The organism is Nocardioides thalensis (genome assembly GCF_013410655.1).
GTDB lineage: Bacteria > Actinomycetota > Actinomycetes > Propionibacteriales > Nocardioidaceae > Nocardioides > Nocardioides thalensis.
The window spans coordinates 2146670-2374752 of record NZ_JACCFP010000001.1 but is presented as its reverse complement, the minus strand read 5'-3'; the positions used below and the strand labels follow the sequence as shown (position 1 = coordinate 2374752).

General features: G+C 71.7%; 220 protein-coding genes, 5 tRNA genes, 3 rRNA genes and 2 riboswitches (2 of these 230 running past the window's edge). Of the genes, 169 read left to right on the top strand and 59 right to left on the bottom strand.

Annotated elements, in window-relative coordinates; genetic code table 11:
• A protein-coding gene (locus HNR19_RS11695; protein WP_179668078.1) for an MFS transporter crosses the window boundary here: on the bottom strand, positions 1–990 show its 5' portion. 447 nt of this gene lie to the left of the window's left edge; the window shows 990 of its 1437 coding nt (coding positions 1–990); its start codon is at positions 988–990; its stop codon lies off the left edge, out of view.
• 155 nt (positions 991–1145) lie between these two features.
• Between HNR19_RS11695 and HNR19_RS11690 the strand changes: the two genes are divergently transcribed.
• The gene (locus HNR19_RS11690) at positions 1146–1469 is read left to right on the top strand and encodes a metal-sensitive transcriptional regulator (RefSeq protein WP_179668077.1); all 324 of its coding nucleotides are present in this window, start codon (positions 1146–1148) and stop codon (positions 1467–1469) included.
• 66 nt (positions 1470–1535) lie between these two features.
• On the opposite strand, the gene HNR19_RS11685 is transcribed toward HNR19_RS11690, so the two are convergent.
• The 3 genes from HNR19_RS11685 to HNR19_RS11675 all read right to left on the bottom strand — a co-directional run bounded on the left by HNR19_RS11685 (position 1536) and on the right by HNR19_RS11675 (position 1822).
• Positions 1536–1610: transfer RNA gene (locus tag HNR19_RS11685), tRNA-Val, on the bottom strand.
• A 19-nt stretch (positions 1611–1629) separates the two neighbouring features.
• Positions 1630–1700: transfer RNA gene (locus HNR19_RS11680), tRNA-Cys, on the bottom strand.
• Positions 1701–1749: 49 nt separating this feature from the next.
• Positions 1750–1822 (bottom strand) — tRNA-Gly (locus HNR19_RS11675).
• Between the two features lie 110 nt (positions 1823–1932).
• Here HNR19_RS11675 and HNR19_RS11670 point away from each other — a divergent pair.
• From HNR19_RS11670 to HNR19_RS11630, 9 genes are all read left to right on the top strand, one after another.
• Positions 1933–2754 (top strand): aminotransferase class IV, encoded by an 822-nt coding sequence (locus HNR19_RS11670; RefSeq protein WP_179668076.1) that lies wholly within the window; start codon positions 1933–1935, stop codon positions 2752–2754.
• Between the two features lie 59 nt (positions 2755–2813).
• Positions 2814–2885, top strand: a tRNA-Val gene (locus HNR19_RS11665).
• Between the two features lie 130 nt (positions 2886–3015).
• The gene (thrS, locus tag HNR19_RS11660; protein ID WP_179668075.1) at positions 3016–5001 is read left to right on the top strand and encodes a threonine--tRNA ligase; all 1986 of its coding nucleotides are present in this window, start codon (positions 3016–3018) and stop codon (positions 4999–5001) included.
• Positions 5002–5036: 35 nt separating this feature from the next.
• Entirely contained in the window at positions 5037–5984 is a 948-nt protein-coding gene (locus tag HNR19_RS11655; RefSeq protein ID WP_179668074.1) for a hypothetical protein, read from the top strand.
• 35 nt (positions 5985–6019) lie between these two features.
• Positions 6020–6778 (top strand): TetR/AcrR family transcriptional regulator, encoded by a 759-nt coding sequence (locus tag HNR19_RS11650; RefSeq protein ID WP_179668073.1) that lies wholly within the window; start codon positions 6020–6022, stop codon positions 6776–6778.
• On the top strand, positions 6775–7314 hold the full coding sequence (locus tag HNR19_RS11645; RefSeq protein WP_425490669.1) for an HIT family protein: 540 nt from the start codon (positions 6775–6777) through the stop codon (positions 7312–7314). The genes HNR19_RS11650 and HNR19_RS11645 overlap by 4 nt, the downstream gene beginning before the upstream one ends.
• Positions 7315–7325: 11 nt before the next feature.
• Positions 7326–7994: a phosphatidylinositol phosphate synthase gene (pgsA, locus tag HNR19_RS11640; RefSeq protein ID WP_179668072.1), complete on the top strand. Its 669-nt coding sequence runs from the start codon at positions 7326–7328 to the stop codon at positions 7992–7994.
• 10 nt (positions 7995–8004) lie between these two features.
• The gene (pdxS, locus tag HNR19_RS11635) at positions 8005–8898 is read left to right on the top strand and encodes a pyridoxal 5'-phosphate synthase lyase subunit PdxS (RefSeq protein WP_179668071.1); all 894 of its coding nucleotides are present in this window, start codon (positions 8005–8007) and stop codon (positions 8896–8898) included.
• 104 nt (positions 8899–9002) lie between these two features.
• On the top strand, positions 9003–9623 hold the full coding sequence (locus HNR19_RS11630) for a hypothetical protein (RefSeq protein WP_179668070.1): 621 nt from the start codon (positions 9003–9005) through the stop codon (positions 9621–9623).
• A 7-nt stretch (positions 9624–9630) separates the two neighbouring features.
• Here the strand turns inward: HNR19_RS11630 and HNR19_RS11625 are convergent, their stop codons facing one another.
• On the bottom strand, positions 9631–10437 hold the full coding sequence (locus tag HNR19_RS11625; RefSeq protein ID WP_179668069.1) for a hypothetical protein: 807 nt from the start codon (positions 10435–10437) through the stop codon (positions 9631–9633).
• Positions 10438–10563: 126 nt separating this feature from the next.
• On the opposite strand from HNR19_RS11625, the gene HNR19_RS11620 reads away from it, so the two are divergent.
• The 15 genes from HNR19_RS11620 (at position 10564) to HNR19_RS11550 (ending at position 24064) form a co-directional block, all read left to right on the top strand.
• Positions 10564–11094: an alternate-type signal peptide domain-containing protein gene (locus HNR19_RS11620; protein WP_179668068.1), complete on the top strand. Its 531-nt coding sequence runs from the start codon at positions 10564–10566 to the stop codon at positions 11092–11094.
• 8 nt (positions 11095–11102) lie between these two features.
• Positions 11103–11645, top strand: coding sequence for a signal peptidase I (locus tag HNR19_RS11615; RefSeq protein WP_179668067.1), 543 nt, complete (start codon positions 11103–11105; stop codon positions 11643–11645).
• 26 nt (positions 11646–11671) lie between these two features.
• A complete protein-coding gene (locus HNR19_RS11610; protein WP_179668066.1) occupies positions 11672–12274 on the top strand; it encodes an LPXTG cell wall anchor domain-containing protein in 603 nt (200 codons plus the stop codon).
• Positions 12267–12917 carry a SipW-dependent-type signal peptide-containing protein gene (locus tag HNR19_RS11605; RefSeq protein WP_179668065.1) on the top strand — a complete coding sequence of 217 codons (651 nt, stop codon included), beginning with the start codon at positions 12267–12269 and terminating at the stop codon, positions 12915–12917. Before HNR19_RS11610 ends, HNR19_RS11605 begins: the two co-directional genes overlap by 8 nt.
• A complete protein-coding gene (locus HNR19_RS11600; RefSeq protein ID WP_179668064.1) occupies positions 12914–13873 on the top strand; it encodes a signal peptidase I in 960 nt (319 codons plus the stop codon). The genes HNR19_RS11605 and HNR19_RS11600 overlap by 4 nt, the downstream gene beginning before the upstream one ends.
• A gap of 37 nt (positions 13874–13910) precedes the next feature.
• On the top strand, positions 13911–14486 hold the full coding sequence (gene pdxT, locus HNR19_RS11595) for a pyridoxal 5'-phosphate synthase glutaminase subunit PdxT (RefSeq protein ID WP_179668063.1): 576 nt from the start codon (positions 13911–13913) through the stop codon (positions 14484–14486).
• Between the two features lie 77 nt (positions 14487–14563).
• Positions 14564–15331: a YebC/PmpR family DNA-binding transcriptional regulator gene (locus HNR19_RS11590; RefSeq protein ID WP_179668062.1), complete on the top strand. Its 768-nt coding sequence runs from the start codon at positions 14564–14566 to the stop codon at positions 15329–15331.
• A 90-nt stretch (positions 15332–15421) separates the two neighbouring features.
• On the top strand, positions 15422–15943 hold the full coding sequence (gene ruvC, locus HNR19_RS11585; protein WP_218910641.1) for a crossover junction endodeoxyribonuclease RuvC: 522 nt from the start codon (positions 15422–15424) through the stop codon (positions 15941–15943).
• Positions 15940–16536 carry a Holliday junction branch migration protein RuvA gene (ruvA, locus tag HNR19_RS11580; RefSeq protein ID WP_179668060.1) on the top strand — a complete coding sequence of 199 codons (597 nt, stop codon included), beginning with the start codon at positions 15940–15942 and terminating at the stop codon, positions 16534–16536. The genes ruvC and ruvA overlap by 4 nt, the downstream gene beginning before the upstream one ends.
• Positions 16537–16550: 14 nt before the next feature.
• Entirely contained in the window at positions 16551–17639 is a 1089-nt protein-coding gene (gene ruvB / locus HNR19_RS11575; protein ID WP_179668059.1) for a Holliday junction branch migration DNA helicase RuvB, read from the top strand.
• A 142-nt stretch (positions 17640–17781) separates the two neighbouring features.
• Positions 17782–18117 (top strand): preprotein translocase subunit YajC, encoded by a 336-nt coding sequence (gene yajC, locus HNR19_RS11570; RefSeq protein WP_179668058.1) that lies wholly within the window; start codon positions 17782–17784, stop codon positions 18115–18117.
• Positions 18118–18119: 2 nt separating this feature from the next.
• Complete coding sequence (secD, locus tag HNR19_RS11565; protein WP_179668057.1) at positions 18120–19901, top strand: protein translocase subunit SecD; 1782 nt, start codon at positions 18120–18122, stop codon at positions 19899–19901.
• Positions 19901–21160, top strand: a complete 1260-nt coding sequence (gene secF, locus HNR19_RS11560) for a protein translocase subunit SecF (protein WP_179668056.1) — start codon at positions 19901–19903, stop codon at positions 21158–21160. Before secD ends, secF begins: the two co-directional genes overlap by 1 nt.
• A complete protein-coding gene (locus HNR19_RS11555) occupies positions 21157–21699 on the top strand; it encodes an adenine phosphoribosyltransferase (protein WP_179668055.1) in 543 nt (180 codons plus the stop codon). Before secF ends, HNR19_RS11555 begins: the two co-directional genes overlap by 4 nt.
• A gap of 19 nt (positions 21700–21718) precedes the next feature.
• A complete protein-coding gene (locus HNR19_RS11550; protein ID WP_218910221.1) occupies positions 21719–24064 on the top strand; it encodes a RelA/SpoT family protein in 2346 nt (781 codons plus the stop codon).
• Here the strand turns inward: HNR19_RS11550 and HNR19_RS11545 are convergent, their stop codons facing one another.
• Positions 24065–25291: a DUF349 domain-containing protein gene (locus HNR19_RS11545; RefSeq protein WP_179668054.1), complete on the bottom strand. Its 1227-nt coding sequence runs from the start codon at positions 25289–25291 to the stop codon at positions 24065–24067.
• A 46-nt stretch (positions 25292–25337) separates the two neighbouring features.
• Between HNR19_RS11545 and HNR19_RS11540 the strand changes: the two genes are divergently transcribed.
• From HNR19_RS11540 to HNR19_RS11330, 43 genes are all read left to right on the top strand, one after another.
• Complete coding sequence (locus HNR19_RS11540; RefSeq protein WP_179668053.1) at positions 25338–26048, top strand: MBL fold metallo-hydrolase; 711 nt, start codon at positions 25338–25340, stop codon at positions 26046–26048.
• Between the two features lie 3 nt (positions 26049–26051).
• On the top strand, positions 26052–27437 hold the full coding sequence (gene hisS / locus HNR19_RS11535; protein ID WP_179668052.1) for a histidine--tRNA ligase: 1386 nt from the start codon (positions 26052–26054) through the stop codon (positions 27435–27437).
• Positions 27434–29200 (top strand): aspartate--tRNA ligase, encoded by a 1767-nt coding sequence (gene aspS / locus HNR19_RS11530; RefSeq protein ID WP_179668051.1) that lies wholly within the window; start codon positions 27434–27436, stop codon positions 29198–29200. Before hisS ends, aspS begins: the two co-directional genes overlap by 4 nt.
• A gap of 119 nt (positions 29201–29319) precedes the next feature.
• A complete protein-coding gene (locus tag HNR19_RS11525) occupies positions 29320–30330 on the top strand; it encodes an ABC transporter permease (RefSeq protein ID WP_218910218.1) in 1011 nt (336 codons plus the stop codon).
• Positions 30331–30385: 55 nt separating this feature from the next.
• Positions 30386–32194 (top strand): ABC transporter substrate-binding protein, encoded by a 1809-nt coding sequence (locus HNR19_RS11520; protein WP_179668050.1) that lies wholly within the window; start codon positions 30386–30388, stop codon positions 32192–32194.
• A gap of 98 nt (positions 32195–32292) precedes the next feature.
• Positions 32293–33300: an ABC transporter permease gene (locus tag HNR19_RS11515; protein ID WP_179668049.1), complete on the top strand. Its 1008-nt coding sequence runs from the start codon at positions 32293–32295 to the stop codon at positions 33298–33300.
• Positions 33297–34364, top strand: a complete 1068-nt coding sequence (locus HNR19_RS11510; protein ID WP_179668048.1) for an ABC transporter ATP-binding protein — start codon at positions 33297–33299, stop codon at positions 34362–34364. The genes HNR19_RS11515 and HNR19_RS11510 overlap by 4 nt, the downstream gene beginning before the upstream one ends.
• Positions 34364–35641: an ABC transporter ATP-binding protein gene (locus HNR19_RS11505; protein ID WP_281366474.1), complete on the top strand. Its 1278-nt coding sequence runs from the start codon at positions 34364–34366 to the stop codon at positions 35639–35641. The genes HNR19_RS11510 and HNR19_RS11505 overlap by 1 nt, the downstream gene beginning before the upstream one ends.
• A gap of 13 nt (positions 35642–35654) precedes the next feature.
• Positions 35655–37055 (top strand): replication-associated recombination protein A, encoded by a 1401-nt coding sequence (locus HNR19_RS11500; protein WP_179668047.1) that lies wholly within the window; start codon positions 35655–35657, stop codon positions 37053–37055.
• Positions 37056–37085: 30 nt separating this feature from the next.
• Positions 37086–37655: a hypothetical protein gene (locus HNR19_RS11495; protein WP_179668046.1), complete on the top strand. Its 570-nt coding sequence runs from the start codon at positions 37086–37088 to the stop codon at positions 37653–37655.
• Positions 37652–37927, top strand: a complete 276-nt coding sequence (locus tag HNR19_RS11490; RefSeq protein WP_179668045.1) for a DUF6167 family protein — start codon at positions 37652–37654, stop codon at positions 37925–37927. Before HNR19_RS11495 ends, HNR19_RS11490 begins: the two co-directional genes overlap by 4 nt.
• The gene (gene alaS / locus HNR19_RS11485; protein WP_179668044.1) at positions 37927–40644 is read left to right on the top strand and encodes an alanine--tRNA ligase; all 2718 of its coding nucleotides are present in this window, start codon (positions 37927–37929) and stop codon (positions 40642–40644) included. The genes HNR19_RS11490 and alaS overlap by 1 nt, the downstream gene beginning before the upstream one ends.
• Entirely contained in the window at positions 40644–41141 is a 498-nt protein-coding gene (gene ruvX, locus HNR19_RS11480; protein WP_179668043.1) for a Holliday junction resolvase RuvX, read from the top strand. The genes alaS and ruvX overlap by 1 nt, the downstream gene beginning before the upstream one ends.
• Positions 41134–42288, top strand: coding sequence for an endolytic transglycosylase MltG (mltG, locus tag HNR19_RS11475; protein ID WP_179668042.1), 1155 nt, complete (start codon positions 41134–41136; stop codon positions 42286–42288). The genes ruvX and mltG overlap by 8 nt, the downstream gene beginning before the upstream one ends.
• Entirely contained in the window at positions 42288–43103 is an 816-nt protein-coding gene (locus HNR19_RS11470; protein WP_179668041.1) for a shikimate dehydrogenase, read from the top strand. The genes mltG and HNR19_RS11470 overlap by 1 nt, the downstream gene beginning before the upstream one ends.
• Positions 43100–43855: a prepilin peptidase gene (locus HNR19_RS23535; protein ID WP_179668040.1), complete on the top strand. Its 756-nt coding sequence runs from the start codon at positions 43100–43102 to the stop codon at positions 43853–43855. Before HNR19_RS11470 ends, HNR19_RS23535 begins: the two co-directional genes overlap by 4 nt.
• Before the next feature lie 138 nt (positions 43856–43993).
• Positions 43994–45172: a chorismate synthase gene (aroC, locus tag HNR19_RS11460; protein ID WP_179668039.1), complete on the top strand. Its 1179-nt coding sequence runs from the start codon at positions 43994–43996 to the stop codon at positions 45170–45172.
• Entirely contained in the window at positions 45169–45678 is a 510-nt protein-coding gene (locus HNR19_RS11455) for a shikimate kinase (protein WP_218910217.1), read from the top strand. Before aroC ends, HNR19_RS11455 begins: the two co-directional genes overlap by 4 nt.
• Positions 45675–46775 (top strand): 3-dehydroquinate synthase, encoded by a 1101-nt coding sequence (gene aroB, locus HNR19_RS11450; protein ID WP_179668038.1) that lies wholly within the window; start codon positions 45675–45677, stop codon positions 46773–46775. The genes HNR19_RS11455 and aroB overlap by 4 nt, the downstream gene beginning before the upstream one ends.
• Complete coding sequence (locus HNR19_RS11445; protein ID WP_179668037.1) at positions 46772–47212, top strand: type II 3-dehydroquinate dehydratase; 441 nt, start codon at positions 46772–46774, stop codon at positions 47210–47212. The genes aroB and HNR19_RS11445 overlap by 4 nt, the downstream gene beginning before the upstream one ends.
• Positions 47213–47294: 82 nt before the next feature.
• Positions 47295–47861 carry an elongation factor P gene (gene efp / locus HNR19_RS11440; protein ID WP_179668036.1) on the top strand — a complete coding sequence of 189 codons (567 nt, stop codon included), beginning with the start codon at positions 47295–47297 and terminating at the stop codon, positions 47859–47861.
• The gene (gene nusB / locus HNR19_RS11435) at positions 47861–48277 is read left to right on the top strand and encodes a transcription antitermination factor NusB (protein ID WP_179668035.1); all 417 of its coding nucleotides are present in this window, start codon (positions 47861–47863) and stop codon (positions 48275–48277) included. The genes efp and nusB overlap by 1 nt, the downstream gene beginning before the upstream one ends.
• Positions 48278–48304: 27 nt before the next feature.
• Entirely contained in the window at positions 48305–49678 is a 1374-nt protein-coding gene (locus tag HNR19_RS23530; RefSeq protein WP_179668034.1) for an FAD-dependent oxidoreductase, read from the top strand.
• 91 nt (positions 49679–49769) lie between these two features.
• Complete coding sequence (locus tag HNR19_RS11425) at positions 49770–51236, top strand: MinD/ParA family ATP-binding protein (RefSeq protein WP_343047159.1); 1467 nt, start codon at positions 49770–49772, stop codon at positions 51234–51236.
• 44 nt (positions 51237–51280) lie between these two features.
• Positions 51281–52267 (top strand): TIGR03557 family F420-dependent LLM class oxidoreductase, encoded by a 987-nt coding sequence (locus tag HNR19_RS11420; protein ID WP_179668033.1) that lies wholly within the window; start codon positions 51281–51283, stop codon positions 52265–52267.
• 99 nt (positions 52268–52366) lie between these two features.
• Positions 52367–52537: a CsbD family protein gene (locus HNR19_RS11415; protein ID WP_179668032.1), complete on the top strand. Its 171-nt coding sequence runs from the start codon at positions 52367–52369 to the stop codon at positions 52535–52537.
• 157 nt (positions 52538–52694) lie between these two features.
• Positions 52695–53267 carry a bifunctional pyr operon transcriptional regulator/uracil phosphoribosyltransferase PyrR gene (gene pyrR / locus HNR19_RS11410; RefSeq protein WP_179668031.1) on the top strand — a complete coding sequence of 191 codons (573 nt, stop codon included), beginning with the start codon at positions 52695–52697 and terminating at the stop codon, positions 53265–53267.
• The gene (locus HNR19_RS11405) at positions 53264–54202 is read left to right on the top strand and encodes an aspartate carbamoyltransferase catalytic subunit (protein ID WP_179668030.1); all 939 of its coding nucleotides are present in this window, start codon (positions 53264–53266) and stop codon (positions 54200–54202) included. The genes pyrR and HNR19_RS11405 overlap by 4 nt, the downstream gene beginning before the upstream one ends.
• Positions 54199–55506: a dihydroorotase gene (locus tag HNR19_RS11400; RefSeq protein WP_179668029.1), complete on the top strand. Its 1308-nt coding sequence runs from the start codon at positions 54199–54201 to the stop codon at positions 55504–55506. The genes HNR19_RS11405 and HNR19_RS11400 overlap by 4 nt, the downstream gene beginning before the upstream one ends.
• Positions 55503–56648, top strand: a complete 1146-nt coding sequence (gene carA, locus HNR19_RS11395; protein WP_179668028.1) for a glutamine-hydrolyzing carbamoyl-phosphate synthase small subunit — start codon at positions 55503–55505, stop codon at positions 56646–56648. Before HNR19_RS11400 ends, carA begins: the two co-directional genes overlap by 4 nt.
• Entirely contained in the window at positions 56648–59983 is a 3336-nt protein-coding gene (carB, locus tag HNR19_RS11390) for a carbamoyl-phosphate synthase large subunit (protein WP_179668027.1), read from the top strand. Before carA ends, carB begins: the two co-directional genes overlap by 1 nt.
• Before the next feature lie 40 nt (positions 59984–60023).
• Complete coding sequence (locus HNR19_RS11385) at positions 60024–61064, top strand: quinone-dependent dihydroorotate dehydrogenase (RefSeq protein WP_343047158.1); 1041 nt, start codon at positions 60024–60026, stop codon at positions 61062–61064.
• Between the two features lies 1 nt (position 61065).
• Entirely contained in the window at positions 61066–61896 is an 831-nt protein-coding gene (gene pyrF, locus HNR19_RS11380; protein ID WP_179668025.1) for an orotidine-5'-phosphate decarboxylase, read from the top strand.
• Positions 61893–62363: a hypothetical protein gene (locus HNR19_RS11375; RefSeq protein WP_179668024.1), complete on the top strand. Its 471-nt coding sequence runs from the start codon at positions 61893–61895 to the stop codon at positions 62361–62363. Before pyrF ends, HNR19_RS11375 begins: the two co-directional genes overlap by 4 nt.
• 145 nt (positions 62364–62508) lie before the next feature.
• On the top strand, positions 62509–62829 hold the full coding sequence (gene mihF / locus HNR19_RS11370; RefSeq protein ID WP_179668023.1) for an integration host factor, actinobacterial type: 321 nt from the start codon (positions 62509–62511) through the stop codon (positions 62827–62829).
• Positions 62822–63415, top strand: coding sequence for a guanylate kinase (gene gmk, locus HNR19_RS11365; RefSeq protein WP_343047157.1), 594 nt, complete (start codon positions 62822–62824; stop codon positions 63413–63415). The genes mihF and gmk overlap by 8 nt, the downstream gene beginning before the upstream one ends.
• Before the next feature lie 11 nt (positions 63416–63426).
• Positions 63427–63759, top strand: coding sequence for a DNA-directed RNA polymerase subunit omega (gene rpoZ, locus HNR19_RS11360; RefSeq protein WP_179668022.1), 333 nt, complete (start codon positions 63427–63429; stop codon positions 63757–63759).
• Positions 63760–63766: 7 nt separating this feature from the next.
• Positions 63767–64987, top strand: a complete 1221-nt coding sequence (gene coaBC / locus HNR19_RS11355) for a bifunctional phosphopantothenoylcysteine decarboxylase/phosphopantothenate--cysteine ligase CoaBC (protein WP_218910216.1) — start codon at positions 63767–63769, stop codon at positions 64985–64987.
• A 133-nt stretch (positions 64988–65120) separates the two neighbouring features.
• Positions 65121–66320, top strand: coding sequence for a methionine adenosyltransferase (metK, locus tag HNR19_RS11350; RefSeq protein WP_179668021.1), 1200 nt, complete (start codon positions 65121–65123; stop codon positions 66318–66320).
• 117 nt (positions 66321–66437) lie between these two features.
• Positions 66438–68483 carry a primosomal protein N' gene (locus tag HNR19_RS11345; protein WP_179668020.1) on the top strand — a complete coding sequence of 682 codons (2046 nt, stop codon included), beginning with the start codon at positions 66438–66440 and terminating at the stop codon, positions 68481–68483.
• A gap of 20 nt (positions 68484–68503) precedes the next feature.
• Positions 68504–69049 (top strand): peptide deformylase, encoded by a 546-nt coding sequence (gene def, locus HNR19_RS11340; RefSeq protein WP_179668019.1) that lies wholly within the window; start codon positions 68504–68506, stop codon positions 69047–69049.
• Entirely contained in the window at positions 69046–69969 is a 924-nt protein-coding gene (gene fmt, locus HNR19_RS11335; RefSeq protein WP_179668018.1) for a methionyl-tRNA formyltransferase, read from the top strand. The genes def and fmt overlap by 4 nt, the downstream gene beginning before the upstream one ends.
• Positions 69966–71357, top strand: coding sequence for an RsmB/NOP family class I SAM-dependent RNA methyltransferase (locus HNR19_RS11330; protein ID WP_179668017.1), 1392 nt, complete (start codon positions 69966–69968; stop codon positions 71355–71357). The genes fmt and HNR19_RS11330 overlap by 4 nt, the downstream gene beginning before the upstream one ends.
• A gap of 3 nt (positions 71358–71360) precedes the next feature.
• Here the strand turns inward: HNR19_RS11330 and HNR19_RS11325 are convergent, their stop codons facing one another.
• Together HNR19_RS11325 and HNR19_RS11320 are read right to left on the bottom strand one after the other, a co-directional pair.
• On the bottom strand, positions 71361–72152 hold the full coding sequence (locus HNR19_RS11325; RefSeq protein ID WP_179668016.1) for a hypothetical protein: 792 nt from the start codon (positions 72150–72152) through the stop codon (positions 71361–71363).
• Positions 72152–72658 carry a sigma-70 family RNA polymerase sigma factor gene (locus HNR19_RS11320; protein WP_179668015.1) on the bottom strand — a complete coding sequence of 169 codons (507 nt, stop codon included), beginning with the start codon at positions 72656–72658 and terminating at the stop codon, positions 72152–72154. The genes HNR19_RS11325 and HNR19_RS11320 overlap by 1 nt, the downstream gene beginning before the upstream one ends.
• A 58-nt stretch (positions 72659–72716) precedes the next feature.
• Here HNR19_RS11320 and ligD point away from each other — a divergent pair, with 58 nt between their 5' ends.
• Positions 72717–73676, top strand: a complete 960-nt coding sequence (ligD, locus tag HNR19_RS11315) for a non-homologous end-joining DNA ligase (RefSeq protein ID WP_179668014.1) — start codon at positions 72717–72719, stop codon at positions 73674–73676.
• Here ligD and HNR19_RS11310 read toward each other — a convergent pair whose 3' ends face one another.
• The 3 genes from HNR19_RS11310 to HNR19_RS11300 are packed head-to-tail and all read right to left on the bottom strand — an operon-like array spanning position 73677 to position 75718.
• A complete protein-coding gene (locus HNR19_RS11310) occupies positions 73677–73910 on the bottom strand; it encodes a helix-turn-helix transcriptional regulator (RefSeq protein ID WP_343047155.1) in 234 nt (77 codons plus the stop codon).
• Between the two features lie 3 nt (positions 73911–73913).
• A complete protein-coding gene (locus HNR19_RS11305; protein WP_179668013.1) occupies positions 73914–74774 on the bottom strand; it encodes an ABC transporter permease in 861 nt (286 codons plus the stop codon).
• Positions 74771–75718, bottom strand: a complete 948-nt coding sequence (locus HNR19_RS11300) for an ABC transporter ATP-binding protein (RefSeq protein ID WP_179668012.1) — start codon at positions 75716–75718, stop codon at positions 74771–74773. The genes HNR19_RS11305 and HNR19_RS11300 overlap by 4 nt, the downstream gene beginning before the upstream one ends.
• A gap of 64 nt (positions 75719–75782) precedes the next feature.
• Between HNR19_RS11300 and rpe the strand changes: the two genes are divergently transcribed.
• From rpe to HNR19_RS11250, 10 genes are all read left to right on the top strand, one after another.
• Positions 75783–76451 (top strand): ribulose-phosphate 3-epimerase, encoded by a 669-nt coding sequence (gene rpe, locus HNR19_RS11295; protein WP_179668011.1) that lies wholly within the window; start codon positions 75783–75785, stop codon positions 76449–76451.
• A 79-nt stretch (positions 76452–76530) separates the two neighbouring features.
• Entirely contained in the window at positions 76531–78051 is a 1521-nt protein-coding gene (locus HNR19_RS11290) for a hypothetical protein (protein WP_179668010.1), read from the top strand.
• A gap of 78 nt (positions 78052–78129) precedes the next feature.
• Positions 78130–78274: riboswitch (FMN riboswitch) on the top strand.
• Between the two features lie 126 nt (positions 78275–78400).
• Entirely contained in the window at positions 78401–79435 is a 1035-nt protein-coding gene (ribD, locus tag HNR19_RS11285) for a bifunctional diaminohydroxyphosphoribosylaminopyrimidine deaminase/5-amino-6-(5-phosphoribosylamino)uracil reductase RibD (RefSeq protein ID WP_179670214.1), read from the top strand.
• Between the two features lies 1 nt (position 79436).
• The gene (locus HNR19_RS11280) at positions 79437–80084 is read left to right on the top strand and encodes a riboflavin synthase (RefSeq protein ID WP_179668009.1); all 648 of its coding nucleotides are present in this window, start codon (positions 79437–79439) and stop codon (positions 80082–80084) included.
• Between the two features lies 1 nt (position 80085).
• On the top strand, positions 80086–81384 hold the full coding sequence (locus HNR19_RS11275) for a bifunctional 3,4-dihydroxy-2-butanone-4-phosphate synthase/GTP cyclohydrolase II (RefSeq protein WP_179668008.1): 1299 nt from the start codon (positions 80086–80088) through the stop codon (positions 81382–81384).
• Position 81385: 1 nt separating this feature from the next.
• A complete protein-coding gene (ribH, locus tag HNR19_RS11270; protein ID WP_179668007.1) occupies positions 81386–81874 on the top strand; it encodes a 6,7-dimethyl-8-ribityllumazine synthase in 489 nt (162 codons plus the stop codon).
• Positions 81875–81880: 6 nt separating this feature from the next.
• Complete coding sequence (locus HNR19_RS11265; protein WP_179668006.1) at positions 81881–82144, top strand: phosphoribosyl-ATP diphosphatase; 264 nt, start codon at positions 81881–81883, stop codon at positions 82142–82144.
• Positions 82145–82152: 8 nt separating this feature from the next.
• Positions 82153–83001, top strand: coding sequence for an ATP phosphoribosyltransferase (hisG, locus tag HNR19_RS11260; protein ID WP_179668005.1), 849 nt, complete (start codon positions 82153–82155; stop codon positions 82999–83001).
• Entirely contained in the window at positions 82985–83446 is a 462-nt protein-coding gene (locus HNR19_RS11255; RefSeq protein ID WP_179668004.1) for a PH domain-containing protein, read from the top strand. The genes hisG and HNR19_RS11255 overlap by 17 nt, the downstream gene beginning before the upstream one ends.
• 79 nt (positions 83447–83525) lie before the next feature.
• On the top strand, positions 83526–84779 hold the full coding sequence (locus HNR19_RS11250) for a TolB-like translocation protein (protein WP_179668003.1): 1254 nt from the start codon (positions 83526–83528) through the stop codon (positions 84777–84779).
• Between the two features lie 9 nt (positions 84780–84788).
• On the opposite strand, the gene HNR19_RS11245 is transcribed toward HNR19_RS11250, so the two are convergent.
• Together HNR19_RS11245 and HNR19_RS11240 are read right to left on the bottom strand one after the other, a co-directional pair.
• On the bottom strand, positions 84789–85343 hold the full coding sequence (locus HNR19_RS11245; RefSeq protein WP_179668002.1) for a uridine kinase family protein: 555 nt from the start codon (positions 85341–85343) through the stop codon (positions 84789–84791).
• The gene (locus HNR19_RS11240; protein ID WP_179668001.1) at positions 85333–86556 is read right to left on the bottom strand and encodes an amino acid deaminase/aldolase; all 1224 of its coding nucleotides are present in this window, start codon (positions 86554–86556) and stop codon (positions 85333–85335) included. Before HNR19_RS11240 ends, HNR19_RS11245 begins: the two co-directional genes overlap by 11 nt.
• 60 nt (positions 86557–86616) lie before the next feature.
• Here HNR19_RS11240 and HNR19_RS11235 point away from each other — a divergent pair, with 60 nt between their 5' ends.
• The 8 genes from HNR19_RS11235 (at position 86617) to pheT (ending at position 94366) form a co-directional block, all read left to right on the top strand.
• The gene (locus HNR19_RS11235; protein WP_343047154.1) at positions 86617–87135 is read left to right on the top strand and encodes an SseB family protein; all 519 of its coding nucleotides are present in this window, start codon (positions 86617–86619) and stop codon (positions 87133–87135) included.
• A 251-nt stretch (positions 87136–87386) separates the two neighbouring features.
• Entirely contained in the window at positions 87387–88094 is a 708-nt protein-coding gene (gene infC, locus HNR19_RS11230; RefSeq protein ID WP_179667999.1) for a translation initiation factor IF-3, read from the top strand.
• Positions 88095–88159: 65 nt separating this feature from the next.
• Positions 88160–88354 carry a 50S ribosomal protein L35 gene (gene rpmI, locus HNR19_RS11225; RefSeq protein WP_179667998.1) on the top strand — a complete coding sequence of 65 codons (195 nt, stop codon included), beginning with the start codon at positions 88160–88162 and terminating at the stop codon, positions 88352–88354.
• 40 nt (positions 88355–88394) lie between these two features.
• Positions 88395–88778, top strand: a complete 384-nt coding sequence (rplT, locus tag HNR19_RS11220) for a 50S ribosomal protein L20 (protein WP_179667997.1) — start codon at positions 88395–88397, stop codon at positions 88776–88778.
• A gap of 23 nt (positions 88779–88801) precedes the next feature.
• A complete protein-coding gene (locus tag HNR19_RS11215; RefSeq protein ID WP_343047153.1) occupies positions 88802–89620 on the top strand; it encodes a TrmH family RNA methyltransferase in 819 nt (272 codons plus the stop codon).
• Between the two features lie 10 nt (positions 89621–89630).
• A complete protein-coding gene (locus tag HNR19_RS11210) occupies positions 89631–90665 on the top strand; it encodes a sensor histidine kinase (protein ID WP_179667996.1) in 1035 nt (344 codons plus the stop codon).
• Between the two features lie 115 nt (positions 90666–90780).
• The gene (pheS, locus tag HNR19_RS11205) at positions 90781–91878 is read left to right on the top strand and encodes a phenylalanine--tRNA ligase subunit alpha (protein ID WP_179667995.1); all 1098 of its coding nucleotides are present in this window, start codon (positions 90781–90783) and stop codon (positions 91876–91878) included.
• Positions 91879–91882: 4 nt separating this feature from the next.
• Positions 91883–94366 (top strand): phenylalanine--tRNA ligase subunit beta, encoded by a 2484-nt coding sequence (pheT, locus tag HNR19_RS11200; protein ID WP_179667994.1) that lies wholly within the window; start codon positions 91883–91885, stop codon positions 94364–94366.
• A gap of 27 nt (positions 94367–94393) precedes the next feature.
• On the opposite strand, the gene HNR19_RS11195 is transcribed toward pheT, so the two are convergent.
• On the bottom strand, positions 94394–95272 hold the full coding sequence (locus tag HNR19_RS11195) for an amidohydrolase family protein (RefSeq protein WP_343047151.1): 879 nt from the start codon (positions 95270–95272) through the stop codon (positions 94394–94396).
• Positions 95273–95379: 107 nt separating this feature from the next.
• Between HNR19_RS11195 and HNR19_RS11190 the strand changes: the two genes are divergently transcribed.
• The gene (locus HNR19_RS11190) at positions 95380–96942 is read left to right on the top strand and encodes a TolB family protein (RefSeq protein ID WP_179667993.1); all 1563 of its coding nucleotides are present in this window, start codon (positions 95380–95382) and stop codon (positions 96940–96942) included.
• A 9-nt stretch (positions 96943–96951) separates the two neighbouring features.
• Here the strand turns inward: HNR19_RS11190 and HNR19_RS11185 are convergent, their stop codons facing one another.
• The gene (locus HNR19_RS11185) at positions 96952–97743 is read right to left on the bottom strand and encodes a maleylpyruvate isomerase family mycothiol-dependent enzyme (protein ID WP_179667992.1); all 792 of its coding nucleotides are present in this window, start codon (positions 97741–97743) and stop codon (positions 96952–96954) included.
• Positions 97744–97840: 97 nt separating this feature from the next.
• On the opposite strand from HNR19_RS11185, the gene argC reads away from it, so the two are divergent.
• The 14 genes from argC to HNR19_RS11115 all read left to right on the top strand — a co-directional run bounded on the left by argC (position 97841) and on the right by HNR19_RS11115 (position 113744).
• Positions 97841–98887 carry an N-acetyl-gamma-glutamyl-phosphate reductase gene (gene argC, locus HNR19_RS11180; protein ID WP_218910214.1) on the top strand — a complete coding sequence of 349 codons (1047 nt, stop codon included), beginning with the start codon at positions 97841–97843 and terminating at the stop codon, positions 98885–98887.
• Positions 98884–99279 carry an ACT domain-containing protein gene (locus HNR19_RS11175; protein ID WP_179667990.1) on the top strand — a complete coding sequence of 132 codons (396 nt, stop codon included), beginning with the start codon at positions 98884–98886 and terminating at the stop codon, positions 99277–99279. The genes argC and HNR19_RS11175 overlap by 4 nt, the downstream gene beginning before the upstream one ends.
• A 29-nt stretch (positions 99280–99308) precedes the next feature.
• The gene (argJ, locus tag HNR19_RS11170) at positions 99309–100460 is read left to right on the top strand and encodes a bifunctional glutamate N-acetyltransferase/amino-acid acetyltransferase ArgJ (protein WP_179667989.1); all 1152 of its coding nucleotides are present in this window, start codon (positions 99309–99311) and stop codon (positions 100458–100460) included.
• On the top strand, positions 100457–101422 hold the full coding sequence (gene argB / locus HNR19_RS11165; RefSeq protein ID WP_179667988.1) for an acetylglutamate kinase: 966 nt from the start codon (positions 100457–100459) through the stop codon (positions 101420–101422). The genes argJ and argB overlap by 4 nt, the downstream gene beginning before the upstream one ends.
• Positions 101419–102618 carry an acetylornithine transaminase gene (locus HNR19_RS11160; protein ID WP_179667987.1) on the top strand — a complete coding sequence of 400 codons (1200 nt, stop codon included), beginning with the start codon at positions 101419–101421 and terminating at the stop codon, positions 102616–102618. Before argB ends, HNR19_RS11160 begins: the two co-directional genes overlap by 4 nt.
• Entirely contained in the window at positions 102615–103541 is a 927-nt protein-coding gene (gene argF / locus HNR19_RS11155; protein ID WP_179667986.1) for an ornithine carbamoyltransferase, read from the top strand. The genes HNR19_RS11160 and argF overlap by 4 nt, the downstream gene beginning before the upstream one ends.
• A gap of 5 nt (positions 103542–103546) precedes the next feature.
• Positions 103547–104092, top strand: a complete 546-nt coding sequence (locus HNR19_RS11150) for an arginine repressor (RefSeq protein ID WP_179667985.1) — start codon at positions 103547–103549, stop codon at positions 104090–104092.
• Between the two features lie 27 nt (positions 104093–104119).
• Positions 104120–105550 carry an argininosuccinate synthase gene (gene argG / locus HNR19_RS11145; protein WP_179667984.1) on the top strand — a complete coding sequence of 477 codons (1431 nt, stop codon included), beginning with the start codon at positions 104120–104122 and terminating at the stop codon, positions 105548–105550.
• Positions 105550–106023, top strand: a complete 474-nt coding sequence (locus HNR19_RS11140) for an NUDIX hydrolase (RefSeq protein WP_179667983.1) — start codon at positions 105550–105552, stop codon at positions 106021–106023. Before argG ends, HNR19_RS11140 begins: the two co-directional genes overlap by 1 nt.
• A complete protein-coding gene (argH, locus tag HNR19_RS11135) occupies positions 106020–107444 on the top strand; it encodes an argininosuccinate lyase (protein WP_179667982.1) in 1425 nt (474 codons plus the stop codon). Before HNR19_RS11140 ends, argH begins: the two co-directional genes overlap by 4 nt.
• A gap of 396 nt (positions 107445–107840) precedes the next feature.
• Positions 107841–109358 (top strand): 16S ribosomal RNA (locus tag HNR19_RS11130).
• Between the two features lie 407 nt (positions 109359–109765).
• Positions 109766–112886: ribosomal RNA gene (locus tag HNR19_RS11125) — 23S ribosomal RNA — on the top strand.
• A gap of 137 nt (positions 112887–113023) precedes the next feature.
• Positions 113024–113140, top strand: a 5S ribosomal RNA gene (gene rrf, locus HNR19_RS11120).
• Together the 16S, 23S and 5S rRNA genes form the textbook arrangement of a ribosomal RNA operon.
• A 172-nt stretch (positions 113141–113312) precedes the next feature.
• Complete coding sequence (locus tag HNR19_RS11115) at positions 113313–113744, top strand: single-stranded DNA-binding protein (RefSeq protein ID WP_179667981.1); 432 nt, start codon at positions 113313–113315, stop codon at positions 113742–113744.
• Here HNR19_RS11115 and HNR19_RS11110 read toward each other — a convergent pair.
• Complete coding sequence (locus HNR19_RS11110) at positions 113704–114840, bottom strand: DUF1015 family protein (protein ID WP_179667980.1); 1137 nt, start codon at positions 114838–114840, stop codon at positions 113704–113706. The two genes, HNR19_RS11115 and HNR19_RS11110, sit on opposite strands and share 41 nt — an antisense overlap.
• A gap of 77 nt (positions 114841–114917) precedes the next feature.
• On the opposite strand from HNR19_RS11110, the gene HNR19_RS11105 reads away from it, so the two are divergent.
• The 26 genes from HNR19_RS11105 (at position 114918) to HNR19_RS10980 (ending at position 140422) form a co-directional block, all read left to right on the top strand.
• The gene (locus tag HNR19_RS11105) at positions 114918–115904 is read left to right on the top strand and encodes an HAD-IIA family hydrolase (protein WP_343047150.1); all 987 of its coding nucleotides are present in this window, start codon (positions 114918–114920) and stop codon (positions 115902–115904) included.
• Positions 115905–115914: 10 nt separating this feature from the next.
• On the top strand, positions 115915–116106 hold the full coding sequence (locus HNR19_RS11100; protein WP_179667979.1) for a hypothetical protein: 192 nt from the start codon (positions 115915–115917) through the stop codon (positions 116104–116106).
• 14 nt (positions 116107–116120) lie between these two features.
• On the top strand, positions 116121–116957 hold the full coding sequence (locus tag HNR19_RS11095) for a TlyA family RNA methyltransferase (protein WP_179667978.1): 837 nt from the start codon (positions 116121–116123) through the stop codon (positions 116955–116957).
• A gap of 13 nt (positions 116958–116970) precedes the next feature.
• The gene (locus tag HNR19_RS11090; protein ID WP_179667977.1) at positions 116971–117930 is read left to right on the top strand and encodes an NAD kinase; all 960 of its coding nucleotides are present in this window, start codon (positions 116971–116973) and stop codon (positions 117928–117930) included.
• Positions 117927–119678, top strand: a complete 1752-nt coding sequence (gene recN, locus HNR19_RS11085) for a DNA repair protein RecN (protein WP_179667976.1) — start codon at positions 117927–117929, stop codon at positions 119676–119678. Before HNR19_RS11090 ends, recN begins: the two co-directional genes overlap by 4 nt.
• Before the next feature lie 72 nt (positions 119679–119750).
• Positions 119751–121466 carry a CTP synthase gene (gene pyrG / locus HNR19_RS11080; protein WP_179670210.1) on the top strand — a complete coding sequence of 572 codons (1716 nt, stop codon included), beginning with the start codon at positions 119751–119753 and terminating at the stop codon, positions 121464–121466.
• Positions 121467–121503: 37 nt separating this feature from the next.
• Positions 121504–122619 carry an alanine dehydrogenase gene (gene ald / locus HNR19_RS11075; protein ID WP_179667975.1) on the top strand — a complete coding sequence of 372 codons (1116 nt, stop codon included), beginning with the start codon at positions 121504–121506 and terminating at the stop codon, positions 122617–122619.
• Complete coding sequence (gene xerD / locus HNR19_RS11070) at positions 122619–123545, top strand: site-specific tyrosine recombinase XerD (RefSeq protein WP_425490732.1); 927 nt, start codon at positions 122619–122621, stop codon at positions 123543–123545. The genes ald and xerD overlap by 1 nt, the downstream gene beginning before the upstream one ends.
• Complete coding sequence (locus HNR19_RS11065) at positions 123538–126081, top strand: DEAD/DEAH box helicase (RefSeq protein WP_179667974.1); 2544 nt, start codon at positions 123538–123540, stop codon at positions 126079–126081. Before xerD ends, HNR19_RS11065 begins: the two co-directional genes overlap by 8 nt.
• Before the next feature lie 86 nt (positions 126082–126167).
• Positions 126168–126707 carry a hypothetical protein gene (locus tag HNR19_RS11060; protein WP_179667973.1) on the top strand — a complete coding sequence of 180 codons (540 nt, stop codon included), beginning with the start codon at positions 126168–126170 and terminating at the stop codon, positions 126705–126707.
• Positions 126708–126902: 195 nt separating this feature from the next.
• A complete protein-coding gene (locus tag HNR19_RS11055; protein WP_179667972.1) occupies positions 126903–127889 on the top strand; it encodes a ParA family protein in 987 nt (328 codons plus the stop codon).
• Positions 127874–128245, top strand: coding sequence for a hypothetical protein (locus HNR19_RS11050; RefSeq protein WP_179667971.1), 372 nt, complete (start codon positions 127874–127876; stop codon positions 128243–128245). The genes HNR19_RS11055 and HNR19_RS11050 overlap by 16 nt, the downstream gene beginning before the upstream one ends.
• Before the next feature lie 4 nt (positions 128246–128249).
• Entirely contained in the window at positions 128250–129116 is an 867-nt protein-coding gene (locus tag HNR19_RS11045; protein ID WP_425490664.1) for a segregation and condensation protein A, read from the top strand.
• The gene (gene scpB, locus HNR19_RS11040; RefSeq protein ID WP_179667970.1) at positions 129109–129771 is read left to right on the top strand and encodes an SMC-Scp complex subunit ScpB; all 663 of its coding nucleotides are present in this window, start codon (positions 129109–129111) and stop codon (positions 129769–129771) included. The genes HNR19_RS11045 and scpB overlap by 8 nt, the downstream gene beginning before the upstream one ends.
• On the top strand, positions 129768–130520 hold the full coding sequence (locus HNR19_RS11035; protein ID WP_179667969.1) for a pseudouridine synthase: 753 nt from the start codon (positions 129768–129770) through the stop codon (positions 130518–130520). The genes scpB and HNR19_RS11035 overlap by 4 nt, the downstream gene beginning before the upstream one ends.
• A gap of 40 nt (positions 130521–130560) precedes the next feature.
• A complete protein-coding gene (locus tag HNR19_RS11030; protein ID WP_179667968.1) occupies positions 130561–131370 on the top strand; it encodes a helix-turn-helix domain-containing protein in 810 nt (269 codons plus the stop codon).
• Positions 131367–131768, top strand: coding sequence for a VOC family protein (locus HNR19_RS11025; protein WP_179667967.1), 402 nt, complete (start codon positions 131367–131369; stop codon positions 131766–131768). The genes HNR19_RS11030 and HNR19_RS11025 overlap by 4 nt, the downstream gene beginning before the upstream one ends.
• 26 nt (positions 131769–131794) lie before the next feature.
• Positions 131795–132865: a prephenate dehydrogenase gene (locus HNR19_RS11020; protein ID WP_179667966.1), complete on the top strand. Its 1071-nt coding sequence runs from the start codon at positions 131795–131797 to the stop codon at positions 132863–132865.
• An 11-nt stretch (positions 132866–132876) separates the two neighbouring features.
• Entirely contained in the window at positions 132877–133557 is a 681-nt protein-coding gene (gene cmk / locus HNR19_RS11015; protein WP_425490663.1) for a (d)CMP kinase, read from the top strand.
• Positions 133554–134288 carry a 1-acyl-sn-glycerol-3-phosphate acyltransferase gene (locus tag HNR19_RS11010; protein WP_179667965.1) on the top strand — a complete coding sequence of 245 codons (735 nt, stop codon included), beginning with the start codon at positions 133554–133556 and terminating at the stop codon, positions 134286–134288. The genes cmk and HNR19_RS11010 overlap by 4 nt, the downstream gene beginning before the upstream one ends.
• On the top strand, positions 134288–135637 hold the full coding sequence (gene der, locus HNR19_RS11005) for a ribosome biogenesis GTPase Der (RefSeq protein WP_179667964.1): 1350 nt from the start codon (positions 134288–134290) through the stop codon (positions 135635–135637). The genes HNR19_RS11010 and der overlap by 1 nt, the downstream gene beginning before the upstream one ends.
• 70 nt (positions 135638–135707) lie before the next feature.
• Positions 135708–136316 carry a hypothetical protein gene (locus HNR19_RS11000; RefSeq protein WP_179667963.1) on the top strand — a complete coding sequence of 203 codons (609 nt, stop codon included), beginning with the start codon at positions 135708–135710 and terminating at the stop codon, positions 136314–136316.
• 2 nt (positions 136317–136318) lie between these two features.
• Entirely contained in the window at positions 136319–137938 is a 1620-nt protein-coding gene (locus tag HNR19_RS10995; RefSeq protein ID WP_179667962.1) for a DNA polymerase Y family protein, read from the top strand.
• A gap of 16 nt (positions 137939–137954) precedes the next feature.
• Complete coding sequence (locus HNR19_RS10990; RefSeq protein WP_179667961.1) at positions 137955–138542, top strand: hypothetical protein; 588 nt, start codon at positions 137955–137957, stop codon at positions 138540–138542.
• A gap of 111 nt (positions 138543–138653) precedes the next feature.
• Positions 138654–139550 carry a phenylalanine 4-monooxygenase gene (locus HNR19_RS10985; RefSeq protein WP_179667960.1) on the top strand — a complete coding sequence of 299 codons (897 nt, stop codon included), beginning with the start codon at positions 138654–138656 and terminating at the stop codon, positions 139548–139550.
• 8 nt (positions 139551–139558) lie between these two features.
• Positions 139559–140422 carry an LLM class flavin-dependent oxidoreductase gene (locus tag HNR19_RS10980; RefSeq protein ID WP_343047149.1) on the top strand — a complete coding sequence of 288 codons (864 nt, stop codon included), beginning with the start codon at positions 139559–139561 and terminating at the stop codon, positions 140420–140422.
• Between the two features lie 7 nt (positions 140423–140429).
• On the opposite strand, the gene HNR19_RS23525 is transcribed toward HNR19_RS10980, so the two are convergent.
• The gene (locus HNR19_RS23525) at positions 140430–141893 is read right to left on the bottom strand and encodes a phospholipase D-like domain-containing protein (RefSeq protein WP_179667959.1); all 1464 of its coding nucleotides are present in this window, start codon (positions 141891–141893) and stop codon (positions 140430–140432) included.
• Between the two features lie 110 nt (positions 141894–142003).
• On the opposite strand from HNR19_RS23525, the gene HNR19_RS10970 reads away from it, so the two are divergent.
• Positions 142004–142414: a hypothetical protein gene (locus tag HNR19_RS10970; protein WP_179667958.1), complete on the top strand. Its 411-nt coding sequence runs from the start codon at positions 142004–142006 to the stop codon at positions 142412–142414.
• Between the two features lie 25 nt (positions 142415–142439).
• Here HNR19_RS10970 and HNR19_RS10965 read toward each other — a convergent pair whose 3' ends face one another.
• Entirely contained in the window at positions 142440–142997 is a 558-nt protein-coding gene (locus HNR19_RS10965; protein ID WP_179667957.1) for a dihydrofolate reductase family protein, read from the bottom strand.
• 56 nt (positions 142998–143053) lie between these two features.
• Here HNR19_RS10965 and HNR19_RS10960 point away from each other — a divergent pair, with 56 nt between their 5' ends.
• Positions 143054–144022 carry an MsnO8 family LLM class oxidoreductase gene (locus tag HNR19_RS10960; protein WP_179667956.1) on the top strand — a complete coding sequence of 323 codons (969 nt, stop codon included), beginning with the start codon at positions 143054–143056 and terminating at the stop codon, positions 144020–144022.
• On the opposite strand, the gene HNR19_RS10955 is transcribed toward HNR19_RS10960, so the two are convergent.
• Both HNR19_RS10955 and HNR19_RS10950 read right to left on the bottom strand, forming a co-directional pair.
• Positions 144019–144396, bottom strand: a complete 378-nt coding sequence (locus HNR19_RS10955) for a VOC family protein (protein ID WP_179667955.1) — start codon at positions 144394–144396, stop codon at positions 144019–144021. The two genes, HNR19_RS10960 and HNR19_RS10955, sit on opposite strands and share 4 nt — an antisense overlap.
• A 92-nt stretch (positions 144397–144488) precedes the next feature.
• A complete protein-coding gene (locus HNR19_RS10950) occupies positions 144489–145400 on the bottom strand; it encodes an alpha/beta hydrolase (protein ID WP_179667954.1) in 912 nt (303 codons plus the stop codon).
• 126 nt (positions 145401–145526) lie between these two features.
• Here HNR19_RS10950 and HNR19_RS10945 point away from each other — a divergent pair, with 126 nt between their 5' ends.
• The 5 genes from HNR19_RS10945 (at position 145527) to HNR19_RS10925 (ending at position 151358) form a co-directional block, all read left to right on the top strand.
• On the top strand, positions 145527–146090 hold the full coding sequence (locus HNR19_RS10945; RefSeq protein WP_218910212.1) for a TetR family transcriptional regulator: 564 nt from the start codon (positions 145527–145529) through the stop codon (positions 146088–146090).
• Positions 146091–146163: 73 nt separating this feature from the next.
• Positions 146164–146346: a hypothetical protein gene (locus HNR19_RS10940; protein ID WP_179667952.1), complete on the top strand. Its 183-nt coding sequence runs from the start codon at positions 146164–146166 to the stop codon at positions 146344–146346.
• A gap of 137 nt (positions 146347–146483) precedes the next feature.
• Entirely contained in the window at positions 146484–146762 is a 279-nt protein-coding gene (locus tag HNR19_RS10935) for a hypothetical protein (RefSeq protein WP_179667951.1), read from the top strand.
• A 9-nt stretch (positions 146763–146771) separates the two neighbouring features.
• Positions 146772–148118: an HNH endonuclease gene (locus HNR19_RS10930; RefSeq protein ID WP_179667950.1), complete on the top strand. Its 1347-nt coding sequence runs from the start codon at positions 146772–146774 to the stop codon at positions 148116–148118.
• 9 nt (positions 148119–148127) lie between these two features.
• Complete coding sequence (locus HNR19_RS10925; RefSeq protein ID WP_179667949.1) at positions 148128–151358, top strand: error-prone DNA polymerase; 3231 nt, start codon at positions 148128–148130, stop codon at positions 151356–151358.
• An 8-nt stretch (positions 151359–151366) separates the two neighbouring features.
• Here HNR19_RS10925 and HNR19_RS10920 read toward each other — a convergent pair whose 3' ends face one another.
• Positions 151367–153670: a right-handed parallel beta-helix repeat-containing protein gene (locus HNR19_RS10920; RefSeq protein WP_179667948.1), complete on the bottom strand. Its 2304-nt coding sequence runs from the start codon at positions 153668–153670 to the stop codon at positions 151367–151369.
• 147 nt (positions 153671–153817) lie between these two features.
• Between HNR19_RS10920 and HNR19_RS10915 the strand changes: the two genes are divergently transcribed.
• On the top strand, positions 153818–155674 hold the full coding sequence (locus HNR19_RS10915; protein ID WP_179667947.1) for a VldE C-terminal domain-containing protein: 1857 nt from the start codon (positions 153818–153820) through the stop codon (positions 155672–155674).
• Positions 155674–156201, top strand: a complete 528-nt coding sequence (locus tag HNR19_RS10910) for a hypothetical protein (protein ID WP_179667946.1) — start codon at positions 155674–155676, stop codon at positions 156199–156201. Before HNR19_RS10915 ends, HNR19_RS10910 begins: the two co-directional genes overlap by 1 nt.
• Before the next feature lie 12 nt (positions 156202–156213).
• Here the strand turns inward: HNR19_RS10910 and HNR19_RS10905 are convergent, their stop codons facing one another.
• Positions 156214–156687: a hypothetical protein gene (locus HNR19_RS10905; RefSeq protein WP_179667945.1), complete on the bottom strand. Its 474-nt coding sequence runs from the start codon at positions 156685–156687 to the stop codon at positions 156214–156216.
• Between the two features lie 79 nt (positions 156688–156766).
• Positions 156767–156840, bottom strand: a tRNA-Pro gene (locus HNR19_RS10900).
• 206 nt (positions 156841–157046) lie between these two features.
• On the opposite strand from HNR19_RS10900, the gene HNR19_RS10895 reads away from it, so the two are divergent.
• From HNR19_RS10895 to HNR19_RS10820, 16 genes are all read left to right on the top strand, one after another.
• Positions 157047–158222, top strand: a complete 1176-nt coding sequence (locus HNR19_RS10895; protein ID WP_179667944.1) for a hypothetical protein — start codon at positions 157047–157049, stop codon at positions 158220–158222.
• Positions 158156–158815, top strand: coding sequence for an acyltransferase (locus HNR19_RS23520; RefSeq protein ID WP_343047148.1), 660 nt, complete (start codon positions 158156–158158; stop codon positions 158813–158815). The genes HNR19_RS10895 and HNR19_RS23520 overlap by 67 nt, the downstream gene beginning before the upstream one ends.
• Positions 158812–160752, top strand: coding sequence for an acetoacetate--CoA ligase (locus tag HNR19_RS10885; RefSeq protein ID WP_179667943.1), 1941 nt, complete (start codon positions 158812–158814; stop codon positions 160750–160752). Before HNR19_RS23520 ends, HNR19_RS10885 begins: the two co-directional genes overlap by 4 nt.
• Positions 160752–162110, top strand: coding sequence for a hemolysin family protein (locus HNR19_RS10880; protein ID WP_179667942.1), 1359 nt, complete (start codon positions 160752–160754; stop codon positions 162108–162110). The genes HNR19_RS10885 and HNR19_RS10880 overlap by 1 nt, the downstream gene beginning before the upstream one ends.
• Positions 162103–163164 (top strand): CNNM domain-containing protein, encoded by a 1062-nt coding sequence (locus tag HNR19_RS10875; RefSeq protein ID WP_179667941.1) that lies wholly within the window; start codon positions 162103–162105, stop codon positions 163162–163164. Before HNR19_RS10880 ends, HNR19_RS10875 begins: the two co-directional genes overlap by 8 nt.
• A gap of 8 nt (positions 163165–163172) precedes the next feature.
• Entirely contained in the window at positions 163173–163790 is a 618-nt protein-coding gene (gene clsA, locus HNR19_RS10870; protein ID WP_179670204.1) for a cardiolipin synthase ClsA, read from the top strand.
• A complete protein-coding gene (locus HNR19_RS10865) occupies positions 163787–164686 on the top strand; it encodes a DUF881 domain-containing protein (protein ID WP_179667940.1) in 900 nt (299 codons plus the stop codon). Before clsA ends, HNR19_RS10865 begins: the two co-directional genes overlap by 4 nt.
• On the top strand, positions 164683–165015 hold the full coding sequence (locus tag HNR19_RS10860; protein WP_179667939.1) for a DUF1290 domain-containing protein: 333 nt from the start codon (positions 164683–164685) through the stop codon (positions 165013–165015). The genes HNR19_RS10865 and HNR19_RS10860 overlap by 4 nt, the downstream gene beginning before the upstream one ends.
• Positions 165008–165712 (top strand): DUF881 domain-containing protein, encoded by a 705-nt coding sequence (locus HNR19_RS10855; RefSeq protein WP_179667938.1) that lies wholly within the window; start codon positions 165008–165010, stop codon positions 165710–165712. Before HNR19_RS10860 ends, HNR19_RS10855 begins: the two co-directional genes overlap by 8 nt.
• A 56-nt stretch (positions 165713–165768) precedes the next feature.
• Positions 165769–166155, top strand: a complete 387-nt coding sequence (gene gcvH, locus HNR19_RS10850) for a glycine cleavage system protein GcvH (protein ID WP_179667937.1) — start codon at positions 165769–165771, stop codon at positions 166153–166155.
• Between the two features lie 54 nt (positions 166156–166209).
• Positions 166210–166740, top strand: a complete 531-nt coding sequence (locus HNR19_RS10845; protein ID WP_179667936.1) for a zinc-ribbon and FHA domain-containing protein — start codon at positions 166210–166212, stop codon at positions 166738–166740.
• 14 nt (positions 166741–166754) lie between these two features.
• Positions 166755–167501, top strand: coding sequence for a transcriptional regulator FtsR (ftsR, locus tag HNR19_RS10840; protein WP_179667935.1), 747 nt, complete (start codon positions 166755–166757; stop codon positions 167499–167501).
• 32 nt (positions 167502–167533) lie between these two features.
• On the top strand, positions 167534–168004 hold the full coding sequence (locus HNR19_RS10835) for a bifunctional nuclease family protein (protein ID WP_179667934.1): 471 nt from the start codon (positions 167534–167536) through the stop codon (positions 168002–168004).
• A 113-nt stretch (positions 168005–168117) separates the two neighbouring features.
• Complete coding sequence (locus tag HNR19_RS10830; protein ID WP_179670203.1) at positions 168118–168708, top strand: MerR family transcriptional regulator; 591 nt, start codon at positions 168118–168120, stop codon at positions 168706–168708.
• A 22-nt stretch (positions 168709–168730) separates the two neighbouring features.
• Positions 168731–168817, top strand: a riboswitch (glycine riboswitch).
• Positions 168818–168891: 74 nt separating this feature from the next.
• Positions 168892–171708, top strand: coding sequence for an aminomethyl-transferring glycine dehydrogenase (gene gcvP / locus HNR19_RS10825; RefSeq protein ID WP_179667933.1), 2817 nt, complete (start codon positions 168892–168894; stop codon positions 171706–171708).
• Entirely contained in the window at positions 171678–172544 is an 867-nt protein-coding gene (locus HNR19_RS10820; RefSeq protein WP_343047146.1) for a thioesterase family protein, read from the top strand. The genes gcvP and HNR19_RS10820 overlap by 31 nt, the downstream gene beginning before the upstream one ends.
• A 4-nt stretch (positions 172545–172548) precedes the next feature.
• Here the strand turns inward: HNR19_RS10820 and HNR19_RS10815 are convergent, their stop codons facing one another.
• Positions 172549–173940, bottom strand: a complete 1392-nt coding sequence (locus HNR19_RS10815; RefSeq protein WP_179667932.1) for a DNA recombination protein RmuC — start codon at positions 173938–173940, stop codon at positions 172549–172551.
• A gap of 157 nt (positions 173941–174097) precedes the next feature.
• On the opposite strand from HNR19_RS10815, the gene HNR19_RS10810 reads away from it, so the two are divergent.
• A complete protein-coding gene (locus HNR19_RS10810) occupies positions 174098–175861 on the top strand; it encodes a SpoIVB peptidase S55 domain-containing protein (RefSeq protein ID WP_179667931.1) in 1764 nt (587 codons plus the stop codon).
• A gap of 38 nt (positions 175862–175899) precedes the next feature.
• Entirely contained in the window at positions 175900–176793 is an 894-nt protein-coding gene (locus HNR19_RS10805; RefSeq protein WP_179667930.1) for an oxidoreductase, read from the top strand.
• A gap of 13 nt (positions 176794–176806) precedes the next feature.
• On the opposite strand, the gene HNR19_RS23175 is transcribed toward HNR19_RS10805, so the two are convergent.
• Positions 176807–177547, bottom strand: a complete 741-nt coding sequence (locus HNR19_RS23175; protein ID WP_179667929.1) for a peptidylprolyl isomerase — start codon at positions 177545–177547, stop codon at positions 176807–176809.
• A 136-nt stretch (positions 177548–177683) separates the two neighbouring features.
• Positions 177684–177959, bottom strand: coding sequence for an iron-sulfur cluster biosynthesis family protein (locus HNR19_RS10795; RefSeq protein ID WP_179667928.1), 276 nt, complete (start codon positions 177957–177959; stop codon positions 177684–177686).
• Positions 177960–178034: 75 nt separating this feature from the next.
• Between HNR19_RS10795 and HNR19_RS10790 the strand changes: the two genes are divergently transcribed.
• Positions 178035–178598, top strand: coding sequence for an LOG family protein (locus tag HNR19_RS10790; RefSeq protein ID WP_179667927.1), 564 nt, complete (start codon positions 178035–178037; stop codon positions 178596–178598).
• Between the two features lie 78 nt (positions 178599–178676).
• The gene (locus HNR19_RS10785; protein WP_179667926.1) at positions 178677–180188 is read left to right on the top strand and encodes a M20/M25/M40 family metallo-hydrolase; all 1512 of its coding nucleotides are present in this window, start codon (positions 178677–178679) and stop codon (positions 180186–180188) included.
• Between the two features lie 10 nt (positions 180189–180198).
• Here HNR19_RS10785 and HNR19_RS10780 read toward each other — a convergent pair whose 3' ends face one another.
• The 25 genes from HNR19_RS10780 to HNR19_RS10665 form a co-directional block, all read right to left on the bottom strand.
• Positions 180199–180798 (bottom strand): methyltransferase domain-containing protein, encoded by a 600-nt coding sequence (locus HNR19_RS10780; RefSeq protein WP_179667925.1) that lies wholly within the window; start codon positions 180796–180798, stop codon positions 180199–180201.
• Positions 180774–182225 (bottom strand): glycoside hydrolase domain-containing protein, encoded by a 1452-nt coding sequence (locus tag HNR19_RS10775; protein ID WP_179667924.1) that lies wholly within the window; start codon positions 182223–182225, stop codon positions 180774–180776. Before HNR19_RS10775 ends, HNR19_RS10780 begins: the two co-directional genes overlap by 25 nt.
• Before the next feature lie 44 nt (positions 182226–182269).
• The gene (locus HNR19_RS10770) at positions 182270–182467 is read right to left on the bottom strand and encodes a hypothetical protein (protein WP_179667923.1); all 198 of its coding nucleotides are present in this window, start codon (positions 182465–182467) and stop codon (positions 182270–182272) included.
• Positions 182468–182477: 10 nt separating this feature from the next.
• Complete coding sequence (locus tag HNR19_RS10765; protein WP_179667922.1) at positions 182478–183938, bottom strand: oligosaccharide flippase family protein; 1461 nt, start codon at positions 183936–183938, stop codon at positions 182478–182480.
• Positions 183935–185014, bottom strand: a complete 1080-nt coding sequence (locus HNR19_RS23515; RefSeq protein WP_179667921.1) for a GNAT family N-acetyltransferase — start codon at positions 185012–185014, stop codon at positions 183935–183937. The genes HNR19_RS10765 and HNR19_RS23515 overlap by 4 nt, the downstream gene beginning before the upstream one ends.
• Entirely contained in the window at positions 185011–185787 is a 777-nt protein-coding gene (locus HNR19_RS10755) for an aminoglycoside phosphotransferase family protein (protein ID WP_179667920.1), read from the bottom strand. The genes HNR19_RS23515 and HNR19_RS10755 overlap by 4 nt, the downstream gene beginning before the upstream one ends.
• Positions 185784–186635 carry a hypothetical protein gene (locus HNR19_RS10750; RefSeq protein ID WP_179667919.1) on the bottom strand — a complete coding sequence of 284 codons (852 nt, stop codon included), beginning with the start codon at positions 186633–186635 and terminating at the stop codon, positions 185784–185786. The genes HNR19_RS10755 and HNR19_RS10750 overlap by 4 nt, the downstream gene beginning before the upstream one ends.
• Complete coding sequence (locus tag HNR19_RS10745; RefSeq protein WP_179667918.1) at positions 186632–187792, bottom strand: glycosyltransferase; 1161 nt, start codon at positions 187790–187792, stop codon at positions 186632–186634. The genes HNR19_RS10750 and HNR19_RS10745 overlap by 4 nt, the downstream gene beginning before the upstream one ends.
• A 2-nt stretch (positions 187793–187794) precedes the next feature.
• The gene (locus tag HNR19_RS10740) at positions 187795–189159 is read right to left on the bottom strand and encodes an O-antigen ligase family protein (RefSeq protein ID WP_179667917.1); all 1365 of its coding nucleotides are present in this window, start codon (positions 189157–189159) and stop codon (positions 187795–187797) included.
• The gene (locus HNR19_RS10735) at positions 189156–190124 is read right to left on the bottom strand and encodes a class I SAM-dependent methyltransferase (protein WP_179667916.1); all 969 of its coding nucleotides are present in this window, start codon (positions 190122–190124) and stop codon (positions 189156–189158) included. The genes HNR19_RS10740 and HNR19_RS10735 overlap by 4 nt, the downstream gene beginning before the upstream one ends.
• 1 nt (position 190125) lies before the next feature.
• Positions 190126–191301 carry a cellulase family glycosylhydrolase gene (locus tag HNR19_RS10730; RefSeq protein ID WP_179667915.1) on the bottom strand — a complete coding sequence of 392 codons (1176 nt, stop codon included), beginning with the start codon at positions 191299–191301 and terminating at the stop codon, positions 190126–190128.
• A complete protein-coding gene (locus HNR19_RS10725) occupies positions 191298–192104 on the bottom strand; it encodes a polysaccharide deacetylase family protein (protein WP_179667914.1) in 807 nt (268 codons plus the stop codon). The genes HNR19_RS10730 and HNR19_RS10725 overlap by 4 nt, the downstream gene beginning before the upstream one ends.
• Entirely contained in the window at positions 192101–192655 is a 555-nt protein-coding gene (locus tag HNR19_RS10720) for a YveK family protein (protein ID WP_179667913.1), read from the bottom strand. The genes HNR19_RS10725 and HNR19_RS10720 overlap by 4 nt, the downstream gene beginning before the upstream one ends.
• A gap of 2 nt (positions 192656–192657) precedes the next feature.
• Entirely contained in the window at positions 192658–193992 is a 1335-nt protein-coding gene (locus HNR19_RS22725; protein WP_179667912.1) for an O-antigen ligase family protein, read from the bottom strand.
• Positions 193989–196091: a glycosyltransferase gene (locus HNR19_RS10710; protein ID WP_179667911.1), complete on the bottom strand. Its 2103-nt coding sequence runs from the start codon at positions 196089–196091 to the stop codon at positions 193989–193991. Before HNR19_RS10710 ends, HNR19_RS22725 begins: the two co-directional genes overlap by 4 nt.
• A gap of 1 nt (position 196092) precedes the next feature.
• Positions 196093–197439 (bottom strand): tyrosine-protein kinase domain-containing protein, encoded by a 1347-nt coding sequence (locus HNR19_RS10705; protein WP_179667910.1) that lies wholly within the window; start codon positions 197437–197439, stop codon positions 196093–196095.
• Between the two features lie 8 nt (positions 197440–197447).
• Positions 197448–198500: a glycosyltransferase gene (locus HNR19_RS10700; RefSeq protein ID WP_179667909.1), complete on the bottom strand. Its 1053-nt coding sequence runs from the start codon at positions 198498–198500 to the stop codon at positions 197448–197450.
• A 14-nt stretch (positions 198501–198514) separates the two neighbouring features.
• Entirely contained in the window at positions 198515–199171 is a 657-nt protein-coding gene (locus tag HNR19_RS22365; RefSeq protein WP_218910211.1) for a sugar transferase, read from the bottom strand.
• 92 nt (positions 199172–199263) lie between these two features.
• The gene (locus HNR19_RS22360) at positions 199264–200823 is read right to left on the bottom strand and encodes a GTPase (RefSeq protein WP_218910210.1); all 1560 of its coding nucleotides are present in this window, start codon (positions 200821–200823) and stop codon (positions 199264–199266) included.
• Position 200824: 1 nt separating this feature from the next.
• Positions 200825–202507 (bottom strand): GTPase, encoded by a 1683-nt coding sequence (locus tag HNR19_RS10690; protein WP_179667907.1) that lies wholly within the window; start codon positions 202505–202507, stop codon positions 200825–200827.
• A 40-nt stretch (positions 202508–202547) separates the two neighbouring features.
• Positions 202548–203513 carry a hypothetical protein gene (locus HNR19_RS10685; RefSeq protein ID WP_179667906.1) on the bottom strand — a complete coding sequence of 322 codons (966 nt, stop codon included), beginning with the start codon at positions 203511–203513 and terminating at the stop codon, positions 202548–202550.
• Positions 203514–203587: 74 nt separating this feature from the next.
• Complete coding sequence (locus HNR19_RS10680) at positions 203588–204019, bottom strand: hypothetical protein (RefSeq protein ID WP_179667905.1); 432 nt, start codon at positions 204017–204019, stop codon at positions 203588–203590.
• A 75-nt stretch (positions 204020–204094) separates the two neighbouring features.
• Positions 204095–206674, bottom strand: a complete 2580-nt coding sequence (locus HNR19_RS10675) for a CHAT domain-containing protein (protein WP_179667904.1) — start codon at positions 206672–206674, stop codon at positions 204095–204097.
• Positions 206675–206703: 29 nt separating this feature from the next.
• Positions 206704–207306, bottom strand: coding sequence for a hypothetical protein (locus tag HNR19_RS10670; protein WP_179667903.1), 603 nt, complete (start codon positions 207304–207306; stop codon positions 206704–206706).
• Positions 207303–207923 (bottom strand): RNA polymerase sigma factor, encoded by a 621-nt coding sequence (locus HNR19_RS10665; RefSeq protein WP_179667902.1) that lies wholly within the window; start codon positions 207921–207923, stop codon positions 207303–207305. Before HNR19_RS10665 ends, HNR19_RS10670 begins: the two co-directional genes overlap by 4 nt.
• A 530-nt stretch (positions 207924–208453) precedes the next feature.
• Here HNR19_RS10665 and HNR19_RS23170 point away from each other — a divergent pair.
• A complete protein-coding gene (locus HNR19_RS23170; RefSeq protein WP_281366472.1) occupies positions 208454–208585 on the top strand; it encodes a hypothetical protein in 132 nt (43 codons plus the stop codon).
• A 5-nt stretch (positions 208586–208590) separates the two neighbouring features.
• Here the strand turns inward: HNR19_RS23170 and HNR19_RS10660 are convergent, their stop codons facing one another.
• Positions 208591–210021, bottom strand: a complete 1431-nt coding sequence (locus tag HNR19_RS10660; RefSeq protein WP_179667901.1) for a helix-turn-helix domain-containing protein — start codon at positions 210019–210021, stop codon at positions 208591–208593.
• 273 nt (positions 210022–210294) lie between these two features.
• On the opposite strand from HNR19_RS10660, the gene HNR19_RS10655 reads away from it, so the two are divergent.
• From HNR19_RS10655 to HNR19_RS10645, 3 genes are all read left to right on the top strand, one after another.
• The gene (locus tag HNR19_RS10655) at positions 210295–211836 is read left to right on the top strand and encodes an FAD-dependent oxidoreductase (RefSeq protein ID WP_179667900.1); all 1542 of its coding nucleotides are present in this window, start codon (positions 210295–210297) and stop codon (positions 211834–211836) included.
• Between the two features lie 4 nt (positions 211837–211840).
• Positions 211841–213211, top strand: coding sequence for an FAD-binding oxidoreductase (locus tag HNR19_RS10650; protein ID WP_343047144.1), 1371 nt, complete (start codon positions 211841–211843; stop codon positions 213209–213211).
• A gap of 129 nt (positions 213212–213340) precedes the next feature.
• Entirely contained in the window at positions 213341–213487 is a 147-nt protein-coding gene (locus tag HNR19_RS10645; protein ID WP_179667899.1) for a hypothetical protein, read from the top strand.
• Between the two features lie 4 nt (positions 213488–213491).
• Here the strand turns inward: HNR19_RS10645 and HNR19_RS10640 are convergent, their stop codons facing one another.
• Positions 213492–214721 (bottom strand): kynureninase, encoded by a 1230-nt coding sequence (locus HNR19_RS10640; RefSeq protein ID WP_179667898.1) that lies wholly within the window; start codon positions 214719–214721, stop codon positions 213492–213494.
• 25 nt (positions 214722–214746) lie between these two features.
• Positions 214747–215601: a tryptophan 2,3-dioxygenase gene (locus HNR19_RS10635; RefSeq protein WP_343047143.1), complete on the bottom strand. Its 855-nt coding sequence runs from the start codon at positions 215599–215601 to the stop codon at positions 214747–214749.
• Positions 215602–215689: 88 nt separating this feature from the next.
• On the opposite strand from HNR19_RS10635, the gene HNR19_RS10630 reads away from it, so the two are divergent.
• The gene (locus HNR19_RS10630; protein ID WP_179667896.1) at positions 215690–216238 is read left to right on the top strand and encodes an META domain-containing protein; all 549 of its coding nucleotides are present in this window, start codon (positions 215690–215692) and stop codon (positions 216236–216238) included.
• Here HNR19_RS10630 and HNR19_RS10625 read toward each other — a convergent pair.
• Positions 216222–217244 (bottom strand): zinc-dependent alcohol dehydrogenase family protein, encoded by a 1023-nt coding sequence (locus HNR19_RS10625; RefSeq protein ID WP_179667895.1) that lies wholly within the window; start codon positions 217242–217244, stop codon positions 216222–216224. The genes HNR19_RS10630 and HNR19_RS10625 overlap by 17 nt on opposite strands.
• A gap of 44 nt (positions 217245–217288) precedes the next feature.
• Here HNR19_RS10625 and HNR19_RS10620 point away from each other — a divergent pair, with 44 nt between their 5' ends.
• The 4 genes from HNR19_RS10620 to HNR19_RS10605 all read left to right on the top strand — a co-directional run bounded on the left by HNR19_RS10620 (position 217289) and on the right by HNR19_RS10605 (position 221512).
• On the top strand, positions 217289–218845 hold the full coding sequence (locus tag HNR19_RS10620; RefSeq protein WP_179667894.1) for a helix-turn-helix domain-containing protein: 1557 nt from the start codon (positions 217289–217291) through the stop codon (positions 218843–218845).
• Positions 218846–218852: 7 nt separating this feature from the next.
• Complete coding sequence (locus HNR19_RS10615) at positions 218853–219629, top strand: glycerophosphodiester phosphodiesterase family protein (protein ID WP_343047142.1); 777 nt, start codon at positions 218853–218855, stop codon at positions 219627–219629.
• A 21-nt stretch (positions 219630–219650) separates the two neighbouring features.
• Complete coding sequence (locus tag HNR19_RS10610; RefSeq protein ID WP_179667893.1) at positions 219651–221027, top strand: MFS transporter; 1377 nt, start codon at positions 219651–219653, stop codon at positions 221025–221027.
• 98 nt (positions 221028–221125) lie between these two features.
• Positions 221126–221512, top strand: coding sequence for an RNA polymerase-binding protein RbpA (locus HNR19_RS10605; protein WP_179667892.1), 387 nt, complete (start codon positions 221126–221128; stop codon positions 221510–221512).
• A gap of 20 nt (positions 221513–221532) precedes the next feature.
• Here the strand turns inward: HNR19_RS10605 and HNR19_RS10600 are convergent, their stop codons facing one another.
• From HNR19_RS10600 to lnt, 3 genes are read right to left on the bottom strand one after another with little or no spacing between them, the layout of a single operon-like run.
• A complete protein-coding gene (locus HNR19_RS10600) occupies positions 221533–221994 on the bottom strand; it encodes an FxsA family protein (protein WP_179667891.1) in 462 nt (153 codons plus the stop codon).
• Positions 221991–222737 carry a polyprenol monophosphomannose synthase gene (locus tag HNR19_RS10595; protein WP_246304572.1) on the bottom strand — a complete coding sequence of 249 codons (747 nt, stop codon included), beginning with the start codon at positions 222735–222737 and terminating at the stop codon, positions 221991–221993. Before HNR19_RS10595 ends, HNR19_RS10600 begins: the two co-directional genes overlap by 4 nt.
• Positions 222738–222786: 49 nt before the next feature.
• On the bottom strand, positions 222787–224334 hold the full coding sequence (gene lnt / locus HNR19_RS10590; protein ID WP_179667889.1) for an apolipoprotein N-acyltransferase: 1548 nt from the start codon (positions 224332–224334) through the stop codon (positions 222787–222789).
• 469 nt (positions 224335–224803) lie between these two features.
• Between lnt and HNR19_RS10585 the strand changes: the two genes are divergently transcribed.
• Positions 224804–226147 (top strand): DUF6421 family protein, encoded by a 1344-nt coding sequence (locus tag HNR19_RS10585; RefSeq protein ID WP_179667888.1) that lies wholly within the window; start codon positions 224804–224806, stop codon positions 226145–226147.
• On the top strand, positions 226144–227211 hold the full coding sequence (locus tag HNR19_RS10580) for a threonine aldolase family protein (protein WP_179667887.1): 1068 nt from the start codon (positions 226144–226146) through the stop codon (positions 227209–227211). The genes HNR19_RS10585 and HNR19_RS10580 overlap by 4 nt, the downstream gene beginning before the upstream one ends.
• On the opposite strand, the gene HNR19_RS10575 is transcribed toward HNR19_RS10580, so the two are convergent.
• The gene (locus HNR19_RS10575; protein WP_179667886.1) at positions 227201–227665 is read right to left on the bottom strand and encodes an AsnC family transcriptional regulator; all 465 of its coding nucleotides are present in this window, start codon (positions 227663–227665) and stop codon (positions 227201–227203) included. The two genes, HNR19_RS10580 and HNR19_RS10575, sit on opposite strands and share 11 nt — an antisense overlap.
• A 73-nt stretch (positions 227666–227738) precedes the next feature.
• On the opposite strand from HNR19_RS10575, the gene HNR19_RS10570 reads away from it, so the two are divergent.
• Positions 227739–228083, top strand: the beginning of a protein-coding gene (locus HNR19_RS10570; protein ID WP_179670199.1) for a 5'-3' exonuclease. Its footprint extends 561 nt past the window's final position; the window shows 345 of its 906 coding nt (coding positions 1–345); its start codon is at positions 227739–227741; its stop codon lies off the right edge, out of view.

The window sequence follows — 228083 nt, the reverse complement described above, 5'->3', positions numbered from 1 at the left end:
GGCGGCGAGGAGCCGCGGCGCGAGCAGGATCATCCCGATCATGATCAGCAGCGTCATCGGCAGCAGTGCCGCGCCGCTCGGGAAGGCGCTGTAGCCGAGCACCTGCTGGAGGTAGAGGTTCAGGAAGAACCACATCGGGATCCATGCCGCACCGAGCAGCAGCTGCGCGATGTTGGCTGCGGCCAGGTTGGGGGAGCGGAAGATGCCGAGCCGCACCAGCGGCTCCCGGCCCTTCGCCTGGAGTGCGACGAAGCCGGCGATCAACGCCACGCCGCCACCGAGGACCCACCACGTCTGCGCCGCGTCCCAGCCGACCTCCGGCGCCTGCACGACCGCGTAGACCGCGGCGCCGAGGCCGGTGGTGACCGTGAGCGCGCCGAGCAGGTCGACGCGGCGGGACGACCCGGCGCCGCCGGCCGGCATGACACCCGGCACGAGCGCGAGGATCACCACGGCGATCGGGACGTTGATGTAGAACACCCAGGGCCACGTCAGGTACTCCGTGATGACGCCGCCCAGGAACACACCGGCCGTGCCACCAGCGGGGGCCGCGGCGCCGTACAGGGCGAGCGCCTTCGGCAGCTCCTTCGGGCTGGCGCCGAACAGCATGAACAACAGGGTCAGGGCCGACGGTGCGATGAGCGCGGATCCGGCGCCCTGGACCGCGCGGCCCACGAGCTCGGTCCCGACGTTGCCCGCCAGCCCGGCGACGAGCGAGCCGACCAGGAGCACCGCCCAGCCGGCCGAGAAGACACGGCGCGCCCCGAGGACGTCGGAGAGCTTGCCGCCCAGAAGCAGCAAGCCACCGAGCGCGACGACGTACGCGTTGAAGACCCAGGAGAGGTTCTCCTGGGTGAACCCGAGCTCGGCCTGCATGCGCGGGAGCGCGACGCCGATGATCGAGGTGTCCATGATGACCATGAACTGGGCTGCGGCGATCACGCCGAGCCCGAGCCAGCGACGGTTCGCCGGCGAGGTTGTGCCTGACATCTGAGCCTCCTTCAAACGGGGCACCGCTGCAGGTGCCGTCGAACGGTGATCAATACCCTGGGGGGGTAAGGTAATCCGCGAAGACGGACCGTAGCACCAAATACCGGTGGGGGGTACCCTGGAGACACATCGACCACGAACGAGAGAGACAGCGCATGGCAAAGACCACGGGTGACGCGCACGCCGGCCACCAGCACAGCTACATCGCCAACAACACGAAGGGCGACTACCTCAAGCGGCTTCGCCGCATCGAGGGCCAGGCCCGCGGGCTGCAGCGCATGGTCGAGGAGGAGCAGTACTGCATCGACATCCTCACCCAGATCTCGGCGATGACGAAGGCGCTCGAGGTGGTGGCCCTCGGCCTGCTCGACGAGCACATGGCGCACTGCGTGGTCGATGCGGTCGCCGCGGGCGGCGAGGAGGGGCAGATCAAGCTGAAGGAGGCGTCCGACGCGATCGCCCGGCTCGTCCGCTCCTAGTGAGCGACGGGCGAAGTCAGAAATGCAGATCGGCCGCTGATCCTCGGGATCAACGGCCGATCTGGGTGGTGGGCGATACTGGGTTTGAACCAGTGACCTCTTCCGTGTCAAGGAAGCGCGCTACCGCTGCGCCAATCGCCCGGGTTCTTGAGTTGTGTCGAGGTGGGTACGGGATTTGAACCCGTGTACACGGATTTGCAGTCCGTTGCCTCGCCTCTCGGCCAACCCACCGCGGAGGCCCTCACACTGACCTGGTCAGCCAGTGGGTCTGACCTCTCCGAGCGGACGACGAGGCTCGAACTCGCGACCTCAACCTTGGCAAGGTTGCGCTCTACCAACTGAGCTACGTCCGCCTGCGCTTCAGCACTGGGCTGCGGCGCGGTGAGAACATTAACCGATCGCCACACGGGCACCAAAACCGGGGGCTACTTCCGTGTGTCCGGGGCGTGTCTAGGGTTGCCGCATGCGCGCCTGGATCGACGGAGAGCTGCTCGCCGACCCCACCTCGCCGGCCATCCCGGTGACCGATCACGGCCTGACCGTGGGGGATGCGGTCTTCGAGGCGGTCAAGGTCGTCGACGGCGAGCCGTTCGCGCTGCAGCGCCACCTCGACCGGCTGGAGCGGTCGGCCGCCGGCCTCGGCCTCACGGGCGTCGACACCGGGGCGGTCCGTGCCGGCATCGACGCAGTGCTCGACGGCGAGGCGATGCCGCTGGGCCGGCTTCGGATCACGGTGACCGCCGGGCCGGCGCCGCTGGGATCGGGCCGGGGGAGTGACGGACCGACGACGATCGTGGTCGCGGCGCCCATGAACGCGATGCCGACCACCACGTCGATCATCACGGTTCCCTGGCCGCGCAACGAGCGCAGCCCGCTCGCCGGCCTGAAGACCACGTCGTACGCCGAGAACGTGCTGGCGCTCGCCCGTGCCGGTGAGGCCGGGGCGAGCGAGGCGGTCTTCCCGAACCTCGCCGGCAACCTCTGCGAGGGCACCGGCTCCAACGTCTTCTACGTCGTGGACGGCGAGCTCCGCACACCGACGCTGGCCAGCGGGTGCCTCGCCGGCGTGACCCGCGACCTCCTGATCGAGTGGTACGGCGCCCGCGAGGTCGACGAGCCGATCGAGGTCGCCCAGGGGGCCGACGAGGTCTTCCTCGTCTCCACCACCCGCGACGTGCAGGCCGTGGGTCGGTGGGACGACCGCGAGCTGCCTGCGCCGGGGCCGGTCACCCAGGAGGCGATGGCCGCCTGGCGCGAGCACGAACCGGAGCTGCTCGGTCGATGACGCCACCGGTCCCGATGTGGGATCGCCGTGGTGGTTGGGCTACAGTCATCCACCGCAGAGGGCGATTGGCGCAGTGGTAGCGCGCTTCGTTCACACCGAAGAGGTCACTGGTTCGAACCCAGTATCGCCCACCGCACCAGGAGGTCCCGGCCGTCACGGCCGGGACCTCCAGTCGTTATCCGGTCGGACGGCCGGTGGGTGCCTCGATAGGATCGGGGGACGGTCGAGCGGCCGTTCCACCCAACCTCCAAGGGAGTCTCAGTGTCCGACATCAAGGTCGTCCGCATCCATGCCGGTGAACGGCTGGAGCAGACCACCACGACGGGCACCAAGGCCTGGGAGCTCTTCCGCGACGACTCCGACGTGATCGCCGCCCGGGTGGGTGACCAGCTCAAGGACCTCTCCTACGAGCTCGCCGACGGCGACGAGGTCGAGAGCGTCGCGATCGACAGCCCCGACGGCCTCGACATCCTGCGGCACTCGACCGCGCACGTGATGGCCCAGGCGGTGCAGGACCTGTTCCCGGACGCCAAGCTCGGCATCGGGCCGCCGATCAAGGACGGGTTCTACTACGACTTCGACGTCGCGGTCCCGTTCACCCCCGACGACCTCGCCAAGATCGAGACCCGGATGCGCAAGATCGTCAAGGAGAACCAGCGGTTCTCCCGGCGGGTGACCAACGACGACGACGCGCGCGAGGAGCTGAAGGACGAGCCCTACAAGCTCGAGCTGATCGGCATCAAGGGGTCCAGCGCGGCCGACGACGCGGAGGGTGCCAGCGTCGAGGTGGGCGGCGGCGAGCTCACCATCTACGACAACCTCGACCGCAACGGCGAGGTCGCGTGGAAGGACCTGTGCCGCGGTCCGCACCTGCCCACCACCAAGCGGATCCCGGCGTTCAAGCTGATGCGGTCCGCTGCGGCGTACTGGCGCGGCGACCAGGCCAACCAGCAGCTCCAGCGCGTCTACGGCACCGCGTGGCCGTCCAAGGAGGCGCTCGACGACTACCTCCACCGGCTCGAGGAGGCCGAGAAGCGCGACCACCGCAAGCTCGGCCGCGACCTCGACCTGTTCAGCTTCCCCGACGAGATCGGCTCCGGCCTGGCGGTGTTCCACCCCAAGGGCGGCGTGATCAAGCGGGTGATGGAGGACTACGTCCGGCAGCGCCACATCGAGGAGGGGTTCCAGTACGTCGGCACCCCCCACATCACCAAGGAGGGGCTGTTCCACACCTCCGGGCACCTGCCGTACTACGCCGACACGATGTTCCCGCCCATGGAGTTCGAGGGCGAGAACTACTACCTCAAGGCGATGAACTGCCCGATGCACAACCTGATCTACAGGTCGCGCGGGCGGTCCTACCGCGAGCTGCCGCTGCGGCTGTTCGAGTTCGGCTCGGTCTACCGCTACGAGAAGTCCGGCGTGGTGCACGGGCTCACCCGCGTCCGCGGCCTCACCCAGGACGACAGCCACTCCTACGTCACCCCGGAGCAGGCGCCCGACGAGATCAAGCACCTGCTCGACTTCGTGCTCGGCCTGCTGAAGGACTTCGGTCTCGACGACTTCTACCTCGAGCTCTCGACTCGCGACGACAAGAAGAAGGACAAGTTCGTCGGCACCGACGAGGACTGGGCCGTCGCCACCAAGGTGCTCGAGGACGTCGCTGCCGAGACCGGGCTCGAACTCGTGCCCGACCCGGGTGGCGCCGCCTTCTACGGTCCGAAGATCTCGGTCCAGGCGCGCGACGCCATCGGCCGCACCTGGCAGATGTCGACCATCCAGTACGACTTCAACCAGCCCAAGGGCTTCGGGCTGGAGTTCCAGGCCGCCGACGGCACCCGCCAGCAGCCCGTGATGATCCACTCCGCCAAGTTCGGCTCGCTCGAGCGGTTCTTCGGCGTGCTCGTCGAGCACTACGCCGGTGCCTTCCCTCCGTGGCTGGCGCCGGTGCAGGTGCAGGGGATCCCGGTGGCCGACGCCTTCGCCGACTACCTGTACGACGTCGCGCGGCAGATGCAGGCGCGCGGGATCCGGGTCGAGGTCGACGACTCCGACGACCGCATGCAGAAGAAGATCCGCAACGCCCAACTCCAGAAGGTGCCCTTCATGCTCATCGCCGGCGCCGACGACGTCGAGAAGGGCGCGGTCAGCTTCCGCTACCGCGACGGCCGCCAGGACAACGGCGTGCCGATCGCGGAGGCGATCCAGCGCGTGGTCGACGCGGTCGAGAACCGCACCCAGGTCTGACGCGGGCCGGTCGAAGGCAGAGAGACACACAGCTCATGCGCCGGGGGGTCGCCGCGGTCGCCGTACTCCTCCTCCTCGGAGGGTGCGGCGGTACGACGACGCCGCCCGGCGAGCCGGACGCGTCGAGCGGCAAGCAGTCCCGCGGCGCCGGCAAGGACGGCAAGGACGGCAAGGTTCCCGGCGACCAGGTGGAGGATCTCGCCGAGGAGGCCGAGCGCCTCTCCAACGAGGGCGGCTCGGGCACGATCGAGCGGCGCGACGAGCCGGTCCTCGGCGCTGACATCAGCTGGCCGCAGTGCCCCAAGGGGATGGGCATCCCCGAGAAGCGCAGCCAGGGCATGCCGATGCCGATCCCGCAGGCCGAGTACGTCGTCGTCGGGCTCACCAACGGGCCCGGATTCACCCCCAACCCGTGCCTCGCCGACCAGGTCGCCTGGGTCGAGGAGCGGGGCCTGATGATCTCGGCCTACGCCGTCGCGAGCTATCCCGACGAGCCGACGCTCGACGAGTACGGCGGCGACGGCCCCTTCGACGCGGGCAGCGACCTCGGCCGGTTGCGCAACGTCGGCTACCAGCAGGCCCGCTACAACATCGGGTCGATGGCCGACGCCGGCCTCCAGACGCCCATCGTCTGGATCGACGTCGAGCCGGTCCCGGACTTCGAGTGGAGCGCCGACGTGCGGGCCAACGCGGCGGTCGTCGTGGGCGCTGCGCGCGCCTACACCGACGCGGGCTATGAGATCGGCGTCTACTCCACGCCGTACCTCTGGGACGAGGTGGTCGGCGACCTCTCGCTCGGTGTGCCGGAGTGGCGCGCGGCGGGGGAGACGTCGTCGGAGGAGGCGCTGAACCGGTGCGGCGACGACTGGTCGATCCAGGGCGGCAAGGGCATCCTCGGCCAGTGGGTCCAGGACTCCCGGGACCAGAACATCACCTGCCCCGGCGTGGCCGCCGACCTCGGCCGTTGGTTCCACCAATATTGAGGAGAACCAGTTCCACTGCCGGGTACTCTGCGGGCATGGCTCCCGACGACGCAGCGGAAGAAGTTGCTGTGCCCGACGGACGCAGCCTGCGCTGGCGCAAGCACAACCAGGCGCGACGTCAGAAGATCATCGACGCGGCGATCACCGTCCTCGGCCGGCAGAGTCCCGGCGAGGAGGTACAGATCCAGGCGATCTCCGAGGAGTCCGGCGTCGCGCGCACCGTGATGTACCGCCACTTCGCCGACAAGGCCGACCTCGACCGCGCGGTCCAGCGCGAGATCTGCAACCGCCTCGGCGAGGTGCTCATCCCGGCGCTGGCCCACGACGGCACGCCCGAGGAGATCATCCACCGGGTGATCGAGGGCTTCGTGCTGTGGTCGGTCGACAACCCGAGCCTCTTCTGGTTCGCCGAGCGCGACCTCTCCGGCTGGGGCCCCACCCCGCTGCAGGAGGCGTTCGAGAAGATCGCGGAGGCGATAGAGGCGATCATGGACACCGTCGTCGCCTACGTCGGCGTCGAGCTCAGCCAGGACGACCGCGACGGCATCGACCCGTGGGTGTTCGCCCTGATCGGCGCCGCGTTCACCGGCATCCGGCGCTGGGCCAGCCGCGACCCGCGTGTGCCCGACATCCAACAGTTCATCGACATCATGTCCGAGTCGATCTGGCTGCAGATCAACGGCATGGCGCTCTCCCGCGGCATCACGCTGCCGGACGGTCGCATCGTCGACCTCCTCCACTCGATGGGCACCGAGCCGGGAGCAGTCGAGCCGAGCCAGGCCACCGGGGCGTGACCGATCCCGACGGTCTGGAGCGCCTCTGGACCCCTCACCGGATGGCGTACGTCAAGACGCCGCAGAACCTCGACCGCGACGGCGCCGAGCGTCCCAGCGACCTGCCGGAGTGCCCGTTCTGCCGGATCACGCGCGACCCGGAGACGTCGTACGACGACGACCTCGTGGTCGCCCGCGGCGTCACGTCGTACGCCGTGCTGAACCTGTATCCCTACAACCCCGGTCACCTGATGGTGCTGCCCTACCGGCACGTCGCCGACCTGACCGAGCTCGACCACGACGAGACCGCCGAGGTCCTCGAGCTGACCAAGCGCGCGATCTCCGCTGTACGGCGGGTCGCGCGGCCGCACGCGTTCAACGTCGGCCTCAACCTTGGGGGCGTCGCTGGCGGCTCGCTGTCGGGGCACCTGCACCAGCACGTGGTGCCGCGGTGGTCGGGCGACGCCAACTTCATGACGGTGATCGCCGGCACCAAGACGCTGCCGCAGCTGCTCGGCGACACCCGCGACCTCCTGGCCGACGCCTGGGACGGGTAATCTCCCGCCTCGTGCTCGAACGCTTCCGCGCCTTCTGGGTGAAGATCTGGTCGCCCGTCGCCCACCTGCTGATCAAGATGGGGGTCACCCCCAACATGGTCACGTTCTTCGGGACGGTCGGCGTGTCCGCCGGGGCGCTGGTGTTCTTCCCGCGCGGCTACCTGCTGACGGGTGTCCTGGTCATCACGGCGTTCGTCTTCAGCGACCTGATGGACGGCTACATGGCCCGGCTCACGGGCAAGACGTCGACGTTCGGGTCGTTCTGGGACTCCACCCTCGACCGGATCGGTGACGCGGCGATCTTCGGCGGGCTGGCGCTGTACTTCGCGGGCCCCGGCGACAGCTACCTCTACCTGTGCGTGACGGTGTGGTGCCTGGTCATGGGCAACGTGACGTCTTACGCCCGCGCCAAGGCCGAGTCGCTGGGCCTCGACGCCAAGGGCGGGATCGCGGAGCGTGCCGACCGGCTCGTCTCGATCCTGGTGATGACCGGGCTCGGAGCACTGTTCGACCTGCCGATCCTGATGTACGTCACCCTCTGGGCGCTGGCGGCGGCGAGCACCTACACGGTGGGCTTCCGGGTGCTGAAGGTCTACCGGCAGGCGGTCGCGCTGGACGCGGGATCAGGCCCGGCGTCCAGCGCCGGTCCCGATGCGGGCGACGAGCCCGCTGCGACCTAGAATCACCGGTATGAGCGAGCAGCACGAGATCGGCACTACCCGGGTCAAGCGCGGCATGGCCGAGATGCTCAAGGGCGGCGTGATCATGGACGTGGTCACCCCCGAGCAGGCCAAGATCGCCGAGGACGCCGGCGCGGTCGCCGTGATGGCGCTCGAGCGGGTCCCCGCCGACATCCGCGCCCAGGGCGGCGTCTCCCGGATGAGCGACCCCGACATGATCGACGGCATCATCGAGGCCGTCTCGATCCCGGTGATGGCCAAGGCCCGGATCGGTCACTTCGCCGAGGCACAGGTGCTGCAGTCCCTCGGGGTGGACTACATCGACGAGTCCGAGGTACTGACCCCGGCCGACTACGCCAACCACATCGACAAGTGGGCGTTCACGGTGCCGTTCGTGTGCGGTGCGACCAACCTGGGCGAGGCGCTGCGCCGCATCACCGAGGGCGCGGCGATGATCCGCTCCAAGGGCGAGGCCGGCACGGGCGACGTGTCCAACGCCGTCACCCACATGCGCACGATCCGCGGCGAGATCCGCCGACTGGGCTCGCTCGCCGACGACGAACTGTACGTCGCAGCGAAGGAGCTCCAGGCGCCGTACGACCTGGTCGTCGAGGTCGCGCGCACCGGCAAGCTCCCGGTCGTGCTGTTCACCGCCGGCGGCATCGCGACCCCGGCCGACGCGGCGATGATGATGCAGCTCGGCGCCGAGGGCGTGTTCGTCGGCTCCGGCATCTTCAAGTCCGGCAACCCCGCCCAGCGCGCCGAGGCGATCGTGAAGGCCACCACGTTCTACGACGACCCCGACGTGGTCGCCAAGGTCTCCCGCGGCCTGGGCGAGGCGATGGTCGGCATCAACGTCGAGGAGATCCCGCAGCCGCACCGGCTCGCCGAGCGCGGCTGGTAGTAAAGCCTGCCGCGACCCGTTGCGCTACTGACGGGTCACGAGGAACGTGGGTCCTGACCGGCGGCGTCGCTGGGGCGCTGCCCCGACGGACGGGAAACCCTGTGATGTTCGCGCGCTCCTCCACCTTCTCCGGTGACCCCACCGCCCTCGATGGCGGCATCTCGTACGTCGACGGCGAGGTCATGCCCATGCTGAACGAGCTGTCGGGCTGCGTCGGGCTGTCGATGATGGTCGACCGCGAGTCCGGCGACTGCATCGCCACGACCGCGTGGCAGAGCGCCGACGCGATGCACGACAGCAACGAGCGGCTGACGAGCGCCCGCGACCGGCTGGGCAGCATCCTCGACTCTGTCCCGCGCGTGGAGGAGTGGGAGATCGCGGCGATGCACCGCGGTCACGCCACGCCCCAGGGCGCGTGCTGCCGGGTCACCTGGTTCCGCACCGATCACGCCAACGTGGACCGGGGGATCGAGCTCTACCGCTCCGCGATCATGCCGCGGCTCGAGCAGGTCGACGGATTCTGCAGCGCGAGCCTGATGGTCAACCGGGAGACGAAGCGCGCGTGCTCGACGGTCTCCTACGACACCTGGCGGGCGCTGGAGGAGAGCCGCGACGAGGCCTGGGCGATCCGTGACTCCGGTGCCCGCGAGGCCGGTGTCGACGTCGTCGACGCGGGGGAGTACGACCTCGTGATCGCGCACCTGCGGGTGCCGGAGATGGCTTGAGCGACGCTCAGCTCCGCAGCTCGGGACAGGGGAGCAGCGCCCGGTCGTTCTCGGACAACGCGTCGTAGTCGCCGACCAGCTCGAGCACCGAGCCGTCCGTGCTGCTGGGGTCGAGGTAGGCACGGAAGTCGTACTGGTCCTGCGCCCACCAGAGCTGCGGCTCGCCGCCGTCACTGACGGTGTACTCGCCCGACGGCGCGCCCATGGCATCGACCAGCTCCTCGCGGGTCATCGACGGGTCGAGGTCGCACCACGCCTCGACCCAGCGAGCTGCGTCGCCGGGTACGGACTCGTCCTCGCCCGTCCGCTCCTCGGTGGAAAAGACCCGCCACTTGGCGCGGTGGTAGACCATCCGCACGGTCTGCTGGGTGAGGTCCTCGCCCTGGCCCAGGTGCACCGCGAGGAGCGCGTCCTCCTCGGTCAGCTGGGTGACGCTGACGTCGACGATCTCGGACTCGAATGCCGGGTCCTCCCACAGCAGTGCTACGAAGCCGACGCACGGGTCACCGAGCTCGGCCCGGTCCACGAGGATCGCCTCCATCCGCAGCTCGATGGTGAGCTCCGGTGCCTGCAACGCACACGCGGTGGCGGCGTCGTGCCGGGCCAGTGCGGTGAGCCACGCCGCGTAGGCGGTGGTGGGCTCGCCCGCGGGCCCCTCTGTTGCGGCAGCCGACGTGCGCGCCGGCGACGGCGCAGTACTGGAGAGGACGGTGCGCGGCGTCGGGTCAACCCGGTCGTCGCCACCGCACGCCGACAGACCAGCAGCCAACGTGACGCTGAGGGCGACGACGATCGTCGCTCCGCGCCTAGTCATTGTTAGCCAGCTCTCCTGTCCGGTCGGCCAGTGTTCGGTCGAAGCCCTATGACCGGGCGAACACCGTACCTACCGTCGATGGATCGGGACCCGGTCCCGGGCCCCGCGATCGCTGGGGAGGATGCTATGAGAAGAACGACCAAGGGCGCACTGGCCGCGAGCGGCGCCGCGGTGCTGCTCCTCGGTGGCGCCGGCACCGTCGCGTTCTGGAGCGACGATGGGACCGTCGACGGTGGCACGATCGCGGCCGGCACGCTGACGCTGTCCGACCTCGATTGCGCCGACACCTGGACCGAGGGCGCGGACACCGACGTCCAGCTGCTCGTCCCAGGTGACACGGTCACCAAGGCGTGCACCGGGACGATCACCATGACCGGTGACCACATCGCGGCGACGGTGGCGCTCGACGACTCGTCGGTGGCCACGGCCGAGGCGGCCTTCAACGATGCGGCCCCTGATGCCGTCAACGTCGACGCCGTCGACATCACCGCGGACCTCACCGGAGGCGGTACCGTCACGACGTCGGGAGCGGTCTCCCTCACGATCACGGTCGACTGGCCGTACGGAGCGTCCGCGGACAACGAGTCCCAGGGCGTCTCGACGAGTGCGCTCAACGGCCTCGTCGTCACCGCTGTCCAGGCCGACCCGCACCCCTAGGCCATCCGATGGCGGGCGGGCGACCCGCCCTGCGGTGGGTCGGCCAGGTCGTGGCCTGGTCGCTGATCCTCGGGGTGGTCGCTGCGGTGACGGTCGCAGTGCTGGTCCCACGAGTTGCGGGCGGGACTCCCTACAGCGTGCTCACCGGCTCGATGCGACCCGACTATCCGCCCGGCACCCTCGTGGTGGTGAGGCCGGTCGCTCCCGAGGACGTCCGGAGCGGCGACGTGATCACCTACCAGCGGGAGTCGGGCAGCTCGACGGTCGTCACGCACCGCGTGGTGACGGTGTCGACCAGCCTCACCGGAGAGGTCACCTTCACGACGCAAGGTGACGCCAACGACGCGGTCGATCCGGATCCGGTGCGAGCGGTGCAGGTCAGAGGCAGGCTCTGGTACGCCGTTCCCCACGTGGGGCGTGTCAACCAGCTGCTCACCGGTCGACAGCGCCGAACGACCGTCTACCTGGCTGCCGGTGGTCTCCTCGGCTACGCCGCCTACATGTTCACCGGCGCGCTCCGCGGGCGCCGCCTCCGGGGGGAGCCGGCCTGATGACATCCCCGTGGACGCAGGCTCGGATGCTCCCCCTCGCACTGTCGGCGGCGCTTGCCCTCGCGGCCGCGGACGTGCCGTCGGCGCACGCGGACGATCTCGCGCTGAGCTCCGACGGCCGACACTGGCGCAACGACCTCCGGCAACCGTTGTTCGACCGGGGCTTTCGCTGGGTGCCGGGCGACAGTGAGGTCGAGAAGTTCTACGTTCGCGACGACGGACCGACCGACGCGACGATGACGGTCGCCGTCACGACGCGCGACCCGGCGGACCTGCTCCCCGACGACGACATCGAGATCGCGGCGCGGGTGTCACGGGGGGAATGGATCCCGCTGCGCAACGGCGCCGACCTCAGCCCGTTGGTTCGGCGCGACGTCGAGCGAGGGGAGGTGGCCCGGGTCGACGTGCGGGTCGACTTCCTGTGGGAGTCGACGAATCAGTCGATGACCGATCTGCTGCCGCTCGACCTCGTCGTCACCCTTGCCCAGCGCGGCACCGACCCCGGCGGACACCTGCCGGATGCCGGCAGCGGCGTCAGCCGGTGGCTCGTCCTCCTCGGCGCGGCGCTGCTGGGCAGCGGCGTCGCGCTCGTGGCTGGCCGGAGACGACAGGAGCGGGCCGATGGCTAGGCACGCCGCGCCGCGGCGGCGCGTGTGGTTCGGCAGCGGTCGGACCCGGGCCGTCTTGTCCCTCGGGGTCGTGCTGGCGCTGGGCGTCGCGGGCACGACGGCGTACTGGACCGACACCGCGGCGGTCAGCACCGGCCCCGTCACGTCCGGCGCCATGGACCTCCAGGTCGCGCAGACCACGGCCGGTCCGTGGGGCGCCGTGGGCACGGGTACGGCGTTCTCCGCCTCCCACGTCACGGTGCCCAACCTGACGCCGTCGGAGGCCTACGCCTTCCCGCTCGCGGTCAGGAACGTCGGCCAGGCCGACTTCACCTACACCGCCACCGTCACGCAGGGCGGATCGCCCGCCTGGACGTTCGTCGGCACCCCCATCCAGGTGCAGCTGTATGCCGGCAGCCCGGTGACCGTCGACACGACCTATCCCGTCCAGCAGACCTGTGGAGGCACGGCCCTGACGGCGTCGCCGGTGACCGTCACCGCCGGGAGCACCATCGTGACCAGCGCCGCGCGACGCGTCGACGCCGGCGCGACGGACGCCCAGCTCTGCGTCCTGGTGTCGATGGTCTCGACCGCCGACAACGCCAACCAGGGCAGGCAGGGCCAGCTCCGCTTCGACCTCTCGGCGACCCAGGTGACGTCGTGACCCGGGTGCGGAGCGGGCTGCTGACGATCGGCGCGATCGTCGGCTCGCTCTGCCTCCTGCTCGCCCTCGCGGGGCTGGTCGCCGGGGTGAAGCCGCTGGTCTTCCGGTCCGGCTCGATGGGCCCCGAGATCCCGGCCGGCGCCCTGGGCCTCTCCCGCCCGGTCGCCGCTGACGACCTCGCCGTGGGCGATGTCGTCAGCGTGGTCACGAGCGACGGCACGCGAGTGACGCACCGCATCGTCGGCATCGCCGGCGAGGGGGAGGTCCGGGTCCTCACCCTGCAGGGCGACGCGAACGCCGCGCCCGACGTCGAGACCTACCCGGTCGGCGAGACGGACCGGGTCTTCTGGTCGGTGCCGGTGGCGGGATACGTCGTCTCCTGGATCGGCACGCCGCTGGGGATGTGCCTGATGGGCGGCTTCGTCCTCGCGATGCTCGTCGTGATCTTCCGCCGGCGGCCCGCGGGCGGGAAGCGGAGGGCGACGGGCCTGGCTGCTGCCGGCGCGGCGGCCGCCGTGACGGTTGCGGCGACGACCGGCACCGCCGCCGCGTTCACCGACACCTCGGCGGCGACCGGTGGCGCCCTAGCTGCGCACACCGTCGCCTCCCAAGCCCAGCCCCAGTGTCAGAACGTCGACGGTGTGCTCATCCTCGGAAACATCGCACGACTCACTTGGACCCAGGTCGATAGTCGATACGAATACGTCTGGGAGGTGCAGACGACCGGGGGAGCGGCAGTCGCCAGCGGCGTAGTGGGCAACGGCACCGCGACAGGAGCGACCGTGACCCTGGACATCGGCACCGGTCTGGTCGGCATCAACGCCAACTACACCGTCATCATCAGGGCCCGATTGACGGCCACGACGTCGTGGGTCGCAGCGACCACGACATCGACTCCCATTCGCCGCGCCAGCATCCTCATCATCGGCGCCGCGATGCGATGCGGGTGGGCCTGACGCCGACCCGGATCCCGTCGCCGATTAGCCTGCGTTCGTGCCAGCCATCGGAGTCTTCGCCTTGCAGGGCGACGTCCGCGAGCACGTCGCGACGCTCAGCGCGCTCGGTGCCGACGCGTTCACCGTCCGCCGACCGAGCGAGCTCGAGCGCTGCGACGGGCTGGTGCTGCCGGGCGGCGAGTCCACGACCATGGCCAAGCTGGCGCGCACCTTCGACCTGCTCGACCCGCTGCGGCAGCGGGTCAAGGACGGGATGCCGACGTTCGGCACGTGCGCCGGGATGATCCTGCTCGCCGACCGGATCCGCGACGGGATCGAGGGCCAGGAGACCATCGGCGGGCTCGACGTCACCGTGCGGCGCAACGCGTTCGGGCGCCAGGTCGACTCGTTCGAGGCGGACCTCCCGTTCACCGGCCTCGACGACCCGGTGCATGCCGTCTTCATCCGGGCGCCGTGGGTCGAGGAGGTCGGGCCCGGCGTCGAGGTGCTCGCCTCGGCCGAAGGGCACCCGGTCGCCGTACGGCAGGGACACCTGCTGGCCACGTCGTTCCATCCCGAGGTCGACGGGGACGGACGGGTGCACCGTCTCTTCCTCGAACTGGTCGGTCGATAGAATCCCTTGACCCGGTGGTTGAGGTGCGAGGCGCCCCAGCGCCGAGCCTCGAAACCATAGAGCGGAAGTAGGGACGCATGTCTGGCCACTCCAAGTGGGCGACCACCAAGCACAAGAAGGCCGCGATCGACGCCAAGCGCGGCAAGCTCTTCGCCAAGCTGATCAAGAACATCGAGATCGCGGCGAAGATGGGTGGTCCCGACCCCGCCGGCAACCCCACGCTCTACGACGCCATCCAGAAGGCGAAGAAGCAGTCGGTCCCCAACAAGAACATCGACTCCGCGGTCAAGCGCGGCGGCGGCCTCGAGGGCGGCGGCGTCGACTACGAGACGATCATGTACGAGGTCTACGGGCCGCAGGGCGTCGCGCTGCTCGTGGAGTGCCTCACCGACAACCGCAACCGGGCCGCCATGGAGGTCCGCACCGCGGTCACCCGCAACGGCGGCAGCATGGCCGACCCCGGCTCGGTGTCGCGGCTGTTCAACCGCAAGGGCGTCGTCGTCGTACCGAAGGCCCAGGAGGGCAAGGAGGTCACGGAGGACGACGTCCTCGAGGCCACCCTCGACGCCGGGGCCGAGGAGGTCAGTGACCTGGGCGACAGCTTCGAGGTGCAGTCCGAGGCGACCGACGTCGTCGCGGTCCGTACGGCGCTCCAGGCCGCCGGCATCGACTACGACTCCGCCGAGGTGCAGTTCGTCGCCTCGATGGACATCCCGGTCGCCGACCCCGACGCCGCCGGCAAGGTCTTCCGCCTCATCGACGCCGTCGACGACCTCGACGACGTCCAGAACGTCTTCTCCAACGCCGACGTCCCCGACGACGTCATGGAGTCGGTCGAGGTCTGACGCGCCCGCGTGTCCTGACGATCTCATCCGGCCGGGCGGGATAGCCTGCGAACATCTGTTCGACAGGATGAGGAGCGTGCGATGCGGGTGCTGGGGATCGATCCCGGCCTGACCCGGTGCGGGACGGGAGTCGTCGAGGGGACGGTCGGGCGACCGCTGAGCCTCGTCGACGTCAGCGTCATCCGCACCTCCTCCGACCTCGCGGTGCCCGACCGCCTGGTCACGATCGAGGCGGGCATCGAGGCGCGCCTCGACGACTACCGCCCCGACGCGGTCGCGATCGAGCGGATCTTCGCCCGCTCCGACGTCAGCACGATCATGGGTACGGCGCAGGCGGCAGGGGTCGCGATGGTCTGTGCCGCGCGCCGCGGGCTGCCGATCGCGCTCCACACGCCGAGCGAAGTGAAGGCCGCCGTCTCCGGCAACGGCCGCGCCGACAAGACCCAGGTGGGGGCGATGGTCACGCGCATCCTGCGTCTCGAGGCGACCCCCAAGCCCGCCGACGCCGCCGACGCGCTGGCACTGGCCATCACGCACATCTGGCGCGGCGGCGCGCAGGCCCGCATCGACGCCGCGCTGGCCGCCGCCGCAGGAAGAAGAGGTCACCGATGATCGCGTTCGTCCGAGGCCGGGTCTCGGCCGTCACGCTCTCGAGCGCCGTGCTCGAGGTCGGCGGAGTCGGGCTCGAGCTCATGTGCACCCCCGCCACCCTCGCCGGGCTGCGGCCGGGGCACGAGGCGACGCTGCCGACGAGCATGGTCGTCCGCGAGGACTCGCTGACCCTGTTCGGCTTCACCGACGACGACGAGAAGTCCACGTTCGAGCTGGTGCAGACCGCCTCCGGCGTGGGGCCGAAGCTGGCGCAGGCGATGCTGGCGGTGCTCTCGCCCGACGGCATCCGCGTCGCCATCGCGGCCGACGACGTCAAGACGTTGACGAAGGTGCCTGGCATCGGCCAGAAGGGCGCCCAACGCATCATCCTCGAGCTCAAGGACCGCATCGGCGCGCCGACCGGGACCGCGGGCGCCGCGGCAGTCGCGCCGCAGGCCCCGTGGCGCGACCAGGTCGCCCAGGGCCTCGTGGGTCTCGGCTACAACGCCAAGGACGCCGACAAGGCGGTGGATGCCGTGGCCGACCAGGCCGGTGCGGCTCCTGACGTCGGTGCGCTGCTGCGCGCGGCCCTGCAGACCCTGTCGAAGGCCTGAGGAACACTGACCACATGCCCTTCCACGAAGAGGAGCTCGAGGCGGCCGAGGGGACCCACCTGCGGTCCCTGACCGCCGCCGAGGCGGAGGGCGACGAGCGCGCCGTCGAGGCGGCGCTCCGCCCGCGCAGCCTCGACGAGGTCGTCGGACAGTCGCGGGTGCGCGACCAGCTCGGCCTGGTGCTCGAGGCGGCCCGGCAGCGGGGGAGGGCCCCCGACCACGTGCTGCTCTCCGGCCCGCCCGGGCTGGGCAAGACGACCCTGGCGATGATCATCGCCCACGAGATGCAGTCGCCGCTGCGCCTCACGAGCGGACCGGCGATCACCCACGCCGGCGACCTGGCCGCCATCCTCTCCGGCCTCAACGAGGGCGAGGTCCTCTTCGTCGACGAGATCCACCGGATGTCGCGGCCCGCCGAGGAGATGCTCTACATGGCGATGGAGGACTTCCGGGTCGACGTCGTCATCGGCAAGGGGCCTGGCGCGACCGCGATCCCGCTCGAGATTCCGCCGTTCACGCTGGTCGGCGCGACCACTCGGGCCGGGCTGCTCCCGGGCCCGCTCCGCGACCGGTTCGGCTTCACCGCCCACCTCGAGTTCTACGAGCCCGCCGACCTCGACCGGATCCTGCACCGCTCGGCGGGGCTGCTCGGCGTCGACCTCACCGACGAGGGGTCTGCCGAGATCGCCTCGCGCTCTCGCGGCACGCCCCGCATCGCCAACCGGCTGCTGCGCCGGGTGCGCGACTACGCCCAGGTGCGTGCCGACGGCGTGGTCACCGTCGAGGTCGCCCGGTCCGCGCTCGACCTCTACGAGGTCGACGAGCTCGGCCTCGACCGTCTCGACCGCGCGGTCCTCGACGTCCTGTGCAGCCGCTTCGGCGGCGGCCCCGTCGGGGTCTCGACCCTCGCGGTCGCCGTCGGGGAGGAGCGCGAGACGGTCGAGGAGGTGGCGGAGCCGTTCCTCGTGCGCAACGGGTTCCTCGCGCGGACCCCACGCGGCCGGATCGCGACACCCGCGGCCTGGCGGCACCTCGGCCTGACCGCTCCGCCGACGACCGAGGCCGGCGACGCCACGCTCTTCGAGGACGTCCCCGAGCAGTAGCAGCGGGCGAGTTCGGGGGAATGCCGCCGAGCATCCAGCCCGGGGCTACACTTCGCAGTCGGCCCGCGGCCGCTGCTTCGTCCTGCTCGGACGCTGCGGCGTGCCCACGCCGTACTGCACACCTGTGAGAGGCAACGTTCCCTTGGATACCCTCGTCGGCCTGCTGCCGATCATCGCGATCGCGCTCGTCTTCTGGCTGCTCATCATCCGCCCCCAGATGCGACGTCAGCGCGAGCTCGTCCAGATGCAGTCCGCGATCTCCGCGGGTGACGAGGTGCTCCTGAGCTCGGGAGTCTTCGGCACCATCGCGGCGATCGAGGACACGCACCTGATGGTGACGATCGCCCCGGGCGTCGAGATCAAGGTCGCGCGCGGCGCGGTCGCGCAGATCCTGCGTGACGAGCCGGCCCCGGAGCTCGGCGAGCAGCGCGACGCTGAGGCCACCGACGCTCCCGACACCGACACCGAGGAGCGCTGAGCATGGCGGCCCGACGTCTCCGGCCCGGCCGGACCCTCGTCATCTTCTTCCTGGGCGTCGCGGTGCTGTTCGGCCTCGTCGCACTCGCCGGCAGCTGGAAGCCGCAGCTGGGCCTCGACCTCCAGGGCGGCACCCGGATCTCCCTGGCGGCCGAGGAAGGCGAGGACCCCTCCGAGGAGAACCTCGAGGAGGCGCGCCGGATCATCGAGCAGCGCGTCAACGGCGGCGGTGTCACCGAGGCCGAGGTCACCACCCAGGGCGGCAACCGGATCGTCGTCGAGGTCCCCGGCGACACCGAGAACCGCCGCGAGCTCGAGGAGACCGTCAAGCGGACTGCCCAGCTGCGGTTCCGCCTGGTCGCGTGCTCCGAGGCTGATGGCACCGGACCGTGTGCCTCCGGCGGCGTCCCTGCCCTGCGCCCGGCGCCGTTCGCCGCCGACAACACCGACCCGTCGGAGAGCCCGTCCGAGAAGCCCTCGAAGAAGCCGGGCAACGGCGAGACCAGCGACGAGCCGAGCGGCACGCCGACCGACGAGCCGACCGACGGAGCCGAGGAAGAGTCGGGCGACGGCAAGTGGATGACCACCGAGGAGACGATCCAGTGGATCAACACCGCCTCGCCCGAGTCGATCGCCGCCTACAACGCGGTCACCTGCGACCAGCAGGGTGATCTCGTCACCAAGAAGGGCGAGCCCGCGGTCGAGACCAAGGACCCGAAGCTCCAGCCCTACGTCACCGACGTCCCGTCCGAGCCGCTCGTGGCGTGCTGGGAGCGCGACGGCCAGGTCGCCAAGTTCCTGCTGTCGCCGTCGGTCATCGAGGGCACCGAGCTCACCGACGCCTCCGCCGGCATCCCGCAGAACGACGTCCAGTGGGTCGTCAACATCGAGATGGGCAACGACCCCGACAAGGCGATGCCCCCGGGGTCGACGGGCGCCGAGGACGACTTCGAGACCGTGTCCGCCGCGTTCGCCGGCGACGACTCCAAGCAGTTCGCGATCGTCCTCGACGGCAAGATCCTGTCCCCGCCGACGATGAACGACGTGATCTACGACGGCCGGTCCCAGATCACCGGCGACTTCACCGAGACCGAGGCGACCAACCTCGCCAACAGCCTGAAGTTCGGCGCCCTGCCGATCGACTTCGAGGACGACCCGCTGGTCGAGGAGATCGGCCCGTCGCTCGCCGGCAACCAGCTCAGCGCCGGCCTGCTCGCGGGCGGCATCGGCCTGGGGCTGGTCATGCTCTACTGCCTCCTCTACTACCGGATGCTCGGCACGGTCGTCGTCGCGTCGCTGTTCGTGGCGGCGGGCATCACCTACGGCATGGTGCTGCTGCTCGGGGAGACCGCGGGCTTCACGCTGACGCTGCCCGGCATCGCGGGCCTGATCATCGCGGTCGGCATCACCGCCGACTCCTTCGTCATCTACTTCGAGCGGATCCGTGACGAGATGCGCGAGGGCAAGTCGATGCGGGTCGCTGTCGAGACGGGTTGGGCACGCGCCCGCGTCACGCGGATCGCGGCCAACACGGTCTCGATCCTGTCGGCGCTGGTGCTCTACATCTTCGCGACCGGCGCGGTGAAGGGCTTCGGCTTCGCGCTCGGCCTGTCGACCCTGATCGACCTCGCCGTGCTGTTCTGGTTCACCAAGCCCGCGCTGTCGTGGCTCGGCCAGTTCCGGATCTTCAACTCCGGCCACCGCTTCTCCGGCCTCAGCCCGGAGACGCTCGGCATCGACGCACCGGTCGCGCGGAAGGCCGCGACCGCGGGAGGGAACGCCTGATGGGCAAGATGTCGCGGCTCGGCAACGAGCTCTACCAGGGACGCAAGTCGATCGACTTCATCGGCAAGCGCTGGCTGTTCTACGCCATCTCCGCCGTGCTGATCGGCCTCGCGGTCGCCGTGGTCGCGATCAAGGGCCTCAACTTCGGCGTCGAGTTCACCGGCGGCACGGAGTACAACATCACCGTCGGCGCCGGCGAGGCCACCCAGGAGGCCGCCGACGGGCTGCGCGAGGCGGTGGGCGACGCGGCCATCGAGAACGCCGAGAACCCGACCGTGACGACCGCGGGCGACCAGGCACTCACGATGCAGACCGAGAACCTGTCGCCGGAGCAGAGCGACGCGGTCCGCGAGCTGATCTTCGAAGAGTTCCCGGACATCACCGACGACGACGTCTCGCAGTCCGACATCGGCCCGAGCTGGGGCGAGGAGGTCGCCGAGCGAGCGATCATCGGCGTGATCATCTTCCTGATCCTGGTCGTGCTCTTCATCTGGGCCTACTTCCGCGAGTGGAAGATGTCGGTCGCCGCGCTCGTCGCCCTGCTCCACGACGTCGCGCTGACGGTCGGCGTCTACGCCCTGTCCGGCTTCCAGGTGACGCCGGCAGCGGTCACCGGCCTGCTCGCGATCCTCGGGTTCTCGCTCTACGACACGGTCGTCGTGTTCGACAAGATCCGCGAGAACACCACCACGCTGCGCAAGAGCACCGAGTCGTACGCCGACGCCGCCAACCTCGCGGTCAACCAGACCCTGGTGCGGTCGATCAACACCAGCATCGTGGCCCTGATCCCGATCGGCGCGATCCTCTACGTCAGCGCCGTCCAGCTCGGTGCGAGCTCGCTGCAGGACCTGGCACTGGCTCAGTTCGTCGGCATGGCCGCCGGCGTCTACTCCTCGGTCATGCTGGCTCCCCGGGTGCTCGTCCACCTGAAGTCCGGCGAGTCCGAGGTCCAGGAGCAGGCCCGTCGCGCTGCCGCGAAGCAGAAGCGCATCGCCGCCGACCGCTACGCAGCGGTCCCGGCGTTCGCCGACGACATGCCGGTGCGCGACCAGGGCGCCGAGGCCGTGGAGATCGAGGACGACGACTCGTTCCGCGCGGACGTCGAGGACGACGAGGACACCGAGGCGGCGACGAGCCGGACCGCGGCCGCGGGGCGTGGGCGCACGGTGCCCGAGCAGCACCGGCCCGTCGGCAAGAGCGACGCCGCAGGGCGCCAGCAGCCGGTCCGCCAGCCGCGGTCCAAGCGCGGCAAGAAGTGACCCAGCCGGCGGCGGAGGCGATCGAGCGGCTGGTCCGCGACATCCCGGACTTCCCGCAGCCCGGGATCGTCTTCAAGGACATCACCCCGCTGCTGGCCGACCCCGACGGCTTCGGCGCCGTCGTCGACGGGCTCGCTGCCGCCGGCCGTGGCCCGGCCGGCGAGGTCGTCGTCGACAAGGTCGTCGGCATGGAGGCGCGCGGGTTCATCCTCGCCGCCCCCGTGGCGCTCGCGCTCGGTGTCGGCTTCGTGCCGGTCCGGAAGGCGGGCAAGCTGCCGGGCGAGATCCACTCCGTCTCCTACGAGCTCGAGTACGGCGAGGCCGTGCTCGAGCTGCACCGCGACGGAGTCGCTCCCGGTGACCGGGTGCTCGTCGTCGACGACGTGCTCGCGACGGGCGGCACCGCGCGCGCCACCCGGGAGCTGGTCGAGCGCTGCGGCGCGACGGTCGCTGCGATGACGGTCCTCATCGAGCTGACGTTCCTCCCCGGGCGGTCCGCGATCGGGGACCTTCCGTTCACCGCGCTCGCCCAGGTCTGACGGCCCCTAGACTGGTGGAATGACAGAGGAACGGGCCTCCGTGGCGGGGGAAGAGGCGCCCGCCCGCCCCGTTCCCGCGCGCCCGTCGCCGGCCCCGGCTGTCTCCAGCGACGCGACCAGTGGCGGCCGTGGCATGCGCGCCCGGCTCGCCCGGATGGGCACCCGCGGCCAGACGACCAACCCGGTGCTGGAGCCGCTCTTCCGCGCGGTCCGCACCAACCACCCGAAGGCCGACCTCGCTCTCCTGGAGCGCGCCTACGTCACGGCCGAGCGCCTGCACGGCGACCAGATGCGCAAGAGCGGCGACCCCTACATCACGCACCCGCTCGCCGTGACCACGATCCTGGCCGGCATCGGCATGACCGAGCCGACGCTGGTGGCGGCGCTCCTGCACGACACGGTCGAGGACACGCCGTACACCCTCGAGCAGTGCCGCAAGGACTTCGGCGACGAGGTCGCGCAGCTCGTCGACGGCGTCACCAAGCTCGACAAGGTCGTCTACGGCGACAACGCGAAGGCCGAGACGATCCGCAAGATGATCGTCGCGATGTCGCGCGACATCCGGGTGCTCGTCATCAAGCTCGCCGACCGTCTCCACAACATGCGGACGCTGCGCTACGTTCCTCCGAAGTCGCAGGAGCGCACCGCCCGCGAGACGCTGGACATCTATGCGCCGCTGGCCCACCGGCTGGGCATGAACACCATCAAGTGGGAGCTCGAGGACCTCGCGTTCGCGACGCTGCACCCGAAGATCTACGACGAGATCGTGCGGATGGTCGCCGAGCGTGCGCCGTCGCGCGACTCGTTCCTCGCCGAGGTGATCAGCCAGGTCGAGAAGGATCTGCGCGAGGCGAAGATCAAGGCGACGGTCACCGGGCGGCCGAAGCACTACTACTCGATCTACCAGAAGATGATCGTCGGCGGCCGCGACTTCTCCGACATCTACGACCTGGTCGGCATCCGCATCCTCGTCGAGGAGGACCGCGACTGCTACGGCGTGCTGGGTGTCCTCCACTCGCGATGGAACCCGGTCCTCGGCCGGTTCAAGGACTACGTCGCGATGCCGAAGTTCAACATGTACCAGTCGCTGCACACGACGGTGATCGGCCCGCAGGGCAAGCCCGTCGAGATGCAGATCCGCACGTTCGCCCAGCACCGTCGGGCCGAGTACGGCGTCGCCGCGCACTGGAAGTACAAGGAGGACGGGCGCACCGGCCAGGACACCGAGAAGCGCGGCGACATGGACGACATGTCCTGGGTCCGCCAGCTGCTCGACTGGCAGAGCGAGGTCGAGGACCCGGGGGAGTTCCTCGAGTCCCTGCGGTTCGAGATCAACCAGACCGAGACCTACGTCTTCACGCCGCGCGGCGACGTGATCGCCCTGCCGTCGGGCTCGACGCCGGTCGACTTCGCCTATGCGGTGCACACCGAGGTGGGCCACCACACGATCGGCGCCCGGGTCAACGGCCGCCTGGTTCCGCTCGAGTCGACGCTCGAGAACGGCGACGTCGTCGAGGTGTTCACCTCCAAGGCCGCGACCGCGGGTCCCTCGCGCGACTGGCTCAACTTCGTGAAGTCCCAACGGGCGCGCTCGAAGATCCGCCAGTGGTTCACCAAGGAGCGTCGCGAGGAGGCGATCGAGCACGGCAAGGACGAGATCGCCAAGCTGATGCGCAAGGAGGGCCTGCCCCTCCAGCGGCTGCTCAGCCACGACTCGCTCACCCGGGCGGCGGAGCAGTTCCGCCTCGCCGACGTGTCGGCGCTCTACGCCGCCGTGGGCGAGGGCAACCTCGGCGCTCCGACCGTGGTCCGCAAGGTCATCGAGCTCCACGGCGGCGACGAGGGCGCACAGGAGGACCTGGCGGAGGCCGTCACCATCACCGGCCGCTCCCGCCGCCCGCGGATCAGCTCCGGCAGCGACTCCGGCGTGATCGTCAAGGGCGCTCCCGACGTCTGGGTGAAGCTCGCCAAGTGCTGCACCCCGGTGCCGCCCGACGACATCCTCGGCTTCGTCACCAAGGGCGGTGGCGTGTCGGTCCACCGCAAGGACTGCACCAACGCCGCGAGCCTGATGAGCCAGCCCGAGAAGGTGCTCGAGGTCGAGTGGGCGCCGTCGGGCCAGTCGACGTTCCTGGTCAACATCCAGGTCGAGGCGCTCGACCGCTCCCGCCTGCTGTCGGACATCACGATGGTGCTGTCCGACGCCCACCTCAACCTGCTGTCGGCGAACCTGACCACCACCCGCGACCGGGTCGCCAAGATCCGCTTCACGTTCGAGATGGGCGACGCCAAGCACCTCGACACGGTGCTGAAATCCGTGCGGACCGTCCCGGGTGTCTTCGACGTCTACCGGGTGACCCAGTAGTCAGCTGAAGTCGGCTGAAGCGCGCTTGGCCATCTCCAGGAAGCTCCGCCGGCCCTCGAGGTTCTCCTCGAGCTCCTTGATCTTGCGCTGGTCGCCGGCGGCGCGGGCCTTCTCGAGCTTGGCCTCGGCGTCGGCGATCGCGGTCTCCAGCTTGGAGACCATGTCGTCGGCGCGGGCGGACTTCTCCGGGTCGGACTTCTTCCACTGCTCGTCCTCGAGCTTGCGGATGGCCTGCTCGACGGTGCGCATCCGGCCCTCGAGCTCCTTGATGCGGTCGCGTGGCACCTTGCCCGCCTCGTCCCAGCGGTCGGCGAGCTCGCGGAAGGCGGCCTTCGCGGCGGCCAGGTCGGTGACGGGGAGCAGCGCCTCGGCCTCGACCAGGATCGCCTCCTTCACCTCGGCGTTGGCGGCGAACTCGGCGTCGAGCGCCGCGTTGGCGGCGTCGCGGGCACCGAAGAACTTGTCCTGGGCGCCGCGGAACCGCTGCCACAGCTCGTCGTCGACCGCCTTGGGCGCCGGGCCAGCCGCCTTCCAGTCACGCATCAGGTCGCGGTAGCGGCTGGCGGTCGGGCCCCAGTCGGTGGAGTCGGCGAGGACCTCGGCCTCAGTGGCGAGCCGCTCCTTGATGATCCGGGCGGCCTCGCGCTTCTCGTCCTGCTCGGCGAAGTGGGCCTTGCGCGCCTTCGTGTACGCCGACCGCGCCGAGGAGAAGCGCTTCCAGAGCGCGTCGTCGGCGGCCTTGTCGATGCGGGGGAGCTGCTTCCACTGCTCGAGCAGCTCGCGGAGCCGATTGGCGCCGTTCTTCCAGTCGCGGCCGCCGGCGATCTTCTCCGCCTCCGCGGCGAGCTGCTCCTTCTGGGCGCGGGCCTCGTCCTGCCGCTTCGCCTTCTCCGCGCGTCGGTTCTCCCGCTGCGCCGCGATCACGGGCAGCAGCTCGTCGAGCTTCGCGCAGAGCGCGGGCAGGTCGCCGACCGCGTTGGCCTCGGGCAGCGAACCGCGCACGGTCTTGATCGTGGAGAGCGCCTCGTCGGGGGAGAGGACGCCGGAGGTGACCCGTCGGTGGAGCAGGTCGACCTCGACCGCGAGCGCGTCGTACCGCTTCGTGTAGAAGCTCAACGCCTCCTCCGGAGAGACGTCGGGCACCTGCCCGACAGCCCTCTCGCCGTCAGCGGTCTTCACATAGACGGTGCCGTCGTCGCCGACGCGTCCCCACTCACTCGCAGTCACAATGGGCCATGCTAGGCGAAGGAAGCCCGGCCGATAGGGTGGGTTGGTGCTGATTGCCGCCTTCCCCGCCGGACCGTGGGGCACCAATTGCTACGTCGCGGCCACCGCGGCGGGCAACGAGTGCGTGGTCATCGACCCCGGCATGGACGCCGCGGACGGCATCGCCGAGGTCGTGCGCGAGCACCGGCTCAAGCCCGTGGCAGTCCTGCTGACCCACGGCCACGTCGACCACATGTTCTCGGTGACCCCGGTCTCCGGCACCTACGACGCGACCGCCTGGATCCACCCGGGCGACCGGCACCTGCTCGCCGACCCGATGGCCGGCATCTCGGCCGAGTCCGCCGGGATGCTCCTGGGCGGGAAGTACGAGTTCACCGAGCCCGACGACGTGAAGGAGCTGGGCGACGGCGCCGAGCTGGAGCTGGCCGGCCTTCGCTTCCTCGTCGACCACACCCCCGGCCACACCGAGGGGTCGGTGACGTTCCGAACCCCGTACGACGCCGCCGACATCAGCGAGGTCATGTTCTCCGGCGACCTGCTCTTCCAGGGCTCGATCGGCCGCACCGACCTGCCCGGCGGCGACCACCCCACGATGCTGCGCAGCCTCACCGAGAAGGTGCTGCCGCTCGCCGACGACATCGTGGTGCTGCCCGGTCATGGCGACCAGACGTCCATCGGCCGCGAGCGCGCCACGAACCCGTTCCTGCTCGACCTGCTCCAGCAGGGGAGCGCCGACCGCGTCACCCGAGGTCTGTAGAAGATGGCGAAGCCCACCCCGCTCAGCGGGTTCCCCGAGCTGCTCCCTGCCCAGCGCCAGGTCGAGCAGCAGGTCCTGGCGACCCTGGCGTCGACGTTCGAGCTGCACGGCTTCGGCAGCATCGAGACCCGTGCCGTGGAGCCGCTCGACCAGCTGCTGCGCAAGGGCGACACGTCCAAGGAGGTCTACCTCCTGCGCCGGCTGCACGAGGAGTCGGCCGAGGGTCACGCCGGGATGGGCCTGCACTTCGACCTGACGGTGCCGTTCGCGCGCTACGTGCTCGAGAACGCCGGCAGGCTCGAGTTCCCGTTCCGGCGCTACCAGATCCAGAAGGTTTGGCGGGGCGAGCGGCCCCAGGAGGGCCGGTTCCGCGAGTTCACGCAGGCCGACATCGACGTGGTCGGCCGCGACACCCTGCCGTTCCACCACGACGTCGAGGTCGCGCGCGTGATGCTCGACGCCCTCGCGCGGCTCGACTTCCTCCCCGGCTTCCGCCTCCAGGTCAACAACCGCAAGCTGATCCAGGGCTTCTACGCCGGGCTCGGCGTGAGCGACGAGGGCATCGACGAGGTCATGCGGCTGGTCGACAAGCTCGACAAGCTGCCCAGCGACAAGGTCCGCGAGCTGCTCGTGAGTGACGCGGGCATCACCGACGAGCAGGCGGAGCGCTGTCTCGCTCTGGCAGCGATCCGGTCCGTCGACGACTCGTTCGTCGCCCGCGTCCGCGAGCTCGGTGTGGACCACCCGCTGCTCGACGAGGGGCTCGACGAGCTGTCGACGCTGGTCCGCGCGTGTGCCCCGCTGGCCACAGAGGCGGTCCGCATCGAGGCCGACCTGTCGATCGCCCGCGGCCTCGACTACTACACCGGCACCGTCTTCGAGACCCGCCTCGACGGCTACGAGTCGCTCGGGTCGATCTGCTCCGGCGGGCGCTACGACGCGCTCGCGAGCGACGGTCGTACGACGTACCCGGGCGTCGGCATCTCGCTCGGCGTCAGCCGGGTGCTGGTGCCCCTGCTCCAGCGCGGGCTGGTCACCGCCGACCGCTCGGTGCCGAGCGTGGTGCTCGTCGCCGTGACCGACGAGGAGTCGCGCGGCGACGCCGACGCGATCGCCACGGCGCTCCGCGCCAACGGCGTGCCCTGCGAGGTGGCGCCGACCGCCGCGAAGTTCGGCAAGCAGATCCGCCACGCCGAGCGGCGCGGCATCCCCTTCGTCTGGTTCACCTCGCCGGAGGGCACCGGCGAGGTCAAGGACATCCGCACCGGAAACCAGGTCGCCGCCGACCCGGCGACGTGGCAGCCTCCGACCCACGACCTGCGACCCACGGTTTCGAGGCTCGCTTCGCTCGCACCTCAACCACCGATGAACAAGGAGACCAACCCGTGATCCGCACCCATGACGCCGGCACCCTGCGCGCCGAGCACGTCGGCCAGACCGTCACCCTCGCCGGGTGGGTGGCCAACCGGCGCGATCACGGTGGTGTCGCCTTCATCGACCTGCGCGAGGCCAGCGGTGTCGTCCAGGTCGTCATCCGCGACGAGTCGGTCGCCCACGCTCTCCGCGCGGAGTACTGCCTCAAGGTGACCGGCGAGGTCGTCGCCCGCAAGGAGGGCATGGAGAACCCCAACCTCGCGACCGGCGCGGTCGAGGTCGTCGCCAGCGACGTCGAGGTGCTGTCGGCCGCCGCGCCCCTGCCGTTCCCGATCTCCGACCACGTCGACGTGGGGGAGGAGACCCGGCTCAAGCACCGCTACCTCGACCTGCGGCGTACGGCGCCGGGCAACGCCCTGCGGCTGCGCAGCAAGGTCAACAAGGCGGCCCGCGACGTGCTCGACACGCACGGCTTCGTCGAGGTCGAGACCCCCACGCTGACGCGGAGCACGCCCGAGGGCGCCCGTGACTTCCTGGTGCCGGCCCGCCTGCAGCCCGGCAGCTGGTACGCCCTGCCGCAGAGCCCGCAGCTCTTCAAGCAGCTGCTGATGGTCGCCGGCATGGAGCGCTACTTCCAGATCGCGCGCTGCTACCGCGACGAGGACTTCCGCGCCGACCGCCAGCCGGAGTTCACCCAGCTCGACGTCGAGATGAGCTTCGTCGACCAGGACGACGTGATCGCGCTGTCCGAGGAGATCCTCAGCGCGCTGTGGAAGCTCGTGGGCTACGAGATCCCGCTGCCGATCCCGCGGATGACCTTCGCCGACGCGATGGCCCGGTTCGGGTCCGACAAGCCCGACCTGCGGATGGGCCAGGAGCTCGTCGAGTGCACCGACTACTTCAAGGACACCCCGTTCCGCGTCTTCCAGGCGGAGTACGTCGGCGCGGTCGTCATGCCCGGCGGAGCGAGCCAGCCCCGCAAGCAGCTCGACGCCTGGCAGGAGTGGGCCAAGCAGCGCGGTGCCCGGGGCCTCGCCTACGTGCTCGTCCAGGAGGACGGCGAGCTCGGCGGCCCGGTCGCCAAGAACCTCTCCGAGGAGGAGAAGGCCGGGATCGCCGCCCACGTCGGTGCCCAGCCCGGCGACTGCATCTTCTTCGCGGCCGGCGCCACCAAGTCCAGCCGCGCGCTCCTCGGCGCCGCCCGCCTGGAGATCGGCCGCCGGTGTGGCCTGATCGACGAGGACGCCTGGGCGTTCGTCTGGATCGTCGACGCCCCGCTGCTCGAGCCGGCCTCCGACGCGGTCGCCTCCGGTGACGTCGCGGTGGGCTCAGGTGCCTGGACCGCGGTCCACCACGCGTTCACCAGCCCGCAGGACCCCGACGGCTTCGACCAGGACCCCGGCAACGCCGTGGCCTGGGCCTACGACATCGTCTGCAACGGCAACGAGATCGGCGGTGGCTCGATCCGTATCCACCGCGAGGACGTCCAGAAGCGCGTCTTCGCGCTCATGGGCATCGGCGAGGCCGAGGCCGAGGAGAAGTTCGGTTTCCTCCTGGAGGCGTTCAAGTACGGCGCGCCGCCGCACGGCGGCATCGCGTTCGGCTGGGACCGCATCACCGCGCTCCTGGCAGGCACGGACTCGATCCGCGAGGTCATCGCCTTCCCGAAGTCCGGCGGTGGCTTCGACCCGCTGACCGCGGCACCCGCGCCGATCACCCCGGAGCAGCGCAAGGAAGCCGGTGTCGACGCGTCGCCACAGAAGGATCTCCCGGTTTAACCGGCCACCGAGACCAGATCGTTACCGGTCGGTGATCTGTTACGTGGCTCACCTCCCTTAGAGTCTCGCTCGGCGCGAGTGCGCTGAGTCGCCCATTTCGGGAACTTGAAAGGGATCGCATGACGCTGCCTGCGACCGACCTCGCAGTGCACGAGGAGGCCACCGAGCCGGTGGCCGATGAGGCCTCGCGCAAGGAGATCGCCGGACGCTCGCCGACCCGGATCGCCATCGACCGGCTCCGCAAGGACCCGATCGCGGTCATCTGCTTCCTGGTCGTGCTGTTCTTCGTGATGGTCGCGGTGCTCGCCGACGTGTGGCTGAACCTGTTCAACGTCTCGACCGACACGGTGCGCGCGAGCGACTACGTCGACCTCACGACCGGTCTGCCGACCGTCGGCCCGCCCAACCACGGGTTCACGATGGAGCACCCGTTCGGCGTCAAGCCCGGTGACGGGACCGACCTGCTCGCGATCTGGATCGAGGGTTGCCGGACGTCGCTCATGCTCGCGTCGCTCGCGGCGGTCCTGTCGACCATCATCGGCGTGACCCTGGGCCTGATCGCGGGCTTCAAGGGCGGCGTCTTCGACACCCTGATCTCGTTCACGACGAACCTTTTCCTCACCTTCCCGTTCCTGCTCGGCGCGCTGATGGTGGCGCCGATCGTCAACGAGCGGTGGGGCGACCAGCCCGAGAAGATGAAGACCTACAGCTTCGTGGCGCTGATGCTGATCCTCGTGTTCTTCAGCTGGATGAGCGTGGCGCGGCTGGTGCGCGGCGAGGTGCTGTCGCTGCGGGAGCGCGAGTTCGTCAAGGCGGCGCGCGTCATCGGCGTGCCGACCTGGCGGATCATGGTGCGCGAGATGCTGCCCAACCTGATCGCTCCGATCGTCGTGTCGTTCTCCCTCGGCCTGCCGGCGTTCGTGGCGGCCGAGGCCGGCCTCTCCTACCTCGGCATCGGCATCATCGGCCGCGAGTCGTGGGGCCGCACCATCGTGGCTGCCACGGACTGGTGGGACCTCTACCCGCAGTACCTCCTCGCGCCGGTCATCGGTGTCGCGGTCCTGTGCGTCGCGCTCAACTTGCTCGGCGACGCCATCCGCGACGCGTTCGACCCGAAGACCCGACGCTGACCCACCCCAATCGTCGGCCGAGCGCCTCGGTCAACGCACAAGAAAGGCTGGATACATGAATCGGAAGAAGGCATTCGCCGCCGCGCTCAGCGCGTCGGTGATGACCCTCGCCCTCGCCGCCTGCGGCGGCGGGGACAGTGACGGCGACGGTCCCGGCTCCGCCGGCGACGAGGACCTCGCCAAGGGCTCGACCAGCTCGGGCGGGAAGAACGCCGAGGCCGAGGGCCCGGCGCCGGAGCTCGAGGGTGCCCAGGAGGGTGGCGACCTGACCGTTCTCGCCCCCGACCCCGACGACGGTGCGGACTCGCTCGACCCGGCCGGCCTCTGGTCCGTGACCGACAACGGCATCGCGCAGAGCCTCCTGTTCCGCTCGCTCACCACGTTCCGCCAGTCCGAGGACGGCAGCTACGAGCTCGTCCCGGACCTCGCGACCGACCTCGGTACGCCCAACGAGGACTTCACGGAGTGGACGTTCACGCTGAAGGAGGGCATCAAGTGGGAGACGGGTGACCCCGTCACCGCGGAGGAGGTCGCGTTCGGCATCAAGCGCAGCTTCGACGCCGACACGTTCGCCACCGGCCCCGGCACGGCGTACTCCAAGCCGTACTTCGAGGGTGGCGACAAGTACAACGGTCCCTACAAGGACGGTGACGAGTTCCCGGGCATCGAGGTCCAGGGCAACGACATCATCATGCACTTCAGCACCCCGTTCCCGGAGATGGACTACTACTCGGTCTTCCCGGCGATCGGCCCGGTGCCGCTCGACGCCTCCGAGCAGGACTACGGCCTCAAGCCGCTGGCCACCGGCCCCTACAAGGTCCAGGAGTTCGTCCCGAACCAGAAGCTGGTCCTCGTCCAGAACGACCAGTGGGACCCCGAGACCGACCCGGCTCGTCGTCAGCTCGTCGACTCCTACACCTTCGAGTTCGACGTGAACCCGAAGGTCGCGGCCGAGACCGTGTTCAGCGACGAGGCCGGCGCGACGACCATCGTCACCGCGCTGCAGGGCACCGACTACACCAAGGCGACCCAGGACGGCCTCGAGGACAAGATGCTCGTCGGCCCCCAGCCGTGCACCAGCTTCGTGATGCCGAAGTACAGCGAGATCCCGGAGCTCGAGGTCCGGCAGGCCCTGGCCTACGCCTACGACTACGAGAACATCTGGGCCGCCGGCGGCGAGGTCCCGGGTATCACCCGGGCCAACGGCGTCACCGACGAGTCTCTGGGCTTCGGCCTGCTGCCCCCGGGCATGGCCGGTCGCCAGGTCTGGGAGGGCCCGGACGGGGAGGGCATCACGTTCGACCCGGAGAAGTCGAAGGAGCTGCTGAAGGCGGCTGGCTTCGAGCCCGGTGAGTACGAGGTGCAGTTCGTCTACGACGCGTCGACCCCCGAGGGCGAGGCGAGCGCCGAGCAGCGCAAGCGCGGTTACGAGGAGTCCGGCTTCAAGGTCGAGATGTTCCCCTACACCGGCGGCTCGCTGTACGACGTGTGGACCGACCCGAACAACAAGCTGTACAAGAAGATCAACCTGCTCGGCACCGCGTGGTGCCAGGACTGGCCGTCGGCCTCGACGTTCCTGCCCGTGATCGTGGGCGCGGACCCGGAGCCCGGTCCCTACAACACCGGCGCGTTCAGCGAGGACTCGGTCAACGCCGAGATCGAGCGGATCCAGGGTCTGCCGGTCGAGGAGCAGGCGGAGGCCTGGGGCGAGCTGGAGCAGACCGTGATGACGGACTTCCAGCCCGTGATCAACACCGGTTACTACCAGGTGATCTTCGGCATCGGCAGCAACGTCGAGGGTCTCGCCAACGACACCTCCGTCGGTGGCGCGCCTGACTACCGCACGATCTACATCGCTGAGTGAGCGACCTGATCGCTAGGTAGCACCGATTGCGAGGTCGGGTGGGGTCTCACGGCCCCACCCGACCTCCCACCTGTCCCGCGTCGTCGTAGAGGAAGCAGATGTTCTCGTTCCTGGTCAAGCGGATCCTCTCCGGATCGCTGATCATCGTGCTGGTCTCGATGATCGTGTACACGCTCTTCTTCTTCGGCCCTGAGAGCCCCGCCCTCGAGCTGTGCCGCCGCGACACCAACAACCGGTGTGGCCCGGACTCGGCGAAGCTGGTCGAGTACGAGGACCGGCTCGGCTACAACAACCCTGTCCACGAGGAGTACGGCAAGTGGGCGAAGGGTCTCGTCGCCGGCCGTGACATCCACGTGGGGCAGACCGTCTACGAGTGCCCGGCTCCCTGCCTGGGCCTCTCCTACCGCGACCGCTCCCTGGTCACCGACCAGATGAAGAAGCGGTTCCCCGTGACCCTCAGCCTGGCGATCGGCGCCTCGTTCCTCTATCTCGCGATCGGCGTCACCGTCGGCGTCCTCGCGGCCCGAAGACGGGGCACGTTCGCCGACAAGGCGCTGGTGTCGTCGACACTCGTGCTCAGCTCGATCCCGTACTACCTGGTCGCGCTCATGAGCTTCCTGTTCCTGACGCTCGACACCTCGGTGTTCCCGGACGTCGGCTACACACCCTTCTTCGACAATCCCGCGAAATGGGCGACCGGGTTGCTCCTGGTGTGGCTCGTGATGGGCCTCTACGGAGCAACCTCCTACACCCGTTACTCCCGCGGCGCGATGGTCGAGTCTCTCAACGAGGACTACGTGCGCACCGCGAAGGCGAAGGGCCTGAAGGCCCGGTCGGTCGTCGCCAAGCACGCACTGCGCTCCGCACTCGTGCCCGTCGTCACGATCTTCGGCCTCGACGTCGCGTTCCTCATGTCCGGCACCGTGTTCACCGAGCAGATCTTCAGCCTCGAGGGCATCGGCAAGTGGGGCGTCGACGCGGTCAACATCATGGACCTACCGGTGGTGCAGGCAACGTCGCTGGTGCTCGCCATCTTCGTCGTGATCTCGACCATGGTGGTCGACATCCTCTACAGCGTGCTCGACCCGAGAGTGAGGCTTTCATGACCGGCCCGGAGACCTCCGGCCCCTACCTGGAGGTCGAGAACCTGACCGTCAGGTTCCCGACCGCAGACGGTCTCGTCCAGGCGGTCACCGACCTGAGCTACAGCGTGGAGCTCGGCAAGACCCTCGGCATCGTGGGTGAGTCGGGATCGGGCAAGTCGGTCTCGAGCATGGCGGTGCTCGGCCTGCACGACCGGCGCTCGGCCCAGATCGACGGCTCGATCAAGGTCGGCGGCACCGAGGTCGTCGGCCTGAGCGAGGACGGGCTGCGCAAGCTGCGTGGCAACTCGGTCGCGATGATTTTCCAGGACGCCCTCGCGGCGCTGCACCCCTTCTACAAGGTCGGCGCCCAGCTCGCGGAGGCCTACCGGGTGCACCACCCGGAGGTGTCGCGGCGCGACGCCAAGCAGCGCGCCATCGAGATGCTCGACCGGGTCGGTATCCCGCAGCCGGACCGCCGCGTCGACCAGTACCCGCACCAGTTCTCCGGCGGCATGCGGCAGCGCGCGATGATCGCGATGGGCCTCATCAACGACCCGTCGCTGCTGATCGCCGACGAGCCGACGACGGCCCTCGACGTGACCGTCCAGGCGCAGATCCTCGACCTGCTCCAGGACCTCCAGCGCGAGTTCAACTCGGCGATCATCATCATCACCCACGACCTCGGGGTGGTCGCGGAGATGGCCGACGACGTGCTGGTGATGTACGGCGGCCGGGCCGTCGAGTACGGCGCCTGCAAGGAGGTGCTGACCCACCCGGAGATGCCCTACACGTGGGGCCTGCTGTCGAGCGTCCCCGACGTCACGTCCGACACCGACGCCCGGATGATCCCGATCCCCGGCAACCCGCCGAGCCTCCTCAACCCGCCGTCGGGCTGCTCGTTCCACCCGCGGTGCCTGCACCGACACAAGGTCCCCGGGGACCTGTGCAGCACGACGCTGCCCGACCTGCTGCCGGGTGGCCGCGGCGCCGGCCACGTCAAGCGGTGCCACCTGGCCGACCCCGACGCGATCTATGCGGCCGAGGTGCTGCCGGAGATCGCCCCGAGCCTCGTAGAGGAGCGTTGATGAACGAGGTGCCGCGCGAGGCGGAGCCGACCACCGAGCAGGACATGGAGGACCGCCAGGCGGACCTCGCGGAGTACGCCCCGCCGTCCTTCGAGGAGATCGTGGGGGAGACCCACACGGCCGCCGAGCTTGACCCGAACGCCGAGCCGGTGCTGACGGTCGAGAACCTCCGGATGTACTTCCCGATCAAGACGCCGCTGATGCGGCGTACGGTTGCCCACGTCCAAGCCGTCGACGGGGTCTCCTTCCAGCTCCCGAAGGGCGGCTCGCTCGGTCTGGTGGGCGAGTCCGGCTGTGGCAAGTCCACGACCGGTCAGCTCATCACCCGGCTCTACGAACCGACCGGCGGGTCGATGATGTTCGAGGGCAAGGACCTCGCGCAGCTGAAGGAGAAGGAGCTCAAGCCGCTGCGGCGCGAGATCCAGATGATCTTCCAGGACCCCTACAGCTCGCTGAACCCGCGCCACACGGTCGGCGCGATCGTCGGCGAGCCGATGCGGGTGCACAACGTGGTGCCGAAGAACCAGGTCCTCAAGCGGGTCCAGGAGCTGCTCGAGGTCGTCGGCCTCAACCCGGAGCACTACAACCGCTATCCCAACGAGTTCTCCGGTGGCCAGCGGCAGCGCATCGGGATCGCCCGGGCGCTGGCGCTCCAGCCGAAGGTGATGGTCGCCGACGAGCCGGTCTCCGCGCTCGACGTGTCGATCCAGGCACAGGTCGTCAACCTCCTGCAGGACCTGCAGAAGGAATTCGACATCGCGTTCCTGTTCATTGCCCACGACCTCGCGGTGGTCCGGCACTTCTGCCCCGAGGTCGCGGTGATGTACCTCGGCAAGATCATCGAGATCGGCGATCGGGAGAGCATCTATGCCAACGCGCACCACCCCTACACCCAGGCCCTGCTGTCGGCGGTGCCCGATATCAAGCAGGCCGCCACGGGTGGGCGCCGCGAGCGGATCCGGCTCACCGGCGAGGTGCCGAGCCCGATCGACCCGCCGTCCGGCTGCCGGTTCCGCACCCGCTGCCCGCTCGCCCAGGAGATCTGCGCCCGGCACGAGCCGCCGCTGCTCCAGATCGGCAAGCGGCACAAGGTCGCGTGCCACTTCCCGGGCCGGCTGGGCGAGCACCCGCGCGAGCCGCTGACGGCGCGCCTGCTCGGTGTGGACGCTCAGGGTCAGCCCGACCCCGGTGCCAGCCCGGTCAACGACCTCGTCGAGCAGCCCGGGTACGCCGACACCTGGTTCGACCTCGACGCGAAGACCATCGGGCGCGCCTGACTAGGCTCGCTCCATGAGTGAGCCCGGCCTGTTCGACGCGCCCGACGGCGCCGCGACGCCGCGGGCCGGCGGCAGCCTGGCCGACGCGGCGCACGCGGCGGCGCCGCTGGCGGTGCGGATGCGGCCGCGGTCGCTCGACGAGCTCGTCGGGCAGCCGCAGCTGCGCGCGCCCGGATCACCGCTGCACCAGCTGATCGAGGGCGACAAGGCGATGTCGCTGCTGCTGTGGGGGCCGCCCGGCACGGGCAAGACGACGATCGCGTCGATCCTCAGCGGCCAGACCGGACGACGCTTCGTGGAGGTCTCGGCGGTGTCCGCCGGCGTCAAGGACGTGCGGGCCGCGATCGAGGCGGCGCGCTCCACGCTGGTGTCCACGGGCCGCGAGACGGTGCTGTTCGTCGACGAGGTGCACCGGTTCAGCAAGGCCCAGCAGGACGCGCTGCTCCCCGGGGTCGAGAACAGGTGGGTGACGCTGGTCGCCGCGACCACCGAGAACCCGTCGTTCAGCGTCATCTCGCCGCTGCTGTCCCGCAGCCTGCTGCTGCGGCTCCAGTCGCTCACCGACGACGACATCCGCGAGGTGGTGGAGCGCGCGGTCGTCGACGAGCGCGGGCTGGGCGGGGCGTACACGCTCGATGACGACGCCCGCGACCACATCGTGCGGCTGGCCGGAGGAGACGCGCGGCGGGCGCTCACCTATCTGGAGGCGGCGGCGGGGGCAGTGCCGTCGCGGGGTCTCGATACGTCCTCGCCTAGCGGCTCGGACTACTCGACCAGCCTGGTGATCGACCTGGAGACGGCCGAGACCGCGGCCGACCAGGCCGCGGTGCGCTACGACCGCGACGGCGACCAGCACTACGACGTGATCAGCGCGTTCATCAAGTCGGTCCGGGGCTCCGACGCCGACGCCGCGCTGCACTACCTGGCCCGGATGATCGAGGCGGGGGAGGACCCCCGGTTCATCGCACGCCGGCTGATGATCCTCGCCAGCGAGGACATCGGGCTCGCGGACCCGACCGCGCTGCCCACCGCCGTCGCGGCCGCCCAGACGGTGCAGCTCATCGGGATGCCGGAGGCGCAGCTCACGCTCGCGCACGCGACGATCGCGCTTGCCGTCGCACCCAAGTCCAACGCGGTGACCACGGCGATCGGGGCCGCGATCGGCGACGTGCGCGCCGGCAAGATCGGCAGCGTGCCCGCCCACCTGCGCGACGCCCACTACCCGGGGGCGAAGAAGCTCGGACACGGGGCCGGCTACGTCTACAGCCACGACGCCCCGTACGGCGTGGCCGCGCAGCAGTACGCGCCCGACGTCGTCGCCGACGCGGCCTACTACCAGCCGACCGAGCTGGGCGCGGAGGCCGCGGTGAAGCAGCGGTGGGAGCGGATCCGGCGGTTAATCCGGGGTGAGTGACCGAGGGGGCTGCCGATAGGCTCTCCTCCCATGACGAGTGCGCTTGCGGTCCCCTCCCTGGTGGTGGTGCTGACCCTCCTCGTCCTGGCCGCGCTCACGGCGGCCGTGGTGCTGCTCGCGGGTGCCTTGCGGCGTACCCGCGAGGACGCGGAGGCGGTGCTCGCCCGCGCCGCCGCGGACGCCGCGGCCGACGCCGAGGCGCTGCGCGAGCAGCTCGACGAGCTCGACCAGCAGCTGCGCGAGCAGGCCGCCCGGATGGAGGAGGCGGCGCGCGTCCCCGCGGTGACGGTGGTCGACGACCGCGAGTACGTCATCACCCAGCTCGGCGAGCGCAAGCCCGCTCGCGGACCGCTCGGCGTGCTGCCGCTGCCCACCGTCCCCGGCCAGCCGGTGGTCGACGCGATGCTGCGCGAGAGCCTGATCCGCACCGCCTCGCTCGCGGCCGGCGTACGCCGTGCGCTGGCCCCCGAGGTGCGCAACCGGGTGCGGTTCGAGATGAGGCGCGAGGTCAAGCGGTCGCGGAAGCAGCGCCGGCTGCGGCTGCGGGTGGCGCGCCGCGAGCTGCACGCGCGCCAGCGAGCGGAGATCGACCCGGCATGATCGGCAAGGGAGTGGCGTTCGCCGCCGGAGCGGCGGCCGGCGTCTACGCGACGGTCAGGGTGCGGCGCGCGATGGAGGCGTTCACCCCGGACGGGATCCGCGACCGGATCAGCGCGGTCGGCGTCGGCGCCCGGATGATGCGGGCGGAGTTCCTGCACGGCGCCGCAGAGGCGGAGACCGACCTGCGGGAGAGGTACGACCTGGTGGCGGCCCAGCAGGCAACGCAGCACAAGCAGCTCGGACAATCCGAACAGAAGCGAGGCATCGAGTAGTGGACACCGCGGAGATCCGCCGGCGGTTCGTGGCGCACTTCGAGAAGAACACCAGCATCGGCGGGCACACGGCCGTGCCGTCGGCATCGCTGCTCCTCGACGACCCGAACCTGCTGTTCGTCAACGCGGGGATGGTGCCGTTCAAGCCGTTCTTCCTCGGTCAGGAGACCCCGCCCTACCCGCGGGCGGCGAGCGTGCAGAAGTGCATCCGCACGCCGGACATCGAGGACGTCGGCAAGACCACCCGCCACGGCACGTTCTTCGAGATGTGCGGCAACTTCAGCTTCGGTGACTACTTCAAGGAAGGCGCCATCGAGCTGGCGTGGGACCTGGTCACCAAGCCGCTCGCCGACGGCGGCTGGGGCCTCGAGGAGAGCAGGCTCTACCCGAGCGTCTACGCCGACGACGCGGAGGCGCTGGCGCTCTGGAGGAAGGTCACCGGCCTGCCCGAGGAGCGGATCCTGCGCCTCGGCAAGCGCGAGAACTACTGGTCGATGGGCGTGCCGGGCCCCGGCGGCCCGTGCTCGGAGATCCTCTACGACCGCGGTGCGGCGTACGGCCCCGACTTCGACGCCGCGAGCCTCGGCCCGGACATGCCGGTGCCCCTGGAGGACCGGCTGCTGGAGATCTGGAACCTGGTCTTCATGCAGGACGAGCTCAGCGCCGTCCGCAGCAAGGAGGACTTCGACATCGCGGGGTCGCTCCCGGCCAAGAACATCGACACCGGCATGGGCCTGGAGCGCGTGGCGTTCCTGCTCCAGGGCCGCGAGAACATGTACGAGATCGACGTCATGTTCCCGGTGATCGAGCGCGCCGAGCTGCTGACCGGCAAGAAGTACGGCGCCGACCGCGACGACGACGTGCGGTTCCGGGTCGTGGCCGACCACGTCCGCAGCTCACTCATGCTCATCAGCGACGGGGTGAAGCCCGGCAACGAGGGCCGCGGCTACGTGCTCCGCCGGCTGCTCCGGAGGGCGGTGCGCAACCTGCGGCTGCTCGGCTACCAGGACCCAGCGCTGCCCGAGCTGATGCCGATCTCCCGCGACAAGATGGGGGAGACCTACACCGAGCTGGTCACCGACTGGGACCGGATCTCCCAGGTCGCGTTCGCCGAGGAGGACGCGTTCCGCAAGACGCTCGAGGCCGGCACCCAGATCTTCGACCTGGCCGCCGGTGACGTGAAAGCCAAGATCGAGGACGGTGGCTCGCCCGTCCTTCCCGGCGCCCAGGCGTTCAAGCTCCACGACACCTACGGGTTCCCGATCGACCTCACCCTCGAGATGGCGGCCGAGGCCGGCCTGACCGTCGACGAGGGCGGGTTCCGGCAGCTGATGGCCGAGCAGCGCGAGCGCGCCAAGGCCGACGCGAAGGCCAAGAAGGGCCAGCACGCCGACCTGTCGGTCTACCGGGGGATCCTCGACGACAACGGCCCGACGGAGTGGCTCGCCTACGAGACGCTCGAGACCGAGTCCCGCCCGCTGGCGCTCCTGAAGGAGGGCGCGGGGGTCTCCGTCCTGACCGACGGCGAGGTCGGCGAGCTGGTGCTCGACCGCACGCCGTTCTACGCCGAGTCCGGCGGCCAGGCCGCCGACGCGGGCGTCATCGAGTTCGAGGGCGGCAAGCTCGAGGTCCTCGACGTGCAGCGCCCGGTGCGCGGACTTGTTGTCCACCAGGTGCGGGTCGTCGACGGCGAGCTGCCGGCGGACGCCCGCCTGCTGCACGCGAAGGTCGACCCCGAGTGGCGCACCGGCGCCCGACAGGCGCACTCCGGCACGCACGTGGTGCACGCGGCGCTGCGGGAGGTGCTCGGCCCCACCGCGCTCCAGTCGGGCTCCTACAACCGGCCCGGCTACCTGCGGCTCGACTTCGGGTGGCTCACCGCGCTCGCGCCCGAGCAGCTGAAGGACATCGAGCAGGTGGCCAACAACGCGCTGCGGGCCGACCTGCCGGTCGGCTGGCAGTACATGACGCTGTCCGAGGCCAAGGAATGGGGCGCGCTCGCGCTGTTCGGCGAGACCTACGACAACACGAAGGTCCGCGTCGTCGAGATCGGCGGCCCGTGGTCGCGCGAGCTGTGCGGCGGCACCCACGTCGAGCACTCGAGCCAGATCGGCACCATCGTCGTCACCGGTGAGTCCAGCGTGGGCTCCGGCAACCGGCGCATCGAGGCGTTCACGGGCGTGGAGGGCTTCGCCTACCTCGCCCGCGAGCGGGACGTCGTCGCCGAGCTGACCGGCCTCCTCAAGACCCAGCCCGACGACCTGGTCGGTCGCGTCGGCGACCTCGTCGAGCGGCTCAAGCAGACCGAGAAGGAGCTCGACAAGCTCCGGATGGGTCAGCTGCTGGCCGCCGGCGGCGACCTGGCCGCGGGCGCCGCCGACATCGGCGGAGTGAAGGTCGTCGCGCACCGCGTCGACGGCGCCGCCGCGGGCGACGTACGAACGCTGGCACTCGACGTGCGCGGGCGGCTGCCCGGCGACACCCCTGGCGTCGTCGTCGTGATCGGCGCGGCCGAGGGCAAGGTGTCCGTGGTCGCGGCGCTCAACCAGGCCGCCCAGGACCGCGGCCTGTCGGCCAACGACATGGTGCGCGCGGTCGCGCCGTACGTCGACGGCCGCGGTGGCGGCAAGGCCGACGTCGCCCAGGGCGGCGGCACCGACGTCACCCGCATCGACGAGGCGCTGGCCGCCGTGACCGCCGCGGTGGCGAACGCCTAGTGCGGTTCGGTGTCCGGATCGGGGTCGACCCGGGCGATGCCCGGATCGGCGTCGCTCGGAGCGACCCGTCCGGCGTGCTCGCCACGCCGGTGGAGACGGTGCCGCGCGGCAAGGGCGACCTGCGCCGGCTGCGGCGGATCGTCGCCGACGAGGAGGCGGTCGAGGTCGTCGTCGGCCTCCCGCGATCGCTGTCCGGCGGAGAGGGGCCGGCAGCGGGCAAGGCCCGCGAGTTCGCGCAGCGGCTCGCGGCGAAGGTCGCGCCCGTGCCGGTGCGGCTGACCGACGAGCGGCTCAGCACCGTGACGGCGGAGACTATGCTGCGCGACCAACGCAAGGGAGCGAAGCGGCGAGCCGTGGTCGACCAGGTCGCGGCCGTCGTCATCCTCCAACAGGCGCTCGACAGCGAGCGCGCAACAGGTCGCCCTCCGGGTGAGCTGGTCCCCGTCGACGAGGCAGGGACGGCTCCGCCCGAGGGCGTCGAGGAGAGGCATGACTGAACCTTCCGTCCTACCCGGTGACCCCCACGCCGGCCGACCGGCCGGACACCGAGCGGCACGGACGAAGAGGCGCTCGGGCTGCCTCCCGATGCTGCTGGTGCTCCTGGTCGTCGCGGGCCTGGGCGTCGCGGGCTACGTCTACCTGCTGAAGCCGACCATCGACGACTTCTTCGGCGACCCCGAGGACTTCGCGGGTCCCGGCGAGGGCAACGTCTGCTTCCAGGTGATGTCGGGCGACAGCGTGTCGAGCGTGGGCGACCGGCTCGAGGACGAGGGCGTGGTCGCCTCGTCGGAGGCCTTCGCCGACGCCGCCGAGGCGGAGGGGGCATCGATCTTCCCCGGGAGCTTCGCGCTGAAGCGGAAGATGGACGCCGCCGGAGCCGTCGACGTCCTGGCGGACCTCAAGAACGACGGCTGCGTCTCCGAGCTGACGTTCCTCCCCGGCAAGACCGTCGACGACATCGTCGCGCTGCTCGCGAAGAACACCGAGTTCTCGAAGGCCGCCTACAACAGGGTGCTCGACGACCCGGCGTCGCTCGGGCTGCCGCCCGAGGCCGGCGGGAACGCCGAGGGCTACCTCTACCCGGGCTCCTACGAGGTGGAGCGCAAGGACACCCCGCGCACGATCCTGGCGGCCATGGTCGACCGGTGGCACGCGGAGACCGAGGAGCTCGACTTCGCTCGCCGCGCGGAGCGGCTCGGCTACGACCCGCACGAGATGCTGACGATCGCCAGCCTCGTCGAGGCCGAGGGCAGCACGGTGAGCGACGCCGACAAGGCACGCATCGCGCGCGTCATCTACAACCGGCTCGAGAACCCGACCGCCGAGACCGCGGGCTTCCTGCAGATCGACGCGACGATCGCCTACGCCCTCGGCTTCAACCCGGGCGTCGCCCTGACCCAGGAGCAGCTCGAGGTCGACTCGCCGTACAACACCCGCCAGAACAAGGGCCTGCCGCCGGGGCCGATCGAGTCCCCGAGCCTCGACTCGATCGAGGCGGCGCTCAACCCGGCCGACGGCGACTGGCTCTACTGGGTGACGGTGAACCTGAAGACCGGTGAGACCAAGTTCGCCGACACCCACGACGAGTTCCTCCAGTACAAGGCGGAGCTGACCGAGTACTGCGAGAGCTCCGACGCCTGCTGATGCGCTGCGCGGTTCTCGGCGACCCGGTCGCCCACTCGCTGTCCCCGGCGCTGCACGGCGCCGGGTACGCCGCCGTCGGCCTCGACTGGTGGTACGGCGCGGTCCGCGTGCCCGCCGGTGAGGTCGAGGCGTTCCTCGCCTCGCTCGGTGACGAGTGGCGGGGCCTGTCGGTGACGGCTCCGCTCAAGAGGGAGGCGCTCGCGCTGGCGGACGCGGTCTCGGAGCGCGCGGTCCTCGCCGGCTCGGCCAACACGCTGGTGCGCGTCGACGAGGAGTGGCACGCCGACAACACCGACCTCCCTGGTGCGGTGGCGGCGGTGCGGGAGCGCTACGACGGCACTGTCTCCGCGGGCACGATCCTCGGCGCCGGCGCCACGGCCGCGTCCACCGGGCTGGCGCTGTGCGAGCTCGGCGCGTCGCACGTGCGACTGCTGGCACGGGATCCCTCGCGGGCGTCCGAGACGGTCGAGGCCATCCGCCGGCACCCGTCGGGTGCCGAGGTGGAGGTGCTGCCGCTCGACGGAGGCACGGTCACCGGCGAGGTCGTCGTCTCGACAGTCCCGGCCGAGGCCCAGAGCGACGCGGTGGTGGGCCTGTGCGCCGATGCCGGGGTCGTGTTCGAGGTCCTCTACGACCCGTGGCCCACGCCGCTCGCAGCCGCCGCCGCGTCGCGAGGACAGGTGGTCGTGGGCGGGCTCGACCTCCTGGTCCACCAGGCGGCTCTCCAGTTCACGGCCTTCACCGGCGTCCCCGCGCCGCTCGACGCGATGCGCGCCGCCGGTGAGGCCGAGCTCAGGACGCGGAGCCAGGGGTGACCGACCTCGGGGCGGCGCTGACCGGCGTGGTCGCCTGCGGCCTCGCCGGTGCGCTGGCGCCGTACGTCATCCGGCGGCTGCCGGAGCCGCCGCCCGATCCGGAGCCAGAGGAGGGCGTGGAGCTCACGGCGGCACAGCAGGCCCGCCTGGAGGAGCCGTCGAAGGAGCTGTACGCCGACCTCGGCCGCCGAACGTGGGTGCTGCCCGTGTCGGTCGCGGTGTCGGGGATCGCGGGAGGCCTGCTCGGGCTGGTGCTGGGGTGGGACTGGCTGCTGCTCGTCGCCTGGCCGCTGGCGCCGGTCGGCGCGCTGCTCGGCATCGTCGACTGGCGCACCCGGCTGCTGCCCTCGATCGTCGTGCTGCCCGCCACCGCGCTCGCGCTGCTCTACGGCCTCGGCCGGTGGCTGGGAGCCGGGGAGCCGGAGGAGCTGGTGCGCGGCGTGATCGCGCTGCTCGTGGTGCGCTCGGTCTTCTGGCTGCTGTGGTTCATCCGCCAGGCCGGCATGGGCTTCGGCGACGTCCGGCTCTCTGCGCTGCTCGGGCTGGTGCTCGGGTACGCCGGTTGGGGCCCGGTGATGATCGGCATCTACGCGGCATTCCTCGCCTTCGGGGTGCCCGGGCTCGCGCTGGCGATCGCGCGCCGCGACCTGAAGATGCTCAAGCGCGCCTACCCGTTCGGCCCGTTCCTGCTGGTGGGGGCGCTGGTGGGGCTGGTGTGGGGGCAGACGGTGGCGGACGCGATCTACGGCTAGGACTCACTGACCACTATCGGTTGCCGTGGGCGACCGACTGCCGGGGGCGCGGTCGGCGAGCAACGCAAGCCGGCCGGCCGCGTCTCGCCGTACCCTCCGGCAGACCCCGCGCCGGGACCCCCGTGGGACAATCAGCCCATGTTGCGCTGGCTGACCGCGGGGGAGTCCCACGGCCCCTCCCTGGTCGCGATCCTCGAGGGGCTGCCGGCCCACGTCGAGGTCACGACCGACGACATCTCCGACTCGCTCGCCCGTCGGCGCCTCGGCTACGGCCGCGGTGCCCGGATGAAGTTCGAGCAGGACGCGGTCACGATCACCGGCGGCGTCCGGCACGGCCGGACCCAGGGCGGTCCCGTCGCGATCGAGGTCGGCAACACCGAGTGGCCCAAGTGGGAGAAGGTGATGGCGGCCGACCCGGTCGCGCCCGAGGTCCTCGAGGGACAGGCGCGCAACGCGCCGCTCACCCGCCCCCGGCCCGGCCACGCCGACCTGGTCGGCATGCAGAAGTACGCGTTCGACGACGCCCGCCCCGTCCTGGAGCGCGCGTCCGCGCGTGAGACCGCGGCCCGGGTCGCGCTCGGACGGGTCGCCAGCAACTTCCTCGAGCAGGCGGCCGGCGCGAGGATCGTCTCCCACGTCCTCGAGATCGGGGGCGTGCGCACCCCCGGCACCGAGGTGCCGGTGCCCGACGACGTCGCGCGGCTCGACGAGGATCCGGTGCGCTGCCTCGACGCCGACGGCTCCAAGCTGATGGTCGAGCGGATCGACCAGGCGCACAAGGACGGCGACACCCTCGGCGGCGTCGTCGAGGTCGTCGTCCACGGCCTGCCCCCGGGCCTGGGCTCGCACGTGCACTGGGACCGGCGCCTCGACGCACGGCTCGCCGGCGCGCTGATGGGCATCCAGGCGATCAAGGGCGTCGAGGTCGGCGACGGCTTCGAGCTGGCGGCGACCCCCGGCTCCCAGGCGCACGACGAGATCGTCACGTCGGACGACGGGCTGCGCCGTACGTCGGGACGCAGCGGCGGCACCGAGGGCGGCATGAGCACCGGTGAGGTGCTGCGCGTCCGCGCCGGCATGAAGCCGATCGCGACCGTCCCGCGTGCCCTGCGCACGGTCGACGTCGCGACCGGCGAGGAGGCCGTCGCCCACCACCAGCGCTCCGACGTCTGCGCGGTGCCGGCGGCCGGCATCGTCGCGGAGGCGATGGTGGCGCTGGTGCTCGCCGACGCGGTGCTGGAGAAGTTCGGCGGCGACTCCGTCTCCGAGACCCGGCGCAACGTGCAGAGCTACCTCGACACGCTCCGCTACCGATGAGCCCCCGGGTCGTCCTGGTCGGCCCGATGGGGTCGGGCAAGACCACCGTCGGTCGCCTGCTCGCCGACCGCTGGGGCGTGGCGGTCCGCGACACCGACGAGGACATCGAGCGCGCCGAGGGCCGCACGATCAGCGAGATCTTCGTCGACGACGGCGAGGACCGCTTCCGCGAGCTCGAGCGCGCCGCCGTCGCCGCCGCGCTCGACGCGCACGACGGGGTGCTGAGCCTCGGAGGCGGCGCCGTCCTCGCCGACGCGACCCGCGAGCGGCTCGCCGGTCACACCGTCGTCTTCCTGCGCGTGGGCCTCTCCGACGCCGTCAAGCGGGTCGGGCTCGGCACCTCCCGCCCGCTGCTGCTGGGGAACGTGCGCTCGCGGGTGAAGGCGCTGCTCGACGAGCGCACCCCGATCTACGAGCAGGTCGCGACGTTCTCTGTCGACACCGACGGGCGATCTCCGGAGGATGTGGCCGAGGAGATCGCCGTCGCCCTGGAGGGAGTCGCATGAGCGGCACCGTGCTGCACGTGGGCGGCGCGTCGCCCTACGACGTGGTCATCGGGCGCGGCCTCGCCGACCGGTTGCCGTCGCTCCTGGGCGACGGCGTGCAGCGGGTCGCGCTGCTCCACGCCGCCGAGCTCGGCGAGCTGGTGCAATCGGTGCTGGAGGTGCTGCGGCCGTCGTACGACGTGCTCGCCCTCGGGCTGCCGTCGGGGGAGCAGGCCAAGAGCGCCGACGTGGCGTTCCAGTGCTGGGAGGCGCTCGGCGAGGCGGGCTTCACCCGCTCCGACGCCGTGGTGACGTTCGGCGGGGGAGCGACCACCGACCTCGGCGGCTTCGTCGCGGCCACCTGGCTGCGCGGCGTCAAGGTCGTGCACGTGCCCACCACGCTGCTCGCGATGGTCGACGCGGCGGTCGGCGGCAAGACCGGCATCAACACCGGTGCGGGCAAGAACCTGGTCGGTTCGTTCCACGAGCCGGCGGGCGTGCTCGTCGACCTCGACACCCTGCTGACGCTCCCGCGCGACGAGCTGGTCGCCGGGATGGGCGAGGTCGTCAAGTGCGGGTTCATCGCCGACCCGGTGATCCTCGACCTGGTCGAGAAGGACCCCGAGGCGGCGACCGACCCGGCCGGCCCGGTGCTGCCGGAGCTCGTCGAGCGGTCGATCAAGGTGAAGATCGACGTCGTGGTCGCCGACCTCAAGGAGACCGGGGGCTCCGACGGGCACCCCGGCCGGGAGACCCTGAACTACGGCCACACCATGGCGCACGCGATCGAGCGGGCCGAGGGCTACACCATGCGCCACGGCGAGGCCGTGGCGATCGGCTGCTGCTACGTCGCCGAGCTCGCCCGGCTGGAGGGGCACCTCGACGACGCCACCGCCGCGCGCCACGCCCGGGCGTTCGGTGCGGTCGGGCTGCCGACCACCTACGACGGCACCGGGTTCGACGAGCTGCTCGCCGCCATGCGGGTCGACAAGAAGGCGCGCGGCAACACGCTGCGCTTCGTGGTGCTCGACGACATCGGCAAGCCGGTGGTGCTCGCCGGGCCGTCCGAGGAGAACCTGCGGGCGGCGTACGACGTGATGACGGGGGCCGGCCGATGACGCGCGTGCTGGTCCTCAACGGGCCCAACCTCGGCCGGCTCGGCCGGCGCCAGCCGGAGATCTACGGCCACACCACGCACCGCGAGCTCGCCGACCTGTGCGTCGGCTGGGGCGAGCAGCTGGGCCTGGAGGTCGAGGTCCGGCAGACCAACCACGAGGGCGAGCTGCTCGACTGGCTCAACACGGCGGCCGACGAGGAGACGCCCGTCGTCCTCAACGCCGCGGCGTGGACCCACTACTCGCTGGCGATCTTCGACGCCTGCGGCCAGCTGACCGCGCCGCTGGTCGAGGTGCACATCTCCGACCCCAAGCAGCGACCCGAGGAGTTCCGGCACACCTCGTACGTCGAGCCGCACGCGGCGACGACGATCAGCGGGCAGGGCATCGACGGCTACCGGCAGGCGCTCGAATTCATCGCCAGCGGCTCCGATCGGTAGACTCCTCCGCTGGTGCCCGCGCTGCGGCGGCGGCGCCGTACGACCTCGTTGACATCTTTATGAGAAGGCTGGGCTGGATCGCATGGCAACCACGAACGACCTCAAGAACGGCATGGTCCTGCTCATCGAGAAGCAGCTGTGGCAGGTGGTGGAGTTCCAGCACGTGAAGCCGGGCAAGGGCCCCGCGTTCGTCCGCACCAAGCTGCGCAACGTCGAGTCGGGCAAGAACGTCGACAAGACGTTCAACGCCGGCACCAAGGTCGAGACCGCGACCGTCGACAAGCGGACGATGCAGTACCTCTACAACGACGGCACCAACTACGTCTTCATGGACACGAGCACCTACGACCAGATCGAGGTCACGCCGGAGATCGTCGGCGACGCGAAGAACTTCATGCTCGAGAACATGGAGGCGATCGTCGCCACCAACGAGGGCCGCGTGCTCTTCATCGAGCTCCCCGCGTCGGTCGAGCTCACCATCACCTACACCGAGCCGGGTGTCGTCGGCGACTCCGCCACCGGCCGCACCAAGCCCGCCACCCTCGAGACCGGCGCCGAGATCCAGGTGCCGCTCTTCATCGAGCAGGGCGAGAAGATCAAGGTGGACACCCGCGAGGGCGGCTCCTACCTGTCCCGCGTCAAGTCCTGATGGCTTCTGGTGGTGCACGGTCCAAGGCCCGCAAGCGGGCCCTGGACATCCTGTTCGCGGCGGACCTGCGCAGCGAGTCGGCCGTCGACGCGCTCGACCGGCTGATCGCCGACGGCGCGGCGCCGACCAACCCCTACACCGCGGAGCTGATCCGCGGCGTCTCGGAGCGCCAGCAGCGCATCGACGAGGTGCTCGGCCAGTTCGCCGAAGGCTGGACGCTCGCGCGGATGCCCGCGGTCGACCGCAACGTGCTGCGGATCGGCGTGTTCGAGCTGCTCTACAGCGACGACGTGCCCGACGCGGTCGCGGTCTCCGAGGCGATGGCTCTCGTGACCGAGCTGTCGACGGACGAGTCGCCGTCCTTCGTCAACGGCGTCCTCGGCGCGATCCAGCGCGCGAAGTCAACCCTGGTCTGACGCCTCGCCGCGTGCCAGTGTTGCGGCGTGGCTGCCGCAGAGGTCGACGTCGTCGTCATCGGACTCGGTCCGGGAGGTGAGCATCTCGCCGCGTCCCTGGCGCGCGAGGGGCTCTCGGTGGTCGGGGTCGACCGCCGGTTGGTCGGGGGTGAGTGCCCCTACTTCGGGTGCATCCCGACGAAGATGATGATCCGCGCGGCCGACGCGCTCGCCGAGGCCCGACGGGTCGAGGGACTCGCCGGCGTCGCGGACGTCCACCCGCACTGGGACGACGTCGCCGGCCGGATCCGGGACGAGGCGACGGACGACTGGGACGACAAGGTCGCCGTCGAGCGGCTCGAGAAGGCCGGTGCCCGGTTCGTGCGCGGCCACGCCCGGCTCGCCGGTCCCGGCCGCGTCACCGTGCAGACGGCCGACGGCACCCAGGAGCTGTCGGTACGCCGCGGCGTGGTGCTCAACACCGGCACCGAGCCCGCGGTGCCGCCCATCGACGGGCTCGCCGGTACGCCGTACTGGACCAACCGCGACGTGGTGCGCCTGCCGGAGCTGCCCGCGAGCCTGGCGGTCCTGGGCGGGGGCGCGATCGGCTGCGAGCTCGCCCAGTCGCTCGCCCGGTTCGGCGTCGACGTGACCATCGTGGAAGCGGGGGAGCGGATCCTGGGGCCCGAGGAGCCTGAGGCGAGTGAGGTGGTGACCAAGGCACTGGAGGCCGAGGGCATCACGGTCCGCGCGGGCGTCGGCGCCGAGCAGGTGTCGTACGACGGCGCGTTCTCCCTGCGGCTCGCGGACGGATCGACGGTCGGCGCGTCGTCGCTGCTGGTCGCGGCCGGCCGCCGGATGAACCTCGGTGACATCGGGCTGGACACGGTCGGGCTCGACCCGTCGGCGCGCTCGATCGAGGTCGACGAGCGGATGCGCGCCTCTGACGGGCTCTGGGCGGTCGGCGACATCACCGGCAAGGGCGCGTTCACGCACATCTCGATGTACCAGGCCAACGTGGCCATCCGGGACCTGACCGGGGCGGACGGGCCGTGGGCCGACTACCGCGCGGTCTCGCGGGTGACGTTCACCGACCCCGAGGTCGGGTCGGTCGGCATGACCGAGAAGCAGGCGCGCGACGCGGGCCTCGACGTCGCCACCGCCGTCGCGCCGTTGCCGGAGTCGAGCCGGGGCTGGATCCACAAGGTCGACAACGAGGGCCTGGTCAAGGTGGTCGCCGACGCCGGCCGCGGGGTGCTCGTGGGCGCCACCACGGTCGGGCCGGCCGGCGGCGAGATCCTCGGCATGCTGGTGACCGCGGTGCACGCCGAGGTGCCCGTCGCCACCCTGCGCGGCATGCACTTCGCCTACCCGACGTTCCACCGCACCATCGAGACCGCACTGGGCGACCTCGGCCTCTGACGCCGGTCCACCGGGGCCCGCCGGGAGTGTTTCGTCCGACGACCAGCGGTTATGGTCTTCGGACGAAGCACGTCCGATCTCGGGAGGTCTCGTGAGCCAGCCTTCGCACCCGTCCTCGGTGGACGACGCGACCAGCGACAAGCTCTACACGCCGGAGGAGCTCGAGGAGTTCGCCCGGCGCCAGCTCGACGCCGCGCGCTCCGGCGCCCCCGTCGACCCGCTGAGTGACCCGATCGGCGCCGGCAACGGCTCCGGCGCGCACACGGCGGACGAGGCCGGTCACCCTGGTCAGCCCGGTCAGCCCGGTCAGCCCGGTCATCCCGGGGCCGACCCGGCAGGTCCGGGCGTGCGTCCGGTCGCCTTCCAGGTCGTCGAGGTCCCGTCGAGCGGGCCGACCGCCGAGGCGCCGGCCGCGGCCCACGCCGCACCGCCTGCCCCACCCGCGCCGCCGGCCCCGGGGGCTCTCGGCGCCCCGCTCGGCCCGCCGCCGAGCAGCCCCCCGCCGGGCTACGCCCCGCCGACCCAGCACGCCCAGCCGGCTCCGCCGAGCCACCCGGCCCAGGTCGCACCGCAGCCCGCCCCGCCCGCGGCTCCGGTCGACACGCCGGCCGAGCCGCGCCGCTTCATGACGGCCACCGACTTCCTCGACCGCCGCGACAACGAGAAGGAGCTCGGGCCGGCGACGTGGGGCTGGCGGGGAGCGGTCGGCAAGCTGTCGGGCGGCCTGATCCGCCCGAAGATGGGCCGTGAGGAGCTGTCCTGGAACCAGGACCGCCAGCAGATCCAGAAGGACTTCGACGGCCCCCGCACGATCGCGTTCATCAACCCGAAGGGCGGCGCGGCCAAGACCACCGGCGTGCTCGCCGCCGGCTACACCTTCGGCACCGTCCGCGGTGGCGGCGTCGTCGCGTGGGACAACAACGAGACCCGCGGCACCCTCGGGATCCGCGGCATCCGCAGCAGCCACCGCAACACCACGCGCGAGCTGCTCGAGGACCTCGGCCGGTTCAAGGACGTCTACCAGTCGCGCATCGGCGACCTCGGGGCGTTCGTGCGCTCCCAGGGCGACGCCCACTTCGACGTACTCGCCTCCGACGAGCGGCCCGACGTCACCGGCATCATCCACGCCAAGGACTTCGCCGAGGTGCATGCGCTGCTCGAGCGGTTCTACCGGGTGATCCTGATCGACACCGGCAACAACATGCGCGCCGAGAACTGGCTCGCCGCCGCCGACGCCGCCGACCTGCTGGTCGTGACGAGCACGGTGCGCGAGGACACCGGCTACAGCGGGCTGTGGATGCTCGACGCCCTCCAGGACGCCGGCTACACCGACCTCAAGCACAAGACGGTGACCGTGCTGTCCGACCCGAGCGACAAGGTGGACAGCCGCCTCGCGAGCGACCTGGTGTCGGTCTACGAGCAGCGCACCCGGGGCGTCTACCGGGTGCCCTACGACCCGGCGCTGGTCTCCGGGTCGGTCGTGCCCTACCACCAGCTGTCGGAGGGCACCCGCCGCTCGTGGCTGGCCGCCTGCGCCGCGATGGCCGACGCTCTCTGACGCTCCGCCCGTAGAGCCCGGCGCCGGCGGGGTACCGCTCCGGCATGACTGCATTCGGCTACACCCTCATGACCGAGCAGAGCGGCCCCCGCGAGCTGGTGGGGTACGCCGTCGAGGCTGAGCGCCGCGGGTTCGACTTCGCGGTGAGCAGCGACCACTACTCGCCCTGGCTGACCGAGCAGGGACACAGTCCGTATGCGTGGACCGTGCTCGGCGCCGTCGCGCACGCGACCTCGCGGATGGGCCTGATGACCTACGTGACGTGCCCGACCATGCGCTACCACCCGGCGGTCGTGGCGCAGAAGGCGGCGACGCTCGCGCTTCTCTCCGAGGACCGCTTCACTCTCGGCCTGGGGGCGGGGGAGAGCCTGAACGAGCACGTGGTCGGCCAGGGCTGGCCCGGCGTCGCGAGCAGGCACGCGATGCTGACCGAGGCGATCGGCGTGATCCGGCAGCTCCACACCGGCGAGCTGGTCGACCACCAGGGTGAGTACTTCGACGTCGAGTCCGCGCGGATCTGGGACCTGCCGGACGCGCCGGTCGAGATCGGCGTCGCCGTGGCGGGTGAGCGTGCGATCGAGGCCCTCGCTCCGCTCGCGGACCACCTCGTGGCGGTGGAGCCCGACGACGGACTGGTCGACCGCTGGAACGGCACCGCCGGCGCCCCCCGGGTCGGCGAGAAGGCACGCGCGATCGGGCAGATCCCGGTGTGCTGGGCGCCGACCGAGGAGGAGGGCAGGGAGCTCGCCCACGAGCAGTTCCGGTGGTTCGGCGGCGGCTGGTCGGTCAACGCCGACCTGCCGACTCCGGCCGGCTTCGCGGCGGCGAGCCAGTTCGTCCGGCCGGAGGACGTCGCGGCCTCGATCCCGTGCGGGCCGGATCTCGACGCGATCGTCGACGCGGTGTCGGCGTACTGGAAGGCCGGCTTCACCGACATCGCGCTGGTGCAGGTGGGCGACCGCCTGCAGCAGCGGTTCCTCGACGAGGCCGCGGAGCCGCTGCTCGACAAGCTCCGGTCGGCCGCCGGCTGATCGAGCGGCGCCCCGGATCGCCGACGGCTCCCCGGGTACCGACGTCTGTGACGGGGCGGAGACTCCGCCCGGATCAGACGAGCAGAAGGGAGCCCGGTCGTGGGGAACCAGGACAAGCTCGAGAACACCGCCCAGGAGAAGCTCGGCGAGGCCAAGGAAGCCATGGGGAAGGCGTCGGACGACGAGGACCTGCAGGCTGAGGGGAAGTCGGACCAGATGAAGGGCAGCCTGAAGCAGGCGGGCGAGAAGGTGAAGGACGCCTTCAAGTAGCCACCGGCTGACGCGACCAGGGACCCGGCCCCGCCGGGTCCCTGTCCATGTCCGTGTGCCGAGTCGGTCGGACGGCCGGTGACGCGCTAGGGTGAGGACCGTTCGACATCCTTTAACGAGCCGTCCCGTGAGGCGGAGAAGGAGGTCAGGCAGGCCGATGCCTACCGTCCCACAGGCTGAAGACCAGGGCCGAGTCGCCCGCACGGTCCTCGACGCCGGAGACATCTCGCGGGCTCTGACCCGCATCTCCCACGAGATCCTCGAGCACAACAAGGGTCCTGCGGACCTGCTGCTGCTGGGCCTCCACACGCGCGGTGTCCCGCTCGCGAGGCGGCTCGCCGCCAACATCGAGGCCAACGAGGGCACGGCGGTCGCGGTCGGTGAGCTCGACGTCACCATGTATCGCGACGACCTGCGCTCGCACCCGACCCGCAGCCCCCACAAGACCGCGGTCCCCGCCGACGGCATCGACGGCAAGACCGTGGTGCTCGTCGACGACGTGCTCTACTCCGGGCGCACGATCCGCGCCGCCCTGGACGCGGTCTCCGACCTCGGCAGGCCGGGCGCCGTGCGCCTCGCGGTGCTGGTCGACCGGGGTCACCGCGAGCTGCCGATCCGCGCCGACCACGTCGGCAAGAACCTCCCGACCGCGCGCACCGAGAAGGTCAAGGTGCACGTCATCGAGGTCGACGGCGCCGACGAGGTGCTGATCGAGGGGGCGCCGGCATGAGGCACCTGCTCTCGATCGACGACGTCACCTCCGACGACATCCGGCAGCTGTTCGACACTGCCGCCGAGATGCACGACGTGCAGCGCCGGCAGGTCAAGAAGCTGCCCGCCCTGCGCGGCCGTACTGTCATCAACCTGTTCTTCGAGGACTCCACCCGCACGCGCAGCTCCTTCGAGATCGCCGGCAAGTGGCTCTCGGCCGACGTCATCAACCTCTCGGCCAAGGGCAGCAGCGCCAGCAAGGGGGAGAGCCTCCGCGACACCGTGCTCACGGTGACGGCGATGGGCATCGACGGCCTGGTCATGCGCCACTCGGCGAGCGGCGCCGCCCACCAGGTGAGCCGCTGGATCGACGTACCTGTGGTCAACGCCGGTGACGGCACCCACGAGCACCCGACCCAGGCGCTCCTCGACGCCTACACGCTCGAGCGCGCGCTCGGCAGCCTGGAGGGCCGCCACGTCGCGATCGTCGGCGACCTGACCCACAGCAGGGTGTTCCGCAGCAACGTCAAGAGCCTGGTGAAGCTCGGGGCGGAGGTCACGGTCGTGGCCCCGCCGACCCTGATGCCCGCGGGCATCGGCAGCTGGTCGAAGGACGCGGGCTTCGCGATCTCCTACGATCTCGACGACGTGCTGCCGACCGCCGACGCGGTCATGATGCTGCGGGTCCAGCGGGAGCGGATGAGCGGCGGGTTCTTCCCGACCGCGCGGGAGTACACGGTCGGCTACGGCCTGACCCGCGACCGCCTCGACCTGCTGCCCGAGGGCACGCCGATCCTGCACCCCGGCCCGATGAACCGCGGCCTGGAGATCGCCGCCGACGCCGCCGACGCGGCGTCGTCGCTGGTGCTCGACCAGGTGTCGGCGGGCGTCGCCGTCCGGATGTCGGTGCTCTACCACCTGCTGGCGGGGCAGGAAGAGGGAGTGACCCAGTGAGCAACAGCGAGACCGTCCTGATCAAGGGCGCGCGGATCCTCGGGGGCGAGGCGGCCGACGTGTACGTCGCCGACGGCGTCATCGCCGAGCTCGGGACCACGACGACGAAGGCCGACCGGGTGGTCGACGCGGACGGCCTGGTGCTGCTGCCGGGCCTCGTCGACCTGCACACCCACCTGCGCGAGCCGGGCAGGGAGGATGCCGAGACCGTCCTCACCGGGTCGCGCGCGGCCGCGGTCGGCGGCTACACCGCGGTGCTGGCGATGGCCAACACCAACCCGGTCACCGACACCGCGGAGGCCGCGGAGCGGGTGCTCGACCTCGGTCGCGAGGCCGGGCTTGTCGACGTGCAGCCCGTCGGCGCGGTCACCAAGGGCCTCGGCGGCGAGGAGCTCGCCGAGCTGGGCCTCATGGCCCGCTCCCGCGCGAAGGTGCGGGTGTTCTCCGACGACGGAAAGTGCGTCCACGACGCCCGCGTGATGCGGCGCGCGCTGGAGTACGTCCGGGCGTTCGGCGGTGTGGTCAGCCAGCACAGCCAGGACCCGCAGCTCGCCGGCCCGACCGCGTGCTGCCACGAGGGCGAGCTCTCCGGCCGCCTCGGCCTGCCGGGCTGGCCGGGCGTCGCCGAGGAGGTCATCGTCGCCCGCGACGTGATGCTCGCCCGTCACACCGGCAGCCGGGTGCACGTCGCGCACGTCTCGACGGCCGGAAGCGTCGAGGTGGTCCGCTGGGCGAAGGCGCAGGGGATCGACGTGACCGCGGAGGTCACGCCGCACCACCTGCTGCTCACCACCGACCTGCTCGCCGACTACGACCCCACCTACAAGGTCAACCCGCCGCTGCGGCCGGCCGAGGACGTCGAGGCCCTGCGCACCGCGCTCGCCGACGGGACGATCGACGCGGTCGCGACCGACCACGCGCCGCACGCGCGCCACGACAAGGAGCACGCGTTCGTCGACGCGGCGTTCGGCATGCTCGGCCTCGAGACCGCACTTCCGGTCGTGTCGACCGTGATGGTCGAGGGCGGACTGCTCGACTGGGCCGGCGTCGCCCGGGTGATGAGCGAGCGGCCTGCCCGGATCGCCGGGCTCGACCACGGTGACCGCGCCCACGGCCGCCCGATCGCGGTGGGCGAGCCCGCCAACCTGACGCTCGTCGACCCCGCCGCGCAGGTCGTCGTCGACCGCGCCGCGTCGGTGTCGCTGTCCCGCAACAACCCCTGGCACGACCGCAAGCTGACCGGTTCGGTGGTCGCCACGCTGCTGCGTGGCAAGCCGACCGTGCTGGAAGGAGCACTCGCATGAAGCCTGCCCTGTTGGTCCTCGAGGACGGGCGTGCCTTCCGGGGCGAGGCCTACGGCGCCGAGGGCGAGACGTTCGGCGAGGCGGTCTTCAACACCGGCATGACCGGCTACCAGGAGACGCTGACCGACCCGTCGTACCACCGCCAGGTCGTCGTGATGACCGCGCCGCACGTCGGCAACACCGGCGTCAACGACGAGGACCCGGAGTCCCGGAGGATCTGGGTCGCCGGCTACGTCGTCCGCGACCCCGCGCGGGTGCCGAGCAACTGGCGCTCGCGGCGCTCCCTCGACGACGAGCTGCGTGAGCAGGGCGTCGTCGGCATCAGCGGCATCGACACCCGCGCGCTGACCCGCCACCTGCGCGAGCGGGGCGCGATGCGCGTCGGCATCTCCACCACCGAGACCGACCCGGCCCGGCTGCTCGAGCGGGTGCAGGCGTCGGCGGAGATGAAGGGCTCCGAGCTCTCCTCGGAGGTCTCCACGACGGAGGCGTACGTCGTGCCCGCGTGGTCTCGTGACGGCGCTGGGGCGCCTCCTCGACCACCGAGGTTCCGGGTCGTCGCGTTGGACCTCGGCATCAAGGAGATGACCCCGCAGCGCATGAGCGAGCGGGGCATCGAGGTGCACGTGCTGCCAGCGACCGCGACGCTCGACGACGTGCTCGCGGTGCAGCCGGACGGGCTGTTCTACTCCAACGGCCCCGGGGACCCGGCGGCGACCAAGGACCAGATCGGCGTCCTCCAGGGGGCGCTGGAGCAGGGCCTGCCCTACTTCGGCATCTGCTTCGGCAACCAGCTGTTCGGGCGGGCGCTCGGCTTCGGCACCTACAAGCTGAAGTACGGGCACCGCGGCATCAACCAGCCGGTCATGGACCGCACGACCGGCAAGGTCGAGGTGACCGCCCACAACCACGGCTTCGCGGTCGACGCCCCGCTCGACGAGCCGACGGAGACGCCGTACGGCGTGGCCTCGGTGAGCCACGTCTGCCTCAACGACGACGTGGTCGAGGGCCTCGAGCTGCGCGACGCCGACGGCAACCTGAAGAGCTTCTCCGTCCAGTACCACCCGGAGGCCGCGGCCGGACCGCACGACGCGGCCTACCTGTTCGACCGATTCTGCGACCTCATGGGAGGCGGCGCCTGATGCCGAAGCGCGACGACATCAAGTCGATCCTCGTGATCGGCTCGGGGCCGATCATCATCGGCCAGGCCTGCGAGTTCGACTACTCGGGCACCCAGGCCTGCCGCGTGCTGAAGGAGGAGGGCTTCCGGGTCATCCTCATCAACTCCAACCCGGCCACGATCATGACCGACCCGGAGTTCGCGGACGCGACGTACGTCGAGCCGATCACGCCGGAGTTCGTCGAGAAGGTCATCGCCAAGGAGCGTCCCGACGCGCTACTACCGACGCTGGGCGGCCAGACCGCCCTCAACGCGGCGATCGCGATGCACGAGAACGGCGTGCTCGAGAAGTACGACGTCGAGATCATCGGCGCGAGCATCGAGGCGATCCACCGCGGCGAGAACCGCGAGAAGTTCAACGCGATCGTCGACAAGGTCGGGGGAGAGGTCGCGCGCAGCGTGATCTGCCACTCGATGGACGACTGCCTCCAGGCGGTGCAGACCCTCGGCAGCTATCCGGTCGTGATCCGGCCGTCGTTCACGATGGGCGGTACCGGCTCGGGCATCGCCTACGACGAGGCCGACCTGCGCCGCATCGCCGGCGCCGGCCTCGCCGCCAGCCCCACCACCGAGGTGCTCCTCGAGGAGTCGATCCTCGGCTGGAAGGAGTACGAGCTGGAGGTGATGCGCGACAAGGCCGACAACGTCGTCATCGTCTGCTCGATCGAGAACTTCGACCCGATGGGGGTCCACACCGGCGACTCGATCACCGTCGCGCCCGCCATGACGCTGACCGACCGCGAGTACCAGCACCTGCGCGACCTCGCGATCGGCATCATCCGCGAGGTCGGCGTCGACACCGGCGGCTGCAACATCCAGTACGCCGTCAACCCGGCCGACGGGCGGGTCATCGTGATCGAGATGAATCCTCGCGTCTCCCGGTCGAGCGCGCTCGCGTCGAAGGCCACCGGCTTCCCGATCGCGAAGATCGCGGCCAAGGTCGCGGTCGGCTACACGCTCGACGAGATCCCCAACGACATCACCGAGGAGACGCCGGCGAGCTTCGAGCCGACGCTCGACTACGTGGTCGTGAAGGTGCCGCGGTTCGCGTTCGAGAAGTTCCCGACGGCCGACCCGATGCTCACGACCCACATGAAGTCGGTCGGCGAGGCCATGGCGATCGGCCGCAACTTCACCGAGGCGCTCAACAAGGCGCTGCGGTCGCTGGAGAACAAGGCGGCGCCCTTCGACTTCTCACCTCTGGACGGGTCTCGTGACGGCGCTGGGGCGCCTCCTCGACCGACGGTGGGCGAGCTGCTCGAGGCGTCGAAGGTGCCACACGACGGGCGGCTCCAGAAGGTGATGCAGGCGATCCGTGCCGGCGCGACCCAGGAGCAGGTCCACGACGCCACGAAGATCGACCCGTGGTTCGTCGACCAGCTGTTCCTCATCCACGAGGTCGCGGAGAAGCTGGCCGCCGCCGAGGTCCTCGACGAGCACAGCCTGCGCCAGGCCAAGCGGCACGGGTTCTCCGACGCGCAGGTCGCCCAGATCCGGGGCATCAGCGAGGCCGAGGTCCGCAGCATCCGCCAGGTGCTCGGCGTCCGGCCGGTCTACAAGACCGTCGACACGTGCGCGGCCGAGTTCGCGGCACGCACGCCGTACCACTACTCGTCCTACGACGAGGAGACCGAGGTGCAGCCCCGCGCCGAGGGCAAGAAGGCCGTGATCATCCTCGGCTCCGGGCCCAACCGCATCGGCCAGGGCATCGAGTTCGACTACTCGTGCGTGCACGCCTCGCTGGCGCTCGCCGAGGCCGGCTACGAGACCGTGATGGTCAACTGCAACCCCGAGACCGTGTCGACCGATTACGACACCTCCGACCGGCTCTACTTCGAGCCGCTCACGCTCGAGGACGTGCTCGAGGTCTACGCCGCGGAGGTGGCCGCCGGGCCGGTCGCCGGCGTGATCGCCACGCTGGGCGGGCAGACGCCGCTCGGCCTCGCGCAAGGCCTCGAGGACGCGGGAGTGCCGATCGTCGGTACGTCGCCGGCGGCGATCGACCTGGCCGAGGAGCGCGGCGCGTTCGGCCGCGTGCTCGCCGAGGCCGGTCTCACCGCGCCCAAGCACGGCACCGCGGTGTCCTACGACGAGGCGGTCGCGATCGCCCGTGAGATCGGCTATCCGGTGCTGGTGCGGCCGTCCTACGTGCTCGGCGGGCGCGGCATGCAGATCGTCTACTCCGACGAGGACCTCCGCTCCTACATCGAGGCGGCCACCGAGATCAGTCCGGATCGTCCTGTGCTGGTCGACCGGTTCGTCGACGACGCGGTCGAGATCGACGTCGACGCGCTCTACGACGGCACCGACCTGTTCCTGGGTGGCGTGATGGAGCACATCGAGGAGGCCGGCATCCACTCCGGCGACTCCTCGTGCGCGCTGCCGCCGATCACCTTGGGCGCCTCGGAGATCCAACGGATCCGCGAGGCGACCGAGGGCATCGCCAAGGGCGTCGGCGTGCAGGGCCTCATCAACATCCAGTTCGCGCTCGGGTCCGACGTGCTCTACGTGCTCGAGGCCAACCCGCGGGCCAGCCGCACGGTCCCGTTCGTGTCGAAGGCGACCGGTACGCCGCTGGCCAAGGCGGCCGCGCGCGTGATGCTGGGCGAGTCGATCGCGGGCCTGCGGGCCGCGGGTGTGCTGCCCGCCGAGGGCGACGGCGGCACGCTGCCGGCCGACGCCCCGATCGCGGTGAAGGAGGCGGTGCTGCCGTTCAACCGGTTCCGCACCAAGGACGGGCAGTTCGTCGACACCGTGCTCGGGCCGGAGATGAAGTCGACCGGCGAGGTGATGGGCTTCGACGCCGACTTCGCCACCGCGTTCTCGAAGTCGCAGGCGGCGGCCTACGGCTCGTTGCCGACCACCGGGACGGTGTTCGTCTCGATGGCCAACCGCGACAAGCGCAACATGATCTTCCCGATCCGGATCCTGACCGAGTACGGATTCGAGATCCTCGCCACCCAGGGCACCGCCGAGGTGCTGCGGCGCAACGGCATCTCCGCGACCGTGGTCCGCAAGCACTTCGAGGGTCCCGGCCCGGAGGGCGAGAAGACCACGGTGCAGATGATCCTCGACGGTGAGATCGACCTGATCGTCAACACGCCGCACGGCTCGGGCGGCGGCAGCGCCCGCATCGACGGCTACGAGATCCGCTCCGCCGCGGTGCTGACGGGCATCCCGTGCATCACGACGGTGCAAGGCCTGGCGGCCGCGGTGCAGGGCATCGCCGCGGTGCGCGGCGGCGGGATCGGGGTGCGGTCGCTTCAGGAGTGGTCGGACCGGAATCCCGGTGGTTGAGGTGCGACGAGCGACGCGAGGAGCCTCGAAACCCTACGACGTGCTCTTCCGGCACGGCCTCCGCCGGGTCGACCCGGAGCGGGCCCACCACCTGGCGTTCGGCGCGATCCGCGCTGCGGGCCCGGCGCTGCGCGGAGCGGACCGGCTGGCGGCAGTGCGGCGTACGTCCGCTCCGGTGAAGGCGCTGGGGCTGGAGTTCCCCAACGCGCTCGGCCTGGCGGCGGGCTTCGACAAGCTCGGGATCGGCTACGACGCGCTGGGCGCGCTCGGCTTCGGGCACGTCGAGATCGGCACGGTGACGGCCCTCGCCCAGCCGGGCAACCCGAAGCCGCGGCTGTTCCGGCTGGCCGACGACCGCGCGGTCGTCAACCGGATGGGCTTCAACAACGACGGTGCCGCCGCGGTGGCCCGCCGCCTGGCGGGTCGTGGCGCCGCGCACGAGCGCAAGCCCGGGCGCGGGCCGGTGCTCGGCATCAACATCGGCAAGTCGAAGGTCGTGCCCGACAACGACGAGCAGGCGGTGCTGGCCGACTACGAGACGTCGACCCGCCTGCTGGCGCCGTACGCTGACTACCTCGTCGTCAACGTGAGCTCGCCCAACACCCCGGGCCTGCGCAACCTCCAGGCGGTGGAGCGGCTCGCACCGCTGCTCGCTCACGTGCGCGAGGTGGCCGACGAGACCCGGCCCGACCGGGTGCCGCTGCTGGTGAAGATCGCACCCGACCTCGCCGACGACGACGTGCTCGGGGTGGCCGACCTCGCACGGGCGCAGGGCCTCGACGGGATCATCGCCACCAACACCACCATCAGCCGCGAGGGGCTGCGCACGCCGGCCGCCGAGGTCGAGGCCGCTGGAGCCGGCGGCCTCTCCGGTGCGCCGCTGCGGGAGCGGGCGACCGCGGTCATGCGGCTGCTGCGCGACCGGGTCGGCCCGGATCTGACGCTGATCGGCGTCGGCGGCATCTCGACCGCCGACGACGCCCGCGAGCGCCTCGACGCCGGCGCGACCCTGCTCCAGGCCTACACGGGCTTCATCTACGGCGGCCCGCTGTGGCCGCGCCGGGTCCTGGGAGGGCTCTGACATGACGGAGACCTTCGGCACGCGCTACGTCGCCGCCCTCGCCGAGCGGGGCCAGTTCTGTGTGGGCATCGATCCGCACGCGTCGCTCCTGCACGACTGGGGGCTCGACGACACGGTGGCCGGGCTCGAGAAGTTCGCCCTCAGCGCGGTGGAGGCGGTCGCGCCGTACTGCAGCGTGATCAAGCCGCAGTCGGCGTTCTACGAGCGGTTCGGCAGCCGCGGCGTCGCGGTGCTCGAGCGAGTGATCGCCGAGTCCCGCGCCGCGGGCGCCCTGGTACTGCTCGACGTCAAGCGAGGAGACATCGGCTCGACGTCCCAGGCCTACGCCGACGCCTACCTCGACCCCGCGTCGCCGCTGGCGTCCGACGCGATCACCGTCAGCCCCTACCTCGGGTTCGGGTCTCTCCAACCGTTCGTCGACGCCGCGCGGGTGCACCGCGCCGGGCTGTTCGTGCTGGCCGCGACCTCCAACAAGGAGGGCCCCGAGGTGCAGGAGGCGGTGACCGCCGAGGGCCGCACGGTCTCCGCCACGATGCTCGACCACCTGCGCGAGCTCAACGCGGGGGAGACCCCGCTCGGCTCGTACGGCGCCGTGGTCGGCGCCACCATCGACGGCTCGGGCCTCGACTTCGCGTTCAACGGGCCGATCCTGGCGCCCGGCTACGGCGAGCAGGGCGGTACGACGGCGGACATCCGGCGCATCTTCGGGGCTTCGGCGCCGTACGTCGCCGCGAGCTCGTCGCGCGGGGTGCTGCGGCAGGGGCCCGACGCAGGCCCGATGCGCGCCGCCGTCGAGCGGGCCAACGACGAGCTGCGGGGGCTCGGCGGGTGACCCGGCGGATCGTCGCCGGTGCCCTGGCCCTCGCGCTGCTCGTCGCGGCGGGCCTCGGGGTCCTCACGTTCCTCGACGAGGAGGACGACCCGTTCGAGACCTACTGCAGCGAGGTCGAGGACCAGCGCGAGCCGCTGGGGGAGGCGCTCGCGGCCGGCGGTGACTCCGCCGGCCTGATCCTGGCGCTGCCGATCTTCCGCGAGCTGATGGAGCAGTCCCCGGAGGACCTCATCGACGAGTGGTCGACCGTGGTGGCCCACGTGCAGGAGCTCGCCGACGTCCTCGAGGACGCCGGGGTGGACCCGGCGACGTACGACCGGAAGGCCCTCCCCGAGGGCGTGACGAGTGCCGAGCGCGAGTCGATCGACCGGGCCGCGACCGCCCTCGGCTCACCGGTCATGCGGGACGCGATGGCCGGCGTCCAGCAGCAGGCGCGCGACGTCTGCGGCACCCCGCTGGTGCTCTGACGGTGCTCTAGCCCACGTCCCTGGCATCCGGGACCCGGTCGCGTTGCCGCGCCGCCACGCCGATGGCTAGTGTGACCGGCGGGTGCTCGGCGCCCCTCGAAGCTCTCGCCCCTCTCGGGGGGATCGAACCAAAGGACCGTTCCACGTGGCTCTGCCCCCACTGACTCCCGAACAGCGTCAGGCTGCCCTCGCGAAGGCCGCCGCCGCCCGTCGCGAACGGGCCGAGGTGAAGAACCGGCTGAAGCACGCGGGCGCGTCGATCGCCGACGTGCTGGCCGAGGGTCAGAAGAACGAGGTCGTCGGCAAGATGAAGGTGCTCGACCTCCTCCAGGCCGTCCCCGGGCTCGGCAAGGTGCGGGCCAGCCAGCTGATGGAGCGCCTCGGCATCGCCGAGTCGCGCCGGGTCCGCGGGCTCGGCGCCAAGCAGATCGCCGCGCTCGAGCGCGAGTTCGCGCCGGGTGACTGACGAGCAGGTGGCGGGGAGCGCGCCGTCCCGGCTGGTCGTCCTCGCGGGCCCGACGGCAGTCGGCAAGGGCACCGTGGCGGCGTACGTCCGTGACCACCACCCGGACGTCTGGCTCTCCGTGTCCGCGACCACCCGCCCGCCGCGGCCGGGCGAGGTCGACGGCGTGCACTACCTCTTCGTCGACGACGCCGAGTTCGACCGCCTCGTCGCGGCGGGGGAGATGCTCGAGTGGGCCGTCGTCCACGGCGTCCATCGCTACGGCACGCCGCGCGGGCCCGTCGACGCGGCGCTGGCCGCCGGGCGGCCCGCCCTGCTCGAGATCGACCTCCAGGGCGCGCGCCAGGTGCGCGCCAACATGCCCGAGGCCCTGCTGGTGTTCCTCAAGCCGCCCTCGTGGGAGGAGCTCGTACGGCGCCTCGTCGGCCGGGGCACCGAGACGGAGGAGGAGCGGGAGCGCCGGCTCGCCACCGCGCGTGAGGAGCTCGCCGCCGAGGCGGAGTTCGACCGGGTGATCGTGAACTCGGAAGTTCGTGTGGCGGCGACCGAGTTGGTAGGCTTGCTGGGTTCCCCAACCGAACTTCAGTGAGGGTTTCCTGCGTGTCTGCCCCGAACATCGACGCCGTCGGCGTGACCAACCCGCCGATCGACGGCCTGCTGTCCAAGACCGACAGCAAGTACAAGCTCGTTCTCTACAGCGCCAAGCGGGCGCGGCAGATCAACGCCTACTACTCCCAGCTCGGTGAGGGCCTGCTCGAGTACGTCGGCCCGCTCGTCGAGACCCACGTGCAGGAGAAGCCGCTCTCGATCGCTCTGCGCGAGATCAACGACGACCTGCTGACCGTCGAGGACGTCGACCCCGCCGAGCTCGCCGCGGAGGAGGCAGCCGCCGCTGCCGCCGCTGCCGAGGCCGGCTCGCAGCCGACCGAGTGAGCTGAGCTTGACCCGGGTCGTGCTCGGTGTCTCGGGCGGCATCGCGGCCTACAAGGCGTGCGAGCTGCTGCGCCGGTTCACCGAGTCCGGCCACGACGTGACCGTCGTCCCGACCGCCGCCGCGCTGGAGTTCGTCGGCGCGCCCACCTGGGCGGCCCTGTCGGGCAAGCCGGTCGCCACCGACGTGTGGACCGGCGTCCACGAGGTGCCGCACGTGCGCCTCGGCCAGAACGCCGACCTCGTCGTGGTCGCGCCGGCGACGGCCGACCTCCTCGCGAAGGCCGCCCACGGGCTCGCCGACGACCTGCTCACCAACACCCTGCTCACCGCGCGCTGCCCGGTGGTGCTCGCCCCCGCGATGCACACCGAGATGTGGGAGCACCCGGCCACCGCCGCCAACGTCGAGACGCTGCGGTCGCGCGGTGTGCTCGTGATCGAGCCCGCCGAGGGCCGGCTCACCGGCGCCGACACGGGCAAGGGCCGCCTGCCGGAGCCGGCCGAGATCTTCGAGTACTGCCGCGACGTACTCAGCCGCACCGAGACCGGTGCGACCCTGTCCGGCGACCTCGCCGGCCGGCACGTTGTCGTGTCCGCCGGGGGCACGCGCGAGCGGCTCGATCCCGTGCGGTTCCTGGGCAACCGCTCCTCGGGCCTCCAGGGCTACGCCCTCGCCCGGGCAGCTGCCGCCCGCGGCGCCGAGGTGACGCTGGTGGCCGCCAACTCGGCGCTGCCCGACCCCGCCGGCGTCAAGGTCGTGAAGGTCGAGACCACCGCCGAGCTGCGCGACGCCGTGCTGGCCGCCGCCGTGGCCGCCGACGCCGTCGTGATGGCCGCCGCACCGGCCGACTTCCGACCCGTCAACGAGTCGGCCACCAAGATCAAGAAGAGCGCCGACGGATCGGCGCCGTCGATCACCCTGCAACAGAATCCCGACATCCTCCACGAGCTGTCGACCCACCGGCCGCGGCCGGAGGCGGTCATCGTCGGCTTCGCGGCCGAGACCGGCGACGACACCGGGTCGGTGCTCGAGCTGGCCCGCGCCAAGCTGGCCCGCAAGGGCTGTGACCTGCTGGTCGTCAACGACGTGAGCGGGGGAGCGGTGTTCGGCGCGGAGGACAACCAGGCGGTGATCCTGGCCGCCGACGGCGCCTCCGTCGACGTACCCCGGGGCAGCAAGTCGGCCGTCGCCCACGTCATCTGGGACCAGGTCGTCGCCCGGATGGGCTGAGCCGGATGGGTGAGACGCCCACGCGTCACCCAAGGGCCCCCTTATCGTTGGTACAACCGGCCGCAGCCGGCCAGGCACCCGGGCACACCGTCGTGCCCTCGCAACTACGTACACCCCATGGCAGGAGCTACCCGTGACCGGACGCCTCTTCACCTCCGAGTCGGTGACCGAGGGACACCCGGACAAGATCGCTGACCAGATCAGCGACACCGTCCTCGACTACCTCCTCGAGCACGACCCCACCAGCCGCGTGGCGGTGGAGACGCTGCTCACCACCGGCCTCGTGGTCGTCGCTGGCGAGGTGACCACCTCCGCTTACGCGCCGGTGGCCCAGCTCGTGCGCCAGAAGGTGCTGGAGATCGGCTACGACTCGTCCGAGAAGGGCTTCGACGGCAACTCCTGCGGCGTGCAGGTCGCGATCGGCGCCCAGTCGGCCGACATCGCCCAGGGCGTCGACGACGCCTTCGAGGAGCGCGTCGACGGCTCCGGCGACGAGCTCGACCGCCAGGGCGCGGGCGACCAGGGCCTGATGTTCGGCTACGCCTGCGACGACACCCCGGAGCTGTTCCCGCTCCCGATCAAGATCGCGCAGACCCTCGCCGAGCGACTCACCGCGGTGCGCAAGGACGGCACGCTGCCCTACCTGCGTCCCGACGGCAAGACCCAGGTCACCATCGAGTACGACGACGAGAACCGCGCGGTGCGCGTAGACGCCGTGGTGCTCTCGACGCAGCACGCCGAGGAGGTCTCGCAGGACCAGCTCGCCAAGGACATCCAGGTCAACGTGATCGAGCCCGTGCTCGACCAGTTCAAGGAGTCCGTGCCGTCGGAGGGCTACAAGCTCTACATCAACCCGACCGGGCGCTTCGTGGTCGGCGGCCCTATGGGTGACGCCGGCCTCACCGGCCGCAAGATCATCGTCGACACCTACGGCGGCATGGCCCGCCACGGCGGTGGCGCCTTCTCGGGCAAGGACCCGTCGAAGGTCGACCGCTCCGCCGCCTACGCCATGCGCTGGGTCGCGAAGAACGTCGTCGCCGCCGGCCTCGCCCGCCGCTGCGAGGCGCAGGTCGCCTACGCCATCGGCAAGGCCGCCCCCGTGGGCGTCTTCATCGAGACCTTCGGCACCGGCGTCGTCCCGGACGAGAAGATCCAGGAGGCCGTGCTCGAGGTCTTCGACCTGCGCCCGGCCGCCATCCTGCGCGACCTCGACCTGCTCCGCCCGATCTACGCCAAGACGGCCGCCTACGGCCACTTCGGTCGCGAGCTGCCCGAGTTCACCTGGGAGAAGACCGACCGCGCGGACGCGCTGAAGGCCGCTGCCGGGATCTGACCCGCATCCGTCCTGCGGCCCGTGAGCTCCGGCTCGCGGGCCGCAGGACGTTTTGTCCTCCACAGCCCGCCCGTCCCGCCCGCCATTCCGTCAGCCCGCACTGGTAGAACCGCACCCATGCCTGCCGACCCCGCCGAGAGCGACGTGACCCTGCCGGGTCTCGCGCACGCGGAGGCGCGCAAGGGCGCGGCGCGGGCGCGCAAGGCGGCGAAGTCCTCACAGGTCGAGCTCGCGGAGGTCGACCCCGTCGCCCGGGTGGTGCTCGACGTGCCGCTGGCCCACCTCGACCGGTCGTTCGACTACGCGGTGCCCGCGGCGATGGCCGACGACGTGCGTGCCGGGGTGCGGGTGAAGGTGCGCTTCGCCGGCCAGGACGTCGACGGGTTCGTCGTCGAGCGGACGGCAGCGAGCGAGCACGGCGGCTCGTTGAGCCCGCTGCGGCGGGTGGTGAGCGCCGAGCCGGTGCTGAGCCCGGCGGTGGCCGACCTCTGCCGCCGCGTGGCCGAGCGCACCGCCGGCGTCTCGGCAGACGTACGTCGCCTCGCGGTGCCGCCGCGGCACGCGACCACCGAGCAGCAGCCCTCTGCCGACGCACCGCCGCTCGACCTCCGAGCCGACGCCGACCAGGAGTGGGCGGCCTACCCGGCGGCCGCTCCGTTCCTCCACCACGTCCGCGCCGGTGGCGCGCCGAAGGCCGTGTGGGCCGCCGGCCCGGGGGAGGACTGGCCGCGCCTGCTGGCCGCGCTCGCCGGAGCCGCGCTGGACGCCGGCCGGGGGAGCATCCTGTGCGTTCCCGACCACAAGGACGTGGCCCGGGTCGACGCCGCCCTCACCGAGGTCCTCGGCGAGGGGCATCACGTCGTGCTCGGGGCGGCCGTCGGCCCGGCGGCCCGCTATCGCGACTTCCTCGCGGTCGCCCGGGGCAAGCGGCGCGTCGTCGTCGGCACCAGGTCCGCGGCGTTCGCCCCGGTCACCGACCTCGGTCTCGTCGTGGTGTGGGACGACGGCGACGACCTCCACGCCGAGCCGCGGGCGCCGTACCCGCACACCCGCGACGTGCTGCTCCTGCGCGCCGAGACCGAGGGGGCCGCCGCCCTCGTCGGCGGCTTCGGGCGCAGCGTCGAGGCCGACCAGCTGCTGCGGTCGGGCTGGGCCCGCGAGATCGCGCTGCCGCGCGAGGCCGTCCGTGAGCGGGTGCTGGTGGCGGTGACCGGCGCGAGCGAGGCCGAGCTGCGGCGCGACCCGATGGCCGCCGCGGCGCGGCTGCCGCGCCAGGCGTTCGAGGCGATCCGGTGGGGCATCGAGCGGGGCCCGGTGCTCGTGCAGACGCCGCGCGCCGGCTATGCGCTCCGGCTCGCGTGCGAGCGGTGCCGCACCCCGGCCCGGTGCGACGCGTGCACGGGTCCGCTCCAGATCGACGACCCGACCTCGCCGCCCCGCTGCCGCTGGTGCGCCACGCCGGCGCCCGACTGGGCCTGCCCGGAGTGCGGGGCCCGCGGCCTGCGCGCCCCGGTCGTGGGCGATGCCCGCACCTCCGACGAGCTCGGCCGCACCTTCCCGAAGGTCCCCGTGGTCTCCTCGGCCGGCGAGCACGTGCGCGAGCGCGTCGGCGGCGAGCCGCGCATCGTGGTGGCCACGCCCGGTGCGGAGCCGGTCGCGGAGGGCGGCTACGCCGTCGTGGTGCTGCTCGACACCTGGCTGGTGCTCGCCCGCGACAGCATGCGGGTGGCCGAGGAGGCCGTGCGCCGCTGGTGCAACGCGGTCGGGCTGGTGCGTCCCGGCGGCCGCGCCCTCGCCGTCGGCGACCCGGCCACCCCCGCCCTCCAGGCGCTGGTCCGCTGGGACCCCGGCGGGTTCGCGGGCCGCGAGGCCGAGGAGCGCCGCGCCGCCCACCTCCCGCCCGTCGCGCGCCTGGCCACGATCAGCGGGGAGCCGGGCGCCGTCGACGACGCCCTGACGCTGCTCGACCTCCCCGACGGAGCCGAGGTCCTGGGGCCTTTCCCGACTCGCGCCGGAGAGCAGGATGCCGAGGAGCGCGTGGTGGTGCGCGTTCCCGTCGCTCTGGGGGGCGAGCTCACGACTGCGTTGTCCGAGATGCAACGCCTCAGGTCGGCGCGCAAGCTCGACGCCGTGAGGGTGCAGGTCGATCCGCTCGAGATCTAGGCGCTCTCTAGACTCGAGGCGTGGCTATCCGTCCTATCCGGCTCTTCGGCGACCCGATCCTGCGCAAGCCCGCGATCGAGGTCGTCGACTTCGACGCCGAGGTGCGCCAGCTCGTCGGTGACCTCACCGACACCATGCTCGACGCACCGGGGGCGGGCCTGGCGGCGCCGCAGATCGGCGTCGGGCTGCGCGTGTTCACGTGGTACGTCGACGGCGAGGTGGGCCACCTGATCAACCCGCGCCTCGACCTCTCCGCGGAGCTCCAGGACGGTCCGGAGGGCTGCCTGTCGTTGCCCGAGCTCACCTACGACTGCAAGCGCGCCCTCTCCGTGGTCGCGCACGGCTTCAACATGCACGGCGACCCGGTGACGATCGAGGGCTCGGAGCTGCTGGCGCGGGCGATCCAGCACGAGACCGACCACCTCGACGGGATCCTCTTCATCGACCGGCTCGACTCCGACGCGCGCAAGGCCGCGATGAAGGAGATCCGCGAGTCCGAGTGGTTCGGCCTCGAGCGGCCGACGGTCAAGATCTCCCCGCACGCGACCGGCGGGTTCGGCCGATGAGGGTGGTGTTCGCCGGCACGCCCGAGGTGGCGGTGCCGGCCCTCGAGGCGATCGCCGCGTCCGGTCACGAGCTCGTCGGCGTCGTCACGCGTCCCGACGCGCCGTCGGGCCGTGGCCGCAAGCTCACGCCGAGCCCGGTCGCCGTACGCGCCGAGGAGCTCGGTGTGCCCGTGCTGAAGCCCGTGCACCCGCGCGAGCCGGACTTCCAGGCCGACCTCGCAGCGCTGGAGCCGGACTGCTGCCCCGTGGTGGCGTACGGCGCACTCATCCCGCAGAGCGCCCTCGACATCCCGCGGCACGGCTGGGTGAACCTGCACTTCTCCGTGCTGCCCGCCTGGCGCGGCGCCGCTCCCGTCCAGCACGCGATCTGGGCGGGCGACGAGGTGACCGGCGCGACGACGTTCCGCATCGTCAAGGAGCTCGACGCGGGCCCGACGTTCGGCGTCATGACCGAGCAGATCCGCGCCACCGACACCGCGGGCGACCTGCTCGGGCGGCTCGCCGAAGGTGGCGCCGGCCTGCTGGTCGCCACCCTCGACGGCATCGACGACGGCTCGCTCGAGGCACGGGAGCAGCCCGCCGACGGGGTGAGCCTCGCGCCCAAGATCACCGTCGACGACGCGCGGGTCGACTGGAAGGAGCCGGCGCTGGCCGTCGACCGCCGGATCCGCGCCTGCAGCCCCGGCCCCGGTGCCTGGACGACCCTCGACGGCGAGCGAGTGAAGCTCGGCCGGGTCGAGCTCGTCGACGGCGATCGGCTCGCGCCGGGCGAGCTGGCCGTCGGGAAGAACGAGGTCCTCGTGGGCACCGCCACCACGCCGGTGCGGCTCGGCGAGGTGAAGGCGTTCGGCAAGAAGCAGATGGCCGCGGCCGACTGGTCGCGCGGCGTCCGGCTGCCCGAGGGCGCACGGTTCGAATGACGAGGCCGGGGGATCGGCGCCGGCAACCGGGCGCGGGCTCTCGGGTGGACCGGCCGCGTCAGGCCGCGCTCGAGGTGCTGCGCGCGGTCCGCGTCGACGACGCCTACACCAACCTGGCGCTGCCGGCCGCGATCGCCCAGCACGGGCTCGGCCCGCGCGACGCCGGCTTCGTGACCGAGCTCGCGGCCGGGACGATCCGCCGGATGGGCACCTACGACGCGATCCTCACCGTCTGCATCGACCGGCCGCTGCGCAAGGTGCAGGTCGCGGTGCTCGACGCGCTGCGGCTCGGCTGCCACCAGCTGCTGTCGATGCGGGTCCCGGCCCACGCCGCGATCAGCACGACGGTCGACCTGGTCCGGTCGCGCAACGGCCAGGGCGCCGCCGGCTTCGCCAACGCGGTGCTGCGCAAGGTCGCGGCCCACGACCTCGACGGGTGGCTCGACCGCGTCGCGCCCGACCCCGGGGAGCCCGGACCTGCCCGCCGCGAGGCGCTCGCCGTCCGGCACAGCCACCCGCGCTGGGTCGTCGACCAGCTCGAGCAGGCGGCTCCCGACGAGGACCTCGACACGCTGCTCGCCGCCGACAACCTGCCGCCACGGGTCACTCTCGTCGCGCGGCCCGGCCTGGTCGACCGCGCCGAGCTGCCCGGCACGCCGACCCCCTACTCGCCGTACGGCGTCGTGCTCGAAGGCGGCGACCCGGCCGGCGTGCCGGCCGTGGCCGAGGGGCGTGCGGGCGTGCAGGACGAGGGCAGCCAGCTGGTCGCCCACGCCCTCGCGAGCGCCGCGGTCGAGGGGCGCGACGAGCTCTGGCTCGACCTCTGTGCCGGCCCCGGCGGAAAGGCGGCGCTGCTCGCAGCTCTCGCCGCGCAGCGCGGCGCCCGGCTGGTCGCCACCGAGCCGCACCTGCACCGCGCCCGCCTGGTCGGCCGCGCCCTGGAGGCCCTCGGCGACCGGACCTACGGCGTGGTCGCCGCCGACGGCACGCGGCCGCCGCTCCCGGCGGGCAGCGTCGACCGGGTGCTCGTCGACGCCCCGTGCACGGGTCTCGGCGCCCTGCGGCGGCGCCCGGAGGCCCGCTGGCGCCGTACGCCCGACGACCTGATGCCGCTCGTGCTGCTCCAGCGCAAGCTCCTCGACAGCGCGCTCGACCTGGTCCGGCCGCGCGGGGCGGTGCTCTACGCGACCTGCTCGCCCGTGCGGGCCGAGACCGCCGACGTGCTCCAGGCGGTCCTCGGCACCCGCAAGGACGTGGCCCTCGACGACGTGCGGCCGCTGCTGACCGGGGTGCCCGACATCGACGGGCCCGTGGCCGGCACGGCCCAGCTGTGGCCGCACCGGCACGGCACCGACGCGATGTTCATGGCCCTCCTCAGGAAGGGCTGAGGGTCACTTCCAGGCCAGTGCCGCAGCCAGCGCGGCGAGGTCGATGTCGGCGCCGACGGCCGGGTGCAGGGTCACGAACCAGTCGCCCTGCGCCGGACCGACGACGGTGACCATGTCGCCCTCGGTCAGGACGATCCCGTCGCTACCGAGCATCGGCAGCGTCGCGGTGTGCTCGCCGGACTTGCCGAGGAACGAGTCGCGCTCGCCGGCCGCGCGCCAGTTGACCGACACGCCCGCGCCGGCCGGACCGGTGCACCAGGACTTATCGTCGACCGGGAACTCGTCGCACGACCACCCGTCGAGCACCAGCTCCACCGGCACCTGTCCGCCCTCGGGCGTGCCGGGCTCCACGTAGGACACCGACCAGCCCGCCGGCAGCCCCGCGGAGATCTGCCGCCGCTGGTCGGTGCTCACCGTGTCGGCCGTGATCGTCACGACCCGCCTGTCCGGCTTGATGCTGTACGGCGACCGCACGCCCACGCGCTGCAGCAGCTGCTCGACCTCGGCGGCCTGCTCGGCGCGGGTCGGCTGGGCGGGGCCGCCGGTGCCGGGCGAATCGGCATGGCTGGTGTCCTCCTGCGCCGGCTCGGCCCGGTCGGCGACCCAGGGCACCCCGACGGCGACGGCGCCCACGCAGGCCGCGGCGGCCAGGGTGCCGCCGATCCGGTTGCGGCGGAGCCGCCGTACGTTCGCTGCCGTGGCCACCTGGATGATCCGCTCGGCGTCGGGTCGCTCGTCGCGGACCTGGGTGTGGAGCGCCTCGCTGAGGCGGGTCTCGTCGGTCTCGGTGGTCATCACGGGGTCCTCTCGGTCAGGTCGGAGCGGTCGAGCAGCGGGCGGAGCCGCTGCAGTGCTCGCCGGGACCGGGCGCGGACGTTGACCTCGGTCAGCTGCAGGTCGACCGCCGTGTCGGCCACGCTGCGGTCCTCCCAGTAGCGCAGCACGACCACGGCGCGGTCGAGCGGCGCCAGGGAGGCGAGCGCGACCAGCAGGTCGATCCGGGTGTCCGGGTCGCCGTCGGCGACCGGCTGGTCCACGGCGAGGTCGGCGACCGGAGCCTCCGAGCTGCGCCGCAGCCGGCGGTGGGAGAGGAAGGTGTTGAGCATCGTCGTCCGCGCGTAGGCGAGCGGGCTTTCCGCCGCCGACGTCCGCCGCCACGACGCGAGCACCCGGACGTACGTCGCCTGGGTGAGGTCCTCGGCCTGGTGGTGGTCGCCGGTGAGCAGCAGCGCCGCGCGGTGGAGCGCGGTGGCGGTCTCCCGTACGAACGCGGCGAACTCCTCGTTGTCGTTCCTCTTCACACCCGACCTGACTCCTCGGACCCGGCGCTGCGTGACACCGCACCACTAGGTTATTGCCATGGCATCCCCGTTCACCGAGGTCGAGGTCGACAACCGGGTGATCAAGGTGACCAACCCGGACCGGGTCTACTTCGAGGAGATCGGCGCGACCAAGCTCGACCTGGTCCACTACTACCTGTCCGTAGGGCCGGGCATCGTCAACGCCCTCTGGGAGCGGCCGTGCATGCTGCACCGCTTCCCGAAGGGGCTGGCGGGGGAGAAGGTCCACCAGAAGCGGCTGCCGCAGGGCGCGCCCGCGTGGGTCGAGACCGTCCAGCTGCACTTCCCGCGCTGGAACCGCACGGCCGACGAGCTCTGCGTCACCGAGCTCGGCGCGGTGATCTGGGCGGTGCAGATGTCGACGGTCGAGTTCCATCCCTGGAACAGCCGCCGCGGCACCACCGAGCAGCCCGACGAGTGGCGCATCGACTTGGACCCCGGCCCCGACGCGTCGTACGCAGAAGTCCGGAAGGTCGCCCACGTCGCGCACGAGGTGCTCGACGAGCTGGGCGCCGTCGGCTTCCCGAAGACCAGCGGCAGCAAGGGACTCCACGTCTACGTGCGGATCAAGCCGGACCACGACCACAAGGGCGTACGGCGCGGCGCGCTCGCGTTCGCGCGGGAGGTCGAGCGCCGCGCGCCGGAGCTGGTCACGACCACGTGGTGGAAGAAGGACCGCGACCCGGAGGCGGTCTTCGTCGACTACAACCAGAACGCCCGCGACCACACGATCGCGGCCGCCTACTCCGTGCGCGGCCTGCCCGACGCCCGGGTGTCCACGCCGATCCGGTGGGACGAGATCGACGACGCCGACCCGCGGGACTTCACGATCCGCACGGTGCCGGAGCGGTTCGCCGAGATCGGCGACCTGCACGCCGACATCGACGACCACGTCTTCGACATCGCCCCGCTGCTGGAGTGGGCCGACCGCGACGACATCGCCGAGGACGAGGCCGAGGACGAGGAGTCGTCCTCCTGATCAGTCGCCGAGTCGCTTGAACGGCTCGATCGCGAAGACCACCTCGACGGCCACACCGAAGTACTCGGCGATCCGCAGCGCGAGGTGCAGCGACGGGCTGTACTCGCCGCGCTCGAGGTAGCCCACGGTCTGGTAGTGGACGCCGAGCGCGTCGGCGAGCTCCCGGCGCGAGATGCCGCGCTCGGCGCGCAGCATCGCGATCCGGTTGTAGACGGTGTCGGACTCGTTCGCCACGCGTCAGAAGCCCTTGGCCATGATCTTGTCGCGCGCGGCCTGGACGGCCGACGCGGTCTGGCGGCGGGCCATCCGGCGGAGCACGATCGGCGCGACGACCAGACCGACCACGGCCCAGACGCCGAGCACGCCGAACATCTCGGCCGTGCGCCAGGAGTCGCCGATCTCCGACGCCTCGGCGCCGGCGGGCAGCATGGCTGACCGGGTGCCGAGACCGAGCCAGTAGAACGGGAAGGCCTGCCCGATCCACTGCAGCCAGGTCGGCAGCGCCGTGATCGGGTAGAAGATCCCGGAGACCGCGATCAGCAGGAACGACGCCAGCATGACCAGCATCGACTGCGCGCTGGACTTGAAGAGCGAGCCGAGGGCGGACCCGATCGGGACGGTCGCGATCATGCCGACGACGAAGATGATCGGGAGCAGCAGCGCCGTACGGCCGTCCAGACGGAGGTCGCCGATCACCGTCGCGGCGGGGATCGCGAGCAACACCATGCTGGCCAGCGTGGTCAGCCCGAAGAACCAGATCTTGCCGATCAGGTAGCCGAGCATCCCGTCGGGCGTCGCCTTGGCCCGCAGCAGGGTGCCGTCCTCTCGATCCGTCGTGATCTGCATCGCCGGCCCCGCCAGGCCACCGAACGCGATCGACATCCCGATCAGGCTCGGCAGCACCATCGCTCCGAGCGCCAGGTCGGTGCCCGGGACCGTGTCACCGCGCATGAAGAGCAGGGTGACCGTGAAGCCCAGCGGGAAGACGAGCATCCAGAAGATGTCGCCGACCTCGGTCAGCGAGTACTTCGTCTCCAGCCACCCGCGGCGCAGACCTGCCCGTACGGCGATCCTGCGTCCGTCGGCGGTAGTGCTCATGACAGTGCCTCCAGGCTCTCGGGCTCCGCATCGGTCTGGCCGCTCTCGACCCGCTGGACGAGCGCCAGGTAGGTGTCCTCGAGGTTCGCCCGCTTCACCTCGAGCTCGGTGACGTCGGAGTCGGTCGCGAGCAGACGGCGCACGAATGCGGTCGGGTCGCGCTCCTCGACCGCGTGCACGTGCCGCTCGCCCCCGGAGGTCCAGCGGACCTCCGCCTTGGTCGCGAGCTCGAGGGCCAGCTGGTCGGGGCTGCCGTCGGCGATGATGGTGCCGCGGTCGAGCACCAGGATCCGGTCGGCGAGCTTCTCCGCCTCGGCCAGGTCGTGCGTGGTGAGCAGCACGGTGGTGTTCTCGAAGTCGGAGAGCCGGTGCACCAGCTCGTGGAACTCGCGCCGCGCGTGCGGGTCGAACCCGGCCGTGGGTTCGTCGAGGAACACCAGCTCCGGGCGCCCGACGATGCCGATCGCCACGTCGACCCGGCGGCGCTGGCCGCCGGAGAGCCGCATTACCTTCTGGTCGGCGTGCTGGGTGAGGCCCACGATGCCGAGCAGCTCGTCCACGTCCCATGGCCGGGGGACCTCGGCCGTGGAGTACGGCGCGTAGAAGCGGGCGTGGTAGTCGATGAGGTCGCGCACCCGCCAGCGGCTGTGGTCGCGCCAGGACTGCAGCACCACGCCGACCCGCGCGCGCCACTGCTCGTCGCCCCGCGCTGGGTCGGACCCCAGCACGGACACCTCGCCCGACGCCCGCATCCGGAAGCCCTCGAGGATCTCGATCGTCGTGGTCTTGCCGGCGCCGTTCGGCCCGAGGAGTGCCACGACCTCGCCGCGGCGCGCGGAGAAGGTGACGCCCTTGAGCACCTCGTTGCTGCCGTAGCTCATCCGCAGGTCGCGGACCTCGAGCGCGGTGTCGAGGAGTGTCGTTGCACTCTCGCGATCAGACATAGCAGGAATACTACATATCGTCCTGTAGTCGCGACAGGGCTTGTCGTCACTAGACTCCCGGCACGTGGGCCACATCCAGATCACGCCGTCGATCCTCAACGCCGACTTCGGCAACCTCGCCGCGGAGGTGGCGCGGATCCCCGGCGCCGACTGGGTCCACGTCGACGTCATGGACAACCACTTCGTGCCCAACCTGACGTTCGGCCCGACGATGGTCGAGGCGCTCGCCCGGTCGACCGACACCCCGCTGGACGCGCATCTGATGATCGACGACGCCGACCGCAACGCACTCTCGTACGTCGACGCGGGCTGCGGCTCGGTGACGTTCCACGTCGAGGCGTGCAAGGCACCGGTGCGGCTGGCCCGCGAGATCCGGAAGGCGGGTGCGCGCGCGTCGATGGCGCTGAAGCCAGCCACGCCGATCGAGCCCTATGAGGACCTGCTGCCCGAGCTCGACATGCTGCTCGTGATGACCGTCGAGCCGGGCTTCGGCGGCCAGAAGTTCCTCGACCTGTGCCTGCCGAAGATCCGCCGCGCCCGCGCCCTGATGGACAAGCACGGCGTCGAGACATGGCTCCAGGTCGACGGTGGAGTCTCGCTGGAGACGATCGAGCGGTGCGCCGAGGCCGGGGCCGACGTGTTCGTCGCCGGCTCGGCGGTCTACTCCGCCGACGACCCGGACGCCATGATCGCCGCGCTGCGCGACAAGGCTGCATCAGCGCAGGAAGCCTGAACGGGCCGCGATCCGGGGCAACCTCTGGCAGGCTCGGACGTCCTGAGGACGTGACCACCTTCAGGACCCCGGGGGACCGATGAGCCTGCTGCGCCGTACCACCGTCCTGCTCGGCATCGCCGGCGCGGCGTTGGGCGCCCTCACGGGACCGCCACCGGCTGCGGCCGAGGACACACCGGCCGTGCCCGTGGAGAGCTTCGGTGCCTACCTCTACGTCGAGAACGCAGACGACTGGGCCCACGAGGTGGGTGTGATGGCCGAGCCGTCGCTCGGCCGGGTCGAGGTGCACACGTGGCACTGGAGCGCCGGCATCGCGGGCCGCTACCTGCACGTCGGGCTCGGCTCCACCGACGGTGGAGCGTGCGCGGTCTCGCGCTGGATCGTCGTCGACAAGCACGACGAGACGGCCCCGGTCACGGCGTACGACGCCGCGTGGGCGCCGCTGCCGGTGCAGTCGTTCCCCGACGGCGAGACCGTCGACGACAACGTCGAGCGGGTCGAGATCGGGACGTACCCCGACTCCGACTGCCTCCGCGTCGCGGTCTACGACGGAGCCGACCCGGTGGATCCCGGACCCAAGGTCTCGAAGGCACCGGTCGAGCCGTTCGCCCCGCTCGGCTACAGCGACCTGACGACGTCTCCCCTCCACCTCACGTGCCCGGCGGAGGTGCCGTGGCGCGGCGAGTTCGAGGTCGACGTCGCCATCGACCCACGCCCCGGCCCGCTGCCCGACCTGTTCTGGCCCAGCCACCTCGGCACGGCGTCCTACGCCTTCGAGCCGTCGTCGCAGTACACGCTCGTCGAGTCACCGACCCTGCCGACCGACGTCGACCTCTGGACCGCGGAGGAGTGGACGGGTTCCTTCGTGTTCGAGGCCGACCCGAGCGCGACGTACGACGTCGACCTGGGCCTGGTCGACTTCACCCGTGACGGGGTGACCACGCAGCGCGGCTGCGAGCTGCACCGGACCAAGATCCCGGTGTCGATGCCGGTGCCCACCGAGTGGGAGGGCAGCCTCGCCGGTGAGAGCTGGTGGTGGCGCTCGACGAGCGCCAACTCCGGGATCGGCGAGTTCGACATCCACGCGGCCGCCGAGTTCCTCGACGACGAGTGGGTTGCCCTCACCGGTCGCTACCAGGCGCCGCGCGCGACGCCGTGCACCGCGGCCGACGACGAGTGCCATCGCTACTACTACGACGAGGAGACCGGCCGGCTCCAGATCGACGACCGCCTCCTGCGACCGGACGGCGATGGCTGGATCCTCCGCGTCGCCACGCGGCGCGGCCGCCCGGCCCTGCTGCCGGACCGGGAGATCGCGTCGGTCACAACGGGCAAGCGCTTCTCCTACGACGGCCGCAGCCGGTTCGGGCAGCGGCTCGTGCTGCGCATGGACGGCACCTACCGCTACGCGCTCGGCGAGGGCCGCACGTGGGCGGGTCGCTACCGCTTCGTCGGCGGTGACGCGCAGGATCTGGTCCTGCGCCGGCCCGGCCGGGACGCGCGGCACGACGTGCTGCTGTTCTTCGGCGAGCGAGACGGCGCCCGGCGACTCTTCGACATCGAGACCGAGCAGCTGCGGATGCGCTTCTCCCGGTGGTGACCCGGCCAGTTCTGCTCGCGACGAACATCACGTTGCGGGAATAGATCTCGGCTGTGCGACCATTGACCCCACAAGAGCTCGCGTGCTCTGGGGTCGGTGAAACTCCGAGCCGGCGGTGACTGAACGAAGTTCAGAAGTCCGCGACCCGGCCACAGCCAGTGGCCGGTTGACCAGGTGGGAATCCTGGACCGACGGTCAAAGTCCGGATGGGAAGCGCACGCACGAGCGGACGGACGGCGCAGGCGCGCCGCCGCCGTACGCCATCCACGCCCCGGAGTCCGAGCTGAGGACGACGGAGAGGACCGGTGGCACCGACGTGGCGGAACCATTCGCCCGCGAGTACGACGCGATGTGCCGCGCCATCGAGCTGGCCGCGTCGCCGGGCGTGCCGTTGTGGCCCAACCCCCGGGTGGGCTGCGTGCTGCTCGCGCCCGACGGCGAGGTCGTCGGCGAGGGCTACCACCACGGAGCGGGCACGCCGCACGCCGAGATCGAGGCCCTGGCCGCCGCCGGTGACCGCGCCCGCGGCGCGACGGCGGTCGTCACGCTCGAGCCGTGCAACCACACCGGCCGCACCGGACCGTGCAGCCAGGCCCTCATCGAAGCCGGAGTCGCCCGGGTCGTGGTCGCGCAGCGCGACCCGAACCCGGTCGCCGAGGGCGGGCTCGAGGTGCTCGCCGAGGCCGGCGTCGACGTCGAGCACGGCCTGCTCGCCGAGGACGCCGAACGGCTCAACCCGGCCTGGACCTTCGCCCACCGCAACGGGCGCCCGTTCGTGACCTGGAAGTTCGCGACCACCCTCGACGGGCGGAGCGCCGCGCGCGACGGGTCGTCGCGCTGGGTGACCTCCGCGGCCGCCCGCCGCGACACCCACGTGCTGCGCGCCCAGTGCGACACGATGCTGGTCGGCACCAACACCGTCGCGGTCGACGACCCGCAGCTGACGGTGCGCGACGCCGCGGGGGAGCCGCTGCCGGTCCAGCCGCTGCGCGTGGTCGTGGGCAACCGAGACATCGACGCCGATCGCCGCGTCCTCGACGACGTCGCCGAGACGGTCCACCTGCGCACGCACGACCCGCTCGAGGCGCTGGAGACGCTCTACCGCGACCACGGCCGGCACCACGTGTTCTTCGAGGGCGGGCCCACGCTGGCTGCCGCGTTCCTCAAGGCGGGCGTGGTCGACGAGGTCGTCGCTTACGTCGCGCCGATGCTGCTCGGCTCCGGCAAGTCCGCGGTCGGCAACCTCGGCATCGGGACGATCGGCAAGGCCCGCCACCTCGACCTCGTCGACACCCTCGTGCTCCTGCCCGAGGACGGCGACGGCGACCCGGCGGACACCGACATCAACCTGCGGCTCGTCCTGCGGCCGCGTCAGGAGGACTGACATGTTCACCGGCATCGTGGAGGAGCTCGGCACCGTCGCGTCGGTCGACGACCAGGGCGACGCCATCCGGCTCACGATCCGCGCCGACGAGACCCTGTCCGACGCGGCGCTCGGCGACTCCATCGCCGTGAACGGCTGCTGCCTGACCGTGGCCGAGCGCACCGACACCACCTGGACCGCCGACGTGATGGCCGAGACCCTGGCGAAGACCAGCACCGGCCGCCTCGCGCCGGGGGACCGGGTCAACCTCGAGCGCGCTGTCACCGCCGAGAAGCGGCTCGGGGGCCACGTGGTCCAGGGTCACGTCGACGGAGTCGGCACGGTGCTGAGCCGGACGCCGAGCGAGCACTGGACGGTCGTCGAGATCGGTCTCCCCGAGGAGCCCGATCTCGCCCGCTACCTCGTCGACAAGGGTTCGATCACCGTCGACGGCACCTCCCTCACGGTCGTCGAGGCCAAGGACGCCTCGTTCACCGTCAGCCTGATCCCCGAGACCCTCGCCCGCACCACCCTCGGCTTCCGCGAGCCGGGCGACCCGGTCAACCTCGAGGTCGACGTCCTCGCCAAGCACGTGGAGAAGCTCGTGCGCGCCTACATGCGTGTCGAGACGGTCGCTGGGGCGACCTCCTCGACGAACGAAAGGAACTGACATGTCCGTTCGGTTGGACTCCGTCGAGCAGGCGATCGCCGACATCGCCGCCGGCAAGGCCGTGGTCGTCGTCGACGACGAGGACCGCGAGAACGAGGGCGACATCATCTTCGCTGCGGCGAAGGCCACCCCCGAGCTGATGGCGTTCACCATCCGCCACTCCAGCGGCGTGATCTGCGTGCCGATGCCCGGCGACATGCTCGACCGGCTCGAGATCCCGCTGATGACGCCGCACAACAAGGACAAGCTGCGGACGGCGTACACCATCTCGGTCGACGCCCGTGACGGCGTCTCCACGGGCATCTCCGCGGCCGACCGCGCCCACACCGCCCGGGTCCTCGCCGACTCGGCGACCGAGCCGTGGGAGATCACCCGCCCGGGCCACGTCTTCCCGCTGCGCTACCGCGAGGGCGGCGTCCTCGTGCGGCGGGGCCACACCGAGGCCGCGGTCGACCTCGCCAAGCTGGCCGGGCTCACCCCGGCGGGCGTCCTCGTCGAGATCGTCAACGACGATGGCACCATGAAGCGCGCGCCCGAGCTGCGCGAGTTCGCCGACGAGCACGGCCTGGCGATGATCTCGATCGAGGACCTCGTCAAGTACCGCCGGCGCAACGAGGTCCACGTCGACCGCGAGGCCGAGACCCGGCTGCCCACCCGGCACGGCGACTTCACCGCCTTCGGCTACACGATCACCGTCGACGGCAGCGAGCACGTCGCCCTGGTGTACGGCGACCCCGCGTCGCTGACGTCCGGCGGCCCGGTGCTGACGCGGGTCCACTCCGAATGCCTGACCGGCGACGTGTTCGGCAGCAGCCGGTGCGACTGCGGGCCGCAGCTCGACGAGGCGCTGGAGCGGATCGTCCAGGAGGGTCGCGGTGTGGTCGTCTACCTGCGCGGCCACGAGGGCCGGGGGATCGGCCTGGTCGCCAAGCTGCAGGCCTACCAGCTCCAGGACGGCGGCCGCGACACCGTCGACGCCAACCTCGACCTCGGGCTGCCGGCCGACGCGCGCCACTACGGCGCGGCCACCCAGATCCTCAAGGACCTGGGCGTGACCGAGGTGCGACTGCTCACCAACAACCCCGACAAGGTCACCAACCTGGAGGACTACGGGATCAAGGTCACCGAGCGGGTGCCGCTCACGCCGCGTCCCAACGACCACAATCTGGCCTACCTGCTCACCAAGCGCGACCGGATGGGCCACGACCTCCCCAACCTCGACGCACCCCTCCCTGCCAGCGACCTGGGTCTCGAGACGGCCGCTGGGGCGGCCTCCTCGACCACCGGAACGGAGATCTGACATGGCCGGACACGGCGCCCCGACCCCCGAGCCCACCGACTGCCACGACCTGCGGGTCGCCGTGGTCGCCGCGAGCTGGCACACCGAGGTGATGGACGGCCTGCTCGCCGGCGCCCAGCGCGCGCTCGCCGACCACAAGGTCGAAGCGCCCGTCGTCGTGCGGGTGCCGGGCACGTTCGAGCTGCCCGTGATGGCCGCCGCGCTCGCGCCGTCGTACGACGCGATCATCGCGCTCGGCGTGGTCATCCGGGGCGGCACGCCGCACTTCGAGTACGTCTGCAACGCCGCCACGGACGGCCTGACCCGGGTGTCCATCGACGCCCAGACGCCGGTCGGCTTCGGCGTGCTCACCTGCGACGACGAGCAGCAGGCTCTCGACCGGGCCGGGCTCGAGGGCTCGAAGGAGGACAAGGGTTACGAGGCCGCGTCCGCAGCGCTTCTCACCGCAGCGACCTTGAAGAAGGTCCGCCGCAGGGACGGCCTAGGCTGATCTCCTGTGAAGACGTTCGACGAGCTCTGGGCGGAGCTGAGCGAGAAGGCTCGGACCCGGCCCGCCGGTAGCGGCACCGTGGCGGCACTCGACGCCGGCGTCCATGCGATCGGCAAGAAGCTGGTCGAGGAGGCCGCCGAGTCCTGGATGGCCGCCGAGCACGAGGGCAAGGAGCGCGCGGCGGAGGAGATCAGTCAGCTGATCTACCACTCCCAGGTGCTCATGCTCGCCCTCGGCCTCGAGCCCGCCGACGTCTACAAGCACCTCTGAGGAAGCCCATGTCCCGCCTCAAGATCGCGATCCCCAACAAGGGAGCGCTCTCCGCCGCCGCCACCGAGATCCTGCGCGAGTCCGGCTACCGCCAGCGCAGCGACTCCAAGGAGCTGCGGCTCGTCGACGCCGAGAACGACGTCGAGTTCTTCTACCTCCGGCCGCGCGACATCGCGCTGTACGTCGGGGAGGGCACGCTCGACGTCGGCATCACCGGCCGCGACCTGCTGCTCGACTCCGGCGCCAAGGCCGACGAGGTGCTGCCGCTGGAGTTCGGCCGCAGCACGTTCCGCTTCGCGGGTCCGCGCGGCTCCTACGACGAGCTGGCCGACCTCGCCGGCACGCGGATCGCCACGTCGTACGTCGGCATCGTCGAGTCGTTCCTGGCCGAGCGCGGCATCGACGCGACCGTGGTGCGGCTCGACGGCGCAGTCGAGACCAGCATCCAGCTCGGCGTCGCCGACGTCATCGCCGACGTCGTCGAGACCGGCACCACGTTGCGGCGCGCCGGCCTCGAGGTTTTCGGCGAGCCGATCCTCGAGTCGGAGGCCGTGCTCATCACCCGCTCGGGCAACGGGTCGCCGGCGTTCGACGTCTTCCGGCGCCGGGTCGAGGGCGTCCTCGTGGCCCGCGGCTACGTGATGATGGACTACGACATCGAGACCGCGAAGCTCGACGCCGCGCTCGCGGTTACCCCCGGCATGGAGGGCCCGACCGTGTCGCCCCTGCAGCGCGAGGGCTGGGTCGCCGTACGCGCGATGGTGCGGCGCGACGGCGCGCAGCGGCTGATGGACGAGCTCTGGGAGCTCGGTGCGCGGGCGATCCTGCTCACCGACATCCATGCCTGCCGGATCTGACGCCGCGCCCGCGGGCGTACCCGACCTGCCGCGCACCTGGCGCCCGGTCGGCCCGCGGATCGCGGCCGTCGTGTTCAGCGTCGTGCTGATCGGCGCCTTCCTCGGGCTCTGGTACAGCTTCGACGAGGAGACCAAGCAGGCCGTCACCGTGCTCCAGCGCTGCACCATCGGGTTCTTCGTGTTCATCGGCGTCGCGCTGATGTATGCGATGGCCCGGTCGCGGATCACGGCCGACGAGCGCGGGCTGACGGTCGTCAACGGCTACCGCAAGCGCGAGTACGAGTGGGCCGAGGTGGTCGCCGTGCGGATGCCGCCGGGGGCGCCGTGGCCGACCCTCGATCTCGCCGACGGCAACACCGTCTCGGCGATGGGCGTGCACGGCTCCGACGGCGCGCCCGCGCGGCGCGCCGTGGCGGAGATCAGGGCGCTGCTCGACCGCTCCTGACACCAAATCGTCCTCGCGGACGAAGTGCTTCACTCGCCGGGCCGATGTGTGCGCGCCGCGTGGACGGTGGGATGGCAGCATGCAGCGACTTCGTGCCCTCACCACCACCCTGGCCCTCGCGGCCGGCGCCCTCGTGGCGACCGGCGCGGTGCCGGCCCTGACCCCCGCGGCCCACGCAGCCGAGCCCGGCGGCCACCTCGTCTACATCAAGGGCGGCGACGTCTGGGTCTCCGACCCCGACGGCACCGGCCAGGTTCGCGTGACCACCGACGGCGGCTACTCCGACCCGTCGATGGCGGACACCGGCCGGATCGCCGCGGTCCGCGGTGACGCGCTCGTCGTGTTCCGCCCCGACGGGGTGAAGGTCGCTCAGTTCAAGCTGCCGACGCTCTTCATCGAGGGTAGCTGCTCGACGATGTGGGAGACGCCTCCGCTGGAGGCCCAGATCTCGCCCGACGGCTCGAAGGTCGCCTGGTCGCAGCTGCGGTCGTCCAACTGCGGCGGGAAGATCACGATCGACAGCCGCACCGCGATCACCAACGCCACCGGCTACGACCTGCGCGGGCTTGTCCTGGGCTACGACCCGGACTGGGTCGGCAACGGGCGTGTCGTCCTCGACGACAACGACGTGATGCGGCTGATGGACGTGGACCACGACGGCCCGAAGGCGCACGACTGGTTCGACTCCTACGACCTGTGGAACACCTACTACGACTTCCACTCCGTCGCGGTCTCGCGCGACGGGTCGCGCGTCGCCTACCTCGTCGACCGGTACGACGACCCGGAGATGATCATCGACCACGCCACCAGCGGCGACCCGCGGACGTCGGACGCTCCCGGCGTGCCGGTCACGCCGGGAGAGTGCCAGGCCCAGTCCGGCCTGCCCCGACCCGACGACGGCCCGACGCTGGACGACCTGATGTTCTCGCCGGACGGCACCGCGCTGGCGCACGTCGAGGGCGACGACGTCTGGACGATCACCGGCGTCGGCGGCGCCTGCGACAGCCGCACGTTCACGAAGGTCCTCACCGGGGTCACCGACTTCTCCTGGTCGGGCTACGGCGGCAACGTCGTCATCGACCGCACCGCGCCGACGGCCCGGGTCACCGGCGTCACCGTCAACCACAGCAAGCGGTCCGCCACGGTGAAGTTCACCGCCAACGAGGCCGCCGGCTTCCGGTGCCAGCTCGACAACGGCGCGAAGCGCACGTGCCGCTCGCCGCAGGTCTTCAGCAGGCTCAAGCCCGGCAAGCACACGGTCCGGGTCTGGGCCACCGACGCCGCGGGCAACACGAGCGCGCCGGCGACGAGGGGCTTCACGGTCAAGCGCTGAGGCGCTCGCTCAGGTCTCGAGGACGAGGTCGGCCCGCGCCCGGGTCTGCTCGCGGGCGTGCAGGTCGGCCTCGTCCTCGAGCCACGTCAGCCAGTGGTCGCGCATCTGCTCGCCGTCGCGCGCGATGCCGCGCGCCAAGCGCTGCTCGCGCGGGGCCTCGAGCCACACGAGCGTCGTGATGAGCTCGTCGTACGACGCAGCCGCGGAGCCGACGCCCTCGAGCACGAGGAGCGGCCCGGGGTCGACCCGGCGCCACTCCGCCCACCCGTCGGCGTACCAGTCCCACCGCCGCCAGCGGCCGGGCTCGCCGGCGGCCAGCGGGCGGAGCAGCGACTCGATGCTGGCCCCCAGTCCCGGCAGGCCGGACCAGCCCTCCAGCATCTCGTCGGTCCCCAGCACGACGGCCTCGGGACGCAGCGCCGCCACCTGCCGCGCCAGCGTCGTCTTTCCGGCCCCCGCCAGGCCGTCGATGCAGATCAGCCGGCCGGTGCCGAGCGTCGTCGGCCGGGCCTCGGCGTGGGCGACGACCCGCGCTGCGAACGAGTCGCCGGGCTCAGAACGCAAGCCCGTGGCCCCGGTAGGTCGGCACCGCGTCGACGAACCGGTCGCCGTCGAGCAGGTGGGCCGTCGTGCCGTGCTCGAACGGCTCGCCCGACTTGGCGTGCCGGAACCAGACCAGGTCGCCGATCCGCAGCGCGTCGGCGCCGTCGCCGACCAGCGGCGTCTGCACCTCGCCGGCGCCCTCGAGCGTGGTGAGGCGCAGCCCGGGCGGCGCCCACGGCACGGGCAGTCGGTCGGTGCCGGCCGCGCCCGAGGCGATCAGGCCGCCGCCGTGCACGGTGGCGATGCCGGCCGCCGGACGGCGGGTGACCGGGAGCCCCACGAACGCCGCCGGTTGCGGCGAGAAGCCCCGGTAGTGGTCGAAGAGGGCGGGACCGAGCAGACCGGAGCCGGCGGTGACCTCGGTGACGACCGGGTCGGCGGCCGAGGACTCCAGCGAGCCGGTGCCGCCGGCGTTCCAGAGGCCGAGCTCGAAGCCGTGGATGGACGCAAGGCCCTCGGCGATGTCGGCCCGCCGGGTGCGCAGCTGCGCGACCGACATCGACTTGATGCGACGGACGGCGGCCGACCGCGCGCGTTGGTGGGGGACCGCGTCGGGCACGCCCGCGACCTGGCCCTCGTAGGTCATCACGCCGACGAGCGTGAAGCCCGGGCGCTCCACGACCGTGCGCGCCAGGGCGACGACGCTGCCGATGTCGAACAGCGGCGACCGACGGGGACCCACCTGCTGGCCGCCCCACCGCAGGCCGGCGTCGACGTCGATGGCCACCCGGATCGGCACCGCCATCGACGTGCGGAGCGCGTCGACAGCGTCGAGGTGCGCCACGTCGTCGATCATGATCGTGATCCGCGAGGCCGCTCGCGGCGAGGAGATGAGCGCGCTCAGGGCGGCGGCGTCGACCGTGGGATAGCCGACCAGGATGTCGTCGGACACGTCCTGCTGCTCGAGGAAGAGCGCCTCCGCGAGCGTGAACGCGAGCACCCCGTGGAACCCGTCGTGCTCGAGCGCGCGACGCACGAGGGCGGGCACCCGCAGCGACTTCGACGCGACCCGGATCGGCTTCCCTCCGGCCCGCTTGACCAGGTCGGCCGCGTTGGCGTCGAAGGCGGCGAGGTCGACGGTGAGGAGCGGTGTCGGCAGCGGTGTCGCGCTCGCGCGCACCGCCGCGTCGAGCCGCGCAGCGAGGCGGTTGCGCTCGACCGGGTCGGAATGCATCGGTCCATCGTTCCATGCGGCGACTGCGCTCCGAGGGAGGGTGGGTGCGACCATGGAGCCGTGACCCGCCCCGACGCCAAGCGCCTCCAGGGATCGGCGTACGTCGACGACGACGGTGCCGCCGACGCCGACCTCGCGACGGCCCTCGAGCGCCACGCGAGCGGCGCGGCGCCGTACCCCGAGGTCCTCGCGGCGCTCGCCGGCGCGCGGCTCCTGGTGCCCGTCGTGGCGCTGCTCGGTGAGGTCGAGGTGGGCGACGACGGCCTGGCGCGTGACAAGAGCAGCGACATGGCCGCCGTGCTGCTCACCGGCGCCGACGGCCGTACGGCGCTGCTGGCGTTCACGTCCGCCGACACCCTCGCCGCCTGGGACCCGGCCGCGCGCCCGGTCCCGGTCGCCGCCGGCCTGGCCGCGGCGACCGCGGTCCAGGAGGGGGCGGCGGCGCTCGTGGTCGACCTGAGCGGGCCCCAGAGGTTCGTCGTCGAGGACGAGGACCTGCATCGGATCGCGGCGGGCTGGCGACCGGTCCGGCTCGACGACGGCGGCTGGGCGTGGCTGGGCGCTTCGCCGGAGGGCTGACGACGATTTCCCGTGCGGGGAACAACTCCGGTAGCATCGGGTGTTGACCGATCCGTCACCCGTGCGAGCGAGTGGCAGATCCACAAGCGGGGACCAGCAGCACATCGTCTCCCACCCGCATCGGCCGCCACAGGTCGTCGGGTCCGGTCAAGAACCCGACCTGGGTTCTGATGCGTCCCACCGCGCGGTGGGAGCGGCGTCGCGACTGGCTTCCGCTTGGACAAGCGGAAGCCACCTTTGTTTTTCGGTGAGTGGCCTCCGCACCCGACGAGTTTGGAGGACACATCAGCACCGAGCTGCGCATCAACGAGCGGATCCGGGTTCCCGAGGTCCGGCTCGTGGGACCCAACGGCGAGACCGTGGGGATCGTTCCGACCGACCAGGCGCTCAAGCTGGCCCAGGAGGCCGACCTTGACCTGGTCGAGATCGCGCCGATGGGCAAGCCGCCCGTCTGCAAGCTCATGGACTACGGGAAGTTCAAGTACGAGAACGCCCAGAAGGCCCGTGAGTCCCGGCGGAACCAGACCAACGTCATCATCAAGGAGATGAAGCTCCGGCCGAAGATCGACCAGCACGACTACGAGACCAAGAAGGGTCACGTCGTGCGGTTCCTCAAGGCCGGCGACAAGGTCAAGATCACGATCATGTTCCGCGGCCGCGAGCAGCACCGCCCCGAGCTGGGCTTCCGGCTGCTCCAGAAGCTGGCCGAGGACGTCCAGGAGCTGGGCTTCGTGGAGTCCTCGCCCAAGCAGGACGGCCGCAACATGATCATGGTCCTGGGTCCGCACAAGAAGAAGGCCGAGGCCAAGGCGGAGGTGAAGGCCGCCAAGCAGGAGGCCGCCGCCGAGCGCGACGCCGAGAAGGCAGCCGAGCACGCCGAGCGCACCGCCACCCAGCCCTCCACGCAGCGCAAGCAGAAGCGCGCGAACGAGGCGCTGGACCCCGACATCGACCTCTGAGCAGCGACACCGGTCCCTGGCCGAGGTCCTGACCAAGACCTGCAACGACGAGAGAGAGCACAACGATGCCGAAGAACAAGACGCACTCCGGTGCCAGCAAGCGGTTCCGGGTCACCGGCAGCGGCAAGATCCTGCGGGAGAAGGCCGGCAAGCGCCACAACCTGGAGAAGAAGCCCTCCAAGGTGACCCGCCGCATGACCGGTACCACCGAGGTCGCCAAGAACGACGTCCCGCGCGCGAAGAAGCTGCTCGGTCGCTGACCGGCTCCTCGCCTGAGAATTTCGAACAAGGAGTTAGAAGATGGCACGCGTCAAGCGCGCAGTGAACGCGGCGAAGAAGCGCCGGACCACCCTCGAGCGGGCCAGCGGCTACCGCGGCCAGCGCTCGCGCCTCTACCGCAAGGCGAAGGAGCAGGTCACCCACTCGCTGGTCTACAGCTACAACGACCGGAAGAAGAACAAGGGCAACTTCCGTCGCCTGTGGATCCAGCGGATCAACGCGGCCGCCCGCGCCGAGGGCCTGACCTACAACCGCTTCATCCAGGGCCTCAACCTGGCCGGCGTCGAGGTCGACCGCAAGATCCTCGCCGACCTCGCGGTCAACGAGCCGGCCGCCTTCTCGGCCCTCGTCGCGCAGGCCAAGGCCGCGCTGCCCGAGGACGTCAACGCTCCGGCCTCCGCCTGACCCGTTTGACACTGTCCAACTCGGTGACACCTCTGACCGCTGGTAACGCCAGGGTCAAGGAAGCACGGAAGCTCAGCCGCCGCTCGGTCCGATCCGAGCGGCGGCTCTTCCTTGCCGACGGCCCGAAGGCCGTCGAGGGCGCCCTCGGGGTGCCCGGCTGCGTGGTCGAGGTCTTCGCCACGCCCTCCGCCGCGCAGGAGTACGCCGACCTGCTGGCCCCGGCCGAGGTGACGCTCGTCGACGACCGCGCCCTCGCGTCGCTCTCCGACAGCGTCAACCCGGCGGGCCTCGTCGCCCTTTGCAACTTCCTCGACGTCCCGGCGAATCACCCTCTATGGCTCGGCGAATCCGCCCTCATGGTCCGTCGAGATGCCCCTCGTGGTCCGCTGGTCGCGATCTGCGCCGACATCCGCGACCCCGGCAACGCGGGGACGGTCATCCGCTGCGCCGACGCCGCCGGCGCCGATGCGGTGGTGTTCGCCGGTGACTCCGTCGACGTCTACAACCCCAAGACTGTCCGGGCGAGCGTCGGGAGCCTGTTCCACCTCCCGGTCGCGATCGAGCGCGACGCCGCGGCCGCCGTACGTGCCGCACGCGAAGCGGGACTGACCGTGCTGGCAGCCGACGGCGGGGGAGAGGTGGACCTCTTCGACTCCGATGAGCTGCTCGCCCGCCCGACGGCCTGGCTGCTCGGCAACGAGGCGTGGGGCCTGCCCGAGGAGCTGGCCGCGCTCGCCGACCACCGGGTACGCATCCCCATCCACGGCCGCGCCGAGAGCCTCAACCTCGCGACCGCCGCGGCGCTGTGCCTCTACGCGAGCGCGCGCGCCCAGCGCGGGTAACGTTCCCTCCATGACCGGCGGCGGTGTCGACCAGCAGGTGCTCGACCTCCTGCCGGACGGTGTCGTGGCCGCCGACCGCGACGGCCTGGTCACCGTCGTCTCGCCCGTCGCGGCGCGGATGCTCGACGTCGACGCCACGGCCGTCGTCGGCAAGCCGCTGAGCGACGTGCTGACGCTCACCGACCAGGACGGCAACGAGTGGTGCGCGGTCAACGACCCGTACGGCGGGCTCCGCATCCGCACCGGGGTGCCCGAGCAGCCGTGGCTGCTGCCGCTCGGCACCGAGGTCCTGGTCACCGCCCGGCTGCACCGGGAGTCGCGGGGCGGCCCGGTGACCGCGGTCGTGCTGACCCTGCGGTCCGGGCGCGGCCGCGAGCGGCTCGATCGCGACCGCTCCGACCTGGTGGCGACGGTCGCCCACGAGCTGCGCTCACCGCTCACCGGGGTCAAGGGCTTCGTCCACGCGATCCTCGACCGCTGGGACAAGCTCACCGACGAGCAGAAGCGCCTCATGCTCGGCACGGTCGTGGCCGACGCCGACCGGCTCAGTCGCCTGATCGTGGAGCTGCTCGACGTCGCCCGCATCGACACCGGCCGGCTCCAGCTGCACCGGAGGCCGACCGACATCGGGCTCAAGGCCGAGCGGGCGGTCGAGATGCTCGCGCACTCGACGTCGCGCACGATCGATCTCGAGGTCCGGGGCGAGTGCGTCGCCGCTGCCGACCCCGACAAGGTCGTGCAGGTGATCGTCAACCTGGTCGAGAACGCCATCAAGCACGGTGACGGCGACATCCAGGTGGCCGTCACGGCCGACGACCCCGCGTTCGTCGTGGTGACCGTCTCCGACCAGGGCACCGGGATCCCGGTCGAGCTACGGCGCCGGGCGTTCACGAAGTTCTGGACCGAGGGCGCCGGAGGCGGCTCCGGGCTCGGCCTCTACATGGTCGCCGGCCTGGTGCGGGCGCACGGCGGCACGGTGGCCATCGACGACAACCCCGCGGGCGGTGCGCGGGTGACCGTCAGCTGGCCGGTCAGCCACCCCTGACCGGCTCCGTCCGCGTCCGGTAACCGGTTCGCGAGCACGGCGGCGTAGTTCCTAGACTGCTCATCAGCCCCGCCCGGGCAGCCGTCGGCTGTCCAGCCACACCCGAAAGGCACCGATGTCCGGCCCCAACACCGACTACGACCCCGTCGAGGTCGCCGCGCTCCAGCCCGAGGCCGTCGAGGCCGCGCGCGAGGCGGCACTGGCCGCGATCGCCGCCGCCACCGACCTCGAGGCGCTCAAGCAGGTGCGGACCGACCACGCCGGCGACCGGTCGCCGCTCGGGCTCGCCAACCGCGAGATCGGCGCGTTGCCGCCCCAGGCGCGCAAGGAGGCCGGCCAGCGGGTCGGCCAGGCGCGCGGTGCGGTCAACCAGGCCCTCGCCGCCCGGCAGGAGGTGCTCCAGGCCGAGCAGGACGAGCGGATCCTCGTCGAGGAGACCGTCGACGTCACGCTCCCGACCGACCGCGTGCCCGCCGGCGCGCGCCACCCGCTGACGACCGGCGCCGAGCTGATCGCCGACATCTTCGTCGCGATGGGCTGGGAGGTCGCCGAGGGTCCCGTCATCGAGGCCGAGTGGCTCAACTTCGACGCGCTCAACCTCGGGCCCGACCACCCGGCCCGGACGATGCAGGACACGTTCTGGACCGAGCCGGCCGACAACCACCTGGTGCTGCGCACCCACACCAGCCCGGTGCAGGCGCGCACGATGCTGACCCGCGAGCCGCCGATCTACGTCGTGTGCCCGGGCCGCGTGTTCCGCACGGACGAGTACGACGCCACGCACTCCCCGGTGTTCCACCAGGTGGAGGGCCTCGCGATCGACGAGGGCATCACCATGGGCCACCTCAAGGGGACGCTCGACCACTTCGCGCAGCAGATGTTCGGCGAGGAGAGCACCACGCGGTTCCGGCCGTCGTACTTCCCGTTCACCGAGCCGAGCGCCGAGGTCGACCTCAAGTGCTTCGTCTGCAACGGCGTCGACTCCGCGTCGTGTCGCACCTGCCGGGGCGAGGGCTGGATCGAGTGGGGCGGCTGCGGCGTGGTCAACCCGCGGGTGCTGACCGCCTGCGGTGTCGACGCGGAGCGCTACACCGGCTTCGCGTTCGGCATGGGCATCGACCGGACCCTGATGTTCCGGCACGGGCTCGAGGACCTGCGCGCGCTCTTCGAGGGCGACGTCCGCTTCACCACTGCTTTCGGAACGGAGCTGTAGACCAGTGAAGGCATCCGTCTCCTGGATCAAGGAGTACGTCGACCTGTCGGCCGACGTCACGGCCGAGCGACTGGCCGACCGGCTGACCGACCTCGGCCTCAAGCTCGAGGCCATCGAGAGCGCGGCAGCCGGCATCGAGGGGCCGCTCGTCGTCGGCAAGGTGCTCACCATGGAGCCCGAGCCGCAGAAGAACGGCAAGACGATCAACTGGTGCACCGTCGACGTCGGCGACGCCAACGGCACCGGTGAGCCCCAGGGCATCGTCTGCGGCGCCCACAACTTCGAGCCCGGCGACCTCGTGGTCGTCGTGCTCCCCGGTGGCGTGCTGCCGGGCGGGTTCGAGATCTCCGCCCGCAAGACCTACGGCCACGTGTCCGCCGGCATGATCTGCTCCTCGCGCGAGCTCGGCATCGGCGACGACCACGACGGCATCATCGTGCTGCCCGCCGACGCGGGCGCGCCCGGCGACGACGCGTTCAAGGTGCTCGGCCTCGACGAGGAGGTCATCGAGTTCGAGATCAACCCCGACCGGGCCTACGGCCTGTCGCTGCGGGGCATCGCGCGAGACGCCGCGCTGGCCTTCGACGCGCCGTACCGCGACCCGGCCGTGCGCGACGTACCGCCGGCCGACGACCAGGGCTACCCGGTCGTCGTCGACGACCCTGCCGGCTGCCCGGTGTTCGTGGCGCGCGCGGTGACGGGCTTCGACCCGACCGCGCCGACGCCGGACTGGATGGCCGCGCGCCTGCGCCACGCGGGCATGCGCCCGATCTCGCTGGCCGTCGACATCACCAACTACGTGATGCTCGAGACCGGTCGGCCGATCCACGGCTACGACCGCGACAAGCTCCAGGGCCCGATCCGCGTCCGCCGTGCCGTTGCCGGCGAGCGGATGACGACGCTCGATGACGCCGAGCGCACGCTGTCGACCGAGGACCTCGTGGTCACCGACGACTCCGGGATCATCGGCCTCGGCGGCGTGATGGGCGGCGCCACGACCGAGATGTCCGACGCGACGACCTCGGTGCTGGTCGAGGCCGCGCACTGGGACCCGGTCTCGATGTTCCGCACCGGCAAGCGCCACAAGATCACCTCCGAGGCAGGGAAGCGCAACGAGCGCGGCGTCGACCCGACGATCTGCGAGGCGGCGGCGGACCGGGTGGTCGAGCTGCTCGTGGAGCTCGGCGGCGCCACGGCGGAGCCCGGCGTCACCGTCGTCGGCACTCCGCCCGCCGCCCCGACCATCACCATCCCCGCCGACCTGCCCGCCCGGGTCACCGGCATCGACATCTCCGGCGAGACGACGGTCGCCCACCTCGCGGCGGTCGGCTGCGAGGTCGCGGTCGGAGGCGACCGGGTGGCGGCGACGCCGCCGCCGTGGCGCCCCGACATCACCGACCCGTTCGACCTGGTCGAGGAGGTCGCGCGCGTCGTCGGCTACGACCAGGTGCCGTCGGTGCTGCCGCGCGAGGCCGCCGGTCGTGGCCTGACCCGCGAGCAGCGGCTGCGTCGCCGGATCGGGCGCACGCTGGCCGGTGCCGGCTGCGTCGAGGTGATCAGCTTCCCGTTCGTCGGCTCGGCGACGCTGGACGCGCTCGGCCTGCCCGCCGACGACCCGCGCCGTGACACCGTCGTGCTGGCGAACCCGATCTCCGCCGAGGAGCCGTCGTACACGACGACGCTGCTGCCCGGGCTGATCAAAGCCGCCGCGCGCAACCTCAGCCGCGGAGCGAGCGGGGTCGCTCTCTTCGAGACCGGCACGGTCGCGTTCCCGGTCGACCGCGGACCGGCGCCGATCTACGGCGTCGACCGCCGCCCGGACGACGCGGAGCTCGACAAGCTCTACGACGCCATCCCGCGTCAGCCGCTGCACCTGTCCGTGGTGCTGGCGGGCGAGCGGGAGCGCGCCGGCTGGTGGGGTGACGGCCGCGCCGCCGGCTGGGCCGACGCCATTGGCGTCGCCCGCCGCCTCGGCGACGAGCTCGGCGTGACGATCGAGCCGCAGCAGGCGACCCACGCGCCGTGGCACCCCGGCCGCTGCGCCGCGCTGGTCGTCGACGGCGAGACCATCGGCCACGCCGGCGAGCTGCACCCGAAGGTCTGTGACGCGTTCGACCTGCCGGTGCGCAGCGCTGCGGTCGAGCTCGACCTCGACCGGCTGATGGCGAAGGCGGTCGACGTGACGCCGGGGCCGGCGCTCTCGGCGATGCCGATGGCGAAGGAGGACGTCGCCCTGGTCGTCGACGCCGACGTCACGGCCGGTGCCGTCGAGGCCGCGCTGCGCGAGGGGGCGGGCGAGCTGCTCGAGTCGGTGCGGCTGTTCGACGTCTACACCGGCGAGCAGATCGGCGCCGGCCGGAAGTCGCTCGCGTTCGCGCTGCGGTTCCGCGCCGGTAACCGGACGCTGACCGACGCCGAGACCGGCGCCGCGCGTGACGCGGCGGTGGCGCGGGCGGCTGAGCTCACCGGCGCCGTACAGCGGGCCTGAGCCGGGCGCTCGGCGGTCCCGGGCTGCTCAGGCCAGGAGCCGCTCGGCGTTGCGGAGCAGCACCGCCCGCAGCCAGTCGTCGCCGAGGTCGAGCCGCTCCAGCGCCTCGACCTGGTGGCGGAACGGGTACGGGATGTTGGGGAAGTCGGTGCCGAGCAGGATCTTGTCGCCGAGGTCGACCAGCCGGGGGAGCAGGGCACGGTCGAACGGCGAGCCCTGCTCGACGAAGTCGGTGAACGCCATCGTCGTGTCGAGGTGGACGCCCGCGTAGGCGTCCGCGAGGTCGAGGAACTCGGCGTACTCGGGGAGGCCCATGTGCGCGATCACCAGCCGCAGCCGCGGGTGGCGCCGCAGGACCTCGGTGACCGGGCCGGGTCCGGTGAAGCGTCCCGGGGCCGGGCCCGAGCCGCAGTGGAACACCACCGGGACGCCCGCGTCCTCGAGCAGGCCCCAGACCGGAGCCAGCAGCGGGTCGCGCGGGTCGTAGTCGCCGACCTGGACGTGCGCCTTGAAGATGCCCGCTCCCTGCTCGAGCGCCTGGGCGACGTACGCCGGCGCCGACGGCTCGGGATAGAACGTCGCCGTCGGCACGCAGTCCGGCGTACGGTCGGCGAAGTCGCGGGCCCAGGCGTTGAGCCAGGCGGCCATCTCCGGCTTGTGGGCGTAGACGAGCGAGGTGAAGCGCAGCACCCCGAACGACCGCAGCCGGGCCACGCGGTCCTCCTCGTCGTGGCGGTAGGCGATCGGCCACTCGACGCCGGTCAGCGGGCCGACCTGGTCGAAGTAGGACCACACCTTGTCCATGACCTGCTTGGGCATGAAGTGGGTGTGCACGTCGATCACGCCCGGGATGCCGAGGCGCTCCCAAGTCGCGCGCAGATGGGTTGCCTCGGGGTCGGTCGCCACGACCGGAAGGGTACGGCGTCACTGACGGCGAGAACCGATCGGACTTTCGCGGCATCAGACCCCTGCGGGCTCTACTCTGAGCCCGGCAGCCGATCCCGAGGAGCGTCATGGCCCTGCACGACAGCCTGCGCGAGCTCGTCGCCGCGCGAGGCGCCGCGGTCGTCGACGACGCGACCGAGCTACGGGGCGCGCTCGACGACTTCCTCGGCGAGGACGAGGCGACGATCGGCGAGCTCAACCTGCTGGTCGACGCGGTACGCCTGGGCGGTCTCGACCGGCTGCTGACGATGCTCGACAACGGCGCCGCTCCGGCCGCCGCGGTGGCCGAGGCCGGCGCCGCGCTCGCGCGCGACCGCGGGTCCGACGACAGCAGGCGGGCGAGCTGGGCCGTCGCGGCCCTGGGCTTCGCGCTGGGCCGGGTGGAGGCGGCGGTCGTCGAACGATCCCTGCCCACCGCCGCACCCGTCGACCCGAGGCCGGCGACGCCGCCGCCTCCGCCGCCCCGACCTCCGACGCCGCGACCGAGCCCCGAGCCGGACCCCGGGCCGGGGACCGTCGGCAGCGCCGAGGCCGTGCCGACCGCGTTCGACCGCGAGCGGTCGGTGCCGGCGTCACCGCCGCCCGTGCCGAGCCCGCCCGTACGGCGCCGCAAGCGCCGCTCCGTGGTGTTGCTGGCCGTGTCGTTCGCCGTCGTGCTGGGGCTGGTCGGGGGGATCGGGCTGGCTCTGTGGCTGGAGCGGGACACGACGACCAACGCCAATGATCCTGAGGACACGCCGACCGCGAGTGATCCCACGACCGACTCGACGAAAGAGCGCCTGACCGCGGTTCCCGATGGCGACATCCTGGTGGCTTACATCGGTGACGATGAGCGGATCGACCGGGTCGACGCCGACGGTGGTGGTGTGAAGAGGCTGACGAAGGGGCCGCAGGACCACCTGCCGTCCATCTCACCCGACCGCACGCAGGTCGCCTACCTCGTCGGCGCGGCGGGCGAGCCCAGGATCCTGATGATGCTGGACGTCGCGACGGGCCAGTCTGAGGAAGTCTTTGACGGTGAAGGGCCGTGCGCAAACTCTGTACGCCCGGGCTGGAGCCTCGATGGTGCATGGCTTGCCTTGCTCTGCGCGGGCGACGAGGACGAGCCTGCTGGGATCTACCTCGCCAATCCGGTCAACGGCGCGGCTTACGCGTTGATGACCGACATGCCGCCACTCAGCGGGTCGCCGACTTGGGTGGACGAGAACACGATCGTCTATACCCAGACGGACGAAACCCTCTGGTCGCTCGACATCGATCTCGGCAACTATCGTGCGGAGAGAGCCCCGTCTCAGTTGACCATCACCGACATGCCCGACGCGCGGCTGTCCCATCCGGACTGGTCGGAACAGGCTGGGAAGCTGCTGTTCGTCGTCCACCCCGATGACACCGAGTTCGGGGAGCTTTGGGTCGCCGACAAGAATCTCGAGAACGCGGAAAGCATCGGAGAGGGTTACGCGCACCCCGTTTGGTCGCCCAGCGGGGATGCTGTCGCGTTCACGATGAAGGACGATGACGGCGTCGAAGTCTTGGCCACAGCCCCCTACGTCAATGGTGAGCTCGGACCTGCGACAGACGTGAAGCCCGTCCCCGACGGCGAGGTCGGCATCCCCGTCTGGGGCAGCCGCTGACCCGGACGCTCAGTCGATCGGGTGGTTGACGCAGGCGAGGAACCGCTCGTAGATCGCCTGGTCCCCGGCGTGGGTGATGCCGCTGTCGTCGCGCCGCCGCCACAGCCACGCGTCGAGGTCGTCGGCGGTGCCGTTGACGACGACGTCGGGTGCGGTGCCGGGATCGGCCACGACGTGGGCGTCCTCCTCGCCGGCGTACTCCTGCCCGTCGGGAGAGGTGCCGGAGAAGAGACCCAGCCGCACCCAGGTGCTCTGGTCGGTGTCGGTGCAGTCGACCCGCACGTGGTGGTCGAGCGGCTCCCAGGTGCCCCACGGCGGCAGCCCGCCGTACATCACGTCGAGCACCTCGTCGACGCCGTCGCTGGCGAGCACCGGGTCCAGCGGGGTCACGGAGCCGGCGGCGAGCTCGGCGTCGAGCCGGTGGATCAGCGCCTCGTGCGCCTGGCGCCGCAGGATGAATCCGACGGTGTGGTCGGACGACCACGTCCAGCACTCCTCGGCCGGGTCGGCCTGCTCCAGCTCGTCGGAGAGCGCCGCCGACCACTCGTCGAAGAAGGCGAGGAGCCCGGCCCGGTCTCCCGGCCGCTCCGGGTCGACCGACTCCGGCTGCGTCGGCCGGTTGCGCAGCACCGTCGTCCACCACTGCTGCACGCCGGCGAGGTGCCACAGCAGGTCGTCGGCCGACCAGTCGGGGCACGACGGCACCCGGGCAGCCGGGTCGCAGTCGGCGAGCACGACGCGGAATCGCGCCGACTCGGCTCGGATATGGTCGAGGTACGGGGTATCGCTGAGGCGGGCCATGCGGCGAACCTAGGCGCGGTCGCCGACACCGGTCGACCGGTTTCTTCCCAGCCACGGAAACCCCGTTGCTGATCTTCATGCAGTCCTCTGTATAGTCATGCATATGACGAAGGTCAGAGTCGCCGTCGCAGGAGCGAGCGGGTACGCCGGAGGCGAGGTGCTGCGCCTCCTCCTCGGGCACCCCGGGGTCGAGATCGGCGCCCTCACCGCGGGAAGCAACGCGGGAGAGAGCCTCGGCGCGCTCCAGCCGCACCTCGTGCCGCTCGCCGACCGGGTGCTCGAGCCCACCACCGCCGACGTGCTCGACGGCCACGACGTGGTCTTCCTCGGCCTGCCGCACGGCCAGTCCGGAGCGCTCGCGGAGGAGCTGACCGCACGCAACGCCGACGTCGTCGTGATCGACTGCGGGGCGGACTTCCGGCTCGACGATGCGGACACCTGGCAGCGGTTCTACGGCAGCGACCACGCCGGCACCTGGCCCTACGGCCTGCCCGAGCTGCCCGGCCAGCGTGACGCGCTGCGCGGCAGCAAGCGGGTCGCCGTTCCCGGCTGCTACCCCACGATCTCCACGCTGACGATCGCCCCCGCGGTCGCTGCGGGCGTCGTCACCAGCGACGTCGTCGTCGTCGCCGCGTCCGGCACCAGCGGCGCCGGCAAGGCCGCCAAGCCGCACCTGCTCGGCAGCGAGGTGATGGGCAGCGTTTCGGCGTACGGCGTCGGCGGCGTCCACCGCCACACCCCCGAGATCACGCAGAACCTCGGCCGGCTCACCGACGCCGACGTGACGGTCAGCTTCACGCCGCTGCTCGTGCCGATGCCGCGGGGCATCCTCGCCACGGTGAGCGCACCCCTGTCCGGCCCGCTCAGCGCCGAGGACGCGCACGCCGTCTACGCCAAGGCGTACGCCGACGAGCCGTTCGTGCACGTGCTGCCCGCCGGGCAGTGGCCGCAGACGCAGTCGGTGACCGGCTCCAACGCGGTGCACCTCCAGGTGACGGTCGACGAGGCCGCCGGCCGGCTGGTCGCCGTCGGCGTGGTCGACAACCTCGCGAAGGGCACCGGCGGCGCGGCCGTACAGTGCATGAACCTCGCGCTCGGGCTCGACGAGACCACGGGCCTGACGACGGTGGGAGTGGCGCCGTGACCTCGCACAAGCTGTTCCGCTACCCCGAGACGCTCGCCGTCGTCCGGCTGGGTCCGGGCACCGAGATCCCCGCCTGGGCCGAGTCGTCGTCGATCTTCTCGGTGACCGCCACCGCGACCGAGACCTCGGTCGTCTGCGCGTCGCGCAGCGTGCCGACCAAGTCGCGCCATCAGCGGCCGTTCACCGCGTTCTGCGTCGAGGGCCCGCTCGACTTCTCCGAGACCGGCGTCCTCGTTTCCCTCCTGGCGCCGCTCGCCGAGGACGGCATCAGCGTCTTCACCCTCTCCACCTTCGACACCGACTGGATCCTCGTGCCGGCGGGCGACGCCGACCGGGCCGAGGAGGCGTGGCGACGATCGGGGCACGAGACCGCCCCCGCCGCCCCCGCGTAGTCCCCACCGACCTGATCGAAGGAACCCACATGAGCGTCACCCACCCCGCCGGCTTCGTCGCAGCCGGCACCGCCATCGGCCTGAAGTCGACCGGAGCGAAGGACCTCGCCCTCGTCGTCAACCAGGGCCCGCGCTTCGACTCCGCCACCGTCTTCACCAGCAACCGCTGCAAGGCCAACCCGGTCCTGTGGAGCGAGCAGGTCGTCAAGGACGGCGTCGTCAAGGCGGTCGTCCTCAACTCCGGCGGCGCCAACTGCTACACCGGCCCCGAGGGCTTTCAGACGACACACGAGGTCGCGGAGGCGGTCGCGTCCAAGCTCGGCATCGGCGCGATCGACGTCGTCGTCTGCTCCACCGGCCTCATCGGGCTGCGCAACGACCGGCAGACGCTGCTCGACGGCGTCACCGCGGTGCACGGGCTGCTGTCGGCCGAGGGCGGCAACGACGCCGCCGAGGCGATCATGACGACCGACAGCGTCAGCAAGCAGGTCGTGGTCGAGCGCGACGGCTGGTCGGTCGGCGGGATGGCCAAGGGCGCCGGCATGCTCGCGCCCGCCCTCGCGACCATGCTCGTCGTGATCACGACCGACGCAGAGGTGCCGGCCGCCGTACTGGACAAGGCACTCCGCGACGCCACCCGGGTCAGCTTCGACCGGCTCGACTCGGACGGATGCCAGTCGACCAACGACACCGTCACGGTCATGGCCAGCGGTGCGAGCGGCGTGACGCCGACCGCGGAGGAGCTCACCGCGGCCCTTACCGAGGCGTGCACCAGCCTGGCGATGCAGCTGCTCGCCGACGCCGAGGGCGCCGACCACGAGATCGCGATCACCACCGTCAACGCCGCGAGCGAGGACGAGGCGGTCGAGGTCGGCCGCAGCGTCGCCCGGTCGAACCTCTTCAAGGCCGCCGTGTTCGGCAACGACCCCAACTGGGGCCGCGTCCTGGCCAGCATCGGTACGACGACCGCGGCCTTCGACCCGGCCGACCTCGACGTCGCGATGAACGGTGTGTGGGTCTGCAAGAACTCCGGACCGGGGGAGGACCCCGCCACCGTCGACCTCACGCCGCGCCAGGTGACCGTCACGATCGACCTCAAGGCAGGAGACGCCGAGGCGACCGTCTGGACCAACGACCTCACCCACGCCTACGTCCACGAGAACAGCGCCTACTCCTCATGAGCTCCCCCCACGAAGAGACCAGCATCGACATCGAGACCGTCGCCTACCAGCCCGGCAAGCCCGACCCCGCCAAGGCGCGCACCCTGGCCGCGGCGCTGCCGTGGCTGAAGGAGTATCACGGCAAGGTCGTCGTCATTAAGTACGGCGGCAACGCCATGACCGACGACCGGCTCAAGCGGGCCTTCGCCGAGGACATCGCGTTCCTGCGCTTCGCCGGGTTCAAGCCGGTCGTGGTCCACGGCGGCGGCCCGCAGATCTCCGAGATGCTCGACCGGCTCGGCATCGAGTCCGAGTTCCGCGGCGGCCTCCGCGTCACCACGCCCGAGGCGATGGACGTCGTGCGGATGGTGCTCGTCGGCCAGGTGCAGCGCGAGCTGGTGGGCCTGATCAACGAGCACGGGCCCTTGGCCGTCGGCCTCTCGGGCGAGGACGCCGGGCTCTTCACCGCCGAGCCGACCGGCACCGTCGTCGACGGCGAGGAGGTCGACCTCGGACTCGTCGGCGAGGTGACCAAGGTGCGTCCCGAGGCCGTGGTCGACCTGATCGAGGCCGGCCGGATCCCGGTCGTGTCCAGCGTGGCGCCGGACGTCGACCGCGTCGTGCACAACGTCAACGCCGACTCGGCGGCGGCCGCGCTCGCGGTCGCGCTGGGTGCCGAGAAGCTGCTCGTGCTCACCGACGTCGAGGGCCTCTACCTCGACTGGCCCGACCCCGAGGAGGTCATCGGCGAGATCGGCCCCGACGCGCTCGAGGAGATCCTCCCGACCCTGGCCAGCGGCATGATCCCGAAGATGGGCGCCTGCCTGCAGGCCGTGCGCGGGGGAGTGAAGCGCGCGACGGTCGTCGACGGCCGCCAGGAGCACTCTGTGCTGCTCGAGCTGTTCACCGACGAGGGCGTCGGCACCCAGGTCCTGCCCGGCGTCGAGACCAAGACCCGCAAGGCGAGGGAGGTCGGCGCATGAGTTGGACCGAGCGGTACTCCGCCGCATTGATGAACACCTTCGGCACGCCGAAGATGGTGCTCGCCCGGGGCGAGGGCGCCCACGTCTGGGACGTCGACGGCCGCGAGTACGTCGACCTGCTGGGCGGCATCGCCGTCAACTCGCTCGGTCACGCCCACCCGCGGCTGGTCGGGGCGGTGACCGAGCAGATGCAGTCGCTCGGCCACATCTCCAACTTCTTCGCCAGCGTCCCGCAGGTCACTCTCGCCGAGCGACTGCTCGCCGAGCTCGGCACCGACGGACGCGTGTTCTTCACCAACTCCGGCGCCGAGGCCAACGAGGCGGCGTTCAAGCTCACCCGCCGCACCGGGCGCACCAAGGTCGTCGTCGCCGAGGGCTCGTTCCACGGCCGCACGATGGGCGCGCTCGCGCTCACCTCGAAGCAGGCCTACCGCGAGCCGTTCGAGCCGCTGCCCGGCGACGTCGTCTTCGTCCCGTACGGCGACGCCGCCGCCCTGGCGGAGGCCGTCGACGACACGACCGCCGCCGTGCTCGTGGAGCCGGTGCAGGGCGAGGCGGGCGTCGTCGTACCGCCTCGGGACTACCTGCCGGCGGCGCAGCGCATCGCCCACGACCACGGCGCCCTGCTGTGGCTCGACGAGGTGCAGACCGGCGTCGGGCGGACGGGCACCTGGTTCGCCCACCGCAACCCCGCGCTCGTCGGTGACGCCGTCGTGCCCGACATCGTGACGCTGGCCAAGGGGCTGGCCGGCGGTGTTCCGATCGGCGCCTGCATCGCCACCGGCGGGTCGGGCAAGCTGTTCGACCCGGGCAACCACGGCACTACGTTCGGCGGCAACCCGGTCGCCGCGTCGGCCGCGCTGGCGGTCATGGACGCGATCGACGAGGACGGCCTGCTCGACCGGGTGGTCGTGCTCGGCGACCGCCTGCGCACCGGCGTCGCCGCCGACCCGCGGGTCACCGAGGCCCGGGGGCAGGGCCTGCTGATCGGCCTCGACCTCGCCGAGCCGAAGTCGGCCGAGGTGGTCGCCGCGGCGCAGGACCTCGGGTTCATCGTCAACGCGACGACCCCCGACCGCATCCGGCTCGCTCCGCCGTACGTGCTGACCGACGCCGACGTCGAAGCGTTTGTCACCGCGTGGCCCCGGATCCTCGACCAGGCAGGCGTCCGGGCCGGGGCGGAGGCGACCGCATGAGGCACTTCCTGCGCGACGACGACCTCACCCCGGCCGAGCAGGCCGAGGTGCTGGCGCTCGCGGCCGAGCTCAAGGCGAAGCCCTTCGAGCACCAGCCGTTCGCCGGACCGCGGACCATCGCGATGATCTTCGACAAGCCGACCCTGCGCACGCAGGCATCGTTCGCGGCGGGCATCGCCGAGCTCGGTGGCCACCCGCTTCTGGTCGAGGGCAACCTCGCCGGCATCGGCCACCGGGAGTCGGTCGCCGACGTCGCCCGGGTGCTGGGCCGGCAGGCGGCCGCGATCGTGTGGCGCACCTACGAGCAGAGCCGGATCGACGAGATGGCGGCCTACGCCGGGGTGCCGGTCGTCAACGCGCTGACCGACGACTTCCACCCCTGCCAGCTGCTCGCCGACCTGCTGACGGTGCAGGAGCACAAGGGCGGCCCGGCCGGGCTCGCGGTCGCGTTCGTGGGCGACGCGGCTTGCAACATGGGCAACTCATGGCTGCTCGCGGGCGCGAGCGCCGGGATGCACGTGCGGATGAGCGCGCCCGAGGGCTACCTGCCGGACGACGCGATGTTCGCCCGGGCTCGCGAGATCGCCGCCGGGACCGGCGCCTCGGTGACGGCGGAGCCGGACCCCGCGACGGCGGTCGCCGGCGCCGACGTGGTCGTCACCGACACCTGGGTCTCGATGGGCAAGGAGGAGGAGGCCGAGGCGCGCCGCGCGATCTTCGCGCCGTACGCCGTCACCTCCGAGCTGATGGGGCACGCCAAGCCCGACGCGATCGTGCTCCACTGCCTGCCGGCCTACCGCGGCTCCGAGATCAGCGCCGAGGTGCTCGACGGTCCACAGAGCGTCGTCTGGGACGAGGCCGAGAACCGCCGTCATGCCCAGAAGGCCGTGCTCGCCTGGCTCGAGGCACGACGAGAGGAGTGACCACGATGGCCGCACAGGACTGGTCGGCTCCGGCGACCGGGCGCGCCCTGACCCCGATGACCAAGAACGCCCGCCAGCAGCTCATCATCGAGCTGCTCTCCGTCGGCGACGTGCGGTCGCAGGGCGAGCTCGCCCAGCTCCTCGCCGGGCGGGGCGTCCACGTCACGCAGGCCACGCTGAGCCGCGACCTGGTCGAGCTCGACGCGGTCAAGGTGCGCGACGCCGGCGGTGCGCTCGTCTACACCGTGCCGCCGGAGGGCGGCGACCGGACCCGCGTCACAGGGGAGAGCGCGGCGTCGTACCACCGGTTGGCGCGGCTCTGCGGCGAGCTCCTCGTCAGCGCCGAGGCCAGCGCCAATCTGGTCGTGCTCCGCACCCCGCCGGGCGCGGCCCAGTTCCTCGCCAGTGCTGTCGACAAGGTCGGTCTCCCCGGCATCCTGGGCACCATCGCCGGCGACGACACCGTCCTCCTCATCGGGCGCGACCCCACGGGCGGGGACGCCCTCGCCCGCCACTTCACCGGTCTGGCCGACGGCCAGCCCCACGACTGACTCCCAGCACGAAAGACAGGAACGACATTGAGCAAGGTCCTCACCTCCCTGCCGAAGGGTGAGCGCGTCGGCATCGCCTTCTCCGGCGGTCTCGACACCTCGGTCGCGGTCGCGTGGATGCGCGACAAGGGCGCGGTGCCCTGCACCTACACCGCCGACATCGGCCAGTACGACGAGCCCGACATCTCGGGCGTCCCCGACCGAGCCCTCGAGTACGGCGCCGAGCTCGCCCGCGCGGTCGACTGCCGGCGGGAGCTGGTCGAGGAGGGCCTCGCGGCGATGGCGTGCGGCGCCTTCCACATCCGCTCGGGCGGTCGCGCCTACTTCAACACCACGCCGCTGGGTCGCGCGGTCACCGGCACCATGCTGGTGCGTGCGATGCAGGCCGACGGCGTGAACATCTGGGGCGACGGCTCGACGTTCAAGGGCAACGACATCGAGCGCTTCTACCGCTACGGCCTGATGGCCAACCCCGAGCTGCGCATCTACAAGCCGTGGCTGGACGCCGACTTCGTCGCCGAGCTCGGCGGGCGCCACGAGATGAGCCAGTGGCTGGTCGAGCACGGGCTGCCCTACCGCGACTCGGCCGAGAAGGCCTACTCCACCGACGCCAACATCTGGGGCGCCACCCACGAGGCCAAGACCCTCGAGCACCTCGACGTCTCGCTCGAGACCGTCGAGCCGATCATGGGCGTGAAGTTCTGGGACCCGTCCGTCGCGATCGAGACCGAGGACGTGACCGTGTCGTTCGAGGCCGGTCGCCCGGTCGCGATCAACGGCCAGCGCTTCGACGACGCGGTGGCGCTGGTGATGGAGGCCAACGCGATCGGCGGCCGCCACGGGCTCGGCATGTCCGACCAGATCGAGAACCGGATCATCGAGGCGAAGTCGCGCGGCATCTACGAGGCGCCGGGCATGGCGCTGCTGTGGCTGACCTACGAGCGGCTGCTCAACGCGGTCCACAACGAGGACACGATCGCCAACTACCACAACGAGGGGCGCAAGCTCGGCCGCCTGCTCTACGAGGGCCGGTGGCTCGACCCGCAGTCGCTCATGCTGCGGGAGGCGATCCAGCGCTGGATCGCCTCGCTGGTGACCGGCTCGGTGACCGTGCGGCTGCGCCGCGGCGAGGACTACACGATCCTCGCGACCGAGGGCTCGCACTTCTCCTACCACCCGGAGAAGCTCTCGATGGAGCGCGTCGAGAACGCCGCGTTCGGACCGACCGACCGGATCGGCCAGCTCACCATGCGCAACCTCGACATCGCCGACTCGCGGGAGAAGCTCGAGCTGTACGCCGCGCAGCCGATGGACCAGGGCCAGGTCGTGGTCGAGAACGGCATCCTCTACGGCGAGCTCCCCGCGGGCGGCGCCGACGTGATCACCGCCAACCCGGAGATCTCCGGCGAGGAGGAGGCGCTGCTCGAGGACGCCGCGATGGAGCTGGGCGCCGACTGATGGCGAAACCGATCCACCGCGTCGCGGCGCGCGTGCTCCCGGTCGCGCCCGACGGCACGGTGCTCCTCCTCCAGGGGCAGGACCCGGCCCATCCCGGCGACCTGCACTGGGTGAGCATCGGGGGAGCGGTCGACCCGGGGGAGACCCTCGAGCAGGCGGCCGTGCGCGAGATGCTCGAGGAGACCGGCATCGTCGTGGAGACCGGCGAGCTGATCGGCCCGATCGCCGAGGGCGTGCACCCGTTCTCGTGGGACGGCGTCGACTACGTCTCGGAGTCGACGTTCTTCGCGCTGGCCCTCGACCGCTCGGTCGAGGTGACCTTCGACGGCCTCGAGGCCGGCGAGGTGGGCAACGTGCTCGGTGCGGACTGGTGGACGCCGGAGGCGCTCCGCGCCGACGGCACGGCGGCCTCGGACGACATGCCCGACGTGCTCGCAGTCGCGATCAAGGCAGTGCTGGAGGGAGAACGGTGAGCGGCAGCAACGGCGGGACCAACGAGGGCAAGCTCTGGGGCGGCCGCTTCGCCGGCGGGCCGTCGCCGGAGCTGGAGGCCCTCTCGCGGTCCACCCACTTCGACTGGCGGCTCGCGCTCTACGACATCGCCGGGTCCCACGCCCATGCGAAGGCGCTGCGCGCGGCCGGCCTGCTGAGCGACGCGGAGGAGGCCGAGCTGCACCGCGGCCTCGACGTGCTGTCGCAGCGGTACGTCGACGGCGAGCTGCTGCCCGACCCGGGTGACGAGGACGTCCACGGCGCGCTCGAGCGGCTGCTGATCGAGGAGGTCGGCCCCGACGTCGGCGGCAAGCTCCGGGCCGGACGGTCGCGAAACGACCAGATCGCCACGCTGTTCCGGAGCTACCTCCTCGACCACGCCGTGACCATCCGGGGGCTGGTGCTCGACCTCGTGGACGCGATCGCCGAGCAGGCGGAGCGGCACCTGGGCGAGTCGCCCGCGATCATGCCGGGCCGCACGCATCTCCAGCATGCCCAGCCGGTGCTGCTGTCGCACCACCTGCTGGCCCACGCGTGGGCGCTGCTGCGCGACGCCGACCGGCTCGCCGAGTGGCGGGCGCGCGTCGAGGCGAGCTCGCCGTACGGCTCGGGCGCACTTGCGGGCCAGAGCCTCGGCCTCGACCCGGAGCTGGTCGCCCGCGAGCTCGGCTTCACGGGCTCGATCGCCAACTCCATCGACGGCACCGCGGCGCGCGACTTCGTGGCGGAGTTCGCCTACGTGACGGCGCAGACGGGCGTCGATATCAGCCGGATCGCCGAGGAGATCATCCTCTGGGCGACGAAGGAGTTCGGCTTCGTCACGCTGCACGACTCGTGGTCGACAGGCTCGAGCATCATGCCGCAGAAGAAGAACCCCGACATCGCCGAGCTCGCCCGCGGCAAGACGGGACGCCTGGTCGGCAACCTCACCAGCCTGCTCACGACGCTCAAGGGTCTCCCGCTCGCCTACAACCGGGACCTCCAGGAGGACAAGGAGCCGGTCTTCGACTCGGTCGACACCCTCGAGGTCCTGCTGCCCGCGTTCACCGGGCAGGTGGCGACCCTGGTGTTCGACACCGAGCGGATGGCCGAGCTCGCACCGCAGGGGTTCTCGCTCGCCACCGACATCGCCGAGTGGCTGGTCCGCGAGGGAGTGCCGTTCCGGATCGCCCACGAGGTCGCGGGCGCCTGCGTACGGCGGTGCGAGGGCCTCGGCATCGAGCTGCACGAGCTGAGCGACGAGCAGTTCGCCGAGATCTCGCCGGCGCTCACCCCGGCGGTCCGCGACGTGCTCACCGTCGAGGGCTCCGTGGCGTCGCGCGACGGCCGCGGCGGCACCGCTCCCGAGCGGGTCAGGGAGCAGCTAGGGGAGCTGCGGGAGCGGGTCGCGGCCCGGAGGTGACCCCCGATTGGCATCTCCCCGCCACCCCCTGCTAACTTTCTCTACGTCGCGGTGAGCGGCCGCCGAAGTTCGGGCCGAGAGGCCGAATCCAAGCGGTTCTCGCACGCCACGACCACTCAGCAGGACCCGAAGCAAGACCGGCATCACGCCGAGTTGACGCGGAAGTTCACGCCGAGTAATGTTTCACAGGTTGCCCCGCGACCGGCCAGCAGGTGACTGCCAGGCGGCGCGAGCGCGTGTGATGTTTGAGAACTCAACAGTGTGTCATGCAGATAGCGATTATGCTTGTTTGTGCGCATCTGTCTGCGCCCTTTGTGGTGTGGGTGGGTGTTGTGTTTTCGGCAATCGATGATTCTGGCGAATGCTAGTTTTGTTTGTTTGTCAGGTTTGGATTTTCTTATGGAGAGTTTGATCCTGGCTCAGGACGAACGCTGGCGGCGTGCTTAACACATGCAAGTCGAGCGGTAAGGCTCCTTCGGGGGTACACGAGCGGCGAACGGGTGAGTAACACGTGAGTAATCTGCCCATGGCTCTGGGATAAGCACTCGAAAGGGTGTCTAATACCGGATATGACCAACCTTGGCATCTTGTGTTGGTGGAAAGTTTTTTCGGCTATGGATGTGCTCGCGGCCTATCAGCTTGTTGGTGGGGTAATGGCCTACCAAGGCTTTGACGGGTAGCCGGCCTGAGAGGGTGACCGGTCACACTGGGACTGAGACACGGCCCAGACTCCTACGGGAGGCAGCAGTGGGGAATATTGGACAATGGGCGGAAGCCTGATCCAGCAACGCCGCGTGAGGGATGACGGCCTTCGGGTTGTAAACCTCTTTCAACAGGGACGAAGCGGAAGTGACGGTACCTGTAGAAGAAGCACCGGCCAACTACGTGCCAGCAGCCGCGGTAATACGTAGGGTGCGAGCGTTGTCCGGAATTATTGGGCGTAAAGGGCTCGTAGGCGGTTTGTCGCGTCGGGAGTGAAAACATCGGGCTTAACTCGGTGCTTGCTTTCGATACGGGCAGACTTGAGGCATGCAGGGGAGAACGGAATTCCTGGTGTAGCGGTGAAATGCGCAGATATCAGGAGGAACACCGGTGGCGAAGGCGGTTCTCTGGGCATGTTCTGACGCTGAGGAGCGAAAGTGTGGGGAGCGAACAGGATTAGATACCCTGGTAGTCCACACCGTAAACGTTGGGCGCTAGGTGTGGGATCCTTCCACGGGTTCCGTGCCGTAGCTAACGCATTAAGCGCCCCGCCTGGGGAGTACGGCCGCAAGGCTAAAACTCAAAGGAATTGACGGGGGCCCGCACAAGCGGCGGAGCATGCGGATTAATTCGATGCAACGCGAAGAACCTTACCTGGGTTTGACATACACCGGAAGCCCCCAGAGATGGGGGTCTCTTTGATACTGGTGTACAGGTGGTGCATGGCTGTCGTCAGCTCGTGTCGTGAGATGTTGGGTTAAGTCCCGCAACGAGCGCAACCCTCGTTCCATGTTGCCAGCAATTCGGTTGGGGACTCATGGGAGACTGCCGGGGTCAACTCGGAGGAAGGTGGGGATGACGTCAAGTCATCATGCCCCTTATGTCCAGGGCTTCACGCATGCTACAATGGCCGGTACAAAGGGCTGCGATCCTGTGAGGGTGAGCGAATCCCAAAAAGCCGGTCTCAGTTCGGATTGGGGTCTGCAACTCGACCCCATGAAGTCGGAGTCGCTAGTAATCGCAGATCAGCAACGCTGCGGTGAATACGTTCCCGGGCCTTGTACACACCGCCCGTCACGTCACGAAAGTCGGCAACACCCGAAGCCGGTGGCCTAACCCTTGTGGGGGGAGCCGTCGAAGGTGGGGCTGGCGATTGGGACGAAGTCGTAACAAGGTAGCCGTACCGGAAGGTGCGGCTGGATCACCTCCTTTCTAAGGAGCACACCCCGTGACGCCAGTCGAATGTACTGGCGCGGTTGGGGGTGTTCACTAGTGGACGCAAACAAGCTTGCTGGGCCCCTTTGGGGGTTCAGGTATCGCGCATGGCACGCTGTTGGGTGTCTGAGGCATCAGACGCCGGCTGGGAGGGATCTCCTGGCAGGGGCTGGTTGGGCTTCTTGTTGTTTGATTCTTGGATAGTGGACGCGAGCAGACCACGCTTCGTTTGCCCCTTTACGGGGGTTGATCGGGTCGTGGTTTGTAGTGTGATAGTTCGCAATGAATGTAGTTTTGTGTCTTGATATACAGCTCATGCATATGAGCTCGCAAGATGGCATCTGATGCGCCTGCTCTTATTTTGTTGGGGTGGGTGTGTTTGTTTGTTGTGTTGTGGGTTTGTTTGGCAAGTTGGTAAGGGCACATGGTGGATGCCTTGGCATCGAGAGCCGATGAAGGACGTTCCAGCCTGCGATATTCCCTGGGGAGTTGGCAAGGAAGCGTTGATCCGGGGGTTTCCGAATGGGGTAACCCAGCACGAGTCATGTCGTGTTACCTGCACCTGAATGAAATAGGGTGTTGGGAGGGAACGTGGGGAAGTGAAACATCTCAGTACCCACAGGAAGAGAAAACAATAGTGATTCCGAGAGTAGTGGCGAGCGAAATCGGATGAGGCCAAACTTGTCTCGTGTGATACCCGGCAGGGGTTGCGAGGTGAGGGTTGTGGGATTTACCTGGAGCATTCTGCCGGATGCTCGCTAGTGTGCGTGTTGAAGTCGAAGTCCGTTGGGAAGCGGTGCCGTAGCGGGTGATAGCCCCGTAGGTGTAAGACACGTGTGTTGGTGGGGTTTTTTCCCAAGTAACATGCCACTCCTGGAATGGTGTGTGAATCTGGCGGGACCACCCGTTAAGCCTAAATACTTCTCGATGACCGATAGCGGACCAGTACCGTGAGGGAAAGGTGAAAAGTACCCCTGGCGGGGAGTGAAATAGTACCTGAAACCATGTGCCTACAATCCGTCAGAGCCCGGCTGCCACTTGTGGTGTTGGGGTGATGGCGTGCCTTTTGAAGAATGAGCCTGCGAGTTAGCGGTGTGTGGCGAGGTTAACCCGTGTGGGGTAGCCGTAGCGAAAGCGAGTCCTAATAGGGCGGTTGAGTCGCACGCTCTAGACCCGAAGCGGAGTGATCTATCCATGGGCAGGTTGAAGCGCCGGTAAGACGGCGTGGAGGACCGAACCCACTTCAGTTGAAAATGGAGGGGATGACCTGTGGATAGGGGTGAAAGGCCAATCAAACTCCGTGATAGCTGGTTCTCCCCGAAATGCATTTAGGTGCAGCGTTGCGTGTTGCTTGCCGGAGGTAGAGCACTGGATAGCCGATGGGCCCTACCAGGTTACTGACGTTAGCCAAACTCCGAATGCCGGTAAGTGTAAGCGTGGCAGTGAGACTGCGGGCGATAAGGTTCGTAGTCGAGAGGGAAACAGCCCAGACCATCGGCTAAGGCCCCTAAGGGGCGGCTAAGTGGAAAAGGATGTGGAGTCGCAGTGACAACCAGGAGGTTGGCTTGGAAGCAGCCACCCTTGAAAGAGTGCGTAATAGCTCACTGGTCAAGTGATTCCGCGCCGACAATGTAGCGGGGCTCAAGCCGTCCGCCGAAGCCATGGCAACCATGCAGATACCCGTAAGGGGTGTGGTTGGGTAGGGGAGCGTCGTCTTCCGGGTGAAGCCGCGGAGTGATCCAGCGGTGGATGGGAGACGAGTGAGAATGCAGGCATGAGTAGCGAATCACGGGTGAGAAACCCGTGCGCCGAATGATCAAGGGTTCCAGGGTCAAGCTAATCTGCCCTGGGTAAGTCGGGACCTAAGGCGAGGCCGACAGGCGTAGTCGATGGACAACCAGTTGATATTCTGGTACCGGCGCCATGCCGTCCCTGACGAGCCCGGTGATGCTAACCACCCGAAGCACCACGTATCGATCCCTTCGGGGTGAGAGCGTGGTGTGGAGCGTGGGATCCGATCCGGTAGTAGTCAAGCGATGGGGTGACACAGGAAGGTAGCCCAACCACCGCGATGGTTGACGGTGGGTAAGCCCGTAGGGCGAGTGGTAGGCAAATCCGCCACTCTGACTTGAATGTCGGGCCTGAGAGGTGATGCCGACCCCGTAGGGGGGAAGTGGGTGATCCTATGCTGTCGAGAAAAACCTCTAGCGAGGAATGGTGCCGCCCGTACCCCAAACCGACTCAGGTGATCAGGTAGAGAATACCAAGGCGATCGAGACAACCATGGTTAAGGAACTCGGCAAAATGCCCCCGTAACTTCGGGAGAAGGGGGACCCGGATCGTGACCCCACTTGCTGGGTGAGCGTGAAGGGTCGCAGAGACCAGGCCCAAGCGACTGTTTACTAAAAACACAGGTCCGTGCGAAGTTGTAAGACGATGTATACGGACTGACTCCTGCCCGGTGCTGGAAGGTTAAGAGGACCTGTTAGACCCTTCGGGGTCGAAGCGGAGAATTTAAGCCCCAGTAAACGGCGGTGGTAACTATAACCATCCTAAGGTAGCGAAATTCCTTGTCGGGTAAGTTCCGACCTGCACGAATGGAGTAACGACTTGGGCGCTGTCTCAACCATGGACTCGGCGAAATTGCACTACGAGTAAAGATGCTCGTTACGCGCGGCAGGACGGAAAGACCCCGGGACCTTTACTATAGTTTGGCATTGGTGTTTGGTTCGGCTTGTGTAGGATAGGTGGGAGACTGTGAAACCCGGACGCCAGTTCGGGTGGAGTCATCGTTGAAATACCACTCTGGTCGTACTAGATGTCTAACCTAGGGCCATGATCTGGTTCAGGGACAGTGCCTGATGGGTAGTTTAACTGGGGCGGTTGCCTCCCAAAATGTAACGGAGGCGCTCAAAGGTTCCCTCAGCCTGGTTGGCAATCAGGTTTCGAGTGTAAGTGCACAAGGGAGCTTGACTGTGAGACAGACATGTCGAGCAGGGACGAAAGTCGGAACTAGTGATCCGGCACCACCATGTGGAAGGGGTGTCGCTCAACGGATAAAAGGTACCCCGGGGATAACAGGCTGATCTTCCCCAAGAGTCCATATCGACGGGATGGTTTGGCACCTCGATGTCGGCTCGTCGCATCCTGGGGCTGGAGTAGGTCCCAAGGGTTGGGCTGTTCGCCCATTAAAGCGGCACGCGAGCTGGGTTTAGAACGTCGTGAGACAGTTCGGTCCCTATCCGCCGCGCGCGTAGGAAACTTGAGAAAGGCTGTCCCTAGTACGAGAGGACCGGGATGGACGAACCTCTGGTGTGCCAGTTGTACCGCCAGGTGCAGGGCTGGTTAGCTACGTTCGGAAGTGATAACCGCTGAACGCATCTAAGCGGGAAGCACGTTTCAAGATGAGGTTTCCCCACCCCTTTGAGGGTGTAAGGCCCCCAACAGACTATTGGGTTGATAGGCCGGAGGTGTACAGCAGCAATGCCCAGCCGACCGGTACTAATAGGCCGAACACTTGCCACACAAACCCCCAACACAACACACAAACACCACAGTGTTGCGGGCAATCACACACCACACACACGCCGTGTAAATCGCGTCCACAATCCAACCACCCCACGGGTCACAACACCCAACACACACGGGGTGGTTCATAGAGTTACGGCGGCCATAGCGACAGGGAAACACCCGGTCCCATACCGAACCCGGAAGTTAAGCCTGCCAGCGCCGATGGTACTGCAACCGAGAGGTCGTGGGAGAGTAGGACGCCGCCGGACATTCTTTCGACGAGGGCCACCCGATTCCGGGTGGCCCTCGTTCGTTTTGGCCCCTTTCGGACCGCCAGTTGCGCACAGGAGGCAGGGCCGACCACGTTCTCCACAGGCGGGCGCGACGATGCGGACGCCTGTCGGCCCTCCTGACGACGCTCGTCGGCGAAGGAGGTGCCGGATGAGCACGAAGGACAGGGACAAGAGGGACCAGTCGAGCAAAGACCAGTCGAGCAAGGACAAGTCGAGCACGGCCAGGGCGTCGGAGGAGCCGGCCTGCAACGAGGTGCGGCTCCAGGGCCGGGTGTCGGGGACTCCCGAGGTGCGCGAGCTGCCGAGCGGCGACGCGCTGGTCCTGGTGCGCGTGGTGGTCGCGCGGGTTCCGGTGCGGCCCCGGGCTGACGGGAGACGCTCGCCATCGGTCGACGTGATCGACTGCGCTGCCTGGGACGGCCGCGCTCGCCGGGCGATCGCCTCGTGGCAGGAGGGCGACGAGGTCGCCCTGGTGGGGGCGCTGCGGCGGAGGTTCTTCCGCGCCGGCGGACAGACCGCCTCCCGGGTGGAGGTCGAGGTCAGCTCGGCGCGTCGTCTTCGTCGCGCAGCGAGCGGATGAAGACGCCGAGGCTCGGCTTGGGCTGGAACGACGTCGCCTTCTCGGGCAGCAGCCGGTCGGCCTCGGCGATCGCGCGCACGAGGTCGAACGACGGTGCCGGCATCAGCACGGCGGTGACCTTCCCCGGGGTCGCCTGTGCCAGGGCCTCGTCGACGGAGTGGTGGAAGCCGACGGCCGAGGGACCGTGCGGGAGGGCGGGCACGATGTGCGCGTGCAGGACCTCGACCGCCGCACGGTCGCCGGTCTCGAGCCCGACCGTCGCCCACCGACGCCCGTCGGTGGCGGCCAGCTGGGTCGACGCGAGCGCGGCGACGGCCTCGTTGCGGTCGCGCTCGCCGTAGGACATGCCGACGCTCTCGACGGCGACCCGGAGGTCGTCGAGCGACGTCCCGACGAGGCTGCGGTGGATCGCGCCGAGGAACAGGGGAGTGTCGCCCTGGTCGACCAGCATGGCCAGGCCGCGGTCGCACGGCCCACCCGGACGGCGCCGCTGCAGCCGGAGGTAGGCCGCGTAGCGGTGGTGACCGTCGGCGATGAGCGCGCGCGATGTCGCGAGCTCGCCGGCGATCAGACGGAGCAGGTCGCGGTCGCGGATCGCCCAGATCCGGTGCTGCTGCTCGGACCGGTCGGTGAACTGGTGGTCGGGGGGTTGGGCGGCGACACCCGCCAGGGCCGTGCGGGCGGCGTCGGTCGCCCGGTGCACGAGCAGGATCGGCGCGGGATTGAGCTGCATCTCGGCCATCCGGTCGGCCAGGTCGTCGGCCTGCGCGGGATGGATGCCCTCGTGGGGCAGCACCGCGCGGTCCTCGGGACGGGTGGCGCGGGTCGACACGTCCAGGGCTCCCACGATCCCGCGCACGCTGATCCCCGCTGAGGAGTACTCGTGCAGGTAGAGCGCCGGCTCCTCGTCGCGGACCAGCAGTCCCCGGCCCTGCCAACGCGACAGGCGGTTGGCCACGTCCTTGTAGGGACGGGCGAACGCCCGGCCGGTGGACGGATCGCCGATCCGGGCTGGGACCAGCCGCAGCGCGCGGAACGGCTCGAGTCGCAACGGGCCCGCGATGTACGGCGGCGGCACGACCGTGTGCGAGTCCATCCGGGAATCCTACGTAGGACCGGTCAACCGGCTCTGGCAGGGTTGTCGGGGTGTTGGGAGACTGTGAGGTCCCGCTCGTGGACCGCTACGACCTCGTGATGCTCGACCTCGACGGCGTGGTCTACGTCGGGCCCGAGGCCGTGCCCGGCGCCGCGGACCAGCTGGCCGCCGTGCGCGACGCGGGCACCGCGGTCGCGTTCATCACCAACAACGCGGCGCGGACCCCCGACCGCGTCGCCGAGCACCTGACCGACCTCGGGATCGCGGCATCGAGGGACGACGTGGTGACGTCGGCCCAGGCTGCCGCGCGGCTGCTCCTCGACCGGTTCGGCCCGCGGGCGCCGGTGGCGGCGCTCGGGGGCCCGGGCCTGCATGCGGCGCTGGTCGAGGCCGGGCTGCGCCCGGTCGGTCCGGAGGACGACGCTGTGGCAGCGGTGACGGGCTACGGGCCCGAGGTGCTGTGGCGCGACATCATGCGGGTCGCCGTACGGATCCGCGACGGCCTCCCGTGGGTCGCGAGCAACGGCGACCTGACGATCCCGACCCCGTTCGGCGTGGCGCCCGGGCACGGCGTCCTCGTCGAGACGATCAGCCGCTTCAGCGGGGTGAGCCCGACGGTCGCCGGCAAGCCGGAGCGGCCGTTGCTCGACGAGACCGTGCGCCGCGTCGGCGGCGACCGCCCGCTCATGGTCGGCGACCGGCTCGACACCGACATCGAGGGCGCCCGCCGGGCCGGCACCGACTCGCTCCTGGTCCTCACCGGCGTCACGCGGCTGCGCGAGCTCGTCGAGGCCCGGCCGGAGGAGCGTCCGACGTACGTCGCCCGCGACCTCGGCGGCCTCTTCACCGCGCACCAGTCGCCCCGTGCCGTGGGGGACGGGTGGGAGCTGGGCGGGTGGCGGGGCTCCGTCGTCGACGGCCGGCTCGAGGTGGCGGGGACCGGTGGCCCGGACGACTGGTGGCGGGTCGCGGCGACCGCCTCGTGGGCCCACCGCGACGCGACCGGCGACACCGCCGACACCGCGGGCGTGGGGGTGCCCGATCCGCGCACCGCGGGGCGGTAGCCTCCGTGGCATGACCGAGGTACCTCAGCCGGGCACGAGTGCCACCAACGCGCCGGTGACGACGGGAATCGCGTCGATCGACTCCGTGCTCGACCTGGTCGCCGGGCTCGAGAGCCGGCCGCTGGAGGAGCACGCTCCCGTCTTCGAGGCCGCGCACGCCGAGCTGCGCCAGGCGCTCGACGATCCGCCCGCCGCTTCCTGACCGCGCACCTGCCCATGCCCCCTCGAAGGCTGCGGCTCGACGCCGAGCTGGTCCGCCGCGGCCTCGCGCCCTCGCGGGAGCGTGCCGCGCGGCTGATCGCCGACGGCAGGGTCAAGGTGGGTGGCGCGGTGGCGTCCAAACCCGCAACCGGCGTCACGACTGACGTCGCGATCGTCGTCAGCGAGGCCGAGGACGGCCCCGACTACGTGTCGCGCGGCGCCCACAAGCTGGTGGGCGCCCTCGCCGCCTTCGGCCCGCTCGGCCTGGAGGTGCGTGGCCGCCGCTGCCTGGACGCCGGGGCGTCCACGGGTGGCTTCACCGACGTCCTGCTCCGCGAGGGCGCGTCCGAGGTCGTGGCCGTCGACGTGGGCTACGGCCAGCTCGACTGGTCGATCCGCCAGCACGAGCGGGTCCGCGTCCACGACCGCACCAACGTGCGGACCCTGACGCCGGAGCAGATCGGCGGTCCGGTCGACCTGGTCGTCGGGGACCTGTCGTTCATCTCGCTGGTCCTCGTCCTCGACGCCCTGCTCGGCGTGACGCGGGACGACGGCGACCTCGCGCTGATGGTCAAGCCGCAGTTCGAGGTCGGCAAGGACCGGATCGGGAAGGGTGGTGTCGTCCGGGACCCCGAGCTCCGCGCGGAGACCGTGCTGGCGGTCGCGCACGCCGCGGCCGAGCGCGGCTGGGGAGCCCGGGCCGTCACCGTCAGCCCGCTCCCCGGGCCGTCCGGGAACGTCGAGTTCTTCCTGTGGCTGCGTCGCGGCCCGGCGACCGTCGGCGACGAGGAGGTCGCAGCCGTCGTACGGCGAGGCGTCGCGACTGACGCGGGTCGTGACGGCGGGGGATGAGAGAGTTGCTCCCATGACCGAGCCTGCCGCAGCCCGCGCCGTCGACGACGTGCGCCGCGTGCTGGTGCTCGCGCACATCGGCCGCGACGCTGCCCGCGACGTGGCGCGGTCGTTCGTGAAGGAGCTCACCGGCCACGGCATCGTCGTGCGGCTCCTGCGCAACGAGGCCGACGCGCTCGGGCTCGACCCCGCCGGCTACGCCCCCGCGATCGAGCTCACCGACTCCGAGACCGACGCCAGTCACGGCTGCGAGCTCACCGTGGTGATCGGCGGCGACGGCAGCATCCTGCGCGCGGTCGAGCTCACGCATGAGCGTCTGACCCCGGTGCTGGGCGTCAACCTCGGTCATGTGGGCTTCCTGGCCGAGGCCGAGGTCGAGGACGTCGCCAACACGATCGACGCGATCGTCGCGCAGCGCTACACCACCGAGGACCGGCTCACCCTCGACGTGCGGGCCTATCACGACGGCGAGCTTGTCTACTCGACGTTCGCTCTCAACGAGGCGAGCGTCGAGAAGGCCGCCCGGGAGCGGATGCTCGAGGTCGTCGTCGAGATCGACGCGCGACCGCTGTCGCGGTGGGGCTGTGACGGGGTCGTGTGCGCGACGCCGACGGGCTCGACCGCCTACAACTTCAGCGCCGGCGGCCCGGTCGTCTGGCCGCAGGTCGAGGCTCTCTGCGTCGTGCCGCTGAGCGCCCACGCGCTGTTCGCGCGGCCGATGGTGGTCGCGCCGTCGTCGGTCATCGCGATCGAGGTGCTCGCCGGCAGCGAGGGCTCCGGGGTGCTCTGGTGCGACGGCCGGCGCAGCGTCGACCTGCCGCCCGGCGCGCGGATCGAGGTCAGCCGCGGCGCCCGGCCGGTCCGCCTGGTCCGGCTGCACCAAGCCCCGTTCACCGACCGACTGGTCGCCAAGTTCGACCTGTCGGTCGAGGGCTGGCGTGGCGCCGGCGAGCAGCGGAGGCTCCGGCAGTGATCGAGGAGATCCGCATCAGCTCGCTCGGGGTGATCGACTCCTCGACGCTCGAGCTCGGGCCCGGCCTGACGGTGATCACCGGCGAGACCGGCGCCGGCAAGACCATGGTCGTGACCGCGCTCGGGCTGTTGCTCGGCGGCCGCGCCGACAGCGGCGCCGTACGAGCGGGAGCCAAGCAGGCACGGGTCGAGGGCGTCGTCGACGCCTCCGACATCGACGGACTGGTCGATGCCGTCGACGAGGCCGGGGGAGAGGTCGAGGACGGCCGGGTCGTGCTCGCCCGCAACGTCAGCGCCGAGGGCCGGTCCCGTGCCTACGTGGGTGGCGCCGGCGTCCCGGTCACGACCCTGTCCGAGCTCGCCGAGCCGCTCGTCGCCGTCCACGGTCAGTCCGACCAGCACCGGCTGCTCAAGCCGCAGACCCAGCGCCGTGCCCTCGACCGGTTCGGCGCCGACGGGATCGACCCGCTGCTCGAGAGCTACCGCGCGCTCCACGGCGAGCTCGTCGCGACCGAGCGCGAGCTGGCCGAGGTGACCGCCAGTGCCCGGGAGCGCGCCCGCGAGGCCGACCTGCTGCGCTTCGGCGTCGGCGAGGTCGAGGCCGTCGCGCCCCAGCCCGGCGAGGACGCGGAGCTCGCGTCCGAGGAGGCACGGCTCGGGCACGCCGACACCCTGCGCACGGCCGCCGAGCAGGCCCGCGAGGCGCTCTCGAGCGAGCAGGGCCAGCCCGACGCCCTCGGCGCCGTCTCCGCGGCGCGCGGGCTGCTGGAGGGCGTCCGCGAGCACGACGCCGAGGCCGGCGAGCTCGCCGACCGGGTCGCCGAGATCACCTACCTGCTCTCCGACGTCGCCGCCGACGTCGCGTCCTACGCCGCGCGCATCGACACCGACCCGACCCGTCTCGCGGCCGTGTCGGAGCGGCGTGCCGCCCTCACCGGCCTCACCCGCAAGTACGGCGAGACGGTCGACGAGGTGCTCGCCTGGATGGAGCAGTCCTCCGCCCGTCTGCTCGAGCTCGACTCGACCGACGACCGCATCCAGCACCTCGCGGCGGAGAGCGCCCGCCTCCGGGCCGAGCTCGCTGACGTGGCCGCCGACCTGAGCGCGGCGCGCACGAGCGCCGCCGACAAGCTGGCGACCGCCGTGACCGAGGAGCTCAGCCTTCTCGCGATGCCGCACGCGAGCATGACCGTCTCCGTGACGCAGCGCGAGGCGCCCGCGCCGGAGGATCCCGACCGCCCCGAGCCCGACGTGCTCCTCGTGGGCGACCGTTGGCTCCGCTTCGGTCGCTCGGGCATCGACGACGTCGAGCTCCTGCTCGCGGCCAACACGGGTTCCGAGCCCCGGCCCCTCGGCAAGGGCGCCTCGGGCGGCGAGCTTTCCCGGGTGATGCTCGCCGTCGAGGTGTGCCTCGCCGGCACCAGCCCCGTGCCGACGTTCGTCTTCGACGAGGTCGACGCCGGGGTCGGCGGCGCGGCGGCGGTCGAGATCGGCCGCCGTCTCGCCGAGCTCGCCCGCTCCGCGCAGGTGCTCGTGGTGACGCACCTCCCGCAGGTCGCGGCGTACGCCGACCGCCACGTCGTCGTCGAGAAGGCGAGCGACGGCACGATCACCAGCTCCGGGCTCACGACGCTCGACGACGCGGGCCGCGAGCGCGAGCTGTCCCGGATGCTGGCGGGCATGGCCGAGTCCGACACGGCGCTCGCCCACGCGAGGGAGCTGCTGGAGGTCGCGCGCAGGCGCGACTGAGAATCTTCCGGCGCGGCGCGGCGGAAACGTGCAGGAACGGCCCGGCAACGGATAGCATGGAATCCCGTGAAGATGGCTCCGGGTTCGGCTACGACCAAGCACTTGTTCGTCACCGGGGGCGTCGCCTCCTCTCTGGGCAAGGGCCTCACGGCATCGAGCCTCGGCCGGCTGCTCCGGTCGCGCGGGCTGCGGGTCACCATGCAGAAGCTCGATCCCTACCTGAACGTCGACCCGGGGACGATGAATCCGTTCCAGCACGGCGAGGTCTTCGTGACCAACGACGGCGCCGAGACCGACCTCGACATCGGCCACTACGAGCGGTTCCTCGACGCCGACCTGTCGGGCCACGCGAACGTGACGACCGGTCAGGTCTACTCCAACGTGATCGCCAAGGAGCGCCGCGGCGACTACCTCGGCGAGACGGTCCAGGTGATCCCCCACATCACCAACGAGATCGTCGACCGGATCCTCGCGATGCACGGGCCCGAGGTCGACGTCGTGATCACCGAGGTCGGCGGCACCGTCGGTGACATCGAGTCCCTGCCCTTCCTGGAGGCCGCGCGCCAGGTGCGCCAGCGCATCGGCCGCGACAACGTCTTCTTCGTCCACGTCTCGCTCGTGCCGTACATCGGCCCGTCCCAGGAGCTGAAGACCAAGCCGACCCAGCACTCGGTCGCCGCGCTCCGCCAGATCGGTCTCCAGCCCGACGCGGTCGTCTGCCGCGCCGACCGGGAGCTGCCGCAGGGCATCAAGTCGAAGATCGCCCTGATGTGCGACGTCGACGAGGACGCCGTCGTGACCGCCGCCGACGCGCCCTCGATCTACGACATCCCGAAGGTGCTGCACCGCGAGGGCCTCGACGCCTACGTCGTCCGCAAGCTCGACCTGCCGTTCCGCGACGTCGACTGGTCGGTGTGGGACGACCTGCTCCGCCGGGTCCACCACCCCAAGGAGGAGGTCACCGTCGCGCTGGTCGGAAAGTACATCGACCTGCCCGACGCCTACCTCTCGGTCGCCGAGGCGCTGAAGGCGGGCGGCTTCGCGCAGGAGTCGAAGGTCAACATCCGCTGGATCCCGTCCGACGAGTGCGAGACGCCGGCCGGAGCGGCCAAGCAGCTCTCCGACGTCGACGCGGTCTGCGTGCCGGGTGGGTTCGGCATCCGCGGCCTCGAGGGCAAGCTCGGCGCGCTCACCTACGCCCGCACCCACGGCATCCCGGCGCTCGGGCTGTGCCTCGGCCTCCAGTGCATGGTCATCGAGTACAGCCGCTCCGTCCTCGGCCTGGAGAAGGCGGGATCGACCGAGTTCGACCCCGACACGCCCGAGCCGGTGATCGCCACGATCGAGGAGCAGAAGTCCTACGTCGAGGGCGCGGGCGACCTCGGCGGCACCATGCGCCTGGGCGCGCAGCCCGCGGACCTAGTCCGCGGCAGCGTCGTCGCGGAGACCTACGGCGCCACCCGGGTCGAGGAGCGGCACCGCCACCGCTACGAGGTCAACAACGACTACGTCGAGCAGCTCACGACCGCCGGCCTGGTCTTCTCGGGCACCAACCCCGACAACGGGCTGGTCGAGTTCGTCGAGCTCCCGCGCGACGTGCACCCGTACTACGTCGGCACCCAGGCGCACCCCGAGCTCAAGTCGCGCCCGACCCGGCCGCACCCGCTGTTCTCCGGGCTGATCGGCGCCGCCCTCAGCCGGCAGAAGGAGCTGCGGTTCCCGATCGAGGTCCCGATCGACGAGTCGGTCCAGGACCAGGTGTCGATTGAGCGCGTCGACGCGGAGTAGTGACGTACGGCACCACCGTGGGCATAGGATCTCCGGCGTGATCATCGGTGTGCCGAAGGAAGTCAAGAACCACGAGTACCGCGTAGCGATCACGCCGATCGGCGTGCACGAGTTGGTCGCCCACGGCCACGAGGTCGTGATCGAGACCAGCGCCGGTCTCGGGTCGTCCGTGCCCGACGAGGAGTACGCCGCCGCGGGCGCGAAGATCCTCCCGGACGCCGACGCCGTGTGGAGCACGGCGGAGATGATCCTCAAGGTCAAGGAGCCGGTGGCCGAGGAGTACCACCGGATGCGGGAGGGCCAGACCCTCTTCACCTACCTCCACCTCGCCGCCGACAAGCCGCTGACCGAGGAGCTGCTGAAGCGCAAGGTCACCGGCATCGCCTACGAGACCGTGCAGCTGCCCTCCGGCGGCCTGCCGCTGCTCTACCCGATGTCGGAGGTCGCCGGCTGTCTCGCACCCCAGGTCGGGGCCCACGCGCTGCTCAAGGCCCAGGGCGGCCGGGGCGTGCTCCTCGGTGGCGTCGGCGGCGTCGCCAACGCCAAGGTCGTCATCATCGGCGCGGGCGTCTCGGGCCAGAACGCGGCCAACATCGCGCTCGGCATGGGGGCCGACGTGACCCTGCTCGACACCGACCTCGACAAGCTGCGGATGTCGTTCTGGCGCTACAACAACCGGGTCCACGGCCTGGCCTCCTCCAAGCTCGCGATCGAGGAGCAGGTCAAGCAGGCCGACATGGTCATCGGCGCGGTGCTGATCCCGGGAGCGGCCGCTCCCAAGCTGGTGTCCAACGACCTGGTCGCGCAGATGAAGCCCGGCTCGGTGCTCGTCGACATCGCCGTCGACCAGGGCGGCTGCTTCGAGGACACCCACGCCACCACGCACGCCGACCCGACGTACGCGGTGCACAACTCGATCTTCTACTGCGTCGCCAACATGCCCGGCGCGGTGCCGAACACCTCGACCTACGCGCTCACCAACGCCACGCTGCCCTACGCCGTCGCGCTGGCCGACAAGGGCTGGGCCCAGGCGTGCCGCGACGACCGCTCGCTCGCGCTCGGGCTCAACACCCACGGCGGACAGCTGACCAACGCCCCCGTCGGCGAGGCCGTCGGCATCGACGCCGTGGCGCTCGACGAGGTGCTCGCCTGATCCCGCTGCAGCGGGCCGTCGGCACCTACCTCGACCACCTGGGCATCGAGAAGGGGCTCGCCGCCAACACGCTCACGTCCTACCGCCGGGACCTGCGCCGCTACCTGGAGTTCCTGGCCGAGCAGGGGATCGAGCGGCTCGACGACATCTCGGAGGCGACCGTCACGTCGTTCCTCGTGCGGCTGCGCGAGGGCGACGCCGACCACCCGGCGCTGAGCTCGACGTCGGCAGCGCGGACGGTCGTCGCCGTCCGTGGGTTCCACAAGTTCGCCGTCTCCGACGGGATGACGAACGCCGACCCGGCCGCCGGCGTGAAGCCCCCGGCTCCGGCCAAGCGCCTGCCGAAGGCACTGCCGCTGGGCGACGTCGAGGCGATCCTCGGGGCCGCCGGCTCGCCCGGCACGTCGCTGGCCCTGCGCGACCGCGCGCTGCTCGAGGTCCTCTACGGCACCGGCGCACGGATCTCGGAGGCGACCGCCCTCGACGTGGACGACATCGACATCCACGACGTCGAAGGCGTCGTCCGGCTGCACGGCAAGGGCGGCAAGGAGCGGATCGTGCCGGTCGGCTCCTACGCGCGCGAGGCGCTGTCGGCGTACCTCGTGCGCGCCCGCCCCGACCTCGTCGGCGGCACCAGCACCCCCGCCCTCTTCCTCAACGCCCGCGGCGGCCGTCTCTCGCGCCAGTCCGCGTGGGCGGTGCTCCAGAAGGCCGCCGACCGGGCAGGCGTCACCAAGCACGTCTCGCCGCACACGCTGCGCCACTCGTTCGCCACGCACCTGCTCGACGGGGGCGCCGACGTCCGCGTGGTGCAGGAGCTGCTGGGGCACGCGTCGGTCACCACCACCCAGGTGTACACACTGGTCACCGTGGACAACCTGCGCGAGGTCTTCGCGACCGCCCATCCCCGAGCCCGCGATGTCTGACGCGACTACCGACCCCGGTGACCTCGCCTACGAGCGGATCCTCGCGTACGCCGAGAGCCGGGGCCTGGAGCTCTACCCGCACCAGGAGGAGGCGATCCTCGAGCTGCTCGCCGGCAACAACGTGGTGCTCGCGACGCCCACCGGCTCGGGCAAGTCGATGGTCGCGCTGGCCGCGCACATGGCGGCGCTCGCGAACGACCGGGTGTCGTTCTACACCGCGCCGATCAAGGCGCTGGTGAGCGAGAAGTTCTTCGACCTCTGCGCCGCGCTCGGCGCGGACAACGTCGGGATGCTCACGGGCGACGTCGCCGTCAACGCGGACGCGCCGGTGATCTGCTGCACGGCGGAGGTGCTCGCCAACATCGCGCTCCGTGAGGGGGCGCAGGCCGACGTCGGGCTCGTGGTGATGGACGAGTTCCACTACTACGGCGACCCGCAGCGGGGCTGGGCGTGGCAGGTGCCGCTGCTCGAGCTGCCGCAGGCCCAGCACCTGCTCATGTCGGCCACCCTGGGCGACGTCTCCGGCATCGCCGAGGACATCACCGCGCGCAACGGCCGGGAGACGGCGATCGTCGACGAGGCCGAGCGGCCGGTGCCGCTCACCTTCACCTGGTCGCTCGACCCCCTGCTGGAGCGGCTCGAGGAGATCGTCACCACCGGGCAGGGCCCGGTCTACGTCGTGCACTTCACCCAGGCCGCGGCGGTCGAGCAGGCGACCAGCCTGCTCAACGCGACGGCGTTCGACGCCGCGAAGGAGGCGCGCGCGGCGATCCAGGAGCAGCTGGCCGAGGTGCGGTTCGCCGCCGGCTTCGGCAAGACCCTGTCCAAGCTGCTGAGGCGGGGGATCGGCGTCCACCACGCGGGCATGCTCCCGCGCTACCGCCGGCTCGTGGAGCAGCTGGCGCAGCAGGGCCTGCTCACCGTCATCTGCGGCACCGACACCCTCGGCGTCGGCATCAACGTGCCGATCCGGACGGTGCTCTTCACCGGCCTGGCGAAGTTCGACGGGTCGCGCTCGCGGGTGCTGCGCACCCGGGAGTTCCTCCAGATCGCCGGCCGGGCGGGTCGCGCCGGGTTCGACACGGCGGGGTACGTCGTCGTCCAGGCGCCCGAGCACGTCATCGAGAACGAGAAGGCGAAGGCAAGATCCGAGGCGAAGAACGCCGCGTTGAGCGAAGCCAAGCGAGCGAAACGCGCGTCGAAGCCCAACCTTCGCAAGCCTCCGCCCGGGACGGTCGTCTGGACCGAGCAGACCTTCGACAAGCTGGTCGAGGGCAAGCCGGAGACCCTCAAGTCGCAGATGAGGGTCGACAACGCGATGCTCGTCAACGTGGTCTCCCGCGAGGAGGACGCGTTCCCGGTCATGCGCCGGTTGATGACGGAGAACCACGAGGACCGCAAGAGCCAGCTCAAGCTCGCCAAGCGGGCGGTGCGGCTGGCCAAGAGCCTGGTTGCCTCCGAGGTGCTCACCCGGCTCGACGAGGTCGACGAGCACGGCCGCCGGTACGTGCTCACCGAGGCGCTTCCCGAGGAGTTCGCGCTCAACCAGCCGCTGGCGCACTTCGCGCTCGCGGTGTTCGAGGTGCTCGACCCAGCGGCGACGACGTACACGCTGGACGTCCTCTCCGTCGTCGAGGCCGTGCTCGAGGCCCCGCGCCCGCTGCTCTACGCCCAGCAGCACGCGGCCCGCGGCGAGGCGATCGCGGCGCTCAAGGCCGACGGGGTCGAGTACGACGAGCGGATGGCCCTGATCGAGGACGTCACCTGGCCGCAGCCGCTGCTCGACCTGCTGGAGCCGCTCTACGAGACCTACCGCGAGCGCCACCCCTGGCTCTCGCCCGACGCGCTCGCCCCGAAGTCCGTCGTGCGGGAGATGTGGGAGCAGGGGATGGGGTTCACCGACCTGGTCTCCCGCTACCAGGTGGCCCGGTCCGAGGGGCTGGTGCTGCGCTACCTCACCGACGCCTACCGGGCGCTGCGGCAGACCGTGCCCGCCGTGCACAAGACCGAGGACCTCGAGACGATCATCGAGTGGCTGGGGGAGACCGTCCGTCAGGTCGACTCCTCGCTGCTCGACGAGTGGGAGGCCCTTAACGACCCGGAGCACGCCTCCCGGATCGTCACCGAGGGAGCACCGCCCCCGCCGCCGCGGCCGCTCACCCAGCAGGGCCGCGTCTTCGAGGTCATGGTCCGCAACGCGCTGTGGCGGCGGGTCGAGCTGGTCGCCCGCGACGACGTGCCCGCGCTCGCGGCCCTCGAGGACGAGCCCGACTTCACCGAGGCGCAGTGGGACGCCGCCCTGCAGGAGTACTACGCCGAGCACGACCGCGTGCTGACCGACGCCGACGCCCGCGGCCCGGCGCTGATCGACATCGACCGGAACCCCGAGGGCGGCGTGTGGCGGGTGACCCAGACCCTGCACGACCCGGCCGGACACCACGACTGGGTGATCGAGGCCGAGGTCGACCTGGGCGCCTCCGACGAGGCGGGCGAGGCGGTCGTGCGGACGGTCGCGATGCGTGCGCTGGGCGGCTGAGCCAGAAGGGACCAGAACATTCGACGCCCGGTGGTCATCCAACCGGCAACGAGACCAACCAGGTCTCCCAGCCAAGGAGTACCACCATGTTCACCAACGCCTTCAAGAGCCTGGGCCGCCAGTGGGTCGGGTTCCTCGCCCTGTTCTTCGTGCTCACGACGGGCAGCGCCTACGCGCTGGCCGGGCACAACACCGTGTTCAGCGACGACATCGTCAACGGCACGGTGAAGAGCATCGACGTCCGCGACGGCAGCCTCCGGGGGTCCGACGTCACCGACGACAGCCTCACCGGGTCGGACGTCGAGGAGTCGACGCTCACGACCGTGCCCGACGCCTCGACCGTCGGCGGCAAGTCGCCGAGCGACTTCCTCGACGCGTCCGTCTACAAGAAGGAGAGCACGATCGCGGCCGGTACCGACCACGGTGACGGGACCTTCATCATCTCGGTGTCCTGCGACCCCGGCGACGTACTGCTCTCGGGCGGACCGGCCAACGTCAACGGCACCAGCGACATGGTGGAGAGCTTCCCGACGCCGGGCACGACCAACGGCTGGACCGCCCGGATCCACAAGAACGGGCTGGCCGACAACTTCAGCGTCGTCCTGCTCTGCATCGACCAGGCCTGACCGGTCACGACCGGCCCGGTCGGAGAGTCGCTTCCCCGCGTGTCGCGGCCCGCGTCCGCAATGTCGCCGTGTCGACATTGTTGGATGGAGGAGTCCGGGGCCGTGGGGAAGCGGCCTCCAACCCAGTCGACGTGAGGTGAGGACGCAATGGTCGGTGGATTCGGCTCGTTTTCCGGAGGATCGAGTGCTCCTGACATGCCGCCGCGGGCAAGCATCCCGCAGCCGTCGTACGGGGACGACGTGACCACCCCGCGCACCGAGGAACCGCTCCAGTTCCCGCTGCCCGAGCGGGAGCCGGCTCCCGCGGAGGGCACGCGCGCTGCCGTGCAGACCAAGGAGACCGAGATCGGCCCCACCGGGCGGCCGATGCCGTTCCTGCCCGACCCCAAGCCGGTCGCCACCCACGGCAACGCGCGCGTGATCTCGATGTGCAACCAGAAGGGCGGCGTCGGCAAGACGACGACGACCATCAACCTGGGCGCCTCGCTCGCCGAGTACGGCCGAAAGGTGCTCCTCGTCGACTTCGACCCGCAGGGATCGCTGTCGGTCGGCCTCGGGCTCAACCCGCACGAGATGGACCTGACGGTCTACAACCTGCTGATGGACCCCGAGACCCGGCTCGACGAGGTCGTCGTGCCCTCGGGCGTGCCCGGCATGGACCTGCTGCCCTCCAACATCGATCTCTCCGCCGCCGAGGTGCAGCTCGTGCACGAGGTCGCCCGCGAGCAGACGCTCCAGCGCGTGCTCGCCCCGGCGATCGCGGAGTACGACGTCATCCTCATCGACTGCCAGCCCTCGCTCGGCCTGCTGACGGTCAACGCGCTCACCGCCTCGCACGGCGTGATCGTGCCGCTGGAGTGCGAGTACTTCGCGCTGCGCGGCGTCGCCCTGCTCAAGACGACGATCGACAAGGTGAAGGCGCGGCTCAACCCGGCCCTCGAGGTCGACGGCGTCCTCGGCACGATGTACGACGGCCGCACCCTGCACGGCCGCGAGGTGCTCGAGCGGCTCGTGCAGGCGTGGGGCGACAAGGTGTTCCACACCGTCATCCGTCGCACCGTGAAGTTCTCCGACTCCACCGTGGCCGGCGAGCCGATCACGTCGTACGCCTCCGGGTCGACCGGCGCCGGCGCCTACCGGCAGCTCGCCAAGGAGGTGGCACTGCGGTGCCTCGACGCGTGAGCCTGCCGGCGGCCGACGACCTGTTCCGGCCCACCTCCGACAAGCCGGCGGTCCGCGCCGTACCCGACAGCCCCGAGGACGCGCCCGCCGACGCACCGGCGAAGAAGTCCCGCGCGACGAAGGCCGCCCCGGCGCCCAAGGGTGCCAGCGGGCGGATCCGCCACGACGAGAAGATGACGGTCTACGTCACCGCCGACGAGCTGCTCGCCATCGAGCAGACGCGGTTGCGGCTGCGGGCCGAGCACGGCCTCGCGGTCGATCGCGGCCGGCTCGTCCGTGAGGCCCTCCACCTGGTGCTCGAGGAGTTCGAGGCCCACGGGGAGGACTCCGCGCTGGTCAGGCGCCTTCGAGCCTGATGCAGTGACCGAAGACGGCATGCCCGATGATGGCGGGGTGATGACCGAGGGGGACGCCGCGACCGAGCCGGGCACCGGCTTCGCGGTGCGCCTCGACAACTTCGAGGGCCCCTTCGACCTGCTGCTCAGCCTGATCTCCAAGCACAAGCTCGACGTCACCGAGATCGCGCTGTCGCAGGTCACCGACGAGTTCATCGCCCACATCAAGCGCCTGCCCGATCAGGACCTCGAGGAGACCACCTCGTTCCTGCTGGTCGCGGCGACCCTGCTCGACCTGAAGGCGGCACGCCTGCTCCCGCAGGGCGACGTCGAGGACGAGGAGGACCTCGCGCTGCTCGAGGCGCGCGACCTGCTGTTCGCGCGACTGCTCCAGTACAAGGCCTACAAGCTGGTCTCGTCCGTGCTCGACGAGCGGCTCCAGGCCGAGGCGCGGCGCTATCCCCGGTCGGTGGGGCTCGACGAGCGGTACGCCGGGCTGCTGCCGGAGGTCCTCATCGGCATCGGCCTCGACCAGTTCGCCGAGCTGGCGGCGAAGGCGCTGGCCCCCAAGCCCGAGGCCGAGCTCACCCTGCACCACATCCACGCGCCGGCGGTCAGCGTGCGCGAGCAGGCCGCGATCGTGATGGAGCGGCTGCAGCGCAGCGGAACCCTGACGTTCCGCGCGCTCTGCGGCGACGCGACCGACACCCTCACCCGGGTGGCGCGGTTCCTGTCCCTGCTCGAGCTCTACCGCGAGGGCGCCGTGGCGTTCGACCAGGTCACCGCGCTCGGGGAGCTGAGCGTGCGGTGGACGGGCAACGACGAGACCGACATCGACGCCATCGACGAGTTCGAGGGGGCGGACATGCTCCCGGAGGAAGCAGATGACTGACCAGACCACCGAGGACGAGACCCTCGCCGTACCCCTCGCCGACCTCCGCCCCGCCCTGGAGGCGGTGCTGATGGTCGCCGACCAGCCGCTCGACGAGCTCACCCTGGCCACCACGGTCGGCTACCCGCCCGGTGAGGTCACCGACGCGCTGGCGGCGCTGGCAGGGGAGTACGACGAGCAGGGACGCGGCTTCGAGCTGCGCAACGTCGCCGGTGGCTGGCGGTTCTACACCCGCGAGGAGTACGCGCCCGTCGTCGAGTCCTTCGTCCTCGAGGGGCAGCAGGCCCGGCTCACCCAGGCCGCGCTCGAGACCCTCGCCGTCGTCGCCTACCAGCAGCCGGTCTCCCGGGCTCGGGTGTCCGCGGTCCGCGGCGTCAACGTCGACGGCGTGATGCGCACGCTGCTCAACCGCGGCCTGGTCGAGGAGGCCGGCCAGGACGGCGAGCACGGCGCCACGCTCTACCGCACCACGTCGTACTTCCTGGAGCGCATCGGCATCGTCTCCCTCGACGAGCTGCCGGAGCTGGCGCCGTACCTCCCGGAGATGGCCGACATGGAGGAGGAGCTGGCTGAGGCGGCGGCAAGCGACGCAAGCACGGAGCCGGCGAGCGAAGCGATGCCGGCTCCCGCTTCCCCCGCCGAAGGCGAGCAGTGACCCGCCAGATCGACACCGACGACGAAGGCCTGGTCCGGCTCCAGAAGCTGCTGGCCCAGTCGGGCGTCGCCTCCCGTCGCAAGTGCGAGGAGCTGATGCTCGAGGGCGAGGTCGAGGTCGACGGCGAGGTCATCACCCGCCTCGGCACCAAGGTCGACCCGCGCACCGCGGTGATCAAGGTGTCCGGCAAGCGGCTGCCGCCGATCAGCGACCACGCCTACCTGGTGCTCAACAAGCCGCGCGGCGTGGTCTCCTCGATGGCCGACGAGCAGGGCCGCAAGGACCTCTCCTCACTGGTCGCCGACCGCCCGGAGCGGCTGTTCCACGTCGGCCGCCTCGACACCGACACCTCCGGCCTGCTGCTGCTCACCAACGACGGCGACTTCGCCCACCGGATGGCGCACCCGTCGTTCGAGGTGGAGAAGACCTACGTCGCCGAGGTCGCCGGCCGTGTCTCGAAGGGGACGATCGCCGACCTGCTCGCCGGCGTGACCCTCGACGACGGCCCGGTGCAGGTACGCCGCGCCCGCGTCGTCGACACCGCCGCTGATCGCACGATCGTCGAGCTGGTCATCCACGAGGGCCGCAACCGGATCGTGCGACGGCTGCTCGACCACGTCGGGCACCCGGTCAAGGTGCTGACCCGCACCCAGTTCGGGCCGGTCGTGCTCGGCAAGCTCCCGGTCGGCGCGATGCGCGACCTCACCGACGCCGAGCTCGGCGACCTGCTGGAGCTGGTCGGTCTCTAGGTCCCCGGCGCCGTCGGTGACCGCGGCTACCGTGGTCGGCGTGTACCACGCACCGCCGGTGCCGGCCGCCCTGCGGCCCTACGTCGCGAGCCGCGTCGCCTACGACGTCGACTTCGGCCGGCCGGGTGTGCACCGGGGGCTGCCGTCGACGACGCTGGCGTTCGTCCTGCCGGTCGACGAACGGCTGCGGGTGGGCTGGGCCGGCGCGGACGACCAGCACGCCGCGTGGTCGTCGCTCTCGGGCCTCCACGTCGCGCCGGCGGCCGTCCACCACGACGGTGTCCAGCGCGGCATCCAGCTCGCGCTCACCGTCGCCGGTGCCCGCGCGCTCCTCGGCCTGCCCGCGGGGGAGCTCGCCGGCGCCCTCACCGATCTCGAAGAGGCGGTCCCGGAGCTGGCCGACCTCCCCGCCCGCGTCCACGACGCCGCGACCTGGCCGGCCCGCGTCGCGCTGGTCGACCGGGCCCTGCTGTCACTGCTGCGCAGGGACGCGTCCGGCGTACGACGCGAGGTCGCGCACGCGCTCGCGGCCCTCACCCACGGAGCGCGGGTCGAGGCGGTGGCCGACGAGGTCGGCTACAGCCGGCGCCGGCTCTCGACCCTGGTGCGCGCGGAGTGCGGCCTCACGCCTGTCGGCTACCGACGACTCGGCCGGTTCGAGGAGGCGCGAGCGCTGCTCGGCCACCGGCCCCTCGCGGAGGTGGCCGCCCGGTGCGGCTACTCCGACCAGGCCCACCTGAGCCGCGAGTGGACCGAGCTCGCGGGGTGCTCGCCGACCACGTGGCTGCGCGAGGAGTTCCCGTTCGTTCAAGACGTCGGGCCCGGCGACGACGCAGGCTCGGACTCATGACTGACGACACCTCGACCACCGCGGCCGCCGTACGCATGTGGCCCGCCCTGTCCTTCCGTGACGCCGAGGCGGCGATGGCGTGGCTCCGCGCCGTCGGCTTCACCGAGCACGCGACGTTCCGCGACGACGACGGCACCGTCGTCCACGCCGAGTGGCTGTGGCCCGAGGGTGGCGGGATCATGTTCGGCGCCGACACGACCGGGATCGTGCGCAACGCCGGCGGGTCGGCGATCTACCTGGTCACCGCTGACCCCGACGGCGCCTTCGCCCGCGCCGTCGAGGCGGGAGCGACCGTCCAGCGCGAGCTGAGGGACGAGGGCTACGGCGGCCGCGGCGGCAGCGTCCTCGACGCCGAGGGCAACCACTGGTCCTTCGGGTCCTACCAGCCGGGAGCCTGAGACCCCGCGCCACTAGCCTGTCTCCCGTGACTCAGCAGGGCATCGAGCCGGTCGAGGTCGTCGGCACCGGCCTGATCGGTACGTCGGTCGCGCTCGCCTGCCGCCGTGCCGGCGTCGAGGTGCTGCTCTCCGACGCCGAGCACGGCCACGTGCGCACCGCGTCCGGGCTGGGCGCGGGCCGCGCCCGCACCGAGAGCGACGAGCCCCGGCTGGTGGTCGTCGCCGTGCCTCCGGACCACCTGGGCGAGGCGATCCGCGCCGCGCTCGACGCGGCCGGGCCGCAGACCGTGGTCACCGACGTCGGCAGCGTGAAGACCGCGCCGCTCGAGGCCGTGGCGGGACACCCCCGGCTGAGCCGCTACGTCGGCAGCCACCCGATGGCCGGCAGCGAGCGCTCGGGGCCGCTGGCCGCGTCGGCCAGCCTGTTCGACGGCCGCCCGTGGGCGATCTGTCCAGGCAGTGACGCCGCCTCCGATGCCGAGCGCGCTGTCGAGCGCCTGGTGGAGGTCTGCGGCGCGGTGCCGGTGCGGTTGAGCCCGGCCGAGCACGACCGCGCCGTCGCCCGGACGTCGCACGTGCCGCACCTGCTCGCCGCGCTCGTCGCCGGTACGCTGACCGGCGCGGCGCCGGAGCACCTCGCGCTCTCCGGGCAGGGCGTGCGCGACGTGACCCGCATCGCCGGGGGAGACCCGGTGCTCTACAGCCAGATCATCGGCGGCAACAAGCACGCGGTGATCGACGTGCTGGGCGAGATCCGCCAACGCCTGGACCTCGCGCTGGAGGCGCTCGAGAGCGGACGCCGGGTCGAGCTCGAGTCCCTCCTGATGCACGGGGTGACCGGCACCCTGGCGATCCCGGGCAAGCACGGCGGACCGCCGCGGCCGACCGCGGCCGTCCACGTCGCCCTGCCCGACCACCCGGGCGAGCTGGCGCGGCTGTTCGGCGACGTCGGCGAGATCGGCGTCAACATCGAGGACGTGCGCATCGACCACGACCCGGGGCGCCCGGTCGGCCTGGTCGAGCTCGACGTCGCGGCCGAGAGCGCCGACGTGCTCAGGGACGCCTTGGAATCGAGGGGTTGGGACTCCCACCGATAGGATTGCTGCCCGTGAACGCAGGTGGCATGGGCTCGATCGTGGTGGCCGTCGACGGTACGTCGGGTTCCGGCAAGTCCAGCACCTGCCGGGGCGTGGCCGACCGGCTCGGCCTGCGCTACCTCGACACCGGCGCGATGTACCGCGCGATGACCTGGTGGATGCTCCAGCACGGCGTCGACGTCCACGACACCGAGGCGGTCGCGGCGTACGCCGAGAAGCCCACCCTCGTCTCCGGCACCGACCCGCTCGCGCCGACGATCTCCGTCGACGGCGCCGACGTCTCGGTGGAGATCCGCAGCGACGAGGTCAACGCCGCCGTGTCCCCGGTGAGCACGGTTCCCGCCGTCCGTGAGCGGCTGGTCACGCTCCAGCGGGAGATCATCGGCGAGGGCGGCATCGTGGTCGAGGGCCGCGACATCGGCTCGGTCGTGTGGCCCGACGCCGAGCTCAAGGTCTACCTGACCGCCGACCCCGCCGCCCGGGCGACCCGGCGCGCGCTCGAGAGCGGCTCGACCGACGCCGAGCGGATCGCCGCCACCGAGGCCTCCCTGCTCAACCGCGACCGCATCGACTCCGGTCGCGCGGTCGCACCGCTGACGATGGCCGACGGTGCCGTCCACGTCGACAGCACGGACCTGACCCTGGACGAGGTGATCGACCTGGTGGCCGGTCTGGTGGCGGAGCGGGTGTGACCACCCACGCCGACCGGCCGCGCACCGACGGCGTCCGGTCCCCGGCGACCTTCTGGCTCTACCGCTTCCGGTGGTTCGGGCGCTTGGTCATCCGGCGGAGGTACGACGTCCGCGTGCTCCACGCGGAGCGGTTCCCCGCCGACGGGCCGGTCATCGTCGCGGCCAACCACATCGGCGTCATCGACGGCCCGCTGCTCGCGATCTTCGCGCCGCGGCCGGTGCACGCGTGGACCAAGATCGAGATGTTCAAGGGCCTCCTCGGCCGCTTCCTCTCGGCCGTGGGCCAGATCCCGCTCGACCGGTTCCGCTCCGACCCGCTCGCGGTGAAGGTGGCGCTCCGGACGCTGCGCGACGGCCGGGTGGTCGGCGTGTTCCCGGAGGGCACCCGCGGCAACGGGGAGCTCGACACCTACCACCGCGGCGCGGCGTACCTCGCCCTCGTGACCGGCGCCCCCGTGCTTCCGCTCACGTTCATCGGCAGCCGGGAATCAGGCGGCAGCAGCGGATCGTTGCCGAAGAAGGGCGCCCGGATCCACATGGTGGTCGGCGACCCGGTGCGCATCGACGCCGTACCGTGGCCGCGGACACCCGCTCTCGTCGAGAAGGCGACCCTCGACCTGCACCGACGGATGCTTGCCGGCATCCAGGCCGCACTGGCGGAGACCGGCCGGGCTCTTCCCGGCCCGCTCCCCACGAACGACCCGGCACTCGACCCCGACGAAGGACCCTGATGACTGACGCTGAGCTCGAACCGACGACCACCGGCCCGGTGCCGGTGCTGGCGGTGATCGGTCGGCCCAACGTCGGCAAGTCGACGCTGGTCAACCGCATCCTCGGCCGCCGTGAGGCGGTCGTCGAGGACATCCCGGGCGTCACCCGCGACCGGGTCTCCTACGACGCCGTGTGGAACGGCCGTGCGTTCACCGTCGTCGACACCGGCGGCTGGGATCCCGACGCGCGCGGCATGGCCGAGCGGATCGCCGCCCAGGCCGAGATCGCGATCGGCCTGGCCGACGCGACGCTGTTCGTCGTCGACGCGACGGTCGGCATCACCGACGCCGACGAGGCGGTCGTCAAGATCCTGCGCAAGTCCGGCAAGCCGGTCATCCTCGCGGCCAACAAGGTCGACGACGAGCGCGCCGAGGCCGAGGCCTACGGGCTGTGGAACCTCGGGCTGGGCGAGCCGTTCCCGGTCTCCGCCCTGCACGGCCGCGGCTCGGGCGACCTGCTCGACGCGGTGCTGAAGGCGCTGCCGGAGCCGCCGCCCGAGCGGGAGCAGGAGCTCGGCGGCCCGCGCCGGATCGCGATCGTCGGTCGCCCCAACGTGGGCAAGTCCTCGCTGCTCAACAAGCTGGCCGGCGAGGAGCGGGTCGTCGTCGACAACGTCGCCGGCACCACCGTCGACCCGGTCGACGAGCTGGTCGACCTCGGCGGGCGCACCTGGCGGTTCATCGACACCGCCGGCATCCGCAAGCGGGTCAAGGAGGCCTCCGGGCACGAGTACTACGCCTGGCTGCGCACCTCGACCGCGATCGAGCGCGCCGAGCTGTGCGTGCTGGTGCTCGACTCGTCGCAGTCGATCGCCGAGCAGGACATGCGGATCCTCCAGGAGGTGCGCGAGGCCGGCAAGGCGCTCGTCATCGCCTTCAACAAGTGGGACCTCGTCGACGACGAGCGGCGCTACTACCTCGACCGCGAGATCGAGCGTGACCTGGTGCAGGTGCAGTGGGCCCCGCGGGTCAACATCACCGCCCGCACCGGCTGGCACATCGACCGGCTGGTGCCCGCGCTCGACAAGGCGCTCGAGGGCTGGGAGACCCGGGTCTCGACCGGCGCGCTCAACGCGTTCCTCGGCCGGATCGTCGCCGAGCACCCGCACCCGGTGCGCAGTGGCAAGCAGCCGAAGATCCTGTTCGGCACCCAGGCCCAGACCTCGCCGCCCACGTTCGTGCTGTTCACCTCGGGCAAGCTCGACCAGGGCTACGAACGGTTCGTGGAGCGGCGGCTGCGCGAGGAGTTCGGCTTCGCCGGTACGCCGATCGTGCTCAACGTCCGCCCGCGGGAGAAACGCAAGAGGTAGCCCGCCGGTCGACCTCGGCCGGGGATGAGGCCGGCTTGAATTGATCGAACATCTGTTCGATCATGGACGGGTGAGTGCGCAGCCCGTCGACGTGTCGCCCCTGGCGGTGGTCGAAGGCCTGCGCGAGAAGATCCGCCACCTCGAGGGCGGTCCGGCGCGGCTGTCGGTGCCGGTCCACCCGGTGCTCAAGGGGCTGGTGCAGCTGCGCGCCGGAGCCAGCTATGCCGTCGACTCCGCCTCGCTGGCGCTGGCGATGGCAGCCGGCGCGTCAGCGGCAGGGGAGTGGGTCGGCTTCGCCGGCTGGCCCGACTTCGGCGCCGAGGCGGCCGACCAGTGGGGCATCGACCTCGCGCGCACGGTGCTGGTGCCCGAGCCCGGCGAGCACTGGCTGGAGGTGACCGCCGCCCTCGTCGACGTGCTGCGCGTCGTCGTTCTGGCGCCGACGGGCACCGTCGACGCGAAGTCCGCGTCGATCATCGAGGCAAGGCTCAGGTCACGTTCGGCGGTTCTCGTCAGTCTCGGTCCGTGGCCGCGCTGCGAAGCAGCGCTGTCGACCGAGGCCACGCTCTGGACCGGCACCGACCGTGGCCACGGCCGGCTCCGCGAGCGGCAGGTCCGCGTCGCCGTACGCCAGGGAGGGCGGCCGCCGAGGCGTGCCGACCTCCTGTTCCCGGTCTAGCGATGCGCACGCTCGTCGTCTGGTGCCCGGACTGGCCGGTGGTCGCGGCCCTCGCCGAGGCCGCCGAGGGCGGCGCCGCGGTCGAGCCCGGTGCCCCGGCCGCGGTGCTCGCCAACAACGTGGTCGAGGTCTGCAACGGGCCGGCCCGCGCCGAGGGCGTACGCCGCGGGCAACGCCGTCGTGACGCGCAGGCGCGCTGCCCCGAGCTGCTCCTGCTCCCGGCCAACCCCGATCGCGACGCCCGGTCGTTCGAGCCGGTGCTGACCATGGTCGAGGAGCACCGGCCGGGCGTCGCGCCGATCCGGCCCGGGCTGCTGGCGCTGCCCGCTCCCGGCCGCTACTTCGCCAGCGGCGGGGTGAGCGGTGAGGAGGCGGCCGCCGCGCTGCTCGCGGAGGTGCTCGTCGGGGCGGGCGTGTGGGACTGCAGGTTCGGGGTCGCCGACGACCTGTTCACCGCCGAGCAGGCGAGCAAGCAGGCCCTGCCCCAGGGCTGCGTGGTCGTCGAGAGGGGCGGGGCGCCCGCCTTCCTGGCGCCGCTCCCGGTGGGCGTCCTGGCCGACGACGGCCAGCAGGGGCGCGACCTCGCCGACCTGCTGCGGCGCCTCGGCCTGCCCACCCTCGGCGACCTCGCCCGGCTCAGCGCTGCGGAGATGACCGACCGGTTCGGCTCGTACGGCGCCCTGGTGCACCGCCGGGTTACCGGCCGCGCCGAGGAGCGGCTCGCGTCGCGGACGCCGCCGCCGGAGCTCACCTGCGAGATCGCGTTCGAGCCGCCGCTGGAGTCCGCCGAGGCCGTCACGTTCAGCGTGCGCACCACCGCCGAGCGGTTCGTCGCGGGACTCGCCGACCGGCAGCTGGTCGCGACCTCGGTGCGCATCGAGGCCGAGTGCGACGGCGTGGTCACCTCGGCGCGCACCTGGCTGCACCCGCGCTGCTTCACCTCCCGCGACCTGGTCGACCGGGTGCACTGGCAGCTCCAGGCAGGCATGCCGACGTCGGGCCTGCGGAGCCGCAAGGACGCCGGCACGATCGGCGCCCCGGTCGAGCGGATCCGCTTCCTGCCCGACACGGTGGAGCCGGCCGGCGACCACGCCGACGGGCTGTGGGGCGGCGGTGCCGACGAGGCCGTCGTCCGCGGCGTCGCCCGGGTGCAGGCGATGGTCGGCTACGACGCCGTACGAGTGCCCGTGCTGCAGGGCGGGCGCGGCGCGCGCGACCGGCAGGCGATGGTGCCGTGGGGCGAGCGGGCAGTCGGCCTGCGCCCGCTGGAGCAGCCGTGGCCGGGCCGGATCCCGGGGCCAGCGCCCGCCCGGGTGTTCTCGTCGCCGCCCGCCGCCGAGGTCGTCGACGAGAGCGGTAGGCCGGTGGCGGTGACTGAACGCGGGGTGGTGACGGGGGAGCCGTGGCGGTTCCGCGCCCGGGGCGCACGGCCCGACCTCCCGTGGCAGCCGGTCGCCTCCTGGGCCGGGCCGTGGCCGGTCGACGAGGGCTGGTGGCTGGCCGCTGAGCCCGATGCCGAGCACGGCCGGTCGGCCCGGTTCCAGGTCGTCGGGGTCGACGGGCGTGCCTGGCTGATGCGCTGGCGGGCGACGGGCTGGGAGGTAGAGGCGGGCTACGACTGAGGTCTACCCTCGATCCATGGTGGACACCGCTCCTGTCACGAAGAACCTGAAGGCCCTCCAGGGCGCGCTCGAGCACAGCCTGACCATCCAGCGCGTCAAGGTGCAGGAGATCGTCGACGAGCTCGTCACGCGCGGCACCCTCAGCCGCGCCGAGGCCGACCGCCTGCTGAACCGGCTGCTCGCCAGCAGCAAGGACTACTCGGCCGCTCTGCTGGCCGTGCTCGACACCGTCAGCTCCGAGACCCGCAAGACGCTCGGCGCCGGGCTCGAGGCCGGCCTGGCCCCGGTCATGGCCACGGCGAGCAAGGTCGTCGAGACGGTCAAGGCCGCCCCCAAGCTGGTGGGTGCGAAAACGCCGAAGACGCCGAGCAAGCCCGCTGCGCGCAAGCCTGCCGCGGCCAAGCCTGCCGCGGCCAAGCCGTCTCCGTCGTCGACGACCGCCGCCGACCCCATCGCCGGCTACGACGACCTGACCGTCGCTCAGCTCAAGCCGAAGCTCGCCGGGCTCACCCCCGCCGACCTCCGCAAGGTCAGGACCGTCGAGACCTCCGGCAAGCGCCGCAAGGGCGTGCTCGACGAGATCGCCCGCCTCCTGAAGGACTGAGCGACTCCAAGGATTTCCGGCGGGCGCGCCAACTTGCCGGAGATATTCGTCCGACGTAGCGTGGAAGCACCGGTGACGTCCGTCACTCGGGAGCACTAGCGGGAGGACGAGATGTTCGAGGAAGGCCAGCTCTACTCTCCGGTGACGACCGCCGACGACGGCACCGTGACGGTGCACCTCGGCGACGACCACCCGGGCGTCAACGACCCCGACTACCGCGCCCGGCGCAACGAGATCGCCGCGGTCTCGATGAGCTGGTCGCCGGGCCAGCCGGTGCCGCGCATCGACTACACCGAGACCGAGCACGAGGTGTGGCGCACGGTCTGCGAGCACATCGCCCCGTTGCACGAGAAGTACGCGTGCCGCGCCTACCGCGACGCCGTACGCGCGCTCGACCTGCCGCGCGACCGGGTCCCGCAGCTCGACGAGGTGACCACCGGGCTCCAGGCGCTGACCGGCTTCTCCTATGTCCCCGCCGCCGGGATCGTGCCGCTGGAGGAGTTCTACGGTTCGCTCGAGGACGGCGTGTTCCACTCCACGCAGTACCTGCGCCACCACGCCGTACCCCTCTACACGCCCGAGCCCGACCTGATCCACGAGGTGATCGGCCACGGCAACCTGCTGGCCGACCCGCAGATGGCCGAGCTCAACCGGCTCGCCGGCGCGGCCGCCCGGCGCTGCGAGACCAAGGCCGGGCTCCAGGTGGTCGCCGACGTCTTCTGGTTCACCGTCGAGTTCGGTGTCCTCCACGAGGGCGGGGAGCTGCGCGCGTACGGCGCCGGCATCCTCTCGTCGTACGGCGAGATCGAGGAGTTCCGCGGGATGCAGATCCGGCCGATCGACTTCGCCGCGATGGCGACGATCGACTACGACATCACGCACTACCAGCCGGTGCTGTTCGCGGCGGAGTCGTTCGACCACCTGATCAACGACGTCGGCGCGTTCTTCGCGAGCTGCGACGACGACACCCCGGGACGGCTGGGCGTGTCGTCGGCGGCCTCGGCTTGAATGCCCGTGTGACCCGAAGCGTGAACCTCCACGTCATTCTCTGGCCGATCAACCCCTGGCCGGAGATGGCCGAGACCTGGAAGCGGGCCGAGGAGCTGGGATTCGCGGGCGCGTGGCTCTACGACCACCTGGCGTGGCGGGGGCACTCGCCATGGGACGACGCCTACGCGAGCCTGGCCGCGGGAGCGGCGATCACGTCGTCGATCCGGCTCGGCACGCTCGTCACCTCGCCCAACTTCCGCACGCCGATCCCGACCGCGTCGGCGGTGCGAACGATTGACCGCATCTCCGGGGGCCGGCTGACGCTCGGCATCGGTGCGGGTGGGGAGAAGCACGAGTCCGACGGCGACGTGCTCGGGATTGAGTGGACGCCGAAGGAGCGGGCCGACCGGTTCGCGGAGTGGGTGACCCACCTCGACGCGATGCTCACCGAGAAGACCGTCTCGCTCTCCGGTGCGTACTGGTCGGCGCGCGAGGTGACCATCGCGCCCGGCCTCGTCCAGCACCGGCCACCGTTCTGGATCGCCGGCAACGGCCCGCGCGGGATGGCTCTTGCGGCGCGCCACGGCCAGGGCTGGATCGCCAACCCGCAGACCGACCAGCCGCTCGCCGAGGTGACCGCCCAGGTCGCGAAGGTGGGCCAGCGCTACGCCGACGCGGGCCGCGACTTCACCCGGGTGCCGCGGCTGCTGCTGACCGGCTTCACCGAGGAGCCGTGGCTGGAGTCGCCCGACGCGTTCGACGACCTCGCCGGGCGCTACGCGGAGGCCGGCATCACCGACGTCGCGATCCACTGGCCACGACCGGGCTCCGAGTGGGACGCCGACATGAGCGTCTTCGAGGAGATCGCGACCCGCACCACCGGCGCCTGACGATCCGTCAGAACTCCGTCGTGCCGCGCAGCCGCCTCGGCCGCCCGTCGGGGTCGTAGAGGAACCGGTACGCCGGCCGCGCCCACGCCCGCGTGCGCGCTGGCAACCTGTCCGGGACGTGCGGTCGCGCCCGCCCCTGCTGCGCACGGGAACGCTCGGTCCACAGTCGCAGGGCGCCCGCGACGTCGGTGAGGCGCGGGTCGTCCTCGGGGAGGCCGAGGTGCTCGGCCCACAGCGACGTGCGCAGCCGGCGGGGGAGCTCGCCGTCGGTGTCGACGATCGCGCACGTCAGCTCGGAGTCGTGGGTCCAGGACCGGAGGTTGAGGTTGTCGGACCCGACGGTCATCCACTCGTCGTCGACCACGCAGACCTTCGCGTGCACGTAGATGGGCGTGCTGGCAGCGTTCTCGAGGTCGAACATCGCGAACCGGTCACCGCCCGCCGCGTGCAGCATCTCCCAGGCGAGGCGCTGCCCGTAGATCATCGGCGGGCCGCTCACCCGGTTGTCCTCCTCGGGATAGCGCGGCACCACGGCGATCACGTGGAGGAGCGGCTTGCTGCGCAGCGCATCGGCGAGCGTGGTGGCGACGACGTCGGACCAGAAGTACTGGTCCTCGATGTAGACCAGCCGCTCGGCGCGCTCGAACGCCCGGGAGTAGGCCCGCGCGACCGACCGCTCGCCCTCCGGCGCGAAGGGGTACGGCGGGCGCTTGCTCGGGTAGGTCCGGAGGAGCTGCACCTGGTGCGGGCCCGCCTCGGGAGGCGGGTCCCACCGCTGGGGGAGGTCCTCGGGGTGCCGCGGCATGTGCTCGAGCCGGTGCCTGAGCGCGCGGTAGGGGTTGCGGTGGTCGACGGGCGTCGGGTCGTCCCACCGCTCCGCGAAGGTGTCGAGGACGTGGGACACGGCCGGTCCGCGGATCTCGACCATCGCGTCGTGCCACGGAGGCGTGTCGCCGTACCTCTTGTCCAGGGGCGGCGCCTGCGGGTCACCACGGTGGTCCGCGTCGTCCCGGCGCCCGTGGCAGAGGTCGATGCCGCCGATGAACGCCGCGTCCTCGGCAGGCCGGCCCTTCCGCCGTACGACGAAGAGCTTCTGGTGGTGGGACCCGCCGCGGCGCACCCGCTCGTCGAGGATGGCCTCGCCGCCGCTCTCGTTGATGAGGGTGCCGAGGTGCTCGTTCTCCTGGGCGTTGAGGTGGCCCTTGTCGGAGTGCGAGCGCCACAGCAGGGCGCGCACCTCGACGCCGCGCTTGCCTGCCGCGGTCAGCAGCTCGCCCACCGTGGGGCCGTCGGCGGTCAGGCGCTCGTCGGAGTCGCCGCGCCAGTCGGTGAGGAAGATCCGGTCCTCCGCGGTCGTGGCCTCGATGGCCTCCACCAGGCGCTCGAAGTAGGTCGCCCCGTGGACGTGCGGGATGACGAGGTTCCCCGAGGTCCACGGCCGCTCGGTGGCGGGGAGGAACCAGTCGCTCACCCGGCCAGATTCTCAGGACTGGAGGGTGTCGGCCAAGAGACTGGGGCGAGCGGGGTGGGGTACTGCGAGGGCACGGCTGCGACGGATCCGCGCCGGGAGGGAGGCGTCGCGTGGCACTCGTGACGGAGGTGCTGCTCGTCAGCGGCGTCGCGCTGGACCTGGTCGGGGCGGGCGTGCTCGCGCACGCGCACAACGCGGAGTCGATCGTCGAGCTGCGCGACGAGATCGGGGAGGAGGGCGCGGCGCTCGGCGAGCCCGATGAGCTCTCCACCCACGCCAAGCTGCTCGCCGAGAAGCGGATCGGGTTCCTGCTGCTCACGGTCGGGCTGCTGCTCTACCTGATGGGCCTGGTCCTCAAGAGCAGCGAGAGCACGGCCCTGATCGGGACGGTCGCGGGATGTGCCGTGGTGGGCGGCCTGGTCGTCAGCGTGGTGTTCACCCGCGTGGTCGGCGGCCGGGTGCACGCGCAGGCGCGGCAGGCGGAGGCTCAGGACGACCCGGAGGCGCTGCCGGAGCAGTGAGTACGCCGGCCGCGGAGGCGTTCTGTCAGCGTGCCTGCGTGACCTCGTAGCGAAGCAGCACGACCCCGGACCGGAACGTCTGCGACTCCAGCAGCTCGAGCCGCGGGAACACCGTGCCGTCGGCGACCAGTCCTCGCCCGCGTCCCTGAACGGCGGGGAAGACCAGCAGACGGATCTCGTCGACCAGCCCGGCAGCCAGCACGGCGTGAGCGAGCGTGATGCTCCCGGTCAGGCTGATGTCGTCGCCGTCGGCGTCCTTGAGCCGCCGTACCTCCTCGATCGGGTCGCCGGAGAGGATCGTCGAGTTGTGCCACCCCGGATCGGTCATCGTCGTCGAGACGACGTACTTCTGCACCCGGTCGAGGTAGGCACCCGCGGGCTCGTCGGTGTGGTCGGGCCAGTAGCCGCGGAAGTCCTCGAACGTCTGCCGGCCCAGCAGGACCGCGTCCGACGACGCACCCAGGCGGTCCATCGCGTCGAGCCAGTCCTGGATCTCGCCCTCCGGCGACGGGTCGAACCAGTCGTCGAGCATCTCGATCCGGCCGTCGGCCGTGATGTTCTCGGTGAGCAGCAAGCGACGCATCACTCCGGTCTACCACCGGCGGGAAGGCGATCGCCAGCGCAAGCGTTGGTGCGAGCGTGAGGCTCTCCCTGCTCGACCGCTCGAGGACGCGCGCCGGGGAGCCCGACGGCGACGCGATCGCGGCCACCGTCGCCCGCGCCGTGCACGCGGAGCGGGTCGGCTACGAGCGGTTCTGGGTGGCCGAGCATCATGCGGTGCCCGGCATCGCCTCCGCCACTCCGGCCGTGCTGCTGGCCGCGATCGGAGCACGGACGTCACGCATCCGGATCGGCTCCGGCGGCGTGATGCTGCCGTTGCACCAGCCGCTGGTCGTCGCCGAGCAGTTCCTCGTCCTCGACGCCCTGCACCCCGACCGCGTCGACCTCGGCGTCGGGCGTTCGCTCGGATTCACCCCACCGGTGCGCCGTGCGCTCCGCCGGGAGCTCGAGGCCGCGGAGACGTTCGAGGACGACCTGGCGGAGCTGCGCGGCTACCTCGACGCCACGGCCGAGGTCACGGCACGCCCGGCCGCTCGCCGGCCGGTCCCTCTCCACCTGCTCGCGACCGGCCGGGGGATCGAGGTCGCCGCCCGGTTCGGGTTGCCCGTGGTGATCGGCGGTCCGGTGCTGGGATCGGACGAGCTTGCTGGCGCGCTGACGCGGTACCGGCGCGAGTTCCGCCCGCACCGCGGCAGCACCCCGCGGGTCACGATCTCGCTCGACGTGATGGTCGCCGACGACGACGCCACCGCCCGCGACCTGGCCCTGCCCGAGGCGTGGGCGATGGCGATGTCGCGACGGACCGGCGAGTTCCCGCCGCTCCAGCCCGTGGCGACCATCCGCGGAGTGCCCTGGCCGGCACAGGTGGAGCGACGGGTCGAGACTGCCCTCGACCGGGCCGTCGCGGGCAGCCCGGCGACGGTACGCCGGCAGCTGGACCGACTCGTCGAGCGCACCGGCGCCGACGAGCTGCTGGCCAGCACCTCGACGTACAACCGCGACGCGCTGCTCGCGTCGGACCGGATGCTGCGGGACCTCGTGGGCTAGCGGCCCTGGCGGATCTGCAGGCGGTTGCCGTCGGGGTCGAGGAACTGGGCGACCGAGCCCCACTCGAACTCGAGCAGGTCGGAGACGAACTCGACGCCCTTGGACTTCAGGTCGTCGTAGGTCTTCTGGATGTCGTCGGTCTCGATGGTGATCGACGCCGGCGGACGTCCCATCGCCGGCTCGGCCTGCCCCGGCGTCCCGGGCCAGAGGACCAGCATGAACTCGTCGCCCTCGACGCCGACAGTGAGGAACCGCGGCCCGTCGGGTGTCTCGTTGTCGTTGCGCTTCTCCATGCCGAGGACGTTCGTGTAGAAGTCCAGAGCCTTGTCCTGGTCGCTGACGAGCACGCTCGTGTAGAACACCTTCTCCAGCATTGCTTTCCTCCTGGGTTCGTGGTCGGTGCAATGAAGACACGCCGCGACCCCCGGATGTGACAACGGGATGAGCGGGCTCGCACCCTGTGCTCTCAGCGCTGGGCGGCCGGGACGTGTGCGGCGAGGAAGGTGATCTGGTCGGCGACGACGGTGTCGAAGTAGGGGTCGAGGTAGGGCTCGAAGTGCAGGCAGTCGTAGGTGCGGATCTCGCCCTTCGGGATCCGCTGGGCCGCCTTCAGCGCGACATCGAACGGCGTGACAGTGTCGCGCTCGGCGATCTGGACCAACGTGGGCGCGGTGATCCTGTGGGCTCGCCGGCCGGGCGAGTAGAACGGCACGCGCAGGGCGATCCGTGCGGCCACGTCGTTCTCTGCAAGCAGTTCCTCGTATCGGTCGCCGGCGAGACGAATAGCCATCGGCGCCGCGTCCGGAGAGGTCATCATGGCGACCTCGCCCGGATAGCCGGCCGCCGGGACTCGGTAGGGCTGGCGGCCGACCAGCGCACGGACCTGGTCCCGCACGCCCGCAGAGATCAGCCGGGCGACGAGGCTCGGTGGTTGGGAGAACGCTGACGCCGGGCCGCTGATGTGCGGGACCTGCGCGATGACGGCAGCGACGTCGTGGTCCTCCGCAGCCAGGTGCAGTGCGTGGCCCCCGCCGAACGACGTGCCCCACAGCACCACTCGACTCGTGTCGACGTCCCCGAGCTCGCGGGCGTAGGCGACGGCGGCGCGCCAGTCGAGCTGCTGGGCGCGGATATCGAGCACCCGCCGGGGCTCACCCGCGCTGTCGCCCCACCCGCGGTAGTCGAAGACCAGCACCGCGTAGCCGGCCTCGGCGAACCGGGCGGCGTACGCGTCCAGGCGCAACGCCCGCATGGCGGCGAACCCGTGCGCCATGACGATGACTGGCGGGGTCGTCGCGCCGGTCGGGCGGTACAGCCATGCCGCGCACGCCGTTCCGTGGGAGTCGAACGTGACGTCGTCACGGGTGTAGCCGCTCATCTGTAGTTCCCCTCAGATTTGTTGAATGCCACTCAAGATGCCGCCGCTCGGACCGTAGCAAGCCTCTTGAACGTTATTCAAGGAATCTCTTGGATGGTGTTCAAGACCACAGGTAGGGTGTGCGTCGTGCCCGCGAACAAGCGCCAGCAGGACCGTGAGGAGAAGCGCGCAGAGCTCCTCGCCGAAGCCCGCCGGTTGTTCATCGAGCACGGCTACGAGGGCACCTCGATGGCGGCGCTGGCGAAGGCCGCCGGGGTCGCGGGGAACACCATCTACTGGTACTTCGCGGACAAGGACGACGTGTTGGTCGCCGTGCTCGATGCGGTGTTGAGCGACGCGCTGGCCGAGTACGAGGAGGTCGCGGCCGCGCCCTTGGAAGATCAGCTCGGGTGGGTGGTCCGGCGACTGCAGCAGATGCACCGCCTGGTCAACACCGTCCACTCGAGGGCCGCGCACTCGCCTGCCGTCGACGCATGGCACACCGGGTTCCACCAGATCACCGAAGGAATGTTCCGCGCGACCCTCGAACGGGCCGGCGTCGACCACGCCGACATCGACGCCGAGGTCAAGATCGGCGTCTTCGCCGTCGAAGGACTGCTCACCCACGGACTCGACGACGCCCAGCAACAGGCGATTTGCAGGCGGCTCGCCCGCCAGTGGACCACGCATGACCACGCCGGGCGGCCCTAGGCAGACGCCCGGTCGTCGGCAGGACCGCCACGACGACGGCAGATGAGTGCGAATCCAGTGCCACACTCCATGGATGGCAACGGCTCGCACGACTCGCTATCAGTGCTGCGTGTGCGGTGACCCCGCCACGCTGAGTGCCCCGGACTATGTCGAGCTGACCGTGCAGGCTCCTGACTTGGACGGTCATCAGTGGCTTGGAGCGCACCGCAGTTGTCTCAACCGCGTCTTCAACGTCGAGATCATCATCGGCGAGTGACGCTCGCCCCAGCTTGGCATGCCCGGATGCTCGCAGCGAACCGCTTGTCGTCCACAGGGAGCGGATCGGTGTCCGGTTCCCACACGAGGTGATCTGGCACACGGCTGCGTGTCGAGGGCGGTTCCTACCGTCGCGTCATGTCCTCGATCTGCCCGCACATCACCGAGCCACGTCATCCACTGGGTCCGTCGATCGGTCGGCTGCTGGAGACCAATCCCGAGGCGGTGTCAGACCGGCAGCTTCTCTGCTACGTGCGGTACCTCGATCTGGCGATAGACGAGCGCAAGGCCGCGCTCGTCGTGAGGATGGTGAGGTTGCAGTGCCGTCCGGGCATCGCGGGAGTGATCGACGACGTCTTGGGCTCGAGCGCCAACAGGACCGCCCTGGCCCTTGTGTTCGAACGCATGTTCGACTAATGTTTGCTCATGGACACGCCCATCACCGCAGCACAGGTCAGGGAGCTCACCGACCTGCTGATGACGGGTGCGCGTCCTGACGACCCCGAGGCGCAGATCGACCTGATCAGCGCGCTCGAGGACCTCAAGTCTGCCGCGTGTGGGGCTCAGGCCGAGACGGCGGTGGCGTACGACGCCGCGCGCCGCTCCGCGGAGGCAGCCCAGGGCGTGAGTGCCCGCCGCCAGGGCCGGGGTGTCGCCGCCGAGATCGCCCTGGCTCGGAAGGAGTCCCCGCACCGCGGGCAGGTGCTGCTGGGGTTCGCGAAGACCATGTGCGCGGAGACCCCGCACCTGCTGGACCGGCTCAAGGACGGCAGCCTCAGCGAGTTCCGGGCGATGCTCGCGGTGCGCGAGCTGAGCTGCCTGACTGCCGAGGATCGCGGCGTCGCTGATGTCGAGCTGTTCGCGAGCCCCCAAGCGCTCGAGGGGTTGGGCACCAGGAAGCTGGTCGGCAAGGTCAAGCGGCTGGTGTGCGAGCTCGACCCCGCCGCGGTGGTGCGGCGTCGCTCGAATGCCGAGTCCGACCGACACGTGTCGCTGCGGCCGGCGCCGGACACGATGGCCTACCTGACCGCCCTGGTCCCGGTCGCCCAAGGGGTCTCCGCCTACGCAGCACTGACCCGAGAGGCGGCGACCATGCAGGCCGCCGGTGACCCGCGGTCCAAGGGCCAGCTGATGGCCGACCTGCTGGTCTCCCGGGTCACCGGCGTCCCCATGAACGACAGCGAGACCACGCCGCCGGCTGTCCCGGTCGGGATCAACGTGGTCATGTCCGACGCCACCCTGGCCGGGGGCAACGGTCCGGCCTTGGTGGAGTCCGAGACGATCCCGGCCGAGGTCGCCCGGCTCCTTGCCGCGCACGCCCTCGAACACGGCTCGGAGCTCGACAACTGGATCCGCCAGCTCTACGCCGACCCGTCCGGTCGTCTGGTCGCGATGACCAGCAAGCAACGGACCTTCCCCGGCGGGCTCGCGGAGTTCCTCAGGCTCAAGAGCCACGGGATCTGTGCGAACCCGTGGTGCGACGCGCCCGTGCGGCACATCGATCACATCAAACCCGTGGCCGAGGGTGGCGCCACCTCCGATGAGAACGGGCAGGGCTACTGCGAGGCCTGCAACCACGCCAAACAGGCACCCGGCTGGCAACAGACACCCATCGACTCCGGCCCCGGCGGCGTGGAGACGATCACCCCGACCGGACATCGGTACCGGTCCCACGCACCACCCCTGCCCGACCCCGCATGTCACACCGACTGGATCTCCGAGATCGAACGCCACCTTCGGCTCACCGTGGACGACCTCGTCCCCAGCCCCTGAGGCGCTGCCATGGGATGGAGCAACCCACCGGTCCCGTGGCGAGAGATCGAACGACGCCTGTCCGGCCGCGCGCCCGGCGCCGAGGACGCCCCGGTGTCGCGGCGCAAGCGGCCCAAGCAGGCGCCCCTCGAGATCGCCCGCCCGGAAGCCGTCACGCCGTACGCCGAGCTGCACTGCCACAGCCACTTCTCCTTCCTCGACGGCGCCAGCAGCCCTGCCGAGCTCGTCACCGAGGCGACGCGCTTGGGCCTGAGCGCGATCGCGCTCACCGACCACGACGGCTTCCAGGGTGCGCCGCTGTTCGCCGAGTACGGGCGCGACTACGCGATGCCCACGGTCTACGGCGCCGAGCTGTCGTTGGGGCTGACCGCACCGCAGAACGGCGTGCCCGACCCGGAGGGCAGCCACCTGCTCGTGCTCGCCAGGGGAGTGGAGGGCTATTACCGGCTCGCCGGGGCGATGACCGAGGCGCACCTGCGCGGCGACGAGAAGGGGCGGCCGTCGTACGACCTCGACGAGCTCGCCGACCGCGGCCGCGACCACTGGGTCGTGCTCACCGGCTGCCGCAAGGGGGCGCGCACCCCCGATGCAGTCGACGACCTGGTCGACCGGTTCGGCCGCGACAACGTGGTCGTCGAGCTGTCGGGCCACGGCAAGCCGGGTGACGACGAGGTCAACGACCGGATGTGGGAGGTCGCGCGTACCCGCGGGCTGCTCGCCGTCGCCACGGGCAACGTCCACCACGCCACCCCCGAGCGGCGCCGTCTCGCTGCGGCGATGGCGAGCATCCGCGCGCGGCGGAGCATCGCCGAGCTCGACGGGTGGCTGGACCTCTCCGGCTCCGCTCATCTCCGGTCAGGGGAGGAGATGGAGCGGCTCTTCCGGCGCTACCCAGGCGTCGTCGCCGCGACCGTGCCGCTCGCCACGGAGCTGGCCTTCGACCTCCGCAAGGCCTCGCCCCGGTTGCCCAAGCAGGGCATCCCCGAGGGTGAGAGCGCTGCGAGCTGGTTGCGGAAGCTGACCGAGAAGGGCTTTGCGGAGAGGTATGCCGACCTTCCTCATGCCGACCGCGCTCGTGCTCGCATCGAGGCCGAGCTCGAGGTGATCCTGCGCAAGGACTTCGCCGGCTACTTCGTGATCGTCCACGACATCGTGGCGTTCGCGCGCAGCCAGGGCATCCTCTGCCAGGGCCGGGGCTCGGCGGCGAGCTCGGCGGTCTGCTACGCCCTCGGCATCACCGCGATCGACTCGGTCGAGTTCGACCTGCCGTTCGAGCGGTTCATCTCCGAGCACCGCGACGACGAGCCCGACATCGACGTCGACTTCGACTCCGACCGGCGCGAGGAGGTGATCCAGTGGGTCTATGAGACCTACGGACGTCGCAACGCCGCCCAGGTCGCCAACGTGATCACCTACCGGCCGAAGATGGCGGTCAGGGACGCCGCCAAGGCGCTCGGGTACTCGGTCGGGCAGCAGGACGCGTGGAGCAAGCAGATCGACGGCTGGGGGAGGGAGGTCCCCGAGGAGGCCGGGATCCCTCCGGCCGTGGCGTCGCTCGCCGGCGAGCTCATGTCGGCGCCGCGCCACCTCGGCATCCACTCCGGCGGCATGGTGCTGACCGAGCGCCCCATCGGCGAGGTGTGCCCGATCGAGCGCGCACGCATGCCCGGACGCACCGTCCTGCAGTGGGACAAGGACGGTTGCGAGTCAATGGGGCTGGTGAAGTTCGACCTGCTCGGCCTCGGGATGCTCGGCGCACTCGACCACACGATGCGGCTCGTCGAGCAGCACCTCGGCACCCGCTGGACGCTGGAGACGATCCCGAAGGAGGACCCGGCGGTCTACGACATGCTGGGGAAGGCCGACTCGATCGGCGTCTTCCAGGTCGAGAGCCGCGCCCAGATCGGCACCCTGCCGCGGCTCAAGCCACGCAGCTTCTACGACCTCGCGATCGAGATCGCGCTGATCCGCCCCGGGCCGATCCAGGGCGGAGCGGTGCACCCCTACATCCGCCGCCGCACCGGCAAAGAGCCCGTCACCTTCGACCACCCGCTGCTCGAGCCGGTGCTCGGCCGCACCCTCGGCGTGCCGCTCTTCCAGGAGCAGCTGATGCAGATGGCGGTGGTCCTGGGCGACTGCACCCGCGACGACGCCGACCTGCTGCGCCGGGCGATGGGGTCCAAGCGCGGCATCGAGCGGATCGAGAAGATCAAGGAGAAGCTCTACGCCGGCATGGCGGCGAAGGGCATCACCGGCGACCACGCCGACGCGATCTACGTCAAGATCCTGTCCTTCGCGAGCTTCGGGTTCGCCGAGTCCCATGCGCTGAGCTTCGCGCTCCTCGTCTACGCCTCGTCGTGGTTCAAGCTCCGCTACCCGGCCGCCTTCCTCGCCGGCCTGCTGCGCAACCAGCCGATGGGCTTCTACTCACCGCAGTCGCTGGTCGCCGACGCGCGGCGGCACGGCGTCGAGGTGAAGCGGCCGAGCATCAACGAGTCCAAGGCACAGGCCGACCTCGAGGACGAGGGCCTGTCGGTCAGGCTGGGGCTGGATGCCGTCAAGGGCATCGGCCTGGAGGTCGCGCGGAAGATCGAGGCCGGCCAGCCGTACGCGTCGATCAGGGACGTGTCGCGACGCGCCGGCCTGTCGTCAGCACAGCTCGAAGCGCTCGCGACGGCGGGAGCCTTCGCCTGCTTCGACCTCGACCGGCGCCAGGCCCTGTGGATGGCCGGCTACGCCGAGCGCGACGACCAGCTCGAGGGCAGCACGCCCGCGCCATCGGCGCCGGCCCTGCCGGGGATGGCCGAGGTCGACCTGACGCTCGCGGACCTCTGGGCGACCCGGATCTCGCCCGAGCGCCACCCGGTCGAGCACTGGCGGGAGCAGCTGACCTCAGCGGGGATCAAGTCGGTCGGTGACCTCGCGAACGTCGAGCCCGGGCGGCGCGTCCACGTGGCCGGGCTGGTGACCCACCGGCAGCGGCCGGGCACGGCCATGGGCATCACATTCCTCAACCTCGAGGACGAGAGCGGGATGCTCAACGTGATCTGCTCCGAGGGCGTGATGCGTGCCCACCGCCAGGCCGCACGCAACCGGGTCGCGGTCGTCGTCCGCGGCAAGCTCGAGCGGCAGGAGGGCGTCACCAACCTGGTGGCCGACCGGGTCGAGGCCCTCGACGAGCTGCTCCCCGGAGCAGGTACGGCGCTGCAGGCCCGCCAGTCCTCGCGCGACTTCCGCTAGCGGCTCTCTCAGTCAGCCACCGCCGCGAAGGGCGCGGCCGCGCCGTACAGCTTGTAGAGCGCGAACCCGCCGGCCTCGAACATGCTGCACCGCTGCTGGAACATCCGGACCGCCCAGCCGTCCGGCATCCCGGCGCCGAAGCCGTACGGCACCGAGCCGTCGATCGGCCCGGTCGCGAACTCCTCGATCCGGTCGACCGCGCCCAGCCGGTGCGCGCGGTCGGCCTGCCGCCACCAGCTGCACGTCAGCTCGCTCAACCTGGCCTGCGTCGCCACCGGCTCGACCCCGTCGTAGGCGGCGGGCAGCTCGGTGCTGCGCGCCCAGGTCCGTCCGCTCTCCACGGGCTCGGTCTCGGCGTCGTACGGCGCGCACGTGCGCGCGGCCAGCCCGAGCCAGCAGATCCCGGCCATCAGCTGACGCTGCGCCTCCGTCGGCGCCGCGAGCGCCGACGGGTCGTCGCCGGCGGCCCGCATGCCGGGCCGCGGCGGCGTCTGGCCCCACGTGCACAGCGGTCCGCCGCTCGGGCCCTCCACCTCGATCCCGAGCAGGCACCCGATGAGCTCCGCCTCGGCGACCACGTTGCCGAGGCCGATGCTGGAGGAGGGGTTCGTGCCCTCGTCGCAGTCGGGCAGGTTCGACGGCATGCTCCGCACCGCCCGACCGCCCGGCCCGCTGTTGGCCCACCAGCAGTTGCCGGTGTTGCCCACGAACGAGTCCCACCAGAAGTCCAGGCCGTTGCGCGCGGGCAGCCCGTCGGGGTTCACGCCCATCCGGTTGTGGTGGAAGCGGTTGTCGAACGACGTGCTCACCGCGAGCGGGTTGCACCCCGGCACCGGCGTCGGCTCGACGACCGGGGTGCAGACGGTGGCGTCCGGCACCGCGAACAGCATCACGCCGCGGCGCCAGTTGTCGTAGAACCAGTTGTGGTGGACGTTGTTCTGGTTGCCGCCCGCCAGCCAGAGCCCGGTGCCGACCGGCGCGGGGATGAACGGATCGACACCCGAGTCGGGCTCGAACACGTTGAAGTTGTTGCTGTAGAAGCGGTTGTGCCGCACCACGTTGCCGTGCTGCGGGAAGCCCGGGTGCCCGGGCGCGGTGAAGACGTCGGTGGTGTAGCCGAGCGCGTTCTTGAAGAAGTTGTTGCGCTCCACCAGCGTCCCGTGGCTGTTGGTGCCGGAGAAGCCGCCCGTGTTGTGGTGGCTGTCGCACAGCCGGAACGTCTGGCTGAACCGCCACTTCGGGTAGAACGGCTTGTAGCGGTTGGTGGTCGAGTCGGCGCCCGAGCCGGGGTAGAGACCGGAGTCCCCGCTGCCGGCGGCCTCGCAGCGCTGCACCAGGCCGTGGTCGCCGACGAAGGTGAGCACGCCGTACGCGCCGCCGTAGAACGCCTTGAACTGCTCGAGCCGGTAGCCGTCGGTCTCGATCACGTAGATGTTGTGCTCCCGGGCGTGGCGCACCGTGACGTTGCGGAGCACGAACCCGTCGGCGCGGTCGACGAAGATGCCGACGTCCTTCTTGTGGCCTGCCGCTGACGGCCCGCCGTTGCCCGCTCTCGGATCGCCCGCCTCGACCACGACGTCGTCGGCGCTCACCCCGGAGCCCTCGAGCTGGAGGTTGCACCGGATGCAGTCGCCGACGTTGGGGATGCCGTGCCGGTCCTCGTGGGGCACGTCGGGCGTCGGCGCCGTGTCGGGGCCGCGACCGATCACCGCCACCAGGTTGGCGTCGTTGGGGCAGTGGATCTGGTACTCGTGCGACAGCGCGCCGGGGTCGCCGCTGTCGGACTTCATCCGGTACGGCGCACAGCGCTCGTCGTAGGTGGGCTGCTTGCGCGAGTGCGGCTCCAGATAGAGGCCCGGCATCACGACGACCCGGTCGTTGTTGCCGGACGCGGTGACCGCGGCCTGGATCTGGCGGTAGCGGCACCGCTCGAAGAGACGCTCGTTGACCCGCAGCAGCGTCCGCGCGCGCCGCTCGGTCAGGCGCCGGTGCACGGTCGGCCGCTCGTCGTAGCCGTGGCGGCGCGCGTGCGCGACCGACCGCCGCAGCCGTTGCAGCGAGTCGGGCTGGCAGACCACCCGGGTCTGCCCGACCCGGCCGCGGTCGAGCGCGGACGCCAGGGACCGCGCGTCCGGCACCTTGCCGCCCGCGCACGGCGAGATCGAGCAGTCGGGCTTGGGGTCGGGCCAGTAGGCGGGCCGCTCCACGTGCGCGGCGGCCTGCGGAGCCGGGCCGGCCAGGAGCAGGCCAGTGGTGAGGCCAGTGGTCACGAGCGCAGCGGCGACCGCGGCGCGGGTGAGGCGACCGAGCATGGGGGGACCTCCTCGTCTGCGGTTCCAACGAACACTGCGGGTCCGCGTTAGGGATTGACTGTGACCGGCATCACAGCCTCGGCGTGGTGGCCGGACGGAACGCCTGCCGATCCCTAGCCTGTGGACGACGGACGGAGAGGTGCACGGATGAAGTGGCGGATCGTGGTTGCGCTGGCGCTCGGAGCGGGCGTGCTCGCCGGCGTACCCGCGGAGGCGCGGCTGTCGGCCGCCCGCGACACGACGGTCCCGCCGCGCTGCAGCGCGCCGGTGTCGGGGCCGAGCAAGGTCGGCGCCTCCGGCAGCGGGCTGGTGCTCGCCGACCTGAGCGGGGTCGAGGGGCCGACGGGTGGCTCCGTGGTCGGCGCCGTCAAGACGGCCGTCGCCAACATCCCCAACCGCACCGGCTCGGCAGGGTTCACCTCGTCCATGCGCACGTTGGCCGCCGACGAGCCCGACTTCATCTTCCTCAACGAGGTCAGTGGGCGGACGCTCCCGGCTCTCCGCACGGCGGCCCCGGGCTACAACGCCTACCGCGACGAGCAGCGCGACACCACGCGCGGTGGCGTGCAGTCGATGAACAACGTGGTCATGTGGCGCACCGACCGTTGGCGGGCCCTGGACTCCGGTCGGGTCAAGGTCGTCAACGACGACCCCGGCTTTCACCACGGACGGCCGTTCACCTGGGACCGCTACGCGACCTGGGCCATGCTCCAGCGCACCGACGGCACGGTCGTGTCGGTCGTGTCGACCCACATGATGACCAACCCCAAGAAGTTCCCGCGCCAGCACGGCAACCCGCCGATCACCCGGATCCAGCGTTACTCCCGCGGGATGGACATCATCCTCGACCTGGTCGACGTGCTCGAGGTGCACGGACCGGTGATCGTGGCGGGCGACATGAACTCCCACCCGGGGGAGGGCCGCTGGACCGCCCACGCCAAGATGACGGGCGCCGGCTTCGGCTACGCCAAGGACCGCGGCGTCATGTACATGTTCCACCCGCCCCGCACCGTGAAGGTCGGCGCCCGCGAGCTGCCGATCGCCTCCGACCACCCGGCGCTGATCTCGACCGTCGACATGGCGGGCGAGGCGGGCACCGGCACGCCCGACCCGAGCCACCCGGCGTTCGGCGGCGGCACCCGCCCGCTCTGGCTGCAGCTGCCGAGCGGGGCGACGATCCGCACCGAGGCCGTGCGGCACGCGATCACGATCATCGAGCGCGGCAGCGCGGCCGGCCTGCCGCGTCGGGCCTGGGTGGTCGCGCTGATGGCGGCGCTCGCCGAGTCCGGCCTCCGCAACGTCACCGCTGGCGACGCGCTCGGCCTCTTCCGGCAGTACGCCGGCAGCGGCTGGGGCACCGCCGACGAGCTCGTCGACCCCGCTCGCGCGGCCGACGCGTTCTACGGCGTGCACCCCGAGGTCGACCGGCAGGGCCTCAACGACCTCGACTGGCAGGCCCTCGGTCTCCGGGAGGCCGCGGCCGCCGTCCAGGGCTACCCGTTCCCGGAGCGGTACGCCGAGCGCGCCGCCGACGCCCGCTACATCGTCCAGCAGGTTGCGGGCGGCCGGCTGATCCCCGGGTCCGACTACTGCGGAGAGGTCGCGCTGGGCGAGTGCCCCGACACGCCGCTCGACAAGCTCGAGGCGAGCCTGACCTCCGCGGCCGCCACGCTGCTGCGCTGCGTGGAGGAGGCGTTCCCCGAGCTCACGACGTACGGCGCCCGCGGGCCTGCCGTGAGCTGCGGCTCGGGCACCCGGATGGCCGGCCTCGAGATCGTGCTGCCCGACGGCGACGCCGCGCTGGGCGCCGACGTCGCGGCCTATCTCGAGGCGCGCGGAGACCTGCTCGACGTCTCCTACGTCCTGTGGGCGGGGGAGTCCTGGTCGCCCGCCGAGCCTGAGGCGGGGTGGCGGCCCTACCAGCCGCGCACAGGCCCGACCACCGATCCGGTCGCGCTCCACCACGACCGGGTCCACGTCGTACTCAAGAGGGGTGGTTGCTGATGACCGGCCTGGTGCAGCGCGGCATCAACCGCGGATCCGTGGTCGTCGCCGTCGTCATCCTGCTGCTGGCGGCGGTCGTCGCGACGTTCCTGGTGCTGCGGGACGACGATCGCGACCCGGGAGCCGTGAGCGCGGCGGGGGAGGAGGGCGTTTGGGACCCCTACGCCAAGCTCGCCGATGGCGGACGCGGAGCGACCACCGCCGTACGAGCGCAGTGGGAGCCGGTCGCCGAGAAGTTCGCCTCGGTCTTCCTCGACCCGGGGCGCCGGGCGGCCTGGCTCAGCGCGCTGCGGCCGCTGGTGGCCGACCAGCTCTACGCGGGGCTCGAGGAGGTCGAGCCGCGCAAGGTACCGGACGGCACGCCCGGCACGCTCGAGCTCGTGGCGTCGGGCAACCGGTCCGTCGACGTCACGATCACGGTCGACGCCCGCACCGACTGGCTGCTCGGACTGCGGCTGGTGGACTTCCCCAGCGACGACTTCGGCTGGCGGGTCTACGGCTACGAGGACCGCGGTCCGGCCTCGTAGACCCGGCTCGACCTAGGGAGTCTCCTCGCCGGGGATCTCGGAGTTGAAGTCGTCGCCGCTCACCAGCCAGGTGCCGTCGACCTTGGTGAGCTGGTAGAGGGTCGTGATGTTGATGAGCTCCGAGCCGACCTCGATGGTTGCCGTGTCGCCGTTGATCTCGAGGTTGGAGTAGACGATGTCGTCGGCGTCGAAGGAGGGCTCGACGAAGAACGACTCCCACTGCTCGCACGCCTCTGCCGGCGTCTTCTCGTCGTCGAGCGACAGCACCACCAGGTAGTCGGGGGTCGCCAGGTCGCACCGCGGCTCGAGGATGAACGCGGTCATCGTCTCCTGGATCGCCGCCTCGTCCCCGGTCGGCGCGTCGGAGGTCTCGGTAGCCGGCCCGTCGGAGCCGCCGGAGGACTCGTCGTCGCCGCAGCCGGCGAGCAGGAGCGGGACGGCCAAGGCCGCCGCGAGGCCACGGCGCAGGTGTCGCAGATTTCGCATGGGAGGTGCTTACCGTTCCCGGCTCCCGCTCACGCGGGAACCGGGCGGATTACGTCCTCGAGGACCGCAATTTCTTCGGTCGGGCTGACAGGATTTGAACCTGCGACCCCTTGACCCCCAGTCAAGTGCGCTACCAAGCTGCGCCACAGCCCGAAGCCCCATCCGGCGTCGCCGTCCGGAGCGAACGGAACACTACCCCAGCGGAGCCGGCCGGCCCGAATCAGGGTCTCTTGCCAAACCTGCTGCGCATCTTGCCCCGCAGGCGCACACTGGTTCCTAGCGCCGGGCCGCGCCCGCTGTCCGGTGAGACTCCTCGTCGCTCCGGAGAGGTCATGTCCAAGCACCGGTCGAAGCACCGCATGCCACGTCGGCAGCGGATCGCGCGCACCGTGCGCTCGGTGCCGTCGCTGGTACGCCGGCCGGCGGTCGCTGCGCCGCTCGCGGTGCTCGTGGCGACCGGGGCGATGGTGGCGGCGGCGTCGGCGGCCATGACCGGCAACCCGACCCCGGCGGCGGCCGACGCGGACGCCCCGGCGACGACCGCCGCTCTGGCCGACGAGCTGCCCGAGCTGCCCGCCGAGGCGCCCGACCTGGTCGAGCCGGCCGCGGCGACGCTCGCGGCCTACGCCGACTACGCGCAGGCCGCCGACGACATCCCGGACGCCGCGCTCGTCGCCTACCAGCGAGCCGCGTCCGTGATGGCCCAGGCGGCGCCCGAGTGCAACCTCGAGTGGTCGCTGCTCGCCGCCATCGGCCGGATCGCCTCCGACCACGGCGGCAGCACGGTGGCGGCCGCCGTGCTGGCCGACGGCGGCGGCAATGCGCTGGCCGACACCGACGGCGGCGCGCTCGACGGCGACGCGACCCACGACGTACCCGTCGGGCCGCTCGCGCTGCTCCCGGCGACCTGGACCGTCGTCGCGGTCGACGGCGACAACGACGGCAACCGCGACGCCGACGACCTCGACGACGCCGCGCTCGCGGCGGGCGTCGTGCTGTGCGGCAACGACCGTGACCTGACGCGCGACGCCGACTACCGCGACGCGCTGCGGATGTTCAACACGGCGCCCCGCTACCCGGCCGTGGTCGCCCGCCTCGCCGCGGCCTACGAGCAGCAGCTCGGCGCGGACGGCGAGCCCGGCACCCTCCTGGCCATGGCGCCGACGGTGCCGTCGGCCAGCACGACGACGGCCACCGAGCACAGCCCGGGCCCCGACGGCACGCCCGACGCGAGCGACACCAGGAGCGCCGACCCGTCGCCCGACGACCCGGGTGACGACACCGACGTCACGTCGTACCCGAGCGAGGCGACGGCCAAGCCGACCGGCAAGCCCACCGAGGACCCGACTACCGCGGACCCGACCACCGAGGACCCGACCACCGAGGACCCCGACTGCGACGAGGCCGACGACGAGGCGACCGACGACGGTGCCGACGACGAGCCGACCCCGAGCGTTAGCCTCACTCCGTGCACCTCGCCCGCAACCTTGCCAACCGCGTCGTCCATGCCCTCCACGGGTGGGCCCAGCAGGTAGGCGACATCGCCCCTGGCACCCGGCTCGCCGAGACGTTCGGCCACCTCGGTGCCGGCAGCGCGATCGGGTTCCCGACGGAGGCGCTCTTCGGCACCGCCGGCATGCACATCGGCGAGGACACGTTGATCGGCCGCCACTGCGCACTCTCGGTGGGCTACGGACCCGGCCAGGACCCGCTGCCCGCTCGAGGGCTGGTGATCGGCGACCGCTGCGTCATCGGCGCGCGTGCCTGCATCACCGCACACACCTCGATCGTCATCGGTGACGACGTCTGGTTCGGCAAGGACGTCTTCGTCTCCGACGCCAGCCACGGCTACACCGACCCGACCACGCCGATCGGCCGCCAGCTGGGGGAGCACCAGCCCGTCAGCATCGGCGCCGGCAGCTGGATCGGCCACGGCGCGATCATCCTGCCCGGCACGACCATCGGCAGGAACGTCGTCGTGGCCGCCGGGTCGGTGGTGCGCGGCACCATCGAGGACCACGCGATCGTGGCCGGCGTGCCGGCCCGCGTCGTACGGCGCCTCGAGCCCGGCATCGGGTGGGGCAGGAAGGACGGCGCCGACGTGCGCCAGGTGGGAGTCGCGCTGTGACCGAGCCCGACTGGACCCCGACGGCCTCGGCCGCCAGCAGCCGGATCGTCGACTTCGCGCGCCACGTCGCCGCGTCCGTCACGGACGCGCCCGACGGCATCGCCGCCGCCGACGTCGACGGCTACGACGCGCTCTGGCGCTGGTCGGTCGACGACCTCGACGGCTTCTGGCGCGCGCTCGCCGACTACGTCGGACACCCGCTGCCCGGGCCCGCTCTGGCCGAGGAGCGGATGCCCGGCGCCGTGTGGTTCCCCGAGGCCCGCGTCAACTACGCGCGCGCGGTGCTCGAGGGCCGGCCCGCCGACGAGGTCGCGGTCGTGGGCCTCCTGGAGGACCGGTCCGCCGGCCGCACGCTCACCTGGGGCGAGCTCCGGGCCGAGGTCGGCGGTCTCGCGCAGCACCTGCGCGACCTGGGCGTCGGGCCGGGGGACCGGGTCGTGGGCTACCTGCCCAACACTCCCGACGCCGTCGTCGCCCTGCTCGCCACGGTCAGCCTCGGCGCCGTCTGGTCGGTGTGCGGGATGGACTACGCAGCCTCCGCCGCGCTGGCGCGCTTCGGCCAGCTGGAGCCGAAGGTGCTCGTGCACGCCTCGTCGTACGTCCACGGTGGGAAGGTGCGCGACCGCGGGGACGTGGTCGCGGAGCTCCGGGCCGCGCTGCCCAGCCTCGTCGAGACGCTCGAGGTCGGGTCGGCCGACTGGCAGGCGGCGCTGCGCGCGCCCGCCGCGCTGGCCTACGCCGACCTCCCGTTCGACCACCCGCTCTGGGTGCTGTTCTCCTCGGGCACCACGGGCAAGCCGAAGGGCATCGTGCACGGCCACGGGGGAGCGCTGCTCGAGCAGGCCAAGGTGGCGGCCCTCCACTTCGACCTGGGCCCCGGCGAGCGCCTGTTCTGGTACACCACGCCCTCCTGGATGATGTGGAACTTCGTCGTCGGCGGCCTGCTCACCGGCGCCTCGATCGTCGCGTACGACGGCAGCCCGGCACACCCGCGCACCGACCAGCTGTGGGCGCTGGCCGCCGAGCACGACGTGACCGCGCTCGGCATGAGCCCGGCGTACGTCGCGGCGTGCCAGAAGGCCGGGGTCGGTCCTGCCGACCACGACCTCTCGCGCCTGCGCCGGGTCGGCATCTCCGGTTCGACGTTCCCCGCGGTCAGCCACCGGGCGCTCGCCGCGGACCTGCCGGCAGAGGTGCAGATCGCCTCGATCAGCGGCGGCACCGACGTCGTCAGCGCGTTCGTGGGCCCGGCGCCGACGACCCCGGTGTGGGCGGGCGAGCTCTCGCGGCCCTGCCTCGGCGTGGCCGTCGACGCGTACGACGCCGCGGGCAACCCGGTGCGCGGCGAGGTCGGCGAGCTCGTGATCACGCGCCCGATGCCGTCGATGCCGGTCGGGTTCTGGGACGACCCCGACGGGGCGCGCTACCACGCGGCGTACTTCGACACCTTCCCGGGCGTGTGGCGGCACGGCGACTGGGTGACGATCACCGACCACGGCTCGGTCGCCATCCACGGCCGCTCCGACGCGACCCTCAACCGCAAGGGCGTGCGGATGGGCAGTGCCGACATCTACGAGCCGGTCGAGGCGCTGCCCGAGGTCAAGGAGGCGCTCGTCATCGGCATGGAGGAGGCCGACGGCGAGTACTGGATGCCGCTCTTCGTCGTGCCCGCCGAGGGCGTGGCGCTCGACGACGCGTTGCGCGAGCGGATCAAGCAGGCGATCCGCGAGCACGCGTCGCCGCGCCACGTCCCCGACGACATCTTCGAGACGCCGGGCGTCCCGCACACCCGCACCGGCAAGAAGCTCGAGGTGCCGGTCAAGAAGGTGCTGGCGGGACAGGACCTCACCGGCGCGCTGGATCCCGGTAGCGTGGACGCACCGGAGCTGCTCGACTGGTATGCGGAAGTCGGGCGCCGTCACCGCGAAGGAGCTTGATGACCGCCTGGCTGTTGCTGGGGCTCGCGATCCTTCTGGTGGTGGCCTGCGGGCTGTTCGTCGCCGCGGAGTTCTCGTTCGTCACGGTCGACCGCAGCCAGGTCGACAGGGCCGCTGAGTCCGGCGACCAGGCGGCCGTCGGCGTGCAGTCGGCCCTGCGCACCCTGTCGACCCAGCTGTCCGGAGCCCAGGTGGGCATCACCGTGACCAACCTCGGCATCGGCTTCCTCGCCGAGCCCGCGATCGCCGACCTGCTGCGCGATCCGCTCGCCTCCCTCGGCGTGGGCGCTGACGCGGTCGGGCCGATCGCCGTGACCACCGGCCTCGTGGTCAGCACGGTCGCGACCATGCTGATCGGCGAGCTGGTGCCCAAGAACATCGCCATCGCGCAGCCGATGCGCACCGCGCGAGCGACGCAACGGCCGATGCGGCTGTTCACCGCCCTGGCGAAGCCCGCGATCGGGGTGCTCAACGGCACCGCCAACGCCATCGTCCGCCGGCTCGGCGTCGAGCCGCAGGAGGAGCTCCGCTCCGCGCGCAGCTCCACCGAGCTCGCCTCGCTCATCCAGCGGTCGGCCGACGAGGGCACGCTCGACGCCGACACCGCGGAGCTGATGGAGCGCTCGGTCGAGTTCGGCACCCGCACGGCGGGGGAGATCATGACGCCCCGGGTGCGCACCCGGTCGCTCGAGGAGGGCGACCGCGCGAGCGCCGTCATCGCCCTCGCGCGGGAGACCGGGCACTCGCGGTTCCCGGTGCTCGACGACGAGGACAACGTCGTCGGCACCGTGCACGTCAAGAACGCGGTCGCGCTGCCGGTGCACGAGCGCGGCACCACCCGGGTCAAGCACCTGATGGCGCGCCCGATCGTCGTACCCGACACGCTGCGGCTCGACCCGCTGCTGGCGCTGCTGCGCAAGGACGGCTTCCAGCTCGCGGTCGTGCTCGACGAGTACGGCGGGCACGCCGGCATCGTGACGCTCGAGGACGTCATCGAGGAGATCGTCGGCGACATCGCCGACGAGCACGACCGCCTCGGCAGCAGGGGGCGCCTGCGCCGCGACGGCAGCTGGGCGCTGTCCGGGCTGCTGCGCCCCGACGAGGTCGAGGACCTCACGGGCATCGCGCTGCCCGAGGGCGAGGACTACGACACGGTCGCCGGGCTGGTGGTGAAGGCCCTGGGCCGGATCCCCGAGGACGGCGACGTCGCGGTGGTGCCGGTGCCCGACCCGTCCGACTCTGACGCCGAGGTCCGCGACGCCGTCCTCACCGTCGAGCGGATGGACGGCCTGCGCGTCGATCGCCTCTCCCTGCGCCTCGGCGAGCCGCGCACGCCCGAGGAGGACGCCCGTGGGTGACGTCACCGGCCTCCTCGTGACGGCCCTCCTGCTGGCGCTCAACGCCTTCTTCGTCGGCGCGGAGTTCGCGCTGATCTCGGCACGCCGCAGCCAGATCGAGCCGCTGGCGCAGGGTGGGTCGCGGATGGCGCGGACCACCCTGCGCGCGATGGAGCACGTCTCCCTGATGATGGCCGGCGCCCAGCTCGGCATCACCGTGTGCTCGCTGCTGCTCGGCGCCGTGAGCGAGCCGGCCATCGCGCACCTGCTCGAGCCGGGCTTCCACGCCCTCGGCCTGCCCGACGGGCTGCTGCACCCGGTCGCGTTCGTCGTGGCCCTGACCGCGGTCGTCGCGCTGCACGTCGTGCTGGGCGAGATGGTGCCGAAGAACATCGCGATCGCCGGGCCCGACCGGGCCGCGCTGATCCTGGGCCCGCCGATGTTCGGCATCGTGACGCTGCTCCGGCCGGTCATCGTGGTGCTCAACGCGATGGCCAACGGGCTGCTGCGGCTGATCCGGGTCGAGCCGAAGGACGAGGTGGCCAGCACGTTCACGCGCGAGGAGGTCGCCGCCCTCGTCGAGGAGTCGCACGGGGAGGGGCTGCTCGCCGAGCACGAGTACGACCGCCTCGCCGGCGCGCTCGGCTTCACCGAGAAGACCGTCGCCGGCGTCACCATGCGGCCCGACACGCTCGCCACCGTCGAGCGCGGCTCGAGCGGGGCCGACGTCGAGGCGCTGTGCGCCGCGACCGGGTTCAGCCGGTTCCCCGTCATCGACACCGGAGCCGACGGCACGGTCGAGTTCGTCGGCTACCTGCACATCAAGGACGTGCTCGAGCCCGACGAGGCGCGCCGGCAGCGTCCGATCGCCGACCGGTGGGTGCGCCCGCTCGCGGCCGTCCGCGAGGACACCCTGCTCCACGACGCGCTCGAGATCCTCCAGCGCCGCGGCGCGCACATGGCACGGGTGGTCGACCCGGAGGGCGCGACGATCGGCATCGCCGCGCTGGAGGACGTCATCGAGGAGCTCGTCGGAGAGATCCGGGACGCTGCGCATTCGGACGAGTCGGCGTGACTAGGGTGATGCCCGTGGACGGCCCGACGACGAGCGACGACTCCTCGCGCTCGACTCGCGTGCTGACCATCCCCAACGCGCTGAGCGCCGTCCGGCTCGCCGGCGTACCGCTGTTCCTGTGGCTCGTGCTCGGCCCGGAGGCCGACGCCTGGGCGCTCCTCGTCCTCGTGGTCTCGGGCATCACCGACTTCGCCGACGGATGGCTGGCGCGCCGGCTCGACCAGCAGTCGGTGGTCGGGCAGATCCTCGACCCGGTCGCCGACCGGCTCTACATCCTCGCGGTGGTCGTCGGGCTGATGCTGCGCGACATCATCCCGTGGTGGCTCGCCCTGTCGCTGCCGCTGCGCGACCTCCTGCTCTGGGGACTGGTGCCGCTGCTGCGCACCCGCGGCTACAGCGCGCTGCCCGTGCACTTCCTCGGCAAGGCCGCCACGTTCAACCTGCTCTACGCCTTCCCGCTGCTGCTCCTCGGCGACGGCGACGGCGTCGTCGCCCTGCTGGCGCAGGTCGTCGGGTGGGCGTGGGCGCTGTGGGGCGTGGGGCTCTACTGGTGGGCCGGCGTCCTCTACGCCTGGCAGGTCCGCAAGCTGCTCGCCACGACCGACCCTGTGGTGAAGCGCCGGTGACAGACGAGCCGACCCGCGAGCCCGACCTGCTGGACCGGGCGCGTACGCCGCTGCTCACCCTCATCACCCGCGAGTCCCTCGACCAGGACTACATCACCGTCGCGAAGCGTGGGCCGCGCGACCCGGACGCCGCGCCGCGCTCGATCGGGCGGGTGGGCGTCGTCGCCGTGGTCGCCCTGTTCGGGGTGCTGGTCACCGTCGCCGGCGTGCAGACCTCGCGCAACGCGGCGGCCACCGACGCCTCCCGAGAGTCGCTGATCGAGCGCATCGAGGCCCGGCGCGAGGCGCTCCGCAACGCCCAGGCGCGGGTCGCCGACCTGCGGGCCGAGAACACCGTGAAGGAGGCACGCCTGCTCGAGGTCAACAACGTCCACAACGACGTGCTCGGCGACCTCCTGGCCCTGGAGGGGCAGACCGGTTTCGCGCCGGTGTCGGGCGAGGGCATCGAGATCCGGCTCGACAACCCCGAGCTGGCCGACGAGAACTCGATGATCCGCGACTCCGACCTCGCGCTCCTCGTCAATGCGCTCTGGGAGGCGGGGGCCGAGGCGGTCTCGATCAACAACCAGCGCATCGCGGTGGTGTCCGCCATCCGCAACGTCGGCCCGGTCGTCAAGATCAACCACATCGGGCTCGCGCCGCCCTACACGATCCTGGCCATCGGCGACCGCTCGACTCTTGCCTCCGAAGCGCTGCTGGAGACCGCGAGCGGCCTGGCGTTCTCGTCGCTCGCGACCCAGTACGGGTTCACCTACACGACGGACAACATGGAGGAGATCCAGATCCCGGCTGCGCCGCCGCAGCTCCGACGGCTACGGTCTGCGGAGCAGGAGAGCGAGCAGGAGAGCGAAGAGGACGCCGGACGTGACCGGCTGGAGGGAGAGGGTACGTCGTGATCGCGGTCCTCGGCCTGCTCGTGGGCGTGGTGCTCGGGCTGGTGTTCCAGCCCGACGTGCCGCTCGGGCTCGAGCCCTACCTGCCGATCGCGGTGGTCGCCGCGCTCGACGCCGTGTTCGGCGGCCTGCGCGCCCACCTCGACAAGATCTTCGACGACAAGGTCTTCGTCGTCTCCTTCGTCAGCAACGTGGTGATCGCGGCGGGCATCGTCTACCTCGGTGACCGGCTCGGCGTCGGCGGCCAGCTCTCGACCGGAGTCATCGTCGTGCTCGGCATCCGGATCTTCACCAACGTCGCCGCCATCCGGAGGCACGTCTTCCATGCCTGACGAGGAGCCGACCGGCGGCAAGCCGGTGCGCACCCAGGTGGTCGTCGCCGTGCTGCTCGGGCTGCTGGGCTTCGCCGCCGTGACCCAGGTGCGCGCCAACGAGACCGACGACAGCTATTCCGGGCTCCGCCAGCAGGACCTGATCGACGTGCTGGCCGCGCTGGCCGTCACGCGGCAGCGGGCCGAGGAGGAGGTCGCGCGGCTCGAGGAGGTGCGCGAGGACCTCAGCGACGACACCAGCCGGCGCGAGGCCGCGCTGGAGGAGGCGCAGGACCAGCTCGACGACCTCGGCGTCCTCGCCGGCCTGGTGCCCGCCACCGGCCCGGGCATCCGGCTCACGATCACCGAGGTCGACGGCACGCTCTCGCTCGCCTCGCTGCTCGACACCGTGCAGGAGCTGCGGGCGTCCGGAGCGGAGGCGATCCAGGTCAACGGCACCGTCCGGGTCGTCGCCCAGAGCTCGTTCACCGAGGTCGAGGGCGGCTTCCTGATCGACGGACAGCTCGTCTCCGGGCCCTACGTGATCGACGTGATCGGCGACCCGACCACGCTCGACGGTGCGATCGACTTCCAGCTCGGGCCGAGGGACCAGATCGAGGAGGACGGCGCCCAGGCGGACGTCGAGAAGCTGACGTCGATCGACATCAACGCCGTCCGCGAGCCGACGCAGGACGAGTACGCCGTACCCGAAGAGTGACCCAGTAGCCTTCCCCCGACCCACCCACCACCGTCGCCGCGAGGAGAACCAGAGCCGTGTATCCCGAAGACCTGTCGTACACCTCCGAGCACGAGTGGGTGCGTGACCCGGGCGAGGCGCCGGGCTCGGTGCGCGTCGGCATCACCGACTACGCCCAGGAGGCGCTCGGCGACATCGTCTACGTGTCGCTGCCCGAGGTGGGCGCGACCGTGACGGCCGGCAGCCCGTGCGGCGAGCTGGAGTCGACGAAGTCGGTCAGCGACATCTACGCGCCGGTCTCCGGGGAGGTCGTCGGCGTCAACGAGGCGCTCGACGCGACGCCCGAGCTGGTCAACTCCGACGCGTACGCCGGCGGCTGGCTCTTCGAGATCGTCCCTGCCGAGCGCGACGAGCTCGGCCAGCTGATGGACGCCGCGGCCTACCAGGCCCAGCTCGACACCTGAGCCTCCGGCCCGGTGTAAGTTCGTAGTAGCCCGCAAACCCTAAAGGAGTACTTGATGCCGTTCTGCACCGCCTGTGGCCGGCAGAACCCCGACGACGCCCGGTTCTGCTCGCAGTGCGGCACCCGTCTGGTCGGCGCCGACTCCGAGGCCACGCAGATGGCGACGCCCGAGCCGTCCGACGCCACGGCGACGATCCAGTTCGGGGTGGGGGAGAAGGTCGAGACCTCCGACCGGGCGCTCAACCCGGTCGACGCAGCGGCCGTCGACGCGCTGCCGGTGGGTCACGCCCTGCTCGTGGTGCAGAAGGGCCCGGGTGCCGGCAGCCGCTTCCTGCTCGACCAGGACGTGGTCAACGCGGGCCGTCACCCCGACAGCGAGATCTTCCTCGACGACGTCACGGTCTCGCGGCGGCACGCCACGTTCACCCGTGACGACCAGGGGCGGTTCACCGTCGCTGACGCCGGCAGCCTCAACGGCACCTACGTCAACCGCGACCGGATCGAGTCGGCCGCGCTGGCCGACAGCGACGAGGTCCAGATCGGCAAGTACCGGCTGGTGTTCTTCGCCGGCCACGAGGGCGCCTGAGCGGTGCGGCGCTGATGGGGGTCGCGCCGGAGCGGTCCGGTTCGGAGCAGAACGGGACGCTGCGCAACATCGGACAGGTGCTGGAGCTGCTGCGCCCCGACTTCCCGGGGCAGGTCAGCATCCCCAAGATCCGGTTCCTCGAGGACAAGGGCCTGATCAAGCCCGAGCGCACGCCGGCCGGCTACCGCAAGTTCTCCGACGCCGACGTCGAGCGGCTGCGCTACGTGCTCCGGATGCAGCGTGACCACTACCTGCCGCTGAAGGTGATCGGCGAGCACCTCGACGCGATCGACCGCGGGCTCGAGCCGCCGCCGCTCGACCCGGTCGAGCCGACGGTGCCGGAGGTCGCCCGCGACGCCGACGGACTGCCGTCGCCCGAGACGTTCCGCAGGGTCGACCGGATCCGCCTCTCGCGCAAGGAGCTGCTGAAGCGCGCGGGCATCGAGGAGGAGATGCTCGGCCGGCTCGAGGAGTTCGGCCTGGTCGCGGCCTCGCCGACGGGCCACTTCGACACCGACGCGCTGCTCGTGGCCGAGACGGCCCGCGAGCTCGCCGAGTTCGGCTTCGAGCCGCGGCACCTCCGGGCGTTCAAGACCGCTGCGGACCGAGAGGTCGGGATGGTCGAGCAGGTCGTCGCCCCGGTCCGCCGCGGCCGTGACGCTGCCGCGACCGCCCGGGCGGAGGAGGCCGTCAGCGAGATCGCCGCGCTGTCGGTCAAGCTCCACGCGACGCTGGTGAAGGCCGGCCTCCGCCGTCTCTGATCGCCCGTCGCGCGCCGCGCTACTGTGAACGCATGCGCGAGGTGGACGTCATGGGAGTACGGGTGGAGATGCCCTCCAACCAGCCGATCGTGCTGCTCCGGGAGGTCTCCGGCGAGCGCTACCTCCCGATCTGGATCGGGGCCGTGGAGGCTACGGCAATCGCCTTCGCCCAGCAGGGCGTGGTGCCGCCGCGGCCGCTGACCCACGACCTGATGAAGGACATCCTCGACGCGACCGGGAGCCCGCTGGACCAGGTCCGGATCACCGACGTGCGCGACGGCGTCTTCTTCGCCACCCTGGTCTTCGCCTCCGGCGTGGAGGTCAGCGCCCGTCCGTCCGACTCGATCGCGCTCGCGCTGCGCACCGGCACGACGATCTACTGCGCGGAGGAGGTGCTCGACGAGGCCGGCCTCGCCGTACCCGCCGAGCAGGAGGACGAGGTCGAGAAGTTCCGCGAGTTCCTCGACCACGTGTCGCCCGAGGACTTCGAAGCGACCGAGTGAGCGGCGGGTGTCGAGTCTCAACCTGAACTTGAGGGTCAGACTTTTTCCGACACGCGCAGCGACATCTTTGACCGAGCCTCACCTGCCGCCGTACCTTGAATGACATGAACGAGATGCCGCCGCGCTCGGCGCAGACCTCCGCTTCCGACGAGGCCGCCGCAGTCGCCGAGGAGCAGGGGCTGCTCTTCACCGACGACGTCTCCCCGCTGCCCAGCGACCTCGGCTACCGTGGCCCGACCGCGTGCAACGCCGCGGGCATCACCTACCGCCAGCTCGACTACTGGGCCCGCACCGGCCTGATCGAACCGAGCGTGCGGGGCGCGGCCGGTTCGGGCTCGCAGCGGCTCTACAGCTTCCGCGACATCCTGATCCTCAAGATCATCAAGCGGCTCCTCGACGCGGGCATCTCGCTCCAGCAGATCCGCACCGCCGTCGGCCACCTGCGCGAGCGCGGCACCGACGACCTGACCCAGGTCACGCTGATGAGCGACGGTGCCTCGGTCTACGAGTGCACCAGCAACGACGAGGTCATCGACCTCCTCCAGGGCGGCCAGGGCGTGTTCGGCATCGCTATCGGCGGCGTGTGGCGCGAGATCGAGGGCACCCTCGCCGAGCTGCCCAGCGAGTCGGCCACCCACGAGCCCTCGGAGCCGGTCGCCGGCGACGAGCTGGCGGCGCGGCGGGCTGCGCGAACCGCTGGCTGACCCTGTAACCTGGGGTCGCTGTTGATCCCGCACGGGAGAGCAGGCTTACCTGCGCCGAAGGGGCAATTCCTCCCCGGAACCTCTCAGGCACACGGACCGTGCGGACCAGGCAACTGTGGAGCCGCGCCGGCGCGGTGACAGAGGGGGAGGCTCGATCAGTCGATCCCAGGAGCCGCTCCCGTCATGAGTTTCCCGTTCGCCCAGCGCCACATCGGTCCCGACGAGACCCAGGTCGCGACGATGCTCGACCGCCTCGGTCTCGCCTCACTCGACGCGCTGATGGACGCAGCGGTGCCGAAGTCGATCCGCACCACCGACGCACTCGGCCTGCCGCACCCTGTCGACGAGGAGACCGCCGCGGCCGAGCTGCGCGCGATGGCGGCGGCCAACGAGCCGGGGGAGTCCCTGATCGGACTCGGCTACCACGGCACGGTCACGCCGGCCGTCGTACGGCGCAACGTGCTCGAGGACCCGAGCTGGTACACCGCCTACACGCCCTACCAGCCGGAGATCTCCCAGGGCCGGCTCGAGGCGCTGATCAACTTCCAGACGATGGTCGCCGACCTCACCGGGATGGCGCTCGCCGGCTCGTCGCTGCTCGACGAGGGCACCGCCGCCGCCGAGGCGCTCGCGCTGGTGCACCGGGTCAACCGCAAGGCGGAGGGCCCGTTCGTGATCGACGCGGACGCGCTCCCGCAGACGATCGACGTCGTGCAGACCCGCGCAGCGGCGCTCGGGCTCGAGGTCGCCGTCGCCGACCTCGACGCGCTTCCCGACGGACCCCTTGCCGGCGTGCTGATCCAGTACCCGGGCGCGAGTGGCCGGGTCCGCGACATCGCCCCGCTCATCGCCGCCGCGCACGACCGCGGCGGGCTCGCGGTCGTCGCCGCCGACCTGCTGGCGCTGACCCTGCTCGAGTCGCCCGGCACCCTGGGCGCCGACGTCGTCGTCGGCTCGACCCAGCGCTTCGGCGTCCCGCTGTTCTACGGCGGCCCGCACGCGGGCTTCATGAGCGTGCGCGAGGGCCTCGAGCGTCAGCTGCCCGGCCGCCTGGTCGGCGTTTCCATCGACGCGGAGGGCCGCCCCGCCTACCGGCTGGCGCTGCAGACCCGCGAGCAGCACATCCGCCGCGACAAGGCGACCTCCAACATCTGCACCGCGCAGGTCCTGCTGGCGGTGACCGCCTCGATGTATGCCGTCTACCACGGGCCGGCGGGGCTGACCCGGATCGCCCGCGAGGTGCACGAGATCGCGGGCCGCGCGGCGGCGTCGCTCTCCGCGGCGGGCTTCGAGGTGCTCACCGACTCCTTCTTCGACACGTTCCAGGTGTCCGCGCCCGGCCGGGCAGCGGAGGTCGTCGCGGCCGCGCGGGCCGAGGGGCTGCACCTGCGGCTCGTCGACGCGGACACGGTCGGGCTGTCGTTCGGGGAGACCGCGCGGGAGGGGACGCTGGCGGCCGTGCTCGGCGCCTTCGGCGCCTCGCCGGCCGAGGACGTGCCTGCTTCGCTCCCTCGCGAGCTTCTGCGAACCACGGAGTTCTTGACCCACCCGGTCTTCAACACCCACCACAACGAGACGTCGATGCTCCGCTACCTGGCGAAGCTCTCCAACCGCGACTACGCGCTCGACCGCGGGATGATCCCGCTCGGCTCGTGCACGATGAAGCTCAACGCGACGACCGAGATGGAGCCGATCTCGCTGCCCGGCTTCGCCGGCCTCCACCCGTTCGTGCCGGGCGACGCGGCCTCGGGCTACCTCCAGCTGGTCAACCAGCTCGAGGAGTGGCTGGCCGAGGTGACCGGCTACGACCGGGTCTCCATCCAGCCCAACGCGGGTGCGCAGGGCGAGTTCGCCGGCATGCTCGCGATCAAGGCGTTCCACGAGGCCAACGGCGACGTCGAGCGCGACGTCTGCCTGATCCCGTCGTCGGCCCACGGCACCAACCCGGCGTCCGCGGTGATGGCCGGCATGAAGATCGTCGTGGTGAAGGCCGCCGACGACGGCACCGTGGACCTCGACGACCTGCGCGCGAAGTGCGAGCAGCACAGCGACACGCTGGCCGCGATCATGGTGACCTACCCGTCGACGCACGGTGTCTACGAGGAGACCATCACCGAGCTGTGCGACATCGTCCACGAGCACGGTGGCCAGGTCTACATCGACGGCGCCAACTTCAACGCGCTCCTCGGCTACGCCAAGCCGGGCGAGTTCGGCGGCGACGTGTCCCACCTCAACCTGCACAAGACCTTCTGCATCCCGCACGGCGGCGGTGGCCCGGGCGTCGGCCCGGTCGCGGTGCGATCGCACCTGGCGCCGTACCTCCCCAGCCACCCGCTGCACCCGGAGGAGAGCAAGCGCGAGGGCGTCGGCGCGATCAGCGCGGCGCCGTACGGCTCGGCCGGCATCCTGCCGATCTCCTGGGCCTACGTGCGGATGATGGGCGGTGCGGGCCTCACCCGGGCCACCGCGGTCGCCGTGCTCTCCGCCAACTACGTCGCGGCCCGCCTCGGCGAGCACTTCCCGGTGCTCTACCGGGGCGAGTCCGGACTGGTCGCCCACGAGTGCATCCTCGACCTCCGCGGCATCACCCGCGACACCGGCGTGAGCGTCGACGACGTCGCCAAGCGCCTGATCGACTACGGCTTCCACGCGCCCACGATGTCGTTCCCCGTCGCCGGGACCCTCATGGTCGAGCCCACGGAGTCCGAGGACCTCGCCGAGCTGGACCGGTTCTGCGACGCGATGATCGCGATCAAGGGCGAGATCGACCGGGTGGCAGCGGGGGAGTGGGCGATCGAGGAGTCGCCGTTGCGCAACGCCCCGCACACCGGTCGCGCGCTCGTCGGCGAGTGGGAGCGGCCCTACAGCCGCGAGGTCGCTGTCTACCCGGCCGGCATCGACCCCGACAAGTACTGGCCGCCCGTGGCGCGCATCGACCAGGCGTACGGCGACCGCAACCTCGTGTGCGCGTGCCCGCCCGCCGACGCGTACGCCGAGTGATGGGGGCCGCGTTCTTCCGTCGCACCGGCGACCACTACGAGCCCCTCCATCTCGCGGAGAGCATGTGGGGCAGGGGACAGCTGCACGGCGTGGCGGTCGGTGGGCTGCTGGCGCGCGCCGTCGAGGAGGCCGTGGCGGAGGCGGGCCGCGCCGAGCTCGTGCCGGCGCGCTTCCACGTGGACCTGTTCCGGCCGGCGACGATGCTGCCCACCTACGCGTCGGCCACGATCGTGCGTACCAGCAGGCGGCTCGCGCTCGTGGACGCCCAGGTGGTCCAGGACGGATCGCCCGTCGCCCGCGCGACGGCGTCGTTCCTGCTGCCGACGGAGGCGCCCACCGGGAAGGTGTGGTCGGGCGCCGACCGCGCCACGGTGCCCCCGCCGTCGGTGGTGCCGGAGTCCGACGAGCCGCGCGTGCCCTACTTCGCCAGCCGCAACGGCTGGTCCGACAACTTCGGCGAGCACCAGAACGACGGACGGCACACGGTGTGGCACACCGGCGTGCCGATGGTGGTGGGGGAGCGGCCCACGCCGTTCCAGGCCGTCGCCTCGATCGGCGACACCGCGAGCATGGTCACGAACTGGGGCACCGGTGGCGTCGAGTACATCAACACCGACTACAGCCTCGCGCTGAGCCGGCCTCCGGCCGGACTCGAGATCGGGCTGCGCGCGGTCGACCACGTGGCGCACGACGGGATCGCGGTCGGCACCGCGGAGGTGTTCGACCGCTCGGGCACGATCGGGAGCGCCACGGTGACCGCGCTCGGCAACGCGCGCCGCGCCGTCGACTTCGGGCACGACAGCGGGGAGTCGCACGCGGGCAACCCCGGAGCCTGACGCCTCAGGCCCGCTTGCGGTCGTCGTCGACGATCTCGGCGTCGACCGTGTCGACCTCGAAGAGCAGCTCCTCGCGCTCGATGTCGGCGATCGCCTCGAACTCACCGCTAGTGAGTGCCTTCGGGGCCAGGTCGATGGTCGCGGGCGCCGGGATCACCGTCGACTCGTCCATCCGGTCGAGCTTGCGTGCGGTCACGAGCACGCGGGTCTCCAGGGAGCCGGCGAAGCTGTTGTAGCTCTTGATGGTGCTCTCGAGGGACCGGCGCAGCTTCTCGGCGTGCTCGGCCATCGTGACGATGCGCCGGTAGAGCTCGCGACCGAGGTCGAACAGCTCCTTCGCGTCCTCGGTCAGCACGTCCTGGCGCCAGGTGAACGCCACGGTCTTGAGGATCGCCCAGAGGTTCGCGGGCGTGGCGAGGACGACGCCCTTGCCGAAGGCGTACTCCATCAGCGAGGGATCGGCCTCGAGGGCGACGCCGAGCAGCTGGTCGTTGGGGATGAAGGCGACCGTGAACTCCGGGCTGGCGGGCAGGCCGGTCCAGTAGTTCTTCGACGCCAGCGCGTCGACGTGGCTGCGGACCTTCTTGGCGTGGTCGACGCGCAGCTGCTGGCGTCGCGCCTCGTCGAGGTCGGCGCGGCTGGCCTCGATGAACGCGCTGTAGGGCGCCTTGGCGTCGATGGCCATGTGCTTGCCGCCGGGCAGGTTGATCACCATGTCGGGCCGCCGCGCACCGGAGTCGGCCTCGATCGACCGCTGGAGGTCGAAGTCGACCCGCTGGAGCAGGCCGGCCGACTCGACGAGGGTGCGCAGCTGGGTCTCGCCCCACACCCCGCGGACGGCGTTGTTGGACAGCGCGGACGCGAGCGTGTCGGCGGCCCGCTTGGACTCGGCGACCGTGTGCTGGGTGGTGCGCAGCTGCTCGGCGAGCTCGCCGTGCTGGAGAGAGCGCTTCTGCTCCATCTCAGCGACCCGCTTCTGCATCGCCTCGAGCTGCTGGGTCACCGGCGTCAGGGTCTTGAGGACCTGGACGTGGCCCGACTCGGCCCGCTCGCGGTCGGCCGCCTCGCGGCGGTGCTGGGCTAGCAGCTCCTGGTGCTGGGCGCGCGCGTCGGCCAGGGCGGCACGCAGCTCGTCGAGCGACGCGAGAGCCGAGGCGAGCTCGGCCTGGACGGCGGCCCGCCGGCTGCGCTCCTCGTCGCGGACCTCGGCCAACGCCTGCGCGAGCACCGCGTCGCTGCGAGCGGCGGCCACCTCGCCCTCGTGCCGGACGGCCGCCAGCTCCTGCTGGTGGCGGACGAGCTGCTCCTGCCGGCGGGCCTGGCCGGCCATCCGGGCGGCCATCCAGCCCACGAGGACGCCGATGGCGAGCCCGACGAGAAGCAGCACGATCTCCATGGACGTCAGTCAAACAAAGGTGCCCGACACAAACGCCGGGGCGCGCCGGACCGGCTGGCTAGACCGGGTCACATGCAAGGCAACCCTCCGGCCCCGTCGTGCGTCGTAAGGCACAACAGCGTGAACGGTCACGCTGACGAGGATCTTGGGAGGAACCATGCCATCAGCTCCGAACGTACGGCGCTCGCGGGGCATCGCGCTCGCGGCCTGCGTAGGGCTCACCGCCACCCTCGGAGCGGTCGCTCCGGGCATCACCGGCGGCGCAGCCCACGCCGCCCCCGCCGAGGACTGCGCCGAGGCGTTCCCGGTCGCCGAGGTTGCTCCCGACCAGGCCGTCCATGGGGTCACGGTCAGCAAGGGAACGACGCCCGCGGCGTTCACCGGCACGGTGCTCGGGGTGCTCGAGGACGGCATCGGGGCCGGCCGCGACATGATCATGATGGACCTGACGTCCCCGGCGATCGAGGCCGCCGGCGGGATCTGGCAGGGCATGTCCGGGTCACCGGTGTACGCCGAGGACGGCCGCCTCATCGGCGCGGTCGCGTACGGCCTGTCGTGGGGCTCCTCGCCGATCGCCGGCATCACGCCGTTCGAGTACATGGACGACTACCTCGGCCCCGCCGACGCCGCACCCGCCAGGATCCCGGTCGGCGACAAGGCCGCGACGAAGATCGCCAGGACGGGCGAGGTCACCCGCGCCCAGGCCGACCAGGGCTTCGAGCAGCTGCCGATGCGGTTCTCCATCAGCGGCATCTCGAACGCCCGGCTCACCGGCGCCCGCGACCATGACAACCGCCCGTACCTGCGGGGGCTGAAGTCGAGCCGGAGCCTGAACGGTACGGCGGCCGGCGCCGACGCGGCGAGCGTCGACACCCTCATCGCCGGCGGCAGCCTTGCGGCGGTCCAGTCGGTCGGTGACGTCACGTACGCCGGGGTGGGCACGGTCACCTCCGTGTGCGACGGCGAGCTGGTCGGCTTCGGTCACCCGATGGCCGCGATCGGCCAGGCGCAGTACGGTCTCGCGGCGGCCGACGTCGTGCACGTCCAGCCGGACTCGCTCGGCGCGCCCTTCAAGGTGTCCAACATCGGCGAGGTCGGCGGCACCATCGACAGCGACCGGTTGTCCGGCATCGCCGGCCCGCTGGGCCCGGTCCCGGCCACCACGACGTTCGTCTCCGACATCACGTTCGAGGGCGACCACCGGGTGGGGGAGACCGACGTCTTCCTCGATGACGCCCTGGCCAGCGTGGCCTTCGGCGGCATGGTGGGCAACCACGACTCGGTCATGGACTACTACGGTCCCGGCTCGGAGTCGCAGGACTGGGAGATCGAGGGCACCGACGAGAAGGGCAACGTCTTCTCGATCAGCTACAGCGACCTGTTCCAGTCCAGCTACGACATCGCCTACGACGCGTCGTACGCGCTCGCGGACACGCTCTACGTCATGTCCCAGATGAACGACGTCGCGATCACGTCGGTCACCAGCACCGCGGTCGCCTCCGACGACGACTCGGTCTACCGGGTCCGCAAGGTGGAGCAGAAGGTCGGCGGCGAGTGGGTGCTCCTCGACAACGAGGAGCGGGTCAAGGTCAAGGCGGGCACCACGCTCAACCTGCGGGCGACGCTCGTGAACGGCGGCGACCAGGTCACCGTGCCGCTCAGCTGGGCGGTCCCGAAGAAGGCCGCGGGCACCCGCGGCTCGCTCGAGGTGGCCGGCGGCGCGTGGGACTGGCTCGACGTCTACGAGGCCGACACGGTCGCGCAGATGAAGCGGATCCTCGCCAGCGACTCCGCCAACAACTCGGTGGTCGGCAGCGTCCGCCTCCGGGGTGACGGCAACCGGATCAACGCCTCGTTCGAGAGCGCCGAGGTCGACCTCGTCGTCGAGCGCAGCAAGTACCTGGACATCATCGTGAAGTAGCCCGTCACGCAGTACGTCCGTTGTGGCACGCTGAGCGCGTGCGACCGTGGACCGAAGTGCCGCCCCAGCCGGGGCGGCACTTCGTCATCACCGGCGCCAACAGCGGCGTGGGGTTCGAGGCCGCGCGGATCCTCGCCTCGCGCGGTGCGCGGATCACGCTGGCGTGTCGCAGCCTGGACCGGGGCGCGGAGGCCGCCCGGCGCATGCCCGGCCACGACAACGGGCGGATCGCCGTACGACGGCTGGACGTGTCGTCGCTCGCATCCGTGCGGGAGTTCGCGGGGGAGCTGGTCGCCGCCGGCGAGCCGGTCGACGTCCTCGTCAACAACGCCGGGATCCTCGGTGTCCCGTTCGGGCTGAGCGCGGACGGTGTCGAGCTGCACTTCGCGACCAACCACCTCGGGCACTTCGCGCTCACCAACCTGCTGCTGCCGCACCTGCGCGACCGGGTGGTGGTGACCAGCTCGCGCAACCACCACGGCGCGGTCCTCGATCTCGACGACCTCGCCTGGGAGCGCCGGAAGTACGGCGCGTTCCCCGCCTACGGGGCGTCCAAGCTGGCCAACCTGCTGTTCCTCGCCGAGCTGCACCGCCGGTTGGAGGAGGCCGGGTCGCCGGTGCGCGCGGTCGGCACGCATCCCGGCGCGACCGCGAGCCACATCGCCGCGACCAGCGCGCCCCGGTGGGCGGCGCCGGTGATCCAGTGGGGGCAGGAGCTGGTGAGCATGCCCGGCTGGCGCGGCGCGCTCAACACGGTCTACGCCGCGACCATGGACGTCCCCGGCAACACCTACATCGGACCGCACGGGCGGTTCCGGATGCACGGGTGGCCGGCTGAGGTCGGACGCTCGCGCCAGGCCGAGGACGCCGACCTGGCGCGCCGGTTGTGGGAGGTCTCGGAGGAGCTGAGCGGCGTCGGCTTCCCGCTGTGACCCGCCCGTCGGCTCAGTCGACGGTGACGGTCTCGAAGTCGATCGGCGTCTTGGGGGCGCCGTCCTCCGGGCCCATCTGCGGCGTCACGCCGGCCTTCGCCGCGTCGGCGATCAGGTCGATGGTGCCCTGGTCGACGGTGCCGAAGACCGCGTAGTCCGGCGGCAGCGCGGTGTCGCCGTAGACGATGAAGAACTGCGAGCCGCCCGAGTCGGGCATCCCGGTGTTGGCCATGGCGAGCGTGCCGGCGGGGTAGCTCTCGTCGCCGGTGAGCTCGTCGGGGATGGTGTAGCCCGGCCCGCCGGAGCCGGTGCCCGTGGGGTCACCGCACTGCAGCACCTCGAAGTTCGGCGTCGTCGTCATCCGGTGGCAGCTGGTGCCGTCGTAGAAGCCCTGCTCGGCGAGGGACACGAACGAGCCGACCGTGCACGGCTTGGTCTTGCCGTCGAGCGTGGCGTGGAATTCCCCGATCGAGGTGTCGAAGGTGACCTCGACGTCACCGGACACCGCCGGGTCGGCCGGGGGAGCGTCGACCTCGGCGGGCTGCCCGTCGGGGGCGTACTCACACGCACCCGAGGCCGACTCCTCCGACGTCTCCGAGGAGGTGGTCTCGGTCGGCTCGCTGCTGGTCTCCGACGACTCCGAGGACTCCGACGTCTGGTCGGTCGCCTCGCCGTCACCGTCCTCCTCGCCGCAGGCGGCGAGCGAGAGCATGAGTACGGCGGCCGGGATCCCCACGAGTGCGCGCTTGAGCATGCGGCCGATCGTAGAGGGCGGGTGATGACGCGAGGATCGCGGCCCGCCGTACGGCGAGCGCAGGCACCGGCGGGGGAGAGACGCGCGAGGGGCCGGTCGACTTCCGTCGACCGGCCCCTCGGCCGTGTGGCGCAGGTCAGGCCTGCATGGCCAGCGCGAACTGGGCGTTGCCCGACTCGTCGACGCCGGCGTCGAGCACCTTGTCGTCGAGCTGTGTCGCTGCCGCGGCGTCGAGGTAGACGGTGGCGCCGTTCTGTTCGACGACCTGGTCGTCGGGCTCCGCACCGGTCGCGGCGACGAGCCCGAACGACTGGTCGGGCTGGCCCTCGGCGGTGATCCTCAGTCCGGTTGCTTCTGCCTGCTCTGCGATCGACTTCACGATGGTCGTGGCGTTCTCGGTGAGCTGGAGCATGAATGCCTTCCGTAGGGTTTGGGACCCTTCCACCATTGCCGGAGCCCGCGCCTCGTTCAAGCTAGGGTGCCGCGCATGTCCTCGCCGATCGCGCGCCTGGCCGTCTTCTGCGGGTCCTCGGACGGAACCGATCCGGACCTCGTCGAGATTGCATACAATGTCGGCCGGATGCTCGGTGACCAGGGGATCGGCCTCGTCTACGGAGCGGGCGGCCGCGGGCTGATGGGCGCCGTCTCCCAGGGCGCGCTCGACGCCGGCGGCGAGGTCGTCGGCGTGATCCCACGGTTCATGGTCGAGCGCGAGTGGGGACGCGACGACCTCAACGAGGTCCACGTCGTGGAGACGATGCACGAGCGCAAGGCGCTGATGGCCGAGCTGGCCGACGCGTTCCTGTGCCTTCCCGGCGGGCTGGGCACGCTGGAGGAGATCGTCGAGGTCTGGAGCTGGCGCCAGATCGGCGTCAACGACGACCCGGTGGGCTTCCTCAACGCCAAGAAGTTCTGGGACCCGCTGCTCGCGTCGCTACGGCAGCTCGTGGACGCCGGGTTCGTGCACGGCGCCACGCTGGACGACCTGGTCGTCGCGGAGAGCCTGGAGGAGGCCCTGGGCGCACTGGGAGAGCGGGTCCGGTCCACGTAAGGTGACATAATGTCACTTATCGGAACTATCCGAGAAGAGACCATTGCCGGATGCGCGCGCCGGTCCTAGGGTCCCGACATGACATCTCGGGAACACCTTTCAGTCACCCCTGCCACCTCTGACGCCGGCCGCACCCGTGCCGCAGTCCTGAGCCGCCGCTCGGTCATCGCCGGCCTGGCGGGCAGCGTCGCCGTCGTCGCCGCCGGACGACCGGCCTGGGCGGTCGACGCCCACCGGCCCGGCTCGCTCCGCGGCCCGGCGCTGCGGGTCGACGACAAGCGCATCGTCGAGGCCATCCGCCCGGGCCGGGCGCTCCGGGACCTGGAGGTGCTGTCGGAAGGGATCGGCCCGCGCATCGGCGGCACCCGTTCGGAGTACGACGCCGCTCAGTACATCGCCGGGCAGCTCGAGTCGCAGCGGCTCGCCGTCCGCCTGGAGCCCTTCACCGTCGCCGACAAGTTCCTGGCGCAGATCGACGATCCCGACGGTCAGCTGCCTGGCGACATCTGCTGGCAGGCGGGCGCCTCTCCGGACGCTGCGCACGGCGTCAGCGCATCCGGGCAGGCGATCGACGTGGGGCCCGCGGACTCGCCCGCCTGGCCCGCGGACCCGGCGGTGGTCGCCGGCGCGATCGTGCTCGCCGACGACGCGGTGAACACCACCGACCCGGTCGCCCGGGTCAACCAGCGCGCGGCGTTCGTGGCCGACGCGCAGGCCCGTGGCGCCGCAGCGGTCATCCTGCTGCCGGCCGACCTCGCCTACCCGCGCCGCGCGTCGGCCGCGTCCCTGCGCCTCGTGCCGACGACCGGCACGTCCGCACCCCCGCCCACGCCGGTGGCGGCCATTCCGGTGCTCGGGGTGGCGCAGGTCCAGAAGCGTCTCCTGCGGGAGGACCTCGCGGTGCGTCGGCTGCGCCTGCAGGTCTCCACGACCGCCCACCGCGGCCTGACCAGCCACAACGTGATCGCCGAACGGCCCGGCAGCAGCCGGACGCCCGCTCCGCTGGTCTACATCTCGGGCCACTACGACTCGGTCATCGGCGCCCCGGGCGCCAACGACGACGGCTCCGGGACCGTGCTCACCCTGGAGCTCGCGCGCGTGTTCAGGAGCCTGGGGCAGATCCCTGCCACCGTCCGGTTCGCGTTGTGGGGCTCCGAGGAGCAGGGACTGATCGGCTCGCGTCACCACGTCGCCCAGCTCGCCCCGCCCGAGCGCGACCGGATCCGCGGGGTGTTCCAGAACGACATGGTCGGCACCAGCTGGGAGCCGGCGACCCGGTACTGGCTGCTGTCGTTCTCCGGTGAGGCGAACCCGGCGACGGACGCGGTCGCGGCGGCCGCCACGCGCCTCGGCTACGCCCCGCAGATCTCCCCCGTCACCCAGCGCGGAGCGAGCGACCACCAGTCGTTCCAGGAGGCGGGCATCGCCGCCGCGAACTTCTCCTGGCGGGGCGAGTCCACCCCAGCACTCCTTGAGCCGCCGTACCACAGCCCGGAGGACACGATCGCCAAGAACATCAGCATCGACCGCCTCACCGTGAGCATGGAGCTCATCGGCTCGGCCGCCTACGACCTCGCCTCGAGGCGCTGATCGAGCCTGGTCACTGCTTCCGCAGCACGCTCACCGCGAAGTCGGCGTCGTCGTGCCAGGCCCGCAGGTCCCAGGTGGCGAACCGGTGCTCCTGGCGCAGTCCGGCGTCCGCGACGGCCTGGTCGAACGCGTCGAGCGTCAGCTCGCGGTTGGTGTGGAACCCGCACGTCACGAACCCGTCGTCGACGACGTGCGCGGCGACCCTGCGCAGGACCTCGGCCTCGGTGCCGGCGGCCAGGAACACCATGACGTTGCCTGCCAGCACGGCGCCGGCGAACGGCTCCGGCTCGCCCATCGAGGCCAGGTCCAGCTCGGCCAGGTCGGCGACCAGCCAGCGCGGTCCGGGGTGGTCCTCCTCGGCCGCCGCGATCAGCAGGGGGTCGGCGTCGACGCCGACGACCGTGTGGCCGCGCTCGTGGAGGACGGCGCCGAGCCGGCCGGGGCCGCAGCCCGCGTCGAGGACGCGCGACGCCGGCGGGAGCATCGCGTCGACCAGCCGCGCCTCACCGCCGAGGTCCTGGCCCTCGGCGGCCATCCGCCGGAAGCGCTCTACGTACCACTCCGAGTGTCCGGGCTTGGTGTCGGTCACCCACCGCGTCGGTCTCGCCACGCCTTCACCTTAGGTCCGGATCGGTGGACGCTGGTGACCTTCCCGCGTGCCAGCGCCTGCCACACGCGCGGCGTGACGACGTCCTTGGGCTCGAGGCCCAGACGCTTGCGGTAGTGACGGACGGCGCGCGCGGTGGCGGGGCCGAACTCGCCGTCGACGGAGATCCGCGGGTCGCCGACGGCCACCCGCAGGCTGCGCTGGAGTCGCCGTACGGTGTCTCCCCTGGCACCTTTCTTCAGGACCGGCTCGTGGCCGCGCGCCAGCAGCGAGGTCCAGGTGCGGCGGTCGACGAACCCGGTCGCCGGGAGGCCGCGGCGGTGCTGGAACGCCCGTACGGCGCGCACGGTCCGCTGGTCGAGCAGGCCCGTGGTCTTCAGGGGGTGCGGGTCACCGGGCAGCACCAGGCACTGCGCCAACCGCACCAGGTCGCCGCGCGCGCCCGGCTTCAGGTCGCGCGGCTCGACGCGCTCGGCGCGCTCGTCGCAGCCGGCCGGGTTCCGCCACTTCCGCGCACCGAGGCTCACGTAGTTCCAGTCGATGTCCATCGGGATCCCGCCGAACTCGACCCGGGTGTCCAGGAGGTACTGGTGGACGCGACTGGTGCTCATGAACGCCGCGTCGCTGACGTACTCGGGCGGCACCTCCCCGACCCGGTCGATCCAGGCGTACCAGACGGCATCCGGCTTGACATAACGGCTGCTGGTCCTGCTCAGGAGCGAGATCGCCGCGTTGACGTGGGAGTACACGCCCGACCGGTAGCCGCGCCGGTGCAGCTCCTGCGTCCACTCCTCCAGGAACGCCAGTGCCGACCACTTGCACTTCGGTCGCCCGGTGTCGAAGCCCTCGATGTCGTAGAAGATCGTCTCCGCGGGAGGCAGGCCCAGGGACCGCGCGGTGGCGGCGGCGCGACGGGCGGCCGCTACTCCCCCGGCCCGCGCCTTCCCGTAGAGATCGAACCTGCCGGGCGAGTCGTCGATCCGGTGCTGGTAGCCCGTGCACGACGCCTGCGGGCCGACCCAGATCGGCAGCAGCTGCCAGCCCGAGCGCATCTGCCGGTCGACCCACCGCGGCGTGAGGTGCCGCTGCTCACAGGCGCGGTGACTGCCACCCAGGTAGATCCCGACCCCCGTGAACGGCGAGCTGGTGCGCCAACGGTCCATCGTCGCCTGGTCGGGCGCACGGCAGGCGTCGAACGCGAAGCCGCTCCACTTGGTCCGCGCTGGCGGCACGGGCGGCGGCGGCCGGTCCCAGCGCCGAGGCTGCGCGCGCTCCCCGGCGTCGCGCGCGATGGTGGCCGGGTCGCCGTTCTCGGGCGCCGTCGACGTGGTGGTGACGGTGGCCCCCACGAGCGCCGCGACCGCCAGCAGCAGGACGAGCGCGCACGAGGCGACGGCGGGAGGCAGCTCGAGGCGGCCGGGCAGCTGCATGCGACATCAATCGGCGGAGACGACGGGGGTGCCGCGATCGTACGTCAGGCGTCCGGACGCTCGTCGGGGTTCGAGGTCTGGGTCGACTCCGCTGCGGTGCCCTCGGGGTCGTCGGTGCGCTCCCGGGACTCGCGCAGGATCTGCTCCGCCTGGTCGTGCGGGTCGTCGCTGCCGGCCTGCTCCTCCTCGGGCAGCAGCTCGGCGCGGCTGTCGACGTGCTTGTCGTCGGGGGTCTCCGTCATGCCGGGTGCATTACCCCCGTACGTCGCCGCCAGAACCTGCGGTGAGCTGGGAGCGCACCCCCGCGTGCCGGGGATCCAGCAACCGGGTCGCCCCCTCCCAGGCCAGGAGGAACACGAGGACGCCGGCGGACAGGGCCAGCCCCAGGGGCTCGACGGCCTGCACCGCGGCACCCGCCGCGAGGGAGGCGACCACGACCGCGCCGAGTGCGGGAACCGGAACGATGCTGCCGGTGATCCGGGTCAGGGCGCGCATCAGGACGACCGACTGCAGGAGGAACGCCAGGCACGTGGAGACGGCTGCGGCCGTGATCCCCCACCGCGGGATCAGGAACAGGTTCAGCCCGATGTTGAGCGCGACGGCGCTCAGGCTCGCCACGAGCACCACCGGGTTGGGACGGAGCGCCAGGAGCACCGTCGCCCCCAGGTGCATGACCCCGAAGAGGAGCGGCGCCGCGGCCAGGCCGAGCTGCACGCCGTGGTGCACGTAGTCGGCACCGAACAGCAGCCGCACCAGGTCGTCGCCGCGGAGCGCCGTGACGACGCCGTAGGGAAGATAGACGGCGCACACCACGAGCAGCGCGCGCTGCGCCCAGGTCCGGACGTGCTCGAGGTCGCCGGGCCGGCTCGCGATCACGGGCACGTAGGCCCGGGACAGCGTCCAGCTCACGAACACGATCGACTCGAGCAGCCGGTAGCCGGCGCCGTACTCGCCGACGGCGAAGCTGCCCAGCATCACCCCGATCATCGCGGTGTCGATGCGGAAGACGGCCATCGACGCCATCGACTCGACGGCGGTGACCGGCGCGGCGGCCATGACCATTCCGGCGGCCCGGCGGCTGCCGCGGACGACGAGCCGGGCCCCGGCGCGGTGCGCCGCGACGTGCATGGCGACGACGCCGACGCAGGTGCCGGCGAGATAGCCGAGGGCCGCGTGGGCGGCGCTCGGCGACAGGAGGAGCGCCCCCGCGGTGAAGGCCAGCGTCGCGAACCGGTGGACCACCAGCATGACGGAGGCGAGGTGCTGTCGTTGGAGCGCGCCGCACGCGCTCCGCGCGGCGTCGCTCAGCGTGTCGGCGAGGCAGCTCGCGACGAGCAGCCACACCGCCGCCGCGCTCCCCCGGTCCATCGTCGCGAACAGGATCGCCGCGGTGGGCACCAGCACGGCGACCGACAGCGCCAGCCTGATCGCGGCCAGTGCGCCGTAGCACCGGTCCAGCAGCTCCGGCCGCGCGCTGCCGAGCTGCACCACCCGGGAGTCCAGGCCCAGCGAGGACAGCACCGCGAGCAGCAGCCCGATGCTCAGGCCGAACGTCAGGACGCCGAAGTCGGCGACCCCGAGCAGGCGCGCCATCACCAGGATCGTCAGGAGGGTCGCGACCTTCCCCAGCAGCTCGGAGGCTGCGAGGGAGACGACCGCGGCGCCGGTGCGCCGCAGCGTGTCGCCCTGGTCGGCGGTCCCGATGCCGGTCATCGCGCGACGAGTCTGCGTACGGCGGCCGCCGGCAGGGCCGACTTCACCCGCCGACGGGCAGTGGCCTCCCACTGGTCCACGGTCGTGACCAGGCGGTGGGAGGCGGCCTGGAGCACGACCCGATGCTGCTCGTGGTTGCCGAACTTGGACTCGGTCCTCCCCCGGAGCCAGTCGTAGGTGGTGACCTCCGCGGCGTTCGACGCCGCGGTCATCGCCATCATGCTGGTCACCATCCCCCCGCGGTAGCGCTGGAGCTCGTCGGCCACCCGTCCGTCGAGCATCCGGTAGGTGTCGCCGTCGAGCATGGTGAGGTGATAGCCCGCGACCGCGCCGTCGACGGTCAACAGGTAGATGACCGCGCGGCCGCGCGTCACGAAGTCGCGGACGACCGCTTCGTAGAAGGAGAGGCGAGCGTCGTCGTCGAGGTGGCTGCGGCGACCGGCCGCGTGGTCGCGGCGCCGGCGGAGAGCGATCACCGCGGGCAGCCATCGCTCGAGCGAGTCCCGGTCGTCCACCACGACGCGCTCCCACGTGTGTCCGTCCGCGGTGATGCGGTTCGTGGCCTGCCGCACCTGGCCGCGCCGGTTCTTGCTGATCCGGTAGTCGGTGCCGAGCCCGCGGATCTGCGGCATCGGAGGGCCGGCGGCAACGGTCGCGTCGGGCAGGAGCTCGCACAGCGCGACCAGCACCGGGTCTTCGGCCGCGAGCTGCTCGAGTCGCAGCGACCATCGTCCGCGGGCGTCGAGCCAGCTCGCGATCGCGCCGGCGAGGACCGGAGCGACGTCGTCGTCGGCGCAGTAGAACTGCGCGTAGTCGTTCTGGTCGCCGCCGAGCATCTCGACTCGTCGTGCGCCGCGCCGCTGGGTGACGGACAGCGCCGCCACGCCGACCGGGTCCTCGTCGTCCCGGATCACGACGACGACCGGCTCCGCCGTGAGGTGGCGGGCGGCTGCGGCCAGCCAGGGGTGGGTCGTGCAGAAGGCGGTGCTGCGCCGATCGATGAAGTCGGCCAGGGTGTCGAGGAGGGCGACCGCGTCCCGACCCACCGCGACCTGGCTCCGGAGCGGGCCCGTCACCGGGACTCCCCCGCGGGGCGGGCGAGCTCGTCGGCCCAGAGGCGCGCCTGGAGCCACCGCTCGCGACGATGGGCGCACTTGGCCGGGTCGAGCACCCGTCGCGAGACGGCGACCTCGCTGCAGTAGGTGCGGATCGTCATCCAGCGGAGGATCGTGGCCAGTGCGGGGCGATCCGCCGCCAGGGCGAGGTCGACGAGCGTGCGCCAGGCTTCGTGAGCCGCGCCGTGGTCAGCGATGTCCACGATGAGCCGGACGGCGTCCTGGTGCCGTGGGCCGATCGTCGCGTACTCCCAGTCGATGACCGTGACGTGGCCGACCGACGCGGTGTTGAGGACGTTCTGGCGGTGATAGTCGTTGTGCACCGTCGCGGTTGCCGGCAGCTCTTCGAACGCCCTCCGAGCGGCGACGACGTCCCGCGGGTCGATGCCCGCGCGGGCCATCCGGCTGAGGCGCAGCGGCAGTCCGAGGCGCGGCGCCCGCCACGTGGTGGCAGCGGTCAGGAACCGCGGGTGCGGCAGTGCTTGGATCCTCGCCGACATCTCGAACGCGGCGCAGACGTAGGCCGCCGGCTCACCTGGCTCGTCCAGGACGCGGCGACTGACCAGCCACCGGTCGTCGTCGTCCTTCGCCACGATCTCCGCGGTCGGGATGCCGTGGCTCGCCGCCCAGAGACGTCCCTCGACCTCCCTGCGGATGCGCCGGACGTCCGCGGCGGTCCTCGCCCGGTCGACGACGAGCTCGTCGTCGTTCGCGAGCCGTGCCGGTGGGATCATCCCGGTCCTCCCTCGTCGCACTCCCACGGCACGTGGGGGGCCACGCCCGCAGGGATGGCGTAGGCCACCACCAGGTCGAGGCGCAGCCCGGGGGGCGCCGGGTGCAGCAGCTCCATCCACACCTCGCGGGTCTCGCCCGGGGCGAAGCAGTAGAAGCGCCCCGAGATCACCTGCGCGACGCGGCCGTTGGGCCGCACCAGGAACGCCTGCGCGGCGACGTACCCGGAGAACGCGCGGCCCCGTGACGTCCTCAGCCGCGCGGTGACGACCGCGTCGTCGGCGGTGCGCAGCAGGCTCGCGTACTCGACGTGGACGCGCGTCGGCGCGGAGGCGTCGCCCTGCTCGAACGATGACGTCGCCGGCTCCACGACGACATCACCGATGTGGTCGGCCAGCGTCGGCTGGGCGTCGGCGAACAGCCCGAAGTAGCCCTCGGGCGGCAGGCCGAGGATGGTGCAGCACACGTCGCCGGCGCTTCCTGTCGTCGACATCAAGGTCTCGCCGTCGCCGTCGAGCGCAGAGATCCGGACCCGCATGCTCTCGATGAGCCGGCCGGTCTCGTTGCGCACGACGACAGCGAGCTGACCGTTGGCGTGGCCCCACGAGACGACGTCGAGCGCGGTCCGCTGCGGGTCCTCGGAGTCCTCCGTGACGTCCTCGGTGGCTGTGTCCGACGGCCTCGAGGACGCGACCGGGCCCGGTGTCCGCGCGTCGCGGGTGGCCCCCTCCCCTCCCCCGGCGACCAGGCCGGACATCAGGAGGTAGCCGACGACCATCCCGAACGCGATCACACCGACGCCCGGGTAGAGCGGCCACGTCGCTCGCGTCGTCTCGGTCCAGGGGCTCATCGCGCACCCCCGACCCCGGCCGACTCCCTCGGCAGGGCCGCCACCTCCCGGTAGACGTCCAGGAGGGAGTCCACCGTGCGCTCGATCAGGAAGAGGTCCACGACCCGGGCCCGCCCGGCGGCACCCAGCCGGCGCCGCAGGTCGGCGTCCGTCGACACACGGCGGAGCGCGTCGGCGAGCTCGTCGACCGAACCGGGCTCGACGAGGAGGCCGTCGACGCCGTCCCGCACGATCTCCGCCACGCCCCCGACCCGGGAGGCGATGACGGGCACACCGCTCGCCATCGCCTGGAGCAGGGCCATCGGGCAGGCCTCGGCCGCGGAGGGCAGCACGAAGACGTCGGTGCCGCGCAGGTACGGCGCCGGGTCGTCGCGGTAGCCCGCGAACCGCACGCGGTCGGAGACGTCGTCCGACGCCACCGCCGCCTCGATCCTGCCGCGCTCGGGGCCGTCGCCGACGAGCTCCAGCTCCGTCCCCGGGACCCGGGCCAGCGCCCGGACCAGGTCGGGGACCCGCTTGACGGGCTGCATGACGCCGAGCCACGTCGCCCGCACCGGCCCGGCTGCGCGACCGGTCGCCTGCCGGTCGGCGGGAACCACCTCGCGCACCCACTCGCGGCCCACGCCGTTGTGGACCGTGCGGACCCGCTCGGGTCGGACGCCGACGTGGTCGCGCAGGTAGTCGGACAGCGCCTCGCAGGGCGCGACCACCGCCGACCGCGGCGTGGTCGCGAGCAGCCGCTCGAGCGTCAGGTAGGTCAGCCGGTCGCGCCGGCGCGGCCGGGACATCACCAGGTTGCCGGGGACCAGTCCGGCCAGCTGGTCGGGCACGCCGTGCAGCGTGTAGACAGACGGGACCGACCGGCGCGCGGTGACTGCCCGACCCACCAGTCCGGCCCGGCGGTCCTGGAGGTGCACCACGTCGGGCCGCACGCGGTCGACGACCGCCGCGACGGCCCGGGCGCCGCCCAGGTCGGTCTTCGACCGCACCTCGACGGAATGGGTGACCACGCCGCCGCGCGCGGCGGTGGCCAGGTGGTCGCCGGGCGGGCCGACGAGGTGGCTCTCGTGGCCCGTCCGGGCGAGCTCGACGGCGACGTCGACCGCGTGGTCCACCGGCCCGCCGCGGGCCTGGGTGATCAGCTGGAGGACGCGCACCGTCACCACCTCCGCGTCGGGGTCGAGGGCTCCGGGTCGACGGCCGCGCCGAGGGCGACCAGCAGCCACACCGGCAGGTAGAACTGCTCGCTCAGGAAGCACGCCGCCACCAGGGTGGCGGCGAACGCGATCAGCACAGCCTGCGCGAGCGGTCGGTGGTCCGGTGAGCGGCGCGCACGCAGCGCGCCGCGGACGGCGTACCCGATCGCGGCGAGGAACGCGGCCAGGCCGAGCAGGCCCAGCTCGGCGCTCACGTCGAGGTACATCTGGTGCGCCACCGACTCGTCCACGTCGGCGAGGTCCGCGGGCACGAAGCGGTCCCGCGCCTCGGCGAAGCCGCCCGGCCCCTGTCCGAGCAGCGGGCTCGCGGCGGTCATCCGCGCAGCCATGGTCGCGGTCGTGGCCCGGGAGGACACGTTGTCGGCGGCGATGTTGCTCTTCTCCTCGAGGCTGCGGTCGACGACGGCGGCGTTCGCCGCCCAGAGCGCGCCGACCACGACGGCCGCGGCAGCGGCGACCGCGGCAGCGGTCGAGAGGCGGACCGCGCCGAGGACGACTGCGACGAGGAGTGCCGCCGCGAGGCCGACGAGGGCGCCGCGGGAGAAGGTCGCGAGGAGCGCGACGACCAGCACGACGGCGCACGTCGCGCGCAGCGCTCCCGTCCTGCGGCTGCCGACGAGCAGCAGCGGGAGGGCCGCCACGAGGAAGAAGGCGAGGTCGTTCGGGTCCTCGAGCGGCCCGGCGGCGCGGCCGCCGTCCACGAGGAACCCGACGAGGGCGACAAGGCCGGCGGCGGCGCACGAAAGTGCGAACGCCAGGACCAGGTGCCGAGCGACCGCTCCCCCGCCGGGGCGGCCGGTGCGCGCCGTGTCGACGAGGACCACGACGACCAGGGCGTACGACGCGTAGGTCGTCGCATGGTCCAGGCCGGTGGCGAGGTCGGCGCCGTGGACGGCGAACGACGCGAGCACCACCGTGACGAGGGCAGCGACGGAGATCACCGCGGGGTGCCGCAGGCCTGCCGGCCGGGGGTCCCTGGTCAGGCGGACCAGCCAGGACACGAAGAGCAGACCACCCGCGACCTTGATCGCGGCGGGATGCAGCTCGCGCAGCAGGTTGCCCCACGGCTCGAGGGCGACGTACGCGACCGCTGCCCACTCGACCCGGGCGACCGCCGCGGCGACCACGCCGAGGGCCAGGAGCGAGGCCAGCACCGCCTGCGGCGCAACGACCGCCGCCGCTCCGGCCGCCACTCCTGCCGCGGTGAGCCCGAGCGCCGCGCTCGCGACCCTGGCCCGCTGCTCGTGTCGGGCGTCCGCGAACGACGCCGTCGTCGCGGACGTCTGGTCGGACAGGAGCGCGGTCATGACCGACTAGTGCGTCGGCGAGCGTCGTTGATCCGAGCGTCGCCCGTTGATGCGCCGCCGGGCCGTCGCGCGTAGACGAACATCGTGTTCCGTGGTGCGGCCCGGCTCGACAGGGTCCGGTCGATCACCCGTGACAACCGCTGCTGCGCCTCCCCCGACGCACCGAGCCGGCTGGCGATCTCGGCGCCGGTGCAGCCGGTGTGGGTGACGGGCTGCACGTCCACGTCGACGTAGCCCAGGCGGTCGAGCATCCGCTCCATGCCGCGATCCCGGTAGAGGTGGAGGTGGCCGCGCGTGACCCGCTGGTCGGCGAGCGTCGCGAGCCGGCGCCGTCCGACCCGCGCGGCCGCCACGCCGACCGCATCGGCGAGGCACCACCGCGGCGTCCGGAGGAACAGGACGCCGCCCGGCCGGAGCATCCGCCACGCCGACGCGAGGAAGGCGCTCGGGTCGCCGACGTGCGCGATGACGCACCACATCGTGAGGACGTCGACGCTCTGCGCGGGCTGCTCGTCCAGGTCTCGCGTGCTCAGCTCGATCCCGTACCGCGCCGCGGCGTGGTCGACCGCGGACTGCGAGATGTCGTTGCCTGCGATCCGGAACCCCCGCGACCGCGCCATGTCGAGGAAGCCACCTGTGCCGGCGCCGACGTCGAAGAGGCGAAGCTCGGATGCCCGCGTGGCCGCGCGAGCACGGAGCTCGTCCAGCACCTCGTGGCGCACGACTTCCCGGGTGTGCATCGTGTCCGCGTAGACCTCCCAGTCGGTCTGGGCCGCCTCGCCGCCGGAAGCGACGCTCTGGATGTCCTCCGCCACGATGCCTGCGGCACCCAGGACCGACACGGTGCCGCAACCGCGGCAGCGTCCTACGTCCAGGTGCCACGCGACAGAGTGGCGTACGACCCCCATCGGCCCGCCACAGGCGTGGCAGTGCTCTGCGGCGGCCGTCGCCGTGACTGCTGTCATCTCAGTCCCCTCCGGTTCGGGGGCGGTACGGCTGCCGCTGGACCGCGGCCTCGAAGGCGCGCATCGCGGGCTTCGGACCGAGGTCCGGACGCAGCAGGCCGAATCCGTCCTTGTAGCTGTCGGTCGGACCGTCCACGTCCCGGTACCAGATGATCGGCCCGACGTAGGGATACCTCGATCGGATGAGGTGGACGGCTTGGCGCAGGAACCGGGCCTGCGTCTGCCGGGTCACCGGCCGGTCCCACTCGTTGCCCTCGCTGTCGGGCCCGGACGACCACCCGAGCTCGGTGATCCAGATCCGCTTGCCCTCGTCACCCCACTCGTCCATCACGGCACGCATCGCGGGCGTGTGGGTGAGGCGCCAGACCTCACCGACGGCGGGAGTGTCGGGCGCCGCGTCGCTGGGCCCGACGTACGGGTGCGTCGCGACGCCGTCGAAGCAGTCACCCGCGCCGGCCCGGTAGGCGTCCTCGAGCCAGCCGTCGTCGTTGTACATCAGTCCGCCGAAGAGCACCGGGGAGTCGTCGTGCTCCTTCACCGCCGGGTAGGCCGCGCACAGGAGCCGGGAGTAGACGGTGGGATCGGCGCCCTCGAAGAACGTGTCGAAGTTGGGCTCGTTCCAGATCTCCCACGCGTCCACGTCGTCCGCCCACCGCGCGGCCGCGCGGCCGATGGCCTTCGCGTAGTCGGCGTTGTCGGTCGGGGGCGCGTAGGGGCTCCCGTTGGGCGAGGCCCACGGCGGTGTGAGCCACAGGTCGAGGATCACCTTCAGCCCGTTGGCGCGGGCGCCGGCCAGCACGTCGTCGATGAGCGTGGCGTACCAGTCGTCGAACGCGCCCGGCCCGTTGGGCTGGAGGGTCTGCCATCCGACGTCCACCCGGACCCAGCCGGCGCCGCCGTCGGCGAGTCGCTCCATGGCTGCGACCGCCCGGTGGGCGCGGGCGGCGTGGTGCGCCGAGAGCTGGAACCCGAGCTGGGTGTCCTCTCCCTGGAGCGGAACGTCGTCCGCGGGCCTGTCGTCGGCCGGCTCCGACGGGTGCGCGGGGCTCGTCGCGAGCACCGGCCCCGGCAGCGCCTCGGTCGGCGTCGGCCTCGTCGAGCCCAGCATCCAGGCCGCGGCGACCGCGGTCGCCGCAGCGAGGATCACGGTCACGGCCCGCCAGAGGTTCGTGCTCATCGGGACCCCGGGACGGTCACGGTGTCGTCGACGGGGTCGGCCCGGCCGACCAGCTCGTGGACGGCGCGGCGTACGGCGGGGAACCTCGCGGCCGCGTGCCACGCGGCCGGGTAGAACCGCGCGAGCTTGACCCGGAACGACCGCAGGGTGTCGGACGCGTTGACGTCCACGCGCTCGATCGCGAGCTCGTCGACGGGGTCGTGGACCGCGAAGGCGATGTCGTAGCCAGCAGCCCGGACCGCTGCGCGCGATCGCGCGTCGTGGGTGCCGTAGGGGAACGCGAAGGACCGCACCTCGGCGCCCACGAGCGAGCCGAGCACCTCCCGGGTCTCGGCGGCGTGACGTCGCAGCTCGTCGTCCGACAGCGTGGGCAGGGCCGCGTGGTCCAGGCCGTGGGAGGCGATGCCCATCCCCTGCTGCTGGACGGCCCGCAGCTCGTCCACGCCCATCAGCGGGTGCCGGTGCGGCGGCTCGAGCCAGTCGGACCGGCCGCCGATCAGCCCGACCGGCACGTACAGGACGCTCGGCACGCCGTACGACGCGAGCACCGGCGCCGCGTGCTCCCCCACCCCGAGGTAGCCGTCGTCGAACGTGATCAGCACCGCCTTCCGGGGCAGCGGAGCGCCGTGGACGGCGGCGACGTACTGCTCCTCGGAGACCGGCGCGAACCCGGACTCGAGGAGGTGGTCGACCTGGTCGCGGAACGCCTGCGGCGTCACGAACAGGCCGTGCGGGTCGCGGCTGCTCGGCACCGTGTCGACGCCGTGGTACATCAGCACGCGTGCGCGGGGCAGGGTCCTCACGTCAGCTCCCGGATCTTGTAGAGCCCTCCCGCGAGGAGCAGCGCGGTGAGCGTCAGGAGTGCGGCGATGTAGAGGGCCCGCGGTGGGTCGGACGTCACGCCGGCCGGCCCCGCCTGCACCACCACCACGACCTCTGCCATCTCGTTGCCCTGCCCGACCTGCTCGGCGTGCTCCGCCAGGCCGTTGGCGACGGCCACTGCCGCGTCGCGGTTCGTGGCGGTCGCCTGGATCCGGATGGTCGCGGTGCCGGCGTCGGACGTGGCGTCGGCGGAGATGTCGTAGTCGTCTCCGATGCCGAGGTCGGCCCTGACGAGGGCGGTCGTCTCCTTCGCGCTCAGCAGCACGCTGAACTCGTGCGCCTGCATCTCGATGCTGTCGGCCTGCTGCTCGGCGGTCAGCGGCCGCAGCGCGATCGCGCTGGTGGCCGTGTAGGTCGTCGGGATCAGGTAGATCACCTGGATCCCGAGCACCACCAGCAGCCCGAGCCCGCCGACCAGGAGGCCGACGTGGCGCCAGCGCTCCTTCACCCGGCGGTCCTGGCGCTCGGTCATCATCAACATGGGGGTGGCTCGCTTCCGAGGGTGAGGGGGTGGAGGGTGCGCCGCGGGCCGGGCTCGGCGGACCGGCCCTGCTTGGTCGTGAGGTCGACGACGACCGCGATACCGAGGAGGGTCCAGACCAGCCCGGCCACGATCGGGTTTCGCAAGGGCATGTCGAACGTGCCGTGGATCGCCACGGCGATCAGACCCGCGATCACGGCGAGTCCGCGGGTACGGCGGAGCCGGTCGGCCGCGACGAGCTCGTCACCGTGGCGCATGAGTCGCCGGGCGGCGAGGGCGCAGCCGACGACAACGACGACCGCAAGGCCCACCCCGATCATCCCGCGCTCGGCGAGGATCGTGAGCGGGAGGTCGTGCGGGTGGTCGGCGGGCCGGGCCGACACCCGGCTGACCGCGCCGCTCGCGGCCTGTTGGTAGGCGCCGGGCCCGATCCCCCACCACGGGTGCTCCGTCGCCTGGCGCCAGGCCTCGCCCCAGATGAGCGGGCGGTCGTCGTACTGGTTCTGGGTCGGGTCGCCGAGCGACCTCATCCGGAGCGCGAAGACGCCGAGCAACGGGGCGCTCGACGGCAGCACCAGGGCGAGGACAGCAGTTCCGGCCAGCGCAGCGGCCACGGTGCCGAGCGCACGTCGCGTCGCCGGCGCGAGGACGGCCAGGGCTGCCAGCCCGACGACGCAGCCGATCCACGCGCCGCGCGACATGCTCAGCACGCAGGCTGCGGCGAGGCATGCCGCTGACAATCCGAGCACGGCCGTACGGCGCCGCGAGCCCGCCGTGACGGTGGCCGCGACGGCCAGCGGCAGCAGCGCGGCACAGAACACCCCCAGCTCGTTGGGCTGGGCGAACGGGCCGGTGAGCCGTCCGTTGACGACGTTGCCCGCCTCGGCCGCCTCGATCGATCCGGCGGACGCCAGCGCCATCATCGCGACCACGCCGCCCACCACGACCAGCAGGTCGACGCCGTCGACCTCGAGCCCGGGCCGGTGCGCGAAGGCGATCGCGAACGCGTAGCCGAGGGTGATCAGCGAGATGACGACGAGCGCGATCGAGCGGTCGGGGTCCACCCCCGAGGCCGCAGACACCACGCCGGCGGCCACGCCGAGGCTCAGGCCGAGCAGGACGAGCGAGCTCGGCAGCGGTGCCTCGTCGCGCACCAGGACGACGAGGGCCAGGAGTGCGGGCACCGCCATGGCGACGAAGGACAGCGAGAGGCCGACCACCGGGACGGCGGTGTCGCCGAGCGGCAGCACCACGATCGCCGCGCCCACCGCGATCGGGAGGGAGCGGCGCACGCGCGAGAACGCTTTGGCCTGACGTGCGTCGGTCACGTCCGGCGCCCCCGGCTGCGGACCGCCGCGGACACGGCGCCGTAGGCCTTGGCCAGGTCGCGGGCCGCGCCGACGACCGGCACGAGGGCCGCGGTCGTCAGCGGACGCGGGCCCCGGAGCGCGCGCGAGAGAGGCAGCGAGAGGTAGGCGGCGGTGCCCGCGCCGGCCGCCACGCGGGCGGCCCGCCCGCCCCGCGCGGCGATGACGACGCCGGCGCCGTACGCCGTGACCCGGGTGAGGTCGCGGCCCATGAGCCGCCGGTCGAGCGAGTTGCCGCTCCCCTCGCCGTACCGTCGGAACATCCGGAGGTTGGACCGCAGCGTCGGGCGCTGCGCCCACGACACCTCGGCGTCGAGCACCATCTCGGCGGCGTGGCCGGTGGCGACGACCCGCCGCCCGAAGAGGACGTCCTCGCCGGTGGCGAGGTCCTCGGGGAAGCCCCCCGCCGTGCGCCAGGCGGCGCGCGTGAACGCGACCGACCGCCCCGTCGGCATCGACGGATCCCAGCTGCGGCCGAACAGCCGGCCGTAGGCGCGCACCAGCGGGGTCGGGCGGCCCAGCTCCTCGACAGCGGGATAGCCCACGGCCGCGAGCGCACGCTCCCACGGCTTGTCGGCCACGACGCGGTAGGTGCCGGTCCAGAGCCCGACGCCAGGATGCTGGGCGACGGCCCGGCGCAGGGCGTCGAGCCACCCGGCCTCAGGGACGCAGCCGGCGTCCGTGCAGGCGATCGTCTCGTGACGGGCGAGCGAGATGCCGAGGTTGCGTCCCCGGGAGATGCCGGCGCCGGGCTCGACGCGCACGGTCACCCGCCGATCCGCGGCCGCCGCCTGTCGCGCGACCAGCAGCGACTCGTCGACGGACCCACCGTCGACGACGACCAGCTCGTCGTCGCGACCCAGCTGCGGGACGATGGCGGTGAGGAGCTCGGTGAGGCCGTCCACGTCGTCGAGCACGGTAGTCACCACGCTCATGGCCGGTCCGGTCGCGACCCGTCCGGCGCCGGGACGGTGGGCCAGCCAGGCGAGGAAGTCGACCAGCCGGTCGGCGGCGCCGGGCGCGTCGGGGAAGTCGGCGGCCCGCCGCTCCCCCGCCTCGGCCACCAAGCGCCGGGCCTCGGGGTCGGCGAGCACCACGAGCGCCTCGGCGACCGCTGGCGGGCACGCGGGCGGGACGCAGATGCCGCCACGGCCGACGAGCTCGTCGACGGGCGGGGTCGCGATGACCGGGACGCCCCCGGTGATCGCCTCGAGTGCGGTCATGCCGAAGCCCTCGCGGTACCACGCCAGGTCGGGGCTCGGCTTCGTCAGCACGGCGACGGCGTCGAACGCGCTGACGACGTCGTGGAAGTCGGGGACCTCGCCGAGGAACCGGACCCGGTCGGCGACGCCGATCTCGGCCGCGAGCTTGACGAGGCGGTCGTGCTCGTCGGGGTCGGCTGGGTCGTGGATGCCGGCGACCGCCAGCACCCAGCCGGCGGCCGCGGGGTCGGCGAGCGCGTGGACGGCGTCCTCGATCCCCTTGTTGCGGGTGATCCGGGTCGCCATGCCGAGCAACAGCTCGTCCGGCGCGACGTGGATGCCGAGCCGCTCGCGCGCCTCCGGCCGCGGCACGGGCCCGGCCATCCGGGGCGGGTTGACCACGAGACCGTGGCGGGTGGAGCGGCCGCGCGTGAGCCAGTCGCTGGTGGAGACCTGGCCATCGGTCATCCGGTCGATGAGATTGGTGAGCCGCTCGTACGACGCGTCGTGGCGCACCCACACGACCGGGATGCCCAGTGCGCGAGCGGCCGGAGCCGCGAGGAGCGCTGCCTTGACGCCATGAGCGAGGACCACGTCCGGCTGCAGCCGGCGGAGCGCGGCGGGCATCCGGGCCGCGACCCGCGCGAGTCCCGTCGCCCGGCTCTTGCTGGGGAGCCGGACGACCGGCCAGCCGCGGGTCGCCCAGGCGTCGGCGGTCGGACCGCCGCCGAGACCGATGACCGACACATCGAGCCGGTCGGTCGCGTCGGCGAGGGCGAGCTGCCACCGCTCCGCGCCGCCGAGCACGCCGCCGTGCTGGACGACGGTGACCCGCAGCCGCGACCCCCCGGTGGTCACGTCACGCTCCCCGCGGGCGGCGCGGGCGACGCGTGGGCCGGACGCCGATGAGCACGCTGCCGAGCACGCGGAGCCGGACGCTGCGCAGGTGCTCCGCGGCCCGGCGTACGAAACGGGGATGGACGGAACCGGCGGGGACGACGAGGAGCACCGCACCGTGGATCGCCATGATCCGCGCGTCCTCGGACGCGGACACGGGCGCGGCATGCGCGATGACGACGTCGTAGGCGTCCTCGGTGTCCTCGAGGAACCCGCGGAACCGCATCTCCATCAGGCTCGGGGCCGCGAGGTGGGCGTCGCCGAGCGGGAGGACGTCGACGCCCTCCACGGGTCCCGGCTGCACGGTGTCGGCGAGGTCGCTCTCGCCGGCGAGCACGTCGTAGAGGCCCGGCTCGCCGTGCAGCGCGAGCGCCGGGTGGACGTGGCCGTCGTCCCGGTCGGTGTTGACCACGAGCACCCGGTGACCGGCCTCGGCCAGGGCGACGGCGAGGTTGACCTCGGTCCATCCGGCCCAGGGATCCGCCGCGCTCGCGGACGTCACGACGAGCAGCCGCGTCGGGTCCTCGGCGCTGGTGAACTCGATGGCCACGCGCAGCGCGCGCACGGCCTGGAACTCCTCGGCCCAGTAGTCGGTCGCGGCGAGCGTGCCTTCGGTCTCCGCCGGCCGCGGGATGACGCCGAGGATCGCGGTCTCCGTCACCTGCTCCGCCTCCTCCGGCTCCGTCACCGTGCGGAACGAGCGATCGGCGATCGCCGCGGTGACGACGGCCAGCACCGCGGCCAGCACCAGGCCGGCGAGGACGGTCAGCGGGATGTCGGGCGAGGTGAACTCGTCGGGCACGACGGCGTTCTCGGTCACGTGGTAGTCGAACGTCCCGTTGCTCGGGTCGAGGGTCGGGAGCAGCTCGACGATCACGTTGGCGATCTCGGCGGCCCGGGTCGCGTCGGTGTCGGTGACGGCCACGTGGACGATCACGGTCCCGGGCACCACCTCGCCGTCGACCTCGTCGCGCAGCTGGTCGACGGAGAGCCCGTCGACCCGTTCCGCGACCTGCTCGAGGAGGGGCCGGGACTCCGCCACGTCGGCAACGGTCCCGAGCAGGTCGTCGTAGCTGGCGGGCGAGGAGACGAGGTCGGCCTGCGGCGTCGCAGCGATCCGCGCCGACGCGGTGTACTCCCGGTCGGCCAGGATCAGCCCGGCGGCGACCGCGTTGGCCACCAGGGCGAACACGATCACCACCGTCCACTTGCGGCGCCACAGCAGCGCGGCGAGCGAGCGCAGGCCTCCGCGCACCGCGGCCGGACCGGGATCGGTCTCCTCGATCGGGGCAACCATGGTCGTCGTCATGTCGATTCCTAACTGAGAACGAGCTCGGCACGGGCGAGCCGGTAGGCGGTGCGGAGCCGCTCCTCCTGGAGCTCGGGCGAGTGAGCCGCGGCGAAGAGAAGCGATCGCCGCTGCTCGGCCGCCCAGGCGTCCGGGTCGGCGAGCGCGAGGATCCGGCCGGCGAGGTCGGCGGCGGTCGGGGTCGTGCCCGGCACGCCGAGGCTGACGAGGGTCGGGATCCCCCGCGCAGCGACCGGGAGTCCGACCGAGGTGGCCTCGAGGATGCTGATGGGCGCGCCCTCCCAGGCGGCGGTGTGCACGAAGACCTGGGCCTCGGCGAGCCGCTTGACCACGTCGGTGCGGGGCATCCAGCCGGTCACGTGCACGTCGCGGGCGCGCAGGGCGTCCTCGGCGACGGGATCGCCGCCGCCGAGCCACTCCCACTCGACGCGGCCGCCGAGGACCTCCTCGAGGTACCCCTTCACGGTGAGCAGGTAGCGCCAGTCCTTCTGCGGGCAGAGCCGGCCGGCGGCGACCACGCGGAGCGGCAGGGCGAACCGCGCCCGGACGTCCGGCCGGTCGAGGGGGCGGTCGAGCGGGCGGTTGGGCACCGTCACGACGTCGCGGTGCCCGAGCTCGCGCGCGAGCCCCGCCTCGTGGGGCGAGCACGCGACGAGCACGGACGTACGGCGTACCAGCGCCCTCTCCACGCGGCGCGCGAGGTCGTTGGCCGCGCGGCCGGCGTCGCGGCGCTCGAACGCGAAGCAGTGCGGGCTGTAGACGACCTCGACGCCCGGGTCGACGACGCGCGAGACGACCCCGGCGTACGACGAGTGGGCGTGCAGCCGGTCGGGCGCAAGGCGGCGGACGAGCTGCCGCAGGTCGCCGACCGCGTGGATCGGCTGGCGCGCGAGGGTGGTCACGGTGGTGAAGGGAGCCAGGTCGTCGCCGGTGTCGGCGTGCGACCGCAGCGGCCAGACGGCCAGGTGGTGGTCGAGGTCGGGAGTGACCTCGACCATCGCGAGGACCGACGAGAGCACGCCGGTGAGGGACTCGACGACGTGGAGCACACGATGGGACATCAGGTCTCCCGAGGTCAGTACGCGCCACGGCCGCGAAGAACGGCCGGCAGGGTGCGGAGGAGGATCCCGAGGTCGAGCCGCAGCGACCGGTGGGCGACGTAGTGGAGGTCGAGCGCGACGGCTTCCTCCCACGAGAGGTCGCTGCGGCCGCTGACCTGCGCCAGGCCGGTCATGCCGGGCCGGACGCGGTGCCGGCCGTGGTCGCGGGGCGTGAAGACGGCGACCTCGTGCGGAAGGGCGGGGCGCGGTCCGACGAGCGCCATGGTGCCGGTGACCACGTTCCACAGCTGGGGCAGCTCGTCGAGGGAGAGCCGCCGCAGCACGCGACCGACCCGGGTCACCCGCGGGTCGTCGTGCAGCTTGTGCAGCGGGCCGGCGGCATCGTTGCGCGCGGCGAAGAGCGCCGAGGCGTGCCTCTCGGCGTCGGCGCGCATCGTGCGGAACTTCAGGATCTCGAACTCGTGGCCTCCGAGGCCGACCCGCCGCTGCCGGTAGAGGACCGGTCCGCGGCTCGTCGTCGCGACGGCCAGCGCGACCAGCACGAGGAGGGGCACGAGGAGAGGGAGCGCGAGCGTCACGGAGACCAGCTCGACGGCGCGGCGTCCGCGACCGTGATGATGGGCGGTGACGTCGGCGGGAGCGGCCTCGACGGGCACGCGAGCGATGCTCATCAGTGGGTCCGTTCGCCGGTCCGCGCGGGATGGTGTCTCACGTACTACTGGTGCGGCGGGCGGTCCGGTTGATCCATCGGACCGCGGGGAATTCAGCGCTTTGCAGCGGCAATTCCGCGATGGAACCGGGCATACGGCGCCAGCTCGGAAGCGACCGCGGCGACCATCTGTCCGCGTACCACCCGGGCGATCACCCGGTGGCACGCGTCCTCCGCAGCGCGTGCGTGGCGCTCGGCGACCCGGTCGGCGACGATCGCGCTGCCGCGGCCGACGGCGGTCCAGGCGAGGGCGAGGGCCCCGAGGACGATCAGCGGCACGGTTGTCGCGGCGCCACGGACGAACGACGTCGTGGCGAGCAGCAGCGCCGCGACCGCGGCCAGCGTGACGACGAGCCGGAGCACGCCGACGAGCGGGAGCCATCCGGGCAGCCGGTCCTGAAATCGGACGGCCGCCAGCTCGCTGTCGAGACGGTCGTCTGCTGATTTCTGGCCCACGGACGCGACTGCCCGGATGGGGTCTTTCCAGGCCGGGGTGAGGTCCCGGCACACGTTGTCGACGAGGTTGCGCACGGCGGTGTCGACGGCAGGTCGGTCGACGGGGCCCACGCGGCGCGGCGGCGCCGCGGCCGGCTCCGCACCGCGGAAGCCGGCGAGTGTCGTACGGCCGAGCGCCTCGGCCCTGGTCGCACGACGCAGCGAGGCGACCAGTCCGGTCACGCCGGCCGCGGCTGCGACCTGGCGCTCGAGGTCGGAGACCCACACGTCGGGCACCGCCACCGGCGCGTCGCCGGCCGCCTGCTCGAGCCGCGCCGCCGCAGCCCGGATGTCGGCCTCGACCCGGAGGGCCGAGTTCTGCTTCTCCTCGACCCGGCGGCGGAGCGCGGTGCGCAGCTCCTTGAGGCCGGTGCCGTGGCGCGCGCTCGTCGCGATGATCCGCGGGTCGCGGATGCCGTCGGCGACGAGCAGCTTCCGGAGGTCGCGGACCATGCCGGCGCGGCGCTCCTCGGGGACCTTGTCGATATGGTTGAGGACGACCATGGTGACCGCGCGGTGACCGGCGAGCGGCTGGAGGAAGCGCTCGTGGATCGCGGCGTCGGCGTACTTCTGCGGGTCGACGACCCAGATCAGGAGGTCGGCCAGCTCGATGATCCGCTGTGCCTCCTCGTGGTGCGCGACCTCGATCGAGTCGTGGTCGGGCAGGTCGAGGAGGACGAGCCCCTCGGGCAGGCGGGTGCGGGACTGGCCGGAGGTCAGCGTCGCGCGGGTGTGCTGCTCGCTGGAAGGAACTCCGAGCCACTCGAGCATCTCGCCGAGGTCGTCGTCGCTCCAGACGAGGGCCTTCGCCTTCGACGTCGTGGGTCGTTGTGCCCCGGACGCCGACAGCTTCGCGCCGGCCAGGGCGTTGAACAGCGTGGACTTGCCCGATCCGGTCGAGCCGGCGATGGCGACGACCGTGTGCTCCGAGGACAGCCGGAGCCGCCCGGTGGACCGGGCGACCGACGCCTCGACGGAGTCGAGGAGGTCGTCGTCGAGCCGACCGCGCGACGCGGCGACGGCGGCCTCCAGACCGTCCAGCCTCGGTTGGAGGCTGCTCCCCCGCGTCACCAACCGCGGCGGCACGGCCAGCGAGGAACCGAGTCCACGACCGTTCATCTCAGGCTCCTTGCCTCTCGTGCTGGGCGAGCGTCCGGGCGGCGTCGTCCGCGGCGGCGCGCAACCGCGCGGGTGCGTCCGGCGCGAGGTTCCACTCGAGCACCGGCTGGAGGTACCGGTCGCGGTCCTCTGCAAGCAGCGCGGTCAGTGCGCGTACGAGGCCGTCGCGGGCCGCGTCGACGAGGGTCGTGACGTCGTCCGGCTCGTCGGGCCGGTGGCCGTCGCGGGCGGACGCGGCGCGCAGCACCAGCGCGATGGCGAGCATGTCCCGCTCGACGTCCGCCGCCGGGTCGGTGCCGAGCTCGAGCGCGACGCGGGCGGCGAACCGCTGGCGCCATGCGCGGATGACCTTGCGCGCCTGCGAGGCGAGGCCGCGTCCGGGGCGGGTCAGGTCGTCGGTGCTCCAGTCGAGCAGGGCGCTGCCGTGGGCGGTCGCCTTCAGCTCGGTGCTGGCCGCCTCGGCGGCCTGGGCGGCGTGGTCGACGAGCAGCGTCTCGAGGGCGATGTCGAGGGCGACCCCCAGCCGGTCGACCCGGGCCGCTCGGTCCGCGTCCCTGCCGGGGAGCCGGCGACGTAGGTCGGTCACCAGGTCCGGCGCCGTCGCCGGGTCGAGGTCGCCGACGAGGTCGAGCCACTGTGCGACCAGGTCACCGCGGACCAAGGTGCCGTCAGCCAGCGCGCCACGCAGCGCGTCGGCAGTGCCGGCGTAGACCCGGTCGGCGACGGCGAGCAGCTCGCTCACCGCCTGCACCTGGAGGGTCGCCGCCTCCGCGACGGACGGCGCGGCGGCGACCGCGCGCCGGATCGCGCCCCGGACGCTGTGGCGGACAGCAGCCGAGCGGGCGGCGCTGTCGGCAGCGAGAGCGTCGAGCCAGCGCCGCAGACCGGTGAGGTGGTGCGCGGGCAGGATGCCCTGTCCGTCGACGACACCCTCCTCGACGAAGAACATCTGGTCGGCCGGTACGGCGGTCGCGCGCAGCATCGTGGCGAGGTGGGAGGACACCGTCGCCATGTCGTCCGCGGGCACGCGGTTCATGACGACGGCGACGGTGGTCTGCCGCTCGAGCGCCAGCGAGAGCTGAAGCCACGGCACCTGGTCGGAGTAGCGCGCAGCCGAGGTCACGAACAGCAGCAGGTCCGCGGCTGCGAGGAGCTTCGTCGCCAGCTCGCGGTTGGCGTCGTCGATGGAGTCGAAGTCGGGGGCGTCGAGCAGCGCGACACCGCGCGGCACTGCGGTCGTCTCGACGAGCTGGAGCGCGTCCCGGGACGTCGTGGGCCGGTCGACCCGGTCGAGGGAGGGAAGCACCCGGTCGGGCCCGAACCACTCGCGGTCCGCGGGGTGGTGCGCCAGCACCGGTGAGCGGGTCGTCGGCCGGAGGAGACCCGGGGTCGTGACCCGCTGGCCCGTCAGGCTGTTGACGAGCGTGGACTTGCCGGCGCCGGTGGGACCACCGACGACGACGAGCGCCGGGCCGTCGAGCCCGGCGAGACGTGGGAGCACGTAGTCGTCGACCTGCGCGATCACCCGGCCGCGCTCCTCGCGGACGGTGCTGATGGACGACAGGTCGAGCGGGAGCGCCGCCGCCTCGAAGGCGGCATGCAGCCTGACGACCGAGGACGAGAGGTCGCGCGCGAGCGACCGCGCGCCGGAGCGGCGGGGTCGGGCCACCGGCACCGTGCTCACGCCGGACCCTCGCGGTCCGGGTGCGCGTGCCGCGGGGTGGTCACTCGCCACGCTGCCCGTGCCGGCGGAACATCGAGCCGAGCTGGCGGTCGGCGCGCTCGGGCGCGGTCGTCGACGCGACTGGGTCGGCGCCCTCGTCGGCGTACTCTTCGGCGTCCTCGCCGTCGGCCATGGTGCTGTCGCCGTCGGGATCGTCGGTCCCCGCGTCGTCCGCGGCGGTGGTTACGTCGGTGGCTGCGTCGCCGTCGGCCTGGTCGTCCTCCGCGGCGTCGGAGTCCGCGGCGACGTCGTCCGCAGTGCCGTCGAGCTGCTCCGCCGCGCCCTCCGGCGCCGGGTTCTCGGAGAGGAGCTGGTCCATCGCCGCGCGGGTGGACTCGACCCGCTCCATCACGGCGGCGACGCCCGCTGCGAGGTCGGCCATCGCCTCAGCTGCCGTCCGGCTCAGCTCCGTGGCGCGGTGCAGCACCGATCGGGCCTCGGCCCGGATGGCCTCCCCGTCCTGCTGCGCACGCTCGGCTGCTTCGGCGACGTAGGCACGGGCGGTCTCCTCGGCCTCGGCCATGGAGGTCCGCAGCGCCTCGGCCCGGATGGCGTCCGCGTCGCGGCTCGCCGACTCCGCGAGGTCGGCGGCCAGGGCGTCGACCTTGGCACGCTGGGCGGCTGCCCAGCCGGCGAGCTCCTGGCGGGTGCGGTCGGCGGCGTCCCGGGCCTCGAGGACCAGGCGCTCTGCCTCCTCGGTGGCCGCCTTGCGAGCCGCGGTGGCCACGGAGAGCATCTCCTGCGCCTCGGCGTGTGCGTCCCGCGTCGCCCGCAGGGTCGCGGCGTGCTCGGTCGCCGACGCGGTGACGTCCTTCACGTCGGGCAGCCCGGCCGAGGCGCTCGGCGGCTGGAGGTCGGTCAGGACCTGGTCGAAGACGCGCGCCGCGTCGGCGCGCGGCGGCTCGCTGGTGCCGGAGCCGGCAGCCTGCTGCTCATCTTCGGTTTCGGGACCGGGGCGACTGAACATGTCCAACTAGTGCGATGGCGGGGCGGGTTGATCCGCGACGGTCGAAGAAATGTGCCCGGACCCGATCACCGCGCTCACTCGTCGTCCTCGTCGTCGCTGAGCGGGCTGAACGCCCAGCTGCGGCGCTCCTCGGACCGCGCCAGGTCGGAGGAGCGTCGTTCGACCTTGAAGGCCTCGCGCATCGTCGACAGCAGCCGCTCCCCCTCGTCCAGGCGGGTGTTGAGGACGGTCAGCCCGACGTCGCGCATCTCGTCGGCGTGCCCGAGCGCGTCGGCGACGATGCGCCGCGCCTCGCGGTCGGCCTCGGACAGCTTCGCCGTCGCCAGGCGTACGGCGGTCGCGCGCAGCCGCTGCGCCTCCTGCGCGACCAGGGCGAGCAGACGGTAGGCGTCAGCGCTGTCCAGGGTCCGGCCGTTCTCGAGCCGGTCGATCAGCTGGTCGATCTCGAGGTGCGGGAAGCTCGGCGGCCAGGGGGCCTGGTCGCCGTCCGACGGCTCGGAAGTCATGGCCTACTGGTGCGCGGCGGGCCCCGGTTTGATCCGCGAGGGGCAGGACTTCCGTCGAGGAACTGCCCTCCCGGGTCAGCTGGCCGCCGTGCTCGCCCCGATGTAGCGGAACGCGGCCCAGTAGTAGGGATGCGGATGGCGCCTCGCGACGTGGCGGCGCGCCTGACGGAGGGCCGACTCGGCCGTGTCCCCCTGGGCGAGCGCGCGGTAGAAGGACGTCATCAGCTCGAGGGTCACCGCGTCGTCCACCACCCACAGCGCCGCGACGACGCCACTGGCGCCGGCTTCGAGGCACGCCGGGGCGAGCCCGACAGGTGCCGAGGCGTAGTCGGGCGACAGGCCGGACCCGCAGGCGCTGAGCACGACGACCGCGCCGCCGAGGTCGATCGAGCCACCGATGATGTCCCGGGCCTCCAGCCAGCCGTCCCCGAGCCGGAGCGCGGAGGCCAGTGGGTTCTCGAGGCGGAACACCCCGTGGCAGGCGAGGTGCACGACGTCCGCGGCACGTGCCCGCAGGGCGAGCTCGGAGCTGGTCGCCTCGGCGCCGATGAGGATCTCCGCCCGCGGCAGCGCGCGGAAGATCATCTCGGCCTCCGCCGTGATCAGCGGTGCGTTGTCGTCCGGGACCGCCAGGACGAGGGTGGCCAGGTCGGCACCTCCGCCTTGCTGGGTCTCGCGGTGCACGGGCGTGGTCCGGCGGGCGAGCCGGTCGCCCCAGGGCGCGCCCGCGTCGAGCAGCGCGTCGAACGGGATCGCGTGCAGGTGGCGATGGCCCAGGAACCCCAGGTCCTCCTCGAGGTCGGAGAGCAGGTCTGCGACCGGTGCGACCAGCACGTCGTACAGACCCTCGAGCGACGGCGAGGAGGCCATCGCCGCTCCCGTCGCGCCGACTCCGGCCGCCATCAGGCGGCACTCCTGCTGCCAGGCGCGGACCAGCCGCGAGGTCTCGGGCGCCGCGTCCGGCAGCGCGCGGGCGTCGATCATGCCGTCGCGGAGGACGAACACGAGGATGTCGTCGCCGCTCACGTAGTAGTCGATCAGCGTCTCCCACGGCACCTCGGGCAAGGGCTGCTCCGGCGCCGGCTCCCACGTCGCCCAGGCGTTCCGCCCGACGTCGTCGAGGAGACGCGCGAGGCGATCGCCGTGGGGCGCCGGATGCCCGGCGCCGGTGCGCACGGCGGCCGGTCCGGCCGGGCGGGACTTGGCGCGGCGGGCGCGCTGCCACGCCTCGACCCGGCCGGCGTGGTCGTTGCGCTCCAGGAGGAGCCCGATCAGCTCGTCGGTGGTCTCGGCGACGATCGCCGACGGGGAGCCGTGCGCCTGGCCGTCCATGCCGGCCTGCCACACCCGCTCCTCCGCGAGCGCACGTCGGAGCGACTCGATCGCCTCGTCGAGCTGGCCCAGCCGCCGCTGGAGCCGGGCGACGGCGAGCAGCACGTCGACCCGCAGCTCCGGCAGTCCACTGCGGGCGGCGAGGTCGGCGGCGTCGTCGAGCAGCGCCCTGGCCTCGTCGGGCTCACCTGCCCGCGCTGCGACCAGCCGGGCGTGGACGCCGAGGGACGGCGCGGTGTCGTCGACAGGCACGTCGAGCACCCGGCGACACGCGGCACGGGCGGTGTCCGGGTCCCCCGCCGCCACCGCGAGCTCCGCTCTGACAAGCCAGGTCCGGGCGAGCATCAGGGTGCTCCCGCACTCGAGGAACAGGCGTTCGGCCACGCTCAGGTCGCTCGCCGCCGCGTCGAGCCTCCCCCAGCGCAGGAGGGCGCGGGCACAGGCGAGCGCAGCTCGCGCGGAGTACTCGATGGCGCCGAGCCCGGTGAACACCTGCTCGGCCTCGCGCGCCGCCGCGTGCGACTCCGCGGGCGAGCCGAGGCGGAGCAGCGCGTTGGCGCGGACCAGCGCGGTGAGCCCCGCGGCCCACGCGCTGTGGGCGAGCTCGGGCTCGACGCAGTCGACCACCTCGAGGGCGCGCGCCGCCTGGCCCGACGTCGCCAGCCCCTCCGCCATGATCAACGCGGCGATCGCGGCCGGCCGTTCCTCCCCCACCGACAGGAGCTTCGCGCGGGCATCGGCGAGCGCGAGCAGCGCGTTGTGCGTCAGGCCGGCGTCCAGGGCGGCCAGCCCGCGATGACGGGCCACACCGGCCATCCCCGAGACGTCGCCCAGCGCCGCGAAGAGGTTGCCGGCGGTGTCGTAGTGCCGGTTCGCCTCCGCGATCCGCCCGCGCCCGGCGAGCGCGTCACCGAGCTGGCGGTGCACATCGGCCTGGAGCTGGGCGACGCGCCGGTCCTGGTGGGGCTCGTGGCGCAGCTGCGCCTGAACCCGGACGACGGCGGCCTCCCCCGCCTCGAACTCGCCGAGGAGCAGCTGCACCTTGGCGCCCGCGAGCGCCGCGCCGAGGGCCTCGAGCCGCCGGCCCATCGCCAGCCAGTTGCGGCGTGCCAGCCGGTACGCCGTGGCCGCGACGCCGAGCTCGCCGCGACGGAGCGCGATGGCACCGCGTATCTCGCTGACCTTCGCAGCGCGGCCCAGGTCGCGCTGCCCGTCGAGCACCGAGTCCGCCCGGTCGAGCAGCTCGGCGGAGCGGTCGGTGTCGCGGCGCATCCAGGCCGCCGCGTCCTCGATCAGGGTGTCGACGTCGGTGTCGGCGGTCATGGCGGGGTCGTGTTCCGAGACGCCGCAGGTCATGTGCTGCGTAGGTCGAGGACCGCCCTCACCCGGGTGCCGCCGGAGCTGAGCCACAGCTCGTCCACCCCGGTGGGCACCCCGCGTACGTCGAACCGGCCGTCCGCCGTGGCGTGGGCCGCCCGGCGGAGGGTGCCGCGCTCGAGGAACGCGAGATCGATGCCGGAGCGCTCGCTGTCGGCGAGCGCGACCATGCCCTGGACGTCGACCTCACCGGAGCCGGCCGGGACCGCGTCGAGGACGAACCGCCCCAGCTCGCTGTCGAACGCGAGGTGGACCCCGTCGTCGTCGGCCGAGCGCACGCCGGCAGCGGCCATGCCGAGCCGGGTGTCGTAGAGCAGCGAGGCCTCGGACCAGTCGTCGTCGCGCTGGGGCTCGTGCAGTCCGGTGAAGACGCTGCGCAGGCGGGCACTGAGCTCGGCCGGCGGCTGCTCGAGCGGCATCGAGCGGGCGTGGTGGTGGAAGTCGCGGATCCACTCCACGGCGTCGGCGGTCTCGGGGTCGGCGGTGTCGACGTACGCCGTGACGGCGTCGGCACGCTCGGGGACGAGGCGGCCCTCGACCCAGTCGACGAGCTCGGTGAACGACGGGCGCGCGGTCATGACTCGTCCTCGAGCAGGACCCGCAGCTTGTCGAGGCACCGGCCGCGGAGCGGGCCGATGCCGCCGATCGAGCGGCCGAAACGCGCGGCGATCTCGGCGTAGCTCGGCTCGTCGGGCTCGAAGTAGAGCGCGAGCAGGAGCTCGCGACAGGTGCCGCCCAGGGTCGCGAGGGCGTCGTGGAGGGTAGTGACCGTCGCCCAGTCGGCGAGCGGGTCGATCGTGCCCTCGACGGTGTTGTCGTTGTCGAGGCTGGTCGTGCGCCGGCTGAGGTTGCGCGTGCGCCACGCCTGGCGGCGGGCGACGGTCATCAGCCACGACGGGAGCTTCTCCTCGTCGCGGATCCGGTCGAGGGAGTCGACGAGGGCGACGAAGGTGCTCTGGGTGACGTCGGCGGCGTCCTCGGCGCTGAGGCCGTTGCGCAGGGCGACGGTGTAGACGAGCCGCTCGTAGCGGCCGACGAGGGTGTTCCACGCGTCCGCGTCGCGGCGGCGGCAGCGCCGCAGCAGGTCGGCGTCGGAGACCAGCCCGGCGGGCTGGGGCGACCGCGCCGCGGTTCGCGGGGCGGGTTCGGTATGGAGCTGCAGGTGGCGAGTCGGGCGCTCGCTGAGAGAGGTCATGTGGGTCCCCATGAATTTGTAGGGACGCGAGGGGGCGAGCGTCCCGAGAAAGTAGAACCCACGCCTTTCGTGATCGCCTTTGACCAATTCCGTCCGAGAGAGCATTCGGGCGGACCCTGGCGCAGGTCCTCGAGTCGAAGGGGAACCTAACTCGGTTTTGGTGTCGCTGACAACAAACTTTCACGAATTCGTCCGACGATGGATCAGATCCATCCGGAATCCGCACCTGTAGTGCGTGAAAGCCGCCCGATCCGCTCGTCGCCGGCCCCGATACCCACGGGCCACCGCCCTGTTGCGGTCCCTCACGGGGTGGGACCGCAACAGAACGAGCGACTCGAGCGTGCGCCCGAAATCGAAATCGCGCGGGCACGGCGCCCGATGCCGTGGCTCTCCCCGGCGACTTCTCGCATGAATCTTGTCCCAAAGATGCTTGCCGATCAAGCCCCCAATCGATTACCTAGATATGACAAGATCCTGGCAAATTCTCGTCAAGTCTCGATCACGCAGAGCCCCACACCGGAGGAACCCCCATGAACTCGATTCGCAAGTCGCTCGCCGCCACCGCCGTTGCCGTCGCCGCCCTGCTGGTGGTCGGCTCCGCCGCGCCTGCCGACGCCGGGCGCACGGTGCAGCCGTCGGCGCGGCCGATCTGGTGCTGCTGAGCTGATCAAGCGGACGTCGTGACGGGGCTCGCGGCCCCGGCACGACGGCGCATCTTCAACCCGCTCGCCGTCGCTGCGGCACGGAGGGCGGCGTGCGACGCCTTGAACTCGCCGACTCCATCGAAGAGCTCGGCCAACTCGTACCAGGCCTGCGCGATCCACCGGTCGGCTTCGCCCAGGCTCGTCAGAGTCTCCGCGGCGCGATGGTAGGCGGCGACTGCTTCATCACGCCTGCCCAACGCCTCGTTGGCCTCCCCCTCGATGATGCAGGCTTCGGCATCTTCGAAGGACGCCTCAGCTGAGTCGGCGCCGCGCGCCTCGACCGCGATCGCGAGCGCCTCGGTCGGCCGACCGTCGACGAGGAGTGCGCGGGCCAGCACCAGTTCTCCCTGGAGGACCTCCCACCTGCTGGCGCTTGTCCCCTTCAGCTCTTCGCTGCCGCGCTTGATCTGTGCGAGCGTCTCGGAGAGGTCATCCCCCTCGAGCTCGAGCTGCATCCGCCCGAGGTGCAGCCGAAGGCGGGCGAGGTTCCGTGTGTCCTCGCCCTCGCCCAGGAGCGCCAGAGCACGGCTCGCGAGGGCAACGGCCGATTGGGTGTCTCCTCGTTCGGACGAGATGACGCTCGCGTTCCAATAGGCCGAGCTTCGCGCGACCGGGGACGCCGCCCGCTCGGCCACCTTGATCGCCTCCGTGCAGATGCGCGCGGCGCGGCTGAGGTCCCCGCGCTGCCCGTATGCCGACGCAACTGTCATCGCGAGCTGGACCGCCTCGTCGGTCTGCTCAAGTCCCTCGGCGACGACACGAGGCTGCAGGCGGTCGCCGAGCTCGATGGCCAAGCCCACGTCCCCCGCGTTCCGGTAGCAGCGGACCAGCGCGATGCCACAGCGGATCGCTGCGACGCCCGTGGCCTGCTCGAGGACGGACTCGTACTCCGTGATCGCCTCGTCGAGCTGCCCCTGGGCCTCCATCGCGCGCGCGACCAGGAACCGGCCCCGCTCGGCCAAGTCGGACAGCGAGGCGTCGTGGGCCCGATTGAGGTACTGCCGCGCCTGGTGCTCGGCGTCGAGCGGCTCGCCGTTCTCCAGCGCCAGCTCGGCATAGCTGAGCCCCAGGTTGATCTCCGCGAGGTCGTCGGCGGACGCGCCGTACAGCATCTCCTCGGCGGTGAGCCCGAGGCGCTCGGCGATGGCGACCAGCACGTTGAAGGTGGGCCGGCGCGCGCCGGTCTCGATCCGGGACAGGTAGGCCACGGAGAGCAGGCCCTCGGCGAGCTCCGACTGGCGCCAGCCGCGGGCGACCCGTGCGGCGCGCACCCGGGAACCGAGGACGACCGGGTCGATCGTCCTCAGAATTTCCCCATGCCGCGTGTCGACTTGACTCACCGCGCGTGAGCGTATGGCAAATAGGTCGGAACGAACGCAAAATTTGCAGAACATCGTCGAACCTGGCCCGATCTGACTAGACCGGTGGGCTCTTCGGATGGTTGTCGCTCGTTCCGGCCACGACTGTCCATGCTCCGTCCTAGCGTGGAACCACAGGGACGACACCGAAAGCCGAAGCCATGTGGGACACCGCCGAGAAGACCGAGCACCTGACGCACGACCGCCCGTGCCCCTACTGCGGCCACGCGCTGCACCACTACCTCCCGTGTGACCGCAACTGTGGGTGTGCGGCCGGGAACGACAGGTAGAACGCGTTACAGTTCGGGCGTGACCGAGGCGCAGACTCCTCCCTCGCCGCTCGAGCCGGACTACGACGTCGTCGTCGTCGGGTCCGGTGGCGGAGCCCTCACCGGCGCCGCGCTCGCCGCCAGGGCCGGGCTCCGCACCCTCGTCCTCGAGCGGACGCCACTGATCGGTGGCACGTCCGCCTACTCGGGCGGCGCCTGCTGGCTCCCCGGCAGCGCCGTGCAGCAGCGAGCCGGCCTGCCCGACTCGACGGAGGGCGCGCGCAGCTATCTCGGCGCGGTGCTCGACCATCCCGACCCCGCGAAGGTCGAGGCTCTGCTGGCGCACGCGCCCGAGCTGGTCGCCGAGCTCGAGGCCGACCCGCTCATGGACTTCGAGTGGATCCCGTTCTCGGAGTACTACGACGCGCCCGGCCGGGTGCCGATGGGGCGCTCGATCCAGCCGGTGCCGATCCGTCGTGACGAGCTCGACCCCGCCGTCGCGGCTCTGGTGCGCCCACCGGTCGAGCGCGACCGGGTCGGCGCTCCCGGCCGGTCGACGCTGTCCGGTGGCCAGGCGCTGATCGCACGTCTCGCGGCGATCGTCGTGCGCGAGGGCGGCACGATCGCGACGGGCCACCACGTCACGGGCCTCGCTCGCAACGCCGACCGACGCGTCGACCGAGTGCGGGCCCACGGCCCCGACGGGCCGGTCGAGGTCCGCGCCATCCGCGGCGTCCTGGTGGCGGCGGGCGGCTTCGAGGGCAGCGCCGAGCGCCGCAAGCAGCGCGGCACACCGGGGCGGGCGGAGTGGACGATGGCGCCGCGCGGCACCAACACCGGTGAGGTGATCGACGCCGCCGTCGCGGTCGGCGCCGCGACCGACTACTCCGGCGAGGGCTGGTTCTGCCCCGGCCTCGAGCATCCCGACGGGAGCGGCTCGTTCACGCTCGGCTTCCGCGGCGGTCTGATGGTCGACCAGCACGCGCGGCGCTACGGCAACGAGTGCCTGCCCTACGACCGGTTCGGCCGGCTGATGGCCGCGGCCCCGGAGCGGATCCCGTCCTGGTTCGTGTTCGACGACCGGGAGGGCGGCCGCCTCCCGGCGATCGCGATGCCCGAGGGCGAGGCGTCCGACCACCTGGCAGCGGGCACCTGGGTGCGGGCCGACACGGTCGAGGGCCTCGCAGAGGCCGCGGGCCTGGACGCCGCAGCGCTCACGGCCACCGTCGAGCGCTTCAACCGGTTCGCGGCCGCCGGCACCGACGACGACTTCCGCCGCGGCGACGACGAGTACGACACGTTCTTCGCCGGCTCGGGCAGCCCCAACAAGGCGCTCGTGCCCGTCGACCGGCCGCCGTTCTATGCCGCGCGGTTCGTGCTGTCCGACCTGGGCACCAAGGGCGGCCTGGTCACCGACGCGTCCGGCAGGGTGGTCGACGACGACGGCTCCCCCATCCCCGGTCTCTACGCGGCGAGCAACTCGACCGCGTCCGTGTTCGGGTCCGCCTACCCCGGGCCCGGCGCGCCGCTCGGCGCGGCCATGACGTTCGCCTCGCTCGCGGTGCGCGACATGAGATCGTGACGGGGTGACGGGCACCACCGAGCTCGCGGAACTGATCGAGGCGCTGCCCCCGGGTTGCGTGATCACCGACCCCGACGGCATGGCCGGCTACCGCTGGGACCGTGCCCGCGACCCGGGTGCCGGCGTGCCCCTCGCGGTCGTGCGGGCGACCAGTACCGAGGACGTCCAGGCCGTGATGCGGTACGCCGCCGCGCACCACGTGCCCGTCGTACCCCGCGGCGCCGGCACCGGCCTGTCCGGCGGGGCGTCCGCCGTCGAGGGCTGCATCGTGCTCTCCACGGAGCGGATGCGCCGGATCGAGGTGGACCCGGCGACCCGAACGTGCGTCGTCGAGCCGGGCCTGCTCAACGCCGAGGTCAAGGGCGCGGTCGCCGAGCACGGCCTCTGGTATCCCCCGGACCCCTCGTCCTACGAGATCTGCTCGATCGGTGGCAACATCGCGACGAACGCCGGCGGCCTCTGCTGCGTGAAGTACGGCGTGACGACCGACTACGTGCTCGGCCTGACCGTCGTCCTCGCCGACGGGACCGCTGTCGAGCTCGGCGGCCCGCGGCTGAAGGACGTCGCCGGCCTGTCGTTGACGAAGCTCTTCGTCGGGAGCGAGGGCACGCTCGGCGTCATCACGCGCGTCGTGCTGCGCCTGCTCCCGCAGCCGCGGCCGCCGCACACGCTCGTGGCCTCGTTCCCGAGTCTCGCCGCGGCCACGTCGACCGTCGTCGCGGTCACCCGGGCGATGCGCCCCTCGATGCTCGAGCTCATGGACCGCGCATCGATCAACGCCGTCGAGGACCACGCCCGGATGGGGCTGGACCGCGACGCCGAGGCGCTGCTGGTCATCCAGTCCGACGAGTCGCCCTCGACGGCGGCGGAGGAGGTCGCCCGCATCGCCGCGACCTGCGAGCAGAACGGGGCGTCCGAGGTGTTCGCCACCGACGACCCGGCCGAGGGTGCCTCGTTCGTCGCCGCGCGCCGGATGGTGATCCCGGCCGTCGAGCGTCGCGGATCGCTGCTGCTCGAGGACGTCGGCGTGCCGGTGCCCCAGCTGGGCGCGTTGGTCGACGGGATCGCGCGGATCGCCGCGGAGCGCGAGGTCGAGATCCCGGTGATCGCGCACGCCGGCGACGGCAACACGCACCCGCTGGTGGTGTTCGACCCCACCGATGCGGCACACACGGCGAGGGCGGAGGCGGCGTACGACGAGATCATGCGGCTGGCCATCGGGCTCGGCGGCACGATCACCGGCGAGCACGGCGTCGGGAGGCTGAAGCGGCCGTGGCTGGGCGACTACCTCGGCCCGGACGCCCTAGCGCTCAACCGGCGCATCAAGGCCGCGCTCGACCCGGACGGGATCCTCAACCCCGGCGCCCTTCTCTAGCTCAGAAGAACAAAACGGCCGCCGATGGCATCTACAACGATGAGATCCGGCGGCGCTGGCGGTCACACTCCCCAGCTTCCCAACGTCGGACCAGCAGAGCCGACCAACGGACCGAAGGAGGTGACGACGATGTGGGAGACCACCACCACGACCAGGGCGCACCTGTCGCACGACCTGCCCTGCCAGCACTGCGGCCACGAGGTGCACACGTTCCTCGCGTGCAGCGACACGTGCGACTGCCCGCCCGTCGTCCTGCCGGGCATGCGGGCCGCGTGAGCCGCTAGTCGCCCCGCGACCCACCCTCCAGCACCTCGCGCACGGCCGTCAGCCCGGCGAGGACCTCGGCGAAGCCGGTGCTCAGCGGGGACAGCCCGATCCGCAGCCCGTCCGGAGGCCGGAAGTCCGGAATCACGCCACGCCGCCACAGCTCGGCCGTCGCGCGCTGGAAGTCGGCGTGGTCGAGCGTGATGTGGCTGCCCCGCGCCGCCGGCTCCCTCGGTGACGCGAGTCGGGCACCGAGCGGCAGCAGCAGCTCGTCGGCGACCTCGACGGCGTACGCCGTCAGCGCCTCGGACTTGCGCCGGAGCGCCGGCATCCCGGCCTCGCCGATCAGGGCGAGCATGTCGCGCACCGGGAGCATCCCGACGATCGGCGGCGTGCCGCTCACCAGCTGGCGGATCCCCTTCGCCGGCTCGTAGCGGGGCCCCATCGCGAACGGGTCGGCCGCTCCCATCCACCCCTGGATCGGCTGGTGGAGGCTCGGTTGGAGCGCCTCGGCGACGTAGGCGAACGCCGGGGCGCCCGGCCCGCCGTTGAGGTACTTGTAGGTGCAGCCCACGGCGAGGTCCACGCCGTCGTCGTCGAGGCCCAGCTCGAGGGCTCCGACGGAGTGGCAGAGGTCCCACAGGACCAGTGCGCCGGCCTCGTGCACGACGTCGGTGATCGCGCGCAGGTCGGCGATCGCTCCGGAGCGGTAGGCGACGTGGCTGAGCAGCACGAGCGCCGTGCCGGGCCCGACGACCGCGCGCACGTCGTCGACGGTGACGCCCGCGAGCGGGTCCGGGTCGATCCATCGGAGGGTCAGCCCGCGCTCGGCCGCGACGCCCTCCGCGACGAACCGGTCGGTCGGGAAGTTGCCGGTGTCGACGACGATCTCGCCGCGGCCGGGCCGCGCGTCGACCGCCGCACGGACCAGCTTGTAGAGCAGCACCGTGGTCGAGTCCGCCACGACCGTCTGGCCGGGCGCCGCGCCGAGCGTGGTGCGCGCGAGCAGGTCACCCAGCTCGGTGGGCGCGTCCATCCAGCCCTCGTCCCAGTGCCGGATCAGCCGGTCGCCCCAGTCCTCCGCCACGAACCGGGCGAGCCGCTCGCCGGTGGCGCGGAGAGGGCGGCCCAGCGAGTTTCCGTCGAGGTAGGCGACCACGCCGGGCGTGGTGACGAACGCGTCGCGGTACGCCGCCAGCGGATCGGCCGCGTCGAGCTCCTCGGCCCGGCGTCCCAGGTCGGACATCGTTGCTCCTCGGTCGTGGGTCGTCTCAGGCGCCGATCTCGGTCCGCACCGAGATCAGCTCGGGAAAGAACGTCAGGTCGAGCGCACGCCGGAGGAAGGCCACGCCGGAGGAGCCGCCGGTGCCGGTCTTGAACCCGATCGTGCGCTGCACCGTGCGCAGGTGCCGGAACCGCCACAGCTGGAACGCGTCCTCGAGGTCGACGAGGTCCTCGGACGTCTCGTAGAGCTCCCAGTGCGTGGTGGTGTCGGAGTAGACCTCCCGGAAGACCTGCACCAGCTCCGGGTGCTCGACCCAGGCCGCGCTCACATCGCGCTCGAGCACCTCCGCCGGGACGGCGAGGCCGCGCCGCGCGACCAGCCGGAGGAACGCGTCGTAGACGGTCGGGCTGTCGAGCAGCTCGGACAGCAGGGCGTGGGCCTTCGCGTCCGAGCGGAACACCTCGAGCATCCGGCCGTGCTTGTTGCCGAGCAGGAACTCGACCGCGCGGTACTGGGCGGACTGGAAGCCGGACGACGAGCCCAGCACGCCGCGGAACTCGGCGTACTCACTGGGCGTGAGGGTCGCCAGCACCGACCACTGGTCGGTCATCGAGTGGAGGATGTGCTTGACCCGCGCCAGGCTCTTGCGCGCGCGGGACAGCTCGTCGTCGTCGAGGAACGCCCGCGCGGCGCGGAGCTCGTGGACGATCAGCTTCAGCCAGAGCTCGGTCGTCTGGTGCTGGATGATGAACAGCAGCTCGTCGTGGTGCGCCGGGTCGCTCAGTGGGTGCTGCGCGGACAGCAGGCGGTCCAGGTCCAGGTAGCCCGCGTAGGACATCCGCCCCTCGAAGTCGGTGCGCACGCCCTCCTCGAACGGCCGGACGCCGTCTTCGATCGACACTGGTCTCATCCTCACTCGTGGGGTTCGGCACACGGTAACTTGATGGCCAATCCCGGAACCCGATCCAGGCAGGACTCGTCTCATCGCCATGATCAAGCTCGCTCCCCTGGCCCCCCTCGCCACTGCCGGCGCCGCGGTCCTCGCGCTCTCGGTGCTCGCTGGGTGCGGTGGGGCCGACTCCGACAGCGCCACCGACGACAGCGGTGCGAACATCGGGGCCGCCGACGTCAGCATGGCCGACCTGGAGGGCCTGACGTTCGAGGCGTCGACCCCCGACGCGCTCGACTCCGCGAAGCAGTCCCTGGTCGAGGGCAGCCCGATCACGGTCGGCTTCGAGAACTCCAACCTGTCGGCCAGCGCGGGCTGCAACGGCCTGGGCGGCAAGGTCGCGGTCGACGGCGGGACGCTCGACGTCGAGGGCGGCCTGGTCGGCACCGAGATGGCGTGCGGCGACGCGGTCATGGCCCAGGAGCGCTGGCTCAGCGACTTCCTGACCAGCGCCCCCGAGATCTCGCTGGACGGCGACACGCTGACCCTCAGCGGTGACGACGGCACCCTCACGCTGGTGGCGGTGGAGGGCGGCGAGGCGCCCGCCGACCCGGACGAGCCCGACGACGGCGTCAGCTCGCTGAACTGAGCATCACCTTGATCGCCCGCCGCTCGTCCATCGCGCGGTAGGCGTCGGCGACCTCGGCCATCGGAAGGGTCAGGTCGAAGACCTTGCCGGGGTCGATGCGGCCGTCCTGCACGAGCGCGAGCAGCTCGGGGAGGTAGCGGCGCACCGGTGCCATCCCGCCCTGGACGCCGACGTTGCGGTCGAACATCCGGCGGACGGGCAGCTCGATGCCGTGCGGCACGCCGACGAAGCCGACCATCGCTCCGGGGCGGGCGACGGAGATCGCCGTACCCATGGCCTCGTCGGTGCCGACGCACTCGAGGACCGCGTCCGCGCCGATCCCGCCCAGGACCTCCTTGACCTCCTGAGCGCCCTCGCGGCCGCGGGAGGCGACGACGTGGGTGGCGCCGAACTCCTTGGCCAGCTGCTGTCGGGGCTCGTGGCGCGACATCGCGACGATGGTCTCGGCGCCCATCACGGACGCGGCGAGCACGCCGCAGAGGCCGACGGCGCCGTCGCCGACCACCACCGCGGTCCCGCCCTCGCGGACCCGCGCGCTCACCGCGGCGTGCCAGCCCGTCGGCATCACGTCGGAGAGCGACAGCAGCGACGGGAGCAGTGCCGCGTCGGGCACGCCGTCGGTGGCGACCAGGGAGCCGTCGGCCTGGCCGACCAGCGCGTACTCGCCCTGGCCGCTGGTCGTCACGCCGAGGTTGGTGCAGGCCGACTGCACGCCGGCGCGGCAGTGGGCGCAGGTGTTGTCGCAGTGGCAGAACGGCACGATCACGAAGTCGCCCGGCTTGAAGTCGCGGACCTCTCCCCCGACCTCCTCGACCACGCCGACGCACTCGTGGCCGATGGTGGCGCCGCGGCGGATCGGGTTCTCGCCGCGGTAGGGCCAGAGGTCGGAGCCGCACACGCAGCCGGCGACCACCTTGACGATCGCGTCCGTCGGACGCTTGATCTCGGGGTCGGGGACCTCCTCGAAACGGATGTCCCGGGGGCCGTGGATGGTGGTGGCGCGCATGTCGCTAGTTTGCCCTATCTCATATGTGAGTTACCGTCGTACGCATGACGATCCACCTCGCCGACACCTCGGGCGATGCCGACTACAAGGGTCGGATCGGGAACCTCATCCGCGACGCCCGCAAGCACCGCGGGCTGACCCAGCTGCAGCTGGCCGAGCGCCTCGGCACCAGCCAGAGCGCGATCAACCGCATCGAGAAGGGGCACCAGAACCTGTCCCTGGAGATGCTGGCGCGCATCGGGGCCGCCCTCGACTCCGAGATCGTGGCGCTCGGGGCCGGGCCGACACACCTGCGGGTCAAAGGACCCACCACGCTCTCGGGCAGCATCGACGTGAAGACGTCCAAGAACGCCGGGGTCGCCCTGCTCTGCGCCTCGCTGCTCAACCGCGGCCGCACGACGCTCCGCAAGGTGGCCCGGATCGAGGAGGTCAACCGGCTGCTCGAGGTGCTCAACAGCCTCGGCGTGCAGACCCGGTGGATCAACCACGACAACGACCTCGAGATCGTGCCGCCGCGCGACCTCGACCTGTCGCAGATCGACGCCGCCGCGGCGCGGCGTACCCGCTCGGTCATCATGTTCCTCGGCCCTCTCCTGCACCGGGCCGACGACACCTTCGAGCTGCCGTACGCCGGTGGCTGCAACCTGGGCACGCGGACCGTGGAGCCGCACCTGTCCGCGCTGCGTCCGTTCGGACTCGACGTGAAGGCGACCGACGGCTGGTACCACGCCCAGGCCAACCGCACCGTCCAGCCGGGGCGCCCGATCGTGCTGACCGAGCGCGGCGACACGGTCACCGAGAACGCGCTGATGGCCGCCGCGCTGCACCCGGGCACGACGGTGATCCGCAACGCGTCGTCCAACTACATGGTCCAGGACCTGTGCTTCTACCTCCAGGAGCTCGGCGTCGAGATCGAGGGCGTCGGCACCACGACGCTGACGGTCACCGGGCGCGAGGAGATCGACGTCGACGTCGACTACTCCCCGAGCGAGGACCCGATCGAGGCGATGTCGCTGCTCGCGGCCGCGATCGTCACCCGCTCCTCCATCACCATCCGGCGCGCGCCGATCGAGTTCCTCGAGATCGAGCTCGCGATGCTCGAAGAGATGGGCTTCCGCTACGAGCGCTCCGAGGAGTACGTCGCCGCGAACGGGCACACGCGGCTCGTCGACCTCGTGACGCACCCCTCCGACCTGGTCGCGCCCCGCGACAAGATCCACCCGATGCCGTTCCCGGGGCTCAACATCGACAACCTGCCGTTCTTCGCGGTGATCGCGGCGACCGCGCACGGGCAGACCTACATCCACGACTGGGTCTACGACAACCGGGCGATCTACCTCACCGACCTCAACAAGCTGGGCGGCCGGGTCACCCTGCTCGACCCGCACCGGGTGCAGATCGAGGGCCCGACGTCCTGGACGGGTGCCGAGCTGATGTGCCCGCCCGCGCTCCGTCCCGCGGTGGTCGTGCTGCTGGCGATGCTCGCGAGCAAGGGCACCTCGGTGCTCCGCGGCACCTACGTCATCCACCGCGGCTACGAGGACCTGGCCGAGCGGCTGAGCTCGCTGGGCGCCGACATCGAGACGTTCCGCGACATCTGACACGCGCGTGGCCTACCTGCAGGACGGCCGGGTGCTCGCGTTCGCCCACCGCGGCGGCGCCTACCACCCCGAGATCGAGGGCCTCGAGAACACGCTGACGGCGTTCCGGCACGCCGTGGCGCTCGGCTACGACTACCTCGAGACCGACGTCCACACGACGCGTGACGGCGTGCTGCTCGCGTTCCACGACGACGTGCTCGACCGGGTGACCGACCGGGTCGGGTCGGTCTGCGACCTGGACCTGGCCGACATCCGGGAGGCCCGGATCGGCGGGCGGGAGCAGGTCCCGACCCTGCTGGAGCTGGTCGAGGCGTTCCCCGACGTGTCCTTCAACGTCGACATCAAGTCCGAGGGCGCCGTGGACGTGCTCGCGGCGTTCGTCGCCGAGCACGACCTGTGGGACCGGATGCTCGTCGGGTCCTTCTCCCCCGCCCGGATCGCCCGGTTCCGGCGCCTCACCGGCGGCCGGGTGCCGACAGCCGCGCAGCCGTGGGAGATCGTCGCGTTCCGGCTCGCGCCGACCGCGGGTGTCGCGCGCTGGGTGGCCGACCGGGTCGGCGCGGGCTTCGACGCGTTCCAGGTGCCGCACCGCCGCAAGGGGCTGCGGGTCGTGACGCCCGGATTCGTGCGGCGCGCGCACGCGGCGGGCAAGCCCGTGCACGTGTGGACGATCGACGACCCCGACGAGATGGTCGAGCTGCTCGAGCGCGGCGTCGACGGGCTCTTCACCGACCGCACCGACCTGCTGAAGGATGTGCTCGTCGCACGAGGCCTCTGGCACTAGTCTCCCCGGCGGGAGGCAGAAATGACGGGGACACCGGGGATCGCGGATCTCGGACCACTCAACCGCGCCAAGGAGCAGAAGGCGTGGTTCTTCACGGACTGGGCCGTCTCGGCGTTCCAGACGACCGTCGCGGGCGTGCTGTTCGCGCCGTACCTGATCTCGGTGGCGGAGCAGGCCGCGTGCGGGTTCGTCAGCGACAGCGACAAGGGTCTCGACTGCGACGGCACGATCTCGCTCCTCGGGCTCGACATCGCACCGGGGGCGCTGCCGTCGTACGTCATCACGTTCTCCACGATCCTCGGCGCGATCCTGTACCCGCTGATCGGCGCGCTCGCCGACCGCACCGCCCGCAAGCCCGACCTGCTCGCCGGGTTCGCGTGGGTCGGCGCCACCGCGACCGCGCTGCTGTTCTTCCTCAACGGCGAGAACTGGCTGTTCGGCTCGATCGTGTTCATCATCGCCAACCTCGCCGGCGGCGCGTCGATGGTGATCAACGACTCGATCCTGCCGTTGATCTCCGAGGAGCACGAGCGGGACCGCGCCTCGTCGATCGGCTGGGCCTACGGGTACGCCGGCGGCGGGCTCCTGCTCGCGGCCAACTTCGCCGTCGTGACGTTCCACGACAGCCTCGGCATGTCGACCGAGATGGCGGTGCGGGTGAGCATGCTCTCCGGCGCCGTGTGGTGGGCGGCGTTCACCGTCATCCCCTGGCTCGGCATCAAGCGACGGCCGCCGCGAGCCGTCGAGGCGGTCGAGGGCGGCCTCGTCGCCCGGTCGTTCGGGCAGCTCGGCGCCACGCTGAAGGACCTGCGCAACTACCCCGTGGCCCTGTCGTTCCTGCTCGCCTACCTGTTCTTCAACGACGGCATCCAGACCGTCATCGCCTCGGCCGCGACGTTCGGCGAGAAGGAGCTGGGCTTCGAGACGGGCACCGTGCTCGCGGTCTACCTGGTGGTGCAGTTCGTGGCCGTCGGCGGTGCGGTCGCGTTCGGCCGGGCGGCGCGGACCTTCGGGGCCAAGCACGTGGTGCTCGCCGGGCTGGGATTCTGGATGCTGATCCTCGCCACCGCCCTCGTCGTCCCGTCCGACAACTTCGCGGCGTTCCTGTTGCTCGGTGTCGCCATCGGCATCGTCCTGGGCGGCACCCAGGCGCTCGCGCGGTCCTACTTCTCGCTCTTCATCCCGGCCGGGAAGGAGGCGGAGTACTTCAGCCTCTACCACGCCATGGACCGCGGGACGTCGTGGCTGGGCACCCTCACGTTCGGCCTGGTCTACCAGTTCACCGACTCCTACCGGCCGGCGATCTTCGCCCTGGTGGTGTTCTTCGTCATAGGCGGGCTGCTGCTGATGCGGGTGGACACCGCGAAGGGCATCGAGCAGGCGAAAACTCCCCGATGATTGCAACCTTGCCGGGCTGGGTAGCGTTGTACAGATGAGGTGCCCCGTCAGTGGGTCCGGGGAGATCCCCCGGCGACGGTCACCCGTGGGAGGTAGGCATGGCTGAGCGGACGTTGCGGGGAGCGCGGCTCGGAGGGCAGTCGTTCGAGGACGAGCGCGGCATCGAGTTCGCCGCCCGCCAGCAGGTCGGTTACCGGTGCGCCCAGGGGCACACCTTCGAGATCACCATGTCGATCGAGGCCGAGGTCCCGGCCGTGTGGGAGTGCCCGCGCTGCGGCAGCGAGGCCGTGAGCACGTCGGGCATCGAGCGCGAGGAGAAGGTCGAGAAGCCGCAGCGCACCCACTGGGACATGCTGCTGGAGCGCCGCTCCGAGAAGGAGCTCGAGGAGATCCTCACCGAGCGGCTCGAGCTGCTCCGCGGCGGCGAGATCGGCCCCGCCCATCTGCACCGCGCGAGCACGCGCAAGAAGAAGGCCCGGGCCTAGAGCCCGGCCCCGGCGAGCGCCTAGCGCTCGTCGACCACTTCGCCCCGGACCACGGAACCGTCCCCCGCCGTCGGCCCGGGGCGTCCGTGTGTCCGGACCACCACGCGCGAGGCGGCGTACGACGTCAGCAGCCTGCGGAAGACCGGCCGCGTGACCGGGAGGATCAGCAGGATCCCGAACGCGTCGGTGACGAAGCCCGGGCTCAGCATCAGCGCGCCGCCGAGCACGACGAGGACGCCGTCCGCGAGCTCCCGTGCCGGGAGCTTGCCCTGCTCGACGGCTGCCCGGAGGGCGCGCCACGCGCGACTGCCCTCGCGGCGGATCAGCCAGCCGCCGAGGATGCTGTCGAGCACGAGCAGCAGGATCGTCCACCACGGCCCGATGACCTGGCCGACCTGGATGAGGACGTAGAGCTCCAGCAGCGGCACGACGATGAACGCGACGGCCAGCACGGCCGCCCATCGCCTCCCGCGACTACTCACACCTCGATCATGGCACGGGACTGGCTGCGGGAGGCCCGGCACCTGGCCCGCTCCCACCGCTCGCGCAGTCCCCACTGCGTGATCCGCTTGAGCGACTCGATCGCCACCTGGCCGCTCATCTTGGAGTCGCCGCGCACCCGCTCGACGAACTCGATCGGCACCTCGCGCACCCGCAACCCGGCGTGCAGGGTGCGCGACACGAGGTCGGTCTGGAACACGTAGCCGGTGGAGCGCACCTCCTCGAGCCGGATCGCCTCCAGCGTGCTCCGTCGGAACAGGCGGAAGCCCGCGGTGGCGTCGCGCACCGAGATGCCGAGGAGCAGCCGCACGTAGAGGTTGCCGCCGCGGGACAGCACCTCGCGCTGCCACGGCCAGTTCACGACCGACCCGCCGGGCACCCAGCGCGACCCGATGACCAGGTCGGCGTCGACGAGGCCGGCGAGCAGCCGGCCGAGCTGCTCGGGCTGGTGGGAGCCGTCGGCGTCCATCTCCCCGATGACGTCGTAGCCGGCCTCCAGGGCCCACGCGAAGCCCGCGAGGTACGCCGCCCCCAGCCCGCCCTTGCCGGCCCGGTGCAGGACGTGCACGTGCTCGTCGGCGGAGGCGAGCGCGTCGGCGATGTCGCCGGTGCCGTCGGGTGAGTTGTCGTCCACGACGAGCACGTCGAGCGCGGGCTGGGCCTGCCGCACCCGGTTGACGATCCAGGCCAGGTTGTCGGCCTCGTTGTAGGTCGGGACCACCATGACGACCCGACCCAGGCTGCGGGGCTGGTCGTGCGCGAGGGTGCTGTGCTCAGTCAACGTGTGCCTCTTCGTCCGCGGGACCGCCCGCGGGCGCGAGCGACCCGGCATGATCCCGCCTTCGACGGTACGCGATCGCGCCGTACACGAGACCGATGACCGACAGGACGGTGAACATCCGCCCCGGCAGCGCCCCGAGGCGGACCGCCGGCGACACCTGGTCGACGAGCCCGACCTCCTCGACGAGCGTCGCCGCGGTGCGCGGGTCGGCCGTCGCGACCACGGTGCCGTCGGGCGCGATCACGCCGGAGCGCCCGTTGGGCGAGGCGACCACGAGCCACCGGGCGGACTCCATCGCCCGCAGCCGGGTGATGGCGAACTGCTGCTCGATCTGGTTGGTGAAGATGAAGCTGGCGTTGCTCGTCTGGACGGTCAGCAGCTGCGCGCCCTCCCGGATCTGGTCGCGCGCCACGTCGTCGTAGGCGACGTCGAAGCAGATGGCGTCCGCGATCTCGATGCCGGCGACGCGCAACGGGCTGGTGCGGGTGCCGCTCTTCATGTCGCGGCTGATCAGCGCGAGCTGCCCGAACTCGGGGTTCCAGATGTCCCGGAACGGGATGTACTCGCCGTAGGGCACCGGGTGCTGCTTGGTGTAGCGGTCCCCCGGCCCGCTCTCGGGGTCCCACACGATGCCCTGGTTGAGCACGTGCTCGGTGCCGTCGTCGGCGAGCCCGCCCACGACCACGGGCACGCCGACCGCCGCGACCGCCTCCCGGATGCCCTGGTTGACCTCGGCGTCGACGAACGGGTCGACGGCGGTGGCGTTCTCGGGCCAGAGCACGAAGTCCGGTGCCGGGACGTCACCCGCGGCGACGTCCTCGGCGAGCTCGACCGTGCGGTCGACGTGGTTGCGGGTGACCTGTCGGTGGTCCCACAGGATGTTGTTGGCCGGGCCCGGCAGGTTGCCCTGGATCGCGGCGACGGTCACCGAGCCGGTCGTGTCGACGTCGTAGGGACGGACGGTCGGCACCAGGAGCAGCGCGACGACCGCCACCAGCCCGAGCGCCGGCGCCCGCCAGCCCGTCCGGGCCTGCGCGGCCTCGACGAGCGTCGCGAGCAGGAAGCCCGTCAGCACGACCAGGAACGACAGCCCGGTGAGCCCGACGTACGGCGCCGCCGGGGCGACCGGGGTGTCGACGACGGCGAAGGACACCCGCCCCCACGGCATGCCGCTGAACGGCCAGGTGCTCCGGATGCCCTCCATCGCGGTCCACGCGGCGGCGAGCCAGAGCGGCCAGGCCGGCAGCCGCCGCAGGAGCGGCACGGCGAGGCCGAGCAGGCCGTAGAACAGCGACTCGATCGTCGACAGGGCCAGCCAGGCGTCCGGGCCGATCGAGCGGCGCATCCACTCGATGTGCGTGAAGTAGAACGCGACGCCGAAGACCAGCCCGACCAGCCCGGCCCGGCGGACGCGGAGCCCGCTGGTCGCGAGCGCGAAGCCCGCGACGCCGAACGGCAGCAGGTAGGGCAGCGCCAGCGGCTCGAACGAGGCGGCGAGGAGGAGTCCGCTGCCGATCGCGAGGAGGAGGCGGAGCGGCACGGGCCGAGACTAGTCGGCGAGCCCTGGACACCTCTGCCCGGGCACGGAAGGGCCCTCTTCACCTTCGGACCATCCGCTACCCGACCGGCTGCCGGGGCCCGGACGTTGTCTAGGGGGAAGAGGGCCCTTCCGTGTCGCTCTCGAGGGGCGAACCGACCTCCGCGAACCACGGCGAGAAGATGTTGGCGCTACATCCCCCGACCACGGCCACTCGGACGTCGGTCCACGGACCTCGACCTGCACGAGCGAACGGTCACGTACTCTGGCGAGCCTTGCCGGGAGTGTCAACCGGCCCCTGACCTGCGAGAACACACGAATCCGCAGGTCAGCGCGGGGGCCGCGAGCGAGGAAAAAGTTGGAAAAACTCCGCGGCGTCCGGCGTGTCGCTTGCGACGCGCCGCGGAGCGGTCCGTACGGCGACGGCGCGTCGTACTTGAGTCTGCAGCAGGGATGTCGCACGATAGGCCCCATGAGCGCAACGATCTACGGCCAAACCGTCGTTACGGCGGAAGATGTTCAGTGGCAGAGCCTCCGAGGCGCCGTGACCGCTCTCCAGGGCCTGCAGGCCGCCGACGGCTCCCTCGAGCCCGGCGCCGACCGCTCCCGGGCCGCCCAGCTGGTGGCGACCGTCTGCGACGCGGTCGAGGCGCTCTCCCCCGCGCTCCCGCACGACGCGGCCTACCACGCAGCCCTCGTGACCGACCTGCGTCGCTGGGTCGAGGGCGGCTTCGGGGTGCCCGACTTCCTCGACTCGCTCTCCGCGTTCCACCCCAGCCGCGACCGCGCCGACGGCCGCGTCCACCTCGTCGTCTTCCCGATGTACACCCAGAACGGCACCCCCGACCGGCGGTTCGAGGCCGTGCTGGTGCGCGAGGTGTGGCCCGCCTGGCTCGCCGCGATCGAGGCCGAGCGCTACGACAACCCGATGTTCGTCCCGATCGCGTTCGAGGACTTCACCGCCGGCTACGACACCCACTCGGCAGTGCTGTTCCCCGAGACGGTGTCGGTGCGCGAGACGCCCTCGTCGTACTCCTGGGGCGCGATCTTCTGCGACCGCGAGGCGGCGCGCTTCCGGCAGGTGTCGGCCGCCTCGGTCGAGCTGCTCGGGATGGACCTGCCCGAGGACGTGCGGGGCCTGCTCGACGACCAGGAGCGCTGCCAGGAGGCGTTCGTGCTGTGGGACATGGTCCACGACCGCACCCACAGCCACGGCGACCTGCCGTTCGACCCGTTCATGATCCGCCAGCGCCAGCCGTTCTGGATGTACGGCCTCGAGGAGCTGCGCTGCGACCTGACCGCGTTCAAGGCCGCCGTCGGCCTCGAGGCCGAGGGCCTGCCCCAGGCTCGTGACGTGCAGGTGGCCGTGCTCTTCGACCGGCTCTTCCGGTTCCCCGTGACCGGGTCGCGCACGCGCAACTACGACGGTCTCGGCGGCCAGCTCCTCTTCGCCTACCTGCACAAGCACGACGTGGTCCGCTGGACCGACAACCGGCTCACGATCGACTTCGACCGGGTCGCGCCGGTGACCCAGGAGCTGTGCGCCCGGATCGAGAAGTTCTACCGCGACGGCATCGACCGGCCGAAGGTCGTGCACTGGCTGGCCGGGCACGACCTCGTCAGCGAGTTCCTGCCGCCGCACCCGGGCTCGCGGTGGGCGCGTCGCGACCTCGACTGGGACAAGCTGCCCCGCGAGCTCGTCGACGACGTGATGGCCGACGAGTTCCCGCTGTCGATGTTCTACGAGGCCCTCGCGAAGAAGCTGCGCGGGGTCGTTGAGGCGACCAAGGGTGTGACCGGCAGAATCGCTTCATGACGATCCAGCGACGGCACGACCCGGAGCGGCGCCTCTTCGCGTCCGACAACTACGCAGGAGCGCACCCGGAGGTCCTCGAGGCGATCGCCGCCGCCAACGGCGGCCACCAGACGTCGTACGGCGACGACGCCTACACGCAGGCGCTGGGCGACCTGTTCGCCCCGCACTTCGGCGAGGGCGTCGCGGCGTACCCCGTGTTCAACGGCACCGGCGCCAACGTGGTGGCCCTGAGCGCCGCCGCCGACCGCTGGGGGGCTGTGGTGTGCTCCGACGTGGCCCACATCCACACCGACGAGGCGGGGGCCCCCGAGAAGGTCGCCGGCCTCAAGCTCTACCCGGTCGCGGCGCCGGACGGGAAGCTGACGCCCGAGCTCGTCGCGCGTGCGGCGTGGGGCTTCGACGACGAGCACCGCGCCAAGCCGCAGGTCCTGTCGATCACGCAGTCGACCGAGCTCGGGACCGTCTACACGCCGGCCGAGGTGTCGGCGCTCGCCGAGCACGCCCACGGCCTCGGCATGGCCGTGCACATGGACGGCGCCCGGGTCGCCAACGCCGCCGCCTCGCTCGGCGTGCCCGTCCGTGAGTTCACGACCGACGCCGGCGTCGACCTGCTGTCGTTCGGCGGCACCAAGAACGGGATGCTGTACGGCGAGTGCGTGCTCGCGCTCAACCCCGACCTCGACCGTGGGCTGCTGCGCATCCGCAAGCACAGCATGCAGCTCACCTCGAAGATGCGCTTCGTCTCGGCCCAGATCGAGGCGCTGCTGACCGACGACCTGTGGCTGCGCTCGGCCGCCCACGCCAACGCCATGGCGGCCCGCTTGGCCGAGAAGGCCGCAGCGGTGCCGGGCATCTCGCTCGAGCACCCGGTCCAGGCCAACGGCGTGTTCGCCCGGCTCCCCGTCGAGGTCGCCAACGCCGCCCGCGAGGCCGGCTACCTGTTCTACGACTGGACGCCCGACGGCCAGGTGGTGCGGTGGATGTGCTCGTTCGACACCACCGAGGACGACGTCGACGGCTTCGTCGAGGCGCTGGCCGACGCCAGCAAGCGGCTCAGCCCGTGACCGGTCGGTTCTCGTAGTACGTCGAGAGCACGATCGTCGTGCGGGTCGACACGTTCGCGGCCGCGCGGACGCGGGCGAGCAGGTCCTCCAGCTCGACGGGTGAGGTCGTGCGGACCTTGATGATGTAGGACTCCTCGCCCGCCACCGACCAGCACGACTCGATCTCGGGCATGCCCTCGAGGCGCCCCGGCGCGTCGTCGGGCTGGGAGGGGTCGATCGGCCGGATCGCGATGAACGCGGTGAGGGGGAGCCCGATCTCCGCGTGGTTGACCGTGGCGCCGTAGCCGAGGATCAGGCCGCGCTGCTCGAGGCGCTTGACCCGCTGGTGCACCGCGGAGGTGGACAGGCCGGTCGCCTTGCCGAGGTCGGTGTAGGACATCCGCCCGTCGGTCGCGAGCAGCTCGAGGATCTGGCGGTCGGTGCTCTCGACACCGCCTGCGCTGCTCTGGCTCACGCGGTCACCCTAGGGCATCCGGTGGGTGGCACACCCTACGATTCAGCGGGTGAACGCCTCTGCCGGGCGGCTGATGCTGCTGGACACCGCCTCCATGTACTTCCGCGCCTTCTTCGGGTCCCCCGAGATCCTCTCCCCCGACGGCACCAACGTGAACGCCGTCCGAGGACTGCTGGGCTACATCTCCTCCCTCGTCGAGCAGTACCGCCCCAGCCACCTCGTGTGCTGCTGGGACGACGACTGGCGCCCCGCCTGGCGCGTGGAGCTGCTCCCGACCTACAAGGCGCACCGCGTCGTCGCGGAGGTCCCCTCGGGACCGGACGTCGAGGAGGTGCCCGACCCGCTGGAGGCCCAGGTCCCGATCATGCGCGAGGTGCTCGCGGCGTTCGGGATACCCGTGGTCGGCGCGCCCGGCTAC

Coding starts and splice junctions, on each gene's coding strand:
- HNR19_RS11690 (WP_179668077.1), top strand. CDS start 1,146: ATGGCAAAGACCACGGGTGACGCGCACGCCGGCCACCAGCACAGCTAC.
- HNR19_RS11670 (WP_179668076.1), top strand. CDS start 1,933: ATGCGCGCCTGGATCGACGGAGAGCTGCTCGCCGACCCCACCTCGCCG.
- HNR19_RS11655 (WP_179668074.1), top strand. CDS start 5,037: ATGCGCCGGGGGGTCGCCGCGGTCGCCGTACTCCTCCTCCTCGGAGGG.
- HNR19_RS11650 (WP_179668073.1), top strand. CDS start 6,020: ATGGCTCCCGACGACGCAGCGGAAGAAGTTGCTGTGCCCGACGGACGC.
- pdxS (WP_179668071.1), top strand. CDS start 8,005: ATGAGCGAGCAGCACGAGATCGGCACTACCCGGGTCAAGCGCGGCATG.
- HNR19_RS11630 (WP_179668070.1), top strand. CDS start 9,003: ATGTTCGCGCGCTCCTCCACCTTCTCCGGTGACCCCACCGCCCTCGAT.
- HNR19_RS11625 (WP_179668069.1), bottom strand. CDS start 10,437: ATGACTAGGCGCGGAGCGACGATCGTCGTCGCCCTCAGCGTCACGTTG.
- HNR19_RS11620 (WP_179668068.1), top strand. CDS start 10,564: ATGAGAAGAACGACCAAGGGCGCACTGGCCGCGAGCGGCGCCGCGGTG.
- HNR19_RS11615 (WP_179668067.1), top strand. CDS start 11,103: ATGGCGGGCGGGCGACCCGCCCTGCGGTGGGTCGGCCAGGTCGTGGCC.
- HNR19_RS11610 (WP_179668066.1), top strand. CDS start 11,672: ATGCTCCCCCTCGCACTGTCGGCGGCGCTTGCCCTCGCGGCCGCGGAC.
- HNR19_RS11605 (WP_179668065.1), top strand. CDS start 12,267: ATGGCTAGGCACGCCGCGCCGCGGCGGCGCGTGTGGTTCGGCAGCGGT.
- HNR19_RS11590 (WP_179668062.1), top strand. CDS start 14,564: ATGTCTGGCCACTCCAAGTGGGCGACCACCAAGCACAAGAAGGCCGCG.
- ruvA (WP_179668060.1), top strand. CDS start 15,940: ATGATCGCGTTCGTCCGAGGCCGGGTCTCGGCCGTCACGCTCTCGAGC.
- ruvB (WP_179668059.1), top strand. CDS start 16,551: ATGCCCTTCCACGAAGAGGAGCTCGAGGCGGCCGAGGGGACCCACCTG.
- secD (WP_179668057.1), top strand. CDS start 18,120: ATGGCGGCCCGACGTCTCCGGCCCGGCCGGACCCTCGTCATCTTCTTC.
- secF (WP_179668056.1), top strand. CDS start 19,901: ATGGGCAAGATGTCGCGGCTCGGCAACGAGCTCTACCAGGGACGCAAG.
- HNR19_RS11550 (WP_218910221.1), top strand. CDS start 21,719: ATGACAGAGGAACGGGCCTCCGTGGCGGGGGAAGAGGCGCCCGCCCGC.
- hisS (WP_179668052.1), top strand. CDS start 26,052: ATGGCGAAGCCCACCCCGCTCAGCGGGTTCCCCGAGCTGCTCCCTGCC.
- HNR19_RS11525 (WP_218910218.1), top strand. CDS start 29,320: ATGACGCTGCCTGCGACCGACCTCGCAGTGCACGAGGAGGCCACCGAG.
- HNR19_RS11520 (WP_179668050.1), top strand. CDS start 30,386: ATGAATCGGAAGAAGGCATTCGCCGCCGCGCTCAGCGCGTCGGTGATG.
- HNR19_RS11515 (WP_179668049.1), top strand. CDS start 32,293: ATGTTCTCGTTCCTGGTCAAGCGGATCCTCTCCGGATCGCTGATCATC.
- HNR19_RS11510 (WP_179668048.1), top strand. CDS start 33,297: ATGACCGGCCCGGAGACCTCCGGCCCCTACCTGGAGGTCGAGAACCTG.
- HNR19_RS11505 (WP_281366474.1), top strand. CDS start 34,364: ATGAACGAGGTGCCGCGCGAGGCGGAGCCGACCACCGAGCAGGACATG.
- HNR19_RS11500 (WP_179668047.1), top strand. CDS start 35,655: ATGAGTGAGCCCGGCCTGTTCGACGCGCCCGACGGCGCCGCGACGCCG.
- HNR19_RS11495 (WP_179668046.1), top strand. CDS start 37,086: ATGACGAGTGCGCTTGCGGTCCCCTCCCTGGTGGTGGTGCTGACCCTC.
- HNR19_RS11490 (WP_179668045.1), top strand. CDS start 37,652: ATGATCGGCAAGGGAGTGGCGTTCGCCGCCGGAGCGGCGGCCGGCGTC.
- mltG (WP_179668042.1), top strand. CDS start 41,134: ATGACTGAACCTTCCGTCCTACCCGGTGACCCCCACGCCGGCCGACCG.
- HNR19_RS11470 (WP_179668041.1), top strand. CDS start 42,288: ATGCGCTGCGCGGTTCTCGGCGACCCGGTCGCCCACTCGCTGTCCCCG.
- aroC (WP_179668039.1), top strand. CDS start 43,994: ATGTTGCGCTGGCTGACCGCGGGGGAGTCCCACGGCCCCTCCCTGGTC.
- HNR19_RS11455 (WP_218910217.1), top strand. CDS start 45,169: ATGAGCCCCCGGGTCGTCCTGGTCGGCCCGATGGGGTCGGGCAAGACC.
- aroB (WP_179668038.1), top strand. CDS start 45,675: ATGAGCGGCACCGTGCTGCACGTGGGCGGCGCGTCGCCCTACGACGTG.
- HNR19_RS11445 (WP_179668037.1), top strand. CDS start 46,772: ATGACGCGCGTGCTGGTCCTCAACGGGCCCAACCTCGGCCGGCTCGGC.
- efp (WP_179668036.1), top strand. CDS start 47,295: ATGGCAACCACGAACGACCTCAAGAACGGCATGGTCCTGCTCATCGAG.
- nusB (WP_179668035.1), top strand. CDS start 47,861: ATGGCTTCTGGTGGTGCACGGTCCAAGGCCCGCAAGCGGGCCCTGGAC.
- HNR19_RS11420 (WP_179668033.1), top strand. CDS start 51,281: ATGACTGCATTCGGCTACACCCTCATGACCGAGCAGAGCGGCCCCCGC.
- pyrR (WP_179668031.1), top strand. CDS start 52,695: ATGCCTACCGTCCCACAGGCTGAAGACCAGGGCCGAGTCGCCCGCACG.
- HNR19_RS11405 (WP_179668030.1), top strand. CDS start 53,264: ATGAGGCACCTGCTCTCGATCGACGACGTCACCTCCGACGACATCCGG.
- carA (WP_179668028.1), top strand. CDS start 55,503: ATGAAGCCTGCCCTGTTGGTCCTCGAGGACGGGCGTGCCTTCCGGGGC.
- carB (WP_179668027.1), top strand. CDS start 56,648: ATGCCGAAGCGCGACGACATCAAGTCGATCCTCGTGATCGGCTCGGGG.
- pyrF (WP_179668025.1), top strand. CDS start 61,066: ATGACGGAGACCTTCGGCACGCGCTACGTCGCCGCCCTCGCCGAGCGG.
- HNR19_RS11345 (WP_179668020.1), top strand. CDS start 66,438: ATGCCTGCCGACCCCGCCGAGAGCGACGTGACCCTGCCGGGTCTCGCG.
- fmt (WP_179668018.1), top strand. CDS start 69,046: ATGAGGGTGGTGTTCGCCGGCACGCCCGAGGTGGCGGTGCCGGCCCTC.
- HNR19_RS11330 (WP_179668017.1), top strand. CDS start 69,966: ATGACGAGGCCGGGGGATCGGCGCCGGCAACCGGGCGCGGGCTCTCGG.
- HNR19_RS11325 (WP_179668016.1), bottom strand. CDS start 72,152: ATGACCACCGAGACCGACGAGACCCGCCTCAGCGAGGCGCTCCACACC.
- ligD (WP_179668014.1), top strand. CDS start 72,717: ATGGCATCCCCGTTCACCGAGGTCGAGGTCGACAACCGGGTGATCAAG.
- HNR19_RS11305 (WP_179668013.1), bottom strand. CDS start 74,774: ATGAGCACTACCGCCGACGGACGCAGGATCGCCGTACGGGCAGGTCTG.
- HNR19_RS11300 (WP_179668012.1), bottom strand. CDS start 75,718: ATGTCTGATCGCGAGAGTGCAACGACACTCCTCGACACCGCGCTCGAG.
- HNR19_RS11290 (WP_179668010.1), top strand. CDS start 76,531: ATGAGCCTGCTGCGCCGTACCACCGTCCTGCTCGGCATCGCCGGCGCG.
- ribD (WP_179670214.1), top strand. CDS start 78,401: ATGTGCCGCGCCATCGAGCTGGCCGCGTCGCCGGGCGTGCCGTTGTGG.
- HNR19_RS11280 (WP_179668009.1), top strand. CDS start 79,437: ATGTTCACCGGCATCGTGGAGGAGCTCGGCACCGTCGCGTCGGTCGAC.
- HNR19_RS11275 (WP_179668008.1), top strand. CDS start 80,086: ATGTCCGTTCGGTTGGACTCCGTCGAGCAGGCGATCGCCGACATCGCC.
- ribH (WP_179668007.1), top strand. CDS start 81,386: ATGGCCGGACACGGCGCCCCGACCCCCGAGCCCACCGACTGCCACGAC.
- hisG (WP_179668005.1), top strand. CDS start 82,153: ATGTCCCGCCTCAAGATCGCGATCCCCAACAAGGGAGCGCTCTCCGCC.
- HNR19_RS11255 (WP_179668004.1), top strand. CDS start 82,985: ATGCCTGCCGGATCTGACGCCGCGCCCGCGGGCGTACCCGACCTGCCG.
- HNR19_RS11250 (WP_179668003.1), top strand. CDS start 83,526: ATGCAGCGACTTCGTGCCCTCACCACCACCCTGGCCCTCGCGGCCGGC.
- HNR19_RS11240 (WP_179668001.1), bottom strand. CDS start 86,556: ATGCATTCCGACCCGGTCGAGCGCAACCGCCTCGCTGCGCGGCTCGAC.
- rpmI (WP_179667998.1), top strand. CDS start 88,160: ATGCCGAAGAACAAGACGCACTCCGGTGCCAGCAAGCGGTTCCGGGTC.
- rplT (WP_179667997.1), top strand. CDS start 88,395: ATGGCACGCGTCAAGCGCGCAGTGAACGCGGCGAAGAAGCGCCGGACC.
- HNR19_RS11210 (WP_179667996.1), top strand. CDS start 89,631: ATGACCGGCGGCGGTGTCGACCAGCAGGTGCTCGACCTCCTGCCGGAC.
- pheS (WP_179667995.1), top strand. CDS start 90,781: ATGTCCGGCCCCAACACCGACTACGACCCCGTCGAGGTCGCCGCGCTC.
- HNR19_RS11190 (WP_179667993.1), top strand. CDS start 95,380: ATGGCCCTGCACGACAGCCTGCGCGAGCTCGTCGCCGCGCGAGGCGCC.
- HNR19_RS11185 (WP_179667992.1), bottom strand. CDS start 97,743: ATGGCCCGCCTCAGCGATACCCCGTACCTCGACCATATCCGAGCCGAG.
- argC (WP_218910214.1), top strand. CDS start 97,841: ATGCATATGACGAAGGTCAGAGTCGCCGTCGCAGGAGCGAGCGGGTAC.
- argJ (WP_179667989.1), top strand. CDS start 99,309: ATGAGCGTCACCCACCCCGCCGGCTTCGTCGCAGCCGGCACCGCCATC.
- argB (WP_179667988.1), top strand. CDS start 100,457: ATGAGCTCCCCCCACGAAGAGACCAGCATCGACATCGAGACCGTCGCC.
- HNR19_RS11160 (WP_179667987.1), top strand. CDS start 101,419: ATGAGTTGGACCGAGCGGTACTCCGCCGCATTGATGAACACCTTCGGC.
- argF (WP_179667986.1), top strand. CDS start 102,615: ATGAGGCACTTCCTGCGCGACGACGACCTCACCCCGGCCGAGCAGGCC.
- HNR19_RS11150 (WP_179667985.1), top strand. CDS start 103,547: ATGGCCGCACAGGACTGGTCGGCTCCGGCGACCGGGCGCGCCCTGACC.
- HNR19_RS11140 (WP_179667983.1), top strand. CDS start 105,550: ATGGCGAAACCGATCCACCGCGTCGCGGCGCGCGTGCTCCCGGTCGCG.
- HNR19_RS11115 (WP_179667981.1), top strand. CDS start 113,313: ATGAGCACGAAGGACAGGGACAAGAGGGACCAGTCGAGCAAAGACCAG.
- HNR19_RS11110 (WP_179667980.1), bottom strand. CDS start 114,840: ATGGACTCGCACACGGTCGTGCCGCCGCCGTACATCGCGGGCCCGTTG.
- HNR19_RS11100 (WP_179667979.1), top strand. CDS start 115,915: ATGACCGAGGTACCTCAGCCGGGCACGAGTGCCACCAACGCGCCGGTG.
- HNR19_RS11095 (WP_179667978.1), top strand. CDS start 116,121: ATGCCCCCTCGAAGGCTGCGGCTCGACGCCGAGCTGGTCCGCCGCGGC.
- HNR19_RS11090 (WP_179667977.1), top strand. CDS start 116,971: ATGACCGAGCCTGCCGCAGCCCGCGCCGTCGACGACGTGCGCCGCGTG.
- pyrG (WP_179670210.1), top strand. CDS start 119,751: ATGGCTCCGGGTTCGGCTACGACCAAGCACTTGTTCGTCACCGGGGGC.
- HNR19_RS11065 (WP_179667974.1), top strand. CDS start 123,538: ATGTCTGACGCGACTACCGACCCCGGTGACCTCGCCTACGAGCGGATC.
- HNR19_RS11060 (WP_179667973.1), top strand. CDS start 126,168: ATGTTCACCAACGCCTTCAAGAGCCTGGGCCGCCAGTGGGTCGGGTTC.
- HNR19_RS11055 (WP_179667972.1), top strand. CDS start 126,903: ATGCCGCCGCGGGCAAGCATCCCGCAGCCGTCGTACGGGGACGACGTG.
- scpB (WP_179667970.1), top strand. CDS start 129,109: ATGACTGACCAGACCACCGAGGACGAGACCCTCGCCGTACCCCTCGCC.
- HNR19_RS11025 (WP_179667967.1), top strand. CDS start 131,367: ATGACTGACGACACCTCGACCACCGCGGCCGCCGTACGCATGTGGCCC.
- der (WP_179667964.1), top strand. CDS start 134,288: ATGACTGACGCTGAGCTCGAACCGACGACCACCGGCCCGGTGCCGGTG.
- HNR19_RS10995 (WP_179667962.1), top strand. CDS start 136,319: ATGCGCACGCTCGTCGTCTGGTGCCCGGACTGGCCGGTGGTCGCGGCC.
- HNR19_RS10990 (WP_179667961.1), top strand. CDS start 137,955: ATGGTGGACACCGCTCCTGTCACGAAGAACCTGAAGGCCCTCCAGGGC.
- HNR19_RS10985 (WP_179667960.1), top strand. CDS start 138,654: ATGTTCGAGGAAGGCCAGCTCTACTCTCCGGTGACGACCGCCGACGAC.
- HNR19_RS10965 (WP_179667957.1), bottom strand. CDS start 142,997: ATGCGTCGCTTGCTGCTCACCGAGAACATCACGGCCGACGGCCGGATC.
- HNR19_RS10955 (WP_179667955.1), bottom strand. CDS start 144,396: ATGCTGGAGAAGGTGTTCTACACGAGCGTGCTCGTCAGCGACCAGGAC.
- HNR19_RS10950 (WP_179667954.1), bottom strand. CDS start 145,400: ATGAGCGGCTACACCCGTGACGACGTCACGTTCGACTCCCACGGAACG.
- HNR19_RS10940 (WP_179667952.1), top strand. CDS start 146,164: ATGGCAACGGCTCGCACGACTCGCTATCAGTGCTGCGTGTGCGGTGAC.
- HNR19_RS10935 (WP_179667951.1), top strand. CDS start 146,484: ATGTCCTCGATCTGCCCGCACATCACCGAGCCACGTCATCCACTGGGT.
- HNR19_RS10930 (WP_179667950.1), top strand. CDS start 146,772: ATGGACACGCCCATCACCGCAGCACAGGTCAGGGAGCTCACCGACCTG.
- HNR19_RS10925 (WP_179667949.1), top strand. CDS start 148,128: ATGGGATGGAGCAACCCACCGGTCCCGTGGCGAGAGATCGAACGACGC.
- HNR19_RS10920 (WP_179667948.1), bottom strand. CDS start 153,670: ATGCTCGGTCGCCTCACCCGCGCCGCGGTCGCCGCTGCGCTCGTGACC.
- HNR19_RS10915 (WP_179667947.1), top strand. CDS start 153,818: ATGAAGTGGCGGATCGTGGTTGCGCTGGCGCTCGGAGCGGGCGTGCTC.
- HNR19_RS10910 (WP_179667946.1), top strand. CDS start 155,674: ATGACCGGCCTGGTGCAGCGCGGCATCAACCGCGGATCCGTGGTCGTC.
- HNR19_RS10905 (WP_179667945.1), bottom strand. CDS start 156,687: ATGCGAAATCTGCGACACCTGCGCCGTGGCCTCGCGGCGGCCTTGGCC.
- HNR19_RS10895 (WP_179667944.1), top strand. CDS start 157,047: ATGCCACGTCGGCAGCGGATCGCGCGCACCGTGCGCTCGGTGCCGTCG.
- HNR19_RS10880 (WP_179667942.1), top strand. CDS start 160,752: ATGACCGCCTGGCTGTTGCTGGGGCTCGCGATCCTTCTGGTGGTGGCC.
- clsA (WP_179670204.1), top strand. CDS start 163,173: ATGCCCGTGGACGGCCCGACGACGAGCGACGACTCCTCGCGCTCGACT.
- HNR19_RS10855 (WP_179667938.1), top strand. CDS start 165,008: ATGCCTGACGAGGAGCCGACCGGCGGCAAGCCGGTGCGCACCCAGGTG.
- HNR19_RS10845 (WP_179667936.1), top strand. CDS start 166,210: ATGCCGTTCTGCACCGCCTGTGGCCGGCAGAACCCCGACGACGCCCGG.
- ftsR (WP_179667935.1), top strand. CDS start 166,755: ATGGGGGTCGCGCCGGAGCGGTCCGGTTCGGAGCAGAACGGGACGCTG.
- HNR19_RS10835 (WP_179667934.1), top strand. CDS start 167,534: ATGCGCGAGGTGGACGTCATGGGAGTACGGGTGGAGATGCCCTCCAAC.
- HNR19_RS10830 (WP_179670203.1), top strand. CDS start 168,118: ATGCCGCCGCGCTCGGCGCAGACCTCCGCTTCCGACGAGGCCGCCGCA.
- gcvP (WP_179667933.1), top strand. CDS start 168,892: ATGAGTTTCCCGTTCGCCCAGCGCCACATCGGTCCCGACGAGACCCAG.
- HNR19_RS10815 (WP_179667932.1), bottom strand. CDS start 173,940: ATGGAGATCGTGCTGCTTCTCGTCGGGCTCGCCATCGGCGTCCTCGTG.
- HNR19_RS10810 (WP_179667931.1), top strand. CDS start 174,098: ATGCCATCAGCTCCGAACGTACGGCGCTCGCGGGGCATCGCGCTCGCG.
- HNR19_RS23175 (WP_179667929.1), bottom strand. CDS start 177,547: ATGCTCAAGCGCGCACTCGTGGGGATCCCGGCCGCCGTACTCATGCTC.
- HNR19_RS10795 (WP_179667928.1), bottom strand. CDS start 177,959: ATGCTCCAGCTCACCGAGAACGCCACGACCATCGTGAAGTCGATCGCA.
- HNR19_RS10790 (WP_179667927.1), top strand. CDS start 178,035: ATGTCCTCGCCGATCGCGCGCCTGGCCGTCTTCTGCGGGTCCTCGGAC.
- HNR19_RS10785 (WP_179667926.1), top strand. CDS start 178,677: ATGACATCTCGGGAACACCTTTCAGTCACCCCTGCCACCTCTGACGCC.
- HNR19_RS10775 (WP_179667924.1), bottom strand. CDS start 182,225: ATGCAGCTGCCCGGCCGCCTCGAGCTGCCTCCCGCCGTCGCCTCGTGC.
- HNR19_RS10770 (WP_179667923.1), bottom strand. CDS start 182,467: ATGACGGAGACCCCCGACGACAAGCACGTCGACAGCCGCGCCGAGCTG.
- HNR19_RS10765 (WP_179667922.1), bottom strand. CDS start 183,938: ATGACCGGCATCGGGACCGCCGACCAGGGCGACACGCTGCGGCGCACC.
- HNR19_RS10755 (WP_179667920.1), bottom strand. CDS start 185,787: ATGATCCCACCGGCACGGCTCGCGAACGACGACGAGCTCGTCGTCGAC.
- HNR19_RS10750 (WP_179667919.1), bottom strand. CDS start 186,635: ATGAGCCCCTGGACCGAGACGACGCGAGCGACGTGGCCGCTCTACCCG.
- HNR19_RS10740 (WP_179667917.1), bottom strand. CDS start 189,159: ATGACCGCGCTCCTGTCCGACCAGACGTCCGCGACGACGGCGTCGTTC.
- HNR19_RS10735 (WP_179667916.1), bottom strand. CDS start 190,124: ATGACAGCAGTCACGGCGACGGCCGCCGCAGAGCACTGCCACGCCTGT.
- HNR19_RS10730 (WP_179667915.1), bottom strand. CDS start 191,301: ATGAGCACGAACCTCTGGCGGGCCGTGACCGTGATCCTCGCTGCGGCG.
- HNR19_RS10720 (WP_179667913.1), bottom strand. CDS start 192,655: ATGACCGAGCGCCAGGACCGCCGGGTGAAGGAGCGCTGGCGCCACGTC.
- HNR19_RS10705 (WP_179667910.1), bottom strand. CDS start 197,439: ATGACGACGACCATGGTTGCCCCGATCGAGGAGACCGATCCCGGTCCG.
- HNR19_RS10700 (WP_179667909.1), bottom strand. CDS start 198,500: ATGTCCCATCGTGTGCTCCACGTCGTCGAGTCCCTCACCGGCGTGCTC.
- HNR19_RS22365 (WP_218910211.1), bottom strand. CDS start 199,171: ATGAGCATCGCTCGCGTGCCCGTCGAGGCCGCTCCCGCCGACGTCACC.
- HNR19_RS22360 (WP_218910210.1), bottom strand. CDS start 200,823: ATGAACGGTCGTGGACTCGGTTCCTCGCTGGCCGTGCCGCCGCGGTTG.
- HNR19_RS10685 (WP_179667906.1), bottom strand. CDS start 203,513: ATGTTCAGTCGCCCCGGTCCCGAAACCGAAGATGAGCAGCAGGCTGCC.
- HNR19_RS10680 (WP_179667905.1), bottom strand. CDS start 204,019: ATGACTTCCGAGCCGTCGGACGGCGACCAGGCCCCCTGGCCGCCGAGC.
- HNR19_RS10675 (WP_179667904.1), bottom strand. CDS start 206,674: ATGACCGCCGACACCGACGTCGACACCCTGATCGAGGACGCGGCGGCC.
- HNR19_RS10670 (WP_179667903.1), bottom strand. CDS start 207,306: ATGACCGCGCGCCCGTCGTTCACCGAGCTCGTCGACTGGGTCGAGGGC.
- HNR19_RS10665 (WP_179667902.1), bottom strand. CDS start 207,923: ATGACCTCTCTCAGCGAGCGCCCGACTCGCCACCTGCAGCTCCATACC.
- HNR19_RS23170 (WP_281366472.1), top strand. CDS start 208,454: ATGAACTCGATTCGCAAGTCGCTCGCCGCCACCGCCGTTGCCGTCGCC.
- HNR19_RS10660 (WP_179667901.1), bottom strand. CDS start 210,021: ATGTTCTGCAAATTTTGCGTTCGTTCCGACCTATTTGCCATACGCTCA.
- HNR19_RS10645 (WP_179667899.1), top strand. CDS start 213,341: ATGTGGGAGACCACCACCACGACCAGGGCGCACCTGTCGCACGACCTG.
- HNR19_RS10640 (WP_179667898.1), bottom strand. CDS start 214,721: ATGTCCGACCTGGGACGCCGGGCCGAGGAGCTCGACGCGGCCGATCCG.
- HNR19_RS10630 (WP_179667896.1), top strand. CDS start 215,690: ATGATCAAGCTCGCTCCCCTGGCCCCCCTCGCCACTGCCGGCGCCGCG.
- HNR19_RS10625 (WP_179667895.1), bottom strand. CDS start 217,244: ATGCGCGCCACCACCATCCACGGCCCCCGGGACATCCGTTTCGAGGAG.
- HNR19_RS10620 (WP_179667894.1), top strand. CDS start 217,289: ATGACGATCCACCTCGCCGACACCTCGGGCGATGCCGACTACAAGGGT.
- HNR19_RS10610 (WP_179667893.1), top strand. CDS start 219,651: ATGACGGGGACACCGGGGATCGCGGATCTCGGACCACTCAACCGCGCC.
- HNR19_RS10605 (WP_179667892.1), top strand. CDS start 221,126: ATGGCTGAGCGGACGTTGCGGGGAGCGCGGCTCGGAGGGCAGTCGTTC.
- HNR19_RS10595 (WP_246304572.1), bottom strand. CDS start 222,737: ATGGTGGTCCCGACCTACAACGAGGCCGACAACCTGGCCTGGATCGTC.
- HNR19_RS10585 (WP_179667888.1), top strand. CDS start 224,804: ATGAGCGCAACGATCTACGGCCAAACCGTCGTTACGGCGGAAGATGTT.
- HNR19_RS10580 (WP_179667887.1), top strand. CDS start 226,144: ATGACGATCCAGCGACGGCACGACCCGGAGCGGCGCCTCTTCGCGTCC.